This window comes from Nocardiopsis ansamitocini (assembly GCF_030268225.1).
Taxonomy (GTDB): domain Bacteria; phylum Actinomycetota; class Actinomycetes; order Streptosporangiales; family Streptosporangiaceae; genus Nocardiopsis_D; species Nocardiopsis_D ansamitocini.
The window spans coordinates 112976-343661 of sequence record NZ_BSQG01000001.1 but is presented as its reverse complement, the minus strand read 5'-3'; the positions used below and the strand labels follow the sequence as shown (position 1 = coordinate 343661).

General features: G+C 69.2%; 204 protein-coding genes, 2 tRNA genes, 1 pseudogene and 1 riboswitch (2 of these 208 cut by a window edge). Of the genes and pseudogenes, 128 read left to right on the top strand and 79 right to left on the bottom strand.

The window, feature by feature from the left end:
• Nucleotides 1-417 carry the final stretch of a hypothetical protein gene (locus QSJ59_RS01560; protein WP_285756836.1) on the top strand. It extends 669 nt beyond the left edge of the window, so the window shows 417 of its 1086 coding nt (coding positions 670-1086); its start codon lies beyond the left edge, outside the window; the stop codon is at nt 415-417.
• 118 nt (nt 418-535) lie between these two features.
• Here QSJ59_RS01560 and ileS read toward each other — a convergent pair whose 3' ends face one another.
• Nucleotides 536-3670, bottom strand: a complete 3135-nt coding sequence (gene ileS, locus QSJ59_RS01555; protein ID WP_432707428.1) for an isoleucine--tRNA ligase — start codon at nt 3668-3670, stop codon at nt 536-538.
• A gap of 470 nt (nt 3671-4140) precedes the next feature.
• Between ileS and QSJ59_RS01550 the strand changes: the two genes are divergently transcribed.
• From QSJ59_RS01550 to QSJ59_RS01540, 3 genes are all read left to right on the top strand, one after another.
• Nucleotides 4141-4401: an amidohydrolase family protein gene (locus QSJ59_RS01550; RefSeq protein WP_285756834.1), complete on the top strand. Its 261-nt coding sequence runs from the start codon at nt 4141-4143 to the stop codon at nt 4399-4401.
• A 226-nt stretch (nt 4402-4627) separates the two neighbouring features.
• The gene (locus QSJ59_RS01545; RefSeq protein ID WP_285756833.1) at nt 4628-5233 is read left to right on the top strand and encodes a signal peptidase II; all 606 of its coding nucleotides are present in this window, start codon (nt 4628-4630) and stop codon (nt 5231-5233) included.
• Nucleotides 5226-6152, top strand: a complete 927-nt coding sequence (locus tag QSJ59_RS01540; protein WP_285756832.1) for an RluA family pseudouridine synthase — start codon at nt 5226-5228, stop codon at nt 6150-6152. Before QSJ59_RS01545 ends, QSJ59_RS01540 begins: the two co-directional genes overlap by 8 nt.
• Nucleotides 6153-6224: 72 nt before the next feature.
• Here QSJ59_RS01540 and QSJ59_RS01535 read toward each other — a convergent pair whose 3' ends face one another.
• The 4 genes from QSJ59_RS01535 to QSJ59_RS01520 form a co-directional block, all read right to left on the bottom strand.
• On the bottom strand, nt 6225-7919 hold the full coding sequence (locus QSJ59_RS01535) for a thiamine pyrophosphate-dependent enzyme (protein ID WP_285756831.1): 1695 nt from the start codon (nt 7917-7919) through the stop codon (nt 6225-6227).
• Between the two features lie 133 nt (nt 7920-8052).
• Nucleotides 8053-8364 (bottom strand): AzlD domain-containing protein, encoded by a 312-nt coding sequence (locus QSJ59_RS01530; protein ID WP_285756830.1) that lies wholly within the window; start codon nt 8362-8364, stop codon nt 8053-8055.
• Complete coding sequence (locus tag QSJ59_RS01525; protein ID WP_285756829.1) at nt 8361-9086, bottom strand: AzlC family ABC transporter permease; 726 nt, start codon at nt 9084-9086, stop codon at nt 8361-8363. The genes QSJ59_RS01530 and QSJ59_RS01525 overlap by 4 nt, the downstream gene beginning before the upstream one ends.
• A 43-nt stretch (nt 9087-9129) precedes the next feature.
• Nucleotides 9130-9969 carry a helix-turn-helix transcriptional regulator gene (locus tag QSJ59_RS01520; protein WP_285756828.1) on the bottom strand — a complete coding sequence of 280 codons (840 nt, stop codon included), beginning with the start codon at nt 9967-9969 and terminating at the stop codon, nt 9130-9132.
• Nucleotides 9970-10084: 115 nt separating this feature from the next.
• Here QSJ59_RS01520 and QSJ59_RS01515 point away from each other — a divergent pair, with 115 nt between their 5' ends.
• From QSJ59_RS01515 to QSJ59_RS01505, 3 genes are all read left to right on the top strand, one after another.
• Entirely contained in the window at nt 10085-10525 is a 441-nt protein-coding gene (locus tag QSJ59_RS01515) for a GNAT family N-acetyltransferase (RefSeq protein ID WP_285756827.1), read from the top strand.
• 190 nt (nt 10526-10715) lie between these two features.
• Complete coding sequence (locus tag QSJ59_RS01510; RefSeq protein WP_285756826.1) at nt 10716-11378, top strand: PaaI family thioesterase; 663 nt, start codon at nt 10716-10718, stop codon at nt 11376-11378.
• A 100-nt stretch (nt 11379-11478) separates the two neighbouring features.
• On the top strand, nt 11479-13248 hold the full coding sequence (locus tag QSJ59_RS01505) for an AMP-dependent synthetase/ligase (protein ID WP_285756825.1): 1770 nt from the start codon (nt 11479-11481) through the stop codon (nt 13246-13248).
• A gap of 25 nt (nt 13249-13273) precedes the next feature.
• Here the strand turns inward: QSJ59_RS01505 and QSJ59_RS01500 are convergent, their stop codons facing one another.
• From QSJ59_RS01500 to QSJ59_RS01490, 3 genes are all read right to left on the bottom strand, one after another.
• Nucleotides 13274-13987 carry an SDR family NAD(P)-dependent oxidoreductase gene (locus tag QSJ59_RS01500; protein ID WP_285756824.1) on the bottom strand — a complete coding sequence of 238 codons (714 nt, stop codon included), beginning with the start codon at nt 13985-13987 and terminating at the stop codon, nt 13274-13276.
• Between the two features lie 64 nt (nt 13988-14051).
• On the bottom strand, nt 14052-14333 hold the full coding sequence (locus tag QSJ59_RS01495) for an isoamylase early set domain-containing protein (protein WP_285756823.1): 282 nt from the start codon (nt 14331-14333) through the stop codon (nt 14052-14054).
• A 142-nt stretch (nt 14334-14475) separates the two neighbouring features.
• Entirely contained in the window at nt 14476-15003 is a 528-nt protein-coding gene (locus QSJ59_RS01490; RefSeq protein ID WP_285756822.1) for a 2'-5' RNA ligase family protein, read from the bottom strand.
• A gap of 75 nt (nt 15004-15078) precedes the next feature.
• On the opposite strand from QSJ59_RS01490, the gene QSJ59_RS01485 reads away from it, so the two are divergent.
• A complete protein-coding gene (locus QSJ59_RS01485) occupies nt 15079-16470 on the top strand; it encodes a glycosyltransferase (RefSeq protein WP_285756821.1) in 1392 nt (463 codons plus the stop codon).
• A 205-nt stretch (nt 16471-16675) separates the two neighbouring features.
• Nucleotides 16676-17476 (top strand): serine/threonine-protein kinase, encoded by an 801-nt coding sequence (locus QSJ59_RS01480; protein WP_285756820.1) that lies wholly within the window; start codon nt 16676-16678, stop codon nt 17474-17476.
• Between the two features lie 57 nt (nt 17477-17533).
• Here the strand turns inward: QSJ59_RS01480 and QSJ59_RS01475 are convergent, their stop codons facing one another.
• The 4 genes and pseudogenes from QSJ59_RS01475 to QSJ59_RS24350 form a co-directional block, all read right to left on the bottom strand.
• Entirely contained in the window at nt 17534-17746 is a 213-nt protein-coding gene (locus QSJ59_RS01475) for a DUF397 domain-containing protein (RefSeq protein ID WP_285756819.1), read from the bottom strand.
• Nucleotides 17743-18024: a Scr1 family TA system antitoxin-like transcriptional regulator gene (locus tag QSJ59_RS01470; protein WP_285756818.1), complete on the bottom strand. Its 282-nt coding sequence runs from the start codon at nt 18022-18024 to the stop codon at nt 17743-17745. Before QSJ59_RS01470 ends, QSJ59_RS01475 begins: the two co-directional genes overlap by 4 nt.
• Nucleotides 18025-18240: 216 nt before the next feature.
• Nucleotides 18241-19002, bottom strand: coding sequence for a PadR family transcriptional regulator (locus QSJ59_RS01465; RefSeq protein ID WP_285756817.1), 762 nt, complete (start codon nt 19000-19002; stop codon nt 18241-18243).
• A gap of 111 nt (nt 19003-19113) precedes the next feature.
• Nucleotides 19114-19239 (bottom strand): annotated as a pseudogene (locus tag QSJ59_RS24350) (mycothiol transferase); the annotation flags it as partial.
• Between the two features lie 221 nt (nt 19240-19460).
• Between QSJ59_RS24350 and QSJ59_RS01460 the strand changes: the two are divergent.
• Nucleotides 19461-20060, top strand: coding sequence for a hypothetical protein (locus tag QSJ59_RS01460; RefSeq protein WP_285756816.1), 600 nt, complete (start codon nt 19461-19463; stop codon nt 20058-20060).
• A gap of 39 nt (nt 20061-20099) precedes the next feature.
• Here QSJ59_RS01460 and ybaK read toward each other — a convergent pair whose 3' ends face one another.
• The 3 genes from ybaK to QSJ59_RS01445 all read right to left on the bottom strand — a co-directional run bounded on the left by ybaK (nt 20100) and on the right by QSJ59_RS01445 (nt 21950).
• Nucleotides 20100-20579, bottom strand: a complete 480-nt coding sequence (ybaK, locus tag QSJ59_RS01455) for a Cys-tRNA(Pro) deacylase (protein WP_285757840.1) — start codon at nt 20577-20579, stop codon at nt 20100-20102.
• A gap of 40 nt (nt 20580-20619) precedes the next feature.
• Nucleotides 20620-21297 (bottom strand): LON peptidase substrate-binding domain-containing protein, encoded by a 678-nt coding sequence (locus QSJ59_RS01450; protein WP_285756815.1) that lies wholly within the window; start codon nt 21295-21297, stop codon nt 20620-20622.
• Between the two features lie 86 nt (nt 21298-21383).
• Entirely contained in the window at nt 21384-21950 is a 567-nt protein-coding gene (locus QSJ59_RS01445; RefSeq protein ID WP_285756814.1) for a ferritin, read from the bottom strand.
• Nucleotides 21951-22152: 202 nt separating this feature from the next.
• Between QSJ59_RS01445 and hisD the strand changes: the two genes are divergently transcribed.
• The 9 genes from hisD (at nt 22153) to QSJ59_RS01400 (ending at nt 31634) form a co-directional block, all read left to right on the top strand.
• Nucleotides 22153-23457, top strand: coding sequence for a histidinol dehydrogenase (gene hisD / locus QSJ59_RS01440; RefSeq protein WP_285756813.1), 1305 nt, complete (start codon nt 22153-22155; stop codon nt 23455-23457).
• A complete protein-coding gene (locus QSJ59_RS01435) occupies nt 23454-24548 on the top strand; it encodes a histidinol-phosphate transaminase (RefSeq protein WP_285756812.1) in 1095 nt (364 codons plus the stop codon). Before hisD ends, QSJ59_RS01435 begins: the two co-directional genes overlap by 4 nt.
• Nucleotides 24549-24627: 79 nt before the next feature.
• Nucleotides 24628-25221 carry an imidazoleglycerol-phosphate dehydratase HisB gene (gene hisB, locus QSJ59_RS01430; protein ID WP_285756811.1) on the top strand — a complete coding sequence of 198 codons (594 nt, stop codon included), beginning with the start codon at nt 24628-24630 and terminating at the stop codon, nt 25219-25221.
• On the top strand, nt 25221-25379 hold the full coding sequence (locus tag QSJ59_RS01425; RefSeq protein ID WP_285756810.1) for a hypothetical protein: 159 nt from the start codon (nt 25221-25223) through the stop codon (nt 25377-25379). The genes hisB and QSJ59_RS01425 overlap by 1 nt, the downstream gene beginning before the upstream one ends.
• Before the next feature lie 61 nt (nt 25380-25440).
• Nucleotides 25441-26076 carry an imidazole glycerol phosphate synthase subunit HisH gene (hisH, locus tag QSJ59_RS01420; protein WP_285756809.1) on the top strand — a complete coding sequence of 212 codons (636 nt, stop codon included), beginning with the start codon at nt 25441-25443 and terminating at the stop codon, nt 26074-26076.
• A 96-nt stretch (nt 26077-26172) separates the two neighbouring features.
• Nucleotides 26173-26916 (top strand): bifunctional 1-(5-phosphoribosyl)-5-((5-phosphoribosylamino)methylideneamino)imidazole-4-carboxamide isomerase/phosphoribosylanthranilate isomerase PriA, encoded by a 744-nt coding sequence (gene priA, locus QSJ59_RS01415; RefSeq protein ID WP_285756808.1) that lies wholly within the window; start codon nt 26173-26175, stop codon nt 26914-26916.
• Complete coding sequence (gene hisF, locus QSJ59_RS01410) at nt 26913-27683, top strand: imidazole glycerol phosphate synthase subunit HisF (RefSeq protein WP_285756807.1); 771 nt, start codon at nt 26913-26915, stop codon at nt 27681-27683. Before priA ends, hisF begins: the two co-directional genes overlap by 4 nt.
• 217 nt (nt 27684-27900) lie before the next feature.
• Nucleotides 27901-29802: an ABC transporter ATP-binding protein gene (locus tag QSJ59_RS01405; RefSeq protein WP_285756806.1), complete on the top strand. Its 1902-nt coding sequence runs from the start codon at nt 27901-27903 to the stop codon at nt 29800-29802.
• A complete protein-coding gene (locus QSJ59_RS01400; RefSeq protein WP_285756805.1) occupies nt 29799-31634 on the top strand; it encodes an ABC transporter ATP-binding protein in 1836 nt (611 codons plus the stop codon). The genes QSJ59_RS01405 and QSJ59_RS01400 overlap by 4 nt, the downstream gene beginning before the upstream one ends.
• A gap of 50 nt (nt 31635-31684) precedes the next feature.
• Here the strand turns inward: QSJ59_RS01400 and QSJ59_RS01395 are convergent, their stop codons facing one another.
• Nucleotides 31685-32668, bottom strand: coding sequence for a MurR/RpiR family transcriptional regulator (locus QSJ59_RS01395; protein ID WP_285756804.1), 984 nt, complete (start codon nt 32666-32668; stop codon nt 31685-31687).
• Between the two features lie 99 nt (nt 32669-32767).
• Here QSJ59_RS01395 and hisI point away from each other — a divergent pair, with 99 nt between their 5' ends.
• The 20 genes from hisI (at nt 32768) to pyk (ending at nt 55821) form a co-directional block, all read left to right on the top strand.
• Complete coding sequence (hisI, locus tag QSJ59_RS01390) at nt 32768-33109, top strand: phosphoribosyl-AMP cyclohydrolase (protein ID WP_285756803.1); 342 nt, start codon at nt 32768-32770, stop codon at nt 33107-33109.
• Nucleotides 33106-33789 carry a Trp biosynthesis-associated membrane protein gene (locus QSJ59_RS01385; RefSeq protein WP_285756802.1) on the top strand — a complete coding sequence of 228 codons (684 nt, stop codon included), beginning with the start codon at nt 33106-33108 and terminating at the stop codon, nt 33787-33789. Before hisI ends, QSJ59_RS01385 begins: the two co-directional genes overlap by 4 nt.
• A complete protein-coding gene (locus tag QSJ59_RS01380; protein ID WP_285756801.1) occupies nt 33789-34157 on the top strand; it encodes an HGxxPAAW family protein in 369 nt (122 codons plus the stop codon). The genes QSJ59_RS01385 and QSJ59_RS01380 overlap by 1 nt, the downstream gene beginning before the upstream one ends.
• A 266-nt stretch (nt 34158-34423) precedes the next feature.
• Nucleotides 34424-34786, top strand: a complete 363-nt coding sequence (locus tag QSJ59_RS01375) for a CD225/dispanin family protein (RefSeq protein ID WP_285756800.1) — start codon at nt 34424-34426, stop codon at nt 34784-34786.
• 20 nt (nt 34787-34806) lie between these two features.
• Nucleotides 34807-35256, top strand: coding sequence for a DUF2752 domain-containing protein (locus QSJ59_RS01370; protein ID WP_285756799.1), 450 nt, complete (start codon nt 34807-34809; stop codon nt 35254-35256).
• A gap of 243 nt (nt 35257-35499) precedes the next feature.
• Entirely contained in the window at nt 35500-36306 is an 807-nt protein-coding gene (gene trpC / locus QSJ59_RS01365) for an indole-3-glycerol phosphate synthase TrpC (protein WP_285756798.1), read from the top strand.
• 181 nt (nt 36307-36487) lie between these two features.
• A complete protein-coding gene (gene trpB / locus QSJ59_RS01360; RefSeq protein WP_285756797.1) occupies nt 36488-37720 on the top strand; it encodes a tryptophan synthase subunit beta in 1233 nt (410 codons plus the stop codon).
• Nucleotides 37720-38529, top strand: a complete 810-nt coding sequence (gene trpA / locus QSJ59_RS01355) for a tryptophan synthase subunit alpha (protein ID WP_285756796.1) — start codon at nt 37720-37722, stop codon at nt 38527-38529. The genes trpB and trpA overlap by 1 nt, the downstream gene beginning before the upstream one ends.
• 278 nt (nt 38530-38807) lie before the next feature.
• Complete coding sequence (locus tag QSJ59_RS01350; protein ID WP_285756795.1) at nt 38808-39344, top strand: MauE/DoxX family redox-associated membrane protein; 537 nt, start codon at nt 38808-38810, stop codon at nt 39342-39344.
• Nucleotides 39345-39495: 151 nt separating this feature from the next.
• Nucleotides 39496-40443 carry a DsbA family protein gene (locus tag QSJ59_RS01345; RefSeq protein WP_285756794.1) on the top strand — a complete coding sequence of 316 codons (948 nt, stop codon included), beginning with the start codon at nt 39496-39498 and terminating at the stop codon, nt 40441-40443.
• Entirely contained in the window at nt 40440-41414 is a 975-nt protein-coding gene (lgt, locus tag QSJ59_RS01340; RefSeq protein WP_285756793.1) for a prolipoprotein diacylglyceryl transferase, read from the top strand. Before QSJ59_RS01345 ends, lgt begins: the two co-directional genes overlap by 4 nt.
• Nucleotides 41415-41645: 231 nt before the next feature.
• Nucleotides 41646-42869 (top strand): hypothetical protein, encoded by a 1224-nt coding sequence (locus QSJ59_RS01335; protein ID WP_285756792.1) that lies wholly within the window; start codon nt 41646-41648, stop codon nt 42867-42869.
• 90 nt (nt 42870-42959) lie between these two features.
• A complete protein-coding gene (locus QSJ59_RS01330; protein WP_285756791.1) occupies nt 42960-43922 on the top strand; it encodes a hypothetical protein in 963 nt (320 codons plus the stop codon).
• Nucleotides 43919-45592 (top strand): bis-aminopropyl spermidine synthase family protein, encoded by a 1674-nt coding sequence (locus tag QSJ59_RS01325; protein WP_285756790.1) that lies wholly within the window; start codon nt 43919-43921, stop codon nt 45590-45592. Before QSJ59_RS01330 ends, QSJ59_RS01325 begins: the two co-directional genes overlap by 4 nt.
• A gap of 456 nt (nt 45593-46048) precedes the next feature.
• Entirely contained in the window at nt 46049-50611 is a 4563-nt protein-coding gene (gltB, locus tag QSJ59_RS01320) for a glutamate synthase large subunit (RefSeq protein WP_285756789.1), read from the top strand.
• A 30-nt stretch (nt 50612-50641) separates the two neighbouring features.
• Nucleotides 50642-52096 carry a glutamate synthase subunit beta gene (locus QSJ59_RS01315; protein ID WP_285756788.1) on the top strand — a complete coding sequence of 485 codons (1455 nt, stop codon included), beginning with the start codon at nt 50642-50644 and terminating at the stop codon, nt 52094-52096.
• Nucleotides 52097-52229: 133 nt separating this feature from the next.
• Nucleotides 52230-52613: a DUF2784 domain-containing protein gene (locus tag QSJ59_RS01310; protein WP_285756787.1), complete on the top strand. Its 384-nt coding sequence runs from the start codon at nt 52230-52232 to the stop codon at nt 52611-52613.
• A gap of 120 nt (nt 52614-52733) precedes the next feature.
• Nucleotides 52734-53642, top strand: coding sequence for a prenyltransferase (locus QSJ59_RS01305; RefSeq protein WP_285756786.1), 909 nt, complete (start codon nt 52734-52736; stop codon nt 53640-53642).
• Nucleotides 53643-53715: 73 nt separating this feature from the next.
• Nucleotides 53716-54276 carry a type 1 glutamine amidotransferase domain-containing protein gene (locus QSJ59_RS01300; RefSeq protein WP_285756785.1) on the top strand — a complete coding sequence of 187 codons (561 nt, stop codon included), beginning with the start codon at nt 53716-53718 and terminating at the stop codon, nt 54274-54276.
• A gap of 114 nt (nt 54277-54390) precedes the next feature.
• Nucleotides 54391-55821 carry a pyruvate kinase gene (gene pyk / locus QSJ59_RS01295; protein ID WP_285756784.1) on the top strand — a complete coding sequence of 477 codons (1431 nt, stop codon included), beginning with the start codon at nt 54391-54393 and terminating at the stop codon, nt 55819-55821.
• Nucleotides 55822-55925: 104 nt separating this feature from the next.
• On the opposite strand, the gene QSJ59_RS01290 is transcribed toward pyk, so the two are convergent.
• Both QSJ59_RS01290 and QSJ59_RS01285 read right to left on the bottom strand, forming a co-directional pair.
• Nucleotides 55926-56864 (bottom strand): DUF1266 domain-containing protein, encoded by a 939-nt coding sequence (locus QSJ59_RS01290; protein WP_285757839.1) that lies wholly within the window; start codon nt 56862-56864, stop codon nt 55926-55928.
• 345 nt (nt 56865-57209) lie between these two features.
• Nucleotides 57210-57286 (bottom strand) — tRNA-Leu (locus QSJ59_RS01285).
• Nucleotides 57287-57447: 161 nt separating this feature from the next.
• Here QSJ59_RS01285 and QSJ59_RS01280 point away from each other — a divergent pair.
• The 5 genes from QSJ59_RS01280 (at nt 57448) to QSJ59_RS01260 (ending at nt 62399) form a co-directional block, all read left to right on the top strand.
• Entirely contained in the window at nt 57448-58011 is a 564-nt protein-coding gene (locus QSJ59_RS01280) for an ANTAR domain-containing response regulator (protein ID WP_285757837.1), read from the top strand.
• 307 nt (nt 58012-58318) lie between these two features.
• Nucleotides 58319-59716 carry a branched-chain amino acid ABC transporter permease gene (locus QSJ59_RS01275; RefSeq protein ID WP_285756783.1) on the top strand — a complete coding sequence of 466 codons (1398 nt, stop codon included), beginning with the start codon at nt 58319-58321 and terminating at the stop codon, nt 59714-59716.
• 10 nt (nt 59717-59726) lie between these two features.
• Entirely contained in the window at nt 59727-60713 is a 987-nt protein-coding gene (locus QSJ59_RS01270; protein WP_285756782.1) for a branched-chain amino acid ABC transporter permease, read from the top strand.
• Complete coding sequence (locus QSJ59_RS01265) at nt 60703-61575, top strand: ABC transporter ATP-binding protein (protein ID WP_285756781.1); 873 nt, start codon at nt 60703-60705, stop codon at nt 61573-61575. Before QSJ59_RS01270 ends, QSJ59_RS01265 begins: the two co-directional genes overlap by 11 nt.
• The gene (locus QSJ59_RS01260) at nt 61572-62399 is read left to right on the top strand and encodes an ABC transporter ATP-binding protein (RefSeq protein WP_285756780.1); all 828 of its coding nucleotides are present in this window, start codon (nt 61572-61574) and stop codon (nt 62397-62399) included. The genes QSJ59_RS01265 and QSJ59_RS01260 overlap by 4 nt, the downstream gene beginning before the upstream one ends.
• Before the next feature lie 543 nt (nt 62400-62942).
• On the opposite strand, the gene QSJ59_RS01255 is transcribed toward QSJ59_RS01260, so the two are convergent.
• The 3 genes from QSJ59_RS01255 to QSJ59_RS01245 form a co-directional block, all read right to left on the bottom strand.
• Entirely contained in the window at nt 62943-64178 is a 1236-nt protein-coding gene (locus QSJ59_RS01255; RefSeq protein WP_285756779.1) for an ABC transporter substrate-binding protein, read from the bottom strand.
• Between the two features lie 331 nt (nt 64179-64509).
• Nucleotides 64510-65289, bottom strand: a complete 780-nt coding sequence (locus tag QSJ59_RS01250; protein WP_285756778.1) for a DUF554 domain-containing protein — start codon at nt 65287-65289, stop codon at nt 64510-64512.
• 51 nt (nt 65290-65340) lie between these two features.
• Entirely contained in the window at nt 65341-65766 is a 426-nt protein-coding gene (locus tag QSJ59_RS01245) for a PaaI family thioesterase (protein ID WP_285756777.1), read from the bottom strand.
• Nucleotides 65767-65861: 95 nt separating this feature from the next.
• Between QSJ59_RS01245 and polA the strand changes: the two genes are divergently transcribed.
• The 7 genes from polA to QSJ59_RS01210 all read left to right on the top strand — a co-directional run bounded on the left by polA (nt 65862) and on the right by QSJ59_RS01210 (nt 75746).
• Nucleotides 65862-68615, top strand: a complete 2754-nt coding sequence (gene polA / locus QSJ59_RS01240; protein WP_285756776.1) for a DNA polymerase I — start codon at nt 65862-65864, stop codon at nt 68613-68615.
• Nucleotides 68616-68661: 46 nt separating this feature from the next.
• On the top strand, nt 68662-69078 hold the full coding sequence (arfB, locus tag QSJ59_RS01235; protein WP_285756775.1) for an alternative ribosome rescue aminoacyl-tRNA hydrolase ArfB: 417 nt from the start codon (nt 68662-68664) through the stop codon (nt 69076-69078).
• Between the two features lie 392 nt (nt 69079-69470).
• Entirely contained in the window at nt 69471-70973 is a 1503-nt protein-coding gene (gene rpsA, locus QSJ59_RS01230; RefSeq protein ID WP_285756774.1) for a 30S ribosomal protein S1, read from the top strand.
• A 93-nt stretch (nt 70974-71066) separates the two neighbouring features.
• Entirely contained in the window at nt 71067-71669 is a 603-nt protein-coding gene (gene coaE / locus QSJ59_RS01225; RefSeq protein WP_285756773.1) for a dephospho-CoA kinase, read from the top strand.
• 35 nt (nt 71670-71704) lie between these two features.
• The gene (locus QSJ59_RS01220; RefSeq protein ID WP_285756772.1) at nt 71705-72499 is read left to right on the top strand and encodes an SDR family NAD(P)-dependent oxidoreductase; all 795 of its coding nucleotides are present in this window, start codon (nt 71705-71707) and stop codon (nt 72497-72499) included.
• A gap of 449 nt (nt 72500-72948) precedes the next feature.
• Complete coding sequence (locus QSJ59_RS01215; protein WP_285756771.1) at nt 72949-74361, top strand: HNH endonuclease signature motif containing protein; 1413 nt, start codon at nt 72949-72951, stop codon at nt 74359-74361.
• Between the two features lie 236 nt (nt 74362-74597).
• The gene (locus QSJ59_RS01210) at nt 74598-75746 is read left to right on the top strand and encodes a methyltransferase domain-containing protein (protein WP_285756770.1); all 1149 of its coding nucleotides are present in this window, start codon (nt 74598-74600) and stop codon (nt 75744-75746) included.
• 21 nt (nt 75747-75767) lie between these two features.
• On the opposite strand, the gene QSJ59_RS01205 is transcribed toward QSJ59_RS01210, so the two are convergent.
• The 3 genes from QSJ59_RS01205 to QSJ59_RS01195 all read right to left on the bottom strand — a co-directional run bounded on the left by QSJ59_RS01205 (nt 75768) and on the right by QSJ59_RS01195 (nt 77192).
• Nucleotides 75768-76013 carry a DUF397 domain-containing protein gene (locus QSJ59_RS01205; RefSeq protein ID WP_285756769.1) on the bottom strand — a complete coding sequence of 82 codons (246 nt, stop codon included), beginning with the start codon at nt 76011-76013 and terminating at the stop codon, nt 75768-75770.
• A 133-nt stretch (nt 76014-76146) separates the two neighbouring features.
• Nucleotides 76147-76332, bottom strand: a complete 186-nt coding sequence (locus QSJ59_RS01200) for a DUF397 domain-containing protein (RefSeq protein WP_285756768.1) — start codon at nt 76330-76332, stop codon at nt 76147-76149.
• Entirely contained in the window at nt 76329-77192 is an 864-nt protein-coding gene (locus QSJ59_RS01195; protein ID WP_285756767.1) for a helix-turn-helix domain-containing protein, read from the bottom strand. Before QSJ59_RS01195 ends, QSJ59_RS01200 begins: the two co-directional genes overlap by 4 nt.
• 218 nt (nt 77193-77410) lie before the next feature.
• Here QSJ59_RS01195 and QSJ59_RS01190 point away from each other — a divergent pair, with 218 nt between their 5' ends.
• Complete coding sequence (locus tag QSJ59_RS01190) at nt 77411-77971, top strand: ATP-binding protein (RefSeq protein ID WP_285756766.1); 561 nt, start codon at nt 77411-77413, stop codon at nt 77969-77971.
• 108 nt (nt 77972-78079) lie between these two features.
• Complete coding sequence (uvrB, locus tag QSJ59_RS01185; RefSeq protein ID WP_285756765.1) at nt 78080-80188, top strand: excinuclease ABC subunit UvrB; 2109 nt, start codon at nt 78080-78082, stop codon at nt 80186-80188.
• A 45-nt stretch (nt 80189-80233) separates the two neighbouring features.
• Here the strand turns inward: uvrB and QSJ59_RS01180 are convergent, their stop codons facing one another.
• From QSJ59_RS01180 to QSJ59_RS01165, 4 genes are all read right to left on the bottom strand, one after another.
• Entirely contained in the window at nt 80234-81178 is a 945-nt protein-coding gene (locus QSJ59_RS01180) for a hypothetical protein (RefSeq protein ID WP_285756764.1), read from the bottom strand.
• A 41-nt stretch (nt 81179-81219) separates the two neighbouring features.
• The gene (locus tag QSJ59_RS01175) at nt 81220-81675 is read right to left on the bottom strand and encodes an NUDIX domain-containing protein (RefSeq protein ID WP_285756763.1); all 456 of its coding nucleotides are present in this window, start codon (nt 81673-81675) and stop codon (nt 81220-81222) included.
• Nucleotides 81676-81892: 217 nt separating this feature from the next.
• On the bottom strand, nt 81893-82735 hold the full coding sequence (locus tag QSJ59_RS01170) for a helix-turn-helix domain-containing protein (protein WP_285756762.1): 843 nt from the start codon (nt 82733-82735) through the stop codon (nt 81893-81895).
• Complete coding sequence (locus QSJ59_RS01165; RefSeq protein ID WP_285756761.1) at nt 82725-83249, bottom strand: DUF6879 family protein; 525 nt, start codon at nt 83247-83249, stop codon at nt 82725-82727. The genes QSJ59_RS01170 and QSJ59_RS01165 overlap by 11 nt, the downstream gene beginning before the upstream one ends.
• Nucleotides 83250-83978: 729 nt before the next feature.
• Between QSJ59_RS01165 and QSJ59_RS01160 the strand changes: the two genes are divergently transcribed.
• From QSJ59_RS01160 to QSJ59_RS01080, 17 genes are all read left to right on the top strand, one after another.
• Nucleotides 83979-84470, top strand: coding sequence for a DUF3060 domain-containing protein (locus tag QSJ59_RS01160; protein WP_285756760.1), 492 nt, complete (start codon nt 83979-83981; stop codon nt 84468-84470).
• 277 nt (nt 84471-84747) lie between these two features.
• Nucleotides 84748-85743 (top strand): GNAT family N-acetyltransferase, encoded by a 996-nt coding sequence (locus QSJ59_RS01155; protein ID WP_285756759.1) that lies wholly within the window; start codon nt 84748-84750, stop codon nt 85741-85743.
• Between the two features lie 160 nt (nt 85744-85903).
• The gene (ggt, locus tag QSJ59_RS01150) at nt 85904-87697 is read left to right on the top strand and encodes a gamma-glutamyltransferase (RefSeq protein WP_285756758.1); all 1794 of its coding nucleotides are present in this window, start codon (nt 85904-85906) and stop codon (nt 87695-87697) included.
• A 92-nt stretch (nt 87698-87789) separates the two neighbouring features.
• Nucleotides 87790-88692, top strand: a complete 903-nt coding sequence (locus QSJ59_RS01145) for a hydroxymethylglutaryl-CoA lyase (protein WP_285756757.1) — start codon at nt 87790-87792, stop codon at nt 88690-88692.
• A 190-nt stretch (nt 88693-88882) separates the two neighbouring features.
• Nucleotides 88883-90541 (top strand): CTP synthase, encoded by a 1659-nt coding sequence (pyrG, locus tag QSJ59_RS01140; RefSeq protein WP_285756756.1) that lies wholly within the window; start codon nt 88883-88885, stop codon nt 90539-90541.
• Nucleotides 90538-91158 carry an NUDIX domain-containing protein gene (locus QSJ59_RS01135; protein WP_285756755.1) on the top strand — a complete coding sequence of 207 codons (621 nt, stop codon included), beginning with the start codon at nt 90538-90540 and terminating at the stop codon, nt 91156-91158. The genes pyrG and QSJ59_RS01135 overlap by 4 nt, the downstream gene beginning before the upstream one ends.
• A 156-nt stretch (nt 91159-91314) precedes the next feature.
• Entirely contained in the window at nt 91315-92298 is a 984-nt protein-coding gene (locus tag QSJ59_RS01130; protein WP_285756754.1) for a site-specific tyrosine recombinase XerD, read from the top strand.
• 192 nt (nt 92299-92490) lie between these two features.
• Nucleotides 92491-93462 (top strand): ParA family protein, encoded by a 972-nt coding sequence (locus QSJ59_RS01125; protein ID WP_285756753.1) that lies wholly within the window; start codon nt 92491-92493, stop codon nt 93460-93462.
• Nucleotides 93435-93851 carry a hypothetical protein gene (locus QSJ59_RS01120; RefSeq protein ID WP_285756752.1) on the top strand — a complete coding sequence of 139 codons (417 nt, stop codon included), beginning with the start codon at nt 93435-93437 and terminating at the stop codon, nt 93849-93851. The genes QSJ59_RS01125 and QSJ59_RS01120 overlap by 28 nt, the downstream gene beginning before the upstream one ends.
• Nucleotides 93852-93916: 65 nt before the next feature.
• Nucleotides 93917-94759, top strand: a complete 843-nt coding sequence (locus QSJ59_RS01115; RefSeq protein WP_285756751.1) for a segregation and condensation protein A — start codon at nt 93917-93919, stop codon at nt 94757-94759.
• The gene (gene scpB / locus QSJ59_RS01110) at nt 94756-95352 is read left to right on the top strand and encodes an SMC-Scp complex subunit ScpB (protein WP_285756750.1); all 597 of its coding nucleotides are present in this window, start codon (nt 94756-94758) and stop codon (nt 95350-95352) included. Before QSJ59_RS01115 ends, scpB begins: the two co-directional genes overlap by 4 nt.
• Nucleotides 95336-97039, top strand: a complete 1704-nt coding sequence (locus QSJ59_RS01105; RefSeq protein WP_285756749.1) for a pseudouridine synthase — start codon at nt 95336-95338, stop codon at nt 97037-97039. Before scpB ends, QSJ59_RS01105 begins: the two co-directional genes overlap by 17 nt.
• Before the next feature lie 24 nt (nt 97040-97063).
• The gene (gene aroH / locus QSJ59_RS01100) at nt 97064-97426 is read left to right on the top strand and encodes a chorismate mutase (protein WP_285756748.1); all 363 of its coding nucleotides are present in this window, start codon (nt 97064-97066) and stop codon (nt 97424-97426) included.
• A 163-nt stretch (nt 97427-97589) separates the two neighbouring features.
• Complete coding sequence (locus QSJ59_RS01095; protein WP_285756747.1) at nt 97590-98657, top strand: prephenate dehydrogenase; 1068 nt, start codon at nt 97590-97592, stop codon at nt 98655-98657.
• Nucleotides 98658-98770: 113 nt separating this feature from the next.
• Entirely contained in the window at nt 98771-99472 is a 702-nt protein-coding gene (cmk, locus tag QSJ59_RS01090; protein ID WP_285756746.1) for a (d)CMP kinase, read from the top strand.
• A gap of 131 nt (nt 99473-99603) precedes the next feature.
• Nucleotides 99604-101031 (top strand): ribosome biogenesis GTPase Der, encoded by a 1428-nt coding sequence (gene der / locus QSJ59_RS01085; RefSeq protein WP_285756745.1) that lies wholly within the window; start codon nt 99604-99606, stop codon nt 101029-101031.
• 121 nt (nt 101032-101152) lie between these two features.
• Nucleotides 101153-101662: a 2-thiouracil desulfurase family protein gene (locus tag QSJ59_RS01080; protein WP_285756744.1), complete on the top strand. Its 510-nt coding sequence runs from the start codon at nt 101153-101155 to the stop codon at nt 101660-101662.
• Nucleotides 101663-101828: 166 nt separating this feature from the next.
• On the opposite strand, the gene QSJ59_RS01075 is transcribed toward QSJ59_RS01080, so the two are convergent.
• Nucleotides 101829-102425 carry a helix-turn-helix domain-containing protein gene (locus QSJ59_RS01075; RefSeq protein ID WP_285756743.1) on the bottom strand — a complete coding sequence of 199 codons (597 nt, stop codon included), beginning with the start codon at nt 102423-102425 and terminating at the stop codon, nt 101829-101831.
• 107 nt (nt 102426-102532) lie between these two features.
• Here QSJ59_RS01075 and QSJ59_RS01070 point away from each other — a divergent pair, with 107 nt between their 5' ends.
• Complete coding sequence (locus QSJ59_RS01070; RefSeq protein ID WP_285756742.1) at nt 102533-103255, top strand: class I SAM-dependent methyltransferase; 723 nt, start codon at nt 102533-102535, stop codon at nt 103253-103255.
• 22 nt (nt 103256-103277) lie between these two features.
• On the opposite strand, the gene QSJ59_RS01065 is transcribed toward QSJ59_RS01070, so the two are convergent.
• Nucleotides 103278-104216: a helix-turn-helix domain-containing protein gene (locus tag QSJ59_RS01065; RefSeq protein WP_285756741.1), complete on the bottom strand. Its 939-nt coding sequence runs from the start codon at nt 104214-104216 to the stop codon at nt 103278-103280.
• A 134-nt stretch (nt 104217-104350) separates the two neighbouring features.
• Nucleotides 104351-105772: an aldehyde dehydrogenase family protein gene (locus QSJ59_RS01060; protein ID WP_285756740.1), complete on the bottom strand. Its 1422-nt coding sequence runs from the start codon at nt 105770-105772 to the stop codon at nt 104351-104353.
• 801 nt (nt 105773-106573) lie between these two features.
• Between QSJ59_RS01060 and QSJ59_RS01055 the strand changes: the two genes are divergently transcribed.
• The 4 genes from QSJ59_RS01055 (at nt 106574) to QSJ59_RS01040 (ending at nt 109904) form a co-directional block, all read left to right on the top strand.
• Nucleotides 106574-107479, top strand: a complete 906-nt coding sequence (locus tag QSJ59_RS01055; protein WP_285756739.1) for an SDR family oxidoreductase — start codon at nt 106574-106576, stop codon at nt 107477-107479.
• Nucleotides 107480-107647: 168 nt separating this feature from the next.
• Nucleotides 107648-109330 (top strand): phosphotransferase, encoded by a 1683-nt coding sequence (locus QSJ59_RS01050; protein WP_285756738.1) that lies wholly within the window; start codon nt 107648-107650, stop codon nt 109328-109330.
• Between the two features lie 37 nt (nt 109331-109367).
• A complete protein-coding gene (locus tag QSJ59_RS01045) occupies nt 109368-109736 on the top strand; it encodes a cupin domain-containing protein (RefSeq protein WP_285756737.1) in 369 nt (122 codons plus the stop codon).
• A 94-nt stretch (nt 109737-109830) separates the two neighbouring features.
• Nucleotides 109831-109904, top strand: a tRNA-Pro gene (locus QSJ59_RS01040).
• Between the two features lie 528 nt (nt 109905-110432).
• Here QSJ59_RS01040 and QSJ59_RS01035 read toward each other — a convergent pair.
• On the bottom strand, nt 110433-111389 hold the full coding sequence (locus QSJ59_RS01035; RefSeq protein WP_285756736.1) for an NADP-dependent oxidoreductase: 957 nt from the start codon (nt 111387-111389) through the stop codon (nt 110433-110435).
• 146 nt (nt 111390-111535) lie between these two features.
• Between QSJ59_RS01035 and QSJ59_RS01030 the strand changes: the two genes are divergently transcribed.
• Nucleotides 111536-111901 carry a MerR family transcriptional regulator gene (locus QSJ59_RS01030; protein ID WP_285756735.1) on the top strand — a complete coding sequence of 122 codons (366 nt, stop codon included), beginning with the start codon at nt 111536-111538 and terminating at the stop codon, nt 111899-111901.
• Nucleotides 111902-111950: 49 nt separating this feature from the next.
• Here QSJ59_RS01030 and QSJ59_RS01025 read toward each other — a convergent pair whose 3' ends face one another.
• Nucleotides 111951-113894: an amino acid permease gene (locus tag QSJ59_RS01025; RefSeq protein ID WP_285756734.1), complete on the bottom strand. Its 1944-nt coding sequence runs from the start codon at nt 113892-113894 to the stop codon at nt 111951-111953.
• 751 nt (nt 113895-114645) lie between these two features.
• On the opposite strand from QSJ59_RS01025, the gene QSJ59_RS01020 reads away from it, so the two are divergent.
• From QSJ59_RS01020 to QSJ59_RS01005, 4 genes are all read left to right on the top strand, one after another.
• Nucleotides 114646-115836 carry a glycoside hydrolase family 64 protein gene (locus tag QSJ59_RS01020; RefSeq protein ID WP_285756733.1) on the top strand — a complete coding sequence of 397 codons (1191 nt, stop codon included), beginning with the start codon at nt 114646-114648 and terminating at the stop codon, nt 115834-115836.
• A gap of 74 nt (nt 115837-115910) precedes the next feature.
• Entirely contained in the window at nt 115911-116855 is a 945-nt protein-coding gene (locus QSJ59_RS01015) for a glycoside hydrolase family 16 protein (RefSeq protein ID WP_285756732.1), read from the top strand.
• A 291-nt stretch (nt 116856-117146) separates the two neighbouring features.
• On the top strand, nt 117147-117980 hold the full coding sequence (locus QSJ59_RS01010) for a SigB/SigF/SigG family RNA polymerase sigma factor (RefSeq protein ID WP_285756731.1): 834 nt from the start codon (nt 117147-117149) through the stop codon (nt 117978-117980).
• Between the two features lie 140 nt (nt 117981-118120).
• Nucleotides 118121-118948 carry an aldo/keto reductase gene (locus QSJ59_RS01005; protein ID WP_285756730.1) on the top strand — a complete coding sequence of 276 codons (828 nt, stop codon included), beginning with the start codon at nt 118121-118123 and terminating at the stop codon, nt 118946-118948.
• A gap of 76 nt (nt 118949-119024) precedes the next feature.
• On the opposite strand, the gene QSJ59_RS01000 is transcribed toward QSJ59_RS01005, so the two are convergent.
• Complete coding sequence (locus QSJ59_RS01000) at nt 119025-119183, bottom strand: hypothetical protein (RefSeq protein ID WP_285756729.1); 159 nt, start codon at nt 119181-119183, stop codon at nt 119025-119027.
• 82 nt (nt 119184-119265) lie between these two features.
• Entirely contained in the window at nt 119266-120147 is an 882-nt protein-coding gene (locus tag QSJ59_RS00995; RefSeq protein WP_285757835.1) for a sulfotransferase family protein, read from the bottom strand.
• A gap of 149 nt (nt 120148-120296) precedes the next feature.
• Between QSJ59_RS00995 and QSJ59_RS00990 the strand changes: the two genes are divergently transcribed.
• Complete coding sequence (locus QSJ59_RS00990; RefSeq protein WP_285756728.1) at nt 120297-121067, top strand: SIR2 family NAD-dependent protein deacylase; 771 nt, start codon at nt 120297-120299, stop codon at nt 121065-121067.
• On the opposite strand, the gene QSJ59_RS00985 is transcribed toward QSJ59_RS00990, so the two are convergent.
• The 4 genes from QSJ59_RS00985 to QSJ59_RS00970 form a co-directional block, all read right to left on the bottom strand.
• On the bottom strand, nt 121064-123979 hold the full coding sequence (locus QSJ59_RS00985) for an ATP-binding protein (RefSeq protein ID WP_285756727.1): 2916 nt from the start codon (nt 123977-123979) through the stop codon (nt 121064-121066). The genes QSJ59_RS00990 and QSJ59_RS00985 overlap by 4 nt on opposite strands.
• Nucleotides 123980-124118: 139 nt before the next feature.
• Complete coding sequence (locus tag QSJ59_RS00980; RefSeq protein ID WP_285756726.1) at nt 124119-127334, bottom strand: NACHT domain-containing protein; 3216 nt, start codon at nt 127332-127334, stop codon at nt 124119-124121.
• 116 nt (nt 127335-127450) lie between these two features.
• Nucleotides 127451-128122: a uracil-DNA glycosylase gene (locus QSJ59_RS00975; RefSeq protein ID WP_285756725.1), complete on the bottom strand. Its 672-nt coding sequence runs from the start codon at nt 128120-128122 to the stop codon at nt 127451-127453.
• 60 nt (nt 128123-128182) lie between these two features.
• Complete coding sequence (locus QSJ59_RS00970; RefSeq protein ID WP_285756724.1) at nt 128183-129775, bottom strand: serine/threonine-protein kinase; 1593 nt, start codon at nt 129773-129775, stop codon at nt 128183-128185.
• Nucleotides 129776-130010: 235 nt separating this feature from the next.
• Here QSJ59_RS00970 and QSJ59_RS00965 point away from each other — a divergent pair, with 235 nt between their 5' ends.
• Nucleotides 130011-131801, top strand: a complete 1791-nt coding sequence (locus QSJ59_RS00965) for a protein kinase domain-containing protein (protein ID WP_285756723.1) — start codon at nt 130011-130013, stop codon at nt 131799-131801.
• A 19-nt stretch (nt 131802-131820) separates the two neighbouring features.
• On the opposite strand, the gene QSJ59_RS00960 is transcribed toward QSJ59_RS00965, so the two are convergent.
• From QSJ59_RS00960 to yczE, 4 genes are all read right to left on the bottom strand, one after another.
• Complete coding sequence (locus QSJ59_RS00960) at nt 131821-132555, bottom strand: MgtC/SapB family protein (protein WP_285756722.1); 735 nt, start codon at nt 132553-132555, stop codon at nt 131821-131823.
• Entirely contained in the window at nt 132533-134032 is a 1500-nt protein-coding gene (locus QSJ59_RS00955; protein ID WP_285756721.1) for an MFS transporter, read from the bottom strand. Before QSJ59_RS00955 ends, QSJ59_RS00960 begins: the two co-directional genes overlap by 23 nt.
• A gap of 76 nt (nt 134033-134108) precedes the next feature.
• Nucleotides 134109-135923, bottom strand: coding sequence for a glycoside hydrolase family 15 protein (locus tag QSJ59_RS00950; RefSeq protein ID WP_285757834.1), 1815 nt, complete (start codon nt 135921-135923; stop codon nt 134109-134111).
• A 298-nt stretch (nt 135924-136221) separates the two neighbouring features.
• Nucleotides 136222-136920, bottom strand: a complete 699-nt coding sequence (gene yczE, locus QSJ59_RS00945) for a membrane protein YczE (RefSeq protein ID WP_285756720.1) — start codon at nt 136918-136920, stop codon at nt 136222-136224.
• 60 nt (nt 136921-136980) lie between these two features.
• On the opposite strand from yczE, the gene yczR reads away from it, so the two are divergent.
• Both yczR and QSJ59_RS00935 read left to right on the top strand, forming a co-directional pair.
• Nucleotides 136981-138411, top strand: a complete 1431-nt coding sequence (yczR, locus tag QSJ59_RS00940; protein ID WP_285756719.1) for a MocR-like transcription factor YczR — start codon at nt 136981-136983, stop codon at nt 138409-138411.
• Between the two features lie 120 nt (nt 138412-138531).
• Nucleotides 138532-140403, top strand: coding sequence for an AMP-dependent synthetase/ligase (locus QSJ59_RS00935; RefSeq protein WP_285756718.1), 1872 nt, complete (start codon nt 138532-138534; stop codon nt 140401-140403).
• Between the two features lie 14 nt (nt 140404-140417).
• Here QSJ59_RS00935 and QSJ59_RS00930 read toward each other — a convergent pair whose 3' ends face one another.
• Nucleotides 140418-141263 (bottom strand): alpha/beta hydrolase, encoded by an 846-nt coding sequence (locus tag QSJ59_RS00930; RefSeq protein WP_285757833.1) that lies wholly within the window; start codon nt 141261-141263, stop codon nt 140418-140420.
• A gap of 218 nt (nt 141264-141481) precedes the next feature.
• Here QSJ59_RS00930 and moaA point away from each other — a divergent pair, with 218 nt between their 5' ends.
• From moaA to mobA, 5 genes are all read left to right on the top strand, one after another.
• Nucleotides 141482-142471, top strand: coding sequence for a GTP 3',8-cyclase MoaA (gene moaA, locus QSJ59_RS00925; RefSeq protein WP_285756717.1), 990 nt, complete (start codon nt 141482-141484; stop codon nt 142469-142471).
• 147 nt (nt 142472-142618) lie between these two features.
• Entirely contained in the window at nt 142619-143806 is a 1188-nt protein-coding gene (locus tag QSJ59_RS00920; protein WP_285756716.1) for an RtcB family protein, read from the top strand.
• Nucleotides 143807-144121: 315 nt separating this feature from the next.
• Nucleotides 144122-144784, top strand: a complete 663-nt coding sequence (locus tag QSJ59_RS00915; RefSeq protein ID WP_285756715.1) for a hypothetical protein — start codon at nt 144122-144124, stop codon at nt 144782-144784.
• A gap of 34 nt (nt 144785-144818) precedes the next feature.
• On the top strand, nt 144819-145466 hold the full coding sequence (locus QSJ59_RS00910; protein ID WP_285756714.1) for a hypothetical protein: 648 nt from the start codon (nt 144819-144821) through the stop codon (nt 145464-145466).
• Nucleotides 145467-145580: 114 nt separating this feature from the next.
• Complete coding sequence (gene mobA, locus QSJ59_RS00905; protein ID WP_285756713.1) at nt 145581-146156, top strand: molybdenum cofactor guanylyltransferase; 576 nt, start codon at nt 145581-145583, stop codon at nt 146154-146156.
• Nucleotides 146157-146187: 31 nt separating this feature from the next.
• Here mobA and QSJ59_RS00900 read toward each other — a convergent pair whose 3' ends face one another.
• The 5 genes from QSJ59_RS00900 to QSJ59_RS00880 form a co-directional block, all read right to left on the bottom strand.
• Nucleotides 146188-146418 carry a hypothetical protein gene (locus QSJ59_RS00900; protein ID WP_285756712.1) on the bottom strand — a complete coding sequence of 77 codons (231 nt, stop codon included), beginning with the start codon at nt 146416-146418 and terminating at the stop codon, nt 146188-146190.
• A 590-nt stretch (nt 146419-147008) separates the two neighbouring features.
• Nucleotides 147009-148412, bottom strand: coding sequence for a metallopeptidase TldD-related protein (locus tag QSJ59_RS00895; protein WP_285756711.1), 1404 nt, complete (start codon nt 148410-148412; stop codon nt 147009-147011).
• Between the two features lie 35 nt (nt 148413-148447).
• Nucleotides 148448-149935 carry a TldD/PmbA family protein gene (locus QSJ59_RS00890; RefSeq protein WP_285756710.1) on the bottom strand — a complete coding sequence of 496 codons (1488 nt, stop codon included), beginning with the start codon at nt 149933-149935 and terminating at the stop codon, nt 148448-148450.
• Between the two features lie 38 nt (nt 149936-149973).
• Nucleotides 149974-150729, bottom strand: coding sequence for a VldE C-terminal domain-containing protein (locus tag QSJ59_RS00885; RefSeq protein ID WP_285756709.1), 756 nt, complete (start codon nt 150727-150729; stop codon nt 149974-149976).
• Between the two features lie 25 nt (nt 150730-150754).
• Entirely contained in the window at nt 150755-151462 is a 708-nt protein-coding gene (locus QSJ59_RS00880; RefSeq protein WP_285756708.1) for a cell wall anchor protein, read from the bottom strand.
• A 210-nt stretch (nt 151463-151672) separates the two neighbouring features.
• On the opposite strand from QSJ59_RS00880, the gene QSJ59_RS00875 reads away from it, so the two are divergent.
• Nucleotides 151673-152251 (top strand): flavin reductase family protein, encoded by a 579-nt coding sequence (locus QSJ59_RS00875; RefSeq protein ID WP_349497177.1) that lies wholly within the window; start codon nt 151673-151675, stop codon nt 152249-152251.
• A gap of 56 nt (nt 152252-152307) precedes the next feature.
• Here QSJ59_RS00875 and gdhA read toward each other — a convergent pair whose 3' ends face one another.
• On the bottom strand, nt 152308-153660 hold the full coding sequence (gdhA, locus tag QSJ59_RS00870; RefSeq protein ID WP_285756707.1) for an NADP-specific glutamate dehydrogenase: 1353 nt from the start codon (nt 153658-153660) through the stop codon (nt 152308-152310).
• A gap of 195 nt (nt 153661-153855) precedes the next feature.
• On the bottom strand, nt 153856-155349 hold the full coding sequence (locus tag QSJ59_RS00865; protein ID WP_285756706.1) for an LCP family protein: 1494 nt from the start codon (nt 155347-155349) through the stop codon (nt 153856-153858).
• A 361-nt stretch (nt 155350-155710) separates the two neighbouring features.
• Between QSJ59_RS00865 and QSJ59_RS00860 the strand changes: the two genes are divergently transcribed.
• Both QSJ59_RS00860 and folP read left to right on the top strand, forming a co-directional pair.
• Nucleotides 155711-156655: an Lrp/AsnC family transcriptional regulator gene (locus QSJ59_RS00860; protein ID WP_285756705.1), complete on the top strand. Its 945-nt coding sequence runs from the start codon at nt 155711-155713 to the stop codon at nt 156653-156655.
• A complete protein-coding gene (folP, locus tag QSJ59_RS00855; protein WP_285756704.1) occupies nt 156655-157494 on the top strand; it encodes a dihydropteroate synthase in 840 nt (279 codons plus the stop codon). The genes QSJ59_RS00860 and folP overlap by 1 nt, the downstream gene beginning before the upstream one ends.
• A 15-nt stretch (nt 157495-157509) precedes the next feature.
• Here folP and QSJ59_RS00850 read toward each other — a convergent pair whose 3' ends face one another.
• Genes QSJ59_RS00850 through QSJ59_RS00840 form a run of 3 tightly spaced genes read right to left on the bottom strand, consistent with a single transcriptional unit; the run spans nt 157510 to nt 160090 of the window.
• Entirely contained in the window at nt 157510-158487 is a 978-nt protein-coding gene (locus tag QSJ59_RS00850; protein ID WP_285756703.1) for an ABC transporter ATP-binding protein, read from the bottom strand.
• 6 nt (nt 158488-158493) lie between these two features.
• Nucleotides 158494-159300, bottom strand: coding sequence for an ABC transporter permease (locus tag QSJ59_RS00845; protein ID WP_285756702.1), 807 nt, complete (start codon nt 159298-159300; stop codon nt 158494-158496).
• Nucleotides 159293-160090 (bottom strand): ABC transporter permease, encoded by a 798-nt coding sequence (locus tag QSJ59_RS00840; RefSeq protein WP_285757831.1) that lies wholly within the window; start codon nt 160088-160090, stop codon nt 159293-159295. Before QSJ59_RS00840 ends, QSJ59_RS00845 begins: the two co-directional genes overlap by 8 nt.
• Before the next feature lie 256 nt (nt 160091-160346).
• Here QSJ59_RS00840 and QSJ59_RS00835 point away from each other — a divergent pair, with 256 nt between their 5' ends.
• Nucleotides 160347-160994 carry a TetR/AcrR family transcriptional regulator gene (locus tag QSJ59_RS00835; protein ID WP_285756701.1) on the top strand — a complete coding sequence of 216 codons (648 nt, stop codon included), beginning with the start codon at nt 160347-160349 and terminating at the stop codon, nt 160992-160994.
• Here QSJ59_RS00835 and QSJ59_RS00830 read toward each other — a convergent pair.
• Nucleotides 160991-161668 carry a FadR/GntR family transcriptional regulator gene (locus QSJ59_RS00830; RefSeq protein ID WP_285756700.1) on the bottom strand — a complete coding sequence of 226 codons (678 nt, stop codon included), beginning with the start codon at nt 161666-161668 and terminating at the stop codon, nt 160991-160993. The two genes, QSJ59_RS00835 and QSJ59_RS00830, sit on opposite strands and share 4 nt — an antisense overlap.
• 127 nt (nt 161669-161795) lie before the next feature.
• On the opposite strand from QSJ59_RS00830, the gene QSJ59_RS00825 reads away from it, so the two are divergent.
• Complete coding sequence (locus QSJ59_RS00825; protein WP_432707393.1) at nt 161796-163058, top strand: CynX/NimT family MFS transporter; 1263 nt, start codon at nt 161796-161798, stop codon at nt 163056-163058.
• Here the strand turns inward: QSJ59_RS00825 and QSJ59_RS00820 are convergent.
• Both QSJ59_RS00820 and aceA read right to left on the bottom strand, forming a co-directional pair.
• Nucleotides 163024-163800: a CPBP family intramembrane glutamic endopeptidase gene (locus tag QSJ59_RS00820; RefSeq protein ID WP_285756699.1), complete on the bottom strand. Its 777-nt coding sequence runs from the start codon at nt 163798-163800 to the stop codon at nt 163024-163026. The genes QSJ59_RS00825 and QSJ59_RS00820 overlap by 35 nt on opposite strands.
• Before the next feature lie 110 nt (nt 163801-163910).
• Entirely contained in the window at nt 163911-165203 is a 1293-nt protein-coding gene (gene aceA, locus QSJ59_RS00815) for an isocitrate lyase (RefSeq protein ID WP_285756698.1), read from the bottom strand.
• A gap of 231 nt (nt 165204-165434) precedes the next feature.
• Here aceA and QSJ59_RS00810 point away from each other — a divergent pair, with 231 nt between their 5' ends.
• From QSJ59_RS00810 to QSJ59_RS00790, 5 genes are all read left to right on the top strand, one after another.
• The gene (locus QSJ59_RS00810; protein WP_285757827.1) at nt 165435-166871 is read left to right on the top strand and encodes a helix-turn-helix transcriptional regulator; all 1437 of its coding nucleotides are present in this window, start codon (nt 165435-165437) and stop codon (nt 166869-166871) included.
• A 58-nt stretch (nt 166872-166929) separates the two neighbouring features.
• Nucleotides 166930-168162 (top strand): acyl-CoA dehydrogenase family protein, encoded by a 1233-nt coding sequence (locus QSJ59_RS00805; RefSeq protein WP_285756697.1) that lies wholly within the window; start codon nt 166930-166932, stop codon nt 168160-168162.
• A 180-nt stretch (nt 168163-168342) separates the two neighbouring features.
• Complete coding sequence (locus tag QSJ59_RS00800; RefSeq protein ID WP_432707392.1) at nt 168343-169461, top strand: acyltransferase; 1119 nt, start codon at nt 168343-168345, stop codon at nt 169459-169461.
• A gap of 65 nt (nt 169462-169526) precedes the next feature.
• Nucleotides 169527-169658 carry a hypothetical protein gene (locus QSJ59_RS00795; RefSeq protein ID WP_285756695.1) on the top strand — a complete coding sequence of 44 codons (132 nt, stop codon included), beginning with the start codon at nt 169527-169529 and terminating at the stop codon, nt 169656-169658.
• Nucleotides 169659-169747: 89 nt separating this feature from the next.
• A complete protein-coding gene (locus QSJ59_RS00790; RefSeq protein WP_285756694.1) occupies nt 169748-170257 on the top strand; it encodes an isochorismatase family protein in 510 nt (169 codons plus the stop codon).
• Between the two features lie 9 nt (nt 170258-170266).
• Here QSJ59_RS00790 and QSJ59_RS00785 read toward each other — a convergent pair whose 3' ends face one another.
• Nucleotides 170267-172558 (bottom strand): HelD family protein, encoded by a 2292-nt coding sequence (locus QSJ59_RS00785; RefSeq protein ID WP_285756693.1) that lies wholly within the window; start codon nt 172556-172558, stop codon nt 170267-170269.
• Between the two features lie 310 nt (nt 172559-172868).
• Between QSJ59_RS00785 and QSJ59_RS00780 the strand changes: the two genes are divergently transcribed.
• The 3 genes from QSJ59_RS00780 to thyX all read left to right on the top strand — a co-directional run bounded on the left by QSJ59_RS00780 (nt 172869) and on the right by thyX (nt 176356).
• Nucleotides 172869-175061: an anthranilate synthase component I gene (locus QSJ59_RS00780; RefSeq protein WP_285756692.1), complete on the top strand. Its 2193-nt coding sequence runs from the start codon at nt 172869-172871 to the stop codon at nt 175059-175061.
• Between the two features lie 166 nt (nt 175062-175227).
• Nucleotides 175228-175371, top strand: coding sequence for a GPGG-motif small membrane protein (locus QSJ59_RS00775; protein ID WP_285756691.1), 144 nt, complete (start codon nt 175228-175230; stop codon nt 175369-175371).
• Nucleotides 175372-175558: 187 nt separating this feature from the next.
• Complete coding sequence (gene thyX, locus QSJ59_RS00770; RefSeq protein ID WP_285756690.1) at nt 175559-176356, top strand: FAD-dependent thymidylate synthase; 798 nt, start codon at nt 175559-175561, stop codon at nt 176354-176356.
• 54 nt (nt 176357-176410) lie between these two features.
• On the opposite strand, the gene QSJ59_RS00765 is transcribed toward thyX, so the two are convergent.
• The 3 genes from QSJ59_RS00765 to QSJ59_RS00755 form a co-directional block, all read right to left on the bottom strand.
• Nucleotides 176411-176626, bottom strand: coding sequence for a YbdD/YjiX family protein (locus tag QSJ59_RS00765; protein ID WP_285756689.1), 216 nt, complete (start codon nt 176624-176626; stop codon nt 176411-176413).
• The gene (locus QSJ59_RS00760) at nt 176626-178815 is read right to left on the bottom strand and encodes a carbon starvation CstA family protein (RefSeq protein ID WP_432707427.1); all 2190 of its coding nucleotides are present in this window, start codon (nt 178813-178815) and stop codon (nt 176626-176628) included. The genes QSJ59_RS00765 and QSJ59_RS00760 overlap by 1 nt, the downstream gene beginning before the upstream one ends.
• Before the next feature lie 220 nt (nt 178816-179035).
• A complete protein-coding gene (locus QSJ59_RS00755) occupies nt 179036-180295 on the bottom strand; it encodes a globin domain-containing protein (protein ID WP_285756687.1) in 1260 nt (419 codons plus the stop codon).
• Nucleotides 180296-180806: 511 nt separating this feature from the next.
• Between QSJ59_RS00755 and QSJ59_RS00750 the strand changes: the two genes are divergently transcribed.
• The 8 genes from QSJ59_RS00750 to QSJ59_RS00715 all read left to right on the top strand — a co-directional run bounded on the left by QSJ59_RS00750 (nt 180807) and on the right by QSJ59_RS00715 (nt 192044).
• Entirely contained in the window at nt 180807-181478 is a 672-nt protein-coding gene (locus QSJ59_RS00750; protein WP_285756686.1) for a gamma-glutamyl-gamma-aminobutyrate hydrolase family protein, read from the top strand.
• 205 nt (nt 181479-181683) lie between these two features.
• The gene (clsA, locus tag QSJ59_RS00745) at nt 181684-182367 is read left to right on the top strand and encodes a cardiolipin synthase ClsA (RefSeq protein WP_285756685.1); all 684 of its coding nucleotides are present in this window, start codon (nt 181684-181686) and stop codon (nt 182365-182367) included.
• A 128-nt stretch (nt 182368-182495) separates the two neighbouring features.
• The gene (locus QSJ59_RS00740; RefSeq protein ID WP_285756684.1) at nt 182496-184994 is read left to right on the top strand and encodes a mannose-1-phosphate guanyltransferase; all 2499 of its coding nucleotides are present in this window, start codon (nt 182496-182498) and stop codon (nt 184992-184994) included.
• Nucleotides 184995-185292: 298 nt separating this feature from the next.
• Nucleotides 185293-185823, top strand: coding sequence for an FHA domain-containing protein (locus QSJ59_RS00735; RefSeq protein WP_285756683.1), 531 nt, complete (start codon nt 185293-185295; stop codon nt 185821-185823).
• Nucleotides 185824-186118: 295 nt separating this feature from the next.
• Complete coding sequence (locus tag QSJ59_RS00730) at nt 186119-186589, top strand: bifunctional nuclease family protein (protein WP_285756682.1); 471 nt, start codon at nt 186119-186121, stop codon at nt 186587-186589.
• Between the two features lie 242 nt (nt 186590-186831).
• On the top strand, nt 186832-187440 hold the full coding sequence (locus QSJ59_RS00725; RefSeq protein WP_285756681.1) for a MerR family transcriptional regulator: 609 nt from the start codon (nt 186832-186834) through the stop codon (nt 187438-187440).
• 176 nt (nt 187441-187616) lie between these two features.
• A riboswitch (glycine riboswitch) is annotated at nt 187617-187708 on the top strand.
• Between the two features lie 103 nt (nt 187709-187811).
• Nucleotides 187812-190691 (top strand): aminomethyl-transferring glycine dehydrogenase, encoded by a 2880-nt coding sequence (gene gcvP / locus QSJ59_RS00720; RefSeq protein WP_285756680.1) that lies wholly within the window; start codon nt 187812-187814, stop codon nt 190689-190691.
• 216 nt (nt 190692-190907) lie between these two features.
• A complete protein-coding gene (locus QSJ59_RS00715) occupies nt 190908-192044 on the top strand; it encodes a tetratricopeptide repeat protein (RefSeq protein WP_285756679.1) in 1137 nt (378 codons plus the stop codon).
• Nucleotides 192045-192182: 138 nt separating this feature from the next.
• Here the strand turns inward: QSJ59_RS00715 and QSJ59_RS00710 are convergent, their stop codons facing one another.
• Nucleotides 192183-192770, bottom strand: coding sequence for a hypothetical protein (locus QSJ59_RS00710; RefSeq protein WP_285756678.1), 588 nt, complete (start codon nt 192768-192770; stop codon nt 192183-192185).
• A 119-nt stretch (nt 192771-192889) separates the two neighbouring features.
• Between QSJ59_RS00710 and QSJ59_RS00705 the strand changes: the two genes are divergently transcribed.
• The 3 genes from QSJ59_RS00705 to QSJ59_RS00695 all read left to right on the top strand — a co-directional run bounded on the left by QSJ59_RS00705 (nt 192890) and on the right by QSJ59_RS00695 (nt 195610).
• Nucleotides 192890-194155 (top strand): sensor histidine kinase, encoded by a 1266-nt coding sequence (locus QSJ59_RS00705; protein ID WP_285756677.1) that lies wholly within the window; start codon nt 192890-192892, stop codon nt 194153-194155.
• Nucleotides 194152-194796 (top strand): response regulator, encoded by a 645-nt coding sequence (locus QSJ59_RS00700; RefSeq protein WP_285756676.1) that lies wholly within the window; start codon nt 194152-194154, stop codon nt 194794-194796. The genes QSJ59_RS00705 and QSJ59_RS00700 overlap by 4 nt, the downstream gene beginning before the upstream one ends.
• Before the next feature lie 73 nt (nt 194797-194869).
• Complete coding sequence (locus QSJ59_RS00695) at nt 194870-195610, top strand: Clp protease N-terminal domain-containing protein (RefSeq protein ID WP_285756675.1); 741 nt, start codon at nt 194870-194872, stop codon at nt 195608-195610.
• 103 nt (nt 195611-195713) lie between these two features.
• On the opposite strand, the gene QSJ59_RS00690 is transcribed toward QSJ59_RS00695, so the two are convergent.
• Nucleotides 195714-196364, bottom strand: a complete 651-nt coding sequence (locus QSJ59_RS00690) for a TetR/AcrR family transcriptional regulator C-terminal domain-containing protein (RefSeq protein ID WP_285756674.1) — start codon at nt 196362-196364, stop codon at nt 195714-195716.
• Between the two features lie 114 nt (nt 196365-196478).
• Between QSJ59_RS00690 and QSJ59_RS00685 the strand changes: the two genes are divergently transcribed.
• The 3 genes from QSJ59_RS00685 (at nt 196479) to QSJ59_RS00675 (ending at nt 198143) form a co-directional block, all read left to right on the top strand.
• Complete coding sequence (locus QSJ59_RS00685) at nt 196479-196877, top strand: hypothetical protein (protein ID WP_285756673.1); 399 nt, start codon at nt 196479-196481, stop codon at nt 196875-196877.
• A gap of 13 nt (nt 196878-196890) precedes the next feature.
• The gene (locus tag QSJ59_RS00680) at nt 196891-197253 is read left to right on the top strand and encodes a GntR family transcriptional regulator (protein WP_285756672.1); all 363 of its coding nucleotides are present in this window, start codon (nt 196891-196893) and stop codon (nt 197251-197253) included.
• A 215-nt stretch (nt 197254-197468) separates the two neighbouring features.
• Nucleotides 197469-198143 carry a hypothetical protein gene (locus QSJ59_RS00675; protein WP_285756671.1) on the top strand — a complete coding sequence of 225 codons (675 nt, stop codon included), beginning with the start codon at nt 197469-197471 and terminating at the stop codon, nt 198141-198143.
• A 38-nt stretch (nt 198144-198181) separates the two neighbouring features.
• Here QSJ59_RS00675 and QSJ59_RS00670 read toward each other — a convergent pair whose 3' ends face one another.
• The 4 genes from QSJ59_RS00670 to QSJ59_RS00655 all read right to left on the bottom strand — a co-directional run bounded on the left by QSJ59_RS00670 (nt 198182) and on the right by QSJ59_RS00655 (nt 201896).
• A complete protein-coding gene (locus tag QSJ59_RS00670; protein WP_285756670.1) occupies nt 198182-198574 on the bottom strand; it encodes a hypothetical protein in 393 nt (130 codons plus the stop codon).
• A gap of 62 nt (nt 198575-198636) precedes the next feature.
• Complete coding sequence (locus tag QSJ59_RS00665; protein WP_285756669.1) at nt 198637-198960, bottom strand: hypothetical protein; 324 nt, start codon at nt 198958-198960, stop codon at nt 198637-198639.
• 161 nt (nt 198961-199121) lie between these two features.
• Nucleotides 199122-200435, bottom strand: a complete 1314-nt coding sequence (locus QSJ59_RS00660) for a sigma-70 family RNA polymerase sigma factor (RefSeq protein WP_285756668.1) — start codon at nt 200433-200435, stop codon at nt 199122-199124.
• Nucleotides 200436-200705: 270 nt separating this feature from the next.
• Nucleotides 200706-201896, bottom strand: a complete 1191-nt coding sequence (locus tag QSJ59_RS00655; RefSeq protein WP_432707391.1) for an AMP-binding protein — start codon at nt 201894-201896, stop codon at nt 200706-200708.
• A 139-nt stretch (nt 201897-202035) separates the two neighbouring features.
• On the opposite strand from QSJ59_RS00655, the gene menB reads away from it, so the two are divergent.
• The 5 genes from menB (at nt 202036) to QSJ59_RS00630 (ending at nt 207091) form a co-directional block, all read left to right on the top strand.
• On the top strand, nt 202036-202875 hold the full coding sequence (menB, locus tag QSJ59_RS00650; RefSeq protein ID WP_285756667.1) for a 1,4-dihydroxy-2-naphthoyl-CoA synthase: 840 nt from the start codon (nt 202036-202038) through the stop codon (nt 202873-202875).
• Nucleotides 202872-203819, top strand: a complete 948-nt coding sequence (locus QSJ59_RS00645; protein ID WP_285756666.1) for an o-succinylbenzoate synthase — start codon at nt 202872-202874, stop codon at nt 203817-203819. The genes menB and QSJ59_RS00645 overlap by 4 nt, the downstream gene beginning before the upstream one ends.
• 96 nt (nt 203820-203915) lie before the next feature.
• Nucleotides 203916-205589 (top strand): 2-succinyl-5-enolpyruvyl-6-hydroxy-3-cyclohexene-1-carboxylic-acid synthase, encoded by a 1674-nt coding sequence (menD, locus tag QSJ59_RS00640; RefSeq protein ID WP_285756665.1) that lies wholly within the window; start codon nt 203916-203918, stop codon nt 205587-205589.
• 565 nt (nt 205590-206154) lie between these two features.
• Complete coding sequence (locus tag QSJ59_RS00635) at nt 206155-206493, top strand: PadR family transcriptional regulator (protein WP_285756664.1); 339 nt, start codon at nt 206155-206157, stop codon at nt 206491-206493.
• A 1-nt stretch (nt 206494) separates the two neighbouring features.
• Nucleotides 206495-207091, top strand: coding sequence for a hypothetical protein (locus QSJ59_RS00630; RefSeq protein WP_285756663.1), 597 nt, complete (start codon nt 206495-206497; stop codon nt 207089-207091).
• Between the two features lie 65 nt (nt 207092-207156).
• Here QSJ59_RS00630 and QSJ59_RS00625 read toward each other — a convergent pair whose 3' ends face one another.
• On the bottom strand, nt 207157-208419 hold the full coding sequence (locus tag QSJ59_RS00625) for an isochorismate synthase (protein WP_285756662.1): 1263 nt from the start codon (nt 208417-208419) through the stop codon (nt 207157-207159).
• Nucleotides 208420-208609: 190 nt separating this feature from the next.
• On the opposite strand from QSJ59_RS00625, the gene QSJ59_RS00620 reads away from it, so the two are divergent.
• Both QSJ59_RS00620 and QSJ59_RS00615 read left to right on the top strand, forming a co-directional pair.
• Nucleotides 208610-210238: a glycoside hydrolase family 10-like protein gene (locus tag QSJ59_RS00620; RefSeq protein WP_285756661.1), complete on the top strand. Its 1629-nt coding sequence runs from the start codon at nt 208610-208612 to the stop codon at nt 210236-210238.
• Nucleotides 210239-210376: 138 nt separating this feature from the next.
• Complete coding sequence (locus QSJ59_RS00615) at nt 210377-210673, top strand: DUF3040 domain-containing protein (protein ID WP_285756660.1); 297 nt, start codon at nt 210377-210379, stop codon at nt 210671-210673.
• Nucleotides 210674-210790: 117 nt separating this feature from the next.
• Here QSJ59_RS00615 and QSJ59_RS00610 read toward each other — a convergent pair whose 3' ends face one another.
• From QSJ59_RS00610 to QSJ59_RS00600, 3 genes are all read right to left on the bottom strand, one after another.
• Complete coding sequence (locus QSJ59_RS00610; protein WP_285756659.1) at nt 210791-212569, bottom strand: penicillin-binding transpeptidase domain-containing protein; 1779 nt, start codon at nt 212567-212569, stop codon at nt 210791-210793.
• 336 nt (nt 212570-212905) lie between these two features.
• Entirely contained in the window at nt 212906-214255 is a 1350-nt protein-coding gene (locus QSJ59_RS00605; protein ID WP_285757825.1) for an FAD-dependent oxidoreductase, read from the bottom strand.
• 327 nt (nt 214256-214582) lie between these two features.
• Nucleotides 214583-215284 carry a lysophospholipid acyltransferase family protein gene (locus tag QSJ59_RS00600; RefSeq protein ID WP_285756658.1) on the bottom strand — a complete coding sequence of 234 codons (702 nt, stop codon included), beginning with the start codon at nt 215282-215284 and terminating at the stop codon, nt 214583-214585.
• A 143-nt stretch (nt 215285-215427) separates the two neighbouring features.
• Here QSJ59_RS00600 and QSJ59_RS00595 point away from each other — a divergent pair, with 143 nt between their 5' ends.
• Entirely contained in the window at nt 215428-216093 is a 666-nt protein-coding gene (locus tag QSJ59_RS00595; protein WP_285756657.1) for a cyclase family protein, read from the top strand.
• 10 nt (nt 216094-216103) lie between these two features.
• On the opposite strand, the gene QSJ59_RS00590 is transcribed toward QSJ59_RS00595, so the two are convergent.
• The 6 genes from QSJ59_RS00590 to QSJ59_RS00565 form a co-directional block, all read right to left on the bottom strand.
• Nucleotides 216104-218101, bottom strand: a complete 1998-nt coding sequence (locus QSJ59_RS00590) for an FUSC family protein (RefSeq protein WP_285756656.1) — start codon at nt 218099-218101, stop codon at nt 216104-216106.
• A 200-nt stretch (nt 218102-218301) separates the two neighbouring features.
• Nucleotides 218302-219474 (bottom strand): hypothetical protein, encoded by a 1173-nt coding sequence (locus tag QSJ59_RS00585; protein ID WP_285756655.1) that lies wholly within the window; start codon nt 219472-219474, stop codon nt 218302-218304.
• 340 nt (nt 219475-219814) lie between these two features.
• The gene (locus QSJ59_RS00580) at nt 219815-220504 is read right to left on the bottom strand and encodes a pyridoxamine 5'-phosphate oxidase family protein (RefSeq protein ID WP_285756654.1); all 690 of its coding nucleotides are present in this window, start codon (nt 220502-220504) and stop codon (nt 219815-219817) included.
• 87 nt (nt 220505-220591) lie between these two features.
• Complete coding sequence (locus QSJ59_RS00575) at nt 220592-221584, bottom strand: ABC transporter substrate-binding protein (RefSeq protein ID WP_285756653.1); 993 nt, start codon at nt 221582-221584, stop codon at nt 220592-220594.
• 128 nt (nt 221585-221712) lie between these two features.
• On the bottom strand, nt 221713-222267 hold the full coding sequence (locus QSJ59_RS00570) for a GNAT family N-acetyltransferase (RefSeq protein ID WP_285756652.1): 555 nt from the start codon (nt 222265-222267) through the stop codon (nt 221713-221715).
• Between the two features lie 557 nt (nt 222268-222824).
• Complete coding sequence (locus QSJ59_RS00565; protein ID WP_285756651.1) at nt 222825-223757, bottom strand: magnesium transporter CorA family protein; 933 nt, start codon at nt 223755-223757, stop codon at nt 222825-222827.
• A gap of 149 nt (nt 223758-223906) precedes the next feature.
• On the opposite strand from QSJ59_RS00565, the gene QSJ59_RS00560 reads away from it, so the two are divergent.
• A complete protein-coding gene (locus QSJ59_RS00560) occupies nt 223907-224842 on the top strand; it encodes a LysR family transcriptional regulator (protein ID WP_285756650.1) in 936 nt (311 codons plus the stop codon).
• Nucleotides 224843-225167: 325 nt separating this feature from the next.
• Here QSJ59_RS00560 and QSJ59_RS00555 read toward each other — a convergent pair whose 3' ends face one another.
• Nucleotides 225168-226109: a LysR substrate-binding domain-containing protein gene (locus QSJ59_RS00555; RefSeq protein WP_285756649.1), complete on the bottom strand. Its 942-nt coding sequence runs from the start codon at nt 226107-226109 to the stop codon at nt 225168-225170.
• Nucleotides 226110-226181: 72 nt separating this feature from the next.
• Between QSJ59_RS00555 and QSJ59_RS00550 the strand changes: the two genes are divergently transcribed.
• A complete protein-coding gene (locus QSJ59_RS00550; RefSeq protein ID WP_285756648.1) occupies nt 226182-227183 on the top strand; it encodes an EamA family transporter in 1002 nt (333 codons plus the stop codon).
• Nucleotides 227184-227549: 366 nt separating this feature from the next.
• A complete protein-coding gene (locus QSJ59_RS00545; protein ID WP_285756647.1) occupies nt 227550-229352 on the top strand; it encodes a hypothetical protein in 1803 nt (600 codons plus the stop codon).
• A 69-nt stretch (nt 229353-229421) separates the two neighbouring features.
• Here the strand turns inward: QSJ59_RS00545 and QSJ59_RS00540 are convergent, their stop codons facing one another.
• Nucleotides 229422-229733, bottom strand: a complete 312-nt coding sequence (locus QSJ59_RS00540) for a hypothetical protein (RefSeq protein WP_285756646.1) — start codon at nt 229731-229733, stop codon at nt 229422-229424.
• 280 nt (nt 229734-230013) lie between these two features.
• Here QSJ59_RS00540 and QSJ59_RS00535 point away from each other — a divergent pair, with 280 nt between their 5' ends.
• Nucleotides 230014-230686, top strand: the 5' portion of a protein-coding gene (locus QSJ59_RS00535) for a magnesium and cobalt transport protein CorA (protein ID WP_285756645.1). The gene runs 494 nt beyond the window's last position; 673 of the gene's 1167 nt are visible here — the first part of the coding sequence; its start codon is at nt 230014-230016; the stop codon falls past the right edge of the window.

Sequence of the window (230686 nt, the reverse complement as noted above, 5' to 3'; positions counted from 1 at the left end):
GCCGAAGACGGCGATGCCTCTCCTGCCGAAGCCGATACGGCAGGGGCGGCGGGAGACGAAGAACCGGCCGAAGCCGGCCTCATTGAAGCAGAGGACGACGCCCAGCCCGTCGAGGTGGATCCCTCTGCGACGGCTGACCCCGAGAAGGACGACGCCCAGCCCGCCGAGGTGGATCCCTCTGCGACGGCTGACCCCGAGAAGGACGACGCCCAGCCCGCCGAGGCGGATCCCTCTGCGACGGCTGACCCCGAGAAGGACGACGCCCAGCCTGTCGAGGCCCAGGACACCGACGCCGATCCGCGGCCGCCAGCCGACGACGCGGCGCCGAAAGACGACGTCGGGCCCGCAGACGGCCCCGAGGCCCCCTCCGCTGACGTGCCCGAGAAGGCCACGACGCTCAAGCACGCGGACCGCTAGCGCGGTACACGCCGGCCCACGACCCGACCCGGTCGGACTCCCGCCCACGCCGGCGGGCGTATACGGCAGCGGGCCGGCCGCCGAGGGGCGGACCCCGGCGACCGGCCCCGCGACACCGCTAGAACTTACGCAGCCATAGCGCCACTCCGAAGTCCGTGGAGGACACTTCGTGCGCGTTGCCGTTCGGTTTGCCCTCGGAGAGGGAGACCGCAAGGACTTCGCTGCCGATGGTTTCCGCGTGCTCGGTGATGGCCTCCCCCGTGGTGTCGTCGGTGGCCGACCACCACAGTTCGATCCGGTCGGAGATGTCCAGGCCGCTGGACTTGCGGGCATCCTGGACGAGGCGGACCACCTCGCGGGCGAGACCCGCCCTGCGCAATGCAGGGGTGAGCTCCAGGTCGAGGGCGACCGTCTCACCCGACTCCGTGGCGACCGCCCATCCCTCGCGGGGCTGCTCGGTGATCAGGACCTCCTCCGGATCCACGGTGACGTCTTCGCCCGCTACGTCGACCACGGCGGCCCCTTCCGCGCGCAGCCGCTCCACGAGGGCCTTGGCGTCTGCGGCTTGGATCGCCCTGGCCACCGGCGGCGTCCCCTTGCCGAACCGCTTGCCCAGTGCCCGGAAGTTCGGTTTGACCGAGTAGTCCACCAGGTCGCCGCCCACCACGGACAACGGGTCGAGTTCGAGGACGTTCAGTTCCTCCGTGATCTGGCCCCGGAGCTGCTCGGGCAGGTCACCGAATCCGGCCGCACCCACGAGGACCCTGGCCAGCGGCTGGCGCGTGCGCTGGCCGGAGTCCGCCCGCGCGGCCCGACCCAGTTCCACCAGGCGCCTGGTCAGAGCCATCTGCCCCGACAGTCCGGTGTCGATCAGCGACTCGTCGGCCACCGGCCACGCCGCGAGGTGCACCGATTCGGCTGCTTCGGGACGGCGCAATGCGTTCCACACGTGGTCGGTCAGGAACGGCACGATGGGCGCCATCAGGAGCGTGACTGTTTCCAACGCCTCGAACAGCGTCGCGAACGCCGCGGCGCCCTCGGGTGTGTTGGCCCCCGCCCAGAATCGGCGCCGCGAGCGTCGCACGTACCAGTTGGACAGGTCGTCCACGAACGCTGTGATGGCGCGTCCGGCCGCTGCCGGATCGAACCGCTCCAGCGCCGCGTCCACCGTCCGCACCAGGCTGTTCAGCTCGGAGAGCACCCAGCGGTCGATGAGCGGGCGCTGTGTCGGTTCGGGCGCCTCGGCGAGGCGGGAGTGGCTCCACGGGCGCTCGCCGGCACCGGCGTACAGGGTGAAGAAGGACGCGGTGTTGTAGTAGGTCAGCAGGACCTTGCGGACGATCTCCTCCAGCGCCGCGTGCCCGACCTTGCGCGGCATCCACGGTGAGCCGCTGGCCGCCATGAACCAGCGCAGCGCGTCTGCGCCGTGCCGGTCCATCACCGGCATCGGCTCCAGGATGTTGCCCAGGTGCTTGCTCATCTTGCGGCCGTCCTCGGCGAGGATGTGGCCCAGGCAGACCACGTTCTCGTAGGAGGACTCGCCGAAGACCAGCGTGCTCACCGTCATCATCGAGTAGAACCAGCCGCGGGTCTGGTCGATGGCCTCGCAGATGTACTGGCCCGGGAAATTCGCCTCGAAGGTTTCCAGGTTGCGGTGCGGTGCCCCCCACTGGGCGAACGGCATCGCACCGGAGTCGAACCACACGTCGATCACCTCGGGAACCCGGCGCGCCACCCGCTGCTCCAGTGGCAGGGAGGGGTCGGCCTCGGGGTCGGGGATGACGATGTCGTCCACATAGGGGCGGTGCGGGTCGAGGGCGGACAGGTCCTGGCCGCTCAGTTCGCCCAGTTCCTTGAGCGAGCCCACGCAGATCTGGCGGCCGTCGGGGAACTGCCAGATGGGGAGCGGCGTTCCCCAGTACCGGCTGCGCGACAGGGCCCAGTCGATGTTGTTGCGCAGCCACTCGCCGTAGCGGCCGTCCTTGACGTTCTCGGGGACCCAGTTGGTGCCGGCGTTCTGCTCCAGCAGCCGTTCCTTGATCTCGGTGGTGCGGATGTACCACGACGGCAGCGCGTAGTAGAGCAGTGCCGTGTGGCACCGCCAGCAGTGCGGATAGCTGTGCTCGTAGGCGACGTGGCGGAACAACAGGCCGCGTGCCTTCAGGTCGGCCACCAGCGGTTTGTCCGCGGTCTTGAAGAACAGGCCCCCGACCAGGTCCAGCTTCTCCTCGAAGGTTCCGTCGGCGCGGACCGGGTTCACCACCGGGAGTCCGTAGGCGCGGCACACCAGCATGTCGTCCGCGCCGAACGCCGGGGCCTGGTGCACCAGGCCGGTGCCGTCCTCCACCGTGACGTAGTCGGCCAGCACCACGAAGTGCGCGGGTGCCTCGAAGTCCACCAGTTCGAAGGGGCGGCGGTAGGACCACCGTTCCATCTGTGCCCCGGTGAAGCGCTCGCCGGTGAGAGTCCAGCCCTCACCCAGTGCCGCGCCGACCAGGGGTTCGGCTACGATCAACCGCTCGGTGCCGTCGCTGGCGACCACGTACTCCACATCGGGATGCACGGCGACAGCGGTGTTGGACACCAGCGTCCACGGGGTGGTCGTCCAGACCAGCAGCGAAGCCGCCGCGTCCCCCTCCGACAGCGGCCCGGAGGCCAGCGGGAAGCGCACGTAGACCGACGGGTCGGTCACGGTCTCGTAGCCCTGGGCGACCTCGTGGTCGGACAGGGTGGTGCCGCAGCGAGGGCAGTACGGGCTGATCCGGTAGTCCTGGGTCAGCAGACCCTTGTCCCAGATCTGCTTCAGGGACCACCACACCGACTCCACGTACTCGGGGTCCATGGTGCGGTACGCCTCGTCCATGTTGACCCAGTAGCCCATGCGCTCGGTCATCGCGGTGAAGGCGTCCACGTTGCGCAGCACCGACTCGCGGCAACGGGCGTTGAACTCGGCGACACCGAACTCCTCGATGTCCTTCTTGCCGGAAAGGCCGAGCTCCTTCTCCACCGCGACCTCGACCGGCAGGCCGTGGCAGTCCCAGCCCGCCTTGCGGTTGACGTGGAAGCCCTTCATCGTCTTGAAGCGCGGGAACACGTCCTTGAACACGCGCGCTTCGACGTGGTGCACGCCGGGCTGGCCGTTGGCGGTGGGCGGACCCTCGAAGAACACCCAGTTGGGGCCGCCCCGGGTCTGTTCGAGGGAACGATCGAAGACCTTCTGCTCCGACCATCGGCGCAGTACGTCGTGCTCCATCGCGGGGAGGTCGATCTGCGCGGGAAGAGCGGGGAGGGGCCGAGGGGCGTCGTCGGACACGGGGCGTACCTTTCTCCATCAGGAAAACTGGCCTGACGGAGGGACGAGGCCCGATTGACCCGGCCCCGCGGTACCACCCTCCTTGGAGGTGTCCTCCGAGCGAAGGAACACGTCCCACTTCGTTGCTGCCGCTGCCGGTTCTAGTGGGTGCTGAACCCGTTGGGGGTCCGCGCCTTTCCTCCGGCGGCTCAGGGGTGATCTTCCCGCACGGTCGTGCCCCCGGCTCGCACCAGTCCCGGGTCGCTCACGGTCGTGTCCGGCGCGGTACTCGTCCCCGTCTACGCCTTGCTGGAACAGAGGATAACGCACCTGGCAAGGCGCTCATGGCAGTTTTCGCCGGGTGACCGGGGCCACGGCATACTTGCGGCGAGACCGTGCGACGAACCATGTGATCAAGAGGAGCGCCTGACATGGCAGACACGACGCCCTTGCCGGGGAGCGTCCTGGTGGCACTGCAGGACAGGGAGGACGCCGAAGAGCTGGCCGAGCAGTTGGAGGACCAGGGCTACGAACCGTGCACGGTCGGCCGGAACCCACTGTCCGGGGGGAGCGAGGACACCGACTGGGTGATCGAGGTGCACACCGGTCCGCACGGCGGACCGGCCGCTCTGGACCAACCCCACCTCGATGCGCTGGCCCAGGACTACGACGGAAGCACCCGGGCCGGGTGATCCGTGCCGCCCGGGGCAGGCCGACCCGGATGAGCCCCCCACTACACTGGGGGTTTCGCGCGTTCCCCGATCCGCCGGACGCGCCGGCCAGTGCGCGAGACGCCCCCGGACGACCACTGCGTCCATTGGGCGCGACCACGCTTGAGGAGTTCCGCTGAACGACGTCGACCCCGACCGGGGCCCCGAGACCGCGCCCGCCGCGCGTCCGAGCAGGCCGCGCCGCTATGTGCTCCTGTTGTTGGCCATCGCGGTGGTCCTGGTGGTCGCGGACTTCGCCACCAAGGAAATCGCGCTCGCCAACTTCACCCCCATGGACCCTGTTGTCCTGTTCGGCGGGTTCCTGAAGTTGACGCTTGTGTTCAACCCGGGCGCGGCCTTCTCCATCGGAACCGGCATGACCTGGGTCTTCAGTCTGATCATGGTGGGTGTGATCGTCTACATCCTGCGGATCTCGGGCCGGTTGCGCAGTTTCGGCTGGACCGTGTCGCTTGGGTTGATCCTGAGCGGGGCCACCGGCAACTTCATCGACCGGGTCTGGCGACCCGACACCCGTGAGGTGTCGGCTGCCCTGACGGGGCCCGAGGCGGTCGGCACCTGGTCGGACCGCCTGTTCAGCCCGCCCGCGCCGTTGCACGGACACGTCGTGGACTGGATTCAGCTGCCCAACTGGCCGGTCTTCAACATCGCCGACTCCGCCATCGTGTGCGGCGGCATACTCGCGGTGGTGCTGGCTTTCCGCGGTATCAACATCGACGGCACCCGCGACGGGGCGGAGCCGGTTGCCGGCCCGGACGCCCCGCGCCCCACCACTGAGGAGAACGGTCGTGAGTGACCACCGCAGCCTGCCGGTACCCGACGGGCTCGAAGGCGACCGGCTCGATGCCGCCATCGCCCGCATGTTCGGGTTCTCCCGCACGCGCGCCGCCGAACTGATCGCCGAGGGAAACGTCCTGGTCGACGGGGGAGCGGCGGCCAAGTCCGACCGCGTGCAGGCCGGTTCCTGGCTGGATGTCGCGCTGCCTCCGCCCCCGAGCGCTCCGGTGCCGCGCGCGGAAGCCGTGCCCGGGATGCGTATCGTCCACGAGGACGCCGACATCGTGGTCGTGGACAAGCCCGTCGGGGTGGTCGCCCATCCCACTCTCGGATGGACCGGCCCCTCGATTCTTGAGGGGCTGCTGGCCTCGGGGGTGCAGTTGGCCACCAGCGGTGCGGCCGAGCGCCAGGGGATCGTCCACCGCCTCGACGCCAACACCACCGGCCTGATGGTGGTCGCCAAGAGCGAGACCGCCTACAGCGTCCTCAAGCGCGCCTTCAAGGAGCGCACAGTGGACAAGTACTACAACACGCTGGTCCAGGGGCATCCCGACCCGCTGCGCGGCACCATCGACGCGCCCATCGACCGCCACCCCGCGGGAGACGGCCGGTGGGCCGTCGTCGCGGGAGGACGCCCCTCGGTCACCCACTACGACACCATCGAGGCGTTTCGCGCGGCGAGCCTGCTGGAGGTCAAGCTGGAGACCGGCCGTACCCATCAGATCCGGGTGCACATGTCGGCCACCCGGCACCCGTGCGTGGGCGACCACCTCTACGGAGCCGACCCCACCCTCGCCGAGCGGCTCGGTGTGCGCCGCCAGTGGCTGCACGCGGTACGCCTTGCCTTCGACCACCCCACCGAGCACCGGCCGGTGAGTTTCGAGAGCCCCTACCCCGACGACCTGGAGCAGGCCCTGGCCGCTCTGCGCGAGGACTGACCCCGGTCGCGGCAGGAGGCCCCGTGCCCGCAGCCGGTGTCGGCGCAGGTGGATCCGAGGGCGAGCACATCATCAGCCCCGGTCGGCGTGCCCCTCGATCAGTTCCGACAGAGTGGTCTCGGGGCTGATGATGTCGGGGTCGGTGCGGCAGTCGATGAGCGTGGGGCCGTCGGCCTCCAGCGCCGCCCGCAGCGCCTTCTCCAGTTCTGCCGGGGTGGTGGCGGTGGCTCCCAGCGCGCCCAGGCCACGGGCATAGCCGGCCAGGTCCAGCGGCCCACTGATCTCCACCGCCGCGGTACGCCCCAATTCGCGGGCCTGGTGCATGGCGATGGTGCCGTAGAGCCCGTTCTGGAAGACCACGACCACGATGCGCTGTCCCAGCCGGGCTGCGGTCTCCAATTCCTGACCGGTCATCAGCAGCCCGCCGTCGCCGACCACCGCCACCACGGTGCGCTGGGGCTCGGCCAGTTTGGCGGCCACCGCGGCGGGCACCGCATAGCCCATCGCGCCGCTGGTGGGCCCCAATTGGGTGGCGGGTGCGCGGTAGGACCAGCCACGGTGCAGGAACGCCGCGAAGTTTCCCGCGTCGTTGGTCACCACGGTGTCCTCGGGCAGCAGCCGGCGCATGGTCTCCACCACCGCCCACGGGTGCAGCAGGCCCCCCGGGTGCTCGAACACCCCTGCCGGCGCGGTACAGGTGTCCACCCACGCCCCGTGGGCACGGGACCAGTCGCGTTGCTGCGGTTCCACCGGTACTTGCGCCAGCGCCGCCAATGCGCGCCCGCTGTCGGCGACCGCGCCCAGCCACACCTTGGTCACCGCGCCCACCTGGGCGGGGTCGATGTCGATCTGGGCGACCGAGGGCTCGCTGCCGGGAGCGCCGCTCTCGGGAAGCCGGTAGGTCTGGGTGGTGATCTCGCTCAGCCGCGAGCCCACCACCAGGACCGCGTCGGCCTCCTCGAGCGCGTTCAGCACGGGTTTGGGGCAGCCGAGTCCCAGATGCCCCAGGTACAGCGGATGGTCGTTGGGAAAGACGTCCTGTCGGCGAAACGAGGAGTACACCCCGGCCCGGAAGTGCTCGGCGGCGGCCACCAGCTCGTCTCGGGCCCACCGGGCGCCGCCGCCCGCGATGATGACCGGACGCTCTGCGGCGGCCAGCCAACCCGCCAGTCGGTCCCGCTCGTCGTCCCCCAGCGCGGGGCGCGCCTGTCGCACCGTTCCCGCAAGCGCTGCCGGTTCCTCCACCACCTGGCCGAACAGGTCGGCGGGGACCGCGACGGCGACCGGTCCCGGACGGCCGGAGGTGGCGATCCGCACCGCCTGCGCGGTGGTCTGCGCCAGCCGGTCGGCACGGGTGACCGTCGTGGCCCATTTGGTGATGGGTGCGTAGAAGGCGGTCAGATCCACCTCCTGGAATGCCTCCCGCCCCAGGTTGTCCGTTTCCACCTGCCCCAGGAACACGATCATCGGGGTGGAGTCCTGCATCGCGGTGTGCACGCCCACCGCCAGGTTGGCGGCGCCCGGTCCGCGGGTTGCCGCGGCGACCGCGGGCACCCCGGTCAGTTTCGCGTCAGCCTCGGCCATGAACCCGGCACCGTTCTCGTGCCTGGTGGACACCAGGGTGATGGCGGGGTGGAGTTCCATGGCGTCGCTGAGTTCCAGGAAACTCTCGCCCGGAACGGTGTAGCAGCGCCGGATTCCGGCGGCGGCGAGCACGTCCACCACCTGCTGGGCGGCGGTCGAGGCGGGAAGCGGAGGCTTGGCCACAAGGGGTCCTTGTCCGTTGTCGTGATCCGTCGGTCCCCGTCCTCCTACCCACTCATCGATGGGGATGCATGAGCGGTGCGGCGGGTTGCGCCGAACCGTGCGCGACGCTGTCCCGAACGGTTCGGCGCGTCACTCACACCCCGAGCGCGCGAAGCCCCGCGGCGGTGCCTGCCGCGATCAGGATGACGAGCAGGAACGGAGCGCGCAGGAGCAGAGCCAGTACCGCCGTGGCCAGTGCGCACAGCCGGGGCACGTCCAGGACCAGCCGATCGCCTTCCGCGACGGCCTGCAGTGCGATGAGCGCGGCCAGTAGCGCGACGGGAACGGTCATGGCGAACCTGCGCACCCACGGGTTGTCCAGCAGACGCCGAGGTGCGGCCAACCCCGCGTATTTGAGCAGGTAGCAGCCGATCCCGGTGGCGATTACGGCGATCCACAGCGTCATCGGGAGTCCTCCTGGCCGGTCGGTCCGGTGGGGGAGGGCGAGTCCAGCGCGATGAGCGCTGCCGCGGAGGCCAGCAGGACGGGAACCCCGGGCGGCAGGAACGGGGTGGCGGCCAGTGCGATCGCCGCTCCCAGCACGCCGACGAGAAGGGTGCGTCCGCCTTCCATCAACCGTGGCCACAGCAGGGCCAAGAAGATCGCGGGTCCGACCGCGTCCAGTCCGAAGGCGTTGGGGTCGCCGATCCGCTCGGTGGCCAGCGCTCCGACCAGGGTGGTGGCGTTCCACAACAGGAACAGGACCGCGAAGGTGGTGGTGAAGCCCGCCCGCGCGTCCGAGCGTCCGTGCTGGGCCAATGCCACGGCACTGGTCTCGTCGATGACTCCCTGAGCGGCGATCAGGCGCCTGGCACCGCGCCAGTCCAGGAGGTCGGCGAGGCGCAGTCCGTAGAGGGTGTTGCGGGTGCCCAGCAGCAGGGCGCCCAGCGTGCCGGCCACCAGGCTGCCGCCGCCCGCGATCACGCCGACCAGCGCGAACTGGGAGGCCCCGGTGAAGGCGAGCAGACTCAAGGCGCATGTCTGGGCCACCGAGAGCCCCGCGGTGACGGCGGTTGTGCCGAAGGCGAGTCCGGAGAACCCCACGGCCAGGCCCACACCGAGCCCGTCCCGTACAGGCGCCCTGTTCAGCAGGGCGATGCCGGGGGAAGCAGAAGAGAATCGATTCACGGAAACCGACCTTAGGCACAACGGCCCGCTCCGGTCTTGAACGTTATTGCGCCCCTGCATCCGGGCGAAACACCCCGCGCCGGAAGGCTCCCGGGGGGACCCCTACGTGCCGTTTGAAGTGTCGGGTCAGGTGGGACTGGTCGGCGAACCCGACACGTGCGGCCACCTCCGCCGGTGTGTCCCCTTGGGAGAGCAGGGTGCGGGCCCGGTGGACCCGCTGCTGGTTGAGCCAGGCGTGCGGCGGCAGACCGTAGGTGTTTCTGAAGGCTCGCAGCAGTGCGAAGGGCGATACCTGCGCGGTTGCGGCCAGTTCCTCCAGGGCCGGCGGGTCCAGGAGTCGTTCGCCCAGGAGGTCGGCGGCCAGTACTGCGGCGCGCGCGGAGGGGAGCGCCGCCTCGGGGCGTCGGATCGCGGCGCGTGCGTGCCGCCGAACCAGCAGGTCCAGTGCGATGCGGGTCAGTGATGAGGCCGCCAGCGAGTCGCCGCCTTCGGCCGCCTGGTGGGCCATGCGCACGAGCGAGGCCGCCTCCGGGTCCACCACCCGGGAGTCCCGGTAGGAGAAGGTACCCGTGATCCCGGCCTCCGCGGCGACCTCTCCTATCAGTTCCCGGCTCGGGTACAGCACCCGGTAGCTCCAGCCCTCGGGGATCCCGGCCTGTCCGGTGTGTGGCTCCCAGGCGTCCACCAGGCCGAGGTCGCCGGGGCCGACGCGGTGCAACTGCCCCCGGTAGCTGTACTCCTCGACACCGGATTCGATCAGGGCGACCGTGTAGGTGTCGTGGACGTGGCGGGTGAAGGTGTGCCGCACGAATCGGGCGCGCAACAGGTCCATCCCGGGTAATCCGGGGTGGCGCCAGTAACGGGCGTGCTCGGCAGTGGGCATGGTGCCAGCCTAGGTGGCCGGTGGCCGGTGGCTCTGCGCGGGCCGTCGCGGTGGTGCCGTCGGTGCGGGAAACGCGGACGGGGCCGGTCTCCAGTGACGGTTCGAGGTGTCCGCTATGGTCGGCGACGTGTTGGACATCGTTGTCGCCGAGAGCGACCAGGACCGGGCCATTGTCTTCGCCATCCGTGGAGCCGTCTTCGTGGCGGAGCAGCAGGTGCCGATCGAGGAGGAGTGGGACCACCGTGACACGGAAGCCGACCACTTCCTGGCCCGTTTGGACGGGGTCCCGATCGGGGCGGGGCGGTTGGTCGTCGTGGACGGTCGCGGCCTGCTCGGCAGGCTTGCCCTGCTGCGTCATGCGCGCGGTACGGGAGCGGGAGCGGCGGTGGTGCGTGCCATCGAGGAACGCGCGGTGCTGCGGGGACTGACCGAGATGGAACTGCATGCCCAGACCCATGCCCTCGGGTTCTACGAGCGGCTCGGATACACCGCCTACGGGCCGGAATTCGACGATGCGGGAATCGCACACCGGCACATGTCCAAAAAGCTGGGCTAGCCACCGGTACGCGGAGGTCCTCCATCGGGCGGCAGGAGCGGGGAGCCGTCGCCCCCACTCTTAACCGAATGTTATTCGGTTTGAGGGAGGGGGCGCCGACCTGCGAAACTACCACCGAGTATCATTCGGTTTCGGTGTCACCGTCCCGTCGTGCCATCACCCCGTGCCAACAGAACTGATGAGAACCCCTATGACCGTTGACGCGCAGCCGATCGCGAAGCTTTCCGACCTCAGCGACCTCGGTTTCGCCGTCGTCGAGCACAGCGAACTCCCCGCAGAGCTTCTGGACCTGGTCGACCAGGTGCGCGGTCTGGTGCACGCCGTGGCCCGGACCCAGGCCGACACCGCAGTCCTCGCCGGGGCCGCCCGGACGGTGGCCGCGCTCACCGAGCAGCTCGGCGCCGATCCGCGCCCGCTGGGAACCATGGTCCACCGGACCTGGCCCGACGGCCACACCGAATACGGCACCCTGTCCAACATCGTGGCCGGCCCCGCCAATCCGTTGGCCCCGCCCCTGGAGCTGGTCCGTGACGGCGAGGAGGTGCGCGCCGAGGTCACCCTCAACGGACTTTACGAGGGGCCGCCCGGACTCGTCCACGGCGGATGGGTCGCCGCCCTGCTGGACCAGGCACTGGGCTCCGCGTCCTCGATGACGGGGCGCCCGAGTCTGACCGCCAACCTCGACGTCAACTACCGCAAGCCCACCCCCATCGGCGCCGAACTGACCGTCGCCGCGCGAATCACCGGCACCGAGCGCCGCAAGGTCTTCGTCTCCGCCGAGATCCGCCACCACGGTGTGGTCACCGCAGAGGGCACCGCGGTCATGGTCCAGGTAGCCGTGTCGCGTTCCTGACCGGCCGTAAGCGGGGGCAGGCGGGTTTCATGGTCAAAATCATGCCCGGTCGGCCCCGACCCCGGCGCGCGATCACCGTCCGGTCCGATAGGGATGAGGTATGACCTCAACCATCCGGTCCGTGCCTGCCAGCGCCACCCCGCCCAGCACGGGTGGCCTGGCCGAGCCGGTGTTCACCACGGCCGCCCGCCATCCGGACCGCGCCGTTGTCGCCCGACTCACCGACGGCGAATGGTGTGACGTGAGCGCGGCGGAGTTCGCCGCGCACATCACCCGGGTGGCCCGTGGACTCGTCGGAGCGGGGATCGGCCCCAAGGACCGGGTCGCGATCCTGGCCGACAACCGTTACGAGTGGACTCTGCTGGACTACGCGCTGTGGAGCGTCGGCGCGATCCCGGTTCCCGTCTATCCCTCTTCCTCCACCGGGCAGATCCGCTGGATCCTCGAAGACTCGGCTGCCGTGGCGTGTGTCACCGACACCGCCGAGCGCGCGGAGAAGGTCCGTTCGGCCACCGCCGACCGCGCAACCCCGCCCGAGGTGTGGGTACTGGACGAGGGCGCGATCGAGGACCTCCAGAGCCGTGGCGCCGAGATCGCCGAGTCCGCCGTGCGGGACCGGCGGGCCGCCGTCGTCCCGGCGGACCCAGCCACTCTCGTCTACACCTCCGGTACCACAGGTGCACCGAAGGGGTGCGTGCTCACCCACGCCAACTTCTTCGCCGAGGTCGACAACATCATCGCCGCGCTGCCCGAACTGTTCGCCGACGGGCCCGGCGGTTCGCGGCCGGCCACCCTGCTGTTCCTGCCGCTGGCGCACGTCTTCGGGCGGGTGGTCCAGGTCTGCGCCATGCACGCCGGTGTGCGCCTGGCCCATACCGCCAGCGTGCGCAGCCTGCTCACCGATCTCACGACCTTCGGCCCCACGTTCTTGCTGGCCGTGCCCTACGTATTGGAGAAGATCCACGCCGGGGCCAAGGCCAGGTCGGGCGGCGGATTGAAAGGGCGGATCTTCGACGCTGCCACCCGAACCGCCGTCGCCTACAGCGAGGCGCTTGACACCGGCGGCCCCGGGCCCCTGCTGCGCGCCCGGCGCGCACTGTTTCACCGGCTCGTCTACGTCCGGGTGCTGGACGCCCTGGGCGGCAACACCAATCGCGTGATCACCGGAGGCGGCAGCCTGGAGGCCCGGCTGCTGCACTTCTACCGGGGCATGGGGTTGGAGGTCATCGAGGGCTACGGCCTGACCGAGACCACCGCGGCCGTCCTCGCCAACCGTCCCGGGCGGGTGCGGCCCGGCACGGTCGGGGCGCCGCTGCCCGGGGTCTCGGCGGCCCTGGCCGAGGACGGGGAGCTCCTCCTGAAGGGACCGCAGGTGTTCCAGCGGTACTGGAACAACGAGGAGGCGACCGCAGGGGCGTTCACCGACGGCTGGTTCGCCACCGGTGACCTGGGGGAGTTCGATGACGAGGGCAACCTGCGCATCATCGGGCGCAAGAAGGAGATCCTGGTGACAGCCGGGGGCAAGAACGTGGTTCCCGGCCCGATGGAGGAGCGGCTGCGCGCCCAGCCGTTCATCAGCCAGTGCATGGTGCTGGGCGACGGGCGGCCCTTCGTGACCGCGCTGGTCGTCCTCGACCCCGATACCCGGGATCAGCTCGAATCGGGGGAGCAGGTGCGCGCGGCCGTACAGGAGGCCGTGGACGCGGCCAACGCCGAGGTCTCACGGGCCGAGTCGATCCGTGCCTTCACCATCGTGGACACGCCTTTCTCCGAGGCGGACGAGACGCTGACCCCCACCCTGAAACTGCGCCGGGACGCCGTCCTGTCCGCGTACGCCACAGAGGTCGAGGCGATGTACACGAAGCGGTGAACCCGGGCGGCTCTGCGCGGACCGGTCAGTGGGCGCGAGAGGAGAGGGACCGGGCACGCGGATCGTAGGAGAGGACCCCCGCCCCCTTCTCGATCGCCTCGGCGACCGCGGCGGCGAACTCGGCGGTGTCGTAGGGCTTGGGCAGGGCCGAGGGAGCGTTCCCCGCAATCGGCCGCGTCGTCAGGCCGGTCTCCATGTGCGGGGCGCGTACGTCCAGCACCGTGACCCCCCGGCGTCGCTGCTCGGCGCGCAGCACGCTCAGCCACGCCGAGAACGACGCCTTGCTCGCCGAGTAGGCGGCCATCCCCGTCGTCGGGTAGTCGACCAGTACCGCGGAGATCGCCGCGACAGTCCCGCCCCCGTCGCCGAACGCCGCTACCGCGGCGCGCGCCAGCGCCATCGGGGACAACGCGTTGACCAGGTGCAGATGCTCGTTGACAGCATCGTCCTCGTCGACGGCCGCTCCGAAGGCGGCGACGCCGTGCGCGAGCACGATGGCGTCGAGGCCGCCCAGCCGCTCGGCCAGCACTCCTACCGCTTCCTGCCCGGCCTCCACGTCCATCGCCTCGAACCCCACAGCAGGGCTGTCGCCCAGCCGGGCGGCGGTTGCTGCCAGCCGTTCCTGGTCGCGGCCCATCAGCCCCAGCCGTGCACCGCGTCTGTGCAGTTCGGTCGCCAGCAGTCCGCCCAGCGTCCCCGAAGCACCGGTCACGATCACCCGTGCACCGTCGATCCGCATCCCGCCCCCTTCCGCCGCTTTGAACGCGGACGCCCGCCTGCGCGGCGGGCGGTCCACGACCCCCTCACACGTTCAGCCGTCCACCGTCCTCGTGGACCGCGTCGGCATCCGTGTCGTCGAACCAGGTTCCGTTCTCGCCGAGGTAGCGAAAGTGCAGGGTGCTTTGGGCGGGAACGGTCACCGCCACGCTGCGCTGGCCGTTGGCCCGCGGCTTCAGCGGATGCGAATAGGGGTCCCATTCGTTGAACGTCCCTACGATCGACACCGGGCCCGCCGGCTCTTCGACGGGCAGGCTGAAGGTCACTTTCACCTGGCCGTTCTTGCTGGGCTTCGAGCGCTTGATCATTGCCACTTCCCCCTGGATCGGTTGCCGGGGACACGCTGTCGTCCAAGACGGCGCGTACCCCCGCACCAGTGTCGATCACCGGCCTTATGGTGCATCGCAATGACACGCTTACTCTGCGTGTTGTCTGTCGACCAAATGCGTCTTAACGAGAGGGAGCCAGTGTGTGAACGGTTCGGGTGCGGCCGTCGTAGCGGCGCGCGGCCACCGCTGTGCCCGCAAGCGGACCGGTCGTTCCCAGGGCAGCCGTCGCGGCGCCGATCCCCAGATGCGCGCCCCGCGCCAGGGACACGTGCGGGACCCAGCGCTGCGGCGCGTACAGGGGGTTGCGCACGGACGCCTCGCCCAGGGCGCGCCAGACCCGCAGGTGCAGTTGCTCCAGTACCGAATCCGGCCGCACCAGCCATACCAGCACCGGTCTGCGCCCGGTGAAGACGTGCAGCCGGTCCAACCGCACCGGCACCGGCAACGACGACACCGCCTCGGCCACCCGCTGCCAGTCCACCGGTGTGTCGGCCGCACACGTCGCGACCGTTACGTGCGGCCGGTTCGTCGGATGGGGGTGGTCGGCAAGGCTGGGCAGCCCGTGCGCCTGTAGTCGCGTCCACCCGCTGCGCACCGCCGCGTCGAGTCGAGTGTCCAATACCAGCTCCACCGTCTGCGCTCCGGCCACCTGCTGCTCTTTCCGTTGATCTGCGATGGTTCGCCCCCGGCCAATCCGGGGGGCCGACGGTTGCGAATAGCAACCGTGAGCCACAACAGCGACGTCCCTCGGGCGAACCGGTTCCCCACAGCCGCGCACACAACGCCTTCCACGCTGAGAGAAACCGCTCCGCATGTCGTCGTCGTGGCTCCGCCCTCCCGCTCACACGCCCGACCGCTGGCCACGATCGGTTCCGCACTGCGTTGGGCCGGAGCCCGGGTCACCTTCGCCTGCGCTGGCGAGTTCGCCCCGCTCGCCGAGCAGGCCGGCCTGGACTTCTACGCGCTGCGCACCAGCGACGACTCCACGGTCGCCGGCGGGCCGGGCCCGCGCGAGTTCCTCGACGCCACCCGGCGCGGTGCGGTTCCCGTGCTGCTCGCCCAGATCCGGCACCGTCGTCTCCGCGCGCTCGACCGTCCCGACGAGGTTCGGGAGTCCCTCGCCACCGCCGCCGCGGGACTGCGGCCCGACTGGTTCCTGGTGAACCAGCTCAGCTACGCCACCACTCTGGCCCTGCACTGCCTCGATCTGCCCTTCGCCAGTTTCTGTCCGGGCCATCCCGGAGCCATTCCCGGCCATGGGACCTATTCCGGTGTTCCCTACGCCTGGCCCCGGGCGCTGCGCCCCGCGGACGCCGAGTTGGGGGTGCTGGGCGAGGCGGCTGCCCGCACCGACGACGACTTCACCGCCGAGTTCAACCGGATCATCGCCGCTGCTGCCCCGGAACGACCGCGCGTGCCCCGTGCCTTCGCACTGACCTCCCCCCGGGCCCGGCTCTTCGACTATCCGCCGTTGCCCGGCCTGCCCACCCCCATGGGTGATCCCGCGGCCGTCTTCGCCGGGCACTGCACAGAGGCCGAGGAGTTGTCCCTCGCCTGGCAGGCGCGCCTGGGGGAGTTGGGGGAGGGACCGTTGGTCCTCGTCTCCTTCGGTGCCCTGCTCAGTGCGCGTGAGGACGTCCTGCGTGCTGTGGTCGGCGGGGTGCGTGCCGCGGTCCCCGACGCCGCGGTCGTCGTTGCCGCGGGTGGACGTGCCGAAGCGCTCGCTGGTCTCGCCGGCCCCCGTGTGCTCGTCGAGCCGGTCATCCCCCGGCAGACGCTCCTGGAGCGTGCGGACCTCTTCGTGCACCACGGCGCCCCGTACTTCTTCGCGGAGGCACTGCACGCGGGAGTTCCGGCCCTGGTACTGCCGTTCGCAGGCGACCAGTTCGCCATCGCCCACGACACCGAACTCGCCGAAGCCGGGTACTGCCTGGACCCCAACCGGTCCACCGCCCGGGACATCGGCAGTGCCGCCGCCGCGTTGCTGCGCGCCCCCGCCGGGGGTCTGACGCGGCTCGGGGCGCTTCTCGCCGAGCGCGGCCCTCGATGGGCGGCGCTGCGCCTGTTGGAGCGGATGGGACCGGCCTCGGTCGCATCCTCGGAAGCGGGTCCTTGACCAGCTGTTTCCTTGAATTTTCTCAAACAGAGGCGAGTATTTTTCGTCACCCTTCGTGAACAAGTGAGTTGAATGGGCATAGGTGACCGGGAAGCGGCACTCGCCGGTTGTACGCGCTTTCTGGAGTTCACGGATGTCCGTTCCCGCGCAGCTCGGTACCGTTCCCTACCCGGCCCCGCCCCCGGCGTGGTTAGAGGACGATTCGGTGTCCGATCCCGTCGAGATCGGCGGTTACCGAATCCTGGAGCGTATCGGTGTCGGCGGCATGGGCGCCGTGTACGCCGCGCTGACCGCGACGGGGGAGCGGGTCGCGGTCAAGGTCGTCCACCAGGAGTTCGCCACGAACCCCACCTATCGTGCCCGTTTCGTCCGGGAGGTGGACCTGCTCGCCCGGGTGGGCGACTCCTTTTCGGTTCACCCCATCGAGGCGGATATCGGGGCGTATCAGCCCTGGCTGGCGATGCCCTACATCGCCGGGCCGACCCTGGGCGAACACATCGTCGGGGAGGGGCCCATGGCGGGCCGCGAACTGGTGGAGTTCACCGCCGGCATCGCCCAGGCGCTGGTGGCCATCCACCGGGCAGGCGTGGTGCACCGCGACCTCAAACCCGACAACGTCATCCTCTCGTCGAGCGGGCCGCGGATCCTGGACTTCGGCATCGCCCAGGCCATGGACGAGCCTCAACCCGAAGGAGAGGAGGTCCTCGGTTCACCCGGCTGGATCAGCCCCGAGCAGTTCCACGAGCATCCTCCCCGGGCGGCGGCCGACGTCTTCGCCTGGGGTGGTCTCGTGGCGTATGCCTCCACCGGGCGGCGTCCCTTCGGAACGGGAAGCGTCGAGACCGTGGCGATGCGGGCGCTCCAGGGACGGGCGGACCTGCGGGGGATGCCGCACGGGTTGCTCCCACTGGTGGAGGCCGCACTGGCACCCGATCCCGCCCGGCGCCCCTGCTCCGAGAAGCTGCTGCGCGAAGTCGGCCGACTCGCCGCCGCGGGGCACTGCTGACGTCGTTTCGCGCCTGCTCGATACCGCCTCGTGAGTGTCGGACTCTGAGCGGAGCGGTCAGGGCCCGCTCGACCCGGTCGCCTTGACCGAGGCCAGGAAGGCATCCCACTCGGCACCGGCGAAGGAGAGGAAGCCGTGCTCGGGGTTCTTGGAGTCACGAAGGTTCATCTGACACAGACCGCGCGCCACCTCGACGCAGTTGCCGCCCCCGCTGCCGCTGTAGAAGGACTTGTGCCACGCGAGGCCGGGCCGGTCCTGCGACTCGGTCATAGCTCTCCCATAATCGAGGCCATCAGCTCAATCGAGGCGCGAGGGTTGAGGGTTTGCATGCAGACGGTGAAGAAGCGTTGCCGTTTCGCGTCGACCTCCCGCACCATGTCCGTCATTGTGGTAGGCCCGCCTGACTCCACATAAAGGACGGAAGGGTCGCTGGGAAAGTCCAGGATCTCCCAGGCTCCGTCCAGGCCGGCGTGCTCACTGACCCCGTTCGGGACGACCGCGATATGGCGGTGATCCTGCCCAATATCGCCCGTCGCCTGCTCGAGCACTTCCTCTGCTTCCGCACTTCGACGGGATGTGCGATCTTCTCGGGTTCACGGACAGCCGTGAGCTTTTGCTGGGAAACCCCGCCGGTCACCGTTTGTCTTCCACGGCAATCGGTTGAGCCGGCCTTAGGGGTGGCCCTGGTGGGCGCCGGCGAAGGACGACCGTTCGGGAGGGGACCCCGAACGGTCGTCCTCACCGGTTCGTCGGACACCGTGTGCCTACCGCGCCTTCTCCTCGTCCTCCCCGTCGTCGGGCTCCTCCTCGGCCAGGATGCGGTACAGCCCTCGCCGGGTCTCGGCCAGGAGGCGTTTGGCGCGTTCCAGCTGTTCGGGCGTGCCCGCCTGGGCGACCTGGGCCGCCGCGGCCGACAACTGGGCGGCCAGGGAGTTGAGCTCGGTGTAGTCGGCGGTGGAGTCGGCGTACTCGGCCGCCGCCGACTCCCACGGGGGGGTCAGTTCCGCCGCGTTCTCGGCGACGTAGGTGTGGCCCGCTTCGGTGAGCTCGTAGGGGCGCCGTCGGCCGCCGCCGGTCTGTGCGTGCTGGACCAGGTCCTCGTCCTCCAGTTGCTGGAGCATCGGATAGACCGAGCCGGGACTGGGCCGCCAGGCGCCGTTGCTGCGTTGGCGGGCTTCCTTGATGATCTCGTAGCCGCTGAGCGGTCCCTCGGCCAGGAGCAGCAAAATTCCGGTGCGGACGTCTCCACGGCGGGCGCGACCGCGCCAGCGGCCGTGCCCGTGTCCTCGGCCGCCGGAGAACGGGCCGAAGGGTCCACCGGGTCCGCCGAACGGTCCGCCGGGGCCGCCCCAGGGGCCGAACCCGCCGGGGTGCGGTGGCGGTGGCGGTGGCTGGTGCTGGTCGAAGTCCTCCGGGCGGGATGCCTCAACCGTCGACCAGGGAGTGGGGCGCTCCCCGCGTCCCCTGCGGGCGCCCCGCCCTCGGTGGGCAGGGGGCCAGCTCCAGGGCATCGCCATGGCGTTCATCAATGATCCTCTCGTAGTAATCTCCGACAGTCTCAAACTATCGATTAAGTTAACGATATATCGGCAACAGGTCGCCGTCAACGGTCGGTGGGAGAGTACGGTCGTGCCGTCGGCCAGTTCGCGCAGGGCGTCGAGGTGACCGTTGTGCCGCGCGGTCTCTTCGAGCAGGTGCGCCGACACCCCCGCGCATTTGTGCCGGCCGGTCGCCCGGTGCCAGTCCAGCCACGCGTTGAGCATGGTGCGCTCCTCAGCGGCGGCGGCGGCAGGAGGAGGCGGCGCGCCTCGGCGCGGACGTCGTCATTGCGTCATTGTGATTCCGGGATTTGCCGTTTCCACTGATTTTCCCGCCCCCGGTCGGGGGATACATTCGTTCTCGACCGGGGACCTCTTCTTCGCCGTCCCCGGCCCCGACCGCCTCCGCGGATCGGACACGACCGATTGGACAGGTGGCAGACGCGGTGACCGAGCGAAAAATCGCTGCCGGAGCGGTGGTCTTCGGCTGCGTCGCACTGCTGGGCGCGCCCCTGGGCCTGCTCTGGTGGCTGATCGCCCCCAGAGGGCAGGTGACGGTCACCACCGGTGGCACAACCGTCTTCTACCCACTCTCCGAGACCGTCTTCGCTGGAGAGGGCTACTACGCCCTGATGATGCTGGTAGCCGGTCTGCTCACCGGTTACCTGGCCTACCTCGCCCAGTACTCCTCGACCAGGCGCCACGGGGTGGACCTGCGGATGCCCACCCTGTTGGGCATCAGCGCCGGCGCACTGGCGGGGGCCGTCCTGGCCTGGGTCGTCGGTGTCGGACTCGACGTCTTCTCGGCGAGCGGGGCACAGTCCTTCGCCGCTCCCGGCGACGTGGTGGAGCAGGGCCTGAGCCTGCGCTCCCACAGTGCGCTGCTGCTGTGGCCCTTCGTCGCGATCTTGCAGTACGGCCTCTTCGACGCGGTCAGCCTTTGGCGCGGTGACCTGCCGACCGCCGAGGACGCCCGCACCGACACCGTCGAACCCGTCCATGACGAGGCCGACAACAGCAGGGGGCCGGCACCGGTCGAGCGCTAGGACGAATGCCGCGGTAGCGAGAGCCTCCCGGTCACGGGCTCAGGAAAGAGCGGTGATGGCGCCGGTCACCGCGTTGGTGAGCCGGATCAGGTCGTGCGGAGCCAGTTCCATCTGCAGGCCGCGACGCCCTGCGGAGACGAACACGGTCGGGTAGTGCGCGGCCGAGGCGTCCACCACGGTACGCAGCCGTTTGCGCTGGCCCAACGGGCTGATCCCGCCCCGCACGTAACCGGTGGCGCGCTCGGCCGCAGCGGGGTCGGCCATCTGCGCCTTCTTGCCGCTCACCGCTGTGGCCAGGGCTTTGAGGTCGAGTTTGCCCGCCACCGGAACCACCCCGACGACCAATGTGCCGTCGACCTCGGCCACCAGGGTCTTGAACACCCGGCCGTGCTCGGTGCCCAGGGAGTCGGCGGCCTCCTCGCCGTAGGAGGCGGCCCCGGACACGGTGTAGGGGTGCAGGGTGTAGGCGGCCTTGCCCCGCGTCGCCGCGATCGTGGCCGGGGTGCCTTTTCCGCTCAACTGCTCTTCTCTCCAGACGGAGGGCGCGTACGCCACCGCGCTAGTTCAGGTTGACCTCGTGACGCAGGAACCGCCCGGCCGGCAGGAGCCGGAGGCTGGAAAGGACCCGGTTCTCCCGGCGGAGCAGATCGCACACCAGTTCCAGACGGGCGGCAGCGTGCTCGGCCTCCAGCAGGGCCTGCTTGTCCGACTGGTCCACGATCATGGCGCCCGAAACCGAGTAGGACACCTGAAGTGCTTTGGCCGGGAACTCCTCGGGGGGCTCCGCCACAACACCGATACCGTTGAGCCGCTCACAGTAGAGCGAGAACAACCGGATGGCGCGCTCGCACAGTTCGTCGGCGCCCGCGCCCACCTCGTCGGGCAGCGGGTCGGTGACCGCACGCAGGTAGGCGTGCGCGGAGTCGGGCGGGAGGAGTTCGCGGACCTGGAACCGCCCGGTCCCGGTGACGACGAGGTCGAATCCCCCCTCCTCGTCGCGCTGGACGTCCGTGATCTCGACGACGCACCCGACCGCCGAGAGCTGGTCGGCGGAGAGCTCGCCCACCTCGTGCCCCAGTTCGATGCCGAGGACGCCGAAGGCGCGGGGTTCGTCTGCGGGTAGGGCGAGCAGGTCCTCCACCAGTTCGCGGTAGCGGTCCTCGAACACGCGTAGGGGCATGGCCAGTCCTGGGAACAGGACCGACCCGAGCGGAAAGAGCGGCAGCCTGTTTGGCATTGGACAAGTATGCCCACAAACAGCGGCGGCCTCCCGCGAAAAACGCGGAAGGCCGTGATGACCGACGATCACTCGGGTCGGGCGGGTCAGACCGTGATGCCGGGACCCGCGGTCTCGGGCGCACCCGCTTCGCCGCCGGAGGAATCGGGCATGTCCCGGGCCACGAAGGTCTCCAGGTCGAACAGGTTGCCGTTCGCGCGGTCCACCACCGCCAGCAGGGTGGACATCTTGGCGACCTCCTCGGTCTGCTCTTGGAGGAACCAGCCCAGGAACTGCTCGCCCGTGTAGTCGTTCTCCTCCCGGGCGGCCTTCACCAGCAGATGGATCTGCTCGGTGACTTCGCGCTCCTGGCGCAGGGCCAGTGCCACGAGATCGCGCGGTGAGTCGAAGTCGTTGCGGATTTCCCCGGTCGAGGGAATCGCGGTGGGAACGTCATTGTCCAACAGGAAGCGCACCATCATCATCGCGTGGTCGCGTTCCTCCAGGGATTGCTGGTAGAAGACGCGGGCGAGTTGGGGCAGGTCGCGGTCGTCGAACCAGGCAGCCAGCGCGATGTACTGCTGTGAGGCGGTGAACTCGTTGCGCAACTGGTCGACGAGCAGGCGGTGGAACTTGGAAAGGCCGCGGTCGGAACTCGGAGTGCTCGTAGTCATGTCCCAATAATAGCGCATGAAAAAACAATTCACAGTTAAGGGTGATGTTATTCGTGTCGCTTAGGCAAGCCTTTATTTATTCAAATAAGGTTAGGTGTTCCAAAGTTAGGTGGCACTTATCAATAGATTTTTGTGGAGTTATGCGGCGAAGCCGCCCGAAGTCCCGCCGCAGGTCGGTGGGCCTCGCCCCTAGACTGAGGGGGTGATCTCCCGAATCGATCTCCGAGGAAACCCCGCGGACCCGCGCGACACGTTGCCGCGCGCCGAGCTAGACGTCGCAGCCGCGGTCGAGACCGTCCGTCCCATCTGCGAGGACGTGCGCCATCGCGGTACTCAGGCGCTGATCGAACTGGGCGAGCGCTTCGACGGTGTACGGCTGAGTCGGATCCGGGTTCCCCGTACCGCCGTCGAAGAGGCGCTCACCGGACTCGCGCCCACCGTGCGTGCGGCCCTTGAGGAATCGATCCGCCGTGCCCGCCTGGTCCACCGCGACCAGCGGCGTACCGACTCCACCACTCGGGTCGTGCCCGGCGGCACCGTCACCGAGCGCTGGGTGCCCGTCGACCGGGTCGGGCTCTACGTGCCGGGCGGTCGTGCCGTGTACCCCTCCAGCGTCGTCATGAACGTCGTCCCGGCACAAGAGGCCGGCGTCCCCTCACTGGCCGTGGCCTCCCCGCCCCAGGCGGAGTTCGGCGGGCTGCCGCACCCCACGATCCTGGCCGCCTGCGCGTTGCTCGGCGTCGACGAGGTCTACGCGGTGGGCGGCGCCCAGGCCGTCGCCATGTTCGCCTACGGCACCGACGAGTGCGCGCGTGCCGACCTGGTCACCGGCCCCGGCAACGTGTGGGTCGCCGCAGCCAAACGCCTGCTCAAGGGCGTGATCGGGATCGACTCCGAGGCCGGCCCCACCGAGATCGCCGTCCTCGCAGACGACACGGCCGACCCCGGCCACGTCGCGGCGGACCTGATCAGCCAGGCCGAGCACGACGTGATCGCGGCCTCTGTCCTGGTCACCCCCTCCACAAAACTCGCGGCCCAGGTCGAGGCCGAGCTCACCGTACGGGTACCCGCGACCAAGCACGCCGAGCGGGTCGCCGAGGCGCTGGGCGGGCGCCAATCGGGGATCGTCCTGGTGGACGACATCGATCACGGCCTGGCCGTGGTCAACGCCTACGCCGCCGAGCACCTGGAGGTCATCACCGCCGACGCCCGCGTGGTCGCGGCCCGGGTGCGCAACGCCGGCGCGATCTTCGTCGGCGCGTTCTCGCCCGTCTCGCTGGGCGACTACTGCGCCGGCTCCAACCACGTCCTGCCCACCGGTGGGTGCGCCTGCCACTCCTCGGGCCTGAGCGTGCAGAGCTTCCTGCGCGGTATCCACGTCGTCGACTACGACCGTGCCGCGCTGGCCGAGGTCGCCCACCACGTGGTGGCCCTGGCCGAGGCCGAGGACCTTCCCGCCCACGGCGAGGCGGTCACCGCGCGCATCCCCCTGGAGGAGCAGGCGTGAACGACACCGATTTCGGACTGGCCGACCTTCCGCTGCGCGATGACCTGCGCGGTCAGACCCCCTACGGGGCGCCTCAGCTCAGCGTCGACGCGGCCCTCAACACCAACGAGAACCCCTACCCGCCCTCGCCGCAACTGGCCGAGGAGATCGGCAGCGCGGTGGCCGAGGCCGCCGCGGGCCTCAACCGCTACCCCGACCGCGACGCACTCCAGCTGCGTGCCGACCTGGCCCGCTACCTCGACCACGGGCTCGACCGCGACCAGGTGTGGGCCGCCAACGGCTCCAACGAGGTACTCCAGCAGATCCTCCAGGCGTTCGGCGGCCCGGGGCGCAAGGCCATGGGCTTCGAGCCCTCCTATTCCATGCACCCCATCCTCGCCAGAGGCACCGGAACCCAGTGGGTTCCGGTGCCGCGCACCGCCGAGTTCGCCATCGACGTGGAGGCCGCCCACAGCGCCATCGCCGTGCACCAGCCCTCAGTGGTGTTCCTGACCTCGCCCAACAACCCCACCGGTACCGCGCTGCCCTTGGAGACCATCGAAGAGGTCGCGCGGATCGCCCCCGGTGTGGTCGTCGTCGACGAGGCATACGCCGAGTTCCGGCGGGAGGGGACCCCCAGCGCTTTGACGCTGCTGCCCTCCCACCCCCGGCTCATCGTCACGCGCACGATGTCCAAGGCGTTCGCGCTCGCCGGAGCGCGGCTGGGCTATCTCGCGGCGCACAGCGCCACCGTGGACGCCCTGCAACTGGTCCGGCTGCCCTACCACCTCTCCGCCGTCACCCAGGCGGTGGCCATCACCGCACTGGCCCACGCCGACGAGCTCCTGGGAGCGGTCAAGCGCCTGCGCGCCGAACGGGACGGCCTGGTGGACTGGCTGCGCGGGCACGGGTTCGCCGCAGCCGACTCCGACGCCAATTTCGTGCTCTTCGGCCGCTTCGACGACCGCGCCGCGGTCTTCCAGGGCCTGCTGGAGCACGGTGTGCTCGTGCGGGAGGTGGGCCCGCCCCAATGGCTGCGCGTCACCGTCGGGACCCCGGAGGAGATGACGGCGTTTCGCCGCGCCCTGCTCGACGTGACCGGCCGGTCCTGATCCATCCGGCGCAGCCCCGCCGACCGTGCGGTGCCGCTGCGCCTCGACCATCCCCGACCACAGAAAGACCTGAGAACCCATGAGCCGCACCGGCCGCGTCGAACGCACCACCAAGGAGACCAAGGTCCTCGTCGAGATCGACCTCGACGGAACCGGCGTCGCCGACATCTCCACCGGTGTCGGCTTCTACGACCACATGCTCGACCAGCTCGCCAAGCACGGCCTGTTCGATCTCACGGTGCGGACCGAGGGCGACCTGCACATCGACTCCCACCACACCATGGAGGACACCGCTCTCGCGCTGGGGGCGGCCTTCCGTGAGGCGCTGGGCGACAAGGTCGGCATCCGCCGCTTCGCCGACGCCAAGGTCCCCTTGGACGAGGCGCTCGCCGAGGTCACCGTGGACGTCTCGGGCCGCCCCTACCTCGTGCACTCCGAGCCCGCGGGCATGGCGCCCACCATCGGCCGCGACTACGACACCACCATGACCCGGCACATCTTCGAGTCCTTCGTCGCCCAGGCCCGCGTTGCGCTGCACATCAACGTGCCCTACGGCCGCAACGCCCACCACATCGTGGAATGCCAGTTCAAGGCGTTCGCCCGTGCGCTGCGCTTCGCCTCGGAGCTCGACCCGCGCATCACCTGGGTGCCCTCCACCAAGGGTGCGCTGTAGTGTCCGCACTCTGGCCCGTCCTCCTGATCGTCCTGGGCGGTCTCCTGGCCGGCGGAGCCCTTTCGACGTGGAAGACCGCCAAGCCCCTGTCCGTCGCCCTGGCCGCCTGCGCGGCCCTGGCGGTGGCCGGTGGGCTGCTGCGCCTCGACTACCTCTGACCCCGTGGGACGGCCCCAGCGGCCGGGCCCGCGACCCCGACCAAGGAAGGCGTGCCCGCACGTGCAGCCACGCGTCGTCATCTTCGATTACGGATCGGGCAACCTGCGCTCGGCGCAGCGCGCCGTCGAACGCACCGGTGCCGACGTCACCGTCACCGGTGACCCCCACGCCGCGCTGGAGGCCGACGGTCTGCTGGTGCCCGGTGTGGGCGCCTTCGCCGCCTGCATGGCGGGACTGCTGGCCGCCGGTGGTGACCGCGTCATCGGCAAGCGCCTCGCCGGCGGACGGCCGGTCCTCGGCATCTGTGTGGGCATGCAGATCCTGTTCGCCCAAGGGGTCGAACACGGGGTCACCACGCAGGGCTGCGACGAGTGGCCGGGGACGGTGGAGCGCTTGAACGCCCCCGTGGTGCCGCACATGGGGTGGAACACCGTCGACGTCCCCGAGGGCTCCCAGCTCTTCGCCGGAACCGACGAGGGCGAGCGGTTCTACTTCGTGCACTCCTACGGGGTGCGCAACTGGGAGCTGGAGGTCACCAGCCCCTATGTGCGTCCGCCGCTGGTCACCTGGTCCACCCACGGGACCCCTTTCGTCGCGGCAGTGGAGAACGGCCCGCTCTGGGCAACCCAGTTCCACCCCGAGAAGTCCGGTGACGCCGGGGCACGGCTCCTGGCCAACTGGGTCGCCACCCTCTGAACCACCCCGACGGCCCGGGCGGCGGGTGCTCTTCGCCCCGCGCCCGCGACAGGACCGTCGAAAACCATCCATCCGATCGTGAAAGGTCGACCAACCATGGCGTCCACCCTTGAACTGCTGCCGGCCGTCGACGTCGCCGGAGGGCAGGCCGTCCAGCTCGTGCAGGGAAAGGCCGACTCCGGCGGCCGCTACGGCGACCCCCTCCAGGCCGCCCTGGGCTGGCAGAACGCCGGCGCCGACTGGATTCACCTCGTGGATCTCGACGCCGCGTTCGGGCGCGGGCACAACCGTGAACTGCTCACCTCGATCGTCGGCACCCTGGACGTCAGGGTCGAGCTGTCGGGCGGAATCCGCGACGACGAGTCGCTGGCCGCGGCGTTGGCCACCGGTTGCCGCCGCGTCAACATCGGGACCGCCGCCCTGGAGAACCCCGCCTGGTGCGCCAAGATCATCGCCGAGCACGGCGACAAGATCGCCATCGGCCTGGACGTGCGGGGCACCACCCTGGCCGCGCGCGGCTGGACCCGTGACGGCGGGGACCTCCACGCCACGCTGGAGCGCCTGGAGGCCGAGGGCTGCGCCCGCTACGTCGTCACCGACGTCAACAAGGACGGCACCCTCAAGGGCCCCAACCTCGACCTGTTGCGCGACGTCTGCGCCCGCACCGACAAGCCCGTCGTCGCCAGCGGCGGCGTGTCCAGCATCGAGGACCTGCGGGCCATCGCCGCGCTCGTGCCAGAGGGCGTCGAGGGTGCGATCATGGGCACCGCCCTGTACGAGGGCGCGTTCACCATGGAGGACGCCTTGGCCGCCGTGCGCGGCGAGGAGAACGCCCGATGAGCCTGGCAGTCCGCGTCATCCCCTGCCTGGACGTGGACGCAGGCCGGGTCGTCAAGGGCGTCAACTTCCAGAACCTGCGTGATGCCGGCGACCCCGTCGAGCTGGCCAGGCGCTACGACGCCGAAGGTGCCGACGAGCTGACCTTCCTGGACGTCACCGCCTCCAGCGGTGCCCGTGAGACCACCTACGACGTGGTGGGGCGCACCGCCGGACAGGTGTTCATCCCCCTCACCGTCGGCGGCGGCGTGCGCGCCACCGATGACGTCGACCGGCTGCTCCGTGCGGGGGCCGACAAGGTCGGGATCAACACGGCGGCCATCCACCGCCCCGAGCTCGTCCGCGAGATCGCCCAGCGCTTCGGCAACCAGGTCCTGGTGCTCTCCGCCGACGTGCGCAGGGGCACCGGAGACACCCGTACCGACAGCGGATTCGAGGTGACCACGCACGGCGGGCGCACCGGGACGGGCATCGACGCGGTGGAGTGGGTGCAGCGTGCCGCCGACCTCGGTGCCGGTGAGATCCTGCTCAACTCCATGGACGCCGACGGGACCAAGTCGGGCTTCGACCTGGAGCTGATCCGCGCGGTGCGCGCGGTGGTGACCGTCCCGCTGATCGCCAGTGGTGGAGCGGGCGCGGTGGAGCACTTCGCTCCTGCCGTTGACGCCGGTGCCGACGCGGTCCTGGCGGCCAGTGTCTTCCACTTCGGCGAGTTCACCGTCAACGACGTCAAGGCCGAACTGCGGGCAAAGGGGCATCCCGTCCGCTGAGCGCCCGCCGTGTCCGCCCGCACCGGCGGACACGGCAGGCGCCCCCAGCCGCCCCGGCTGGCCGGAACGGGTCATACGGTGGCGGAATACGTCGTGGTCCGTGAGCGCTGAACAAACCGGTACAGGTTGCCGCGCCGCCGCAGTACGGTGTGGAACCGATCCGCCCGCCCCCACAGGCGGGCCTTTTCTCGCCACCACCGACGCAGCTGGGGGACGTATGTCACAGGGAGTCACTACGGAAAGACCCGCAGTGGATTCCCGGGTGTTGGCGGAGGGCCTGCGCGTCCTGTGGGTCGCGATCCGCGCCGAGCCGTGGATCTTCGCCCTCGCCGTGGGCGGGGCCGCACTCCACGCAGGAGTCGCGGTCGCCTCCGCCACCGTCCTGGGACGCGTCACCGAAGACGTGATCCTCCCGGCCTTCGCGCAAGGGGAGACCACCACCGGTGCGCTGGTCGCCGCAGCCTCCCTGCTGCTGGCGGTCGGCGTTCTCAAGGGGCTCGGTCTCGCAGCCCGCCGCCTCTACGCCGGTCTCATGCAGTTTCGGATGCAGGCCCGGTACCGGCAGGCCGTCGCCCGCAAGTACCTGGACCTCCCGCTCTCCTGGCACCAGCGCCATCCCACCGGCCAACTGCTGTCCAACGCCAACGCCGACGTCGAAGCCGCCTGGGGGCCGCTCGCCCCGCTGCCCATGGCGGTGGGCAGCGTGTTCATGCTCGTGATCGCCGCAGCGGCGATGCTGCTCACCGATTCGGTGCTCGCCCTCGTCGGCTTCGTCGTCTTCCCGGCGCTGGCCGTGGCCAACGTCGTCTTCCAGCGCAAGGTCACCCCGGTGGACACCCGAGCGCAGATGTTGCGCGCCCGGGTCAGCGAAGTCGCCCACGAGTCCTTCGACGGTGCGCTCGTGGTCAAGAGCCTCGGACGCGAGGACACCGAGACCGAACGCTTCACCGCCGCCGCGCACCGGCTGCGCGACGCCCAGATCCGGGTCGGCCGGATGCGCGCCATGTTCGATCCGGTCATGGACTCCCTGCCCAACCTGGGTGTACTGGCGGTACTGCTGATCGGTGCGATCCGCATCGAGAGCGGCGCGGTCAGCTCCGGCGACCTCGTCCAGATCGCCTATCTGTTCACCCTGTTGGCCCTGCCGGTCCGCTCGTTGGGCTGGCTCCTCGGCGACATGCCGCGCAGCGTCGTGGGCTGGCGCAGGGTCAGCGCGGTCCTCGGAGCCCAGGGCCGCACCGAGCACGGTCGCACCCCCCTCGACGGTGAGGGCGGGCTGCGGGTCGAGTTGGACGAAGTCGGGTTCTCCTACGTCGACGCCTACCAGGAGAACGGCAACGCCACCCGCGACCTCTCCGTCCAGTCACCCGAGGGCATCGAGGCCGAACCCCGCACCACCGTCCTCAGCGACGTACACCTCACCCTGGCCTCCGGACGCACCATCGCCCTGGTCGGTCCCACCGGCGCGGGCAAGTCCACCCTCACCACACTGCTCATGCGCCTGGTGGACCCCGACTCCGGAACGGTCCGGTTCAACGGGACCGACGTCCGCGAACTCGCCCCGGGGGAGATCGCGCGCACCGCCGCGCTGGTGCCGCAGAGCGCCTTCGTCTTCGAGGACACCGTCCGCGACAACGTCACCCTCGGCGGCGACATCGACGACGCCCTCGTATGGGAGGCACTGCGGCTGGCCCGTGCGGACTCCTTCGTCGCAGCCCTGCCGGAGGGTCTCGACACCCGCCTGGGCGAGCGCGGTACCAGCCTGTCCGGCGGTCAGCGCCAGCGCCTCGCCCTGGCCCGGGCACTCGTCCGCCGGCCCAGGCTGCTCATCCTGGACGATGCCACCTCCGCCGTGGACCCGCAGGTCGAGGCGCAGATCCTCGGTGGGCTCCGCGACATCGAACTGTCGGCCACCGTGGTCGTCGTGGCCTACCGCAGGGCCACCATCGAGCTCGCCGACGAAGTCGTCTACCTGGAGCAGGGCACCGTCCACGACCGCGGGACGCACGCCGAACTGCTGGAGCGGTCCCCGGGCTACCACGCGCTCGTCACCGCCTACGAAAACGCCGCCGAGCAGCGTGTTGCCGACGCCGCCACCGAACAGGAGGTCACCCGATGAGCGCTCCGGCGCCCACCCGTCCCGACCGCGCGGAGGGTGTCCCCACCAACGCCGACGCGGCTCCCGCGTTGCACCGCTCCACCGACTCCGCCTGGGCGACGCTGCGCCGCGGACTGGCCCTCTCACCGGAATTCGCCCACGGCCTCCTCCTCACCCTTTTCCTCGCCCTGGTGGCCACCGCCGGACGGATCGTGGTCCCCGTCGCGGTCCAACAGGTGATCGACAACGGTCTGGTCGCCGAGGGCGGTCCCGACATCGGGTTCGTGGCCCGCGCGGTCACGGTATGCGCCGTACTGGTCCTGCTGACCGGGATCTGCTCCTACTTCATGAACGCCCGGTTGTACCGGGCCACCGAGTTCGGACTGGCCACCCTGCGGCGCAAGGCGTTCCGGCACGTGCACGACCTGTCGGTGCTCACCCAGAACAGCGAGCGCAAGGGCGCCCTGGTCTCCCGCGTCACCGGTGACGTCGACCAGATCAGTGCCTTCATGCAGCGCGGCGGAGTCCTGCTGATCGTCAGCGTCGGCCAGCTGATCGTGGCCACCGTGCTCATGTCCGTCTACGCCTGGCAGCTCGCACTGTTGACCTGGGTCTGTTTCCTCCCCCTGCTGTTCGGCGTGCGCTGGTTGCAGAAACTGCTGTCCAAGGCCTACCTCGCGGTCCGCGAGCGCACCGGGGACATGCTCGGCGTCATCGGTGAGACGGTCATGGGAGCGGCCGTCATCCGCGCCCACGGCACCGAGACGCGCACCGCCCGACGGGTGGACGAGACGGTTCTGGCCACCCGGACCGCCCAGGTCAGGGCCCAGCGCCTGTCCATGGCGGTTTCACCGTTCGCCGAATTCATCGCGGCGCTGGCCTACGCCAGCATCGTCGTCGCGGGGGTCCTGTTGGGCATCGCGGGCGAGCTCACCGCGGGCGAGCTCGTGGCGTTCCTCTTCGTGATCACCCTCTTCATCACGCCGATGATCATGGCGACCGAGATCTTCAACGAGGCACAGAACGCCATCGCGGGTTGGCGGCGTGTGCTCGGCGTCCTCGACACCGTCCCCGACATCGCCGACCCCGGGCCCCGGGGCAGGGAACTACCGCGCGGCCCCGTCTCCGTGCGCTTCGACCAGGTTTCCTACGCCTACCCCTCCGGGCCGTTGGTGCTCGACGACGTCGACCTGGAGATCCGCCCGGGCCGCCGGGTGGCGGTGGTCGGGGAGACCGGATCGGGCAAGACGACCTTCGTCAAGCTCCTCACCCGGCTGATGGACCCCGCCAAGGGCGCCGTCCTCCTCGACGACGTCGACCTGCGGGAGGTCGCCTTCTCCTCCCTGCGCGCCCGCGTGGTCATGGTTCCGCAGGAGGGATTCCTCTTCGACAGCACACTCGGGGAGAACATCCGCTTCGCCCGCCCCGAGGCCACCGACACCGAACTGGTCGAGGCCATCACCGAAATGGGCCTGGGGGAGTGGCTGACGGGACTCGCCCACGGTCTGGCCACCCCGGTCGGCCAACGAGGGGAATCGCTCTCGGCCGGGGAACGCCAGCTCGTGGCGCTGGTCCGCGCCTACGTCGCCGACCCCGACCTGCTGGTCCTCGACGAGGCCACCTCCGCGGTCGACCCGGCCACCGAGGTGCGCATCCAACGCGCACTGGAACGGCTCACCAGCGGCCGCACCTCCGTTGCCATCGCGCACCGCCTCTCAACGGCGGAAGCCGCGGACGAGGTACTCGTCTTCGACGCCGGCCGAGTCGTCCAACGCGGCAGCCACGCCGAACTGGTGGTGCGGCCCGGTGTCTACGCCGACCTGCACGCCTCCTGGGTCACCAGTTCGGCCTGATCCCCGACCATCCATCCGGCGACGCGGCAAGCGTCCCGTGCCCGACGCGGTCAGCGCCGGTGCTTCCACCAGTGCAGCGCGAGCAGCTCCGCGATCACCGGCTCCGTCAACACGCCGATGTCGGGGTCGGTGTCCCCGGGGTAGCGCAGCACCATGGCCGCGCCGGGGACCTCACCGCCCACACAGACGAACGTGCCCTTCAGCGACCCCAGGTGGTCGGCGAAGCGCTCGTCGAAACGCGAGCCGGCGAACAGCAGCGCCCGGTAGTCCTGCACCGCTGCCAGGTGGCGCTCGGTGTGCGACCACTCCCCGGTCTCGCAGGAGTGCGCGGCCAGCACCGGTCCGCGTCGCAGCGCAAGAGCACCCAGGCGCGCCGAGGACGACCGCTCGGCCGGCGCCACCAGGTAGGGGCCGGGACGCGTCGAGAGCAGACCGGCAACCCCCGGGACCCACTCCGCGGCGCGGGCCATCAGGTCGGAGACGGCATTGCTCGAACGCCGCAGGGTCACCGCGACATCGGCCGAGCTCCCAGGCGTGGGTGCGCCCAGCCGGGAGGCCAGAAGGAGCAACAGCGCCAGAGCCTGCTGGGCCCCGCCGCTCTCCAGGCCGCTGACCTCGCCGCTCGTCAGCAGCGGAACGACCAGGTCGGCGTAGCGCGTTTCGGGGCCTTCGGCGTCGTCGGTCAGTACGACGATCGCCGAGGAGCCGGCGTAGCGATGGAGCGATTCGCACAGTTCCCGGCGCGCGCTGCCCAACGCCACCGCCACCACCAGGGTGTCGGGGCCGCCCGGGGTGGAGAAGGCGGCCGTCGCCGACTCCGCCGACGCGCCCAGTCCCGCCCGTCGCATCCGCTCCGCTGCGACCTCGCAGACGTAGTGGCCTGCCCCGGCCCCCAGCAGTACGATCGCGGCCGGCTCGTCGTCCAGCAGCGCGGGCAGCGCGGCGTAGGGGTCGCGGCGGGCCAGGCGGTCGGCCAGGCGGGTCAACGCCGCCGGCTTGTCCGCCAGTTCGGCGGCGAGTCGCTGAGCGGTCACGGACACTCCTCTCGTGGGCTGGCCTCGACGTTATCGGGGCCTGGAACCAGCTCGGGACCCCGATAACGCCAATGCGAACGGGGTAATAAACTGCACCGCATGAGCACGGACCTGGACCCCGGCATCGCCGCGCGCCTCAAACGCACCTCGGACGGACTGGTGGCGGCCGTCGTGCAACAGCACGACACCGGCGAGGTTCTCATGCTCGCCTGGATGGATGACGAGGCCCTGCGCCGCACCATCGATACCCGCGCGGCCACCTACTGGTCGCGCAGCCGCGGTGAGTACTGGGTCAAGGGTGCGACTTCGGGCAACACCCAACGCGTCGTCTCGGTCGCCCTGGACTGCGACGGCGACACCCTGTTGGTCCGGGTCGACCAGACCGGCGCCGCCTGCCACACCGGCGCGCGCACCTGCTTCGACGCGGACCCCTTGCTGTGAGCGTCGCCACCGTGTCCTCCCGCCGTCGACCGGCCGGCTCCGGGCAGTACCTCCTGACGCTCACGGCCACCGCGGCAGGAGCGGTTCTGCTGCTGGCCGCTACCGCGCAGGACTGGGCCACCGCGCGGGTGGACATGGGCAACGGACTCGCCCCGATCCTGCTCGACCTACCCGCTTCCCAGGTCAGCCCGCTCGCCTCGGCGCTGGGCTGGGCCGCGTTCGCCTCCGTCGTCGCCGTCGTCGCGACCCGTGGCACGGGACGCCGCGTCGTGGGCCTGCTGGTAGCGCTGCTGGGCGTGGCCGGGCTGGCCGGCGTCTACACCGGTACGCGCTCCGCGGCGCTCGCCGCCACCGCCGAGCGTCTCGCCACCGCGGACGGGGACCTCTCCGCGGTGCGACTCGTCCCGCTCGGGCCGGTCGTCGCCGCGACGGCCGCGCTCCTCCTCGTCGTCGCAGGTGTGCTGACCCTGCTCAGGGGGGCGGCATGGCCTGTCATGGGCAGCAGGTACGATCGCCACGACGCACCGGCCGCGACCCGCACCGACGACCCCGCCGAGCTGTGGAAGTCGCTGGACAGCGGAGCAGACCCCACCGCGGACCCCCTACCGGGCCCCGGCACGCCCGACGCGGACGCCCCCGGCGCCGTGTCCAATGAGAACGCAGAACCCAAGGAGCGTTGATGTCCGACGAGCACCACGACGACCACGGCAACACCCTGTCGGCCTGGTTCCTGACCGCGTCCTGGATCGTGATCTGGACCGTGGCCGGTGTCGCCATCATCGCTGGTCAGAGCCTCATTACCTGGACTATTGTCGCCCTGGTCGGCAGCATCGCCTGCGCTGCGGTGGCCGGAGTCATGAAGCGCGCGGGCCTGGGGCGCAAGACCCCCCGTCCGCTGCCCATGACCCGCGAGCAGTACGACGCCAGTCTGCTGGCCAAGACCAAGGACCTGCTGGTCCCCGAGCGTCAGACCAGTGACGACGAGGGCGATGAGCCCGCGTCGCGCAAGGCGCACGACCGCGCTTCGGTGAGCGCCGGCAACGAGTGACCGGTACCGGTCACGGGCCCGTCGCGAGAAGGGGTCGAAACAGCTGCGATCCAGTTGAAATTTCGTTTCTCATTCCCGAACGGGGATGTATTGACTCGATATTTCACCCGGTCTCTGGTTTGATCGGTTCGCCTGACCTCTGATCTTGAGCGTCGGCCGGAGTGTCGTACGGGGGTGGGCGATCCCAACCGTGGCCCTGTTGACGATCCCGCCCCGGCCGCGCTGTCGTCCAATCCCATTCCCGTCATCAGAAAAGAACACGAACCATGAGCTACGGTCCTCCTTCCGGTCCTCAGAACCCCGGCGGTTACGGCCCTCCCGGCGGGTACCCCGGTGGCGGCCCCGCCGGCTACCCCGGAGGTGGCCAGCCTCCGGAGAACTACCTCATCTGGGCCATCCTGAGCACGCTGTTCTGCTGCCTGCCCCTGGGCGTCGCCTCGATCGTCTTCTCCAGCCAGGTCAACAGCAAGTGGGCCGTGGGCGACTACGCCGGCGCCCAGGAGGCGTCGGAGAAGGCCAAGAAGTTCGCCATCTGGTCGGCGATCGGCGCGGTCGTCGCCTGGGTCCTCATCATCATCTTCTACGCCATCGTCATCGCCGCTGCGGTCAACTCCTCCGGCACCTACTAGGTCGTTCGGTCCAGCCCTCGATGACCGATTACCCGGTATCCGCGAAACGGCGCCGCCTCCACCCGGCGGCGGCGCCGATCGCTGTGGGCGTGGTCGGCCTGGCCGCCGCGGTGATGGTGCATTTCATCGACCCCAACGAGCCGGGCAACTACCCGACCTGCCCGTGGCTGATGCTCACCGGCACCTTCTGCCCCGGATGCGGGACCACCCGTGCCGTCGCCGCCCTCACACACCTCGATGTGCTGGGCGCGGCGCAAATGAACATCTTCGCCGTCGCAGTGGTTCCCTTCGTGGCGTTCTGGTACATCAAGTGGCTCTACCAGTCGTTTCGGCCGCCCAAGGCGACCCGCACCACGATGGCCAGCCCTGTATGGCTGTACCTGCTTCTCGCGGCGATCCTCCTCTACTGGCTCGTGCGCAATCTTCCCTTCGGCGCCTTCCTGGCGCCGGGGGCCACCTGGTTCGCCTGACCGACCCCTGCCGGACCCGCTACCGTCGATCCACGGGGGCGGAGCTTACGAGCGCCGCGTGCGCCGCGCGTATCGGCCGAGCCGGTGCCCCGCGCCTCGACCGGGGTGGATACGATCGGTGGCACCGGGAGCGGGGGCTTTCAGTGCGCTGACCCCGTCCCGGCGATGCTTCGAGCGCCGCAACGGTCGGTGCCCACGAAGACGGCCATGACGCAAAGCCAACATGGAGGGGGCTCTCTCATCGTGAGCGTGCTCGACGAGATCCTCGACGGAGTACGCGCGGACCTCGCTGACCGACAGGCAGCCATACCCTTGGACACGCTCAAGGAGCGAGTCGAGGGCGTGCCCTGGCCCAAGGACGTGGTCGCCGCGCTGCGCAGCCCAGGCGTCCAGGTCATCGCTGAGGTGAAGCGCTCCAGTCCGTCCAAGGGGGCCCTCGCTGCGATCGCCGATCCGGCCGCACTGGCCGCGGACTACGCCGCGGGCGGCGCCTGCCTGATCAGCGTCCTCACCGAGCAGCGCCGCTTCGGCGGCAGCCTCGCCGACCTCGCCGCCGTACGCGCGATGGTGGAGACCCCGCTGCTGCGCAAGGACTTCGTGGTCAGCTCCTACCAGTTGTGGGAAGCCAGGGCACACGGTGCCGACGCCGTTCTCCTGATCGTCGCCGCGCTGCCCCAGGACGCACTGATCTCCCTGGTGGAACGCGCGGAGTCCCTGGGGCTCACCCCGCTGGTCGAGGTGCACACGGAGGACGAGATCGTGCGCGCCCTGGATGCGGGAGCCACCGTCATCGGGGTCAACGCCCGCGACCTCAAAACCCTCAAGGTCGACCGGGACGTCTTTGCGCGTCTGGCACCGACCATCCCCGACGACAAGATCAAGATCGCCGAGTCCGGCGTTCGGGGCCCTCACGACCTTCTCGCCTACGCTAGTGCGGGAGCCGACGCCGTCCTCGTCGGAGAGAGCCTGGTCGTCGGGCGCAACCCGCGCGACGCCGTGGCCGACCTCGTCACCGCCGGCGCGCACCCCGCGCTGCGGGATCGGCACTAGGCCGCCGTGCGGTCACACTCCGCCCCCCGGCCGGCGCCGCGTTTCGCGGCGCCCGCCGGGCGATGGCCTTAGGGAACTCGCACCGGGGCAGCCGAACCGGTCGCGGGTTCCCGGCGCTGTGCTGCTTTGTCCACTTCGCCCGCCGCGCCCGTTCCGCGCGGTTTTTGGAGACCCGTTGACCATGAATACCCGACACCCGGTACCCGGCTATCTCGACGAGGGCGGGCACTACGGCCGTTTCGGCGGCCGTTTCAGCCCTGAGGCCCTCGTAGCCGCTCTCGACGAAGTCACGGAAGCCTGGGACAAGGCCAAGGCCGATCCGGACTTCCAGGCCGAGCTCAGTGCGTTGCTCGCCGATTACACCGGGCGCCCCAGCCCGCTCACCGACGCCAAGAACTTCTCCGCCCACTGTTCCGGTGCGCGGGTGCTGCTCAAGCGCGAAGACCTCAACCACACCGGCTCGCACAAGATCAACAACGTGCTCGGCCAGGCCCTGCTCACCAAGCGGATGGGCAAGACCCGGGTGATCGCCGAGACCGGCGCAGGCCAGCACGGCGTCGCGACGGCTACCGCCTGCGCCCTGCTGGGCCTGGAGTGCGTGGTCTACATGGGGGAGGAGGACACCCGCAGGCAGGCGCTCAACGTCGCCCGGATGAACCTTCTGGGCGCCGAGGTCATCCCGGTCACCATCGGCAGCCGCACCCTCAAGGACGCCGTCAACGAGGCGTTTCGCGACTGGGTGGCCAACGTCGACTCCACCCACTACCTCCTGGGCACGGTGGCCGGCCCGCACCCCTTCCCCTCGATGGTGCGCGACCTGCACTACGTGATCGGTGCCGAGGCACGGGAACAGGTCCTGGAGCGGACCGGAGCGCTGCCCGACGCGGTCGCGGCGTGCGTGGGGGGCGGCTCCAACGCCATCGGCATCTTCGCGGCCTTCGTCCCCGACGATTCGGTGCGCCTCTACGGTTTCGAAGCCGGCGGGGACGGTGTGCAGTCCGGACGGCACGCCGCCTCCATCACGGGCGGCAGTCCCGGTGTCTTCCAGGGAACCCGCACGTTCGTGCTGCAGGACGAGTACGGTCAGACCGTCCCCAGCCACTCCATCTCCGCCGGCCTGGACTATCCGGCGGTCGGCCCGGAGCACGCCTGGCTCGCGGAGTCCGGACGTGCGACCTACTCCGCCGTCACCGACGCCGACGCGATGGAGGCGTTCCGGCTGCTGTGCCGGACGGAAGGCATCATCCCGGCGATCGAGAGCGCCCACGCGCTTGCCGGCGCCCGCACGATCGGCGCCGAGCTGGGACCGGAGGCGACCATCCTGGTCAACCTCTCGGGCCGCGGCGACAAGGATGTCAACACCGCCGCCGCCTACTTCGGGCTCACCGGCGACGACGAAGGGCAGCAGGCCTGATGACCACCCTCCAGAGCAAGCTCGCCCAGGCCAAGGAGCAGGGGCGGGCAGCCCTCATCGGCTACCTCCCCGCGGGTTTCCCCGATGTCGAGTCATCGATCCGGGTCGTGCAGGCCATGGTCGAGGGAGGGTGTGACGTCATCGAGGTCGGCCTGCCCTACTCCGACCCCACCATGGACGGCCCGACCATCCAGAAGGCCGCGGACATGGCCCTGGTGGCCGGTACCACCCCCAAGGACGTCCTGGCCGTGGTGCGGGCGACCGCCGAGACGGGCGCCGCCGCACTGGTGATGTCCTACTGGAACCCGATCGAGCGCTACGGGGTGGACGCCTTCGCAGCGGACATGGCCGCGGCGGGGGGAGCGGGGGTCATCACCCCCGACCTCATCCCCGAAGAGGCCGAGCCCTGGATCGCCGCCAGCGACGCCGCGGGCCTCGACCGCGTCTTCCTCGTCGCGCCTTCCTCCACCGACGCCCGGCTCGCGCTCACCTGCCAGGCGTCCCGCGGGTTCGTCTACGCGGCGTCGCTCATGGGTGTCACCGGTACCCGGGCCGAGGTCTCGGGGATGGCCGAGCGTCTCGTCGAGCGCACCCGAGTGGTCACCGCCGACAGCGGCCTCCCGGTCTGCGTCGGCCTGGGGATCTCCAACGGAGCCCAGGCCGCACAGGTCGCGGCCTACGCCGACGGCGTCATCGTCGGTGCGGGTTTCTGCCAGCGGATCCTGGACGCCCCCGACCTGGAGACCGGCCTGGTCGCGGTCCGGTCCTTCGCGACCGAGCTCGCCGAAGGGGTGCGCTCCGCGCGCTGAGGTGCCCTTCACCCGGGCAGCGCGAGCGGTCCGGGTGAGAATTGGGTGAGACCCCTTTGTCGGGACCTTTTTCCCGCCCCCCGGCTCCGGTCGGGGGGCTACTGTGCTGCGTGCGGCCGTGAGAATCGGGTCCGCCCTGCTTTCGACCCGCCTTAAGCGTTACCACTCGGCTACGCACAGTAGGCTTGTCGCGTGCGGCGGCCACCCGAGTCGCGCGGGTCGCTACGGGGCCTATTCGGCCCGCCCACCAGCAGGCACGACGAATCCCGGGGAAGGCCATGTCAACGGATACCGAACAGAGCCCGCCCAACGCGACGTCCCGGTGGGAACACCTGCGACCGTGGGTCAGCCTGGTGGCACGCATCGCCCTGGCCGGAGTGCTCGGCTATGCCGGCTACCTCAAAGCCATCGAACCGCAGGAGTCGGTTCGCTCGGTCGCGGCCTACGAGCTCTTCAGCGACGGGATGAACCAGTTCATCGGCTACACCCTGCCCCTGTTCGAGATCGCATTGGCGCTCCTGCTGATCATCGGCCTGGCCACGCGCTACGTCGCGGCACTCAGCGCCCTGCTGATGGCGGTCTTCATCGCCGGAATCATCTCGGCGTGGGCGCGCGGGTTGACCATCGACTGCGGCTGCTTCTCCTCGGGTGGCCAGGTGGCCGCGGGGGAGACCGCCTACGGTGTGGACATCGTGCGTGACATCGGCTTCATGCTGCTTGCGGGTATCGTCATGGTCTGGCCGCGCTCTCCTTTCGCGCTCGACGGATTCCTGGGCCTCTACCCGGACTCCGGCGGCGAGAAGTCAGACGAGTAGTACCCCCTTACCGACCACGCCGCCCCCTGCTCCGTTCGGGAGGCGCGCGCGAAGTGGACCGGGCCGTGTGCCGCGAAGACGCACCACTGTGCGGTGTCCGAGCGGGCGCGGCCCGGCGCAACGTATCCAGCGAGGAAATGGTGATCGGCTCATGAGCAAGGCGTCGCGGAAAGAGAATCGCGAGCGGCTCAAGCAGGAACGGCTCAAGGAGCAGCGGCGTGCCAAGCGCAACAAGCTCTTGACCGTGATGGCGGTGGCGCTGGGCGTCGTCGCCCTCATCGTGGGCGGCGGTTACTTCATCATCACCTCGCAGGCCAACTCCACCGGCAATCTCGTCGCCGAGCGCCTCTCCGGCTGGGACAAGCAGCTTCCCCCGCAGACCCTCCAGGAGGACGGCAGCACAGTGCTCGCCGTCGAGGACGCCAGTGCGCCCCTGGTGGAGGTCTACGCCGACTACCAGTGCTCCCACTGCGCGGACTTCGAGGAAGCCAACGGCGAGTTGCTGAACATGCTCGCAGCCCAGGGCAAGGCCGTCCTCCAGTTGCGGCCGGTCAGCATCTTCGCAGCCGGCGGACCGCCGGCCGGAACCAACTCGCTGCGTGCCGGAGCAGCAGCCCGGGCCGCAGCCGACTACGGCAAGTTCGTCGAGTACAACCAGCTGCTGTTCGCCAACCAGCCCAACGGCACCGCCGAAGGCTACAGCGCCGACGAGCTGATCGCCTGGGGCGAGGAGCTCGGCATCACCGACGCCGCCTTCGCCGAGCGGGTACGTTCCGAGGCCGGGGTCGTCGACGCGTTCGCCGAGTACCAGCAGAGCGGGGACCAGGGAGACGACTCCTTCCTGGCCGGCAGTTACGTCGAGCAGATCCTGGCTGCCACCAATGCGGTCAAGGACCGCTATGAGGGCCCCAACGCGTTCGGCGGAACCCCGTCCGTCTACATCAACGGAGAGCTTTACACCGGCGGTATCGACAACCCCATCGACCTCGCCGACACTATCGAGGCGGCCTCACCGGGCGAGCCCGACACCCGGCCGCAGAGCACCGACGACAACTCACCATCCCCATCCCCGACCGCCAACGAAACGACGGAGCAATGACGACCGCTTCGAGCATCACCGAGGGCGCTGCCGAGTCCGGCCGCGCCCTCGCGGCTATCCCCAGCCCGGGCATCAGCGCCCTCCATCTTGGGCCCCTGACCATCCATTTCTACGCGCTGTGCATCCTCGCCGGTGTCGTTGCCGCCGTCTACTGGAGCGAGCGCCGCTGGGCGGCCATGGGCGGGCGTCCGGGCACCATCATGGATCTCGCCGTTCCGGCGGTCCTGCTGGGTCTGGTCGGTGGCCGCCTGTACCACGTGATCAGCGACTACCAGCTCTACTTCGGGCCCGGCCGCGACCCCATCCAGGCCCTCTACATCTGGAACGGCGGTCTGGGCATCTGGGGAGCCATTCCGCTGGGCGCGCTGGGCGTCTGGCTCGTGGCCCGCCGCCGGGGCCTGTCGATGTCCCAGTTGTCGTTCGCCATCGCCCCCACCATCCCGCTGGCCCAGGCGTTCGGCCGCTGGGGCAACTACTTCAACCAGGAGTTGTTCGGCGGTCCCACCGATCTCCCGTGGGCGTTGCAGGTCTCCCTCACCGACGCAGGTCAACTACGCCCGGGGATGGAGCCGGGAGTCTTTACCTACCACCCCACTTTCCTCTACGAATCCCTGTGGTGCCTGGGGTTGGCGATCCTGCTGGCATGGCTGGGGCGGCGCTACGGTGACGCGCTGCGCGGCGGACGGCTCTTCGCGCTTTACATCATGGGTTACTGTGTGGGGCGGTTCTGGATCGAGTACATGCGGGTCGACCCCGCCAACGAAGTACTCGGTTTCCGACTGAACAACTGGACCTCGATCGTGGTCTTCGCCGCCGCACTGGCCTACTTCGTGTGGGCGGGCAGGCGCCTCGACCGCTTCTCCACCCGGGTGCTGCCCGAAGGGGAGGACGAGGGAACCCAGATCATCGGAACCGACTCGGGAGCAGCGAGCGATCCGCACACCGGCGACAGTGATGCACAGAGCAGATAGCAGAGCAGTGACGTCCAGCCTGACACGTCCGGCTCCGCCCACTGAGACGGCGCCATCGTCGTCGAACCGCAGGAGCGCAGCCCAGGTGCTGCGTCCCGGTGCCGGCACCGACAAGTCCGACGAACCAACGGCCTCCTGAACCGAGCCAGTGGCGCGGTGACGGCAGACGCCGAAACTGACCGCGGTGGTCCTTTGCGGGCGCATACCCGCAAAGGACCCCACCCGAGCTGGATGAGTGTTCGAGCCTTGAGAAAATCCGACTCCGCTGAGCCGACCGGGCGCAGGTCCCGGAGGGCGCGCTCCGCCCAGGGCCGGTCCGCGAGTGCCACGCGCGCGATTTCCAGGCACCCCGCCGACGAGGTCGTGGACGACTACGACGACGAGTACTACGACGACTACGTCGAAGAAGAAGAGGGACCCGACCCCGACCCCGAACCGCGTGCCCGTGGTTCGCGCGCCAAGAGCGGTGGTCGTACCGCAGCCCGGGGCGGCAAGGCCAAGCGCTCCGGGAACCGGGGACGGCGTGCGTCGAGCGAACCGAAGACTCCGCCCGGTGGGATGCGGCGCGCACCTCGGGCCAAGGCCGGTTCCGGTGCGATCGGGCAGGTCTCGCGCTTCTCCGCCACGGCACTGAGCAAGGTCACCGTCCTGGGTGATCGTCCCGGCCAAATGGTCTACTCGCTGGCCGAACAGAGTCGGCGCAAGCGCGGCACCGCCGTGCTCGCAATTTTGCTGGCCCTGGCCGTCGTCGCGATGCTGAGCCTGCTCGGTGTCTTCACCTATCGGCTGATCAACCCGGTGCAGAGCACCAGCGAGGGGGCTCCCGCCCCCATCGTCGAACCGCCCGAGGGGCACAGCACCCTCACCCCGGACCTGTTCTACGCCCAGTCTGAGCAAGAGCTCTTCGCTCCGATCGCGGAACGCGCGGACAACGAGGAACCCCTCACCGAAGAAGAGGTCTTCGGCTCTTCCACGCAGACCCTGTCGTTGGACGACTTCGAGCTCACCCTGCGCGACTCCGAGGTCACCGACACCTGTACCGCCCTGGTCTGGGGGGACCAGTTCGCCCAGGACCTCTCCACCGGTTCCTGCTCCGCCGCGGCCCGCGGCGTCTACCAGGACCCGGGCGAGGAGTATGTGGCACAGTTCACCCTTTTCGACCTGGTCGACTCCGACGCAGCCGACACCGCCCTGGCCAACCTGGACTCCGGTGCCGAACCGGGCTTCGTCCTACCCATGAACACCGAGATCGACGGCCTCCAGAGCGGCTACAGCCAGGCCACTGCTCAGGTGATGGGGCACTACCTCGCCGTGTTCTGGGTGGCCCGCGCGGACGGTGGCAAGCCCGGGGACGACGATTCCATGGCCACGCTCAACGTGGTCGTCATGGACTCTGCCGTCGTGGTCTACGAGCGGGTTCATGAGGCCGCCGCGCAAGAAGGGGGAGAGGGCTGACCCCGGGGCGTCAAGCCCCAGCGGAGATTCCAATACCCTGGTCTCCTTGACCGTGGTCGTCCCCCGTTTCGCTTACCGAAGAGGTTGCAGGTGTCATCTACCGAGTCGCCCGCGTCCGGAACCCCCGGCCGGCGCAGGAAACCCGCTGGAGCGGCGCCCTCCGGTGAAGGCCGGTCCGAGGAGCGTGCCAACCGTGCGCGCGGTTCGCGCCGCAAAGGCGGTGGACGACGGTCGGGCAAGCGCGGTCCGATCGTTCCGGTCCTTCTCGGCGTCCTGGGACTCGCGGTCGTCGGTCTCGTCGTGGTCCTGCTGCTTGACCTCCTCGGGCCCGGTGCGACCGCCGGCGAGGCGATGCCCACCCGCTACGAGGTCTATGACTCCGGGGAGGCCAGTGAAGTCCTTCCCGAGCGGGAGATGGACCCCCGTCCCCTCAACGAGGAGGAGGTCTTTGGCCGCGGCAACGCCGAGATCACCGGTCAGGGCATGACTTTCGCGCTGGCGTCCCAGTCGCTCTCCGAGAACTGCTCCGAAGCCGTCTGGGGGGACAAGGCCGCCGCGGCGCTCGCCGAGGCCGACTGCTCCCAGGCGGCCCGTGCCGGATACGCCTCTGACGACTACGTCGCCCTGGCCACGCTGTTCAAACTGCGCGACATCGACGCGGCCAAGGCGGTGGCCGCCGCTCTGGAGCCGGTTGCCGACGAGGACGGGGCCGAGCAGCCCGGTTTCCTCGTGCCGCCGACCACTGACGCGCCCTTCGACGTTCTCGGCGCGGGCTTCAGCTCCGCCGAGGCCACCGTCAACGGCCACTATCTGATCATCATCTGGGTCCAGTCCATCGGTTCCCAGACGCCCGAGGACACGGAGGACCTCTCCTCGCCGCTGATCGCGCTGAACGTCAAGTTCGACATGCCTGTCCTGTACCGAGTGGGCGAACGGGAGAACTTCCTCGGTGAACCCGAGACGGACACCGAGGCCGGTACCGGTGCGGAGGCCGGTACCGAGACCGGCGCCGACCCCGGTGCGGAGGCCGGTACCGAAGGAGCGACCGGTTGAGCGAGCGCCTCCAGCGCCCGCAGCCCGTCGAGTCGACGATGACCGACCTCTCTCCCGCGTTGACCGCCCTGCTCGCCGAGCAGGGCGTCGACGCCACTCGTGCCCATCGCGTCCTGGCGACCCTCGCCGGCGGCGGCTGGTTCACCCCGAGCGAGCTCGTGCGGGCGACCACCGTCGCCCACCGGGTCACCGCCGCGGTTCTGACGGCTCTGGAGGGCGAACTCGACGACGACGGCCACCGGATCCGCCTGCGTGAACCCGGTCGCTACGCCGCGTTCGCGGCCAGGCCCGGTCTGGCCGACCCGGTCGGTCACCTCCTCGCCCCGCACCGCGAAGCACTCGCGCGGTTGGAACGCCTGGTCGCGCAGGCCCCCACGGCGCGCGCCGACCTCGACCACGTGGCCGCCACCGCGCACACCGCGCTGCGCCGAGCGGTGTTCCTGGCCACCCGGTTCGACCTCCAGGGGGCGCGGCTGCTGTGTGTGGGCGACCACGACCTCACGTCGCTGGCCCTCGCGCTGGTCCACCCCGGCGTCGAGGCGGTCGTGGTCGACATCGACGAGCGGATGCTGAGATACATCGATACCGAGGCCACCGAACTGGGGCTGAACGTGCGCTGCTATTTCGCCGATTTGCGCCTGGGGCTGCCGGCATCGTTGCGTTCGACGGCCGACCTGGTCTTCACCGATCCGCCGTACACCCCTGAGGGGGTGGAGCTGTTCGTGCGCCGCGGTCTGGAAGGGCTGGCCCGGCCCAAGACCGCGCGCGTGCTGATGGCCTACGGGGCAAGCGAAACCACCCCGGCACTGGTGGCCAAGACACAGGAGCGTCTCACCCGCCTCAACCTCGCCACCGAGGCGTTGTGGCCCGATTTCAACCGGTACCTGGGCGCCGAGGCGATCGGTGCGGCCAGCGACCTCTACGTGCTGCGCCCCACCGCGCGAACCCCGACGAATCCGCGTGAACCGGAGGGTGACGCCCGGATCTACAGTCAGGGTGCGAACGCCCGCGAATCCGCGACCGCAATGGACGCCGAGGCCGCCACGCGTGTCTGGGCCGATCTCGCCCCCGACCTCTACGTCGGGAGGTGGCCGCGCGCCGCACTGCCCGAAGGGGCGCGACGCGCTGGCCTCACGGCCTGGTTCACCGCACCGGTACGCGCACGCACGGCCGTTCTGGACCTCACCGGTGGCCACGAGGCTCTTGCCGAACGGGTGATTCTGGCTTCCGGGGCAGACGTGCTGCGCGTCGTGTTGGCCGCGGACGCTCCCCAGGTCCGCGATGCCGCCGGCCTGAACCGGTTGCGTGCGATCGTGGGCGGGCACCACGTGCTGGAGGTCGAACGGGGCGTGCCCGACGAGCGTCGTGCACTGCTCACCGTGCGTTCCGCCGACGCCGACCGTCCGGTTGTCGGCACCCCCGTCGAAACACTGCTGGGGGAGTACCTGCGCCGGCGCGCCCACGGCTCGATCGCGGCGGTGCTCAGGGAAGGGCTGACCCGCCTCTCCGCGGATCTGGGCACTCCGGTCAACAAGAAACAGGCCCGTACCCTCGTGGCTCGTGCCCTGCCCTGGCTGGCCGGACACACCTTGCTTGACCTGCCGTTGCACCGGTTCCCCGCCCTCGACGAGGCCGTGGCCCACCTCGCGGGCCACGTGGCCGCCGAGTAGGGAATAACCCCTGGTAAGGCGAGCCTTAGTAGAAGAGTGGCCGGATGTGGCGTGTATTCTTGCGAAGCTGCTTTCCCCGAGCGGGGTTTGCGAGCGCTTTTGCCGGATACATAGCCGCATGCCGCTTGAAACGGTGAGTTTCGGGCACCGTATCCTGCAAAGGGACGGGCGAAGGGGTACCCCTCGCCATGAACGACCGTCGCACTGTGGCGACGGTTGGTCTAGACCTCCAGTCCGTTGGCGGTTCGGACCGGAGACAACGTAAATTCACCGCGGGTGCCGCGATCACCTGGTATATCACCGGTTGTCACGAGGAAGTGCCCGCAAGCCCCGACTCCTGGGGCCTGCGGGAAACGGGTGTGGGTAAGAGCGGCCCTGGCGTGCCGTCGCAGCAGGGCCAATGTCGTCCCGATTGCGCTTTTCACAAAGCTCAGACGAAAGACGACAGGAGGGTAGATGCCTGCTGGCCAGGTGCGGCGTTCGTTTGTCCGACCGAACGCGAAGTCCACTTCCGAGGGCCTGTACGACAGCTCCTACGAACACGATGCCTGCGGTATCGGGTTCGTGGCCGACCTCTCCGGCCGTCGCAGCCACGACATCGTCGAGAAGGCGCTGACCGTGCTGCGCAACCTCGACCATCGCGGCGCCTCCGGGGCAGACCCCGACGACGGCGACGGGGTCGGCATCCTCACCCAGCTCCCCGACGAGCTCTTCCGCCAGGAGTGCGGCTTCGAGCTGCCCGAAGCGGGAACCTACGCCGCAGGCATCGCCTTCCTGCCCGCCGAGGCGGCCGAGCGCAGCGCCGCCGTCGCCGCCATCGAGCGCATCGTCGAAGAAGAGGGGCTGTCCCTCCTCGGCTGGCGCGACCTGCCCTTCGAGCCTCGCTACTGCGGCCCCGTCGCGGCCGAGGCCATGCCGTTCTTCGGCCAGCTGTTCATCAGCGGCCGCGCCGGCACCCCCTCGGCCGGACTCGGCGGCATCGAACTGGAGCGCTACGCCTACTGCGTGCGCAAGCGCGCCGAGCACGAGGTCGGCGTCTACTTCCCCAGCCTCTCGCCGCGCACCATCACCTACAAGGGCATGCTGACCACGCCGCAGCTGGAGCCCTTCTTCCCCGACCTGTCGGACCGGCGCTACGCCTCGGGCCTGGCCCTGGTGCACTCGCGTTTCTCCACCAACACGTTCCCCTCCTGGCCCCTGGCGCACCCCTTCCGCTACGTCGCGCACAACGGCGAGATCAACACAGTCAAGGGCAACCGGAACTGGATGCGGGCCCGCGAAGCCACCCTGGCCAGCGACCTCATCCCCGGCGACCTCTCCCGGGTCTTCCCCATCGTGGACGCCGACGACTCCGACACCGCGTCCTTCGACGCGGCCCTGGAACTGCTGCACCTGGGCGGGCGCTCGCTGCCCCACTCGGTGCTCATGATGATCCCGGAGCCCTGGGAGAACCACACCGAGATGGACCCCTCGGTGCGTGCCTTCTACGAGTTCCACTCCATGCTCATGGAGCCCTGGGACGGTCCGGCCTCCGTGAGTTTCACCGACGGAACCCTCATCGGCGCCGTTCTGGACCGCAACGGGCTGCGCCCGGGCCGCTACTGGGTCACCGAGGACGGCCTCGTCGTCCTGGCCAGTGAGGTCGGCGTCCTCGACATCGAACCCGAGCGCGTCGTGCGCAAGGGCCGGCTTCAGCCCGGCCGCATCTTCGTGGTCGACACCGCCCAGGGCCGCATCATCGAGGACGACGAGGTCAAGGCCGAACTCGCGGCCGAGCACCCCTACGCCGACTGGCTGGCCGAGGGGGTCGTGCGCCTGGCGGACCTGCCCGCGGCCGAGGCCGCCACGGTCACCGACCTGGTCCACGAACAGCAGGTGTTCGGTTACACCGAGGAAGAGCTGCGCATCATCCTCACCCCCATGGCACGCACCGGGGCCGAGGCCCTGGGGTCCATGGGCACCGACACCCCCGTCGCCGCGCTCTCGGCCAAGTCCCGACAGCTCTTCGACTACTTCTCGCAGAACTTCGCCCAGGTCACCAACCCGCCGCTGGACGCCATCCGCGAGGAAATGGTCACCAGCCTGGGCACCGCACTGGGGGCAGAGGAGAACGTACTCTCCCCCGACCCCGACGACTGCCGCCGCATCGTGTTGCCCACTCCCATCGTCGACGAGGCCGAACTGGCCGCGATCGTCGCCGCTGGAAGCCCCGACGGCGACCCGGCGTTCCGCGCGCACACCGTCACCGGCACCTATCCGGTCGCCGGCGGGGGAGCGGCCCTGGCCGCACGCCTCGACGAGGTCTGCACCGAGGTGTCGGCCGCCATCGCCGAGGGCGCGCACATCATCGTGCTCAGCGACCGCGGCACCGACCCCGAGCAGGCGCCGATCCCGACGCTGCTGCTCACCGGGGCCGTCCACCACCACCTCGTCCGCGAGAAGACCCGTACCGACGTCGGCCTCATCGTCGAGGCCGGCGACGCCCGCGAGTGCCACCACATGGCGCTGCTGCTGGGCTACGGTGCGTCCGCGGTCAGCCCCTACCTGGCCCTGGAGTCCGTGCGCGACCTCGCCAAGCGCGGCGTCATCAACGGAATCGACCCGCAGCAGGCCGCCCGCAACACCGTCAAGGCCTACGGCAAGGGTGTCCTGAAGGTCATGTCCAAGATCGGCGTCTCCACGGTGAGCTCCTACACCGGCGCGCAGATCTTCGAGGCACTGGGCCTCGGGCCCGAGGTCGTGGACCGCGCCTTCACCGGCACCACCTCCCGGCTCGGCGGTGTCGGCTTCGACGTCCTGGCCCAGGAAGTCCGGATGCGCCACGACGTGGCCCACGCCGACAACCCCGTCGACCACCGCCGCCTCGCCGTGGGCGGGGAGTACCAGTGGCGCCGCGAAGGCGAGCCGCACCTGTTCAACCCCGAGACGGTCTTCAAGCTCCAGCACTCCACCCGGACCCGGCGCTACGAGATCTTCAAGGAGTACACCAGCAAGGTCGACGAGCAGTCCGAGACGCTCATGACCCTGCGCGGCCTGTTCACCCTCAAGGAGGGGGTGCGCGAACCCCTGGACATCGACGAGGTCGAGCCGGTCTCCGCCATCGTCAAGCGCTTCTCCACCGGCGCGATGTCCTACGGCTCCATCTCGGCCGAGGCCCACGAGACGCTCGCCATCGCGATGAACCGCCTCGGCGGCAAGTCCAACACCGGCGAGGGCGGTGAGGACGCCCGTCGCTTCACCCCCGACGACAACGGGGACCTGCGGCGCAGCTCCATCAAGCAGGTCGCCTCGGGGCGTTTCGGTGTCACCTCGCACTACCTCACCAACGCCGACGACATCCAGATCAAGATGGCGCAGGGCGCCAAGCCCGGCGAGGGCGGCCAACTGCCCGGCCACAAGGTCTACCCGTGGGTCGCCGACACCCGGCACTCCACCCCCGGGGTCGGCCTGATCTCGCCTCCGCCGCACCACGACATCTACTCCATCGAGGACCTCGCCCAGCTCATCCACGACCTGAAGAACGCCAATCCCCAGGCGCGGGTCCACGTGAAGCTGGTGTCCGAGGCCGGGGTGGGCACCGTGGCGGCGGGTGTGTCCAAGGCCCACGCCGACGTCGTGCTGATCTCCGGCCACGACGGCGGAACCGGTGCCTCCCCGCTCACCTCGCTCAAGCACGCGGGCACCTCCTGGGAGCTCGGCCTCGCCGAGACCCAGCAGACCCTGCTGCGCAACGGTCTGCGCGACCGCATCGTCGTGCAGGCCGACGGCCAGCTCAAGACCGGCCGCGACGTCATCGTGGCCGCGCTGCTGGGCGCCGAGGAGTTCGGCTTCGCCACCGCGCCCCTCGTCGTGTCGGGCTGCATCATGATGCGCGTCTGCCACCTCGACACCTGCCCCGTCGGCGTGGCCACCCAGAACCCCGAGCTGCGCGAGCGCTTCTCCGGCAAGCCCGAGTTCGTCGTCAACTTCTTCGAGTTCATCGCCCAGGAGGTGCGCGAGTACCTCGCCGCGCTCGGCTTCCGCACCCTGGACGAGGCCGTCGGGGCCGTCGACATGCTCGACGTGCGCGAGGCCGTCGACCACTGGAAGGCGTCGGGGCTGGACCTGTCGCCGATCCTGCACGAGGTCGAGCCCTACGCCGGCGACCACCGCCGGCACATGCGCACCCAGGACCACGGGCTGGAGAAGGCCCTGGACAACACCCTCATCCAGCTTTCCGAGGGGGCCCTGGAGTTCGCGACACCGCTCAAGCTGGACCTGCCCGTGCGCAACGTCAACCGCACGGTCGGCACCATGCTGGGCCACGAGGTCACCAAGCGCCACGGCGCATCGGGCCTGCCCGACGACACCATCGACGTCACCTTCACCGGATCCGCCGGGCAGTCCTTCGGGGCGTTCATCCCCAAGGGCGTCACCCTGCGCCTGGTCGGTGACGCCAACGACTACGTCGGCAAGGGGCTCTCCGGCGGCCGCATCACCGTGCGTCCCTCCGAGAGCGCCCAGTTCGCGGCCGAGGACCACATCATCGCCGGCAACGTCATCGCTTACGGCGCGACCTCCGGCGAGGTGTTCCTGCGCGGCGTCGTGGGTGAGCGGTTCTGCGTGCGCAACTCCGGAGCACTGGCCGTCGTCGAAGGCGTCGGCGACCACGGCTGCGAATACATGACCGGCGGACGTGCCGTCGTCCTGGGCCGCACCGGCCGCAACTTCGCAGCGGGCATGTCCGGCGGCATCGCCTACGTGCTCGACCTCGACGAAGGCCGGGTCAACGCCGAGATGGTCGACATCGACCCCCTCGACGACACCGACCGCGTCTTCCTGGAGGACGCGCTCACCCGGCACCACGCCGAGACCGGATCGACCGTCGCCCAGGCGCTGCTCGCCGACCTCGACCTGGCCGTCGAGCGTTTCGCCAAGATCATGCCCCGCGATTTCAAGCGCGTCCTCACCGCCCGCGCCGAAGCCGAGCGCGACGGCCGCGACGTGGCCCAGGCCATCATGGCCGCCGCCCAGTCCTAGGGCAGCACCGACCAAGGAAGGAGAAGCACAATGGCCGACCCCAAGGGTTTCCTCACCACAACCGAGCGGGAGCTGCCCCGCCACCGTCCCGTGGACGTGCGCATCCAGGACTGGCGCGAGGTCTATGAGGACTTCGAGCGCGGAACCGTCGTCAAGCAGGCGTCACGCTGCATGGACTGCGGAATCCCCTTCTGCCACAACGGCTGCCCCCTGGGCAACCTCATCCCCGAGTGGAACGACCTGGTCTACCGCCACGACTGGGGCGAGGCCATCGAACGGCTGCACGCCACCAACAACTTCCCGGAGTTCACCGGGCGACTGTGCCCGGCTCCCTGCGAGTCGGCGTGCGTGCTGGGCATCAACCAGCCGGCCGTGACCATCAAGAACGTCGAGGTCTCCATCATCGACCGGGCATGGGAGGAGGGCTGGGTGCGTCCCCAGCCGCCCACCACCCGCACCGGGCACACCGTCGCAGTCGTCGGATCGGGGCCGGCCGGCCTGGCCGCCGCCCAGCAGCTCACCCGGGCCGGTCACACCGTGACCGTGTACGAGCGCGCCGACCGCATCGGCGGCCTGCTGCGCTACGGCATCCCCGAATTCAAGATGGAGAAGCGCCACATCGAACGGCGCGTGGCCCAGATGCGCGCCGAGGGCACCGAGTTCCGCACCGGCGTCGACATCGGCGCGGACGTCACCGTCGAAGAACTCAAGAGCTCCCACGACGCCGTCGTCCTGGCCGGCGGCGCAACCGCGTGGCGCGACCTGCCGGCCACCGGTCGCCAGCTCACGGGCATCTATCAGGCCATGGAGTACCTGCCCCTGGCCAACCGGGTGCAGGAGGGCGACTACGAGCAGCCGCCCATCTCCGCACAGGGGAAGCACGTCGTCGTCATCGGCGGCGGCGACACCGGTGCCGACTGCGTGGGCACCGCCCACCGCCAGGGCGCGGCCTCGGTCACCCAGTTGGAGATCATGCCCAAGCCCCCGGCCAAACGGCCCGAGGGTCAGCCCTGGCCGACCATGCCCATGCTGTACAAGGTCACCAGCGCCCACGAGGAGGGCGGCAAGCGGCTCTACTCCGTCAACACCGTCGAGTTCGTGGGCGATGACGAGGGCAACGTGCAGAGCCTCAAGCTCGTCGAGGTCAAGCGCGGCGAAAAGGGCTTCGAGCCCGTTGCGGGAACCGAGCGGGAAATCCCCGCACAGCTCGTCACCCTCGCCATGGGCTTCGTCGGCCCGCAGAAGGAGGGGATGATCGAGGACCTGGGCGTCCAGCTGGACGGGCGCGGCAACGTCGTGCGCGACACCGACTACGCCACCACCGTCGACGGTGTGTTCTGCGCCGGCGACATGGGCCGCGGGCAGTCGCTCATCGTGTGGGCGATCGCCGAGGGCCGCAGCGCTGCAGCGGCGGTCGACCGTCATCTCAGCGGTCGGACCGTCCTGCCCACCGCGATTCCTCCCACGGAACGCCCGCTCGTCTGACCTGTTGTTCTGTTCGTGTACGGCTCCGGACCGCCTCGCGGTCCGGAGCCGTACCACGTCCACCGGCGCTCCCCGGGCCGATTGAGTAGAAAAGCGGATGCCGCTCGTTTGCGCCGCCCATAGCGTGGACGACGTGGGATATCACGTACTGGGCGAGGCCGCCATGGTCATGCACTTCGCCTTCCTCGGATACGTCGTCGCAGGTGGCTTTCTTGCCTGGCGGTGGCCGCGCGCGATCTGGCCGCACATGGCATTCGCCGTCTACGCCCTGGGCATCGTCGTCATCGGCTGGGACTGCCCCCTCACCGGCCTCGAGTACTGGGCCCGAAGCCGCGCCGGCGAACAGGGGCTCACCGAGGAAGGCTTCATCGCGCATTACCTGACCGGTGTCCTCTACCCGGAGCAGTACCTCGTCCTCGCCCAGGCCGCGGTAGCCACGACAGTGGCCCTGTCCTGGGCCGGAGCAGCCTGGCTGACCACACGGCGAAACCGGGCCCGCCTCGTCGGGAGGCGTTAAAAAAGCGTTTGGATCCATTGGTGCAACTTCGCCCGGAAGGCGCCAATGACCTGCGAAGATGTACGAAATTACGACATTCGGCGGATGTTTGTTCCACAGAAGTCGGGCGACACTCAAACTATGACCGAAACGATGATCAGCCCTGTTGAGCCCGCCGAACACTACATCGCCCGGAACGCTCGGCTCATTGATCGCTACCGCTTCGCCTACCTGTTCCAGAACGGTCCCGCAGAGCCCGTCCGTGCGGCCCTGGACACCTACCGCAACGTCGACGGAGGGTACGGAAACGCTCTCGAACCCGACTTACGCGGACACGCCAGCCAACCCCTCGCAGCGGCCACCGCTCTGAGCGTCCTCGACGAGCTCGGCCCTTTGCCGCGCGACGTCCTTCCCGGGCTGCTGCGCTACCTGACCAGTGTCAGCCGGCCCGACGGGGGACTGCCCCCGGTCCTGCCCGGTGTGCGCCATTCGGACGCGGCACCCTGGTGGCGTGAGCTGACCGACCACTCCAGTGCACTCGACCCCACCGCGTTCATCGTGGCACTGCTGCACAAGCACCACGCCCCGAGCCGGTGGCGCGACCACGCCACCGCCTTCTGCTGGACCCGCATAGCCGCTCTCCGCTGGATCCGCCCCGAACAGGCCGTTGCGGTCTGCACCTTCCTGGAGCACGTCTCCGACCGCGAACGCGCCCAGACCGAGCTGCGCCGGCTCGCCCCCATGCTGCTGCGCACCGTCACCATGACCCCCGGAACGTTTCGGGGGCCGACCCCTCTCGACCTGGCACCGACCCCCCGCCACATCATCCGGCCGCTCTTCGCCGACACCCTCATCCGCGCCCACCTCGACGCCCTCCAGGCCGCACAGGCGCTCGACGGAGGCTGGCCGGCCGAGCACATCGCCTGGTGCCCCGGAGCCCACGCCGCCCAGCGCGACCTCGCGACCCTGCGCGCGCTCACCGCCCTGCGCGACAACGGCCGCCTGGGCGGGAGCACACCGGTCAGGCAAAGGACACCGGCCGACGCATGATCTGATCCGCAGCGGGCAGCCGCAACCGGTGTAACCATTCACGCCACGAGAGCGAAAAGGGGACCGTCACCTCATGGCAACCGAACTCACCGGTCGTACCATCGCCTTCCTCGCAGCACCCGAAGGCACCGAGCAAGTCGAACTCACCGACCCCTGGGGCCGAGTCCAGGAGGCCGGTGGACAACCGAGGCTGATCTCCACCGAAAGCGGCTCCATTCAGGGCTTCAACCACCTCGACAAGGCCGACACCTTCGTCGTGGACGCCACCGTCCACGACGTTAAGGCCACCGACTTCGCCGGACTCGTCCTGCCGGGGGGAGTCGCCAACCCCGACTACCTGCGCACCGACGAACGCGCCGTCGCCCTGATCCGGGAGTTCTTCGACGCCGGCCTGCCCGTCGCCGCGATCTGCCACGCGCCCTGGACCCTGATCGAGGCCGACGCCGTACGCGGGCGCAGGCTCACCTCCTACCCGAGCCTGCGCACCGACCTCGTCAACGCCGGGGCGGACTGGGTCGACGAAGAGGTCGTGGTCTGCACCAGCGCGCCCGGCACGCTCGTCACCAGCCGCAACCCCAACGACCTGCCGGCCTTCGGATCGGCTTTGGTCCGTGCCTTCGCCACCGGTCGATAGCGTTTTCGTTCGTGTCAATCCCGGCGGCGCGTTCTTCTGCGCGTCAGCCGGTTGACGCGTACTCGCAACTTGGTTTAGACCAATCGACCGGCCGGACGCCCTAAAGTGTTGTATGTGACACGTCGAGCAAAAATCGTCGCGACCCTCGGCCCCGCAACATCGAGCCCGGAGATCCTCCGCCAGCTCGTCGACGCCGGGCTGGACGTAGCGCGACTCAATCTCAGCCATGGTACGTACGACGACCACCGCGCCAACTACGACAACGTGCGAGCCGCCGCTGCCGCCAGCGGTCGCAGCGTGGGCATCCTCGCCGACCTCCAGGGACCCAAGATCCGCCTCGGCACCTTCGCCGACGGACCGGTGGACCTGCACCCCGGTGACGAGTTCACCGTCACCATCGACGACGTGCCGGGGGACCGGCACCGGGTGTCCACCACCTACAAGGGCCTTCCGGGCGACGTCCGCCCCGGTGACCGCGTCCTCATCGACGACGGCCGCGTCGTGCTGGAGTGCGTCAAGTCCTCCAGCACCGATGTCCACACGCGCGTGCTCATCGGCGGCACCGTCTCCAACAACAAGGGACTCAACCTCCCCGGCGTCTCGGTCGCCGTGCCCGCCCTCACCGAGAAGGACGAGCGGGACCTGCGCTGGGCCCTCGCCCAAGGCGTGGACATGGTCGCGCTGTCCTTCGTGCGCAGCCCCACCGACGCCGAGGACGTCCACAAGATCATGGACGAGGTGGGCGTGCGCGTCCCCCTCATCGCCAAGGTCGAGAAGCCGCAGGCCGTCGAGCGCCTCCAGGACATCATCGAGGTCTTCGACTCCGTCATGGTCGCCCGCGGCGACCTCGGTGTCGAACTGCCCCTCGAAAACGTCCCCATGGTGCAAAAGCGCGCCGTCGAGCGCTGCCGCGACAAGGCCAAGCCGGTCATCGTCGCCACCCAGATGCTCGAATCGATGATCAGCTCGCCGCGCCCCACCCGGGCCGAGGCCTCCGACGTCGCCAACGCCGTCCTCGACGGTGCGGACGCGGTCATGCTTTCCGGCGAGACCAGCGTCGGGCAGTACCCGATCGAGACCGTGCAGACGATGGCGCGCATCATCGCTGCGGCCGAGCAGGAGTCCCTGCGCGCCTCGCACGTCCTCAACCGGGTCCCCGAGACCACCGGCGGGGCCATCGCCCGAGCCGCGGCCGAGGTGGGCGCCACCGTCGGCGCCAAGGCGCTCGTGGCCTTCACCATGAGCGGTGAGACCGCACGCCGCCTGGCCCGTTACCGCTCGCCCATCCCGTTGCTCGCCTTCTCCACCGAGCCCAAGACCCGGGCACAGCTCTCCCTGAGCTGGGGCGTGGAGACCCACCTCGTGCCGTGGGTCGACAACACCGACGACATGGTCCGCCAGGTCGAGACGGAGCTGCTGGAGATGGGTCGCTACCAGCGCGGCGACAAGATCGTGATCGTCGCCGGCAGCCCTCCCGGAAGCCAGGGGTCCACCAACATGCTGCGGGTGCACCGCATCGGTGACGCCATCGCCCATCACAGCTGAGGTTTTTCGGCCCCACGACCGCGTTCCCTGGTAGCGGGCATGTTTCGTCTCCCGCCCGATGCCAGGGGAGCGCGGTCGTCGCTTTTTGCCACCCCGATCCTGTTTCAGGGCCGGGCTTCGGTCTTCTCGCCCGTCGTCACCCGCTCCAGCGGCATGTCCCACGGCAACAGGTTCCACGGGCTGGCCGGATCGGTCGTCAACAGCCCCATCGCAGTCCAGACCCGATCGGAGCCGGCATCCTCGGAACCGCCGCCCTGCCACAGCAGATATCCGGCGTGGAACGCCGCTGCCAACTGGTCCCAGCTGCCGTAACGGCGTTGCAGGTCGGAGGCGACCCGTCTGAGCAGCCCCTGGGTCTCCACCGGGCTCAACCAGTCCAGGGTGGCCCCGCCGCAGGCCAGGCGGACCAGATGCGCCGACTTCCACCACTGGTAGGCGCCGATCACGATGGTCTCGGCGGACTCGTCCGCGCCGATCACCGCGCGCATCCGTTGCGCCTGTCCGGTGGTCAACACGATGCTCTGCCCGGGACCGCCCCCTTCCGGGTCACGGCTGCGCGCGGTGCCCGTGCGCAGGTCGACCAGCAGGTCGGTACTGCGACCGGTGTGCAGTTCGTTCCAGAGCCGGTCCACCGTCGTCAGCAGCGATTCCCGGTCGGTCACGCCCCACTCCAGCTCGAAGACCTTGCGGTAGCGCCGCCGCAGTTGAGGGCGCGCCACCACGTCCCACGGTTCGGCCAGCGCGACCCGGAAGGGCGCCGCCACCGCGGCGGCCCACCGTTCCGTGCTCAAGGGGGCGTCGGTGTCCTTGGTGCGCAGGGTCGGCGCCTCGCGTGAGCCGATCACCAACTCCGCGAAGGACCCTGCCGCCAGCGCGATGATCGGCAGCAGCGCCCACCCCGGCCGGCCGAGTCCGACAAGGACGACGGCAAGTCCGCTCAGGGGTGCCAGCAGCCACGGCTGTCGACGGTGGGAGGCCCAGGCCACGACAACCCACGCCACGATCGCCAACAGGCCCATGAATGCGACCACCGCGGTGAACACCGTCACTCCCTTCCACCTCCCGAGCCTTGTCCGCTTCCGTTGGATACCAGGATCAAGGACCGCTGCCCGCAACGGCGACCAAACCCGCGTGTTGTACTCAGGTTGTAGCCGTGATGTGACCCCGTCCCATTGATTCGGCCGCTTCGGTAGGGCCCAAAAGCCCGATTGAGTAGCGCCGTACCGGGAACGGGTCGGTGTTTCGCGCCGATGAAGGATGCGGACAGGGTGGCCCGGGAAACCTCGGGGCGTGGAGGCACTGTCCGGCCGCCGGCCGGTACCGGGACGGATGCAAGGAGGGTCGAACAGCAAGAGAGCCACCCGGATGGGATGGCTCTCTGGTCGTGCTGGTGCCCCGAGTGGGATTCGAACCCACACTGTATGAGGTTTGAGCTCATTTTCTCTGCCGGTTGGAATATCGGGGCATTTATTAATTTTTGTCCGACTTGGCGGAAGCTGCCACTGTATTGGCCGGAGCGGTCTCGTGCAAAAAGGGCCCCGGGAAGCAGTGCGAACTCCCTGCCTGGTGCAGACCATCCTAGCGGATCTCGGTACGCTCTTGTCTGTGACGCAGACGCAGAGCCGCGTGGTGATCGCGGAAGACGAGGCCCTCATCCGACTGGACCTCAAGGAGATGCTTGAGGAGGACGGTTATGCCGTCGTGGGGGAGGCCGGTGATGGGGAGACCGCGGTCAGACTGGCCGGCGAGCTGCGGCCCGACCTCGTGATCCTTGACATCAAGATGCCGATCCTGGACGGCATCTCCGCCGCAGAGCGGATCGCCGGCGAGCGGATCGCGCCGGTCGTGATATTGACCGCGTTCTCCCAGCGCGATCTCGTGGAACGCGCCCGTGACGCCGGCGCGATGGCCTACCTGGTCAAACCGTTCAACAAGGCCGATCTGGTGCCCGCGATCGAGATGGCGGTCAGTCGTTACGCCGAGATATCGGCACTGGAGGCGGAGGTCACCGGTCTGGGCGAACGCCTGGAGACGCGCAAGCTGGTGGAGCGGGCCAAGGGCCTGCTGCAGAGCAAGCACGGGCTCAGCGAGCCCGAGGCGTTCCGCTGGATCCAGAAGAACTCGATGGACCGCAGGCTGACCATGCGCAAGGTCGCCGAGACCGTCGTGGAGACCCTCGACGGCAAGTAACCCTTTTCGGTCTCTTCTCCACCGCGTCCCGAAACATCCTGCGGGGGCGCGCCGTCACCCGGCGCGCCCCCGTTTTGTGCTCCCCGGCATCCCCGCAACTGGTGAGCTGCAAAAACAGGGGTCACGTTCCCGTTATCGATTGCATCACGGATGCGCACGAAGCAGTGACGTTTGGGTCACGTGGCTTTAGCGATGCTGAATGGACGTCCTAAATCGGGCTAAACTCACGCCATCCCACTCAAGCCATAGCCCGGTTCCGGTGCGTCTTCCGCCCGGGTCCGGTACATCGATGCGCAAGGGAGCGCACGTGCGCAAACGCCTCGTGACCTTGCTGCTTGCCGTGATCGCCGTCATTCTGGCGGTCCCGGGAGCGGCCTCAGCAGATACCCCGGGGGGTGAGTCGCTGGTCGTCACCCTCACCGACCCGGCCAAGAGCCCCGTCGAGGGAGTGCTCCTCACCGCCTACAAGGGCGAGGAGGAGATCGGTTCGGACTCCACCGACTCCGACGGAGAGTGGCGGGTAGAGGTACCCGGGCCGGGCAGCGACTACCGCGTCGTCCTGGACCCCGAGACTCTTCCGGACGGAGTCGACGTCAACGAGCAGGCCTATGAGCGTGCTCCGTTGCGACCGGTGACCGAGGGCCAGGAGGCGCGTCTCCTCTTCCGACTCGTCCCCGAGGCCGAGGCCACCCAGGCCCCGGAGGAGCCGAGCCCGAGCGCGGAGACCGACGGTGCCGCGGGTGCCGACGACGGTGCCGTCGACGACTCCGCAGACGGTGCCGCCGCCGAGACCGGTGTGAGCGCCGGAACCCCCTTCGGGGTCGCCGCGCTTCAGCTGTCGGTGTCGGGCCTGATCTTCGGCCTCATCATCGCCATCTCGGCGATCGGTCTCTCACTCATCTTCGGTACCACCAGGATGACCAACTTCGCCCACGGCGACATGGTCACCTTCGGCGCGATGATGGCCCTGATGTTCAGCACGGGAACCATCTTCGGCGGTATTCCCCTGATCATCGCCGCGGTGCTCGCGGTGCTCGCCGGGGCGCTCCTCGGACTGGGGATGGAGTGGTTCATCTGGAAGCCGCTGCGCAAGCGCAACGTCGCCCTCATCCAGATGTTCATCGTCTCCATCGGCTTCGCGCTGCTGATCCGCCACATCATCACCGTGGCCTTCGGCGCCAACCGAATGCGTTACAACGAGTACCAGATCCAGCAGCCCATCCACATCGGGCCGGTCTCGATCGTCCCCCGCGACCTCATCATCATGGGCATCGCGATCCTGGTCCTGATCCTGGTCGGTGTGATGCTGCAATACACCAGGATCGGCAAGGCGATGCGCGCCGTGTCGGACAACCGCGACCTCGCGGAGTCCTCGGGCATCAACGTCGACCGCATCACCCTCTACGTGTGGGGTCTCAGCGGTGCGCTGTCGGCACTGGGCGGCGTCCTCTACGGCCTCAACCAGACCGTGGACTGGCAGATGGGCTTCCGCCTGCTGCTGCTCATGTTCGCCGCGGTCATCCTCGGTGGCCTGGGCACCGCGTACGGCGCCATGGTCGGAGGCATCGTCGTCGGTCTCGTCGCCATGCTCTCGACGCTGTGGTTCCCCACGGAGCTGATGAACGCGTGGGCCCTCGGCATCATGATCGTGGTTTTGTTGGTCCGGCCTCAGGGAATCCTGGGCCGCCGGGAACGGGTCGGCTAGGAGACGCACAATGGACTTGCTGCAAATCCTCGCCGAGGCCTTCCGCTCGGCGATCGCTCCGACAGCGGCCTTCTACGCCCTGGCCGCCATCGGGCTCAACATGCACTTCGGTTACACCGGCCTGCTCAACTTCGGCCAGGTCGGCTTCATGCTGGTGGGCGCCTACGGCGTCGCGATCAGCGTCAACACGTTCGGACTGCCGCTCCCGGTCGGGTTCCTGGTCGGCGTTCTCTGCGCCGTCGTCCTCGCACTGCTACTGGGAATCCCCACCCTGCGGTTGCGAGCCGACTATCTCTCCATCTGTACGATCGCGGTCGCCGAGGTCCTGCGGCTGCTCTACCGGGCCCAGTTCGCCGCGCCCCTCACCGGCGGTGTCTACGGACTGCAGGGTTTCGCGCGCTCGTTCTACGACGTGAACCCCTTCCCGCGGGGCAGTTACGGCTTGCTCGGGGTCAACTTCACCCACCAGGCCCTCTGGGTGATGGTGGTCGGCTGGGGCCTCGTCGGGGTCGCCTGCGCCATCTCCTGGATGCTCGTGCACAGCCCCTGGGGGCGTGTGCTCAAGGGCATCCGCGAGGACGAGGACGCGGTGCGCAGCCTCGGGAAGAACGTCTTCGCCTACAAGATGCAGAGCCTCGTCCTGGGCGGCGTCTTCGGCGCCCTGGCCGGCGGTGTGTGGATGCTGGCCCAGCAGACGGTCACCCCCGAGCTGTTCATGCCGCAGGTGACCTTCTACCTGTGGGCGATGCTGCTGCTGGGCGGCGCGGGCCGCACCTTCGGCCCGGTCCTGGGCGCGATCATCATGTGGTTCCTGCTGTCGATCTTCGACGGACTGCTGCGCGGGGCGGCTGCCGAAGGGCTCCTGCCCTTCCTGAGCAACTCCGATGTGGGCGCGCTGCGGCACGCCTTCGTCGGCCTGGCGCTGCTGCTGCTGATCATCTACCGGCCGCAGGGGATCATCGGCAAGCGTGAGGAGATGCTGGTCAATGTCAAGTGACGAAGTGCGGGCCGCTGCCGACCCCCTGGCCGGTACCGAGCCGGTCCCGGGCGTCGCCAAGCCCGACCCGATCCTCAAGGCATCGGGCATCAAACGCAGGTTCGGCGGGCTCACCGCGGTCAACGTGGACCACCTTGAGGTCCAACGGGGCACGATCACCGCACTGATCGGCCCCAACGGCGCGGGCAAGTCCACGCTGTTCAACCTGTTGAGCGGATTCGACCAGCCCGACGAGGGCCAGTGGTCCTTCAACGACCACCAGTTGCGGCGCCTGCGCGGGCACCAGGTGGCTCGTCTGGGCATGGTGCGGACCTTCCAGCTGACCAAGGCGCTGACGCGACTGTCGGTGCTGGACAACATGCTGCTGGCCGCCCCGGGACAGACCGGCGAGGGTTTCCTCGGCGCGTTCTGGCGTCCGGGGTGGAAGGCCCAGGAGAAGGCGAACCTGGCCCAGGCGGAGTCGCTGCTGGAGCGGTTCAAGCTCATCGCCAAGCGTGACGACATGGCCGGAAGCCTGTCGGGCGGCCAGCGCAAGCTGCTGGAGATGGCCCGGGCGCTGATGGTGAACCCGTCGCTGCTGATGGTCGATGAGCCCATGGCCGGCGTCAACCCGGCACTGGTGCAGTCGCTGCTCGGCCACATCACGGCCCTGCGCGACGACGGCGTCTCCGTGGTCTTCGTCGAGCACGACATGGACGTCATCATGGGGATCAGCGACTGGATCGTGGTCCTGGCCCAGGGCCAGGTGATCGCCGAGGGCCGTCCCGCCGACATCCGCAGCAACAAGCAGGTCGTCGACGCCTACCTCGGCGCCCAGCACGACGAGCCGGCCGCGGCGGCCGGGTCGGAGGAGGAGTCATGAGCACCGACGTCCCCGAGGTCCCGGACGAGGAAGTCGCGGCGATCCAGGAGCACCGCGAGGAGGTCCTGCAGAACGCGGACTCCGAGGGTGTGGAGAACTTCGACGACTACCTCCTGGTCGCCAACGAGATGGTCGCCGGGTACGTCCCCGGGGTCAACATCCTCAACGGCTGCACGCTCACCCTCACCGAGGGCGAGGTCGTGGCGATCATCGGCCCCAACGGCGCGGGCAAGTCCACGCTGATCAAGACGATCTTCGGCTTGATCCCGGTCCGCTCGGGCTCCCTGGTGCTGCGGGGCAAGAGCATCGCTAACCTCTCCGCCCACGAGCTCGTCTCGCAGGGTGTGGGCTACGTCGCCCAGACGCAGAACGTGTTCCCCACGCTCAGCGTCGAGGAGAACCTGGAAATGGGCGCCTACCTGCGGCCCAAGAAGTTCGCCGAGCGCTTCGCGGTCGTGTCCGAGCTCTTCCCGCTGCTGGCCAAGCGCCGCAAGCAGAAGGCCGGTGCGCTCTCGGGCGGCGAGCGCCAGATGGTCGCGATGGGCCGGGCGTTGATGATGGACCCGTCGGTGCTGCTGCTGGACGAGCCCACCGCCGGCCTCTCGCCCATCTACCAGGACGAGGTCTTCCAGCGGGTCAAGCAGATCAACTCCACCGGTGTCTCGGTGATCATGGTTGAGCAGAACGCTCGTCGCTGCCTGCAGATCTGCGACCGCGGTTACGTTCTCGACCAGGGCCGCAACGCCTACACCGGCACCGGGGCCGAGCTTCTGGGCGACCCCAACGTCATCGAGCTCTACCTGGGCACCCTCGCCAAGGGCTGACCAGGGGCAGTACACCGAAACGGCCTGGCCGGGGACATCCCCGGCCGGGCCGTTTCGGTGTACGCGGAGCGTCCCGCACGGCTTTCCGAACCCGTGGGTCGTGTCCCGGGCGCCGATCCGGTGGTGAGCCCGGGGGGAGTGGAGCCCGGGCGGCCGGCCTCGGGGGCGAGACGCCCGTACGGACAGGACGAAGCCGGTGCGGGTACGGGTGCGGTTGCGGGCAACGGGTGCGGGGCTGGGGGTGCGCTGTCGCGTCGGACGTGGAGTGCTGTGCGGTGCGTGGAGCACGGCCCCGGGCGGTGCGGGTACGGGTGCGGTTGCGGGCAACGGGTGCGGGGCTGGGGGTGCGCTGTCGCGTCGGACGTGGAGTGCTGTGCGGTGCGTGGAGCACGGCCTCGGGCGGTCCGGGCACCGCTGCGGTGTCCGCGAACTGCCTCCGGGGACACCGGTCGTGGCACACGAAAACGCTCCTGCCCCCGGTGGGGGCAGGAGCGCGGGTGGTGCCGGTGGCCGGGCCCGCGAGGCGCGGACCCGGCCCGTGGATCAGGCTCCGGCCTCGGTGTAGCTCAGCGCCTTGAACTCGCCGCCGTCCTCGAAACCGTAGATCTGGTACGAGGCGACGGTGATGTCGCCGTTCTCGTCGAAGTCCAGCGGGCCGCTCTGGCCCTGGAAGTCGATGGTGCCGCCGTCGGCGAGGATGTCACGGCACTCGGCGAAGGTGGAGCAGCTGGTCTCGCCGGTGGTGACGGCCGCCATCTGCTCGACGAAGACGGCCGGGTCGGTGCTCTCGGCGGCCTCGGCGGCCAGGGCGACCACCATCGCGCAGTCGTAGATCTGCGGGCCGTAGACGTAGTCCTTCAGCGAGCTGTCCATCTCGGCCAGCTTCTCGTTGAAGGCCTGGTTGTCGACACCGGGGGTCGCGCCCTTGAACCCGTCGATGATGCCGGGGTCGCCGGTGTCGACCATGGAGCCCAGCTCGCTGTTGGCCATGCCGTCGGCGCTGTACATCTGGTCGGCGCCGAAGCCGTTCTCGACGAAGTTGGTGATGAGCTGCACGCCCTCGTCGAAGGAGATCAGCGCGATCGCGTCGGGCTCCTCGCCGCTGACCGACTGCACGATGGAGCTGAAGTTCGTGGCCTGGGGCTCGTAGCTCTCCTGGGCGACGACCTCCGCACCGGCCTCTTCCAGGGCGGTGGCGGTGGCCTCGGCCAGGCCCTGGCCGTAGTCGTCGGCGCGGTAGATGACGGCCACGGAGGAGGCGCCGTCGGCGACGATCTCGTTGGCCAGCACGGGGCCGGTCAGCAGGTCGCTGGGCGCGGTACGCCAGAAGTACCCGCCGTCGTCGTAGTCGCTGAGGGTGGGGGCGGTGTTGGCGCCGGAGCACTGCACGACCTCGGCCTGGGTGACCCGGTCGATGAAGGACATCGTCATGCCGGACGACGCGGCGCCCAGGATGGCGTGGACGTTCTGGTTGAGCAGGCGGTCCGCGGCGTCGGCGGCGATCGCACCGTCGCCGGCCTCGTCACCGCTGAGGATGTCGGGGAGCTCGGCGCCCAGGACGCCGCCGGCCTCGTTGATCTCCTGGATCGCGAACTTGGCGCCCGCGATCTGCGGGGGGCCGAGGTAGGCCAGCGGACCGGTCTCGGGGAGGATGTAGCCGAACTGCAGCGGCTCGACGTCGGATCCGCCGTCCCCGCTGCCGCCACCGCTACAGGCGGCCAGGCCCATGACCAGGGCTGCGGTCATGGAAGTGAGGCCGAGGGCCTTCTTTGCAGGCATTCAGTTCTCTCCAATTCAATGGCGTGAGACACGCTTCGCCTCCGGCGGGCCCAACCTCGGGGGATGAGGTGTTGCTTAACCGGGAGTGTTAGCGGAGCTTAATCCGCGCGGCGGCGACTCTGGAAGATCACTTGAGGCGTCGCGGCTGAGTCGGGTTCATGCTGTTACTTCTCTGTAGTCAGAGAAGCGACCGAACCGCCGCATCCGCCGGTTTTGTTCAGCAGAGCGTGACATTCGGATGGCGAGGCGTAGCACCCGGCGGTCGGTCGGTCGCAAAGGTAAACATTTGGCTGCCATTGGCACCTGTCGCCGGACCGCCGTTCGGGCTCCGTCAGAACAGGGCGACGACCGCTGTGAGGACCGGAGCCACGAACAGTGCGGGGAGCAGGTCGGCGACGGGGAAGTCCCGGATGCGCATCAGGCGCAGTGCCACGCCGGCCAGGAGCAGTCCGCCGGTCGCGGTGAGCGCCGCGATGTGGGCATCGGGCAGGAACGTGCCCAGGGCGACGCCCACCAGGGTGAACGCCCCTTGGTACAGCAGCACCGGTAGGGCCGACACCAGTACTCCCAGGCCAAGCGCCGCCGCGAAGGCGATGGCGGCGAAACCGTCCAGGGCGGCCTTGAGCGCGAGCTGGTCGATCCCGTTTCCCAGGCCGTCGCTGATGGCGCCCAGGATCGCCATGGGGCCGACCACGAAGACCAGCGACGAGCTCACGAAACCCTCGACGAAGCGGTCCGACCCGGCCGGGCCGGCGGCCGGCTCCGCCGCTCCCGAGACGTGCGCGGCCACCGGCTGGCGTGCCAGGCGGGTGCGCAGCACCTCGCCGAGCCGGGTCAGCCGGTCCTCGATCCGGAGCAGGGACCCGACGACCCCGCCGATCAGCAGGGAGGCCAGCACAATCAGGGTCGGCGCGGCCGACCCCACCGCGCCGACCAGCGCCGGGGACAGGATCTCCGCCGCGCTGAGCGCAGCGACCAGCAGGATCACCAGGCCCAGCGCGTCGGTCACGACCGACCGGGTGCGTTCGGGCAGCCGGGCGCCCAGCAGCATTCCCAGGCCACCGCCGAGAACGATCGCGACGACGTTGATGAGGGTCCCCACCCCTGGCATCCGGTCCTCTTTCTTCTTTCTTCATGGTGCGGGTGGTCGGGGCGGAGCCGGTCAGGCTCCGGGAGCGTCACGCACCATGCAGGTCAGGCGTGAGGTGCACACCCGCTTGCCGCTGTCGTCGGTGATCTCGATGTCCCAGGTGGCGAGGGTGCGGCCCAGGTGCACCGGGGTGGCGACCCCGGTGATGTGCCCCTCGGAGGCGCTGCGGTGGTGGGTCGCGTTGATCTCGATGCCCACCGCGATACGGCCCTTGCCGGCGTGGATCGCCGACCCGACGGACCCCAGGGTCTCGGCCAGGACGCAGGAGGCCCCGCCGTGCAGGATGCCATAGGGCTGGGTGTTGCCCTTGACCGGCATGCGTCCCACCACGCGTTCGACGGACGCCTCCAGGAACTCCAGGCCCATCCGCTCGCCGAGGGAGCCCCCGTAGGCGGAGTCGCCCATGATCTCACGCAGTTCCTCGGTGTCCAGAGCCATCTGAGTCCTTCCTCGCCGGGGACAAGAGGGGCGATAGGGGGCGCTGGTTGGCGCGCATCGCGAAAATGTCCTCCGGGCATCCTAGGATTCTCCCTGTGGTGAAGACACAGGCGACCCCCGACCAGACACCGTCCCCCCGGCAGGAACGCTCGCGCCTGCTCTTGTTGGACGGTCATTCCATGGCGTTTCGCGCGTTCTTCGCGCTTCCCGCCGACAAGTTCGTCAACGGCGCGGGGCAGTCCACCAACGCCGTCTACGGCTTCACCTCGATGCTGATCAAGCTGCTGCGTGACGAGCGCCCCACGCACATCGCCGTCGCCTGGGACCGTTCCGAGCCAACCTTCCGCCACGAGGCGTACGGGGAGTACAAGGCCGGACGTTCGGAGACCCCGCAAGAGTTCCACGGCCAGATCGGCCTGCTCCAGGAGCTGATGGGCCTCATCGGCGTCACCAGCGTCTCGGTCGCCACCTATGAGGCCGACGACGTCATCGCCACCCTCGCGGTCCAGGGCGGTGCCGCCGGCATGGAGGTGCTCATCGCCTCCGGCGACCGCGACGCCTTCCAGCTGGTCACCGAGGACTGCACGGTCCTCTACCCCGGCAAGAGCCTCTCCGACCTCACCCGGATGACCCCCGAGGCCGTCGAGGCTAAGTACGCGGTCGCGCCCGAGCGCTACCGCGACCTCGCCGCGCTGGTGGGGGAGAAGGCCGACAACCTGCCCGGCGTCCCGGGCGTGGGCCCCAAGACGGCCGCCAAGTGGATCGCCAAGTACGGCTCGTTGGAAGAGATCGTGGCGCACGCCGACGAGATCACCGGCAAGGCGGGGCAGAACTTCCGCGACCACCTCTCCGACGTGCTGCGCAACCAGCAGCTCAACAAGCTCGACACCGAGACGCCCATCGATGCCGGCGTCACCGACATGACCATCGACGGCTGGGACCGCGAAGGCGTCAACACCCTGTTCGACACGCTGGAGTTCGCCTCCACCCTGCGCGACCGGCTGTTCGCGGTGCTGGGTACCGACGACGCCGACGAGAAGGCGCAGGAGGCCCCCGCCGAGGGCTTCACCGTCGAACTCGCGGTGCCCGGCACCGGCGAGCTCGCCGGTTGGCTGGCCGCCCACGCGGCGACCAACGCCCGGGCGGGCCTGGCCGTGGCCGGGTCCTGGGGGCACGGCGGCGGCGACGTCACCGGCCTGGCCATCGCGGTCCCCGCGGGGGCCGCCGCCTTCGTCGACCCCGCCGTCCTGGACCCCGCCGACGAGGCCGCGCTCACCGCGTGGCTGGCCGACCCCGAACGTCCCAAGGCCCTGCACGACGCGAAGGGGCCCATGCTGGCGCTGTGGTCCCGTGGGTGGGAACTGGCCGGGCTCGACTCCGACACCGCCGTCGCCGGGTATCTCGCACTGCCGGGGCGCCGCAACTTCGATCTCGCCGACCTCTGCACCCGCTACCTGGGCAGGGAACTCGCCGACGAGACCCCGGCCCAGGCCCAGCTGACCCTGGACATCGCCGACGACGCCGAGGACGAGGACGAGGCCGCGCGCACAGCCCTGGCGGTGCGCGCCCGCGCCACCCTCGACCTGGCACTGGCCCTGGACGCCGACCTCGCCAAGCGCGGTGCCACCCTCCTGCTCCACGACATCGAACTGCCGCTCGCCGCGGTCCTGGCGCGGATGGAGCGCACCGGTATCGCCGCCGACCGCGGTTACCTCGACGGGCTGGCGGAGGAGTTCGCGGCGGCGGTGCGCCAAGCGGTGGAGGAGGCCCACCGGGTCGTGGGCCGTGAGTTCAACCTGGGCTCGCCCAAGCAGTTGCAGCAGATCCTCTTCGACGAACTGGGGCTGCCCAAGACCAAGAAGATCAAGACCGGTTACACCACCGACGCCGACGCCCTCGCGTGGCTGGCCGCCCAGACCGACAACGAACTGCCGGTCATCCTGCTGCGCCACCGCGACCAGACCCGGCTGCGCACCACCGTCGACGGCCTGATCAAGACCATTGCCGACGACGGCCGCATCCACACCACCTACAACCAGACGGTGGCGGCCACCGGGCGCCTCAGCTCCACCGAGCCCAACCTGCAGAACATCCCCGTGCGCACCGACGCCGGGCGCCGTATCCGGCGCGCCTTCGTCGTGGGGGAGGGCTATGACTTCCTGCTCACCGCCGACTACAGCCAGATCGAGTTGCGCATCATGGCGCACCTGTCCGGTGACGAGGCGCTCATCGAGGCGTTCCAGACCGGCCACGACTTCCACGCCGAGATCGCCGCCCGGGTCTTCAAGCTGCCCGTGGACGAGGTGGCGGGGGAGGCGCGCGCCAAGATCAAGGCGATGAACTACGGGCTGGCCTACGGCCTCAGCGACTACGGACTGTCCCAGCAGCTGGGGATCACGCCCAAGGAGGCGCGGGTCCTCATGGAGGACTTCTTCGCCCAGTTCGGCAAGGTCCGGGATTACCTGGAAGCGGTCGTGGACCAGGCCCGCCGCGACGGCTACACCGCCACCATGCTGGGGCGCCGCCGCTACCTGCCCGATCTCAGCAGCGACAACCGCCAGCGCCGGGACATGGCCGAGCGTATGGCGCTCAACGCCCCCATCCAGGGGTCGGCCGCCGACATCATCAAGGTCGCGATGCTGGACGTGCAGCGGGCGCTGGAAGAGGCGGGCCACACGTCCCGTCTGCTGCTCCAGGTCCATGACGAACTCGTCCTGGAGGTCACGGAGGACGAGCTGGAGCCGGTCCGAAAACTGGTTTCGCGCAAGATGGCCGAAGCCTATGATCTGCGTGTGCCCCTCGCCGTCTCGGTGGGGGTCGGGGCCAACTGGCACGACGCCGCACACTGAGCCGCCCCGTCCGGGCGGTCCTCGTCGAGGAAAGGGAGGAACAGCCATGGCGAGCCCGCATTCGGTGCGATTGCGCGAGGACGAGCTGATGTGGCGTTTCTCCCGGTCCTCGGGGCCAGGCGGCCAGCACGTCAACACCTCCGACACCCGGGTGGCGCTGTCCGTGGACGTCACCGCCACCGTCGTGTTGACCGACGCCCAGCGCGAGCGCGCCCTCGACCGGCTGGCGTCCCGGCTGGTTTCGGGGGTGCTCACCGTGACCGCGCAGGACTCGCGGTCCCAGCAGCGCAATCGTGAACTGGCCCGGGAGCGGATGGCCGCGCTGCTCACCGAGGCGGCCGCGCCCCCGGCCCGCGCGCGTCGGGCGACCAAGCCCAGCCGGGGCGCCAAGGAGCGCCGGCTCCAGGGCAAGCGTCGCCGATCCGACGTCAAACGTTCTCGTGCGCGCCCCCAGGACGATTAGCCCCGGTCCTGGCCAGACCCGTGATCGTGGCATAGCATGTTGCCTCTGGCGGGGTCAAGGCCCGCCAGGCTCCAGGTCTGTGCCACTTGCCGCAAAAACCGACTAAAGACCCAAAAGTCCCGCCTGTGTGGTCGCTCCCGATTGACCAAGAAGCGTCTGTCTCATAGTCTGGTCGGAGCGTTGTGGATTCGCATGCCAAAGTTCCGGACGCGGAGTGCACGTTTTCTCCGTGGTCGGAAACCGAGTCGGTCGGCATCCGTGGTCGCTGGGTTATGGGGGCGCTTAAGCGCGAAGCCGCCGTATCGCCCAGCCGTACCAGCCGAATCCGAATCCGTGTGTTCTCACAGCGTGCCCAACTTCTATCCATGTCCGCATCCGGAGTCCACCCACACATGACGAGCAGCACCGAGGCCACCTCGACCACCCCGCAGGTAGCGGTCAACGACATCGGTTCAGAGGAAGCCTTCCTCGCCGCGATCGACGAGACCATCAAGTACTTCAACGACGGAGACATCGTTGAAGGCACCATCGTTAAGGTCGATCGAGACGAGGTCTTGCTCGACATCGGCTACAAGACCGAGGGTGTCATTCCCTCGCGCGAGTTGTCGATCAAGCACGACGTCGACCCCGGCGAGGTTGTCGCCGTCGGCGACCACGTTGAGGCCCTCGTCCTCCAGAAGGAGGACAAGGAAGGCCGCCTCATCCTGTCCAAGAAGCGCGCGCAGTACGAGCGCGCCTGGGGCACGATCGAGAAGATCAAGGAAGAGGACGGCGTCGTCACCGGCACCGTCATCGAGGTCGTCAAGGGTGGTCTCATCCTCGACATCGGCCTGCGCGGCTTCCTGCCCGCGTCCCTGGTCGAGATGCGTCGGGTCCGCGACCTCCAGCCCTACGTGGGCCGTGAGCTCGAAGCCAAGATCATCGAGCTGGACAAGAACCGCAACAACGTGGTCCTGTCCCGCCGTGCCTGGCTCGAGCAGACCCAGTCGGAGGTCCGCCAGACCTTCCTCAACACCCTCCAGAAGGGCCAGATCCGCAAGGGTGTGGTCTCCTCGATCGTCAACTTCGGTGCGTTCGTGGACCTGGGCGGCGTCGACGGCCTGGTGCACGTCTCCGAGCTGTCCTGGAAGCACATCGACCACCCCAGCGAGGTTGTCGAGGTCGGCCAGGAGGTCACGGTCGAGGTCCTGGACGTGGACATGGAGCGCGAGCGCGTCTCCCTGTCGCTGAAGGCGACCCAGGAAGACCCGTGGCAGCAGTTCGCCCGCACCCACCAGATCGGTCAGGTCGTCCCGGGCAAGGTCACCAAGCTGGTGCCCTTCGGTGCGTTCGTCCGTGTCGAGGAGGGCATCGAGGGCCTGGTCCACATCTCCGAGCTGGCCGAGCGCCACGTGGAGATCCCCGAGCAGGTCGTCCAGGTCGGCACCGAGATCTTCGTCAAGATCATCGACATCGACCTCGACCGTCGCCGGATCAGCCTCTCGCTGAAGCAGGCCAACGAGAGCGTCACGCCGGACCAGACCGAGTTCGACCCGACCCTCTACGGCATGGCCGCGGAGTACGACGAGCAGGGGAACTACAAGTACCCCGAGGGCTTCGACTCCGAGAGCGGCGAGTGGCTGGAGGGCTTCGAGGCCCAGCGCGACCAGTGGGAGGGCGAGTACGCCCTCGCGCAGTCCCGCTTCGAGGCGCACCGCAAGCAGGTCGAGGAGGCCCAGGCCGCCGAGGCCGAGGCAGCCGTCGAGGCTCCGTTCGAGAGCGAGCAGGCTCCGGCCGGCGGCTCCAGCTCGGCGTCGTCCTCGTCCAACGGTGCGAGCACCGGTGGGGCCCTGGCCTCCGACGAGGCGCTGGCCGCACTGCGCGAGAAGCTCGCCGGCGGTGCCGGCGACAGCTAGTCGCAACCGCGTGCGGGTGATCCGCAAGCACATGTAGGGGGCCGCCCCCGGCTTCGGCCGGGGGCGGCCCTTTGCTCGCATAGGATCACCCCCATGCTGAAAGTGGGACTCACCGGGGGAATCGGGTCGGGCAAGAGCGCGGTGGCCGCGCGATTGGCCGAGCGCGGAGCGGTCGTGATCGACGCGGACCGGATCGCGCGCGAGGTCGTGGAGCCGGGCACCCCTGCCCTTTCCGAGATCGTCGCGGAGTTCGGGGAAGCCGTCCTCACCCCGGAGGGAAAGCTGGACCGGCCCCGTCTCGGGGACATCGTGTTCGCCGACGCCGACCGGCTCGCCGCGCTCAACGCCATCGTGCACCCCCGGGTGGGGCGGCGCTCCCAGGAGCTGATGGCTGCCGCCGACCCCGACGCCGTCGTGGTCTACGACGTGCCGCTGCTTGTGGAGAACGGGCTCGTCGGGATGTACGACGTGGTGGTCGTGGTGGACGTCCCGGCCCGGACCCAGGTGGAACGCCTGGCGGCCACCCGGGGGATGTCCGAGGAACAGGCCCGCGCGCGGATCGACGCCCAGGCCACCCGCGAGGAGCGCCGCGCGGCGGCCGACGTCGTGGTGAACAACTCCGGTACCGTGGCCGACCTGGACACACGGGTCGCCGAACTGTGGGCCGACCTGGAGCGCCGAGCCGTCCGCGACTGACCGGCCGGCCCGCGGACGACAAGGAGCGCACCACCGTGCAGATCGACCTCACCGGTAGGACCGCCCTGGTAACGGGTTCCTCGCAGGGCATCGGGCTGGCCATCGCCACCGGCCTCGCCTCCGCGGGCGCACGCGTGGTCCTGACCGGCCGCGGCGCCGGCCGGCTGGACACCGCCGCCGAGAGCCTGCGCCGGGCCGTTCCGGGTACCCGGCCCACCCTGGTCGCCGCCGACATCACCACCGACGAGGGCACCGCCGCGCTTCTCGCCGCCGTGCCCTCGGTGGACATCCTGGTCAACAACCTCGGTGTCTTCGGGGCCCGCCCGGCGCTGGAGATCACCGACGACGAATGGCGTCGCTACTTCGAGACCAACGTCCTGACCGGGGTGCGGCTGACCCGCGCCTACCTGCCGGGGATGGCCGAACGCGGCTGGGGCCGCGTGCAGTACATCGCCAGCGACTCCGCGATCGTCGTCCCCGCGGAGATGATCCACTACGGCGTGTCCAAGACGGCGCTGCTTGGGGTGTCCCGAGGGTTCGCCAAGGAGGCCGCGGGAACGGGGGTGACCGTCAACTCCGTTATCGCCGGCCCCACCCACACCGGGGGAGTGGAGGACTTCGTCTACGAACTCGTGGACAGGGACCTGCCCTGGGAGCAGGCCCAGCGCGAGTTCATGCGCCTGCACCGTCCCCAGTCCCTCCTGGGGCGCCTGATCGAACCGGAGGAGATCGCCAACCTCGTCGTCTATCTCAGCTCCGCCCAGGCATCGGCGACCACCGGTGCCGCCGTGCGCGTGGACGGCGGTTACGTGGACTCGATCGTGCCGTAGCTGGACCTGGCGGGTGGGGGATGCTTGTCGTCCGTGCGTTCTGTGTCCATGTTCGATCGTGCCGTAGCTGGACCTGGCGGGTGGGGGATGCTTGTCGTCCGTGCGTTCTGTGTCCATGTTCGATCGTGCCGTAGCTGGACCTGGCGGGTGGGGGACGCTTGTCGTCCGTGCGTTCTGTGTCCATGTTCGATCGTGCCGTAGCTGGACCTGGCGGGTGCGGGACGCTTGTCGTCCGCGCGTTCCGCGCCCATGTTCGACGCCTGGTGTTCGGGGGTTGTCCCGCAGTGGGATGAGCGGTGCGGGGTTTCTCCGTCCGTCGTCGGTTCGCGCGGGTCCGCGAAGAACCCTGAACCCTTATCGCAGCTCACCCGGTGTTCTCCGAGAAAGTGAATCGGATTTTTCTTCCGGAATCCTTTGTTGTTCGTACGCGTGTTCGATAAAATAAGAGCATGAATCCCCCCGCCACCCTCGGCCTCCGCGAGGAGGTGCCCCCCGCCGCCCGTTCCCTCCCTACGGCGGTGGCCCCGTGGGTGCGCGCGGTCGATCCGGGGGCGCTCTCCAGTGGTGAGCTCCTGGAGTTCATCACCCGGATCGAGTCCGCCCGCCGGGAGCTGGCGGCGGTGCAACTGGCGGCCATGGCCGCCTTCACCGATCAGGCCCTGGCCCAGGCCCCCGTGCCGCGCCAGACCAGCGCGCACGAGGAGGCCGCGGCAGAGCTCGGCCTGGAACTCCAGTTGTCGCCCGGAGCCGCCGGAGCCTGGCTGTCCCACGCCTCCCGCCTGGTCGCGGACTTCCCCGGCATCCACCGCGCACTGGCCGACGGCGCGTTGGACGAGTCCCGCGCACGGACCATCTGCGACCTCCCGCCCGCCGACTGGCCGGCACCGCTGTGCGCGGCCTATGAGGCGCGCATGCTCGCTGAGGGCGGCACCCGCACGGGAACCCGGTTGAAGAACCTGGCCAAGCGGGTCATCGTCGAACTCGATCCGGACCGCGCCCGCGAACGGCACGGACGCACCATCGAGGCCCGCACCACGATGGTCGTGGACAACCACCCGGCGCACGGTCCGGGGACCGCCTCGTTCCTGGTCGCCGACATCGACACGGTCGACGCACTCGCCGTCCAGCAACGCCTCGGCGCGATCGCCCGAGGGCTCAAGCGCGACGGTGCGGCAGGGGGCCGTTCCATGGACCAACTCCGTGCCGACACCGCCGTGAGCCTCCTGCTGGGCCGCCTGCCCGCCACCAGCGGCCCCGAGATCCCGGCCGACCTCGCCGAACACGACGCCGCCGTATCCGCCCACGTCGAGCCCGTTGCCCTCCCGGGGCTGGCAGGCCCCCGCCCGGTCGAATTCTCGCCGGTGGGCAAGCTGCACGTCATCATCCCGTTGTCGGCCCTGCCCGCCGAGTTGGGCGGCGCGACCAGCGAGGCGCTCGCCGAGATCTGCGGCCACGGTCCCATCCGGGCCGACGCCGCCCGCGCCCTCGCCCGGGAGGCCACCCACCGGGCCACCCAGTGGTGCTACACCGTCGTCGACCCCGACGGCACCCCGCTCGCGCACGGTCTCACCGCCTACCGCCCGCCGCGCGTCCTGCGCAGCCACATCGACTCCCGCGACCGCACCTGCCGGTTCCCACACTGCCCGCGCCCGGCCGTCGAGTGCGACGCCGACCACACCCGCGCCCACCACCGGGGCGGCCCAACCGATCCCGGGAACCTCGCCGCGCTGTGCCGCAAGCACCACCGGCTCAAACAGCACCCGGACTGGCGCCTCACCCAGTCCGGTCCGGGCGTGTTGACCTGGCGCACCCCGCACCGGCGCGTGCACACCGTCCGGCCCGAGCCCTACCCGGGCGGGTAGCTCCGGCGGTGGCCGGGCCCGCCTCAGGAGCGCTTAGAAGCACTTAGGAACAACAGGGGACGAAATTCGGCGGACACGACATGCACGGTCCACTACCGTTGCCCCGGTCCCTGCGACGGCACGGTTGCCAGGCGTGCCTTGGGTAGGTAGAGGAACGTCAGGAGCCGGGGCGAGAAAGGGGTCCACCCCTCGCCCGGTTGGATCCTCCGCTCCGGTCCGGATCGAAAGGGGGAGCGATGGACCACGTTGCTTCGGCCGCCCGGCTCGTCGAGGTCGGCGGCCTGTCCGCGCGGTGGCGCCCCGTCCTCGAATCCGTGCGGCGCGATTCCTTTCTTCCCGACACCGTCTGGGACGCCTCCCTCCGTCCCGTGGTCCGTTCCCGGGAGCCCGGCCGCTGGAGCGAACTCGTCCACCGGGACGCCCCCGTCATCACCCAGCTCGACGACGGCGGCGGTTCGGGCCGTGGCTACGTCTCGTCCTCGGCGTCCATGCCCTCCGTCGTGGCGTTGATGCTCGGCGCACTCGCCCTCGACGACGGTATGACGGTCCTGGAGATCGGCACCGGCACCGGGTGGAACGCCGCGCTGCTGGCGGCCAGGCTGGGCGACGACCGGGTCACCACCGTCGAGGTGGACGCCGCGCTGGCCGAGCGTGCCCGCGTGAGCCTTGCCGCTGCCGGGGTCGATCCGCTGGTGGTGACCGCCGACGGCACGGCGGGCTGGCCTGCCCGCGCCCCCTACGACCGGGTGATCGCCACCGCGGCGGTGCGGTGGGTGCCGTACGCCTGGGTGGAGCAGACCCGGCCGGGCGGACGCGTCGTCACCCCGTTCGGCACCGCGTTCCACAACGGCACCCTTTTGCTGCTCGACGTGGCCGACGACGGCACCGCCTCGGGCCGTTTCGGGGCCGGCGTGGGGTTCATGTGGGTCCGCGACCAGCGCACCCCGCACGGGTCCGTGGAGGACCGGGTCGATCCCGTCCACGACTTCACCGAGACCGTCACGGGTCTGCACCCCTACGAACCCGTGTCGGGCTTCGACGCGTCCTTCGCGATCGGCCTGCGGGTGTCCGGGATGCTCTCCACGGTGGTCCACGACGACTCGGGCGACGGGTTCACCGTCTACCTGATGGACCCGGGGACGGGCGCGGACACCGGAGCCGACACGGGATCGTGGGCGAGGTGGCGGATCACCGCCGACACCGTGGGGGAGTACCGGGTCCGCCAGCACGGCCCGCGTCGGCTGTTCGACGAACTCCGCGCTGCCTACGACTGGTGGCTGGGGCTCGGGAAGCCCGCCCACGACCGGTTCGGCCTCACCGTGGACGCGGACGGCCAGCGGGCGTGGCTGGACGATCCGGGCCGGGAGGTCGGCCCGGTCGGGTAGCGGCGCGCGGCCGGTGTCCGGTCAGAGGGCGTGGTCGCGGGCGGCGGTGAGGAAGGCGTCCCATTCGGTGGCGGGGAAGGTGAGGTGGCCGTGGTGGGGGTGTTTGGAGTCGCGTAGGGCGGCGCCTGTGGTGAGGGGGGCGACTTCGAGGCAGTTCTGATCCTGTCCGCTGTGCGAGCTTGTGCGGAAGCGGAGGGGAGCCACCTCGGCGTAGTTAGGGGCTTGGCCGCTGTAGCTGCTTTTGCGGAAGTTCAGTGTTGGTTCCATAACGGGATTCCTTCGGGGAAGGTATGTGGTCACCCGAGGTGATTCCCGTTGTGAGGGTCCACCCATCGCAGCCGGGCGGCCCGGATGGTGACCGTTACCGGTCAGGGCTCGGGGCCGCGCGGCCGGTGTCCGGTCAGAGGGCGTGGTCGCGGGCGGCGGTGAGGAAGGCGTCCCATTCGGTGGCGGGGAAGGTGAGGTGGCCGTGGTGGGGGTGTTTGGAGTCGCGTAGGGCGGCGCCTGCGGTGAGGGGGGCGACTTCGAGGCAGTTGGGTTCTTGGCCGCTGTAGCTGCTCTTGTGGAAAACCAGCTCGTTGGTCATGCGTCTCTCTCTAGGGATTCGGACAGCTCGGTAATGAACCTTGCGCTCTGCGAGGTGCTGATGGCGGTGCCCTGGATGTCGCCGAACGTCATGTTGTAGCGCTCAACGTCTCCGGCCTGTTCGAAGAATACTGAATCAGTAACAGTTCCGACATGAACGATTGGCGGGTTCAGGTGCTCGGCGAATTCCAGGATGCTGAACGGCGCGACGAGCGCCGCGTGCGACCCCACGGAGAAGGGCAGGATCTGGACGTCGATGTTGGGCAGCTTCGCCATGTAGAGCAGGTGCTGGAGCTGTTCATGCATGATCTCCGTGTCACCGATCATGCGCCGTAGCGCGGCTTCATCCAGAACCGCGCGCAGATGCACAGGGTTGAACCTGGTGAGGATCTCGCGTCGCGCCATCCGCGCTCGCACCCGACGTTCGATGTCATCCGGACCGGTGTAGCGGCCTCCGCGAAACAGCGCTTCCGCGTATTCGGGGGTCTGGAGCAGGCCCGGAACCACCAAACCCTCGAAGGTCCGGATCACCGATGCCTCTGCCTCGAAGTCCGGCAACGCCTGCTCTCCGAAGACTTCCCGGTACTTCGACCACCAGCCGCGCTCCTTCGCGTCGCGGGCAAGAGCATGAAGAGCGCTCCGTTTGGCGGGGTCGTCGATGTCGTACAGGTCCAGCAGCCTGTCGAGGTCGGCGGCCATGATCCGCCGAGTCTCGGTGGTCTCGATCTTGCTGATCTTGGATGCGGTCCACCCCAGACGCTGACCGGCTTGGGCGACAGTGAAGTTCTTGTTCTCGCGTCCTTGTTTCAACTCCGCGACAAGACGCCGCAGTCGGAGCGTGGGGCTGTGTGGGTTGCGCATGAAGGAAGCCTAAGGCAATTTTTTCGACATTGTCGAATTCTCTCTTGAAATTCGACAATGTCGAGTTAATCTATGGGTGTGGCCAGTGACCACCACATCACGCACCGTTTCCCTGGTCACGCTACGCCCCGTCCGCCTCCGTGTCCGGGCAACGGACCTTCTCGCGGGCGATCGGCCCCTGCTTCCTTCCGCACGCCCGTTCTCCCCGAGGAGCCCGCATGTTCACCCTCACCCCCGTCCCGCCGATGCCCGAGGTGACGATCCCGCTCAACCTGTTGATCCCCAGCGGCTACGAGCACTACTTCAACCGCGCCTTCGAGGGCTGCCACTACACCTGCCGCGCCTTCACCTTCCGGGGCGAGCCGCTGCTGATGCCGATGGTGCACGCCTTCCTGGACACCTGTGCCGCCGCGCAAGGGGCGGAGTACCGCTTCCTGTTCGACCTGCTGGGCAGCGAACTCGTCGCCAACGCCCTGACGCACACCCGCTCGGGGCTGCCCGGCGAGACCTACACGCTGCGGGTGGACCGCTCGCCCACCGGCATGACGCTGACCTGCCGCGACGGCGGCGAGCTGGAGAGGACCGACCACGACCACCGCGACCGCTCCTACCTCGCCTCCCACCGCTTCGCCGACCGGCTCGCCGCCGAGACCGGGCGCGGCCTGGCCCTCGTGGACAGCATCGCCACGTCCTGGGGCGACAACGGCTTCCGCAGCCACCGGCAGGTGTGGTTCCACCTCGCCTACGACCTGTCGGGAAGCGCCTGGCCGCACGTCTGAGCCATCACGCCGCCGGGGAATCCCCCGCCACCCGACGGTTGTTGTCATAGCCCGGGGATACGGTTGGGTCCGAGGGTGGATCATGTCCGACGGGGGAGTTGAGGCGACGTGCGTCCGGTGACCGATATCGAGCGTTCGCTCAAGCCGTTCGAGGTCATCTCCGAGATGACCCCGGCCGGCGACCAGCCCGCCGCGATCGCGGAGCTGGCCAAGCGGGCCACCGCCGGCGAGCGCGACATGGTGCTGCTGGGCGCCACCGGAACGGGCAAGACCGCCACCGTCGCGTGGCTGGTGGAGAAGCTCCAGCGCCCCACGCTGGTCATGCAGCCCAACAAGACCCTGGCCGCGCAGTTCGCCAACGAGCTGCGCGACATGCTGCCCAACAACGCCGTCGAGTACTTCGTCTCCTACTACGACTACTACCAGCCCGAGGCGTACGTCCCCCAGACCGACACCTTCATCGAGAAGGACTCCTCCATCAACGAGGAGGTCGAGCGGCTGCGCCACTCGGCGACCAACTCGCTGCTCACCCGGCGCGACACCATCGTCGTCTCCTCGGTCTCCTGCATCTACGGCCTGGGCACCCCGCAGGAGTACGTCGACCGCATGGCCACCATCAAGGTCGGCATGGAGGCGGACCGCGACGACCTCCTGCGCCGACTGGTGCAGATGCAGTACACCCGCAACGACTACGCCTTCACCCGCGGCACCTTCCGGGTGCGCGGCGACACCATCGAGATCATCCCGGTCTACGAGGAACTCGCCATCCGCATCGAGATGTTCGGCGACGAGGTCGAGCGGCTGCTCACCCTGCACCCCCTCACCGGCGAGGTGATCGGCGAGGACGAGCAGATGTACATCTTCCCCGCCTCGCACTACGTGGCCGGCCCCGAGCGCATGGAGCGCTCCATCAAGGACATCGGCACCGAGCTCACCTCGCGCCTCGCCGAGCTGGAAGGCGCGGGCAAGCTGCTGGAGGCCCAGCGGCTGCGCATGCGCACCACCTACGACCTCGAGATGCTGGAGCAGATGGGCATGTGCTCCGGGATCGAGAACTATTCGATGCACTTCGACGGCCGCGCGCCCGGAACCCCGCCCAACACGCTCCTGGACTACTTCCCCGAGGACTTCCTGCTGGTCGTGGACGAGTCGCACGTGACCATCCCGCAGATCGGCGGCATGTACGAGGGCGACGCCGCGCGCAAGCGCACCCTGGTCGACCACGGCTTCCGGCTTCCCTCGGCGATGGACAACCGGCCGTTGAAGGCCGACGAGTTCCGCGAACGGATCGGCCAGACCGTCTACCTCTCGGCGACCCCGGGGCGCTACGAGCTGGAACGCGTGGGCGGCGACGTCGTCGAGCAGGTCATCCGGCCCACCGGCCTGGTCGACCCCGAGGTCGTGGTCAAGCCGACCGACGGCCAGATCGACGACCTCGTCCACGAGATCCGGGTGCGGGCGGAGCGCGACGAGCGGGTGCTGGTCACCACGCTCACCAAGAAGATGTCGGAGGACCTCACCGACTACCTCACCGATCTCGGTATCCGGGTGCGCTACCTGCACAGCGAGGTCGACACGCTGCGCCGGGTCGAGCTGCTGCGCGAGCTGCGCGCGGGCGAGTACGACGTCCTCGTCGGCATCAACCTGCTGCGCGAGGGGCTGGACCTGCCGGAGGTCTCGCTGGTGGCGATCCTGGACGCCGACAAGGAGGGGTTCCTGCGCTCGGGCACCTCGCTGATCCAGACCATCGGCCGCGCGGCGCGCAACGTGGCCGGACAGGTGCACATGTACGCCGACCGGATCACCGACTCGATGGAGAGCGCCATCGAGGAGACCAACCGGCGCCGCGCCAAGCAGATCGCCTACAACGAAGAGCACGGCATCGACCCCCAGCCGTTGCGCAAGAAGATCGCCGACATCCTCGACTCCCTCAACCGCGAGGACCTCGACACCGAGTCCCTGCTGGAGGGCGGGTACCGCAAGGAGAACCGCGGGCGTGCCCCGGTGCCGGGCCTGGCCAGGCACGGCGGTGCGGAGCGCTCAGCGGAGGTCTCGGCGATGCCGAGGGTGGAGCTGGCCGATCTCGTGGAGCAGTTGACGGCGCAGATGCACCAGGCGGCCACCGACCTCCAGTTCGAGCTCGCCGCCCGGCTGCGCGACGAGATCAAGGAGCTCAAGCGGGAGCTGCGCGGCATGGAGGAAGCCGGAATGGGCTGAGAGGCGCAGCCGCTCCGCGGGTGCCCTGTTGCATGGGGCGAACGCCTACACGGCCAAGCCGGGTTCAAAGTAGCCCGGCGTGCGGAACAGGCCCGTGAAGGTCCCCGGGCCGTGGCGTTCGTCCAGCCACGCCCCCAGCTCCGGCGCATCACCGTTGATGATGGCGGCGAGTAGACGTGTGTGGCACTCGCTCTCCTCCCCGGGGGCGAACTCCGAGAGGAAGTGCGCGTATCGGCGGTTGACACCTTCCTCGTAGCCGCTGAGGGCTGCCGCGTAGAGCGTCTGTTCTTCGCTTTCCGGTACGTCCACCACGCGCCGGGTGTCCTCCTCCGTCAACGTTCCCGTCACGTCTCGGAAGGTGAGTGTGCCGAGAATGTCTGAAGGTTCCGTCAAACCGAACCGTTCTGCTGTCTGTCGGGTGATGGAACGCGCCTCTTTGTCACACGCTCCTTCCATGACTATTCCGAGATTTCGCGTGTGGCGGCTTCCGTGCTGATCGGCAGCCGAGTAGGACTGCCCGGTTGCGCGGCGATAGTTGATTCCGTACTGCGTGCGGACGGGGATGCCTGCCACTTCCACGTACCGCCTACGCGATCCGTAGTGAAGGCAGTCATGCGCGTACGCACGCAGCAGGTCGAGTAGGGCCAGAGCGGGGCGTTCGGGGTTCCGTCGTTCCATGGGGCCGTACATGGTGATGACGGCCATCATTTGAAGGTGCCGGTATCCCTGATCCGAGTGGTGGAACCCGCCGAAGGCACCGACACGCGAGGATTCGCAGCCGATCAGTACGCGGTCGAGCGGCAACATCTTCGTCAACCCGCATCCGGCGTACCGACGCCTGGCCGTTTCTGCACCTGCATAAAACAGCGCGGTATCGATGCCATGAGCCGTCCATCGGTTGAGCGTTTCCGAGAGAGGCCGGAACACGTGGGCCGGGTGCTTTCCCGTGAGCGAAGACGCGTCGGCGCGCATGGCTGCCAGCATCGCCATTGCCTTGACGCCGGTGACGGACTCGTTCGGGGAGAGTTCCGTCAGGTCGCCGCCCCCGCCCTGATGAGTTGGACGTGGGACTCTTGTATCCCTTCCGGGAGCGTGTCCGGGCTGAACCATTTCGCCTCCAGAATCTCGAAGCTGTCGAGCTTGAGAGTTCCACCCACGTGAAGCGCCTCGTAGGCGATTTCCGCGCGGAGCTTGTAGCCGCTGGTCACCTGGACCAGTCGGCCAGGAAGGACTTCGAGACCGGTTTCCTCCCGAACCTCTCGAACGATGGTTTTCGGGAACTCTTCACTCTTGATCGCATAACCGGTGGGAAGTCCCCATGGCCGCTCTGCGGGCCACATTCGGTGTTTGAGAAGCAGGATCTCCCCCGCCTCGTTCCGCACCACGCCCGTCACGCCGATCATGAATTTGGCGTGCGCGAACCACAGGAAGCGCCATTGCAGGGGTCCGCGAATGAGCTTCCACATTCGGGCAATGATGCGCTTCATACGCACTCTTTCGATAGGGCAAGCGTTGGACGCGCTTGCGATGTTTGCTCAACCTATGCCGTCGGGTGTGGGTCATGCCCAGGCTGGCCCCCGGGGCAAGTCACGTAATCGCCGTGTCTGGTGCCGGTCTCTGTCGCCGCTACTGCCATGCTGTCCCCGCCTCCCGTGTTGGTGAGTACGAGGAAATGATCCCTCAAGCTAGCCCGAACTCAGCGCTTTATTGGCGTTGTCGGGTAAAAATCATCGACCACTCGGACAACAGTCCCCGACAGTTTTCACCCCAAACCGTATATTTCTCGTACCTGTCGAAGTCATCTCGGTAAGCGTTCACGTCTCGGTGGTCCCGGAGGGTCAGAGCCCCGGTTCCGGTTTCCACAGTGGCAAGGCGCCGGTCGTAGACCGTGAAAGTGTTCAACGGCCGTTCCGGAATATGGCCGATGAGAGGGAGAACGCCTAACTGGACGTTGGGCAGGCGGGAAACCGATGTCAATCGATCCAATTGCATAGCCATTGCAAGAGGGGGAAGGATAGGCCACCTGGCAGCCTGCTCGGTCAGGATGAAAGTGAACGACTTCTCAGTGTCGAGCAGGATGCTCTGTCGTTCAAGTTTCTTGGCAATTGTTTTTTGTTGATCGCCGGAGACATCGGCGATGCTCGCCCGAACATAGTCGGGTGTGGCGAGTAGGCCGGTGACCATGGAGAGCAGAAAGAAACGGAACTCCTTGGTTCTCGCCTCCAGGCGTGCCAACTCATTCTGCTTTTTGTCCAATCCCCTGCGGCGAGACGTCCAATGATCTTGCCACTCAGTGTTGGCGGAGCGGGCAAGCGACAGGATTTCAGTAGCTAGCGGACCGTTGGCGCCCAGGGATTCAAGGATCAGCTCGACATCGACTATGGCGGGGGTCAACTTCCCGCTTTCGATGTTGCTCACCTTGGTCTGACTCATGTTGCAGCGCTTGGCGAGCCGCACCTGAGTCCATCCGGCCCGGTTGCGCTCCTCCTTCAAGGCTGCCGCTAGATCTGACCTGGAACGTCTCAGCGCCCCGGGATCAAAGGCCAAGGCCCTTCACATACTCCTCGAAGGAAACCGACTCATCGACCGCGATCCGCTGGTAGTCAAGGAACGGCGCAACGTCGCCATGGAACACTTCTCGGCCGATCTGCCGACCGTCGGAGTGGTAGTTCATGAGGACCACTTCAAAACGGTCGAACATCCAAAAATCCTGTACTCCCTCAAGAGGGTTGGGTCGATCCGTCACGTCGAGAATGCGGATTCGTTCACCGGCCAGCGAGTGGGCCTTGTAGTAGTGGTGGAACTCGAACCGAAGGTAGTCGGACAGCGGACGAGTCAGCACATGAACCCGGCCTTGGCTTCGTCCCTGTGTGACTTGCCGGCGCAACCGGTCGGTGTACTCGTTCGACACGGATGCCGGATCGATGCGAGCACCGTCCCTGAATGCCTCGAACTCCTCCGCTTCCTGGGGCATGAGGTATTGAGGCAGAGTCTCCAGACGCCAGGCTTCCCGCTGAAATCCTTCAAAGCGAGCAGCCCACTCCTCACCAGCCAAGAGCACGAACAGCCTCCCTCAACGTCTCCTCGGGAATCTCCACGAGCCCTTCCCCGTCAGGCGCCTTGAAGGCATCGGACATGTCGCCCTGGACCACGAATGATCCCGATGCGGTCCGGTAGACGTTCGGGCAATCGTCCTTACCGCACGTACCGTTTTCGTTGCCGGTAAGCCGGATCAGTCCTTCACGAGCCATGACCACGAACCCCCTCGGACGACCCCTGCGGGCCGGTTGTCACGACCGTACGAGTGGCGCACCTGAGCCGTCTATGCGGGAGCCCCAATATTTGCGTCATCGCATAAACCGGCCCATCCGCGAGAGCATCGGGGCAACCCGGCGTGGGGCGGATTGCCCGTAGTGGAAGCGCGCGTTGATATCCTCGCGACTCCCGGTACCGATGCCGCACTCGTCCGGCAACCGCCTCGTTACGGTTCCACGGCTCGAAACCGGTCCCAACAGTGGGTTCCTTGTGCTGGTGGGCATCCCCGTAGAAATGGATGGGGTGGCCGTCGCCGGGCTCGACCAGGACCGGACGCCGCCGTTTCGACGCTCCGGGACTACTGATCCTGAGCGGGGGAGGCCCCGGCAGGCAACGAGCCCAGCCTGCGGTGACCGCTTTCGGTCGCCGTCCGTACCCGAATCGTCGCCGTGGCGAACCGTGGCGGGCCCGCGCGCGTCCAATCATCGGGTGGCCGAGCAGCCGGCCGCCCGACCACGACTTGAGGAGAATCCCCATGCGAGGCCGGATCCTTGCCACCGCCGGTGCGGCGACCCTGTTCATGCTGGCAGGCGCGGGCTGTAGCGGTATCGACCTGCGCGACGAGAACGGCACCGGTATCTCCATCGACGAGGACGGCGGTGTCTCGGTCGGCAACGGAGACGCCGAGGTCGTGATCCCCGGCGCGGGAAACGCCTCGGAGTCGAGTGGAGGGGTGCGGGCCGACGGCGAATCCGTGTTCACCATCGCCTCCAGCGGGGAGAACATCAAGGAAGACTGCGGCGATCGTGCCGTCAACGTCGTGGCCAGCGACACGACGGTGGTCCTGAACGGCTCCTGCGGTGACGTCAACGTCGCGGGAAGCGGCAACGAGGTCCATGTCGGCACGGCGACGTCGGTGAACGTGGTCGGTTCAAAGAACCTCGTCTACTACGCTTCGGGTGACCCGCGTTCGGCTGACCTCGGCACCGGCAATGTCATCGAGGCAGGCGGGGACGCCGCTCCCTGATCCGGTTCCGTGGTGCCTGCCCCTGCCCTGCCGTCACTTCGGATATTCCGTTACGGTTGGAACGTTTGTGGCGACACCCCCGAGGGATTGCACAGCAGCATTTTCAATACGAAGTCGGGAATTTTCCATTATTCCCTACTAGCGGTAACTTGAGACGATACTGTCTCTTCATGTAGTCACGGCGCGACTTTAGGTAATCGATCAGCGGCTCTAGCGGCGGAGCGCCAGCGACCCGCGCTTCGTGCGTTGGAACACGCGTTTCGCCAGGGAGGGATGAATGAGCGGTTATGTCGCACGGGTGCGGCATGACGATCCGCCCGGCAGTACAGCCGAGTTCGACCAGCTGGTGCGGTCGGTCGCCCGGCGATGGGCAGAGATCGATCCACTGCTGCCCGCTCCGTCGCATCCGCGGCTCAGTTCGAATCCGCTGCTGACCGTCAGCGACGAAGTGGGCCGCCCGATGGCCACCGGGACCATGCGTTACTCCTGGTTCCAGCCGGGAGAGGTCGGTCGCACCTGGGGGGTGCCCGACCAACACTGGATCACCCCGCTCGTCGGCGGCCCCGACCCCGAAGGGGCGTTGGACTCGCTGCTGGCCAGTTGGCGCGACCAGTTGGAGGAACTGCCCAGCGGTACCGGCTCGGAGTCGGCCGCGCTGTTGACGTGGCCCGCACGCGATGTCTCCGGTGTACGGCCCCTGCAACGCCACGGGCTCCAGCCCTTCACGGTCCTGGCCGCGCGTCAGCGGCGGCGCGGGGTTCCCCCGTCGCTGCCCCCGCGCGACGTCACGATCCGCCTCGCCGATCACCACGACCTGGCGGCGGTCGTGAGCCTGGTCATGGAGGAGCACCGCTACGAACAGCATTTCGGCGGCGTGTTCATCCAGCCCGAGACGGCCGAGCAGACCCGTCGCGTGGTCGCGCGGGCGCTCAGCCGGCCCCCGTCGTGGGTCTGGTTGGCCGAGCGTCGCGGGCGCGCGGTGGGCCTGGTCTGGGTTTCGCCGCCCGAGCGCGCCCGCTGGGTCTCGCCGCTCGTGAACGCCGGCCCCGCCGCCTACATCGGCTACGGCGTGGTGGCCGAGGAGGAGCGCGGCAGCGGCATCGGTACCGCCCTCGTCAGCCAGGCGCACCACGCCCTGGACGCCCACGGCATCGCGGTCACGCTGCTCAACTACGCCCTCATGAACCCGCTCTCGGGCCCGTTCTGGAACCGCATGGGCTACCGGCCGCTGTGGACCACCTGGGAGGTCCGGCCGGCGCTCGCGCTGCGCTGACCGTTTCATCGGCGCGGGCCCGTCCCGCGCCGATGAGCGACCCGGGCGGTTCCGCCCGGAATCGGGTCTCCGTCCGCTCTGGTGTCGAGGTGTCACGAAACGCTACCTTCGGTGATTGTCTCGCGGCATCGAGTCGCGAACCGACGCGAGGGGAATACCGATGCGCTGGAGACATCGGGTCGGAGCCGCAGTGGGCGCCCTGGTCCTCACCACGGCCGCGGCCGTACCGGCCCAGGCCGACGGGGAGCCCGCACCCCACGACGACAACGGAAAGACCGCGACCGCCCGAGGCCACGGGGGAGCGGTCGCCACGGTGGACCGCGACGCCACCGAGGCCGGAATGCAGGTGCTGCGATCCGGCGGCAACGCCGTGGACGCCGCAGTCGCGGCCGCGGCCGCACTGGGCGTCACCGAGCCCTACTCCTCCGGATTCGGCGGTGGCGGGTACTTCGTCTACTACAGCGCCGAAGAGGGACGGATCCACACTCTTGACGGCCGTGAGACCGCCCCCGCGGCGATGGCCGAGGATTCCTTCCTGGAGGGCGGTGAGCCCATTCCGTTCGCCGAGGCGGTCACCTCAGGGCTCTCCGTGGGTGCCCCAGGAACTCCGGCCACCTGGGAACAGGCCGTGGAGCGCTGGGGCAACCGGCCGCTGCGCACCGTGATGAACCCCGCCATCCGCCTCGCCGAGCGCGGCTTCATCGTCGACCAGACCTTCCACGACCAGACCGCCGCCAACGCCGAGCGCTTCGCCGACTTCCCCGCCACGGCCGAACTGTTCCTGCCCGGTGGCGCGCCGCCCGCAGTGGGGACCCGCCTGCGCAACCGGGACCTGGCCACCACCTACCGCGAATTCGCCCGCCACGGCACCGGCGTCCTCTCCAGCGGCATCGGCGCCGACATCGCCGCCACCGCGGCCGACCCGCCGGTGCGCCCCGGCGCCACGCGCACGGTGCGCCCGGGCCTGCTCACCCAGGCCGACGTCAGCGGCTACGAGGTCGTCGCCCAGGAGCCCACCCGCGTCTCCTACCGCGGCCTCGACGTGTACTCGATGGCCCCCTCCTCCTCCGGGGGATCCACCGTCGGCGAAGCCCTCAACATCCTCACCGCCCTCGACCCCGACCCCGCCGACTCCGCGCGACTGCAACACCACACGCTGGAGGCCAGCAAGCTCGCCTACGCCGACCGCAACGCCTACGTCGGCGACCCCGCCTTCGTCGACGTCCCGCTGGACACCCTGCTGTCGGACGAGTTCGCCGCGCAGCGGGCCTGCCTGGTCGACGACGCATCGGTGCTGCCCGCCCCCGCCGCCCCCGGCGACCTCGACGGCTCGGGCGAGTGCACACCGGCAGCCCCCCAGCAGGCCGGCGAGCACGAGGGGCCCTCGACCACCCACCTGGTGACCTCCGACCGGTGGGGAAACGTGGTGTCCTACACCCTCACCATCGAACAGACCGGCGGAAGCGGCATCACCGTTCCCGGCCGCGGGTTCATCCTCAACAACGAGCTCACCGACTTCGAGTTCGAGGTCGCGCCTTCAGGTGCCGGAGCCGCCAACCTGCCCGCGCCCGGCAAACGGCCACGCTCCAGCATGGCCCCCGCGATCGTGCTGAGTGACGGCGCACCCTTCCTCGCCCTGGGCACGCCCGGCGGCGCCACCATCATCACCACCGTCCTCCATCTCCTGGTGGACCGCATCGACCGCGGACTGACACTGCCCGAAGCGCTGGCCGCCCCCCGCCTCTCCCAGCGCAACGCCGCCACCACCCAGGCCGAGCCCGCCTTCTTCGGCACCCCCGAGGAGAAGGAACTGAGCGCGCTGGGCCACCAGTTCACCTCAACCCCCGAGATCGGTGCCGCCGCCGCACTGGAGTTCCTACCGGACGGCGGGGTCCTCGCCGCAGCCGAAGCCGAGCGCCGCGGCGGTGGGCACGCCGCCGTCCAACTGCCCTGACGCCGAGCCGTCCCCGGTCGGTCCGCATGGGCCGACCGGGGACGGCCATTAGGCTGGCCGCCGAGGCGTTGATCACGAGCAGCGGAGGCCGCATGGGTGTAGGGCGTGTGGAGATCGTCGAGGTCGGCCCCCGGGACGGTCTGCAGAACGAGAGCCGGGTCCTGCCGGTCGAGGACAAGCTGGAACTGATCGCACGGTCCGTGGCGGCCGGGGTGCGCAGGATCGAGGCCGTCAGCTTCGTCAACCCCAAGCGCGTTCCGCAGATGGCGGGTGCCGAAGAGGTCATGGCCGGAGTCGACCGCCACAGCGGCGTCGCCTACATCGGCCTCGTACTCAACCGCCGCGGCCTGGACCGGGCACTGGCGGCCGGGGTGGACGAGGTCAACGTCGCGATTCCCGCCACCGACGGCTTCTGCGTGCGCAACCAGGGCTGCACGGTCCAGGAGATGCTCGCGGTCTTCGCCGACATCGCCGCCGCGGCCCAGGAGGCGGGGACACCGGTCAGCGCCACCGTCTCCACCGCGTTCGGCTGCCCCTTCGACGGGGAGACCCCGCCCGCGCGCGTAGCCGAGATCGCCCACCGCGTCGCCGACGCCGGCGCCGTGGAGGTCGCCATCGCGGACACCATCGGCGTCGGGGTGCCCGCTCAGGTCGCGGACCTGGTCGAACGGGTCCGCGCGGTGGCGGGGCAGGCGGTGCTGCGCTGCCACTTCCACAACACCCGCAACACCGGCTATGCCAACGCCCTGGCCGCCCATGCCCACGGGGTCCGGGTCCTGGACTCCAGCGTCGGCGGTTTCGGGGGGTGCCCCTTCGCCCCGGCTGCCACCGGCAACATCGCCACCGAGGACCTGCTCTACATGCTGCACCGCAGCGGGGTGCGAACGGGGATCGACCAAGGGGCGACGGCCGCCGTCGGCGACTGGCTGGGTGCCCGCCTCGGGAAGGAACCCCCGGCGCTGCTGGGCCGGGCCGGAGCCTTTCCCGCGCCCTGACGGCCCAGGTGGCAGGCGGTGAGGACCACGTGCGGGCGAGTGTGCGACCGCGGCGTGCGACGGTGTTATCCTGGTCGCCCGTGGAGTCCGAGGCATCTGGTGGCGATTACGTCAACCGCCCGCGGACACCGCACGGTCGCCCGTCGAACATCCTGGCGATCCGTAGCCATACGACCACGGGAGCATCACTTTGGCATCCGCCGCGAGTACCAAACACCTTTTCGTCACCGGCGGCGTCGCCTCCAGTCTCGGAAAAGGTCTGACCGCCTCCAGCCTGGGGCGCCTGCTGAAGTCGCGGGGCCTGCGGGTCACCATGCAAAAGCTCGACCCCTACCTCAACGTCGACCCCGGCACGATGAACCCCTTCCAGCACGGCGAGGTCTTCATCACCGACGACGGTGCCGAGACCGACCTCGACATCGGTCACTACGAGCGCTTCCTCGACACCGAGCTGCCGGCGTCGGCCAACGTCACCACCGGCCAGATCTACTCCAGCGTCATCGCCAAGGAGCGCCAGGGCGCCTACCTCGGCGACACCGTGCAGGTCATCCCGCACATCACCAACGAGATCAAGTCCCGCATCCTGGCGATGGACGCGGCTGACGTCGACCTCGTCATCACCGAGATCGGTGGCACGGTCGGCGACATCGAGTCCCAGCCGTTCCTGGAGGCCGCCCGCCAGATCCGGCACGAGATCGGCCGCGACAACTGCTTCTTCCTGCACATCTCGCTGCTGCCCTACCTCGGCCCCTCCGGTGAGCTCAAGACCAAGCCCACCCAGCACTCGGTGGCCGCCCTGCGCAGCATCGGCATCCAGCCCGACGCGATCGTGTGCCGCTCCGACCGGCCGATCCCGCAGAGCCTCAAGAGCAAGATCAGCCTCATGTGCGACGTGGACGAGGGCGGTGTGGTGTCCTGCCCCGACGCCCCCTCCATCTACGACATCCCCAAGGTCCTGCACCGCGAAGGGCTCGACGCCTACGTCGTGCGCCGACTGGGCCTGTCCTTCCGCGACGTGGACTGGACCGAGTGGAACGACGTGCTGGGCCGCGTGCACCAGCCCGACCACGAGGTCACCGTCGCGCTCGTGGGCAAGTACATCGACCTGCCCGACGCCTACCTGTCGATCACCGAGGCACTGCGCGCGGGCGGATTCGCCCACCGGACCCGGGTCAACATCCGCTGGGTCGCCAGCGACAACTGCGCCAGCTCCGAGGGCGCGGCCCGCGAACTGGACAGCGTCGACGCCGTACTGATCCCCGGGGGCTTCGGGGTGCGCGGCATCGAGGGCAAGCTCGGCGCGATCCGCTACGCCCGCGAGAACAAGATCCCGCTGCTGGGGATCTGCCTGGGCCTACAGTGCATGGTCATCGAGTACGCCCGCGACGTCGCCGGCCTGGAGGGCGCCAACAGCGTCGAGTTCGACGACAAGGCCAAGCACGCCGTCGTGGCCACCATGGCCGACCAGACCGACGTGATCGCCGGCGAGCGGGACATGGGCGGCACGATGCGCCTGGGCCTGTACCCGGCGGCGCTTGCCGAGGGGTCCCTGGTGCGCGAGGTCTACGACGGCGCCCCGGAGGTCTCCGAACGCCACCGCCACCGTTTCGAGGTCGCCAACGCCTACCGTGACCGCCTGGAAGCGGCCGGCCTGGTCTTCTCCGGTCTCTCGCCCGACGGCAGGCTCGTGGAGTACGTCGAACTGCCCCGTGAGGAGCACCCGTTCTTCGTCGCCACCCAGGCCCACCCCGAGCTGCGCTCACGGCCCACCCGGCCGCACCCGCTGTTCGCGGGCCTCGTCTCGGCCGCACTGGACTACGCCCCCACCCGAGCGGCCGGCCACCAGTGAGCGGCACCCCCCTCGCCGACGTTCCCGAGTCCTGGCCGGTCGAGCGCTCCCAGGAGCGTTACGCGGGCGCCAAGACCGGGATGACCACCGACTGGGTGCGTATGCCCGGCCGGGACGGTGACGAGCTCGTCGCCCGTGACCTCTTCACCCACCCCGGTGCCGTGGTCGCCCTGGCCCTGGACGACGCCGGACGGGTCCTGCTGCTGCGCCAGTACCGTCACGCGGTGCACCACCTGCTGTGGGAGCTGCCGGCGGGGATGCGCGACGTGACGGGGGAGCCGCCCGTGCGCACCGCACAGCGGGAACTGTTGGAGGAGACGGGCCACCGGGCCGAAACCTGGCACGAACTGGTCGACTTCTTCCCCTCCCCGGGGTTCTCCACCGAGCGCATCCACATCTTCCTGGCCCGTGGCCTCACCGAGGTCCCCGCCGACGAAGTGGACTTCGTGCGCGTGCACGAGGAGGCCGACATGCCCGTCGAATGGGTCCCCCTGGCCGAGGCCGTGGCCGCGGTCGCCCAGGGCCGGCTGCACAACGGCGCCACCATCCTCGGGATCCTCGCCGCGCACGCGGCCTCAGCGGACGGTTTCGCCACTCTGCGCACGGCCCAGGAGTAAATCAGGAGCGATCCGGGTCCTCCTCGGCCCAGCCGCGCCGTCGCCCCGAGCGGGCGGCGGCGCGGCGCTTTTTCCTCCCCGCCCGCGTGGTGCCCGCGCGAAACGGGTCCGCTGTGGCATCATCGCCCCGATCAACGGGAGGGGAGCTTGCAGACGATGACCGAGCAGGGGCCGCAGCCGGTTGAGCCCGCAGCCGCCCTGCTGGCGGCCGTGCGCGGTTACCTCGATCACCTCACGGTCGAACGCGGCCTCGCCGAGAACACCCTTACCTCCTACCGGCGCGACCTGCGCCGCTACCTGGAGTTCCTGGCGCAGCGAGGCGTCGGGGAACTGGCAGGCGTAGGCGCCGAGGACGTCGCGGCCTTCCTGCGCGTCCTGCGCGAGGGCAGCACCGGCCACCCGCCGCTGGGCGTCAACTCGGCAGGACGCACGGTCGTGGCGGTGCGCGGCCTGCACCGGTTCGCGCTGCGCGAGGGGATCACCGGGGGCGACCCCGCGCGCGAGGTCCGCCCGCCCACACCGCCCAGACGGCTGCCCAAAGCCATCTCGCTCCACGACGTCGAGACGCTGTTGGCCGCGGTGTCCGGCGAGGAGGACCCGCGCGCACTGCGCGACCGGGCCCTGCTGGAACTCCTCTACGGTACGGGTGCGCGTATTTCCGAGGCGGTCGGCCTCGACGTCGACGACATCGACCGGTTGCGCGCGGACTCCGGGGCCGAAGGAGTGCGCGTGGTGCGGTTTCGCGGGAAAGGCGGAAAGGAACGCCTCGTTCCCGTCGGCCGGTTCGCCCGTGAGGCGTTGGACGCCTACCTGGTCCGGGCCCGACCGGCACTGGCCGCCTCCGGCCGCGGTACACCCGCGCTGCTGCTCAACGCCCGGGGCGGTCGGTTGACCCGCCAGGGCGCGTGGGCGGTACTGCGCTCGGCCGCCGAGCGGGCCGGGCTCAACGATGTCTCGCCGCACACCCTGCGGCACTCCTTCGCCACCCACCTGCTCGACGGGGGTGCTGACGTGCGCGTTGTCCAGGAACTGCTCGGCCACGCCTCGGTCACGACCACGCAGGTCTACACCCTGGTGACGGTCGATCGGCTGCGCGAGGTGTACGCGGCCGCCCACCCTCGGGCCGCCGCGCTGGACTGAGTCAGGCCCGGGTCCAGGCAGGGTCCGGTGAGGGTCAAGGCCGCGAGTGTCGCGTTGATTCGCACCCCCGCACGTTCTAGAGTCGCCGAACGACGGTCCAACGCTGTCGACATATTGAGTTTTTCCGACGGCCAGTCAACCGGTTCGCCTGAACTGGTAACGAATGGCTGGTCCGTAGGGAGGTCCTGGGTTGTGAGCTGGTCGGGAAACGACGACGCGGAGACAGCAGCACCGGTCTCCGTCGGTGAAGAGGCGGAACCTGAGTCGGCAAGCAATCCCTGGGGGCACACACGCAGCACGGGGGCGGCACTGACCACGATCATCAACAGACCAAAGCCGGAGTTCCCGGCCCCGGTCGCACTCGACCAGCACGGCCCCGCACGGGTCGTGGCACTGTGCAACCAGAAGGGTGGGGTAGGCAAGACCACAACCACCATCAACCTCGGCGCTGCCATAGCCGAGTTCGGCCGGCGGGTCCTGCTCGTGGACTTCGACCCTCAGGGCGCGCTCTCGGTGGGCCTGGGGAGACTGGACCCGCGTGAGCTCGATCTCACCGTCTACAACCTGCTGATGCAGCGCGACGTCACGGTCGAGGACGTGCTGCTCAAGACCAGCATCGAGGGCCTCGACCTCATCCCGAGCAACATCGACCTCTCGGCCGCCGAAGTGCAGCTGGTGGGCGAGGTGGCGCGCGAGCAGATGCTGGGCCGCGCGCTGGCCCCGGTGATCAACGACTACGACGTCGTGCTCATCGACTGCCAGCCCTCGCTGGGGCTGCTGACCGTCAACGCGCTCACGGCCGCCCACGGTGTGATCGTGCCGCTGGAGTGCGAGTTCTTCGCACTGCGCGGTGTGGCACTGCTCATGGACACCATCCAGAAGGTCCAGGAACGCCTCAACGAGGACCTGGTGATCGACGGTTTCCTCGGCACCATGTACGACCCGCGCACGCTGCACGCGCGGGAGGTGCTGGCCACCATCATCGACGGGTTCGGCGACAAGGTCTACAACACCGTCATCAATCGCACCATCCGGTTCCCCGACGCCACCGTGGCGGGCGAGCCGATCACCCGATTCGACTCCTCATCGGCGGGCGCCAACGCCTACCGCGAACTGGCCAAGGAGGTGCTCGCCAGGTGGCCTCTCAGCGTTCACGACGCGTGACGCTGCCCGGTGCGGCGGACCTGTTCTTCAGGCCCACGTCCGCGGCCCCCGCGGCCGAGACCGAACCGGTCGCCCCTGTGGCCGATCCGGTAGCCCTGGCAGAAGTCGAGGTGGTGCCCAAGAAGCGGGCCCGCCCGGTATCCGCGGCGAAGAAGAAGCGCGCCGCACCCGAGCCGAGCGGTCGGCAGCGCCATGACGAGAAGATCACGGTGTATGTTTCCGCCGCCGAACTCCTCGCCCTGGAGCAGACCCGGTTGACGCTGCGCGCCGAGCACGGGCTCAGCGCCGACCGGGGCCGGATCGTCCGCGAGGCGGTCGCCGTCCTGCTGGCGGACTTCGAAGAGCACGGTGACGCGAGCATGCTGGTGCAGCGGCTCGCGGAGAACTAGGTCGGGCACCGCGCAGGCGGTGCCACCCTGGTACACATGACCCACTCCATTTCGATCTTCGCGCCGTGACCGAGGAGACGCTTCCGAGCGGCTTCCAGGTCCATCTCGACAACTTCGAAGGCCCCTTCGACCTACTGCTGGGGCTGATCTCCAAGCACAAACTGGACATCACCGAGGTGTCGCTGTCGAAGGTCACCGACGAGTTCATCGCCCACATCAAGGCCCACGGAGATTCCTGGGACCTCGATCTGGCGAGCAATTTCCTGCTGGTGGCGGCCACGCTGCTCGACCTGAAAGCGGCGCGGCTGCTACCACGCGGGGACGTGGAGGACGAGGCCGACCTCGCCCTTCTGGAAGCCCGTGACCTGCTGTTCGCCCGGCTACTCCAGTACCGGGCCTACAAGGAGGTCGCCGCGGTCTTCTCCGGCCGGATCTTCTCCCACAGCCGCCGCTACCCGCGCGCCGTCGGCCTGGAGCCGCGCTTCGCCGAGGCCCGCCCCGACGTCTTCATCCGGCTCGGCCCCCAAGAGTTCGCCGCGCTCGCGGTGCGCGCACTCACCCCCAAGGAACCGCCGAGCGTCCCGGTGACGCACATCCACCAGACCAAGACCTCGGTTGCGGAGCAGGGGCTGCTGGTCGTGGAGGCGCTACGAGAACGGGGGAGCCTGTCGTTCGCCGAACTCACCGTCGACTGCACCGGTACCTTCGAGGTCGTCGCGCGGTTCCTGGCACTGCTGGAGCTCTACCGCGCCGCCAACGTCGGGTTCGATCAACCCGAGCCGTTGGGTGCCCTCCTGATCACCTGGACCGGGAGCGGGGCCGGCGAGGTGACGGTCGCCGATGAGTACGGCCGGACCAAGGACCCCGACGACGATGACGATCCCGACGACAACGGAGCGACCACGTGAGTCACACCAGTACCCAGGCCGACCGTGACAGGGGCGGGGTTCCCGCCGTGCTGCGCCGCGACCTGGAGGCGGTCCTGATGGTCGTGGACCAGCCGGTGGCCGAGTACGAGCTGGCACGCGCCTTCGGAGTCGAGGTGGAGGAGATCGCCGCCGCACTGCACGACATGGCACGGGAATACACCGAGCAGGGGCGTGGTTTCGACCTTCGTGAGGTCGCCGAGGGGTGGCGTTTCTACACCCGTCCCGAGTGCGCCGAGGCCGTCGAGCACTTCCTGCGCGACGGCCACGAAGTGCGGTTGACCCAGGCCGCACTGGAAACCATGGCGGTGGTCGCCTACCGCCAGCCGGTCTCCCGGGGAAGGGTTTCGGCCGTACGCGGTGTCAACTGCGACGGTGTTATGCGTACCCTCGTATTGCGGGGGCTGATCGAAGAGGCCGGCCACGACACCGAATCCGGTGCGTTGCTGTACCGCACGACCAGCTATTTCCTGGAGCGACTGGGGCTGCGCAGCCTCGACGAGCTTCCCGACCTCGCACCATTTCTGCCCGACGACATCGAAGGTCTCGACGACACCGGTGAACACACCACGTAACGATGACGGCCCCCGCAACGACCGGGGCTCCTATGGCGCGCGCGGTGAGCGCGGCCGACCCGACCCGCGCGGTGAGCGCGGCAACTCCACCCCGCGTGGTGAGCGCGGCGAATCCGACCGTTCCTCCCGCGGCTCCTACGGAAGCCGGGACAATCGCGGTTCCTATGCCAGCCGTGACGACCGTCCGCGTGGCGGGGGTTCCTATGGCAGCCGTGACGATCGGGGTTCCTCCGGTCGTGACTCCCGTGACTCTCGCGGTGGTTCGTACAGCCGTGACGACCGGGGTTCTTCCGGTCGTGACTCCCGTGACTCTCGTGGTTCCTACGCCAGCCGCGATGACCGTCCGCGTGGTGGGGGTTCCTACGCCAGCCGCGATGACCGTCCGCGTGGTGGGGGTTCCTACGGCAACCGCGACGACCGTTCTCGCGGTGGTTCGTATGCGCGTGACGAGCGCGGTGGTGACCGTCGTGATTCCCATGACTCCCGTGGTTCCGCCAACCGTGGTCCGTCGGGCCGTGACGACCGGGGTTCTTCCGGTCGTGACTCCCGTGACTCTCGCGGTTCCTATGGCAGCCGCGATGACCGTCCGCGTGGTGGTTCGTACAACCGCGACGATCGTGGTTCCGCCAACCGTGGCCCGTCGGGCCGTGACGACCGTCCGCGCGGTGGGGGGTCCTATGGCAGTCGTGATGACCGGGGTTCCTCCGGTCGTGACTCCCGTGACTCTCGCGGTTCCTATGCCAGCCGTGACGACCGTGCAGGCGCGGGCGGCGGCTCCCGTGAGGAGCGTCCCCGCGGCGACAAGCAACGGCACTACGTCGACCGTCCCGGCCGTTCCACGGCCCGCGCGGAGCAGGAGCTGTCGGCCAAGGCCCAGGCCCGCCTCCGCGCGTTGCGCGCGGAGTACAACCCCCGTGACGACGACGCCGCCGACGGCCCCCGCGACACCTACACCGACGTGCCCGGCGGTATCCGGCTGCAAAAGGCGCTCGCCCAGGCCGGCGTGGCCAGCCGGCGCGCCAGCGAAGAGCTGATCGCGGCCGGGCGCGTCTCGGTCGACGGCCAGATCGTGCGGCGCTTCGGCGCCCGTGTCGACCCGGAGAAGTCCGAGATCCGCGTCGACGACATGCGGGTCGCCACCGCGCCGGACATGCTCTACTACGCGCTGAACAAGCCGCGCGGTGTGGTCAGCACCATGTCCGACCCCGAAGGCCGCCCCACCCTCGCCGACTACGCGGGCCAGACCGACGAGCGGTTGTTCCACGTCGGCCGGCTCGACACCGAGACCGAGGGCCTCATCCTGCTCACCAACGACGGCGATCTGGCCAATCGCCTCACCCACCCGCGCTACAAGGTCATCAAGACCTATATCGCCAAGGTGAACGGTCCCATCCCGCGCGAGGTCGTCAAGCAGATCCGCGAGGGAGTGGAGCTGGAGGACGGTCCCGTGAAGGTCGACTCCTTCCGAGTGGTCGACGACGCGGAACCGCGGGCCCTGGTGGAGATCCGCCTGCACGAGGGGCGCAAGCACATCGTGCGCCGCCTCATGGAAGCGGTCGGCCACCCGGTCGCGGACCTCGCCCGCACCCAGGTCGGGCCCATCGGCATCAACTCCCTGAAAATCGGTACCATGCGCGCGTTGAGCCCCAAGGAGGTCAGCGAGCTCTACACTGCCGCAGGGATGTAGTTGACGGATTATCGGAGGACGACAGTGGCGGTACGAGCGATCCGGGGCGCGGTCCAGGTGGACTCCGACGAGCGCGAGCTCGTGTTGGAGGCCACCGCCGAACTGGTCTCGGAAGTGATGCGCAGAAACGAATTGACCACGGACGACGTGATCAGCGTGCTGTTCACCGCCACCCCCGACCTCGCCTCGGAGTTTCCTGCCCTTGCCGCGCGCAAGGTCGGGTTCTCCGATGTTCCGCTGATGTGCGCGACCGAGATCGCGGTGCCCCACGCACTGCCCCGAGTGGTCCGCCTCATGGCCCACGTGGAGACCGAGCGTGCGCGCACCGAACTTCAGCACGTCTACCTGCACGGGGCTCAGGCACTGCGCTTGGACATCGCCCAGTAGGGCCGTTTCGGTCGACGCAGAGGGGGTGTGCCGCCCAGGCGGTGCGCCCCCTCTGCGCGTTGCCGTGCCCAGACGCGCCCCGAAGGGGCTTCGCGGCCGGCGCACACGTGCCCTAACCTGGACGACAACCATTCTGAGCGGCAAAAACGGGAGCGAACCGAACATGGTCGAGCGCGCGGTCGTAGTGGGGGCCGGGCTGATCGGGACGTCGATCGCGCTGGCACTGACCCGCCACGGAATCCGGGTCGAACTGTCGGACCGGGACCCGGCGACGCTGCGACTCGCCTGCGAACTCGGGGCGGGGCATCCGCTGACCACCGATCCTGGACGCCCCGCGGACGTGGCCGTCATCGCCGCCCCGCCGCGGGTGGTGCCCGCGGTACTGCGTGACGCCCAGGAGCGCGGGCTGGCCCACGTCTACACCGACGTGGCCAGCGTGAAGGCGTCCATGATCAGCGAGGCGGGCGCGCTCGGCTGCGACCTCGCCACCTACGTCCCCGGCCATCCGATGGGGGGACGGGAGAAGCAGGGGCCCAGCGCGGCGCGCGCCGACCTGTTCCTGGGGCGCTCCTGGGCGCTGTGCCCCACCGCCAAAACCGACCCGGGTGCGCTCGCCCTCGTCACCGCTCTCGCCGAGTTGTGCGGGGCCACCCCCGTCACCCTGGACGCCGCGGCCCACGACCGGGCCGTGGCCCTGGTGTCGCACGCCCCCCACGTGGCCTCGGCTGCTGTCGCCGCCCGCCTCCTCGGCGGTGACTCCGACGCGCTCGCCCTGGCCGGCCAGGGCGTGCGCGACGTCACGCGCATCGCCGGGGGCGATCCCGGTATGTGGTTGGAGATCCTCGGCCACAACTCCCGGCCGGTGGCCGACATCCTCGACGCCATCGCCCTCGACCTCGCAACCGCCGCGACCGCCCTGCGCGCCCACGAAGGGGAGGCGGTCACCGAGCTCCTGCGGCGCGGTGTCGCCGGACACGACCGCATCCCCGGCAAGCACGGCGGCCGGGCCATGCCCGACTACACGGTCCTGCCCGTGGTCATCCCCGACGAACCCGGTGCCCTGGGACGGTTGTTCGCCGCGGCGGCAGACGCCGGCGTCAACATCGAAGACGTCAGGATCGACCACTCGCCCGGCCTGCCGCTGGGTGTCGCCCAGCTCTCGGTGGAGCGCCTTGCCGTCGCCGACCTCGCCCAGGCCCTCGCCGACCGCGGATGGTCGGTTCACCCGTAACAGCCTGGTGGCCAGACAGCCTGGTGGCCAGCTAGTCCGGACCCCCGCGCGGACCCGGGTACGCTTGGCCGTTGAGATGAGATGGAATCCCCACCCCGGAAAGAGAGCCTAAGTTGAGCGGGCAAGGTCGCGCCGAAGGAATCGTCATCGCTATCGACGGTCCCTCTGGGTCGGGCAAGTCAAGCACGGCCAAAGGCGTGGCGAAGGCCCGCGACTGGCGCTACCTCGATACCGGGGCGATGTACCGAGCCATCACCTGGTGGATGGTCTCCAACCAGATCGATGTCACCGACGCGGCAGCCGTCGCGCAGGCGGCGTCGCGGCCGGTCATCACGATGGGCACCGATCCCTCCGCCCCCACCGTCCAGGTGGATGGCACGGACGTGGCCCAGGCGATCAGGACCGATGAGGTCACTGGAAACGTCAGCGCGGTCAGCGCCGTCCCCGAGGTGCGCGAGCGGCTCGTGGCGCGTCAGCGCGAGATCATCGCCGAGGAGTGCGCGGCCGTCGGCGGCATCGTCGTCGAGGGCCGCGATATCACCACGGTGGTCGCACCCGACGCCCCGGTGAAGCTGTTCCTGACCGCCAGCGCCGAAGCGCGTGCGCAGCGGCGCAGCAAAGAAGTCCATTCGAGCGATGTCGCGGCGACCCAGGCGGCGCTGGCCCGCCGCGACAAGCTCGACTCCAGCCGGGCGGTGTCACCGCTGACCCAGACAGCAGACGCCACCGAACTGGACACCACGGGCCTGTCCTTGGACGAGGTTGTCGGACTGGTCGTCAAACTTGCCGACGAGGCCCAGACGCGCGGCCTCTGAGCGCACCGGTTCCCGCCCCGAGCGGTGGGAACCGGGTTTCATCGCGTCTCCTTTCCAGGAGGCGCGCACCACCACTCCCCGCGGCACGCATCCTGGGCGCGTGGGGACTCTGCTACCGGGAGAGATACCTGATGAGTGACATTTTCGACGTGCCCGACGACGCGATCGCCGACGGCGAGGACGCCGTCGTCAAACCCGTCGTCGCGGTCGTGGGACGACCCAACGTCGGCAAGTCGTCGCTGGTGAACCGAATCATCGGCCGCCGCGAAGCGGTCGTGGAGGACGTCCCCGGCGTGACCCGCGACCGTGTCGCCTATGACGCCACCTGGCAGGGGCGCGAGTTCACCCTCGTCGACACCGGCGGCTGGGAGACCAGCGTGAGCGGTCTGGCCGCCATGGTCGCCCGACAGGCCGAGTACGCCGCCGAGACCGCCGACGTGATCCTCTTCGTCGTCGATGCCACCGTCGGCGTCACCGACACCGACGAGGCCGTCACGCGTGTCCTGCGCGCCACCAAGAAGCCCGTCGTGCTGGCCGCCAACAAGGTGGACGGTCCCATGGGCGACTCCGACGCCCTCGTGCTGTGGAACCTCGGTGTGGGCGAGCCGTTCGCGGTCAGCGCCCTGCACGGACGCGGAACCGGTGACCTGCTGGACGCCATGATGGCGGCGATGCCGGTGCCCGCACCCCTGGAGGCCGAGGAGGTCGAGGACGGCCCTCGGCGCATCGCGCTGGTGGGGCGGCCCAACGTCGGCAAGTCCAGCCTGCTCAACCGGCTCGCCGGCGAGGACCGCGTGGTCGTCGACTCCGTGGCCGGCACCACCCGCGACGCGGTGGACGAGTTGGTGGAGCTGGGCGGCACGACCTGGAAGTTCATCGACACCGCCGGTATCCGCAAGCGCTTCCGTGCGCTCCAGGGCGCCGACTACTACGCCACGATGCGCACCAACGTCGCGCTGGAGCGCGCCGAGGTGGCGGTCGTGCTGCTCGACGTCAGCGAGCCACTCGCAGAGCAGGACATCCGCGTGGTGGAGCAGGTCGTCGAGGCCGGTCGTGCGCTCGTCCTGGCGTTCAACAAGTGGGACCTGTTGGACGAGGACCGCCGCTACTACCTGGAGAAGGAGATCGACCGGCAGCTGGGCCGGGTCAGCTGGGCCCCGCGGGTCAACATCGCGGCCGCCACCGGGCGCCACGTCGAGAAGCTCGTGCCCGCCATCGAGACGGGCCTGGCCGGCTGGGACACCCGTATCTCCACCGGACGTCTCAACGGTTGGGTCAAGGAACTGGTCGCGGCCACTCCGCCACCCGTGCGCGGCGGCAAGCAGCCCAAGATCCTGTTCGCCACCCAGGCCGACTCCCGTCCGCCGCACATCGTGCTCTTCACCACCGGTTTCCTGGAGGAGAACTACCGCCGGTTCATCGAGCGCCGACTGCGCGAGGACTTCGGCTTCGAGGGCACCCCGGTGAAGGTGAGCATGCGCATCCGGGAGAAGAAGGCCGGCAAGGGCGGCCAGAGCCGCGCCTCCAAGGGCAGCGTGCGCCCGGACTGGAACAAGTAGTACTCCGCCTTCCCCGTACGCGCTTGCGGGCCCCGGATCGCTTCTGCGGTCCGGGGCCCGTTGCGTGGGTCAGGGGCGGGGTACTCTGCCCTTCGGAAGCGGGGGAGAGCGGGGGAGAGCGGTGGAGCGGATCCTGGTCAGCGCCTGCCTGATGGGGCAGCCGGTGCGCTATGACGGTCGGGCCAAGCCCACCGATCACGTGGTGTTCGGGCGGTGGCGAGCCGAAGGGCGCCTGGTCGCGTTCTGCCCGGAGATCGCCGGCGGGCTGCCCGTGCCCCGGCCGCCCGCCGAGATCGAGCCCGGCCGCGATGCCTCGGCGGTCCTTGCCGGTGAGGCGCACATCCGCACCCCCGACGGGGATGACGCCACGCGTTTCTTCCTGGCCGGAGCGCACGCCGCTCTGCGGGCGGCCCGCAAACACGGGGTCCGGCTCGCCGTGCTCAAGGAGGGCAGCCCCTCCTGCGGTCTGCACGAGGTCTACGACGGTACGTTCACCGGTGCGAGGACGCCGGGGGAGGGCGTCACCACCCGGCTGCTCCGCGACAACGGCATCGACGTCTTCACCGAGAACGAGATCCTCCAGGTTCAGGGGCGCCTCCTCGACCTGGAGCGGGAGGACACGCCCCGGTAGCCCACCCGAACCGATGGGCGTGCGGCCCGCCCTGCCCCTGCCCCCAGCCGATGAAGGCGCCCCGGTGCCCGGCATACTGCTCCGCACCGACCACGCCGATGCCGTGACGAGGGGCGTTTCTCGGCCTCGTCGGCAAACGCTGCCGCTTCACCCGAACAAAATCGCTCTATGCCGATCCGTGCTGTCTGGAGGCGGCGCGGACATGCGCGCGTTCTCCCTGTTTGCCGACAAGGCTGAGGAACTCCACGGGGCCCGAGCCGGTGGCGCCGAACCAGTGCGGGGTTCGGGTGTCGAACTCGACGGCCTCACCGGGTTCGAGAATCAGGTCGTGCTCGCCGAGGACGAGTCGTAGTCTGCCGTTGAGGACGAAGGCCCAGTCGTAGCCTTCGTGGGTGCGGAGGTCGGGTTCGGCGTCGTCGCGTCCGGTGGGAAGGATGAACTTGTAGGCCTGGATGCCACCGGGCCTGCGGCTCAAGGGCAGGACGGTCCGGCCGTCGCCGGTGGGAATCGGGCGCAGGTTGATGCGCGGGTCGCCGGTCGGCGGCGCGTCTACGAGCTCGTCCAGGGTGACGCCGTACACGCGTGCCAGCGGCAGCAGCTGTTCCAGGGTGGGGCGTCGGAGACCGGCCTCGAGCCTGGACAGCGTGCTGGTCGAGATGCCGGTCTCCTCGGCGAGGTGGGTCAACGTGATGTCGCGGCGCTGTCGCAGCTGTTTCAACCGTGGCCCCACGGCGTCGAGCGTGCGGTCCGTCGAGTGGTCCATCCGTCGATTTTGCCATTCGGCAACAGTGTTTGCAATTTTGTCGACCGGTGGCCATTCTCGGAGAGCGGGTGTCGAATCGGCAGCCGCGCATCGTCGAGAGGGCAGACATGGCAGAGCTGACAGGAACAACCCGCGACGTGGTCGTCGCCGATGACGGACACCACCAGGTGGAGCACACGTTCGACAACGAGTACTGGGACCAGATCTGGCAGGGCGACCGCGCCCAGTCCATGGGAACCGGTCGGCCCAACCCGCACCTCGTCCAGGAGGTCGGCGACCTGGTACCCGGGACGGCCCTCGACGCGGGCTGCGGTGCCGGAGCCGAGGCGATTTGGCTCGCCACGCGTGGCTGGCAGGTCACCGGGGCCGACATCGCTCCGGCTGCACTCGACCGCGCCGCCGAGCGCGCCGCAGACGCCGAAGTCGCCGAACGGGTCCGATGGGTCCGGACGGACCTGTCCACCTGGGAGCCGGGCACCCGCTACGACCTGGTCACCACCCACTACGCACACCCCGCGATGCCGCAGCTGGAGTTCTACGACCGCATCGCCTCGTGGGTGGCCCCCGCAGGCACCCTCCTCATCGTCGGCCACCTCCACCACGACGCCACCGCGGACGGACACGGGCATGGACACGGGCATGACCCTGACGGGCCGCCCGCCTCGGCCTCGGCGACCGCTGCCGCCATCACCGCCCGCCTCGACCCCGCCCAGTGGGAGGTCGTGACCGCCCAGGAGTCACACCGGGCCATGACCGGTCACGACGGCCACGCGACCACGATCCACGACGTCCTCGTCCGGGCCACCCGCCGCCTGCCCGCGGACCGGTAAGGGCTGACTCCGGCCCCGGCCGTCACGACCCGTCGCCTGCCCGCGGGGAACGGTCGGCCGGACGCCCGGCCCCCGCAGCGGCGGACGCCCCCGTGCCGGCCCAGCCAGACAAGAAGGCGAGGGCCTCCGCCGAACGGGAACCGGGTTCGGCGGTGTAGACGACCAGGGACTGGTTCTTTGAGCCGCGCACGTCCAACACCTGGAAGTCCAGCACCATCTCGCCCGCGGTCGGGTGGGAGAACCGCTTGCGCCCGTACCGCTGGGCGCGCACACGGTACTCGGACCACCAACGGCGAAAATCGGCGTCCTTGACGGACAGTTCGCCGACCAGGCGTGCCAGAGCGGGGTCGTCCGGGTAGTCGACCGCGTCCATCCGCAGGTACGCGACGCATTCCTGGCCGACCTTCTCCCAGTCCAGGTAACGACTTCGGACGTCAGGATCGAGGAAGGCGAGCCTGATGTGGTTGCGTTGTTCGATCGGTACCCGGCCGAAATCGGTCAGCAGCGCGCCGGCGAGGTCGTTCCAGGCGAGGATGTCCATCCGCCGCCCCACCACCAACGCGGCCACCCCCGTCATACTGTCCAGCAGCATCCGGGTCGCGGAGGACACACGCTGCCTCCGCGTACCGGCCTCCCCGCCCGCGACCGACGGATCGCCGGAGGACCCGGAGCGCGACCGCCTGCGGTCCGGGCCGGAGTCCGCCGCGCAGCGCAGAAGATACTCCTGTTCGTCGGGCCGCAGTTCCAGGGCCCGCGCGAGCGCCGTCAACACCTCGGTGGAGGCGGACCCGACCCGCCCTTGTTCGAGCCGGACGATGTAGTCCACGCTGACGCCCGCCAGCGCCGCCAGTTCCTCACGCCGGAGCCCGGGCACCCGGCGGCGGCCGGAAGTCGGCATCCCGACCTGATCGGGGTCCACCCGGCCGCGGCACGTCCGCAGGTAATCGCCCAGCTCCGTCATAGGGGAACGTCCCTTCGTCCTCGACTGCACGGCCCGGACACTGCCGTTCGTACCCCACCTGTTCCTCTATGGTGACCGAACCCGGGGACGGCTATCCAGGGAAAGCCGTCCCCAGGCTCGGATTTCGCCGGTGGTCAGCCGCCGTGAACGACCTTGGTCTCCAGGAAACCGCTCATGCCGTCCACCCCGAACTCCCGCCCGTTGCCGGACTGTTTGTAGCCGCCCCAGGGAGCGGTCCAGTCGAGCTCGGCGTCGTTGACGAGGACTGCCCCCGCCCGCACGCGTGCCGCGACGGCTTTCGCCCGGTCGAGGTCGGCGCCGACGACATAGGCGGCCAGTCCGTACGGAGTGTCGTTGGCGATGGCGACGGCCTCGTCCACGGTGTCGTAGGCGATGACCGACATGACAGGGCCGAAGATCTCCTCCCGGGCGATCACCATGGTGTTGTCGACGTCGGCGAACACCGTGGGCCGGACGAAGTGGCCCGACTCCAGGCCCTCCGGCTTTCCGGGGCCGCCGGTGACCAGCCGGGCCCCGGCAGCCATTCCTTCGCGGATGTAGCCCTGTACGATCTGCCACTGCTTCTCGGAGACGAGCGGACCCATGCTCGTCTCCGTGGAACGCGGATCTCCCACTCGCAGGGCCTCAAGAGAAGGCACCAGTACCGACAGGAACTCCTCCAGGCGTGCCCGCGGAACGAGTGTTCGGGTGGGTGCGCTGCACAACTGTCCCGTCATCGCCATCATCCACTGGTGAACCGTGGCCACGGCGATGGCGAAGTCGGCGTCTGGCAGCAGGACGTGCGGTGACTTGCCGCCCAATTCGGTGTGGACGCGCTTCATGGTGGGCGCAGCGGCGACGCTGACCTTCGCCGCCGAGGCCAGGGAACCGGTGAAGGAAACGACGTCGACCCCGGGATGCGAGCTCAGTGCGGTGCCCGCGGTCGCGCCGTCCCCGTACACCAGGTTGAAGACCCCCGCCGGAACGTCGGCCGCGTCCATGATCTCGGCGAAGACGGCGGCCGAGTACGGGGTGAGCTCGGAGGGTTTGAGCACTACCGGGCACCCTGCGGCGAGCGCGGACGCGGTCTTGCCCGCGACCTGGAGCACCGGGAAGTTCCACGGTGTGATCAGCCCGGCGACTCCAGCCGGCTCGTGCCGGATCGCGGTTCCGTTGCGCGACTCCTCGAACACGTACTCCTTCAACACCTCGATCGCGGTGACGATCTGCATGCGTCCTGACGGTACGTGCGCGCCCCGGGCCAACGACAGCGGTGCTCCCATCTCCTCGGTGACGGCCTGCGCCAGGTCCTCCGTCCGCCGGTCGAACTCGCTCAGGACCCGCTCCAACAGTGCGATCCGTTCGGCGGGAGAGGTGCGGGAGTAGGTGGTGAAGGCGCGTGCGGCGGCGGTGACCGCTCGGTCCACGTCCGCCGCGCCGGCCAGGGCCACCCGCCCGGTGACGTTCCCGTCCGCCGGGTGGGTCAGTTCCAGGACGGATCCCTCCACGGGCTCGGTCCAGGTTCCGTCGATGTACAGGGTGGTGTTTTCTCGCATGATCGCCTTCCTCGGGTCCTGGGAGCAGGGGGCGTCTCCCCCCGGGGAGTGGAGAGTCCCACTGTCCCCGCTGCTTCTCGTCTCCAAGGCTCCCCGTGCGGGCGGCTGCCTTCCAGGCGGCGTTTTTCCCAGGAGGGAATCGCATAGGAAAACCGGTACCACCCTTGAGTGAAGCCCGGGGGACGCGATTGAACGATTCGTTGATGGAATCCCCGATTCGGCAGTCGTTGCGGTCGGTTGTGAAGTCGCGGGACCCGCCTTCGGTTTATTTCGATCGTCTTCCCGGCGAACAATGCAAAGAGAAGGCGGCCGGGTGAAAGGCGCGGTTGGCGCAGCCGTCGGGCCGGAGGGCGGTCCCGCCTTGTGCCTGGGCAGGGGAGTCCGGTAAGGATTTCCGCAGTTCGGGAGCCGATGTGGCCGGCGTGCTCCGGCGGCCTTGGCGGCTGTGCTCGGGAGGGCTTGCCCGCGATCGCCCCCCGAGTGGCACAATAGCGAAAAAGCAGACAAATTATACTAATTGGCAAAGTTTACATGATTGAAAAATAGGGCTGCGTGAATGGTTGACAGTTGTCCGTGAATGTAACGATTATGGTCTCGTGGGAGCGCTTCCATGTGATCTTGGTTGCATCAATGATCATTCGGGTGGCGGTCTTCTCATTCCTTTCCGTATCTGTGGCCGGCTCCTCGTCACGCCTCCAATCGGGAATATGTGTCACCCGTCCCGTTCGCCTCCCGTTCCTGCCGGTCGCCGAATCCGACGATGCCGCGAGCACTCCACGAGCGGCGGAAGAAGAGGGCGACATGGCCCGAAGGATCCTCGTCACCGGTGCGGGCGGAATGCTTGGCTCGGAGCTGATGGCGGCTCTGTCCGCCGCCGACGAGGTACGGGGGTGGTCGTACTCACGGGACCGTCCGCGCTGCCGGCGGGTCGAGGCCGGTTCCGGAGAGGACGTCGAGGCGTTCTTCGCGCAGGAGCCGCTGGACGTGTGCGTCCACTGCGTGGCCAACGCCGATGTGCAGCAGTGCGAGGACGACCCCGAAATGGCCCACCGGGTGAACACCGTGACGACCGGGAACGTGGCGCAGCAGTGCGCGCGCCGGGGAGTGAAGTTGGTGTACATCTCGACGGAGTACGTCTTCGACGGGAGAGCCACCGACGGATACGCGGAGAACGACCCCCCGAACCCGCTCCAGGTCTACGGAGAGACGAAACGGCGCGGGGAGACCGAGGCCTCACGGGTTCCCGACCACTTGATCGTCCGCCTCCCCGTGCTCTACGGGAAACGGGTGTCGGGACGCGGCCCCACGTGGACGGAGTCGCTCCTGCACACACTCCGGCAGGGGGAGGCCGTCGAGTTGGACGACCGGTTCGAACGCCAACCGACCTGGACGGGTGACGTGGCCGCCATCGTGGGGCGGCTCATCGCCGAAGACCGCGGCGGCATCGTTCACCTGGCCAGCCGGGAGAAGGTGACGAAGTACGCGTGGGCCAGGAAGATCGCCGAAACGGCCGGCCTCCCGGCCGCCCTGGTCCTGCCCTCGTACGCGCTCCGACCTGCGTCAGGGGCGCCCAGGCCGCCCCGCCCCTGCCTGAAGACCACCAGGCTTGAACAAATGGGCATCGACCCGCCCGCTGGAGTCTCCCAGCGCCTTCCGTCGTACCTGAGCGCGATAGGGGAGGCCCGCGCACCACGAACGGACCACTAGCGATCCAGTCCGCGCGGGGTGCCGACCCGCCCGGATACGACACGAGCCACCCACTATCAGCGAAGCACGACGAACCACGAGGAACACAGCCCGTGTCGGGCCCCACCCCGCCCCGGGCAACGAAGCAAGCACGCGTCAACTCTCGTTTTCCGCAAGAGGAGAGAGCCGATGGAGATCATCGTGCGCGACACCTTGTGCCCCCACCATCCGGACGAACCGGTCGACCTCGTGACCCGGCTGCGCGCAGCGGTCCTCGACGGCACACTCGGCCAGGTCACGATCATCACGGGCGAACGGTCCGGTACCTTCCCGAAGTCCCCGGCCCCACACGACGCACCCACGTCGCGCATTCCCCGCTCGGACATGATGAAGTGCGTCGTGGGGGAGGACCGGTGCGCCCGGGCCCGCGCCCTGGCCGCACAGTTGCGGCACGGGCGCGGCAGCGTCCTCATCCTCGACTGTTCGTGCGAGATACGCCCCGGTATCCTCTCGGCGTTCGCCAACCTGACCACGGCCACCGTGCTGGTGGCCGACCGGGGCGTCCTCGTGCGCCGGGGACAGGTGTTCGCCACCGCCCACCGCGAAGGCCGTCTCGCGCTGATCCTGGACAGCCTGGGCCATGAGGGCGACCTGGAGTACCTGGGCACACTCTTCCTCACCGGGGGAGACCGGGCACTGCTCGGCGACATCCTCGCCAGGAACGCCTTCCGGCTCCCGTGGACCCAGGCGGTCTGCCAACTGGCGCAGCGCACCCATGTCCAGTGCGCGGCGCAGACCCGAGACATCCATGGGGACGACGTCGTGGTCGGCGGAGCACTGGCGGGCGGCTCCTACGCACGGACCTACATCCGACTGCATCCCGCGTCGGGGCTGCGAACAGTGCGCAAAGAGGCCGTCGGCGCCGGTGCGGAGAAGCTGGCCGACGAGGTCGGCTGGCTGCACGGTCTGGAAAGGAACGCGCGCAGGCACTTCCCCGAGGTGGTCGAGTCCCGGATCGAGACCTACGGCGTGTCCGTGGACCTCGTCCACCATCATCTCCCCACCCTGCGCCGTCTCATCCTGTCGGGCGACATCGACGAGGCGGAGGCCGCGCGGTGGGCGCGCAGGACGCTGGCCGCGTTGCGGCGCGACGTCTACCCGGTCGCGCCGCTCCCGGCGCCGGCCGACTACGTCCGCCGTACCCACCTGGACCGGATCCGCGGCAGGCTCGCACAGGCGGCGAACGCCCTCCCGGAGCGGCGCCGGCTCTGGACCGCGGCCGAAGTCACGGTGAACGGTGTCGTTCTCAGAGGGCTTCGCCAACTGGTCGACGACCTGGAGCGAGACCCTGCGGTGCTGGACATGCTGACCCCCGAGCGCCTGGTCCGCACGCACGGCGACCCACACTTCGACAACATCCTGATCGACCGGGACAACCATCGTTTCCTCCTGATCGACCCGAGAGGGAACTCCGGCTACGACGTGGCCTACGACCTGGGCAAGATCTGGCACTCCGTCAATTCGCTCTACGACCTCATCCACGACGGCCTGGTCGAGGTCGACGCCGGCGACGACGCCATCGACTACGCCTTCACCTCTCCCCGCCTGGTCGCTTTCTACCACGATGTCCGGGAACGGCTCCTGGACTGGTTCCTGGCAAGCGACTGGTCCCAGGACGACGCGCACTGGTTCTTCAAGGTGCGTCTGGCCGAGGCCGCGCACATGTGCAGTGTCATGCCCTTCCACATCGTCCGCGACAGACCGGACACGGTTGCCCTCGCCTGTTACGCCCGCGGACTGGAACTGATCAACGGCTTCTACACGGATGTCATGGCCGAAACCGCCAAAGCCCCGGTTCTCCCGGGCGTCTGAGAGACAGGGTCCGATGCGCGTCGTGCACTCCGATTCGATGGCTCCCGATGAACGCCCTGACGGGCGCAGCGTGCTCCCCCTCCTCGATCTGCCGGTGGGCGTCCCCGTCGACCGGGCCGCGGTCCTGCTGGTCGAGCATCCCGCCGACTTCACCGAGGAGCGGCACTACCATCGCCACCTGTACGAGATCTTCTACTTCCTCGACGCCGCCGACTACTCGGTCAACGGTGAGACGGTACGGCTGAACTCGGGTGATCTCCTGGTCCTGGAACCGTACGAGCTGCACGGAGCGCTTCCGGTGCCCCATCCGGTGCGGTTGGTCGTGTTCCACGTGCCCAAGGTGCCCGGGGACAAGGTCCAGCCCGGAAATGACCTCCAGGAGCCGAGAGAGAGGCCGCGACGGTGATGGAGGCCGCCGGAAAACCTGTCACGACCAGCCTTGCGGATGCGCTAAAGTTAAACCCGTTGGCGAGGCCGGAGACGGGCTCGCACAACGCGGCCGGGATGTGGCGCAGCTTGGTAGCGCACTTGACTGGGGGTCAAGGGGTCGCAGGTTCAAATCCTGTCATCCCGACGTGAAAGCCCTGGCGAGAGTAGTTTTCTCGCCAGGGCTTCGTCGTGTTCCGGGGGAGTTTTCCGTAGTCCCCCTCGCAGGAAGTCACACCGGGCCGCGGCGCGCCGGTCTGTCGCGCCAGCAGGCTACGTCGCATCCGAGTCAGCCTTCCGCGGTAGTGCCTCAGCGCTCTGAGCCCCCCACGTCTTTCAGGCAAGGACAACGCCGCCCAAGGGCGGGATGATGGTGGGAGCGTTACCCAGCCAGTCGTTGCCTGCTTGCCGCCAGAAGCAGGCGCGACGGCGGCGGGAGCGCGCGAGGGCCTCACGATTGAGGCCGAGGAAGCCGGGCGCGGTACCCGGCGGGCTGTCGCAGGGGCCGGCTTCACAATCAACGTGCCCGAGCCGGTCTCGGCGGTCTGGACGGTTGCGTACCGGGGACCCCTGGCGAAACGACCTCCGGGACACCCGGACCACTCCGGGAACATGATCCGAGGTGCTGGCCTCCCGCCGCCGAGGCGGTGTGAGGCCCCGAACGGTGGGGGCCGGCTCAGATGCGGACCACGATCTTTCCCCGTGTGTGCCCGCGCTCGGCGTATGCGTGCGCCTCCGCGATCCGTTCGAGAGGGTAGGCCAGCTCGATGCGCGGTGTGTAACGGCCCCGCCGGCCGAGTTCGCTCGCTTCGGAGAGGAGGGTGGAGTCGTACTCCGCGATGGCCAGGTGCACGCCCAGGCGCTGTGCATTGGCGTAGTCGGCGATCGTCGACACGCGAGCGGGGTCGCCCGCGATCGCGATGAGGTCGGCCAGGGAGCCGGAGCCCGCGGTGTCGAGCACGATGTCGACACCGTCCGGGGCCAGGACGGCCAGGCGCTCCGCCAGGCCGGCGCCGTAGGTGGTGGGAACGGCTCCGAGGGAGGCGAGGAACTCGTGGTTGCGCTCGCTGGCCGTCCCGATCACGGTGGCGCCCTGGGCCACCGCGATCTCGACCGCGGCACTGCCCACGCCTCCGGCGGCGCCCTCGACGAGAAGGGTACGCCCCCGCAGGGGACCGAGCGCCTTCAGCCCGCCCATCGCGGTCACGGATGCCAGGCCCGCGCCGGCGGCCTCCTCGTCTGTCCACGTGGTGGGCGCGTGGGCCCAGGCCGAGAGCACGGCCAGCTCCGCTGTCGCGCCGGTGACGCCGCCCCGCCCGGAGACACCGCCGGTGCCCGCCGCCCCCCGCACGCCCTTGCCGACCAGCCCGAAGACACGGTCGCCGGTGCCCACCCCCCGCACGCCCTCGCCGATCTCGTCGACCACGCCGACGGCGTCCAGCCCAGGAATCGCTGGCAGGTCCACGGGGAGCATCTCGCGCACCGCACCGGAACGCACGTTCCAGTCGACGGGGTTGACGCCGGCCGCCGCGACGCGGACGCGGATCTCGCCCGGGCCGGGACGGGGGGCCGGTGCCTGCTCGACCACGAGAACCTCCACACCGCCGTACTCGTGATATCGGACTGCGCGCATGACGTTCTGCCTTTCCACGCGGCCTGGACCGGCCGTTCGTGAGGTCAGTGGGGTGAATGCCCGGCGATCGCCGACGCCCACTACGTTAGAACCTGACGTCGACGTCAGGTACAACTCGGGCAGGTCGCCCGGGCGGAGGAGGATCGATGCGCATCGGTGAGGTCGCCGACAAGGCGGGGGTCAGCGTCCGGGCGCTGCGCTATTACGAGGAACAGGATCTGCTCCAGGCGTATCGCAGCCCCGGCGGTCATCGGCATTACCCCGACACCGCCGTCGACCGGGTCCTGTTGATCCAGCAGCTCTATGCCGCGGGCCTTCCGAGCAGAGTGGTCCGCGAGGTGCTGTCATGCGTGGACTCGGGTCGAGCGTCCCCGGAACTCCTGGACCGGCTGGTGACCGAGCGCGTGCGCATCGACCGGCGGATCACCGACCTGCTCGCTGTGTGCGACCGGCTCGACGACGTGATCGCCGTTACGCGGAACCCGGGGTCCGACTGCTCTCACCTGCAGTGAGGGTTGCTGCCGCAGCGATTTCGGCCGGCGGCGGTCGCCGCGGCCACGATCAGCCCACGTGCACATCCGGGCGGCGGGCCTCGTCGGGTTCGGCCTCGCGCAGGATCTCCCGGACGATTGGGGCGGTGTCGCCGCGGCCCAACAACAGGTAGCGCAGCAGCAGGCCCAGAGGGTTGCCGTCGGACCATTCGAAGTGGCAGTGCGGTTTGACCCCGGTCGCGTCGCGCAGCGCGAGCAGGATCGCGGCGATCGTGTTCGGTGCTGCCGGGCTCTGCGCCCGCAGGACCCGGTACCCGCCGATGTCGACTCCGCGGATCTTCAGCACGTCGCTGAAATCGGAGGGATTGATGACGTCGATCTCCAGGAACAGCACGTCGGCCGGCCCGGGGACGGGGCTCTTGCGGCGTTGGTCCGCTTCCTTCTCGGCGTATTCGGCGGTGTCCCCGGTGTCGCGCCGGTTCGCGACCAGGTGCAGTGTCGGGTCCGAGGCCAGCGACTCGGTGATGAACTGGCGGGCGGCACGGTCGAACTCGATGCGGTCCGCTCTGAGCTCGGTGGTGCGCGAGACACGCGAGACCAGGGAGATCACGATGATCCCGGCGATGAACATGCCCGAGATCGCGATGCCGTCGGGGCGCTCGACCACGTTGGCGGTCAGCGCGTAGAGCAGGACGAGCGTCAGTACGCTGAAGGCCACCGCTGTGCGCCGCTGCCCGTGCCGCACCGAGGAGACCGTCACCGCGGTCGCCCCGGAGACCATCATCGCCAGGATTCCGGTGGCGTAGGCCCCCGACTGGGCGTCCACGTCGGCGTTGAACGCGATGGTGATACTGACGCTGACGAAGGTGTAGACCAGAACGACCGGTCGCACCGCCCGGCCCCACTCCGGAGCCATGCCGTAGGAGGGAAGGTAACGGGGCACGATGTTGATCAGCCCGGCCATGGCCGAGGCGCCGGCGAACCACAGGATCAGGATGCTGCTGATGTCGTAGACGGTCCCGAAGGTGTTGCCGAGGTATTCGTGTGCCAGGTACGCCAGTGCGCGGCCACTGGCCGCGCCGCCTTTCTCGAACGCCTCGGGCGGGATCAGCACCGTGGTGATGAACGTGGTCGCGATCAGGTACACGCTCATGATCAACGCCGCGGTGGTCAACAACCTGCGGGTGTTGCGGATGCGCGACTCCAGGCGCTGGGCGGCGGTCCGGCCGTGGTCGGCGACCAGCGGCATCATGCTGACCCCGGTCTCGAAGCCCGACAGGCCCAGCACGAGAAGCGGGAAGGCGGTCAGCGCGATGCCGATGATGCCGCCGAAACCGCCCGGGGTGGCGGTGAGAGCGGTCGTCCAGTTGTCGAACGCACCGGAGCCGTTGAACACCTCGACCAGCCCGACGCCGATCACCACCATGTTGAGCAGCAAGAACACTGCGACGAGGGGGATGGCGACGGCAACTGCCTCGCGAAAACCGAGCAGGAACACCCCGCACAGGACCAGCAGGAGGACAACGGTGATGGCGACGTTCTGCCCGCTGAGGACATCGGGCAGATAGGGGTTCTCCAGGGCGTGCACGGTGGCGTCGGCCGACGACAGCGTAATCGTGATCACCCAGGAGGTCACGACGAACCCGAGCAGGCACAGGACGAAGACCTTCCCCTGCCAGAAGGGGAGCAGTTTCTCCAGCATCGCTATCGACCCCTGCCCGTTGGGGCTCTCCCGGGCGATCCTGCGATACATCGGCAACATCCCGAACAGGGTCAGCACCACGATCAGCAGGGTGGCCAGCGGTGAGAGAGCCCCGGCGGTCATTGCCGCGATCCCGGGAAGATAGGACAGGGTCGAGAAGTAGTCCACTCCGGTCAGGCACATCACCTTCCACCACGCCTGGGGCGGCGAGTGCCGGTGTGCCGCCCGAGCGCCGACCGCCTGCACCTGGTCGGCCAACAGCCAACGGGTCACCTTGTTCGACGGTGCCTTGGGTTGTGCGGGACTGGCCATGTACGCCGGTATGGCGAACCTCGGTTCGACGCTCAACGGGCCCCTTCGCTCTCGTCTGTGCGGCGTGGACCCGTCACCCCGTGCCGGAGCCGCGCTGCTGCGGTGGACCGGAGACGTCGGGAACACCCTCGACAAGGAGTCTCCCCCTCCGCCGCCCCGATCGGCGTTAAAGAAACGCATGGATCGGGCGGGCCCGATGGGGGACGGGCCCGGCCCCCCGACAGTCGGGCCGGAGCGTTGCTGCTGCCGGCAGGCGATGGCGGAGGCGCTGTACGTGCAGCTGCTGGCCTCGGTCCCGTTACGACTTTTCCGGGCGGTTCCCCACCGGGATCGAACACCGTGACGCTGCTGATCCACGCCGAACGCTTGTGCCGGGTGGATCAGTTGCCGCATTGCCGACGGCCTTGCGCGCCCCGGGCACAACGGCCCTGGCATCCGGGCGTCGACTGTGCATGGTGGCGTGTCCGCCTGGGCGGCCGGGGAGTGTCAATCCCGTCAAATCATATGAAAAATGACTTTTCATATTTTTTATTGTCTTAAATGGATCAATTGCCCCGACGGCCTTGCCGTTGGCGGCCGGATCGAAACCAGATGCGACCACTCCTGGACAGTGATCTAAATCACATGGCAACTTTGTTACCAGTAGAAATGTTAGATAAACGCCGTTCACTTTTTACTTGAGGTTGACGTTTGTTGTCCTGAGTCGCCAGATTGGTCCCCACTTCAGCCCCCTCCGTGAGGACAAGCGACCATGTTCAACCGAAGATCCTTCCTTGGCGGCGCCACCCTGGCCGCGGTCGGAGTTCCCCTGCTCGGTGCCGCAGGCTGCGGCTCACCGCAGAACGCCGGCCTGACCAGCGGCAGCGGAGCCGGCCAAGCCGGGGCGCTTCCCCTCACCATCACCAACGACAGCGGGTCGTTCGGCAGCGATCAGATTCGCGTCTACATCGTCGGCACCGACCTGGCGACGGGCCAGCAGTCCTACGTCACCGCCGACGGGACCCTGCGGCCGGTCAGCGAGTCCGACAACACCGACGACGGATTCACCGACTACTCCATCCCGCTCTCCGGGGACACCACCGAACTGTCGTTGCCCTTCATGTCCGGGCGGATCTACTTCGCCCTGGGCGACAAGCTCCGTTTCAAGGTCGTGGCCGACGGTGACGGCCGGGCCGCGTTGCAGTACCCCGCCGGTTGGGTGGAGTCCGACCCCAACTACGAGGTCCTGCACGACACGGTCGAGTTCACCCACAACACCTCCGGCATGTTCTGCAACACCAGCATGGTGGACCAGTTCAGCGTTCCGTTGTCCATCAAGCTCACCGGCGACGCGGACCAGACCACCGGTACCTTCAAACCGGGGGGGCGTGACGCCGTCTTCGACGCGATCGCCGCGGACTCCGACTACTCCCCGCTCGTCGTCGGCGACCGCCTCCGCGTCATCGCGCCGGGACACGGACTCGACACAGGAGTCTTCCCCAGCGACTACTACGACCCCTACATCGACGAGGTCTGGTCGCGCTACGCCGGAACCGACTTGCGCGTCACCACCAACGCGGGCACCTTCACCGGACGCGTCAACGGCTCCGACCAACTGGTCTTCGACAACGGAGTGGCCCCCATCTCCCGCCCCTCCACCCGCGACGTCTTCTTCTGCGACGGAGCGCTTGCGGCCCCCAACGACGGCATCACCGGTCCGGTCGCCGCCATCCTGGGTGCCGCCTTCAACCGCTCCACCCTGCTGGACGTCGCCGAGCAGCCCACCACCGACGCCGCGGCCTTCTACCAGCACGCGATCACCAACCGCTACGCCGGTGTCTTCCACGAGTACACCGAGGACGGCAAGGCGTACGGTTTCGCCTTCGACGACGTCGTGGACTTCGCGTCCTACATCCAGGACCACGCCCCCGCCGCCTTCGCGGTCACGATCAGCCCCTTCTGATCACCTTTCGCGTTCCAGGCCGTTTTGCCGGGCGCGCTGCTCGCTTCCCCCAGACCAACCCGAGGTGATCCCCCGTGCCCGAGAAACGACGCCCCGGCCTGCGGCCACTGGCCATGGGCGCTGTGCTCGGACTGACCCTGGCCGGATGTGCCGCCGCGCCGGAGGCCGTCCCGGTGTCGGCCCAGGAGAACGCCGCCGCTGCCCAATGCGGACTGTTCTTCGACGACTTCGTATACAGCGGCCCCCACGACCCCGCACTCGCCGAGCAGGGATGGCGGGTGCGCAGCTGGGCCGGCGGTCCCGGTGTGGCCGGGGCGTCCTGGGATGCCGACAACATCTCCTTCGTCGCCGAGGACGGTGACCGGCTCCTGCGGTTGACCTCCTCCACCGACGGCACACCTGCCGGTACCAGCCAGGCCGAACTGACGTTCGGGGAGGAGAAGTTCCACGAGGGCACGTATGCGGCGAAGGTGAAATTCGCCGACGAGCCGGTGTCCGGTGCCGACGGCGACACGGTGCTCCAGACCTTCTACACGATCACTCCGCTGGCCTACGACAACGACCCCGACTACAGCGAACTCGATTTCGAGTACCTGCCCAACGGAGGCTGGGGTGCCAGGGCCGAGGCGTTCTACCTCACCTCCTACCACACCTACCAGCGCGACCCTTGGAAGGCCGACAACACCCACGACGTCGTCGACCGTTCCTTCGCGGGCTGGCGCGACCTGGTCATCCAGGTCGCCGACGGCACAGCTAAGTACTACATCGACACCCACCTCGTGGCCGAGCATGGCGGGAAGTACTACCCGAGCTCTCCCATGTCGATCAACTTCAACCAGTGGTTCATCGACATGAGCGGTCACACCGGTGGCACCAGCACTTACGTGCAGGACGTGGACTGGGTCTACTACCAGCAGGGCCAGACCATCGCCCCCGACGCCGTGAACACGCGCGTCGGAGAGCAGCGCAACGCCGGTATCGAGCGGATCGACGAGGTCCCCTCCACGGCGGTGTGCTGATGACGATGCCCACCCGCTAGGGCAAGCGTCAGGGGCGGCGACCGAACGGTCGCCGCCTTTCGCATGTTCCCAGGGTCTTCCCAGACTTCTCTCTTGGGTGAGTTTGCGGCCTTTTTCAGGGGGCATGCGAGGGTCAGGTCCAAAAGCGTGGCCTTGAAACCCGGCGTTCGATGCAGTTGTATCCCCCGCGCTCCGCGCGTTCGGCATCGGCAGCAACGTCGGGTGCGATCTGCGAAGACCGCTTCCACCAGGTGCAAGCCCCACCTGGCGGGAAACCCCAAGGAGACCACGATGCCTGGCAAGACCACGAAACCCCGTCGGACCACCGTCGCGCGGACCAAGAACACGGTCCGTCCGCCCGCACGTCCGCGCGCCACGGGGCGTGCCGAGACACTGCTCGCGGAACTGGCGGCGCTCAAGACCGCCGACGTGCAGGAACGCGAGCGCATCAGGGGCGAACTCGTCGAGTTGCACCTGCCCCTGGTCCGAAGGGAGGCCCGCCGCTACCGCAACAGGGGCGAGCCGATGGACGACCTCTGCCAGGTCGGCACACTGGGACTGATGAAGGCCATCCGCGGGTTCGACCCTTCGTTCGGCAAGCCCTTCGTCGCCTACCTCCTCCCGATGGTCACCGGCGAGCTCAAGCGCCACTTCCGCGACACCACGTGGGCGGTACGCGTTCCGCGTGCCCACCAGGAGAAGCGCTCCGAGCTGAACCGGGTCGTCGCCGAGTTCACCCACAAGGAGGGGCGCACCCCCACCACCAAGGAAATCGCCTCCGCCCTGGAACTCGACGTGGAGCAGACCATCGAACTCATCGACGCGGCCTCGGCCTACAGCGCGTTGTCGTTGGACATGCCCTTCGGCGAGGCCGACGACGAGACCGCGCTGGGCGAGACGCTCGGCTCCACCGACCACGCCCTGGAGAGCGTGGTCGACAAGGAGGCGCTCAAGGGTGCTCTGGATCGGCTTCCCGAGCGCGAGCGACGTGTCGTGCTGTTGCGCTTCTTCGGAAACAAGACCCAGAGCGAGATCGCCACGGACGTCGGCCTCTCCCAGATGCACGTTTCCCGGCTGCTCTCCCAGACCCTGCGCCGGATGCGTCGGGACCTGGCCGGAGAGTGATCAGCCTGCCGTGACCGGCGAGCGCATCGGCATGTGACATGCCTCTCGTCCCCCGAGGCGGGCGAAGGCGGAATCACGCGGTGCGCCCGCCGGTTATGCGAGGTCGCAATACGAATGTCACCCAACGACGTGGAGTATCCATGACTACCGTCCCCGAGGTCACCCTCAACAACGGCGTGCGTATCCCGCAGCTGGGTTTCGGGGTGTGGCAGGTGGACAACGATGACGTGGTCGCCCCTGTGCGGACCGCCATCGAGACCGGCTACCGCAGCATCGACACCGCAGCCGCCTACCGCAACGAGGCCGGCGTCGGCCAGGCGATCCGGGAGTCGGGCGTTGCACGCGAGGAGCTCTTCGTCACCTCCAAGCTGTTGAACGACGAGCAGGGCTACGACAGCACGCTGCGCGCCTTCGACGCGACGCTGGACGCCCTCAAGCTCGACCGGCTGGACCTCTATCTCATCCACTGGCCGCTTCCGGCCAAGGACCGCTACGTCGAGACTTGGAAAGCCATCGAGCGTCTCTACGCAGAGGGGCGGGTCCGGGCGATCGGTGTCTCCAACTTCAAGGAAGCCCACCTGGAGCGACTGAGCAATGAGGGCGGGATCACCCCGGTGCTCAACCAGATCGAGCTGCACCCGGTGCTCACGCAGGAACCGCTGCGCCGTTTCCACGCCCGCCACGGCATCGCCACCGAGGCGTGGAGCCCGCTCGGTCAGGGCAAACTGCTCGACGACCCGACCGTCGCCACGATCGCCCTGGAGCACGGGGTGAGCGCCGCTCAGGTGATCCTGCGCTGGCACCTGCAGATCGGCAACGTCGTGATCCCCAAGTCGGTCACTCCGGAGCGCATCCGCTCCAACTTCGACGTCTTCGGCTTCGAGTTGAGTGCCGAGCAGGTCAACACGCTCTCCGGTCTGAACGAGAACCGGCGGTTCGGCTCCGACCCCGACCAGGTCAACGGCTGACCCGCCCGTCGACGACAGACGGGCCCGTCCGGTGGAGAAGAACCACCGGGCGGGCCCGTCGGGTGTCCGTCGTGCTCTAGGCCAGTTCGCGGCGCCTGGTGGCCCGGGCGAGCGTGGCCTCGGTCCCGTTGCGCACGACGCGCATGACGTAGACGATGCCGGCGATGAAGATGCTGACGGGGATCGCCATGATCGCGATCAGCATGATGAGGTTCGGAATCTGCAGTGCTCCCATGTGCCTCATCTTAGGGACAGTCCCCAGGGGCCCGTCACGGGTGCCCGCACCACCTTGATGTCCACAGCGAGGACGGGTCCGGTCAACGCAGGTAGCCCAGCCTGGTCAACTCCGGGCGCGCCACGCCCTCCACGTCGGTGCGTTGAACGGAGTCCAGTCGCACACGCCACGAGCCGGTGCCGTCGGGGTCGGGCCGCATCAGTTCCAGTGCGGACACGCTGGCCCCGACGAACTCGGACAGGCGTTCGGCGGTCTCCACCTCCTTGCCGGGAACCTCCTCGTAGCGCAGGGTCATCAGGCGTTCGGGGGCCAGTTCGCCGCGCAGCTTCGCCGACAACCGCACGGCACTGCGCCAGCGCATCGCGCACTTGCTCGCTGTGGACAGCCCCGGGTACTCGTCGCGGTCCTCCTCGGTCTCCACCCCGAAGAACGCGTTGGGCAGTTCTCCGTCCAGGTTGGCCACACCCGGTTTGAACCAGGTCAGGGAGTGCTCGTCGTCGAGCATGTCCGCGACCGCGTCCCGACCGTCCCGGATCACCTGGACGAACGCGGCGTCCTCGAAGGCCAGGGCCAGTGCGCTGGAGCTGTAGAGCAGGTCGGGGCCGGCGTCGCCGTAGCGGGTGACCTGACCGGCGTGCTCGCAGGGCTCGGGGGCCTCCCGGGCCGGCACCGGGCCCGGCGGGCACCGAGGGCAACTGAGCGGGGTCAGCTGCCATGCCTCGGCGAACGCGTCGCGTACCAGGCGCGCGGCACCGGACTCGTGCCCCTGGGCCAAGGAGGGCTGCCGCGCGAACGCGTACACCGCGTTCAACACGCTGGGGTGGCCCCCGGTCAGGTGGAATCCGGGCGCACGTCGCAGCGCGCGGGCCACGAAGTCCACCCCCGAGTGCGGCGCGCCCAGCACGAAGACCGGACGTCTGATCTTGGTCCCGTTGACCACGAGAATGTACGGCGACTGTTTCACGTGTTTCATGAGTGGTCTGATTTTGGCACGTTTGCCGGACTTCACGAAGCAGGGAAACCGCCGCCCGGGCGATTCGCGCGGCCCGAACGGAGACGGGGCAACGCTGCCACAATGGACGGGCGTCCTGGTCGTCGGGGAGGGGAACGGACATGGCCACCACCGCGGATGTCGCCGAGGTCGGCGCGTTGCTGGCGGGCTGCGATCGCGTCACGGTTCTGACCGGGGCGGGGATCTCCACCGGCTCCGGCATCCCTGATTTTCGCGGGCCGCGCGGCGTGTGGACGACCAACCCGGGGGCCGCCGCACTGTACGACATCGACGTCTACCGCTGCGATGTCGACGTCCGTCGCCAGGTGTGGCAGGTGCGTCGGACCAGTCCGGCCCTGAGAGCGGAGCCCAACGCCGCTCACCGTGCCGTCACCGAACTCGATCGGGCCGGGCGGTTGTGCGCCGTCGTCACCCAGAACATCGACGGCCTGCACCAGAAGGCGGGGATGGACCCCGCGCGTGTCATCGAGGTACACGGCACCATCCACTGGGTCGTCTGCCTGTCCTGCGGACTGCGTACGCCCACCCCGCAAGTGCTGGAGCGCCTGGACGAGGAGTCCGACCCGCGTTGCGTGCGCTGCGGCGGTATCCAGAAAAGCGACACGGTCTCCTTCGGCCAGCGCCTGGACCCCGACGTCCTGGAGGCCGCGGTGGCGGCCGTCGAGGAGTGCGAAGCACTGGTGGCGGTGGGCACCTCCCTGACCGTTCATCCCGTGGCGGCCCTCTGCGATGTCGCGCTGCGCGCCGGAGCGCGACTGCTCATCGTCAACGCCGAACCGACCCCCTACGACGACGCGGCCCACGCCCTCCTGCGCGAACCGATCGAAGAGGTCCTGCCTCGGTTGACGCGCGTCATTCTGGCGGGGGACTAGGTGTACCCGGCCAGTACGTCGCGGATGGCCGCCACGTGCTCGTTGTGTTCCTCGGCCAGTCGACGCACCGAGGCGCGAGCGCTCTTGGACACACCGATGGGACGGACGTGGCGCGTGGTGACCGGAACCAGGCGGGCCCCCAGGCGGTGGACCTGGCCGCGCAGTTGACGCAACACGAACACCTGGAAACGCAGGCGGTCGTCGGACTCCAGCGCCTCACCCATGGTGAACGCGCGTTCGAAGGAGTCCACCAGTGCGTCGTCGTCGGCATCCGCGGCGCCGAAGGACAGCGTCAGCACCGCGTTGGCATCGGAGGCCGCCTCGCTGTCACGGGCCGTCACATCTCCTCCGAACAGCCGTACCAGCGGCTCCAGGGCGTGCAACAGCCGTTGGGTGGCGTCATCGGCCAGCAGCGCCGACTCGCGCCAGGTGAAACCGGAGTCGGTCTGGGCCCCCGCGCCGGTGCTGCCCCGGTGCACCGTCAGCGCGCCGTCGGTCCCGCGCACCTCCAGGGCGTGCACCAGGCTTGCCCACTGTTCGGGCGGCAGCTGGGACTTCCACAGGTGGGCCAGCGCACGCCAGCGCGCCGACGACTCCGGCCCGAACAGGGCCGGAAGCGGAACCTCGTCACCGTGCACCGCCACCAGCGCCAGCATCAGGTTCGCGCTGTAGGCGGCCTCGCGTGCGGCGTCCCCCAACTCCAGGGGGCGGTAGCCGGTGTGGGCGACCCGGGGCCGATGCCGTCCGGCGGCACGGAGTAGTTCGGCAAGGGCCAGGCGCAGTTCGTCGCGGGCGCCCGGAGCCAACAACCGCAGCCGTTCGGCGAGGAACCGGGGCACCTCCCCCGACACCGACAGGGGAGTGAACGACAGCAGCGCGTGCAGGAACGCGTCGTCCAGGGGAGTGGGGCGCACCGCCCGTCGATCGCGGATGCGGGCCTCGGCCAACCCCGCCAGTTCCTCGGCCACCAGCCGTGCCACCAAGTACTCGCCCAGCGACGGATGGCTGAACACCAGTCGCGCCGTTCCCTCCCAGGAGTCCGCGGGCACCGCACAGCCCAGTTGCAGCGGATCCATCGGGCGTGCGAAATGCGCCGGCCAATGCAGGAGGGCGGTGTGGTCGGCGGTCACCGCAGCGGTGTCGGCGTGCCGTCCACCCCGGTTGAACATGGAGAAGGCCAGTACCGACGCGCCCAGCAGGGCCTGTTCGATGCGGCCCGAACGCACCGCCAGATCGCCGTCGGCCGGCGCGGAAGCCCTGTCGCGGCGGTCGGCGGCATCGGCGAGCATCCGCAGCCACCGTTCGTACAGTCCCGCCTCGCGCAACGGGGCCGAAAGCTTGCGCAGCGCATTGCTGGTGCCGTCGTAGACCGCCATCATCAACAGGAACAACGGACGCCTGCCCAGCGGCAGGTGCGGGGCCAGGCAATCCCGATCCAGCGGGAGCGCCCCGTTCCGGTCGAGGTAGCCGGCATTGATCCGATTCCAGGTGTCCAGCCACGCACCCAACTGCGCGTCGGTGAAGTCCTCCAGCCGTATCGCCACGCTTCCGGGAGGAAAGCGCACCCGTGCGGCGGTGCTGTCGCGACAGGTGAGCACGACCGCCACCGGAGATGCGGCCCCGGCCCGTGCGTGTTGAAACGCCGCGACCCCGGCGAGCAGGCCGCTGTGCGTGACTCCGGCCCTGCTGCCCAGCTCCTCCACCCCGTCCAGGAGCAGAACCGGAAGGGCGTCGCAGTTCTCCGCCCCGGCTGCGAGAAGCGCACCGGAGAGGCGGTCGGCCAGGGCCCGTTCCAGCGCCCCCTCGGGCAGGTCGCGGACGTCGACGCGTACCGCGGCGAAGTCGCTCTCGGGCAGTCGGGCGGCCAGCATCGTCACCAGAGCCGATTTTCCCGAACCGGAAGGCCCGAACACCACCAGGGGCAACAGCAGGGCGCGCGGGGCGGTCAGGTGGCCGAGCAGGAACTCGGCGAGGTCCTCGCGCGGCCCGCCCTGCTCCTGCCACCACGACTCCTCGTGGGCCAGTGACCGGGGACCCAGCTCGGTCGCGCGAAACGCCGGGGTGACGTAGGCCAGCCCCAGGGGCGGCAGGTACGTCCCGGCCAACTGCGGGGCCAAGGAGGAGACGGGGACGTCCAGGCGTTCTCGGTGGGTGCGGGCCAGCGCGCCCCGAACCGCGCTTGGGACCCGCCCGGTACTGATCGACTGCAATCGGTGCTGGAGCCGCGACAGTCCCATCGGGACCTCCGGAAGCGCGCCGTAGCGGGGGCGTGCGGTGTGCAGGCCCGCCCAGGCGCCGAACTCGGGGAACCCTGCGGCGAGCTTGTCGCGCAGCTCCTCGTAGCGGCGGGTGCAACGGTTGGCCAACACCGTGCCCAGCCGCTCGGTGACGGTGCCGCGATGAACCTCGTCCAGTTCCACCCACAGCGGCATGCCGCGCAGGACTCCGGGCAACTGCTTGCAGCGGCGCAGGTAGAACCGGCGCACCCGGGCCAGGCCGTCGGCGGTGTCGCGCTGGACACGGGGCAGCGGCGGTGCCGACAGCACCAGCAGTGCCACGAACTCGCCGAGCTGCTTGTGGTCGGTGACCCCACCGGGGTCTTCCGCGAACCCCTCGGTGGTGCCGTCCAGGTCGAAGGGGAGTTCGGTGTCGTCCAGCGACTCGAAGAACGCGGTCACCACGACCATGCTGTGCGCCGCGGCGATGCGTCGGGTGCGCTCGCGTCGGGGGAGCCGGTGCGCCTCCCGGTCCAGCCGGTTCAGCGCGTGGTGGGCGAAGCGCACGAGTTCGGTGCGCGCGTCCAGCAGGTCGGTTTCCTCGCGCGCGCACAACCGATCGACCAGGTCGGCGACACGTCCCTCGCCGGTGCCCAGAATCCTGATCGCGTCGCAGTACCGGACGGGTTCGCGCATGCCACCACCGAGAGTTCACCGGAGGTCCGGGTCGTCGTGAAGAGGACGTCTCACCCTCGGTCGGGGAACGCCGTTGACCATCATGACGGGTGTCCGGCTGGTTTGGCGGGGTTTGCGGATTTTTCTTGGGCGAGATTCGTTACCCGGAGCCGGATCCACCGCTGCCCCACGCGGAAGAAGGCAGCACGCCGTTCTTTCGGCGTGCGGGGGGAACCGCGTCGGCCCCGGGCCGTTCGTCGTTGGCGGCGGCCAAGGCGGTGATGCGGTCGATCGCCCCGTCGGCCCCGGGCAGCCGCGGGCGAAGTCCCTCCAGGACCCGGGCCACCGACCGTGCGGTCAGGGCCGGTCCGGAGACGACCGAACGCACGGAATCCAGATAGCTGCCGACCGTCGGCGCGAGGCGGTGAGGGCGACGGTCGTGCGGTTCGTCCAGATCTTCGGCGGCCTGGCGCAGCACCAGGAGTTCGATCCGGCCCAGTCGGGAGGTCGCCAGCAGGCGTTCGTAGCGCGCGATCCGTTCGTCGCTGTGGAACGACGCATCCCCCAGCCGCAGCTCCAGGATGTCGTGCGCCTCGGCCCAGCCGATCAAGGAGCCCTCGTCGTCGTGGCCGGTGAACCACGTCCCCAGATCGGAGGAGACGTGCCGCAGGTAGGGCAGCAGCATCAGCGTCATCCGGGCGGCCGTGCCGTTGACCCGCAGTGCGATCGAACGCAGCAGCTTGGAACTCACCCCCTCGTAGGGCACGGTGATCAGGTAGGGATTGTTCACCGCCAGCGGTATGGTCACGTCTGCGCGCAGTTCGAAGCCGACGCATTCGCCGACGTTGACCGGTTCCCCGGTCTCGCGTTCCACCACGGTGCGCGGTTCGCCGCCCCAGCAGTCCAGGTGTCGCACCCGGACGGTGTCCACCGTCCCGTGCCACTCGTCGGTGCGCATCGACCGCCACAACCCGACCAGGCCGCGCCACTCCTGCCAGGAGCCCGCGCCCGTCGGGTAGAGCTCCCGGACGTCCACCCCGGTCGTGCTGACCGCCAAGAGCAGCAGGACCAGGTTGGCCGTGTGGACACCGTGCCGGTGCGTGACCGGCAGCCGCTCGGGCTCGTAGGCGGAGAAGGAGCGGTTGGGCGCCGGGTACAGGGCGTCGGCGAAGAGTTCGAGCAGCAGCGCGCGGTACTCCGCCCGGTCCTCGGGGCGCCGGGCGAGCCTGGCAGCCAGCAGTTCTTCGGTGAACTCCATGATCGCCGCGCGTCCGCTCAGCGTCGCGAACGACGTCAGTGCGTAGAGCAGGCCGTCGTTGAGCGGCTCGCTGAAGCGCTTGCGCCGGGCGTGCAGCCGGTCGGCCATCAGTTCGTCCAGCGCATTGACCACGGTCCGGGCCACCAGGTACTCGCTGAAGGTGGCGTGCAGGAACTCGTAGACGCTGCTGTGTTCGCCGTTGCGCACGGCACGGGCCTCGTGCACGAAGAAGAACCGGCCCAGCACTTGGTCGGCCGGGGTGATCCGGCCGCGCAGCCCCGGGTTGGCGGCGTGTACGGCCGCGTCGGGGTAGAGCACCGCGAGGTCCTGGTCGAGCTCGTCGGCCGTCACGCTCTGCTTGTGCCGGGTGAACATCGCCATTGCGACGACCTCCAGGCGGCGCAGTTCGCCCTCGGTCGCCTCGCTCAGCTCGGCAGTCGTCAGGCGTGCGCGATGCTTGCGCACGTCACGTTCGGCGAACGCGGTGAGCAGCCGCTCGTAGAGCTCGCCGCGGCCCAACCCGTCGGCGGCCTCGCGCAGCACGGTGGTGTCGGAGTCGAAGATCAACAACATGAGCAGCAGCAGGGGCTGCTCGGCAAGCTCCCGGTAGCGCAGAAGTACGTCCAGCGGGAGCGGGCCGATCCCGCGCTGCGCCTGCTCGGCTGCGTTGGCCTGGTTCCAGATCCGCAGCATCCGCGCGATCCGCGCGTCGTCGAAGGGTTCCAGCCGGATGACGGGGGTCCGGGCGGGGAACCGGGTGCGGTCGGCGACCACGGTCCTGCTCGTGACGATGACCGCCACGGGATTGTTGATGTCGGCCTGCTGCTCCTGGAACTGCTGGACCTGCTCCAGGTAGTCCGAGCGGTTGATGCCGGTGGCCTGGAGAAGCTCGTCGAAACCGTCCAGGATCACCACCGGAAGTGCTCCCGCGGCGCGGTCGCACAGTTCGCGCCAGGACACCTCGGTGCCCAGTGTCGCCGCGATGCCCTCCTCGATCTGGCGATAGACGGGGGCGTCCGCCTGTACCCCGCGCAGTTCCACCCGCAACGGCAGGAAGTCCCCGGCCGGCAGGCGCGCGCAGAGCATCCGGGTGAGCTGCGACTTGCCGGCCCCGGGATGACCCAGGAGCACGATGGGCCGGGTCCGGCAGTGCCACTGCGTCAGCAGCGAGACCAGCAGTGGTTGAAGGTCCTCGTGGCGCTCGGACTGCGCCCACCAGCTGTCGGCGGAGGGCAGCGAGTCGGAGTCGCTGAACCGCAACAGACCGCACGGGTTCAGGTAGGAACGGCTGACCGTGGGAAGAACCATTCCCTCCGGCGCCTCCGCGGTGGGAAGCATCGGTTGGTCCAGGACGGCGCGATTGGCGAGGGCGAGTTCGTCGAGCCTGCGCTGCGGACCGGCGTCGGCGCTCAGCCCGCGCAGCAACTCCTCCATTCCGAAGAGCCCGGTGCTGACCTGGTCGATGCGCTCGCGCGTGGCGGCGTGCTCGGTGAGGCCGGCCCAGACCCCGAACTCGGGGATGTCCGCGGCGAGCCTGCGATAGGAGGCCGCATAGCGGCCCGCAGCCAGTTCCGGAAGCTCGTCCAAGGCACGGTCGACCCGGCTCTGGTCGGTGGCGCTCAGCCGTTCCCAGGCCGAGAGGCCGCGGATGAAGGCGCGGATCGTGCCGGGCAGGTGGCTGGTCGTTCGTGTGCCGGTGGCCGCGGTATCGGACCCGGGAAGGACGGGGAGGACGTCGAGGCCGTTGGTGAGCGATCCGGTCAGCAGCGACAACTGCTCGTCGCCGGTGAACGCGAGATCGTCGACCGACAACGGGGCGCCCGAGCGGGCGAGCACGTCCTCCAGCGCTTCGAAGGCCGCCACGACCCGCAGCACCTGGTTCGCGGCCTCGATCCGCTCGGTGCGCTCCCAGCGGCCCATGCCGTCGAGGCTGCCGCGGACACGCGCGACCGCCCCGCGTCCGTGCTTGACGACCTGCGAGCGCAGTCCGAACAGGTCGGGAACGCCCAGCGCCGCGAGTGTGCCGTCCGCAAGTTTTTCGGCGAAGTCCAGAAGCGCGGAGTCGTCCTTGCCGAGGATACGCAGGGCGTCGGAGTAGGACAGCGTCTTCTTCACCACGGGACGGCGGTGCCTTTCCTGGCGGGGGACCACGGTACGCGACCCCGCGCGCCGGGCCGATCACTGCTCGGTGGTGCGCGGGACGGGGCGGGGCGAGAGCGGGGAGGGGGCGGGGCTCAGGGCAGGCGCCAGTCCATCGGTGCGGCGCCCTGCTGCTCCAACAGCGCGTTGGCCTTGCTGAACGGCTTGGAGCCGAAGAAACCGTTGTGCGCCGACATCGGGCTGGGGTGGGTGGCCTCCACGCACGGCACGTTGGGCATGAGCGGACGCAGGTTGCGGGCGTCACGTCCCCACAGGATCGACACCATCGGCTTGCCGCGCTCGGCCAGTGCGCGGATCGCCTGCTCGGTGACGGCCTCCCAGCCCTTGTTGCGGTGCGAGCCCGAACTGCGCGGTCGCACGGTCAGGACCCGGTTGAGCAGCAGGACACCCCGCTCGGTCCAGGGGGTGAGGTCACCGTTGGCGGGCATCGGCAGGCCGAGGTCCTGGGTGTACTCGGTGAAGATGTTGCGCAGGCTGCCGGGGAGCCGGGAGTCGGGGGCCACGGAGAAGCTCAAGCCCACCGCGTTGCCGGGGGTGGGGTAGGGGTCCTGGCCCACCAGGAGCACCCGTACGTCGTCGAAGGGCTGCTGGAAGGCGCGCAGGACGTTCTCCCCGGCAGGAAGGTAGGTGCGGCCGGCGCTCACCTCCTCGCGCAGGAAGTCGCCCATCTGCGTGATGCGGTCGGCCACCGGCTCCAGAGCCTTGGCCCAGCCGCTCTCCATGATCTCGTTCAGCGGTCGTGACATGGCTCAGAACCTTAGCGGCGCCGTCCGACATCCAGTACACGTTCGCCGCGGCGAACGGACTCACCTGCCTGGGCGCTCCCAGCGGGCCAGCCGGGCCTTGATCCGCGCCGTCTGGGGGTGGTCGGGACCGTGCATCCGGATGTGGTCGGCCAGCAGGTCGCGGTACAGCCGCACGGCCTCGACCGGTCGTCCGGCCAGTCCGGTGTAGGCGGCCAGGTAGTGCCGGGCGGTGAGGGTGTCGGGGGAGTACGCACCCATGACCCTGGACATGTCGGGCACCAAGGCGGCCAGCAGGGTCGCGGCCTGTCCGTGCTCGCCGGACTCTCCCACGTCGAACGCCTGGTAGAGCCGGTTGATCAGTACCTTGTTCGAGGAGGGCCCGTACGCCGCGACCAGGTCGTCCAGCAGTTCCTGCCGGATTCTGGCGGCCGCTGCCCGCCGACCCGCGCGGCCGGTGTTGGCCGCGAGGTGGTAGCGGGCGGTCCGTGTCTCGGGGTGGTCGCGTCCGTGCACCCGGTCCAGCGCCCGCACCAGTTCCTCCAGTAGTGCCGCTGCCCGTTCCGGGGCTCCGGCCTCTCCGGTCAGGTGGGCGTGGCGCCTGCGGGCCCGCAGCGTCTGCGGGTGCTCGACGCCGTACACCTGGGCTGCCTCGTCCAGGAGCGGTTCCAGTAGTCGCACCGCGTCGTTGAAGGAACCCGCATCAGCCAGGGCCTGTGCTTCGTCCAGGTTGCGCTCCAGGCCCCTGCGGCGTTGCCGTGGGCCCACGGGGCCGCGGGCCCCGGTCGGCCTCGCGGGTGCGTCGAGGGGGGCTCCTGGCGCACCGGTGAAGGCCAGCAGCCGCTCACGCACCGCCTCGGCGCTCGCCGGTCGCTGCGCGGGTTCCTTGGCGAGCAGTTGTAGCACCAGTTCGGACAGGCTCGGGGGCAGGTCCTGGCGCAGTGCGTCCGGCGGGGTGGGATCCTCGGTCAGGTGCATCCGCAGGACCGGGAGCGGTTCGCGCGCCTGGAACGGCGGGAACCCGGTCAGCAGTTGGTAGAGCACGGCGCCGAAGGAGTACAGGTCGCCGGGGGCGCCCACCGGCAGCGATTGGATCTGCTCCGGTGACATGTACAGCGGCGTGCCAGCCAGGTCGCCGGCACGGTTCAACCGTCGACTGTGCAGGGCCGCGAAACCAGCGACGCCGAAGTCCAGGACCTTGATCGTGCCGCCGTCCTGGTCGTCGGAGTCCACCACCATGAGGTTGCCGGGTTTGACGTCACGGTGCACGATTCCCGCGTCGTGCGCGACCGAGAGGCCCGCGCAGACCTGGGCACCCCAACGGGCGGCCAGCGCCACCGGCACCGGCCCCTGCCCCAGTGCTGCGAGCATCGGCCGGCCCTCGACCAGTTCCATGACGGCGTACACGGTGCCGGAGTCGGTTCCGTAGTCGTAGAGCACGACGATGTTGGGGTGCCCGGTCAGCTGGGCCGTCATCCGCGCCTCGCGCCGAAACCGGGCGATCGCATCGGGGGCGTCGACCAGGTCGGGGCGTACCAGCTTCACCGCCACCGGGCGGTGCAGGCGTTCGTCGAGGGCTCGCCAGACCTCGCCCATGCCCCCGGTGCCAAGCTTTTCGGTCAATCGGTAACGGCCGTCCAGCACTCGCTCTGCCACGTCATCCCTCCACCGCGGCGATTCAGCGGTCATCTGGGGCCGAGACGGGGCCAAGACGCCCGATCCGTTTCCCGTGCGGTTCCGCCAGAAGCGTAGCGGGCGCCTGGTCGCCTGCTACGAACCACCCCAGGGGCAGCGGAACCGGCACGGATCGTTATGCGTGCGGTCTATCGTGATGCTCTGCGCTTTTCCGCCGCGCCCCTCGGTCCCCTCAAGCGGAAGTGGAAGACACGTCGTGAGCTCTGCCCTGTATGTCGGCCCGGATTCCCAACCGGACAAGTACCGCCTGGTTCGGTCGGTGGGGCGAGGCGGGGACAGCACGCTCTACCTCGCCGAGGCCGGCGACGCCGGCTGGGTCGAGCCGGTCGTCGTCAAGATGCTCACCACCGGCTTTGTGACTACCGCAGCGCAGTTCGCGCAGCTCAGCAATGAGTGGAGCGAGCAGGCCGAGCTGCTCGCCTCCGTGACAAGGGTCGGTGCCGTCGGGGTCCTCGACCACTTCGAAGGGGCGGTGGAGCACCGCGCAGACCAAGCCGCAGAAGGCGGTGAACGCGCCCTCTACCTGGTCATGAACCATGTTTCGGGCATGGATCTGCGTGACTGGCGTGCCGAACACGCCGCCGAGGGGCCCAGGGGCCAGCGCGAAGCCCTGCGCTATCTGGAGCAGCTAGCCGGCGTCCTGGACGTCCTGCACTCGGGGCGGGCCACCCCCGCCAAACGCGCTGTCGTGCACGGCGACCTCTCGCCCGGCAACGTGATGATCGACCGGGACGGACAGGCGACCCTCGTCGACTACGGGATGGGCGCGATCGCCGCCCGCGGTCTCGACGGCGGGCCGCGGCCCACCGAGGGCTACGCCGCGCCCGAGACGGCCACCGGAGCGTACTCGCCCGCGGCCGACCGCTATGCCTTCGGCGCCATCGCCTACTTCACCCTCACCGGGCAGGAACCGCCGCCCGGGCCCGAGCGGCTGCGAACGGTTTTCTCGGAGCTTCCGGTGCTCAACGGCGCCCGCCCCGAGGAACGCGCGGCCGTGCTGGCGGTGTTCTCCACCGATCCCGCCGAGCGACCCTCGGTGCTGCAATGGATCAAGAGAGTGCGATCGCTGGGCACCTCCACACCCTGGAGCACGACGGAACCCCCGGCCGCGGACGCGCCCTCGACCACCCCGGCCTCCTCCGGAGCTCCGCGCCACATCACGTTCGGAGGGCCCGGACCCCAACGCCCAGTCGGTGGAATGCGCGGCACCCCGGCCCCCCGGCGCCCCGTGCCGGCGCCCGCGCCGCCGTCCAGCCCCGTGCGGCCGGTACCGCAACCGCGCCCCCTGGGGGACACCACCCCCATGGACCCGGTGCCCGGCTCCCCGGCCCACACGGGCGAACGCAAAAAGAAGAAGTCCCGCAAGCCGCTGCTGGCCTGGCTCGCGGTGCTGCTCCTGGTGGCGGTGGGCGTCGGCGGGGTCGGTGCCTACACCGCATTCGACCGGTGGAACCGCAACCAGCCGGCGACCTCGGTCGAACCCAACCAGCAGCTCGCCCCGGTGAGCTCCCCGCCGTCGAGCCCGTCGCCGAGTCCCTCGCCCACGCCGGAGCCGTCGCCCTCGGGTCCCTCCGACGGGCCCTTCGACGAAGAGCGCTCCCTCACCGAGCTCACCCCGGCCGCCACCTCTCCCGCAGCCCTCGAATGGACCACCGCCAGGATGGACGACCGTACGTACAATCGGTCGCTGACAGCGGACCTGTCGTGTGTGGGGGAGAACTGGAACGATTACGACCTCGCCCGGTCCTGGGACGTCTTCGAGGCGGTGGTGGGGATGGGGGACCTCTCCGCCCCGACGGCCTCGGCCGTCTTCACCGTGCTCGTGGACGGCGATGAGCGCTACGCCGAGACCGTGCAGTCGGGCGATCAGACTCTGGTGCGCATCGATGTCACCGACGCGCTGCGCCTGCGCCTGGGATCCGAGGCGGGGGTCGACTGCGACGACGCGGGGCTGGCGGTGTGGGGAGACCCGCGGCTTCTCGGCTGATCGGGGCGGGGCAGCACGGTCACTCGCCTTCGTCGTCGAGTGGGCCCACGTGCACCGACCGCACTCCCTGTGCCTCGGCCAGTGCCACCGCGAGCTCGTTGAGCCGGGCCAGTCCGCGCACCCGCAGCTCCAGATCGATGACCGGGAAGGGGCCGTCCTCGTCCCGACGCCGGGTGCGCACCTCGTGCACCGCGTACCCCCGTTCGGTGACCAAGGCCAGTACGGCGCGCAGCGCCCCGCGGCCGTCCTCGTAGCTGACCCGCAACAGCGAAAGCGTCGGTACCGAGCGGGTGAGCAGCCTCAGGAGCGGAGGGTAGACGTAGACGACGAGGAAGTGCGCGGCCGTGACGAAGACCGCCACCAACCACAGGCCCGCCCCGCAGGCGGTCCCCACCGCGGCGGAGACCCAGATGGTCGCGGCAGTGGTCAGTCCGCGCACCGTGTCGCGGCGTACGAAGATCATCCCCGCCCCGATGAACCCGATCCCCGACACGATCTGTCCGGCGACCCGGGAGGGGTCCAGCATCACACTGCCCTCGCGCAGGACGTCGCCGAATCCGTATTTGCTCACCACCACGAACAGTGCTGCGCCGAGTCCGACGAGCGTGTGCGTGCGCAGGCCGGCGCTCTTCTGCCGGATCTGACGCTCCAGGCCGATCAGCGAGCACAGCAGCAAGGCGCTGAACAGTGCCAGGGCCTGTGGCCACCCCTGTACGCCCAGGTCGGTGAGGTTAGTCGGTGCCGCCGCTGTCATCTGCCGTCGCTCTCTTGGCCTCGGCGACCGGTCCGGGCGGAGGGAACGGGGCGATCTTCCGCTCGCTCAGTGGAGCGGCGATGTCCTCCAACGACCGGCGTGCGGCCTCGACACCGATGAGCAGTTCGACGATTCCGGCCGCGATCATCAGTCCGGCGCCCAGGTAGTAGCCGAAGGCGATGTGGCTGACCTCGCCGCTTTCCACCAGGCTGGCGAACAGCGTCGGCCCCAGGATGCCGCCCAGTGCGGTTCCCACCGCGTAGAAGAGGGCGATCGCCTGGGGCCTCGTCTCCATGGGGAAGATCTCGCTCACCGTCAGATACGCCGCGCTTGCACCGGCGGAGGCCACGAAGAACACCGCGCACCAGCAGAGGGTCAGAGTCGTTGCGGTGAGAGCCCCGTTCTGGAACAGCACACCGGTGCCCACCAGCAGCAGCCCCGACAAGATGTAGGTACTGGAGATCATGGGTTTGCGGCCCAGGCTGTCGAAGAGCGGTCCCAGCAGCACCGGTCCCAGGAAGTTGCCCAGGGCCAGCGGCACGATGAACAGTGGCGCGGTTGCCGAGGGCACGCCGAAGAACGCCGTGAGCACCAGTGCCTGGGTGAAGAACACGGCGTTGTAGAGGAACGCCTGTCCGGCGAACAGCGACAGGCCGAGGACCGTGCGTCGCGGATAGGTGTGCACGATGGTGACGGCCAACTCCCGGAGGGTGGTCGTCGTGCGCTGTTCCAGGACGAGTTCGCCTTCGGCCGGCGGCAGCGTGGGCCGGTGCGTCTCCGAGCGGATCTCCTCCTCGATGGCGCCCACCACCCGCTCGGCTTCCTCCTCGCGGCCGTGCACGACCAGCCAGCGCGGGCTCTCCGGCACCATCCTGCGCACGAACAGGATGATGAACCCCATGAGCCCGCCCAGTCCGAACAGCACCCGCCAGCCGATGTCCTCGGGAAGGACCTCGGGGTTGAGCAGCGGATAGGCCAAGGCCGCGCCGGCTGCCGCACCCAGCCAGTAGGAACCGTTGATGATCAGCGCGATACGGCCCCGCAGCCTGGCAGGAACCATCTCGTCGATGGCGGAGTTGATGGCCGCGTACTCTCCGCCGATTCCGAACCCGGTGAAGAACCGGCAGACGAGGAACCAGGTGATGTTGAAGGAGAACGCGGTGAACACCGTGGCCACCAGGTACACGCCCAGTGTCAGCAGGAAGATCTTCTTGCGGCCGTAGCGCTCGGTGAGCTGGCCGAAGAACAGCGCACCCAGGCAGGCTCCGGTCACATAGACCGACGCGGCTATTCCGACCTGGCCCTCGGTGATGCCCAGGCCGCTGCCTTCCTCCACGATCCGGGAGCCGACCGCACCGACGATGGTGACTTCCAGCCCGTCGAGGATCCAGACGCTGCCGAGCCCGATCAGGATGAGCCAGTGCCAGCGAGCCCAGGGCAACCGGTCCAGGCGGGCCGGGATACGCGTGGTGATCATGCAGGGTTACTGACCCGTACCCAAAAAAATAACCCTGGGTAATTGCCGGGGGTGCTGATCCCCCGGCAATTCGCGATCAGCAGTTCTCGCCGCGGCGGTGCCCGTCCTGACGGGAGAGGTTGAGGGCCGTCGTGACCAGCGGAAAATGGCTGAATGCCTGGGGGAAATTGCCGACCTGGCGGCCCAGGCGAGGGTCGTACTCCTCGGCGAGCAGGCCGACGTCGTTACGCAGAGCCAGGAGTCGGTCGAACAGTTCCCTGGCCTCCTTCTCGCGGCCGATCGACAGCAGGGCGTTGGCCATCCAGAAGCTGCAGGCGAGGAAGGCACCCTCGTCGCCGGGCAGTTGGTCGGCCACCCCCTCGCGGTCGGTGCGGTAGCGCAGCACGAAGCCGTCCACCATCAGGTCCTCGCGGATAGCCTCGACCGTTCCGATCACGCGGGGGTCGTCGTAGGGCAGGAAACCGACCTCGGGGATGAGCAGCAACGAGGCGTCGAGCTCGTGGCTGCCGTAGTACTGCGTGAAGGTATTGCGATTGGCGTCATAGCCGTATTCGCACACCTCGGCGTGGATGGTGTCGCGCAGCGCCTTCCAGCGCTCCAGCGGACCTTCCTTGCCGTACTCCTCGATCATTCGTACGGCGCGGTCCGCGGCCACCCAGGCCATCACCTTCGAGTGCACGAAGTGCTGGCGCGGTCCCCGCACCTCCCACAGGCCTTCGTCGGGCTCGTCCCAGCACCATTCGAGGTAGTTGACCAGGGAGCGTTGCAGCCCCCAGACGTGGTCGCCGCCGGAGCCGATCCCCGACCGCAGGGCGAGGTGGAACACGTCCATGACCTCGCCGTAGACGTCCAGCTGGTACTGGCCCACAGCTGCGTTGCCGATGCGTACCGGACTGGACCCCTCATAGCCGGGCAGCCAGTCCGCTTCCCATTCCGACAACCTGCGTTCCCCGCGCACCCCGTACATGATCTGCAGGTGCTGCGGTTCGCCGCCCACTGCCCGTACCAGCCACTCCCGCCAGGCCTGCGCCTCTTCGGTGTAGCCGCTGCGGATCAGCGCCTCCAGGGTGATCGTGGCGTCGCGCAGCCAGCAGTAACGGTAGTCCCAGTTGCGTACGCCGCCGATGTCCTCGGGCAGGGACGTGGTGGGCGCGGCGACGATCCCGCCGGTGGGGCGGTAGGTGAGCGCTTTGAGGGTGATCAACGAGCGCACCACGGCATCGCGGTACTGGCCCTCGTAGGTGCACTTGTCGACCCATTCGCGCCAGAACCGCTCGGTCTGGGAGAGCGCCTTCTCGGCGTCGAGGTGGCCCGACTCGGTCACGTGGGAGGGGTGCCAGGTCAGTACGAACGGGACCCGCTGCCCGGCACTCACCGTGAAATCGGCGTCGTGCATGAAGTTGTGGCCGTCCAGGGGGACCGGGGAGCTCAGCCACACCGAGTCGGGGCCGGCCACGGCCACGACCTCGTTGTCCACGCGATGGATCCAGGGCACCACGTTGCCGTAGTCGAAGCGCAACCGTACGGCGGTGTTCATCCGCACGGTCCCACTCACCCCTTCGACGATGCGCACCAGGTGAGGATGGCCGCCGCGAGGCGGCATGAAGTCGATGACGCGGACCGTGCCCTCGGGGGTGTCCCACTCGCTTTCCAGGATCAGTGTCTCGTGGCGGTAGCGGCGGCGGGTGGAGTTGTGCTCGCCCGATGCCGGGCGGATCCACCAGTGACCGTTCTGCTCGTCGCCCAGGAGCGCGGTGAAACAGGCAGGGGAGTCGAAATGCGGCAGGCACAGCCAGTCGATCGACCCATCGCGCCCGACCAGGGCAGCGGTCTGCATGTCGCCGATCATCGCGTAGTCCTCGATCAGTCCGGACACGCCGATCACCCCCATCAAGATCTTGAATTTCTCCGCGTGCGGGCGGAGCCGTTAAGACGGGAGCCGGACATAGGTGTGCCCTGTCGCGTGCCCCGCCGGCACTGCTCCAGGCAACGTTAGTCATGCCCGTGAGCACCTGTCACAACCCGGGCTGTCCAGAAGGTCACGTTCCTGCCACATCCCCTGCCGAGCAGGTGTTTATCGGGGATGAAACAGGATGAAAGCGAACGAAAATGCTTGTTGTGAGGTTCGTCCGTATTGGAAGCGGAAGGGGTGCCCCGGGCCGTTGGGGCCGCTGGGGGCCATGGCCGGATCAGGGGTGTACGGGGGGTTCCGGGGCCTCGTCGATCGTGAACATCGGAATGAAGAACTGCGCGAGGGGCCCGATCGCGACCACGAAGAGCACCGTGCCGACCCCTGCGGTGCCGCCGAGGAGGAAGCCCAGGATCACCACGCTCACTTCGACCACGGTGCGGGCCAGGCGCAGCGAGAGCCCCTTGGCGGCCAGACCCGTCATCAATCCGTCCCGGGGGCCGGGGCCCAGCCGTGCGCCGATGTAGAGGCCGGTGCCTACGCCGGTGACGAGGATGCCGCCGCACAGCATCATGATCCGCAGGGGGATCGACTCCGGCTCGGGAAGCCAGAGCAGCGAGAGGTCCAGGGACAGTCCGACCACAACGACGTTGCTGATCGTGCCCAGGCCGGGGCGCTGGCGCAGAGGGATCCACAGCAGGACGACGAGCATACCTATGAGGATGCTCCAGGTGCCGATCGACCAGCCGGTCTGCAAGTGCAGTCCCTGGTGCAGGACGTCCCATGGCATCCCCCCCAGATGGGCGGACACCTGGAGGGCGGCGCCCAGTCCGAAGAGAAAAAGCCCTGTGTAGAGCTGTACGAGGCGGCGGGCGCGCGGTCGGGGTAGCAGAGGGGACAAAAACACCTGGCGGGAAAGACCGGAAAGACGCGACAACTGGCGTGAGAAAGTACGCTCCGGGAGGTTTGACTGGGCCATGAAGTCGATATTGGCATCATGGGACTATGAGGGCCAGAGCCAATCGGAGGAAGTGGCACTATGGCGGTCGGTGAGCGGCGGATCAACGGACACCTATTGGCCAAGCTGATCGGCGCCAAAGCGCGCGAGCGCCCGTGTTATCTCTCCACGGCGCGGGCCATCAGCGGTCTGATCCTGGACGGGCGCATTCCCACCCGCACGAGACTGCCCGCCGAGCGCGATCTCGCGCCGGCCCTTGGCGTGAGCCGCAACACCGTCACCGCCTCCTACGCCTGGCTGCGTGAGAACGGCTACCTGGACAGTCGGCAGGGCGCGGGCAGCTGGACGATGCTCCCCGACACCGGGGGCGGGGGAGCGGCGTTTCTCGTCCCCGACTCCGAGCACATCGACCTCGGAGTGGCCGCCCCGCCCGCCATCGACGGACTCCAGCGCGCCGCCGAGCTGGCGGTACAGCAGCTCGCCGCCCACGTGGGGGGATTGGGCTACACGTCGCTGGGCCTGCCCGAGCTGCGTCACGCCGTGGCGCGACGCTACGTCGAGCGGGGGTTGCCCACCACGCCCGACCAGGTCTTCATCACCAGTGGTGCCCAACAGGGCGTGGCCCTGCTCATGGAACTGCTCGCGGACCCCGGTGACCCGGTGCTGGTCGAGTCGCCCACCTACCCCCACCCCTTGGCCGCCGCGCGGCACCGCGATGCGCGGCTGCGCACCGTGGGCGTGGGGCCGCAGGGGTGGGACCCGGACTACCTGCTCGACGCCTTCCGGCAGTGGCGGCCCCGGCTCGCCTACCTCATCCCCGACTTCCACAACCCGACCGGCGCGCTCATGGACGACGACGAGCGCGAGGCGGTGGTGGCGGAGGCCCGCCGGTCGGGGACCTCTCTCGTCGTGGACGAGACGGTCGCCGAAATGGCCATCGACTCCGGTGAGCAGCCCGCACCCATGGCCACCTACGACACCGACGGCAGGGTGTTCACCGTCGGGTCGGCCGCCAAACTGCTGTGGGGCGGCCTGCGCATCGGATGGATCCGCACCACCCCGGCGATGGTGGCGCGACTGCGTTCGCTGCGCCAGCGCTTCGACCTGTCCAGTCCGGTGGTCGAGCAGCTCATCGTCACCCACCTGCTCTCCGACATGACCAGGGTGCGCGCCGAGCGCAGCAGTCAACTGCGCCGCAACCGCGACGCCCTGGTGCGGGAGCTGCGCGAGTGGCTTCCCGACTGGCGTTTCACCGTTCCCCGGGGCGGCCTGGTGCTGTGGGTGCGGCTGCCCCAGCCGGTGGCCACCGCGCTGGCCGAGGCCGCCGGCCGCAGTGGCGTCCATCTGGCCCCGGGGCCGGTGTTCGGCACGGAGGGGACCTTGGAGCAGTACGTCCGACTGTCCTACACCCAGCCCCCGGAGGTCCTCGGCGACGCCGTCCGCCGGCTTGCCCGCGCCTATGCCGAAACCGTCGATCATCCCGCCCCGGTCGCGCGCGACCTCTACGTCTGAGCCCCGGCCTCCCCCGCGCACGGCCAATCTCGCGGAGGGGCTTGATTCCCGGCCGGTGCGCGTGGTCCGATTCATCCGACGGCTGGTGATTTGAGTCACATGCGAACACCGGGGAGTGGCATGGAGCAATCCACTGTGGTGCAGGCGCGCGCGAGCATCGAGGCCGAGATCAGCGGCCGCACCCTCGTCGACTGGTTGCGTGCAACCGCCGAGGCCGAGGCCGATTCGCCGGCCCTCTCGGACTGGATCAGCGACGAGACCGGCGGTTGTTGGAAGACCCATACCTGGGCCCAGTACCGTCAGCAGGTCCTGGAGCTGGCGGCCGCCTACGTCGCAGCGGGGGTCGGCCACGGGGACGTGGTCGGCATCATGATGCCCAACCGCAGCCAGCACCTCATCGCCGACCTCGGGGCCGTGCACGCCGGTGCGGTGCCCCTCACCATCTACGCGACCTTCGCCCCCAACCAGATCCGTCATGTCGCCGCGGATTGCGCCGCGACGGTCGTCGTCCTCGACGGCGCCGACGAGCTCGCCCGATGGGAAGGCATCTTCGACAGCCTCCCCGATCTGCGCACCGTGGTCGTCCGTGACGCCGGCGTGCTGCCGCCGCCACGGGAGAAAGGCCCTGCGTTCGTCTCCTGGGCACAGTTCACCGAACAGGGGCGCGCCGCCTATGCGGCCGACCCCTCAGCCGTCCACGCGCGGGCCGAGGCGATCACCCCCGAGGACCTGCTGACCCTGCTCTACACGTCGGGCACCACCGGTGAGCCCAAAGGCGTGGGGGAGACCCACCACCAGGCGCTGTACCAGGTCACGGCCTCCCAACGCGCCAACCGGCTCCCCTATCTCGGCGTCACCATCTCCTACCTGCCCCTCGCCCACATCGCCGAACGCGTCCTCAGCGTCTACCTGCCGATCAAGAACGCCTCCCATATCCACTTCTGCCCCGACCCCACCCAGCTCGGGATGTACCTGGGCATGGTCCGCCCGAACGGGCTGTTCGCGGTGCCCCGCGTCTGGGAGAAACTCAAGGCCGGACTCGGCAGCGCCTTGGCCGCAGCCCCCGACGAGCAGCGCGCCGTCGTCGAGGCGGCCTCCGCGGTCGCCCGCTCCTCCATCGAGGCCGGCCAGTTCGGCAGCACCCCCCAGCCCGAGCTGGCCGAGCGCTTCGCCCTGGTCGATGCCCAGGTGCTCGCCCCGATCCGCGCCCTGGTCGGGCTGGACCGCGCCACCTTCTTCGCCAGTGCGGCCGCACCCATGCCGCGCGACGTCCTGAGCTTCTTCTCCGGCCTGGGCATCACCATCCGCGACCTCTACGGAATGACCGAGAACTGCGGTGCCGTCACCACCAACCGCGGCGACGCCTACCGGTTCGGCACCGTCGGCCAGGCCATGGACGGTGTGGAGCTGCGCATCGCCGACGACGGCGAGGTCCTGGTGCGCGCACCGATGAACACCTCCGGCTACCTCAACAAGCCCGAGGCGACCGCGGAACTGCTCGACCCCGACGGCTGGCTGTACACCGGCGACATCGGCACCCTCGACGCCGACGGTTTCCTGACGATCATCGACCGCAAGAAGGAGATCATCATCACCGCGGGCGGTGAGAACATCGCTCCCGCGGAGATCGAGGGCCTCCTCAAGGAACACCCCCTGATAGGTCAGGCGCTGGCCTACGGCGACCGACGCCCCTACCCGGTGGCGCTGCTCGTCCTGGACGGCGACGCCGCTCCCGCATGGGCGGCCAGAGCCGGCCTCGACCGGACCGACGTCGCCGCCCTGGCCGGGCATCCGGCGGTCCACGCCGAAGTGGAGAAGGCCGTCGCCGATGCCAACCGCCGCCTCGCCCGGGTCCAACAGGTCAAGCGCTGGCGACTGCTCCCCGTCGAGTGGACCGCCGAGTCCGGCGAACTCACCCCGAAGATGTCCCTGAAACGCCGGGTCATCCAGGAGCGCTACGCCACCGAGATCGCCGAACTCTACGGGGACTGACCCCGCCTCGGTCTTCAGCCGGCCGGGGTGCCCCCGCGTGCGGGAGCGACCCGGCCGGCGAACCGTGCGACCTCTGCCAGCACCTCGTCGCGGTTGGTCTCGTTGAACACCTCGTGGCGGGCACCGGGAAAAACCCTGGCACTGGTGTCGGGACCGGCCAGGGACAGCACCCCCTGCAGCGTGCCCTCCAACGGCACCAGTGCGTCGGCGGAACCGTGCAGCCACAGCAACGGTATGTCGCGCACTCGGCCCGCCGCGGACGCATCGGCCAGCCCGGCACGGATGGCCTCCAGCGTGCGCCGTTTGAAGGGACCGTGCCAGACCAGTTCGTCGGCCGTGTAGTCCGCGCCCACCGACTCCTCGCGCGACAGCGTCGCCGGATCGATGGGGGCGTCGGGGATCTCTGCTGCCTCCAGCAACTCCTCGACCGCCGTCCAGCGTCCCAGTACCGGGGCACTGAGCACCAGCCCCGCCACCTGCTCCGGGTGGGTCTGGACGTACCGCGCGGCGATCAGCCCGCCCAGCGAGTGCCCCACCAGCACGAGCGGAAGCGACCGGTAGGCCGAGCGCGCCTGGGTGACCACCCGGTGCACGTCCTCCACCAGGCCGTCGATGTCCTCCACCAGTACCCGCTCGCCCGAGGAACGTCCGTGGCCGCGGTGGTCCAGCCCGTAGCAGACCGCACCCCGCGTGCACAGGAAACCGGCCGGGTAGTCGTAACGGCCCACGTGCTCGCCGTAGCCGTGCACCAGGACGACCAGCCGGTCCGGTTCCCCCTGAGCGGGCGCCCAGGCCCGCACGTGCAGCCGCTCCGCGCCCTGGGCCCCACCGGGCAGCCCCCATTCCCGCGTGCTGATCACCACGGTCGCCTCCTCCTCGTGATCCCCCGGGGCCACCCCGGGGGGACGGCACCGATTCTCCCCGCACATCGGCCCGACACGCCGCTACCACGGCCGCCACGGACCCGGCGCCGAACGGCCGATCACCATGTCTCCTAAGGTGGGAAGGGTAAAACCACGCATGCTGCCCCGCATACGCTTCGATATCTCAACCAGTTTCGTCCCGGGAGGTGACGCCGGTGCTGTCCGATTCCTACGGGAGAGTGGCCACCGATCTGAGGGTCTCCCTCACAGACCGCTGCAACCTGCGGTGTACCTACTGCATGCCTGCTGAGGGACTGGACTGGCTGCCCAAGCCCGATCTGCTCACCGACGACGAGCTCATCCGCCTGATCCGCATCGGGGTGACGATGCTGGGTATCGACGAGGTGCGCTTCACCGGTGGGGAACCGCTGCTGCGCAAGGGGCTGCCGGGCCTCGTCGCAGCCACCAGCGCCCTGGAGCCGCGCCCGCACACCGCTCTCACCACCAACGGGATCGGTCTGGCCAGGATGGCCCCGGCCCTCGCCGAGGCCGGGCTGGACCGGGTCAACGTCTCCCTGGACACCCTCAAGCCCGAGGTGTTCGAGACGCTGGCCAGGAGACGGCGCCTCCCCGACGTCCTCGACGGTCTGGCGGGGGCGGCGGAGGCCGGACTGACCCCGGTGAAGGTCAACGCCGTCCTGATGCGCGGCATCAACGACGCCGAGGCCCCCGAACTGCTCGCCTACTGTCTGGAACGCGGGTACGAGCTTCGCTTCATCGAGCAGATGCCGCTGGACGCCCAGCACGGCTGGCGGCGTGACGACATGATCACCGCGGACGAGATCCTCGCCCTGTTGGCTCCCTCCTTCGATCTCGAACCGGCCGATGCCGAGGTCCGCGGGAGCGCACCCGCAGAGGTGTTCTACGTCAACGGTGGTCCCGCTCGGGTCGGGGTCATCGGTTCGGTCACCCGTCCCTTCTGCGGGACCTGCGACCGGGTCCGCCTCACCGCCGACGGTCAGCTCCGCAACTGCCTGTTCGCCCGCGAGGAGTCGGACCTGCGCGCCCCTATGCGCGAGGGCGCCACCGACGACGAACTGGCCCGGCGATGGCGCGCGGCTGTGGCCCGCAAGCTACCCGGCCACGGCATCAACGACCCCAGCTTCCTCCAGCCGACGCGCCCGATGTCGGCCATCGGGGGATAGCGGGCCCTCGCCGCGCGTGGTTCTCCGATGTCCTCCGCGCACCGAAAACCAGTTGCCGCCCGCCCGCCCGATCTGGCTTTCTGGTGGTGGCACCGGTTCCAAGAGAGCCGGTGCCGTCATCATGAATCCTGGAAAGGGAGGTGGCCCATGCCATACACCGAGGCGCCCGGCGCGCGGGTGCCGATCCGGATGTGGGCCGACCCGCAGACGGTTGAGCAAGCGGCCATGGACCAGCTGCGCAATATCACCATGCTGCCGTGGGTGCACGGACTGGCCGTGATGCCCGACGTGCACTATGGCAAGGGCGCGACCGTCGGTTCGGTCATCGCCATGCGCGACGCGGTCTCCCCGGCAGCGGTCGGGGTGGACATCGGCTGCGGGATGACCGCCGTCAGGTCCTCGCTGCGCGCCGAGGACCTGCCCGACGACCTGGGGCGGCTGCGCGCCGCCCTGGAGAAGGCGATCCCCGTCGGTTTCCACGCGCACAAGCGCCCGGTGGACCCGCGTCGCCTCCACGGTCTCACGACCGCCGGTTGGGATGCCTTCTGGCAGCGCTTCGATTCCCTGGCCAAGGCCGTGCACGCCCGTCGGGACCGTGCCGCCAATCAGATCGGCACCCTGGGCGGAGGCAACCACTTCCTGGAGGTCTGCCTCGATGACGCGGGCGCGGTTTGGGTCGTCCTGCACTCGGGGTCGCGCAACATCGGCAAGGAACTGGCCGAACACCACATCGGCGCGGCCCAGAAGCTCGCGCACAACCAGGGCCTGCCCGACCGCGACCTGGCGGTGTTCGTCTCGGGTACGCCAGAGATGGACGCCTACCGCCGGGACCTGTTCTGGGCCCAGGACTACGCGCGCCGCAACCGCGACGTGATGATGGGGCTGGCCTGCGACGTGCTGCGCAAGGAGTTCGCGCAGGTCCGGTTCGACGAGTGGATCTCCTGCCACCACAACTACGTCGCAGAGGAGCGTTACGACGACGTGGACGTGCTCGTCACCCGAAAGGGGGCGATCCGGGCCGGGCGCGGTGACCTGGGGATCATCCCCGGTTCCATGGCCACGGGCACCTATGTGGTGCGCGGGCTGGGCAACCCGCTGGCCTTCAACTCCGCTTCGCACGGAGCCGGCCGCAGGATGAGCCGGAACAAGGCCAAGAAGATGTTCACCGAGGCCGACCTGATCAGTCAGACCGCGGGGGTGGAGTGCCGCAAGGACGCGGGGGTCATCGACGAGATCCCTGCCGCCTACAAGGACCTCGAATCCGTCCTCGAAGCCCAGACGGACCTGGTCGAGGTCGTTGCGCACTTGCGCCAGGTGATCTGCGTCAAGGGCTGATCGTCGCCATCCTGTTCGAGTCCCGGGGGCGGCCGGATCCGACCGCCCCCGCCCGGCGCAGGACTGATTGTCCACAGGGCCTCGAATCGGATCGTGCCCTGATCCGTCCCGCTGTCGGTGATGCCCGCGCGGGGCGCCGATTACCGGGTCGGCGTTTGTGCCACCACCAATTCTCACGCTCAATTCGTAGGCCTATCAGGGACTTTGCGTCCTACTCCCGATTAACCGCGTTTCATGGCAATTTGCCAGGGCAGCCGAATCGTTGAAGCCCCGGGCCACACACGATCAGGCTCGAGCTGGAATCGGGAGGCAGTAATGGACACGGGACTGATGATCGGCCTCGCCGTTTTCATCGTGCTCGCCATCATCGCGGTCGCAGCCGCGGCGGTGCTGGTGCCCAAGCAGCGAAGCCAGCAGTTGAAGAAGAAGTTCGGCCCGGAATACGACCGGGCCGTGGACCAGCACCAAGACCGCAAGGCAGCCGAGCGTGAGCTCGTCGACCGCCAGAAGCGGCACTCCGCCCTTACCCTGCGCAGTCTCAGCCCTGAGACGCGTGCCGAGTATGCGGCCGAGTGGACCCGCGTCCAAGAGCGTTTCGTCGACGATCCGGCCAGTGCCGTCACCGACGCCGACCGGCTGATGACCCGCGTGATGGCCGACCGCGGTTACCCCACCGAGGGACCCGAACAGCAGGCTGCCGACCTCTCGGTCGAGCACGCCCAGACCATCGGTCACTACCGCAGCGCCCGCGACGCCGTCGAGCGCCACCAGAAGGGTGGAGCCGACACCGAGGAGCTGCGCACCGCCATGGTCCACTACCGGACCCTTTTCGGTGAACTGCTCGAAGAGGACGTGACCAAGAACGACCACGCGGGGGGCGAGGGCCGCACGACCGTCCCCGAATCCCGCGAGGACCGGGTCCAGCGCGACGCTCCGGCCGAGTCCGCCACCCGGCGTGACACGCCGGAAACCCGCTGATCCGATCAACCCCAGCCACGAGGAGACACCGACCATGAACCCCTTTGGTGACGCCGAATCCCGCACCCGCGACAAGGGCCGCACCGACGCGGACACCACCGCCGTCCACGCGGTCCCCGCCACCGGTACCGACAACGGCGCCGACAGCACCCGCCCCACCACCGAGCGCGACGCACGCGTCGTCGACTCCAATGGGGCCGGCCGCAGCGACTCCGACGCCTCGACCCCCGCGGCCCCCGGCACGGGCGACGTTTCCGCCGCCGGCCGCACGGGTGCCGACCGCGAACGGGACGCGACCAGTACTTCCACCGGTGACAACGGCACGGCCTCGTCGGCCGCTTCGCGCACCGGCCGCACGGGCGCCGACCACACGGGTACCGACCACGCCGCGACCTCGGGAACCGGCAGTGCCTCGGACAACGGCGAGTCGGACCCGCTGCGCGTGCGCTGGCGCGAGATCCAGGGCGAGTTCGTGGACGACCCCAAGGCCAGCGTGGCCGCTGCCGACGCGCTGGTGGGCAAGACCCTGGAGCAGATCACCGCCAAGCTCACCGAGCGCAAGCGCAAGGTCGAGAGTTCCTGGCAGGAGGGCGGCGACGGTGACACCGAGCACCTGCGCCTGGCGCTTCAGGAGTACCGCAGTCTGCTGGACCACCTGATCACCGCGGCAACCGTGAAGTGACCAGTGGTGAATGCGTAGGACCGGCTCCGGCCGGAGGGGACCTCTCCCCCCTCCGGCCGGAGCCCTTTTGTGCGGCTACCCTGGTGCCCCGCGAAACGCGAAGGGGGCCGTGAGGTGCAGGAGTTCGACGCTGTCATTCTGGCCGGCGGTGCCGGGCGCCGTCTGGGAGGGGCGGACAAACCGGGGCTCGATGTCGGCGGACGCACTCTGCTCCAGCGAGTGGCCGACGCGGCCCACGACGCTCGCACCCTCATCGTGGTCGGCCCCCAGCGTGCGGCGCCGGCGGCTCACTACGTGCGCGAGCACCCGCCCGGGGCAGGCCCCCTCGCAGCTTTGCGTGTCGGGCTGGCACAGGTCGCCTCGCCCTGGTTCGCCCTCCTGGCGGCGGACATGCCGTTCTTCGACGAGTCGGCGCTCACGGCGCTGCGCGCGGCGGCTGCGTCGTCCGGGGCGGGAGCGGTTCTGGTCGACGCCGAGGAGCGTCTCCAGTGGACGGCCGGCGTCTGGCGCGCGGAAGCCCTGCGCGTGGCGCTGGCGGACTACTCGGGGCGCTCCCTGTACGGGGTGCTGGCCCCTCTCGCTCCGGAGCCGGTGCGGCTGCCCGAGGCGGCTGCCGACTGCGACACTCCCCAGGCGCTGGCTCACGCCCGGGCACGGTTGGGGACCGGCCCAGCCCGGGACGCTCGCTGACCGCCGGGGGACTCTCCCGAAGAGGCAGGGCTCAACCGGTGAACTCGTCCACGGCCACGGTCTCGCGGAGAAATCCACGCCGTTCGAGGAAGTCGCTCAGGTAGCCGAGATGCTCCTCGCAGGCCAGCCAGGTCTTGCGGCGTTCGGGTGCGTGGACCGCGGGGTTGTTCCAGATCAGGACCCAACGGGCCTCTGCGCGGCACTCTCTGCGTGAGCACTGTGTGTGCTCGGGGAGCGGGGCGGGACCTGGTTCATTGCGCATTGTTCACCTTGAGAGGTGGAAAGCCGCGGTCGATGGCAAGGAATGGTCAAGAATCCATATCTGCCAAGAAAAAAGCGACGCCGGGTGGCTACGGGGGCAAACCACCCGACGTCGCGCTCGGTGTTTCGACGGGGGCTCGAAACACCGGCCGTGCGCTTCAGCGGGGGACTGAAGCGCTGATTCCCAATCTACACCGCTGATCCCCCAGTTACGTCAAGACTCTGTTACGACGTGATCTCGGGAGCGTCCCATGCTTTTCTCGTCATTCAGTCCTGAATCCTCTGGTTTCAGGTGGATTCGCGTGATCGGTCGCCAGATTTTCGATCAAAGATTCGGACTTGTTCGCGTCAAGGAAGTGCAAAAGTGCTATCGCACCAATTGATGCATCTGGTGGCACTTTGTGTTTGATGTCGGAATCGCAAGGGGGCGCCTCGCTGGTCCGCGCTGCCGGCGAGGCGCCCCGGGGTGGCGTCGTACCCGCACGGACGCCGCCGGCCCCGCGTCCCGTCGTGCGACCTGCCCGACGGGACGTGCCCTAGTGTAATCCAACTAAACAAGTAGGAAAAGGCTGTTTGAAGGATTGTGCGGACCTACGACGCCTGGCTCACCGTGGACATGTTGAAGTCGGGGATCCGCAGCGGCGGCATCGCCGTACGGGAGAAGTAGTCGCCCAGCTCCCGTGACAGCGCCGGAACGGTCCGTCCAACCTCGGTGGCCCGTTGCAGCAGCCCGACCGGGGACTCGTTGAACCGGAAGTTGTTCACCGCGCCCCGCACCTCGCCGTCCTCGACCAGGTAGACCCCGTCACGGGTCAACCCGGTCAGCAACATCGTGCGCGGGTCCACCGAACGGATGTACCACAGGCAGGTCACCAGCAGTCCGCGCTCGGTGCCGGCGATCATCTCCTCCAGGGACGCCGTAGCCTTCGGTTCCTCCAGGATCAGGTTTCCGGTGTGCGGGGTGAGCGGCAGCGCGGTCAGTACCGCCGAGTCGTGCGTCTGCACGAGGCGGGACAGCTCGCCGTCGCTGATCCACTTGGCGCCACTGATGGGCAATCCGTTGTCGAACGCGCTGATGCGCCGTCCAGGCGCGTCGGCCAGTACGAACGGCTCGCATTCCAACCCCGGCTCGGCAGGGTCGCTGCGCAGGGTCAGCGGTAGCTTCGCCAGGCGTTCGCCCACCCGCGTCCCGCCGCGCGACGCGGAGAAGGCGGTACGGCCCTCGAAGGAATCGCGCGCCCCCATGTTCCAGTAGAGGTTGACCATCATGTCCGCGACCGCCTCGGGAGGCAGCAGCGTCTCGTAACGGCCCGCGGGCAGGTCGACACGATTGCGCGCCCACCCGATCCGCCGCGACAGTTCCGCCTCCAGCGCAGCCACGTCCACGTCTGCGAAGTCCCGGGTGGCCCGCCCGACCCAGGTCGAGTGGGCCGGGTCGGCGGACTTGGCGTTGAGTTCCACGGTTCCGGTCGGCTGGTCGTGGCGCAGCCGGACCCCGGTCGAGGAGCCGAAGAACGTGGAGGCCATGGTGTGCTCGGCGTAGCCGTACAACTGTGTTCCCGCCGCGCCCGAGCGCTCGAACGCCCCGCCCAGGGCCGGGGCGAACCCGGAGAACACCCCGATGTCGGTGGACGCCGGCGCACCGTCCCACGCTGCCGTCGCCGTGGCAGCGGCCTCCGGGGCCAGTAGCGGCCGTGCCTCCTCGGCAGCAGGCGCCTGACGTGCGGCCTCCTCCGACGCCGTCACCAGTTCGGCCAGTTGGTCGTCGCGCAGGCCACTGCGCGACACCGCGCCCACCGACGTGCCCTTGTCCCCCTCGACCAGGGAGATGACGGTGACCTCCCGGCTGCGCGTCACCCCGTTGGTGGTGAGGGAGTTGCCCGCCCACCGCAGGTTGGCGGTGCTGTTCTCGTTGACCAGCACCATGCAGTCGCTGGCGCGGGAAAGCTCCAGCACACGTTCGACGACTGCCTGCGCCGGCAGTGACTGGCTCACGGTAGACCTCTTCGACTCGTCGGATTGCACGCCGCTCACGCCCCCGCCTCCTGTGCCGTATTGAGCACCCGCACCTTCTCGAACAGTGCGCTCGGGCAACCGTGGCTGACCGGCGCGACCTGCCCGGGCTGGCCCTTGCCGCAGTTGAAGGCGCCACCCAGCACGTAGGTCTCCGGTCCGCCCAACGCGGTCATCGAGTTCCAGAACTCGGTGGTGCTCGCCTGGTAGGCCACATCCCGCAGCTGCCCGGTGATCCGCCCGTTGCGGATCTGGTAGAAGCGCTGCCCGGTGAACTGGAAGTTGTAGCGCTGCATATCGATCGACCAGCTGCGGTCGCCCACGACGTAGATGCCGTTGTCGACCCGGCGCACCAGTTCGTCGGTCGAGGGGCCGCGCGGGTCCGGGGCCAGCGACACGTTGGCCATCCGCTGGATCGGCATCGTCGCGGGGGAGTCGGCGAAAGCACAGCCGTTCGACCGCTCGTGCCCGGTCAGGTGCGAGATTCGGCGATCGCGCTGGTAACCGGTGAGTATGCCGTCGGTGATCAACTCGAAGGAGGAGGTTGCCACCCCCTCGTCGTCGTAGCCCACGGTGGCCAGTCCGTGTTCCACCGTGCGGTCGCCGGTGACGTTCATGATCGGCGATCCGTAGCGCAGCGAGCCCAGCTTGTCCAAAGTGGCGAAGGACGTTCCCGCGTAGGCTGCCTCGTAGCCCAGCGCCCGGTCCAGCTCGGTGGCGTGCCCGATGGACTCGTGGATGGTCAGCCACAGGTTCGACGGGTCGATCACCAGGTCGTAGTCGCCCGGTTCCACGCTCGGCGCCGCCAACTTGGCGGCCAGCAGTTCCGGCAGTTCTTCGAGTTCCGCCGCCACCGTGGGCACGTACTCGTACCCGCGCCCCACCGGCGGCGCGATCGTGCGCATGCTTTCCAGGCGTCCGCCGCTGGTGGAGACGATCTCCACCTCGGGGGCCAACCTGACCCGCTGCTGGGTGGTGGTGGTCCCGGCGGTGTCCGCGTAGAACTTCTGCTCCTTGGCCTGGAGCAGGATCGCGTCCACGTGACTGACCCGGCGGTCGGCCAGTAGTTGCCGGCTCCATTCGGCCAACAGGTCGGTCTTGTCGCGCACGGAGACGGTGAACGGGTCGATCTCGTAGGAGGAGACCCACGTGGCGTCGCGGTGCGCAGGCTCAGCGGCCAGTTCGATGCGCTCGGTACTGATGACGGAGGCGACCTTGGCGACGTCGATCGCCTGGGCGGCCACGGCCGCCGCCGCGTCGGTGGTCAGCTCGGTCCCCGCGGCGAAGCCCCAGGTTCCGTTGTGCACCACCCGGACGGCGAAGCCGAGTGAGTCGGTCTCACCCGAGCTCTCCACCGACCCGTCGGCCAGGACGAGCCGTTGGCCGCGGATACGTTCGAGCCGGAAGTCGGCGTGGTCGGCGCCGAGATCGCGGGCGCGCTGCAGGGCCGCGTCGGCGAGCGCGCGTAGGGGCAGGGACAGGAATTCGTGGTCGATTTCACGCACGCTTGGAAACGTAACGTGTTCGCGCCGCTTCTGCCAGGTCAGGAGATGCCGGTGCCCGGGGTTCCGGGACGGACGTCGACGTGGACGTGGTCCACGTGCCGCAGGATCAGGTTGTCGGGATCGGAGACCTCGTAGTCGCGCCATCCGGCGGGCGCGAACCTGGAGCTCCAGATGCGGTCGTCGAAGATCACCACTGCCAGTTCCAGTTCCATCGCGTGCGCCACCAGCCAGTGTGCGAGCAGCCAGCCGGCACGGCGGTTCTCCTCGCTGACCGGTCGGTAGAACACGTCGATGGCGCGCCCGTCGTAATGGGCCGAGCCCGAACCGTGCCCCGAGTCGATGCCGCCCGGTGCGTAGCCGCCGAGACTCTGCTCGCCGAACACCTCACCCATCGCGGCGAGCACCGTCTCGGCGCGCGGGGTGAGGCCGGATTCGGTCATTGCCTCCGGGGCCAGTGCCGTGTCCGACCCGGTTCCGCAGGTGAGGATGGGGCCGGCGTCCTCGGTCGGCCCGTCCGCCAGGGCTCTCAACACCTCGGGGGGCACACCCTCGGGGTCGGTGGCCTCCGATCCGCTCCAGCGCAGCGCCACCGCGGTCGTGGCGGCCATGGCCTGCTCCTGGTCCAGGCCCACGGATTCCCCGTCCACGTCGACGGTGCAGTCCGGGCCCCACGGCAGTGCGGCCTCGTCCAACCCGGCCCGATGCAGCAGCCACGGGCCGCCCAGCACCGCGGCCACGAGTACGGCCGCCAGTACTCCGGCCGTTATCGCACACCCGCCCCACCGCTTCGTCATGGTTTCAGACCCTAGCCGGTCGGTGTCATGCCGCTCCCCACAGCACGACGGCCCCGCCACCCAGCAGGGTGAAGGCCCAGATCCGGTCCAGAGTCGCCCACGACAGCCTGCGCAGGACCTGGACCGCGAAGAAATCGTGCACCACCAGGGCGGCAACCCCGGCCGCGGCGAACATCGCCACCGTGTGCACCCCCGTGGCGAACAGGCCGAGCAGCGTCGCATCCAACAGGTCGAGGCCGGGGCCGCTGGGCTCGGCGCCTTGGTCCGGTGCGGCCGCCAGCACGACCGCGCCGTGCGAGTGGCCGGGGCCGCCGTGCACGCCGGGCCCCTCCGCGAGTCGCCCGGCCAGGACCGGGAGCAGCATCAGCCCCGCACCGTGCAGCGAGGACATCAGAAACGACCAGGCACCCAACTGCCACAGCGACAGTCGAACATCGCGCCAGTGAAAGTGCGCCGGACGCAGCAGTAGCCACAGTCCCACCGCACACACGAGGGCCCCGCCGACGATCGCGAACCACTGTGCGGCCAGTACCGATCCCGACACCGTGATGACCAGGGCGACCAGCGCGACCGACGCGGCGTGCCCGACCGCGATCGCCGGGAGGGCGCCCAGTACGGCCGACCGGCGGCGCTCCTGCAATCCACGCGAAACCGCCGCAAGCCATCCCATTCCAGGATTGATTCCGTGAAAGACTCCCAGACCGATCAGGACCCACAGTTGACCCGTGGTCATGGAACTCCCGTCGTGCGGTGGTCCGCGACATCCAGTCTCCGAATCGTCACACGGGGTAGGGGGAGGGGCAATGGCAGTGGCAGGACCCGGCCACGGCCCGGCGGACGGCGAGATCGCTCACACCCGCTCGTTCGGAAATCGGAAATAGGGGACGCAGGCGCTTCGCTGATCTGAGAGTTGACGTCACAGCAAATCAACCGGAGGCACGCGGTGCGAGAGTCGGCCAGAGAGATCCCCGGAGCGGGCGAGTCGGTGGACCGGTGCGTTCGTCCGGGAGCGGGAGACGGTGTACCGGCCGAACTCTTCAAGCGCACGCTGGCATCGCACGCGGCCGGAGTCGTCGTGGTCACCGCGCTGCCCGAAACAGGGGGACCGGTCGGTGTCACCGCGACGTCCTTCACCAGCGTCAGCCTCAGCCCTCCGCTGGTGTCGTTCTACGTCAACGCGGCCTCCGGCTCCTGGCCGGGCCTGCGCGAGGCGCGGTCGTTCACGGTCAACGTCCTGGCCGGCCACCAGGAGGACGTCGCCGCCCGTTTCGCCACCAAGGGCATCGACCGCTTCGCCGAGCCGACCAGGTGGAGCCCTGGAGAGGACGGGACCCCGCTGATCGAGGAGGCCGCCGCGCACGTCGTTTGCACGCGCCACGACCTGCTCGCGGTCGGTGACCACTGGCTGGTGGTGGGGCGGGTCACCGGCGCGCTCGTCGATGGGGAGTCCGGTCCGCTGCTCTACCATCGCGGCCGTTACGGTCGCTTCGCCGATGCTCCTGCCGCTCCGCCCCTCGACTGAGGCCGTCCCCGAGGGCGGGGCAGGCGCCTCCGGGAACAGCCCGTGCCGACGGGGCCCTAGATCAGACCCTGGGCGAGCATCGCCTCGGCCACGAGTTCGAAGCCCGCGATATTGGCTCCGGCCACGTAGTCGCCCGGGCGCCCGTAGCGCTCGGCCGTCTCGTAGCAGCTGTCGTGGACGTGGCGCATGATCTCGGCCAGCCGCTCCTCGGTATGGGAGAAGGTCCAGGTGTCACGGGAGGCGTTCTGCTGCATCTCCAGTGCACTCGTGGCGACTCCGCCCGCGTTGGCGGCCTTGCCGGGGGCGAAGGCGACTCCCGCTTCGGCGAACACCCGGGCGCCCTCGGGGGTGGTCGGCATGTTCGCGCCCTCTGCCACCGCCCGGACGCCGTTGCGCACGAGCGTCGTGGCGTCGGACCCGGTCAACTCGTTCTGGGTGGCCGAGGGCAGCGCCACGTCACAGGGCACCTCCCACACGCTGGAGCCGGACACGAAGTGGGCGTCGGCACCGCGCTGCCGGGCGTAGTCCGACACCCGACCGCGTTCGACCTCCTTGACCTGCTTGAGCAGCTCCACGTCGATGCCCTTCTCGTCCACCACGTAGCCGCTCGAATCGGAGCACGTCACAACGCGTGCACCCAACTGCTGGGCTTTCTCGATGGCGTAGACGGCGACATTGCCCGAACCCGAGACCGCGACCCGCATCCCTTCCAGAGCCAGGTCGCGCGCGGCGAGCATCTCAGCGGTGAACAGCACGCAGCCGTAACCGGTTGCCTCCTTGCGGACCTGCGCGCCGCCCCAGTTCAGCCCCTTGCCGGTCAGGACACCCGACTCGTAGCGGTTGGTGATGCGCTTGTACTGCCCGAACAGGTAGCCGATCTCACGGCCGCCCACACCGATATCGCCTGCCGGGACGTCGGTGTACTCGCCCAGGTGACGGTACAGCTCGGTCATGAACGACTGGCAGAACCGCATGACCTCGCTGTCGGAACGCCCTTTGGGGTCGAAGTCGCTGCCGCCCTTGCCACCGCCGATGGGCATGCCGGTCAGCGCGTTTTTGAAGACCTGCTCGAACCCCAGGAACTTGACGATGCCCAGGTTCACCGAGGGGTGGAAGCGAAGGCCGCCCTTGTAGGGGCCCAGCGCACTGTTGAACTCGACGCGAAAGCCCCGGTTGACGTGCACCTCCCCAGAGTCGTCCGCCCAGGGGACCCGGAAGATGAGCTGGCGCTCGGGCTCGCAGATGCGTTCCACGATCTTGGCGCTCGCTAGCTCCGGGCGCTTGGCGAGCACAGGGCCGAGGGTTTCCACGACCTCGCGTACCGCCTGGTGGAACTCGGTCTCGCCCGGGTTGCGCTTGAGTACCTCGTCGAACAGCGGTTGGACCTTCTCGTCCAGGTTCGCCGACATGCGTGTGCCTCCGCATTTGTATCGGTTCGCCCCGACACCACCCGGATCCGGGCACGGCGAAGGGGCACGGACATGGGTGTCGCGGGTATTCGGGCGCCCCATTGCGCCCGATCCCGCCACGATCATAGGAGCGCCCCGGTGACGGGCCTCACGGGCGGGGTGCTCCGAGCGTCCCCGCTTACCCGTGGTCTGGGCTCAGGGGCACAGGGTGTCCAACGAGGTGGCCTCCTCGCCGACCTGGCGGCCGGGCGTGGTGGGTGCGGGGTCGGGCAGCCCGGTGTAGGTCTGCCACTCGGTCTCCTCCGTGGTGCCGGGCGACGGCGCGGCCTGGTCCAGGTCGCCGGTGCCGGGCGTTCTCTCCTGACCGCCTCCCTGCGCGTCCTCCTGTTCCTGCACCGAGTCGTCCACCAGTTCCTTGATCCGATCCCAGTCCGGGTAGGCGGTGTTGACCTGCGGTGGCGACAGCTGCAACGTCTTCATGTTGCCCTCGGCCACGAGGTCGGCCAGGTCCACGAAGTGCGGAATCTTGGACTGGGGAATGTCGGTACGCAAGGTGCGCTTGGTGGCGCCGGCCAGCCTCTGGAAACTGGTCATGATCGTCGTGGGGTCGGCCTGTTGGGCCACGTACTTGACCAGGCAGCCTTGGCGGCCCATCCGGGAGTAGTCGTCGCTGTTGATGCGGCTGCGCCCGTACCACAGGGCCTCGTTGCCGGTCAGCCGCTGGCGGCCGGGCATCAGCATGTCGCCCTGCTGGCCGTAGGGAATGGGCTCTTCGATCTCGACCTCGATCCCGCCGATGGCGTCGATCAGGTCCTGGAAGCCGCGCATGTCCACGAGCATGTAGTAGTCGACGTCGACGCCGATGGCGCCGCTGATGACGGACTTGAGGGTGTCGGCGCCCGGGTCCTGCACGTTCGGGTTGATCGCGAGCTCTTCGGGCTCGTCGGCCACCGTCTGGTAGACCTCGTTGAGCAGATCGCCGAAGCCTTGGGGAGCGGGGTAGAGGTCGGCCAGCGTGGTGCCCTCAGGGAAGGGAACGTTCTCCAGGTTGCGGGGCAGCCCGATGAGGACGACGTCGCCGTACTCGACGTCGATGCTGGCCACCATCATCGAGTCGGTGCGCATCCCGTAGCGGTTGCTGCCGGAGTCGCCGCCCAGCAACAGCACGTTCACCCGGTCGCGCCCGTTCCACGGGTCGGCCTCGTTGTGCGGCAGAGTGTCCCGCTCGTCGCCGAAGACCGAGGACAGCGTGTCGTAGGCGGTGTAGGAGGTGTTCATGATCGCGGCGGCCGGCGCGGCGACGGCCAGGCAAAGGGCCGCGACGACCACGACGGCGACGGTCCGACCGCCCCAGCCGGCGGTGAGCGGCCGGGTGATCACGTAGGAGTGGATCACCACGGTCATCCACACCACCGATATCGCGAAGGCCGCGATCGAGATGGCGAGCAGCCAGCGGCCCTGGACGGCCAGGCGTGCCCAGCCGATCAGATCCCCGCTCACCAGGACGGCGAGTGCGACGATGGCGGCGACCAACAAGAGGAAGCAGGTCAGGATCAGCGCACCGGTCCGCCGGCGTCCCATACGCAAGTGAGCGATGCCCGGAATCACGGTTGATCCGGCCGTCCACAACAGAGCACGCCACGTGTTCTTTGGGCGGCTGCGCGCTTGCTCGTCCCGCCGCTCGGCCATTGGACCCTCTTCTCGTGCCGTCTCCGAGTGCTGCCGTAACCCTCCGGGGATGGGAAGGTGCGCACGCGGGATCAGTTCTCTTCTCTTACCGCGTTGGTGGGCCGTTAATGCTGATTACAGTGTGGGGCTTTGCCGGAGTTGTTGGCACACCGGTATCTGACTACCCTCTGGCCACCTCATGTACGTTATGTCAGATAGAGAAACTTTATGTCCGGTTCTTGGGTCGTACCGGATCAAAGTCGGCCTTGTTTCTTTCGTGATCAGTAGTTAACCGCCGCCACAGCTGTCATGATCTGGCCGCAGGAGGGGGCGGTGTCCGGGGGGAATTGGGCGCCGTCATGGGAACGAAAGGCACTAGATCGTGCTCGATGCGGTTGACGCCGCGCTCGTACGGGCGTTGCAGGGGGACGGAAGAGCGACTTATCAGGCGCTTGCGGACGGCGTCGGGCTTTCGCGCACAGCAGTGCGGGCCCGAGTCAGGCACCTGATCGCGGCAGGAGCCATCCGAATCGTGGGTGTGCTCCATGCCGGCGTCATGGGGATGGAGGTTTTCGGACACATTTCATTGCGTGTTTCCGGGCCGGTGCGGCCGGTCATGGAAGCGTTGGCGCGACGCGAGTCGGTGACTTTCGCCGCGCAGACAGCAGGACGCTTTCCGGCTGTCGCCCACGTCCGGGTCGGCCACGACGCGGAGCTGGCCGCGGAGCTGGCCCGGATCCGCGAGATCACCGGGGTCGTGGGTGCGGAGGTCTTCCGAGGTGACGAGATCGTCAAGGACGCCTATTCCAGTGTGCGGGTGTTGCGCGACGTGCCCGTCGACCCGCTGGACTGGCGGCTCGTCCACCGGCTCCAGGTGGACGGACGGGCCTCCTATGCCGAGCTCGCCCGCCACGTGGGGTTGAGCCAGGCCGCGGCGCGCTCGCGCGTGGTGCGCCTCATCGACGCAGGCGTCGTCCACGTGACCGCGCTCATCGAACCCTCGGCCGTCGGGGCCAACGAGCATCTGGGCTTCGGTCTGCGCTGCCGCGGCGATGCCAGTGCCCTCGCCGCCCGGTTGGCGACCCTCGCCGGCGTCTCCTTCGCGGCGACCGGCTTCGGCCGCTACGACGTCGTGGGGGGAGTCACCGCAACCGACCGGTCCACCCTCGTGGAGACCCTGGAGACGATCCGCGGGTACCCCGATGTCACTTATGCGGAGTCGTGGGAGCATCTCTCGGTGACCAAGGAGCGCCACCAGATCGACGACCGGCCGCGCGATCCCGGGCCGGCCGCATTGCGGACGGCGTCGCCCCGGGGCGCAGGGTGATGCCTTCGGGCACCCTGCGTCTCGGGCAGGGGGAGTTCGGGCCCGGCGCGTACGCTGTCATGGCGGTGCTCAACCGAACCCCGGACTCCTTCTACGATCGCGGGGCCACCTTCGCCTTCGACGCGGCGCTGGCCGCGGCCGACCGCGCGGTGGTGGCCGGCGCGGACATCATCGATGTGGGCGGGGTCAAGGCCGGTCATGGCGAGCACGTCTCCACCGAGGAGGAGATCAGGCGCACCGTGCCCTTCGTCGCTGAGCTGCGCGCCCGCCATCCGGGAGTGGTGCTGTCGGTGGACACCTGGCGTGCGGAGGTGGGCCGGGCCTGTGCCGAGGCGGGTGCCGACCTGATCAACGACACCTGGGCGGGTGCCGACCCCGACCTCGCGCGCGTCGCCGCCGAGTACGACGTGGGCCTGGTGTGCAGCCACAGCGGGGGACTGGCCCCGCGCACCGACCCCCACCGCGTGGCCTACGCCGACGTGGTCGACGCGGTCCTGCGCGGAGTGGTCGGCCTGGCCGAGCGGGCGGTGTCACTTGGGGTGCACCCCGATCGGGTGCTCGTCGACCCCACCCACGACTTCGGCAAGAACACCTACCACTCGCTCGAACTCACCCGTCGCCTGGACGTCCTGGTGCGCACGGGGTGGCCGGTACTGGTCGCTGTCTCCAACAAGGACTTCATCGGGGAGACCCTCGACCTTCCCGTGGGCGAGCGCCTGCCCGGGACGCTCGCTGCATTGGCGCTCTCGGCGTGGCAGGGGGCCCGGGTTTTTCGTGTCCACGACGCGGCTGCCGCGCGGCGCGCACTGGACACGGTGGGGGAGCTGGCCGCCCCTTGAACCCGTCGGCCCGCATCATGGTCGGGGGAGTGCGGTGGGTTCTTCCCGTCCGGCCCGGTACAGCCGGGCCACTACTTCTTCGATGTCTGGTTCGCGCAGGGTGAGGTCGGCGATGCGGTGGGCGCGGGCCACTTCGGAGACGACGGCTGCGGGGTTGGTGCTCAACTCCAGCCATTGCCGGGGTCCCTCGACCCGGACGGTCCGCGCTCCCGGGACCACGATGGGGGCTTCCGGCTGTACCAGGTCCACCACCAGGGTGCGTGGGGTGGGTGCGGTGGCGCGCAGACCGGCCAGGTCGCCGTCGAAGGCGGTACGCCCGTGGTCGATCACCAGTACCCGACGGCACAACCGCTCCACGTCGCCCAGGTCGTGCGTGGTCAGCAGGATGGTGGTTCCCCGCTCGGTGTTCAACCGCAGCAGGAATTCGCGGATGGCGGACTTGCTCACCACGTCCAGCCCGATCGTCGGCTCGTCCAGCACCAACAGTTCGGGTGCGTGCAGCAGCGCGGCGGTCAGGTCGCCGCGCATACGCTGGCCCAGGCTGAGCTGGCGGACCGGAGTGGTCAGGAACGGCTCCAACTCCAGCAGTTCGGTGAGTTCGGCCAGGCGGGCAGCGTGAAGGTCGGCGGGCACCCGGTACAGGTGCCGGGTCAGGGCCAGGCTGTCGCGCAGCGGCAGGTCCCACCACAGGGTGGTGCGCTGGCCGAAGACCACGCCGATTCGGGCGGCCAGTCTGGTCCGCTGCCGGGAGGGTTCCAGGCCGCACACCCGTACCCGGCCGCGGCTGGGGGCCAAGATCCCGGTCAGCATCTTCATGGTCGTGGACTTGCCTGCGCCGTTGGGGCCGAGGTAGCCCACGATCTCGCCCGGGGCCACGGTGAACCCCACGTCCTGCACGGCCGACACGGTGCGCCGTCGGCGGCGCAGCAGCGGTCCTTCCGTGCGGACGAAGTCGCGCCCCAGGTTCGCGGTCTCGATGATCGGTTCGGTCACGTCGTCTCAGCTCCCCGTCGATCGGTAGTGGCGCAGTCCCACGCGCCAGGTCAGGGCGGCGACGGCACACAGCAGCACGGCCACGACCGGCGAGGCGTAGCGCAGCCACGGCCACATCCCCAGCGGGTCGGGGCGGCCCAGCAGGTACAGGGCCGGCTGCCAGCTCACGAAGGCCAGCGGCACCACGAACGTCACCGCGCGCACGATGTCGCGGCCGTAGATCGCCAGCGGGTACTCGCTGAGCGCGTACCCGCCGTAGGTGATCGCGTTGGAGAGCTCGCGCGCCTCGGCGATGAAGAACTGCATGCACGCGCCGATCACCCACAGCGAACAGCAGATGACGGCGCCCGAGACGACCAGGACCGGGACCATGGCCATGCGCCCCGGCGTCCAGGAGATCTCCAGCACGCCCAGTGCGACCACCAGCGCGACGAGTCCGGGCACCAGTTTGCCCAGACGGCGCGGGGAGAACCCGTCGGTCGCCAGTTGTACCAGCGGTGACACCGGGCGCACCAGCATGACGTCGAAGCCGCCCTTGCGCACGTGCTCGCCGAGGCGTTCGGTCGAGCCCATCAGCAGGTCGGCCAGGCAGAAGGCCGTACCGGTCAGTCCGTAGATCAGCAGCGCCTCGTGCAGAGTGAACCCCGCCAGGGCGTCGACGTGCCCGAACACGAAGAACAGCGCCGCCAATTCCACGGTCGTCGTTCCCAGTTGGGCGAGGGTCAGCAGGGTCAGCGACACCGGGTACTGCGCGAGTGCGCGACACCAGGCCCAGGCCAACCGGAAGTAGGGCACCACAACGGTGTCAGCCACCCTGGACCACCACCCGACGGGTGGCCCGCGCGGTCAGGACCGTTCCCAACACCAGCAGGGCCGCTGCCCATGCCGCCTGGTAGGCCAGGCCGCCCAGCGTGCCGCCCGGCAGCACGGTCCGGCCCAGCAGGATCTCGGCGGGCACCTGGACCAGTGCCGCCCACGGCAGGGTGCGCAAGATTGCTGCCACCGCGTCGGGGAACAACACCAGCGGCAGAATCATCCCCGAACAGAAGGGGCCGAGCAGCCACGCGACCGCGTCGACCCCGCGGGTGTCCAGGAGCCAGAACCCGGCCAGCGCGTACAGGTAGCGCAGGCCGAAACCGACCAGCGCGGCCAGGACCAGCGCCACCAGCACGGCCACCCAGCGCAGCGGTTCGGCGGGCAGCGCGAGGTCGAAGAGGACCACCCCGACGGCGAAGGTCGGTACGGACCGCGCCAGCACGTTGAACGCCGCTCGTCCCAGGTCCGTCGCCAGCCACCAGCGCACGAAGCCGACCGGACGCATCAGATCCATGGCCACCTGGCCGTCGCGGATCCGTTCGCCCAGCTCCAGCGGCGGACCGAAGATCGCGGTCACCCCGATGAACGCCTGGGCCAGGAAGACCTGGGTGACGGCGTCGGCGGCCGTGTAACCGTTGATCTGGGGGCGTGTCTCGAAGACCGCCAGAAGCACCAGGGCGTTGATGACCCCGAAAACGCTGTTGACGACGACGCTGGCCGCAGTGGCCCATCGATAGGTGGAATAACGGCGTAACCCGTAGGCGAACACCGCGAGAAGAACCCGCACCGTGCCCCAGACTCCTTGATCCATGGGGAAGAAAACAGGCACGTCCCTGCGGAGCAGGTCCGGGTCGCCGCGAAGACGTGACCATAGCACGCGTATGACCGTCGTTCGGGCAAAAATCGGGAACTGTCGCTACTGCGGGACGCGCCCCGGGGTGTGCGGGCAGACTTGGGGAGTGCGCCCCCGGCAAAGGGCCGTCACGCGCATCCGGCGCGCGACGCCCATGCGTTCGGCGGCGCCGTGGGAGAAGGGCGTCACAATGGCGGAACGAGTCGTAGAGGGCGAAGGCATACCCCCGAACCCGAAGGAGGGCGGCCTGGGACTGTCGGCCAGGGGCATGGCCACCCGTCAACGGTTATTGGCCGCTGCCCGAGAGGTCATCCTGACCCGCGACGGAACACTGGAGGTTGCCGAGGTCTCGGCGCGCACCGGTTGTTCCGCGGGTCTGTTGTACCGCTACTTCGACAACAAGGACGGACTCGTCGCGGCGGTGGTCGACGAGTTCTACGACCGCTACGACGCCACTGTTTTCACCGCCCGAATCGATTCGGGGGAGGGGTGGCTGGCGACCGAGCACGAACGGCTGCGCCGGGAGATCGACTTCCTGTGCGACGACCCCTTCGGACCGGTCATCGTGGGCCGCAGGCTGCGCGAGCCGGCCGCAGCCCAGGCCGACGCGGCGAGACTGGCCCGCCAGGTGGACATCGCCGCCCGAGGCATCGCCCGCGGGCAGCGCGACGGTGAGCTGAATGCTCGCATTCAGCCGGAGTTCGCCGCAGCCGCCGTGCTCGGGGCGTTTCGGGAGCTGATGGCGCGTGCGCTGCGCCCCGGCGGGAGCGCACCGCGAGCGCAATTGCTGGAGCTGATGCACGCGGTGGGGACCAGTCTGCTGCGCCCCGAGGATTAGCCTTCTGCCTTGGTAACCAGCTCGTCGAGATAACAGGCTGCTTCGCGCAGCGCCCGCTCGGGGTCGCCGTCGTGGATTGCGTCGGCCAGGCCCTGGTGGTCCAGGCCGTCGTCACTGGCCCCGGTCATGTCCACGGTGTGCGCGATGCTCTCGTAGACCGCCTGGGAGATGTCGTCGTAGAGCTCGACGAGCAGCAGGTTGTGGGTGGCGACCACGACGGCACGGTGAAAGGTGAAGTCGGCTTCGATGAAGGCGTTCACGTCGCGTTCACGCCATGCCTGGGCCCGCTCGCCGATCGCCGTGTCGATGGCGGCGAGGTCTGCGTCGGTGTGGCGCAGTGCGGCGAGTCTGGCCGCCTCCAGTTCGAGCGCGCGTCGGACCTCCAGGTTCTCGCGGAGCTGAGAACGTTCCAGACGGCGACGCAACGCCCCGCCCAGTTCGCTGGAGGCGCGAACAAATGTGCCGGCTCCCTGGCGGATTTCCAGGAGACCGGCGTGAGCGAGGGCCCGCACTGCTTCGCGTACGGTGTTGCGTCCGACTTCCAACTGCTCGGACAGCTCCGACTCGGTCGGAATGCGGTCGCCGACCGACCACTCGCCCGAGTCGATCTGCGTTCTTAACTGAGTGATGACCTGGTCGACAAGTCCGGTACGACGCGTCGAGGCGAGGGGCACGCGCTTACCTCCTAGGAGTTTCGTTAACGCCGGAGCTTAGACCAGTCTCGCCCGAGAGATGGCCTTCGACGGTCAATGCGTTATTCTCGGACTCTACATCCGGTCATCCCATGAATAGGAGTCGCGTGTGGCCCCGCCCCCCGTGACACCGCCGCACGCCGCCTCGCGGCCGGCAGCCCTCGTTTCACGGCCCCGCAGGCAGGCGTGGTTGATCGCAGCCGGAGTGGGTCTGGCAGCCATCAACCTGCGCACCGGTATCACCAGTATCGGACCGCTGCTGGACGAGATCACCACCGGTCTCGGCATGTCCGCTGTCATGGCCGGACTACTGACCACCCTGCCGGTCCTGTGCTTTGCCCTTTTCGGCGCGCTCACCCCCACTCTGATCAGGCGGGCCGGTGAGCACCGGGTCATCCTGGGGGCGCTCGCCGCACTCACCGCGGGGCTCACCCTGCGGGCGTTCGTCGGCGACCAGTGGCTGTTCCTGCTGTTCAGCGCATTGGCGCTGTCGGGCGGCGCGGTGGGAAACGTGCTGCTTCCCACGCTGGTCAAGCAGCACTTCCCCCACCGTGTGGGGATCATGACCACCGTCTACACCACCGCCATCGCCATGGGTGCGACCATCGCCGCCGCGGGCACCGTTCCCCTTACAGCGGCCACCGGTGACTGGCGGCTCGCCCTGGCGGCCTTCGCCGTCTTCGGGCTGATCGCCGCTGTGCCCTGGGCGCTGGTAATGCGCCACGATCCGCCGCGTTCGGGGAAGGAGAACCCGACGAGTGTGCGGGCGGTGTTGCGCACGCCGATGGGGTGGCAGAGCATCGTCTTCTTCGGCACCCAGGCCGCCATCGCCTACATCATGTTCGGCTGGTTCGCCCAACTGCTCAGGGACAACGGGATGAGCCCCACCGACGCGGGGTTGGCCCTGTCCTACCTCACCGCGCTCTCCATCCCCATCTCGCTGCTGCTGCCCGCGATCATGGCCCGGGTGGGCGACCAGCGGCCCTTCGTCGCTCTCTTCGCCGTCTGCTACGTCATCGGTTGCACCGGACTCGTCGTCGCCCCGGTGGCCGGTGTGTGGGCCTGGGCGACCCTCATCGGACTGGGGATGGGAACCTTCCCGCTCGCACTGACGTTCTTCGCGGTGCGCACCCGGGGGCCCCAGGCCACCGCTGCGCTTTCGGCGGCCACCCAGAGCATCGGGTACCTGATCGCGGGGACCGGGCCGTTCCTCTTCGGCCTCCTGCACGAGCTGACCGGTTCCTGGTATGCGCCCGGCGCGCTGCTACTGCTCCTTGCCGTGAGCAACGCGGCGGTCGGGTTCTTCCTCGGACGGCCGCTCCACCTGGAGGATCAGATCAGGCTCCCGGAAGCCAGTCCAGCCGGCCGATGAGGTACACCGATCCCACGAACGCCACGATGTCGATCAGCGAGTGCGCGACCACCAGGGGCATCACGCGACCGTAGCGGCGGTAGAACCAGCAGAAGACGAGCCCCATCACCAGGTTGCCCACGAACATGCCCACCCCCTGATAGAGGTGGTAGAAGGCCCGCAAGAACGAGGAGGCCAGTGCTGCGCGCAGCGGTGACCACCCCAGCTGTTCCAGGCGCAACAGAAGATAGCCCACCACGATGACCTCCTCGACCACCCCGTTCTTGACCGCCTGCAGCAGCAGGATCGGCACCTGCCACCAGTGCTCGTTCAGTTCGCTGGGCACGATCGGACGGTTCAGGCCCAGCTGGACCGAGACCAGGTAGACCACCAGCCCGCCCAGTCCGATCAGCGCAGCCAGGCCCGCTCCGCCCGCCAGGTCGAATCCGGGCCGACGCAGGTCGAAGCCGATGGTGCGGGCCGAGTCGTTGGAGCGGTACAACAGGTAGAACACCAGTGCCACCGGGGCGAAGGCGAAGACCAGCCGGTAGGTCTGCACCGCAAGGTCCAGCCACGGGCGCTCGGAGGCGGGGGTCACCAGATTGGCCGTCTGTGCGCTCAAACCGCCAGGTGCCGTCGCGGCAGCGGTGAACGAGATCACCGCCCACACCGCGCTCATGCCCAAGGACAGCGCCAGCACGCACCAGACCTCGGCGCCGATCGCTTTGCGGGGCAGCGCACGGACGCTCGTGGGTTCGCTCATGCACCAGATCATCGCAGGATGCAAAGGGACGGCCGCCCCGCCCCGGTCCCAGCCATGAGAGCGGGGGACGGTGCGACCGTCGGGCGACGACCGTCAGGCGTCCGCGCGCACTAGTGTCCGAACTGGTCGGCCTCGGTGGAGCCGGCCAGCGCGGTGGTGGAGGCGTCGGGGGTGATCGCCGTGCTGATCCGGTCGAAGTATCCGGTGCCGACCTCGCGCTGGTGGCGAGTCGCGGTGTACCCCCGCTCCTCGGCACCGAACTCCGCCTCCTGGAGTTCGACGTAGGCGCTCATCCCGGTCTCGGCGTAGCCCTTGGCCAGGTCGAACATCGAGTAGTTCAACGAGTGGAAGCCCGCCAGCGTGATGAATTGGAACGCGTAGCCCATATGCCCCAGCTCGCGCTGGAACTTGGCGATGGTGGCATCGTCGAGATGGCGCTTCCAGTTGAAGGACGGCGAGCAGTTGTAGGCCAGCATCTGGTCGGGGAAGCGCGCCTTGATCGCCTCCGCGAAATCGCGGGCCACTTCCAGGTCCGGTGTGGAGGTCTCCATCCACAGCAGGTCCGAGTAGGGGGCGTAGGCCAGCCCGCGGGCGACGCAGGACTCCACGCCGTTGCGCACCCGGTAGAAGCCCTCGCCGGTGCGTTCGCCGGTGACGAAAGGGCGGTCGCGCTCGTCGACGTCGCTGGTGATGAGCGTCGCGGCCTGGGCGTCGGTGCGCGCGATGACCAGGCTGGGGACGTCTGCGACGTCAGCTGCGAGCCGGGCGGCGTTGAGCGTCTTGATGTGCTGACCGGTGGGGATGAGGACCTTGCCGCCCAGGTGCCCGCACTTCTTCTCCGAGGCGAGTTGGTCCTCCCAGTGCACGCCGGCTGCGCCGGCGGCGATCATGCCCCGCATCAGTTCGTAGGCGTTGAGCACACCGCCGAACCCGGCCTCGGCGTCGGCGACGATCGGCGCCAGCCAGTGCGGCGCGTTCTCGTCGCCCTCGGACCAGGTGATCTGGTCGGCGCGAAGGAGCGCGTTGTTGATCCGGCGCACGACCTGGGGAACCGAGTCGGCCGGGTACAGGCTCTGGTCGGGGTAGGTCTGGCCGGCCTGGTTGGCGTCGGCGGCGACCTGCCAGCCCGAGAGGTAGATGGCCTTGAGGCCGGCGCGGACCTGTTGGACCGCCTGGTTTCCGGTCAGCGCCCCCAGGCTGCTGACGTAGTCCTGGGTGTGCAGGAGCTGCCACAGCCGTTTCGCGCCCAGCCGGGCCAGCGTGTGCTCCTCAGTGACCGAGCCGCGGAGCCGAACCACGTCTTCGGCGGAGTAGGTGCGCTCGATGCCCGCCCAACGAGGGTCGGTCTCCCACCGCTGCTTCAGCGCGGTGCCGGCTTCCTGTTGACGACCGATGGTGCTCATGGCCTGTTCCCGCCTTTTGCGTTCTGGATCCCCTTGGAAGGTGGTCGTCGGCTGGAACGTCCGCATTCCGAAAAAAGTTAACTTTTTTCAATAGGGAGTGCATTGTTCCCGCCGACATCTCCGATTCTTCGCAAATTTCTTCAGTTTTTCGAGGTTGATCGGGATGAAGATTCGCGTTTCTTTCTCTAACATGAACGCATGGCGTACTTCGGGAATGAAGAAATACCGGCCTTGCCCAGTGACCTGGATCTCGTCACGTTCGGGCAGCGTCTGCGGCATCTGCGGCGCGCGCGCAACCTGACCCTCTCCGACCTGGGGGAACGGGTGGGTCGAGCGCCTTCGCAGCTGTCCCTCCTGGAGAACGGCAAGCGCGAGCCCAAGCTGTCCCTGCTCACCGCGCTTGCCGCGTCGCTGGACGTGTCGATCGAGGAGCTGCTGTCCAGACAACCCCCGAGCCGGCGTGCGCAACTGGAGATCACGGTGGAGGAGGCCCAGCGCGACCCCGTCTACCAGTCCCTCAACCTGCCGCACCTCAAGGTCGGCAAACGGGTGCCCAACGACGTGCTGGAGCACATCGTCGGTCTCTACGACGAACTCAAGCGGCGCAGCGCCAAACCGACGGCCACTCCCGAGGAGGCGCGTCGGGCCAACGCCGATCTACGACGCCAGATGCGTGAACGGGGCAACTACTTCGAGCGTATCGAGAAGGCCGCCCAAGACACCCTGGACGCCGTGGGCTACAGGGGGGGAGCGCTGTCCCAGGGGCTGATCCTGTCGATGGTCACCTACTACGGCTTCACCCTGCGTTACGTGCAGGATCTGCCGCGCTCGGTCCGCTCGGTCACCGACACCCGCAACCGCCGCCTCTACCTCAAGCGGGAGTCGCTGGGCATGCACACCCCGCGTACGATCCTTTTGCAGACGTTGGGGCACTTCGTCCTGGGGCACGGCCAGCCGCGCGACTTCGCCGACTTCCTGCGCCAACGGGTCGAGGCCAACTATTTCGCCGCGGCCGTGCTCATCCCCGAGACGAGCGCAGTGCCCTTCCTGGCCGAGGCGAAGCAGGCTCGTGATCTCTCGGTCGAGGACCTCCGCGACGTCTACGCGGTTTCCTACGAGATGGCCGCCCACCGGTTCACCAATCTGGCAACCCGCCACCTCGACCTCGTCTGCCACTTCATCCGCAACGACGAGACCGGGATCATCTACAAGGCCTACCAGAACGACGGCCTCGTCTTCCCAACCGACGACACCGGGGCCATCGAAGGCCAGCGCATGTGCCGCTACTGGTCGGGGCGCCAGGTGTTCGCCTCACCCGACCGCTACTCCATCTACTACCAGTACACCGACAAGCCCAACGGCACGCACTGGTGCGTGGCCCATGTGGACCCGAGCCGCGAGCGCAACTTCGCGATCACCCTCGGCGTGCCCTACAAGGAGTCGCGCTGGTTCCGGGGGCGGGAGACCACCCACCGCACCAAGTCCGAGTGCCCCGGCAACGAGTGCTGCGTGCGTCCGCCCTCGGAGCTCACCGCCCGCTGGGAGGGCAACGTCTGGCCTTCGGCCCGCGCCCACTCCCATGTCCTCGCCGCACTGCCCACCGGACCTTTCCCCGGAGTGGACGAAACTGACGTCTACACCTTTTTGGAGAAGCACGACGGGGAGTAGCGGGGGCGGCACTACGGTTGAGCACGCCTTGCCCCGACCCGCCGAAGGACGTGCTCCCATGACCGATCCCGTCTCCCCGCCCGCGTTCGGTCTGGAGCTCGGCCCAGAGGTCCAAGAAGTGCGGGACTGGGTGCACGGTTTCTCCCGCGACGTGATCCGTCCGGTGGCCGCGGAATGGGACGAGCGCGAGGAGACGCCGTGGCCGGTGCTTCGGGAGGCGGCGGCGATCGGGCTGTACTCGCTGGATTTCTTCGCCACTCAGTGGTTCGAGCCCAGCGGGGTGGCGATCCCCGTGGTCTACGAGGAGTTGTACTGGGGAGACCCCGGAATCGGGCTGGCGCTCACCGGGACGACGTTGGCGGCGGTCGCCGTCAGCGCCAACGGGACCCAGGAACAGCTGCTGGAATGGGTTCCGCAGATGTTCGGTACCCCCGACGACGTGCGCCTGGGCGCTTTCTGCTCCTCCGAGCCCGACGCCGGCAGTGACGTCGGGGCGATTCGCACCCGCGCGTCCTACGACGCAGCCACGGACGAGTGGGTCCTCGACGGCGCCAAGACCTGGGTCACCAACGGAGGAATCGCCGACGTGCACGTCGTCGTCGCCTCGGTGGCCCCCGAACTGGGTGCGCGTGGACAGGCCAGCTTCGTGGTCCCGCCGGGCACCGCGGGGTTGTCCCAGGGACAGAAGTTCAGCAAGCACGGTATCCGCGCCTCCCACACCGCCGAGGTCGTCCTCGACGGCGTCCGGGTTCCGGGGAGGTGCCTGCTCGGGGGAAAGGAGCGGCTCGACGAACGGCTGTCCCGCGTCCGCGAAGGCCGCGTTTCGGGCGGACAGGCCGCCATGAAGACGTTCGAGGCATCCCGCCCCACCGTGGGCGCCATGGCCGTGGGATGTGCCCGTGCGGCCTTCGAGTACGCCCGTGACTACTCCAGGGAGCGCACACAGTTCGGCCGTCCCATCGGGGACAACCAGGCCGTCGCCTTCACCCTCGCCGACATGGCCACCCGGATCGACGCCGCCCGCCTGCTGGTGTGGCGTGCGTCCTGGATGGCGCGCAACGGCAAGGAGTTCTCGCAGGCCGAGGGGTCGATGAGCAAGCTCTTCGCCAGCGAGACCGCGACCTGGGTCACCCAGAACGCGATCCGGCTGCTGGGCGGCAACGGGTACACCCGCGACTACCCGGTGGAGCGCTGGCACCGCGACGCCACCATCTTCACCATCTTCGAGGGCGCCTCGGAGATCCAGCGGCTGATCATCGGCCGCAGCGTCACGGGGTTGCCGGTGCGCTGAGCACGGCCCGGGACCGACACAGCGGATCAACCGGATTGTCGCACCCTGTGACCAGGAAAAAGCAGTATGAAGCGAGCCGTTGGACGTGTCAGCCGGGTTTTCCTGGGCAATCGTTGGGAATCCGGTAACGGTACGATCTCGACTGAAGACGCGCCGGCTGACGATTGGATTGATCCCGCTATGGCCGTGAGCTCCCCCGTTCGGTCTGAGCCCCGGAGCGCCGCACCCAGATCCGGCGCGACGCCGGTCGACACCGCGTGGCTGGACATCGCCCGTGTCGCGGCGATGGTCGCGGTCGTGCTGCTGCACGCCGCCGCTCCGGTCGTGACCGGTGGTTATACCGATTTCGGGACCGCCACTTGGTGGACCGCCAATGCGATCGATTCGATGCTGCGCTGGTGCGTACCGGTGTTCATCATGATCAGCGGAGCCCTGCTGCTCAAGCCCCGCCAGGAGGGGCTGCGCTCCTTCTACCAGCGCCGCTTTTCCCGGATCGGCATTCCGCTCGTGGTCTGGAGCGCCGTCTACCTCTCCCTCGAGCTCTTCTACCGGGGGGGTCTGACCTGGTCGGACGTTCCCGCCCGACTCTTCTCCGGCAGCCCCGAGCTCCACCTCTACTTCCTCTTCGTGTTGGCCGGTCTCTACGTCCTCACGCCCTTCCTGCGTCTCATCACCCGTTACGCCAGCACCCGGATGCTCTGGTGGTTCGCGATCCTGATGTCGGGACTGGGCCTGGTCGACGAGGCCATCGCGGCCTTCCAGGGGATCGGCGAGCCCAACGCGGTCACCCGCTTCCTGCCTTTCGTCGGGTACTACGTCATGGGGTACCTGCTGCGCGAGACCCGGCTGTCGGCCCGGTCCACTTGGATCGCCGGTGGTGTCTTCGTGGCCGTGACGGCGGTGACCGCCCTGGGCGTCGGAGCGTTCACGCTGCCGGCCCAGTCCATCACCGCTCCCGCCGGGTACCTGTACGACTACCTCTCGGTCAACGTCGTGATCATGTCCGTGGCCGCGTTCCTGCTGTTGCAGAGCCTGGGTTCGCGCTGGCGCCTGTTCACCGACCCCGACAGGGACACCGAGTCCGCCCGCCGTTGGCTCAAGACGTTCTCCGACCTCAGTTTCGGGGTGTTCCTCGTCCACCTGATCGTGCAGCGGGAACTGCGTGCCCTCACGGGTCTGCCCGACGACGCCCTGCTCATGACGGCGACCGTGCTGGTCCAAACCGTGGCGGTCATCGCGGTCAGCCTGGTCATCACCGCGCTGCTGCGCCGTATCCCGGGGTTGCGCGCCACCGTGTGACGCGGGGCGGTCGGTTTTTGCCGATGCTTGGCCTGGAGCGCACTCCAGGGAGCGGTCTCGTGGTCATGACGGACTACTACCCACCCACCAGCCCCTCGGCGGAGGTCAGTTCCGTTTCCCAGGTCGACGAGGCCGTGGAGGCCGTGGACCTGAGCCGTACCGCCGAGCAGCGCGCGTTTCTGGACGTCACGGGCTGATTCGAGACATTGGACCGGCTATGACCGCCCCGGCGTGTTTGTGGCCACGAAACGCATTGTTTTGGCTACAAACAGTTAGCATTCCGCGCATGACAACCGTTCTGCTGCTCATCGACGTCCAACGCAATATGCTCCAGCCCCCCGAGCCCGTCCCGGCTGCCGCCGAGGTCGCTCCGGTCCTGGCCGACCTGTTGGAGCGGGCCCGGTTCGCCGGAGCCCCGGTGGTACACGTGCGCAACAACGGGGGGCCCGACGACCCCGACGAGACGGGCACCTTCGGGTGGGAGCTCGTCTGCCGTCCCAGAACCGGCGAGCTCGTGGTCGACAAGACCGAACCCGACGCCTTCAGCGGAACCCCGCTGGCCGGGCTCCTTCCCGTGGGTGCCTCCGTCGTCATCGCCGGTATGCAGAGCGAGTTCTGTGTGCGGGCGACCGCGCGCGCGGCCATGCGCCGTGGGCACCCCGTCACGCTGGTACGGGGCGCCCACGCGACCTACGACGACGCCGCGCCCGCACACGGCATCTCCCAGGACGTGGAGAAGGAACTGGTCCACGAGGGAGCCGCGCTGGCCGACCTCGACGAGGTCCGTTTCGCCTGAGCGCGTCCGCTAGCTCGCGAGTCCGCCCAACATCTCGGGCAGCGCACCCTCGTGCACCACCGTCAGTCGCCTGGTCGCCCGCGTGATCGCCACGTACAGGTCGTGCCCGCCCTGCGGTGACTGGGCCACGATGCCCGACGGGGCCACCACGACCACGGCGTCGAACTCCAGTCCCTTGGCCTCGTGGACCGCCAACAGGGCGACCGGGGCGTCGAGGACGGTGGGGCCCGCGCCCACCGAGGCGTCCGGTAGCACCGCGGCGAGTTCGGCCACCCGCGAGGTCGGCACGATCACCGCGACGCGCCCGTCCCCGATCGCGGCGAGTTCGGCGGCCACCAGAGCCGGTAGACCGACGGGCAGCTCCGAGGCCGGCAGCCGCACCGCACGCGGCGCGGGCGCACCGTCGCGGACCGATTCCGGCGGTTCCTGCTCCGGTGCCACCGCGGCCAGGACATCGGTGGCGACCGCCATGATCTCCACCGGCGTGCGGTAGTTGACCATCAGCCGTTCCTCGCGCCAGCGGCCCTTGACGTGGGCGTCCAGCATCTGGGCCCATGAGCGGGCCCCCGCCGGGTCCCCGGTCTGGGCGGTGTCGCCCACCACCGTCATGGAGCGGGTCGGTACCCGGCGCATCACCATCCGCCACGCCATCGCGGAGAGTTCCTGCGCCTCGTCCACGATCACGTGGCCGTAGGCCCAGGAGCGGTCCTCGCCCGCGCGCTCGGCGGTGGTCAGGTACGACCCGCGGTCGCGGTTGCGCTCGGCCAGCCCGCGCGCGTCGATGAACCCCTGTCCGGCCAGCCCGGTGAGTTCCAGGACGCCCTGGGCGTAGTGTTCCTCCGCGCGACGCTCCCGTTCGGCCAGCCGCTCCATGGCCTTGGCCACCGCGTCGTCCTCTCCCAGGAGTTCGGCGGCCTCGTCCAGCAGCGGGACGTCGGCCACCGTCCATTCGGCTCCCGCGGCGCGGTGCAGCGCTTGCTGCTCGGTCCTGGACAGCCCGGCCCGGCCCGAGGCGGCCGTGCGCAGTGTGTCGGGAGCGGAGAAGAGGTCGCTCAGCAGCCGCTGGGGCGTCAAGAAGGGCCACAGCCGGTCCAGCGCCGCGCGCACCGCGTCCTCCTCCCACAGCATCGACCGTGCGTATTCCAGGTCTTCGGTGTCCAGGGGGCGGCCCAATTGCTTGGCCTGGTCCCGGGCCAGGGCGTTGAGCAGTTCCTTGACCACGACCTTGCGGGCGACGTTGTGCGGGCGGCGACTCGAACGCCCCCGGTCGCGGGCCCGTAGACAAGTCGCGCCGTCGATGCTGAGCACCATGTCGTCCACGCGGACCTGAATCCCCCGCCGCGGTGCGCGCTGGCGCCCGCGCACCGCGGCGCGAATCAGGTCGGCCATGCGCGGGTCTCCCTTCATCTGCGCGGTGTCGGGTTCTTCCGTCGCGGTGGCGTGCACTCCTGGAAACAGGCCGCCCAGTGTCGACAGCACAACGTCGGTTTCGCCGAGGGAGGGCAGGACCTGGCCGATGTAGCGCAGGAAGGTGGAGTTGGGGCCGATCACGAGTACACCGCGGCGGGCCAGGACGCGTCGATGGGTGTACAGCAGGTAGGCCGCGCGGTGCAGTGCGGCCACCGTCTTGCCGGTACCGGGCCCGCCCTGCACCACCAGCACGCCTGCCAGACCGGAGCGGATGACACGGTCCTGCTCGGTCTGGATGGTGGCCACGACGTCGCTCATCCGCCCGGTCCGCCCCTTGCGAAGGGTGGCCAGCAGCGCCGCTTCGCCCACCAGGGACCGGCGCTCGGTCTCGGTGAGTCCGTCCAGGTCGAAGACTTCGTCGTCCAGGTCGACCACGGTGCGGTCGCGCGTGTGCAGGTGGCGTCGGCGCACCAGGGGGCCGGGGGAGTTGGGGGTCGAGGAGTAGAACGGCTCGGCGGCCGGGGCGCGCCAATCGATCAGAATCGGTTCGTAGTCGGCGTCGCGCAGCCCGATCCGTCCGATGTAGAAGCGTTCGCCGGCTTCGGTGCCGTTGCCGCGGTGGTCGATCCGCCCGAAGCAGAGCCCCCGCTCGACCCCCGAGAGTCTGGCGAGCCGCCGGGACTGCTCGTCCGCGGTGACCTCCCGCTCGATCCGGGCCTGGCGGGTGCCGCCACCGCCCCGTCCGTGGGCCTCGCTCAACGCGGCCTCGGTCGCGGCCAGTACCGAGTCGAGCCGGGTGTAAAGCGCGCTGACGTACTCCTGCTCGGCAGCCAGCGCAGCGGCGCGTGCTCCCGCCCCCTCGGGCGAAGGGAGAGTTTGACGAAGGTCCATAGTCTTTGGTAGACTCCCGCCTCAAGGGTATCTATTTTTCTGTGGATGTAGTAGCCTACCAGTCGTGTCGGCTCCGCCCGCAGCAGATCACCGAGTCGGCCAGTCGCGCCCCACCGGCCCCCCGAAACGGCTAGACTCTCTTCCGATGCGATCGACACAGAAGCCCCATCAGTGGTGGCGCCGCTCCTAGGCGGCGTTTCTGGTTCGCATTCCCTCAGCACGTGACCAGCGACCGCCCGTACCGGCGGTCGTTTTTGCTGTCCGCAGGTTCGGGCTCTCGCGCCCGATCTTCCGCGTAAAGGACCGGCCCGTGGACACAAGCTCCCACTCCTACACCACAAGCGGCGGCATCGGCGTGCGCCGTGTCGCAGAGCCCTGCCACCCGGACGCCCTCGCCGCGCTGGTCGAGCGCGTCGAGCATCGGCGCGGCGGTGTTCTGTCCTCCGGCATGGAATACCCGGGACGCTACAGCCGCTGGCACCTGGGATACGTCGACCCCTGCCTGGAGATCTCCGCCCGCGGCAGGCGGATCAGCGCGATCGCCCTCAACGACCGGGGGCGGGTGCTCTTCGCCGCGGTGGCGGACCGACTCGCGGAGTGCGGTGCCCTGGTGGCACCGCGCGGTGCCGATCACATCGCGATCGAGGTCCCCGAGCCGTCCCCCGGTGAGTTCTTCACCGAGGAGCAGCGCAGCCGCCGCCCGAGCGTCTTCACGGCATTGCGCTCATTGGTGGCACTGTTCTTCAACGACACCGATCCGCACCTTGGCCTCTACGGCGCGTTCGGTTACGACCTCGCTTTCCAGTTCGAACCCATTGACCAGGTCCTGGAGCGGGCTGCCGAGGACCGGGACCTCGTTTTGCAACTGCCCGACGCGATCATCGTGCGCGACCGCAAGCGCGAAACCTGCGTGCGCTACTCCTACGAGTTCACCGCCTCCGACGGCACCGCCACCGACGGCCTGGAGCGGTCCACCCCGGCCACCCCGGCCGTGGTCGCCGCAGAGGTCCCCGCTCCGCCGGAGCCCGGCTCCTTCGCCGCTGTCGTGGCCGAGGCAAAGGAGAAGTTCCGGCGCGGCGACCTGTTCGAGGTCGTTCCCAGCCACCGGGTCTATGGGCCCTGCGCCTCTCCGGCCCGCTTCTACGAGCGGTTGCGCGAGCGAAACCCCGCGCCCTACGAGTTCTTCTTCAACCTCGGCGAGGGCGAGTACCTCGTCGGGGCCTCGCCCGAGATGTTCGTACGGGTCTCCGGCGCCCCCGGGCAGGGGCAGCGGGTGGAGACCTGTCCCATCGCCGGCACCATCAAGCGAGGCGACACCCCCCTGGGCGATGCCGAGAACATCAAGGAGCTGCTGTCCTCCCCCAAGGAGGAGTCCGAGCTGACGATGTGCACCGACGTGGACCGCAACGACAAGTCGCGGGTATGCGAGCCGGGCAGCGTCCGAGTGATCGGGCGCCGCCAGATCGAGATGTACAGCCGTCTCATCCACACCGTCGACCACATCGAGGGAACCCTGCGTCCCGAGTTCGACGCCCTGGACGCCTTCCTCACCCACATGTGGGCCGTCACCGTCACCGGTGCGCCGAAGACCTGGGCCATGCGCTTCATCGAGCAGCACGAGAGCGCGCCCCGGCGCTGGTACGGCGGGGCGGTCGGGGTGATCTCCTTCGACGGTTCGATGAACACCGGCCTCACCCTGCGTACCGCCCATATCCGCGACGGTGTGGCCGCGGTGCGCGCCGGGGCCACACTGCTCTACGACTCCGACCCCGAGTCCGAGGAGCGCGAGACCTACCTCAAGGCCCGGGCGTTGCTGGAGACCTTGGCCGACGCCGACGCCGACGACTCGGCCGCGCAGGACCGGCCCGGAGCCCGGGAAGCCGGGCCGGCCCCGCTTCCCCGGGCGGGGGAGGGGATGCGCGTGCTCCTCGTCGACCACGAGGACTCGTTCGTCAACACCCTGGCCGACTATGTGCGCCGCCACGGCGCGCAGGTCACCACGGTGCGCCACGGCTTCGCCCCCGAACTGCTGGACGAGTTCGCTCCCGACCTGGTGGTCCTGTCGCCGGGCCCCGGCCTGCCGGCGGACTTCGCGATGAATGCGCTGCTGGACGAACTGGACGCCCGATCGCTGCCGGTCTTCGGTGTGTGCCTGGGGTTGCAGGGCATGGTCGAGCACGCCGGCGGCGAGCTTCGGACCCTTGCCGAGCCGGTACACGGCAAACCGGGCAGGGTGCTGGTAAGCGGTGGTGCGCTGCTGGGCGATCTGGGTGCGGACGGGGCGTTCGCCGCCGCGCGGTACCACTCCACCTACACCACGCGCGATCTCGTCAAGGGGTATGCCGTCACGGCGGTCGTGGAGGACGGGCCCGAGCCGGTGGTCATGGCGATCGAGGACGCCGGGGCCAAGCGGTGGGCTGTGCAGTTCCATCCGGAATCGATCCTGACCGCCTCTGTGGGCGAGCAGATCATCGCCAACGCACTGCGTCTGGCGCGCGGCTGAGGAGATTCCCAGGGGCACCCGGGAACCCCCGGGCAGGCTGGTTCGTTGGTTTATAGCCGGTCCGGGGGGTTCGCTTCAAGGTTTCTTTGTGTCCTTGACCTGCACAATTACTGTTCTAGACGATCCAGTTTGTTTTCCTTGGGGGCGCGGGGGCAGTCGGTAGGCCATGAGCATCGTTCTTCTTATTCTCGGTATCGTCCTCATCGTCTCCGGCGTTGCCGCCCTGCTGCGGCGCCAGCTCCTGTGGGGAGTCGTCCTCCTCGTCGTGGGCGTTCTGCTCACCCCCAGCGGTTACATCGCTGGTTTGTGAGGACCGTTACCCATCCACCCCGCCCACCATCGACTGACGTCCCTGACCCGAAATCTTCCCAGGTCAGTTAGGCGGTCATTCCCCGTCCCCGCTGGATGCTAGGTTCGATAACGGTCCCGGCTGCACCCCTTCGCTGGGTGCAGCCGGGACCGTTAGCTTTGGACGACCCAAGTAGGGAAGAGAACCGGTGAAGAGCGTCGAACCCGAGGTCCGCCTTGTTGCCCGACCGCAACTGGACTACGACGAGGTCGCCGGCTACCTCGCCGAGGTCGGGGGCAGCAGCTGGCTGGAACGTCTGGACCGGGGCGATCTGGAGAACACCCTCAATGACCCGCAGAACCTCGCGGAGTTCGCCGGGCGGCTCTGCTACCGCTCGTGGGAACCCGGTCTCAACCCCAACGTCACCCGGGTACGCACCGACCAGGACGCCTACCTCTCCAACATCCTCGCCAGCCTGCACGGCTCCGTCCTGGAACACATCAGCTTCAGTTTCGTGCTGCACAACGTCAGCCGGGTACTGACCCACGAACTCATCCGGCACCGTCCCGGCGTGGCGATCTCCCAGGAGTCGATGCGCTTCGTGCGCCTGGAGGACCTTCCCTTCTGGTTCCCCGAATGGGCGCAGGAGGATCCCGAGCTGATGAAGCGCGCCACCGAACTCCTCGGGCAGATGGAACAGTTCCAACTCTGGATGGCCGACCACTTCGGCCTCGACGAGGAGGGAGTGCCCTTCTCCGTGAAGAAGCACCGCACGTCGTTCATGCGCCGCTTCGCCCCCGAGGGCGTGGCCACCGGCCTGGTGTGGACTGCCAACGTCCGCACCCTGCGCCACACCCTGGAAGCGCGTACCGCCCCGGGAGCCGAGGAGGAGATCCGGTTGCTGTTCGACAAGATCGGCACGGTCCTGGTGAGGGAGGCCCCCGCACTGTTCGGCGACTACGAGGTCGTCGACGGTGCCTGGACGCCCAAATGGCGCAAGGTCTGACCCGCTGACGACCGTGGCCCCGCACCCCTGCACGGGGGCGGGGCCACGCTGCTCTCAGCAGCACCGGCTCCCGGGATGGGTGTCGCCGCGGTCGGTGTGGTGGCGCCAGAACTCGCGTTCGCCCATCGGCGGGGTGCCGGCGTGGGTGCGGGCGTGGTGCTCCAGATAGATCTCGTAGGCACGCTCGCCGACCACGCCCCGCGCGATCTGCCAGGCGCTCGACAATCCCCGGGCCAGGGTCGCCCAGCCCTGTCGGAGCCGGCCGCCCATCAGCGACCCTCGGTGTCCGCGGCTCCCGCGGCCGCGCGCTCACGCGCGATCTGCCGTTCGGCCGCGGTCGGGACGAGCCCCGAAGGGGCCCACAGCTTCGACTGCACGTACGGTTCCTCGGTGGTGGGCAGCTGTCCGCCCGCGCGCAGCGCCTTGATCCAGACCCGGGCCGCGTCCACCAGGATCACGATGATCAACAGTGCGAACAAGGCGGACAGCACCCCGTCCACGGTGGTGTTGACCACGACCTGGCGCATCTGGTCCACCGTCGCGGCCGACCCCAGCGAGGTCTCCCCGTTGGCCAGCGCCTCGGAATACTGGGCGCGCTGGGCGAAGAACCCGATCTTGGGGTCGGCGGAGAAGATCTTCTGGTAGCTGGCGGTCAGTGTCACCACCACGTCCCAGACCAGCGGAACCAGGGTCACCCAGGCGTACTTGGCCCGCCCGGACTTGATCAACAGGGTCGTGCACACCGCGAGCGCCACCGCCGCCAGCAGTTGGTTGGCGATGCCGAACAACGGGAACAGCTGGTTGATCCCACCCAACGGGTCGTTGACCCCAGCCCACAGGAAGTAGCCCCATCCGGCAACGACCAGGGCGCTGGTCAGGTACAGACCCGGTTTCCAGCTGACGTCGCGCATCGGCTTGTAGACGTTGCCGAGGGTGTCCTGGAGCATGAACCGTCCCACCCGGGTGCCGGCGTCAACGGTGGTCAGGATGAACAACGCCTCGAACATCACTGCGAAGTGGTACCAGAACGCCATCATCGCCTGCCCGCCGAACACCGCGGAGAAGATCTGGGCTGCGCCCAGCGCGAAGGTCGGAGCGCCGCCGGTCCGGGCGATCACACTGTCCTCGCCGATAGCGTCCGCGGTGGCTTGCAGGGTCTCGGGCGTCACCGTGAAACCGAGTTGGCTCACCGTGGCGGCCGCCCCTTGGACCCCTTCGCCCAGGGCCCCGGCCGGCATGTTCATCGCGAAGTACACGCCCGGGTCGATGACGCAGGCTGCGACCAGTGCCATCACCGCCACGAACGACTCGGTCAGCATGCTGCCGTAGCCGATCATCCGGACCTGGGACTCCTTTTCGATCAGCTTGGGCGTGGTGCCCGAGGCGATCAGCGCGTGGAACCCCGACAGCGCGCCGCAGGCGATCGTGATGAACACGAACGGGAACAGCGAGCCGGCGAAGACCGGCCCCTCACCGTTGAAGGCGAAATCGGTGAAGGCCGGCAGTTGGAGGCTGGGCATCGCCACGATGATGGAGATGGCCAGCAGCACCACCACGCCGATTTTCATGAAGGTGGAGAGGTAGTCGCGAGGGGCCAACAGCATCCACACCGGCAGGACCGAGGCGATGAAGCCGTAGACGATGAGGCCGAAGGTCAGCTCGTTGTGGCTGAAGTGGAAGAGCTCGGCCAGCACCGGGTCGGCCGCGACCCATCCGCCGCCCACGATCGCCGCCAACAGCAGCACCACCCCGATGCCCGATGTCTCCATGACCCGGCCGGGACGTACGTAGCGGAGGTAGAACCCCATGAACAACGCGATCGGGATGGTCATGATCAGGGAGAAGGCGCCCCAGGGGGAGTCGGCGAGCGCGTTGACCACGACCATGGCCAGGACCGCCAGCAGGATCACCATGATCGCCAGCACCGCGACCAGTGCGGCGACCCCGCCCACCGGGCCGATCTCCTCACGGGCCATCTGCCCGAGGCTCTTGCCGTTGCGGCGCATCGAGAAGAACAGCACCACCATGTCCTGCACGGCGCCGGCGAAGATCACGCCCAGGATGATCCACACCGTTCCCGGCAGGTATCCCATCTGTGCGGCGAGTACCGGCCCCACCAGCGGGCCGGCGCCGGCGATGGCGGCGAAGTGGTGGCCGTAGAGCACGCGACGGTCGGTGGGATGGAAGTCCGCGCCGTTGTTCACCCGCTCGGCCGGGGTGGCGCGGGTGTCGTCCACCCGCAGGACCCGGTAGCTGATGAAGCGGGCGTAGAAGCGGTAGCCGATGGCGTAGGACGCCAGGGCCGCGAAGATCAGCCAGGCCGCCGAGATCTCCTCGCCCCGGGACAGGGCGATGACGGCCCATGCCACGGCGCCGACCAGGGCGACCGCCACCCAGACGAGAACGCGGACGGGGGTCCAGCGGGGTGGTTCGTTCGCCCCCTTGTGAACCGTGCCGATGGTGGTCACGCGCGCCCCCTTGCGATGGTGGATCGTCGATGAGCGATCGGGCGCGATTTAACCATGTCTTCACATAAAGCGTAAGTAGTCGTAGCGCAGCGTGATCGGATTCGATGCGAAGAAGTCGGGGAGACAGCCGGAGCCGTCGACACGGAACCGGGGGTACCGGTCGTTTCGGTACCCCCGGTTTTGGGTGGTGCCCGCCGATTCGCCGGCAGGGTCAGAGTGCGGAGCGGTCCAGGATCTCGTCGGCCGCGGTGGCGGCCGGCGCGGCGAGGTCGTGCTCCTCGGCCTCGGTCTCCTCCCGGGAGCCGCTCTGCTCCTCCCCGATCGCGGTCAGGTCGTGATAGATCCGCGAGCGTCGCACCCCCGCTGCCCGTAGGTCCGGGACCATGGCGCGCACCATCTCCGGCGGTCCGCACACGTAGGCGTCGTGGTCGGCCAGGGAGCCCAGGGCGGGCAGGGCGTCGCGGAGTCTGCCGTGCACCACCTCGCCGATGGACTCGCCGTCGGGCGCCTCCCGGGACAGACGTTCGTCGTCGGACTCCCGCTCCAGCACCGAGACCACCCGCAGCCAGGGATAAGTGGCCCGCAGCTTCATGAGGTCGGGGATCTCGCTGAGGTGGTCGCGATCACCCGCACCGTACAGCAGCACGACGTTGCGGCGGTTGGGCAGGCTCACCACTTGCTCCAGGATCGCCTTGACGGGGGCGATCCCGCTGCCTCCCGCCACGCACACCAGGTCGCGATCGGAGGTTGCGTCGAGCACCATCGATCCCAGCGGTGGGCCCAGCAGTACCCGGTCGCCCAGTCGGGTGTGGGTGACCAGGGCGTTGCTCACCCATCCCCCCGCCACGCCGCGCACGACCAGGCGGAGCAGGTTGTCGTTGCGCGGTGCGTTGGCGATGGAGTAGGAGCGCCACACCCGCGGCCAGCGTGCTGCCTGGAGCGACAGGTACTGACCGGGGAGGTAGGAGTAGGGCTGATTGGGTCGCAGGGTGATGCGCGCGAGGTCACGGCAGGGCCGTTCCAGGTCGATGACCTCTGCGTGCCACCAAGGGGGAGCCCACGCAGAGTGTTCCTCGGCGGCCTCGATCATCATCCGGGCGGCCAGGGCATAGGCGTCCGACCATGCTTGGGCGGCTTCGACGCTCCATGCGGTACCGCTGAACTTGCGCACAGTGGTCAGCAGCGCTGCCCCGACCGCGTCGTAATGGCCGGCTTCCACCCCGAACTTGCGGTGATCGCGGCCGAGGTGGCCCAAGAACCCCGATAGGGTGTCCGGACTTTCCAGGTTCTGCACGATCGTGACCAGTGCGCTGAACAACCGGTCGCGTTGGACGTCCATTGCGGGCGGGAACATCGCGCGCAGGCGTGGGTTCTCCGCGAAAAGCCGACCGTAGAAGTATGCGGTGGCCCGTTCGGTCTGTTTCTCGACTTCGGTGAATGTGTCTCTGATAAGGCCTGGGTTCAACGGCATGAAGTGACCCGTCCCCTTCGGATCGCGTGGGCGACTAACCGCCCCTCCCCGCGGCGGTCGCGGCCGCTGGGCCGCTGCTGGCGGCTCCAATCGCCACCGATGTGTCGACTGGAGCGCCTTGCGCTGAAGTGTGGCACCCATTTTCGGGGCCAACAACCGATTCTCAATAATTACGCACGGTGTTTACGGTTCGTTTTGTCTCGTTACTTTCCGTGATTGAAACATTCTCCTGCGCGACTCGATATCAATGTGATAAAGGCATTCGGAGGTGCGCGGACGTCTCCGTGTGGGCATAGTCGGGTCTTCCCCCAGGTGGTGCCGCGCGGTCGCGGCGGGGGCGGCTTTTGGCAGCCGTCGTTGCTTTGCGTAACAAATAAGACAGTCCGGTGAAGTGTTGTTAATGTCGTTATCGGTTCAGTCGCGACAAGTCGGCCAATACGCTTTTCGCGCCATCATCGGCACGGCCTCGCCCCCCACGTCCGGCCGGCGCCATCCTGCAGGAGGAGAACGCATGTCCCGCCCGCTCATCGGGATCACGAGTTGCCTCGAACCCGCGCGATGGGGGGCCTGGATCCGGGAGGCGGCGGTCGTGGCCACTCCCTTCCTGCGCGAGGTGGACCGTGCAGGCGGCCTGCCGGTGGTCCTCGCGCCGGTCCACCCCCGCGGCGTCCCCGAACTCGTCGAGCGTTTCGACGCGCTGGTCTTCACCACCGGTGCCCCGGTCGGGGCGGAGGTCCACGGGGTCGACTCCGGGCCCGGCGCGCCCGAGCCCGATGCGCGGCGCGACCGTTTTGAGATCGCCTTGATCCAGGCGGCGATCGCCGCCGGGCGGCCCTTCCTCGCCATCGACCGCGGACTTCAGGTCCTCAATGCGGCTGCCGGAGGTGCCCCTTTCCCCTATGTCCAGGAGGGCGCCTCCCGGCTCGCCGACGTCGATGTGGCGGTGAGCCTCACCAGCAGCCTGGGCAAAGCGGTCGGCGACTCGGTCAGGGTCCGTCGTGCGCCCGGTCCCGGTATCAACCGGGTCGGTTCCGGCCTGCTGCCCGTGGCGTGGGACGACGAGCAGGCCGTCCAGGCATTGGAGGTCTCGGGGAACGGGTTCGGGATCGGAGTACGGTGGCACCCGGAGGAGGGAACCGACCGCCGGTTGTTCGAGGAGCTGGTTGCCAAGGCCGCCCATTGAGCCACAGCCCCCGGCGCACCGCCCCCGGGCGCGGTGCTTTCACCGTCCTGTCGTTACGCTGAGTATGCGTCATGGTTGCGGCGTGCCCGCGCGTTGAGTTTTTGTCGTTTATGCGAAGATTCAACGGGAATCGGGTGGCGGCTGAGGGTGACGCCTACCCGTGCGGCAGTGGGTAGTCTCGAAGCACAGGGGCAGGGGAGGTGGGATGGCGATCTCGACGAGCGCGGGTTCCGGGGCGGACCGCATCTGGACGGTTCCGAACCTGATCAGCATTGTTCGCCTGCTCGGTGTGCCGCTGTTCCTCTGGCTGGTCCTTGGGCCCCAGGAGGACTGGTGGGCCCTGCTGCTCCTCGCCATGGCCGGCGTCTCCGACTGGCTGGACGGCAAGATCGCGCGCGCCTGGAACCAGACCAGTCGGCTGGGTACGGTCCTGGACCCCATGGCCGACCGGCTCTACATCTTCGCGGCCCTGCTCGGCCTGGTCGTGCGCGACATCGTCCCGTGGTGGCTGATGGCGATCCTGGTCCTGCGCGATCTGCTGATCATCGTCGCGCTGCCCATTCTGCGCCACTACGGCTACGGGCCGCTTCCGGTCAATTTTGCGGGCAAGGCCGCGACGCTGTGCCTGCTCTACTCCTTTCCACTGCTGTTCGTCGCCGCATATGACGGCATTGTCGGCGATGTCGCGCAAATCGTGGGTTGGGCCTTCGCGATCTGGGGAACTGCTATCTACTGGTGGGCCGGATTGCTCTACACGGTCCAGGGACTGCGGCTCATGCGACAGAGCCGTGGCCTGGATCGCCCCACCGGGTCCGAACAAGGGCCCGGGGCGCCTGAAGTCGATTCGGCCGACGATCCCGATGTGATCGAACGCGGTGCCCAGGCGTAAGAGGCGCCGACCGCGTGGCCGGTGACTTCCGGGCCACCGACCAGCGAAGGAAGGGAGCGCGTCCCCACCATGAAAGCCCGCGTTAGGGCGTCTCGCCGCATGTTGACCGGGGCCCGGAGGTGGCCGCGATGAAGGCCGTTGTCATGGCCGGCGGAGAGGGCACACGCCTGCGCCCGATGACCGCGAACCAACCCAAACCGCTCCTTCCGGTCGTCAACCGACCGATCATGGAGCACGTTCTCCGGTTGCTGAAACGGCACGGATTCGACGACACCGTCGTCACCGTGCAGTTCCTCGCCACCCTGATCCGGAACTACTTCGGTGACGGCGAAGAACTGGGAATGAACCTGCGCTACGTCGCCGAAGAGGTCCCGCTCGGCACCGCAGGCAGTGTCAAGAACGCCGAGGAACACCTGCGCGGTGAACCGTTCATCGTCATCTCCGGCGATGCGCTCACCGACATCGACCTCACCGACATGGTGCGCTTCCACCGTGAGAACGGCGCGATGGTCACCATCGGGCTCAAGCGGGTGGCCAATCCGCTGGAGTTCGGCATCATCATCGTTGACGACGCGGGCCGCATCCAGCGGTTCCTGGAGAAGCCGACCTGGGGCCAGGTCTTCTCCGACACCGTCAACACCGGCATCTACATCATGGAACCCGAGGTCCTCGACCAGTTCGCCGCGGGCGAGAACGTCGACTGGTCCTCCGATGTCTTCCCCAAGCTCCTTGAGGCCGGCGCCCCGCTCTACGGCTACATCGCCGAGGGCTACTGGGAGGACGTGGGCACCCACGAGAGCTATCTGAGCGCCCAGGCCGACGTGCTCTCGGGCAAGGTCGACGTGGAGATCGACGGTTTCGAGATGTCCCCGGGCATCTGGGTCGCGGAGGGTGCGGAGGTCGACGCGGACGCCGTCCTCAAGGGCCCGCTCTACATCGGCGACTACGCCAAGGTGGAAGCAGGCGCGGAGCTGCGCGAGTACACCGTGCTCGGCAGCAACGTCGTCGTGCGCTCCGAGGCGTTCCTGCACCGCGCAGTGGTGCACGACAACGTCTACGTGGGCACCGGCACCCACCTGCGCGGCTGTGTCATCGGCAAGAACACCGACATCATGACCGGTGCTCGTGTCGAAGAGGGCACGGTCGTCGGTGAAGAGTGCGTCATCGAGTCCGAGGCGTATCTCGCCAACAACATCAAGGTGTACCCGTTTAAGACGATCGAGGCCGGCGCGGTCGTCAACGCCAACGTCATCTGGGAGTCCAAAGGGCAACGATCGCTGTTCGGGCCCCGTGGCGTGTCCGGCCTCATCAACGTCGAGATCACCCCCGAACTCGCCGTTCAGTTGGCCAGCGCCTACGCCACCACGCTGAAGAAGGGCGCGGTGGTCACCACCTCCCGGGACGCCTCTCGGGCCGCGCGGACGTTCAAGCGGGCCGTGATCAGCGCTCTCACGGCAGGGGCCATCAACGTCGAGGACCTGGAGGCGGTGCCACTGCCGGTGGCGCGCTTCCACACCTCACGGTCGGGGCTCAGCGGCGGGATCTCGCTGCGCACGACCCCCGGGGACCCGCAGTCGGTGGACATCATGTTCCTCGACGAGACGGGGGCCGACCTCTCTCCGGCTGCCCAGCGCAAGCTGGAGCGGGTGTTCTCCCGGCAGGAGTACCGGCGTGCCTTCCCGGGCGAGATCGCCGAGCTCTCCTTCCCCTCGCGCGACGTCGAGGTCTACACCCATGAGCTGCTGCGCAGGATCGACACCTCCGGTGTGGACGGGGCCGATCTCAAGGTCGTGGTGGACTGCGCCGGCGGAACCGGTTCGCTGATCCTGCCGTCCCTGCTGGGGCGGATCGGAGCAGAGGTCCTCACCGTCAACAACCGGTTGGACGAGGACTCGCCCACCGACACCCTGGCCAAACAGATGCGCGACCTCCAGCGGCTGGGCGAGCTGGTGGGATCCTCGCGTGCTGACTTCGGGGTGCGCTTCGACCCTGTGGCCGAGCGGCTGTCCATCGTGGACGGCAACGGCGAGCTCGTGGAGAACGAGCGGGCCCTGCTGGTGGTGCTCGACCTGGTAGCTGCGGAACGTCGCGGCGGAAAGGTGGCGTTGCCCGTCACCACGACCAGGGTCGCCGAGAAGGTGGCGAACTTCCACGGGGTCGGCGTGGTCTGGACCCCGACGGCCACCGACGAGCTCACCAAGGCCGCCATGGCCGATGACATCGTGTTCGCTGCGGACGGCCGGGGCGGGTTCATCCTGCCGGAGTTCTCCCGGACCTCCGATGCGATCGCGGCGTTCGTCCGGTTGGTCGGCCTGGTGGCCCGCACCAAGTTGTCGCTCAGCCAGATCGACGACCGTATCCCGCGGGCGCACCTGTTGCGTCGTTCGGTGCCCACCCCCTGGGCGGTCAAGGGCAGCGTGATGCGTGAGGTGGTGGAGGCCGCGGAGGGCCGCGAGATCGACACCACCGACGGGGTCAGGGTCCTGGAGCCCGACGGTTCCTGGGCGCTTGTCCTGCCCGACACCGCCGAGGCGGTGACGCACCTGTGGGCCGAGGGGCCCGATGCCGACACCGCCCAGCGGCTGCTTGAGGAGTGGGCGGCCGTGGTCGAACGGGCCGAGGGTTAGGCCGCGGCCGGGCGGGTACTCGTCCGGCCGGCGCGCGTCCGGTGAAAGCCGTGCCGGGCGCGCGCTCGCGGTACGGTCCGACCCGCGGAACTCCCCAGGACGGCGCAGGTGTGGACAGCGCACAGATATGGTTTAGAGTCGAGTGCTCCTGGTGTAAGAGATGGTGAAAAAGGGGCGATTGCGCGGGATGAGAACGTGAGGCATGAAGCCTGACGGTGCGGCGGACGACGCCGCCGTAACCTGTTGATCACCAGCCGAATCAAGGACCGCCCCGTGCGGTAGGAGGCCGAGCCGACCTATGTCGAGCGTTTACTGCACGCAGTGCGGTCACGCCGTTGCGGACGATGCCCGTTTCTGCTCTAACTGCGGTTCCCCCATCAACAAGTCCGGGGGAGACCAACCGCGCGAGCGCATCGGCGAGACGACGTCCACCATCTCCATCTCCGGCATCCAGGCGCTGGAAGCCGAGAGCGACGGCGCGGACGAGGTGGGGCACGACCCCGCGGCCGTGGAGGCGCTCCCGGCGGGCACCGCGCTCCTCGTCGTCAAACGAGGTCCCAACGCGGGAAGCCGTTTCCTGCTGGACAAGGACGTCACCACGGCGGGGCGTCACCCCAACAGCGACATCTTCCTCGACGACGTGACCGTCTCGCGGCGGCACGTCGAGTTCTATCGCCGCGGTGGTTCCTTCGGGGTCCGTGACGTCGGCAGCCTCAACGGCACCTACGTCAACCGTGAGCGCATCGACGAGGCCGAGCTCGGCGGTGGCGACGAGGTCCAGATCGGCAAGTTCCGCCTGGTCCTGCTGACCAACCCGCGACGGGGCTGAGTCGCGCACACGAACGGGTGGGGGCGGAGGCATTTCCGGCCCCACCCGGATCACAGGTTTGCACCTCTCCCAACTCGGACAACCTTCTAGGGAAGACCGCTGCCGAGTGCGCGTGTGTCGGGGTGCCAACCACAGTTCCCGGCTCCGGGCAACTGCGCGTCGGGGGAGCGGGGGCCACCATGTCCCGCCCTGGACGGTTCGTGCGGATCTCGGCGGTGTACCGTGAAAGACGGAGCAGAGCGCACCCTGGGGTGTGTGTCCCTCCGAACGCGACGAGTCGTGGGACGGAGCCGCAGTGAAGCACATGGAGGTCGTCGGCGTCCGGGTCGAGATGCCCGCCAACCAACCGATTGTCCTACTCAAGGAGACCGATGGGGAGCGCTACCTCCCCATCTGGATCGGCGCGGTGGAAGCCACCGCGATCGCTCTTGCGCAGCAGGGCGTCAAGCCTGCCCGTCCCCTCACCCACGACCTGTTCCGCGATGTCCTGGACGCGTTGGACGCCACGTTGACCACGGTCAACATCACGGCCCTGGAGAACGGGATCTTCTACGCCGACCTGGTGTTCTCCAACGGTGTGGAGGTCAGCGCCCGCCCCTCCGACTCCATCGCGCTGGCGTTGCGCACGGGTACGCCGATCTATGCCCGTGACGACGTCATCGAGGAGGCCGGAGTGCCGATCCCCGATGAGCAGGAAGACGAGGTCGAGCGCTTCCGGGAGTTCCTCGACAACATCACTCCCGAGGACTTCGGCCGGACCACGTAGGCAGCCGTGACACCGCGTTGGCCCGTCAGACACCGCGGAGGACGACCATTCCGCGGTGCTTCGGCGAGCCGGTCGTTCCCCGGGATGCGACCCGGACGAAAGAACGTGAAGCGCGACGCGCCGAGGGCTGTCGTTGACGCTGTCCATGCCACCGGCTTACCGTCACTGTTGAAGCAACCTGCGGCGTCTCGCGTTATCTCCCCTTGTCAAACCGCCGCAGGTCGAGGAGCCGGAGGTTCGGCGTGGCGGTTATCAGCGGCAAGCAGCAAGCCTCCGACCACAGGCGGTCAGCCGTGCGGTTGGCCGGTGAGCAGGGCCTGCTGTGCGAACAGGACGTAGTGGGGCTGCCAATGGACGTCGGATACCGTGGACCCGCGGCCTGTGCGGCCGCGGGTATCACGTACCGTCAGCTCGATTACTGGGCGAGAACCCGGCTGGTCGAGCCCAGCGTCAGCGTGTCCGAGGACACGGTCGGCCAGCGCCTGTACAGCTTCCGCGACATCCTTGTCCTCAAGGTGGTCAAACGCCTCTTGGACACCGGGATCTCGCTCCAGCAGATTCGTACGGCGGTGGACCACCTGCGCCACCGCAACATCGCCGATCTCGCCCAGGTCACCCTCATGAGCGACGGGGTCAGCGTCTACGAGTGCACCTCGCCCAACGAGGTCGTGGACCTGCTCCAGGGCGGACAGGGCGTGTTCGGCATCGCGTTGGGGCGTGTCTGGCGTGAACTGGAAGGAAGCCTGAGCGAACTCCAGGGCGAGAACCTGTCGGCGGCCGACGCGCGGTCGGCGGACCCCCATCCCGGCGACGAGCTGGCCCGTCGGCGCCGCGAGCGCCGCACCGGCTGATCCGTAACCGCGCCGGCGACTTCCGGCGCGGATCCGGGGGCCAAGCGACGCGCAACCGGGTTTCCGGCGGGGCCGGGCGTGTGACCCGCTTCTCGCCACCGCGGGCACGGGCCCGATAGCACGGTCAGTACGATGGCTATGGCAGAGTACGCCACAGTTTCAGTACGAACAGCCGTTGATACCGCACGGGAGAGACCCCGACCACGGGGCGCCGACGGGGCAAGACTCCCCAGCTAACCTCTCAGGCACCAAGGACCGTGTGGATAGGCACTCTGGAGCACCACGCCCGCGGCGCGCCCGCGGTCACCGTGGGTGACAGAGGGGGAGACCAGGAGCAAGCCGCTCGTCGGCCCAGCGACCAGGAGGTCTCCATGCCGGATCAGCACGTCCCCGCGTACCGCGCTCCCGCCACCGTCTTCGCCGACCGCCACATCGGCCCCGACGAGGTCGAGCGCGCGGTCATGCTGGAGGCGGTGGGGTACGGCTCCACCGCGGAGCTGATGGCCGCTGCCGTCCCCAGCAGCATCCTGAGCGCTCCCGGAGCGCCGGCCGCCCTGGGCCTGCCCGAGCCCGCCAGCGAGACCGAGGCGCTGGCCGAACTGCGCGCGCTGGCCGACACCAACCAGGTACTCGTCTCGATGATCGGCCAGGGCTACTACGACACCGTCGTCCCCCCGGTCATCCTGCGCAACATCATGGAGAACCCGGCCTGGTACACCGCTTATACGCCCTACCAGCCCGAGATCTCCCAGGGCCGCCTCGAGGCACTGCTCAACTTCCAGACCATGGTTGCCGACCTCACCGGCCTGCCGGTCTCCGGCGCCTCCCTCCTGGACGAGGCGACCGCAGCCGCGGAGGCCATGACGCTGGCCCGGCGCGCCACCAAGAGCAAGAGCGCCAGTTTCGTCGTCGACTCCAACGTCTTCGGTCAGACCCTTGCGGTGCTGCGGACCCGTGCCGAGCCGCTGGGAATCGACGTCGTGGTCGCCGATCTGTCCGACGGTCTGCCCGAAGGCGACATCTTCGGTGTGCTCGTGCAGTACCCGGCTGCCTCCGGCGAGGTCCGCGACCCCCGGCCGCTCATCGAAGCCGCCCACGAGCGCGGCGCGCTGGCCGTGGTCGCGGCCGACATCCTGGCTCTCACCGTGCTGACCTCGCCCGGTGGGCTGGGCGCGGACATCGCGGTCGGCTCTACACAGCGCTTCGGCGTTCCCATGGGCTTCGGTGGTCCGCACGCCGGCTACATGTCGGTTCGCGAAGGACTCCAGCGCCAGCTTCCCGGCCGTCTGGTCGGAGTGTCGGTGGACGCCGCGGGCAACCCTGCCTACCGCCTGGCCCTGCAGACCCGCGAACAGCACATCCGTCGCGAGAAGGCCACCAGCAACATCTGCACCGCCCAAGTGCTGCTGGCCAACATGGCCGGGATGTACGCCGTCTACCACGGCCCCCGGGGACTGCGGGCAATCGCCGAGCGTGTCCACAGTCGGGCCGTCCTGCTGGCGGCCGGACTGCGTTCCGCCGGGGTCGAGGTGCTCACCGACGCCTTCTTCGACACCCTGCGGGTGCGCGTTCCCGGCTGGGCCGACGCCGTCGTCGAGGCCGCCCGCGAGGCGGGCGTCAACCTGTTCCGGGTGGACGCCGACACCGTGGGCATCTCCTGCGACGAGACCACCACCTCCGGACACGTCGCCCTGGTACTGAACGCGTTCGGGGCCAGAGTGCCCAACGACGCGGCCCCGGCGGCCCCGGTGCTGCCCGCCGCGCTGGCCAGGGAGGTCGACTACCTCGCCCATCCCGTGTTCAACACCCACCGCAGCGAGACCTCGCTGCTGCGCTACATGCGCCGACTGGCCGACAAGGACCTGGCCCTGGACCGCACGATGATCCCCCTGGGCTCGTGCACCATGAAGCTCAACGCCACGGCCGAGATGGAAGCCGTGACCTGGCCGGAGTTCGCCGGTCTGCACCCCTTCGCGCCGCTGGAGCAGGCGGCCGGCCTGGTGCGCGTCGTGCGCGACCTGGAGACGTGGTTGGCCGAGGTCACCGGCTACGACGCGGTGTCCCTGCAGCCCAACGCGGGTTCGCAGGGGGAGCTCGCCGGCCTGCTGGCCATTCGGGAGTACCACCGCTCCCGTGGTGACGCCGCACGCGAGGTCTGCCTGATCCCCAGCTCCGCGCACGGCACCAATGCCGCCAGCGCCATCATGGCGGGCATGCGCGTCACCGTGGTCGCCTGCGACGAGGGCGGCAACATCGACCTCGACGACCTGCGCGCCAAGATCGCCAAGACCGGTGACGCGCTGGCGGCGATCATGGTGACCTATCCGTCCACGCACGGCGTGTACGAGGACACCATCACCGAGGTGTGCCGTCTGGTGCACGAGGGCGGCGGCCAGGTATACGTGGACGGCGCCAACCTCAACGCCCTCGTCGGCTGGGCCAAGCCGGGCGAGTTCGGCGCCGACGTCAGCCACCTCAACCTGCACAAGACCTTCTGTATCCCGCACGGCGGCGGAGGCCCGGGTGTCGGTCCGGTGGCGGTGCGCGCGCACCTCGCCGACTTCCTGCCCAACCACCCCGCCCAGTCCGAGGCGGGCCCCTACACCGGCGTCGGCCCGGTCTCGGCCGCCCCGTTCGGTTCGGCGGGCATCCTGCCGATTTCCTGGGCCTACATCCGGATGATGGGGGAGGAGGGGCTGCGCGCGGCCACCGAGACCGCGGTGCTGGCCGCCAACTACGTCGCCAAGCGGCTGGCCCCCCACTACCCGGTGCTGTACGCGGGTACCGACGGCCTCGTGGCCCACGAGTGCATCATCGACATCCGCGGTCTGCAGAAGGCGACCGGTATCTCCAACGACGACCTCACCAAGCGGCTCATCGACTACGGGTTCCACGCCCCCACGATGTCCTTCCCGGTGGCCGGCACCCTGATGATCGAGCCCACGGAGAGCGAGGACCTGGCAGAGCTGGACCGCTTCGTCGACGCGATGGTCGCGATCCGCGCCGAGATCGACCGGGTCGCCGACGGCTCATACGAGCGGGAGGACAATCCGCTCAAGAACGCCCCGCACACCGCGGAGGCGCTGACCGCCGACGACTGGAAGCACGCCTACAGCCGGTCAGAGGCCGCCTACCCGGTGCCCTCGCTGCGCCGGTCCAAGTACTGGGTCCCGGTGGCGCGTATCGACCAGGCGTTCGGCGACCGGAACCTGGTCTGCTCCTGCCCGCCGCCCGAGGCGTTCGAGGAGTAACCGCTGCGGCGCGGTGGCGGCAGCCCGTTCCGACGGTGCCGTCGCCACCGCGATCCGATCGACACCGCCTTTCAATGATCTACAACGTAAAGACGGCGGGTTTGTCGCGTCGATCTTCCCGCGGACGGGCCTGTCCTGTTCTCTGCGGCGGACACAGCGGTTAGGCTCCCAACCGAGCCACTCAACCCCCTGCGTGGAAAGCGAATCATGACCGCCATGTCCGGCACCCCCCTGGATTCCGACGCAGGAGATTCCGACTTCGCGAGCCTGTGCGACCAGGCTCGCGACCTCGCCGAGGCCGGCCACCTGCGCCGCGCCGCCGCGATCTACGAACGGGTCGCCGCCGAGGCCGGGCCGTCCCGCCGGGCCCAGGCGTCCCTCGGACTGGCCGTGGTGCACGAACAACTCGGCGATCCTGCTGCCGCGCGCCGCGCGGATGAGAATGCGGTGGCCACCGGCCACCCCGAATTCGGTCCGCGCGCCGCCTACCACCTGGCGCTCCTCCACGAACGCGCCGGCGCGGCAGCCGAGGAGGCCGCGGCCTGGCGACAGGTCCTGGCCTTCGACAACGAGCGCTACCTCCAGGCCGCCCATCGCGGACTCGCGCGGCTGGCCGAGGAGCGCGGTGACGAGCAGGGAGCAGACCAACACTGGCAGTTGGCGCTGGAGGGGCAGGACGCCGCCGTGGTGGCCGCCACCGCTCACGACTACGCACGCGGGCTCCTGGCGCGCGGCGCGGTGACGCGGGCCGAAGAGGTCATCGCCCGGGGGCTCGCGGCGCAGGAGGACCCGGCCCTGCGCGTCCTGCTGGGTGCGGTGCACGTCGAGCGTGCGATCGCCGAGTTCGGTGCCGCCACGGCAGGGGGACCCGGCGGGCTCGACCCGATGGACACCGGTGTCGCCTACGAACTTCTGGCCCGCCTCCTGGCGGTACGCGGTGACGCCGATACCTCCGCGACCGCATGGGAGGAGGGGCTGGACCACCGTGATCCTTCCGTGGCAGCCGAGGTACGCACCCGGCTGCGCCGCGGTTTCCTCGTGCCCGACGCCGAGGACGCCGACACCGAGCCCGCTCCGTCCTGGTGGGACCCCTACCTGGAGGCGGCGGTCGCCCAGGACAGTGTGCCCATGCTCGCGGGGGAGCTCTTCCTGGCACTCGACCAGCTCTACAGCCACTTGGCGCTGCCCCATGCCAGCGGCGAGGCCCGGGCGGCTGCGCTGCGCGCCGTTGTGGAGCAGGCGGTCCGAGCACCCGGCGAGTACGTGTGGGGCCGTGCCCTGCACGACGATTTCCGTGAGCGGTTGCGCCGGGCGACCGGTGGTGACGTCCTGCCCCCGGGCTGGCCCGACTAGCGCAGCTCTCCGGTTGCCCCGCCCGGGGAAACGGCCAGTATGTCCCTGGAGAGCCGGTCGGCGCGTAGTTCGGTGGTCGCGCCCCGGGAGAGGGGCGGGCATTGGCGTCCGATCCGGCGACCGACGGCGTGCCTTCGCTCAGGTTCTCACGCGTTCTGTCTCCTCGGCCGCGGTGCCGTCGCCGAGCGAGAGCACGCCCTTCGCGATTCCCCACCCTGCAATGATCGTGTTGACCAGCATGAAGATCGAGAGCGGCGCGTAGAAACCCGACAGCGCCTGAACGCGTTCGGGATCGCCGACGAACCAGATCATCGCCCACAGTACGCCCGCCCCGATCGCGGCGGCCACCGAACCACGGGCCCAGGCCACGGCTTCGTGGCGAACGCGCGCCGCTCCCTTGCGGGGGGCCTTCGTCGGAGCCGGGCCGCCGGCGAAACGGTGCGCGAAGCGCACGTCGGCCCAGGCGATCACGCTGTGCCCGTACGCCACGGTGAACCCCAGGTACAGCACGCCCACGCCGTGGCTCCACTCGGCGGTGGCCCCCTTGGCCAGGTGCACCGTGATGACCGACAGCAGAAGTACGTCCAGCACCGGAACCAGCAGGAACAGGGCGGCGCTCAGCACGCGCATCCGCAGCAGGTAGCGCGTGGCGAGTCCGCCGAGCACCAGCACCCAGAACAGCGCCTCGCAGATCACGATCGCGGCCACGACCACGGCGTCTCCCATCACTCGTCGGTCCCACCACTGTGCTCACCCGCCCGGGAAGGGGCATCGGCCGCGGGGAGGACGATCCGCTCCTTCTTTCGATGGACGCGCACAGAGGACCGACGTGCTGTGATGGGGGTATGCGTGACGGATCCTGGCGGCAGCTGGTCGATCGGCGGATCCTCTGGGGACGCCTGTACCTGGGCAGCACCCTGTGGGCGGTGACCCACCTGATCATGGGACTGGTGCTGTGGAGTCTGGGCGCCTACGCGGCCCGTCCGTGGCCCCAGCCGGTCTGGTTGCTGGTGCCGCTGGTCGTCGTCTGCGCCGCCCTGTTGCTGCGCCGGACCGCTCCGGGAGTGGGACTGGCGGTCGGCACGGTCGTGGTGCTGGTGGACCTGGTACTGCTGGGGCCATCGGTCTGGGTGCTCATCACCTACGGGGATCTGTTGTACGCGATCGCGGCGTGGGGCCGGCGGAGGTTGGCCTATTGGTCGTTCGCGGTGTTCACCGTGCTCGGTCTGCTCCTGTTCGTGACCGGGGTCTTTTCTGTGGCCGGCGGATACTACCCGGGAGGGCCGCTCGGCCTGCTGCAGACCGCCGGCCTCTATGTGGTGATGTTCCACGTCCCCATGATCAGTGGTCTGACCATCCGGGAGCACCGGATGCGCGCGGAGCTGGAGCGTCAGCGTGCCGGACAGATCGCGCGCCTGGCGGAGCTGGACCGGGCCAATGCCGTCGCCGAAGAGCGCGGTCGGATGGCCCGCGAGCTGCACGACATGGTTGCCAACCACCTCAGCGCCATCGCGGTGCAGTCCACCGCAGCGCTTTCCCTGCGCGAATTCGACCCCGAACGGGTGCGCGGCGTGCTGGAGGTGGTGCGCGACAGCAGTGTGCGAGGACTGACGGAGATGCGGCAGATGATCGGGGTGCTGCGTGCTGACGGCCGGACCGGACTGGAGCGGGTGACCCCCCGTCTGCGCGAGATCGGGCGTCTGGTGGCAGGAGCGAGGGACGCGGGGATGGCGGTGGAGCTGGTCGGGCCGGTCCCCGACGGGGAACTGTCCGCCAAGGTGGACACCACTGCTTACCGGATCGTGCAGGAGTCGCTGACCAACGCCCTGCGGTATGCCCGTCCGCAACTGGCGCGCGTGGAAGTGCACCTGGTCGGCGGGCAACGCTCGCCCGTGCTGCGCATCGGGGTGGTCAACGGCTACGACCCGCACGCCCCGTCGCGCTGGCGCGAGGGGCTGGGGGCCGGGGCCGGGCTGGCCGGAATGCGCGAGCGGGTCGCCCTGCTGGACGGGGTGTTCACCGCCGGTCCCAACGGTGCGGGGGAGTGGGCGGTGCGCGCGGAGCTGCCGCTCGGGCCGGTCGACACGTCAACGGGAGGGGAGCGGAGTTGATCAGGGTGGTGGTGGCCGAGGACCAGTGGGCGGTCCGTTCGGGACTGGTGATGATCTTGGAATCCGTCGCCGACATCGAGGTGGTGGCCGAGGCCGCCGACGGGCAAGAGGCGGTCGAGCACGCATTGCGGCTGCGTCCCGACGTGGTGCTGATGGACGTGCGAATGCCCCGCAAGGACGGGATCACCGCCACCCGGGAACTGGCCGGAACCGGTGTCGACGTGCTCGTTCTGACCACCTTCGACGTCGACGAGTACGTGTTCGGCGCGCTGCGCGCCGGGGCTGCCGGTTTTCTCCTCAAGGACGTCGAGGCCGACGGACTCATCGCGGCGGTGCGCACGGTCGCGCGGGGGGAGGGGGTGATCGCTCCCGCGGTGACCAGGAGCCTCATCGGTGAGTTCGCTGCGACTCGCCCGTCGGCGCGTTCCGTCGCCGAGGACGACGCCTTCGCCGTGTTGACCTCGCGGGAGCGCGAGGTGCTGGTGTGCGTGGGGCAGGGGCTGTCCAATTCCCAGATCGCGCGGCGGTTGCTGATCACCGAGACCACCACCAAGACCCATGTCAGCCGCATCCTGGCCAAACTCGACCTGCGCAGCCGGGTGCAGGCCGCGATCCTGGCCCAGGAACGGGGGCTCCGCTGAGCGAGCCGGGATCCACCCCACCAATCGTCAACTTTTGGTTGACGAAATACATGCGTCAACCTATGGTTGACGCATGACGAATCCAGTTCGCATGACCAACCCGGTCCGCCTCGACGACCTGATCGAGGCCATCAAGAACGCACATCCCGATGAGCTCGACCAGCTCTCCGGCGCGGTCGTCGCTGCCGACCACCTCGGAGACATCGCCGACCACCTGATCGGCCATTTCGTGGACCAGGCGCGGCGCTCGGGCGCCTCCTGGACCGAAATCGGTCGCAGCATGGGGGTCACCAAGCAGGCGGCTCAGAAACGCTTCGTCGCCAAGGACCCCGGGACGCCGTCCGACCTCGATCCCCGTCAGGGGTTCAACCGGTTCACCGAGCGGGCGAAGAACGTGGTGATGGCGGCACAGAACGAGGCCCGTGCGGCGGGCAACAACGAGATCGGCCCCGGGCATCTGGCACTGGGCCTCCTGGCCGCGCCCGACGGGATCGGTGCCAGGGCGATCGTCGCCCAAGGAGTGGGGCTGGAGGCCGTTCGCCGGGCAATCGCCGCCGAGCTCCCCGCGGCGGTCGAACAGGTTCCCGACCTGATCCCCTACGACGCGGGGGCGCGAAAGGTCCTGGAACTCACGTTCCGCGAGGCCCTGCGCCTGGGGCACAACGTCGTCGGGACCGAGCACATCCTGCTCGCGCTGCTGGAGGTCGGTGACGGTTCCGGTGGGCTCGGTGCTCTCGGTGTGGACAAGGCCGCAGCGGAAGTGGCCGTCATCCGTGCAGTTGCCGCCGCTGCTGCCGCGCAGCAGGACGACTGACCGCGACACGGCAACAACGGGGCCGTGGCGGTCGGGAGAGGGGCGGCCGACAAGCTCCCCCTCTCCCGATCTCTTTGCGCTGCTTCGCCCCTGTGCTCCCGGTCTAGCCGGAGAAGCCGGTCAGGCCGCGCAGCAGCGCAGTCAGGCCCAGGTCGAACGCGCCGTCGTGGTCGGGGTCGGTTGAGCGCAGGGCGGCCACGGTGGGGAACCGGGAGTCGATGACGGCCGGTTCGCGGCTGGCCAGCCCCTCGTCGCGCACCTGGTGCACGACCGATCCGACGACGTAGGCGTCCAGCGAGGCCGCCGCAGCGGGTACCGCTGCGGGGGTCAGGCCGGCCTCGGCAAAGGCGGCGTAGTGCAGTTCCGCCGAGTGCAGTGCGACCGCGGTGTCGGGGCGGCGGTGGATGATCAGCGGTAGCGCTCCGGAGTGGCGCAGCAGTGCGGCGCGGTAGGCGTGCGCCCAGTCGCGCAGCCGGTCGTACCAGTGGTGAGGCTCCTGCGGCGGCTCGTCGTCCTCGTCGTCGAAGCCGTCGGTCGGCTCGGCAGGGCGCTGGGGGTCGCTGATGTGTTCCACGATGGCGCCGAACAGCTCTTCCTTGCCCAACGGGAAGTGGTGGTAGATCGCCATGGCCTCCACCTCCAGCGCGTCGCCGAGCCGCCGCATGGTGAGATTGCGAAGGCCCATCCCGTCGATGATGCGCAGTGCTTCGATGATGATGCGTTCGGCGCTGAGGCCGGCATTGTTTCGGCTCACCCCGCCATCCTAGACTTACTTTGTAAAGTTGACGGGCGTTGACGCGTGGCCGCTCGCGCGTCTCTTACGTCACACCTCTAGAGTTGTCCTATCGACCCGACACGAGGAGCCGAGATGGTGCTGGGCAGTCGCAAGGCCGGTTCGAAAGCGCGCGAGTTGCACGCCGAGGACGTCGAGAACGCCGGGCGGCTGCCCGGGCTGTTGGAGACGGCGCAGCAGACCGGCGACGAGCTGGAGGCAGCGCGCCGCGCCGATGCCGACGTCGTGGAGCTGAATCGTCTGGGGGTGGCCTACGACGTCGCCCTCACCGATGCCATGCGTGCGGCCTATGCCCGCCAGCGCGAGCTGGTCGGTGCGCGTGGACATGAGGACCGGCTGTACCGTCGGCGCAGGCTGGCCCGACCCGACGTCAAGGAAGCCACCGACCTCGCCGAGCGGCTGCTGACATTGCGGGAGACGCACCGGTTGCACGGTATCGAGCTGGTTCCGCGCACTCCCGCAGCGGCGGTGTGACCGGAGAACCACGATGACGGACTTCGTGCGTATCGACCAGTCGTCCAGGGTCCCGCCCTACGAGCAGATCCGCACGGCCGTGGCGCACGCCGCGGCCAGCGGGGAGCTGCCCGTCGGCCACAAGCTGCCCACGGTGCGCGCCCTGGCCGGAGAGCTTGCGGTGGCCGTCAACACGGTTGCCCGCGCCTATCGCGAGCTGGAACAGGCCGGGGTGGTGCAGACCCGCGGACGTTCGGGGACGTTCGTCGCGGCGGGGGGAGACCGCCAGCGTGAGGAGGCGCTGGCCGCGGCCCGCCGTTACGCCGAGGTCGTCTCCGGGTTGGGGATCGACGTCGACGAGGCGGTGGAGATCGCTAGGGCGGCCCTGCGCAGCTGAAGGCAGCGGGTGTCTCGCATCGCCTGCGCGGTGCGAAACACCCCTCTCGGTAGCGAATGCGACGGTGGCTGACGCATCGGGGTTCCACGCTGGCCGGCAAGGGTCATAAAAGCGACTAAAAATGTATTTTCTTGGATTAATCGGTAGTTTTGGTGCGAGTACCGATTTCCTGGCCCCTGCCCCCGGCCGATCCGGCATCACCTGGAGGAGCCCCCATGAGCAGACGTCGTTCCGGTTCGGGATCGAGCTCAGGAGGTTTCCGGTCACGTAGTTCGAGCCGATCGAGTTCGCCGCGTCGCTCGAGCGGAGGCGGTAGCGGTGGCTTCACCTCCCGCTCGTCCCGCAGCAGCGGAGGCGGTTTCCGGTCCCGGTCCTCGCGCGACTCCTCCTACCATCGCGGTTACCTGCACGGCTCGTCGTGGTCGGGCCCTCGGCAGCGCTACGGCTCCGGCCGTCGACGCGGAGGGTGCGGACTGGGCGGCTGCTTCCTGGTGTTCATCCTGATCGCGGTCGTCGCCGTGGGCGTCCAGTTGTTCTCCGACGGAGTGCTGCGCCTGCCCTCTTCCCTGTCCTCGGCCTCCCCCTCGCCCTGCGGTGCGGTGGTGTCCCAGATCAGTGGGGTACGCACGGCGGCCCAGCAGATCGAGAGCGAGGTACGTCAGGACGGGAGCTATTACGAGGGCGACTACACCACGCTCGAGCGGCATCTGGACGCCCTGGAAAAGCTGGAGGAGGACGCCGGCGAGCAGGTCGTCACGAACGCGGGAGAGCGCGCCGATGCCGTCGCCGACTTCCTCAACGCCATCGACGCCGGTGACGAGGCCGGTGTCACCAAGTCCCTGGACCTGATCACCGACACCGACGATTCGATGCGTTCGGCGTGCTCCTAGGCGATGGCCCGATCGGGTGCCTCGGCACCCGGTGCGGCTCAGTCCCGGATGCCGCGCACGACCAGGACGTACAGCGCGATGATCCCGATCCATGCGACGAACAGCCCGCCAGGGCCGGCCAGGCCGGCACTGATGCCCGAGATCGGGATCGCGATTCCCAACGAGACGATGCCCATGGACAGCCGCACCGCGTTGCCGCTGGGCCCTTTGGGGTGAAGTTGGTGGCCGTGGCCGAGGTGGGGCGGATATCCACCGGGTGCGGACGGCTGCCCCAGACGAGCATCCAACTGCCCTTTGACCTGGTCGGCGATGCTGGTCTCCAGGCGCTCGGAAAGTGCGGCCGCCACGGCGTCGTCGTAGTCGGGGCCCAGCTCACGGCTTGCCCGCAGGGATGCGGCGATCTCGTCCTCGGGGACGGGGTGTGTGGACATGGCTGCTGACTTCTCCTTGGGAAATGACGAATTCGGTTGTGCGGTGGCCGCGCCGGTGGCGGTCAGCGCCGGCCCCGTGCGAGGACGACCGTGGCGAAGTTGAGGGCGAGGAGCCCCAGCCATAGCAGCGTCACACCGAGAACGCCCGACTGGTCGGCGACGATCGCGGTTCCCGGGGCGCCGAACAGCAGGGAGAAGAAGGCGACGACCCCGACGCCCCAGGCGGTCTCTGCTCCGCTGCCCGCGCCGAGGCCGCGAGTGGTGTCCCGGCGGGAGACGGATCTGCTCAGCGTGTCCTTCGTGACGGGGTCGTCCCCAGAAACCGTCGTCCGGCTGGATTCGGGGGGAGCCGTCATTTCCTCGGTGGACGCACTGTGCGGCTTCATGGCCGTATTTTCTCAGTGCGCCGACGGATGCGCCTCCTCCGGAAGACCGATTCTTTGATCGACGTCGGTAGGGGCACGACGTCAGATGGCCCCGTAGCGCCCGAGAACAGGGCGGTACGGGGCCATCGGTGCCGCGACCGGTGCCCGGCGGTCGGTCCCGACTAGCTGGCGAAGTCCAACAGCTGCTGGGCACGGCTCGGGTGGCGCAGCTTGGACAGCGACTGCTTCTCCAGCTGACGGATGCGCTCCCGGGTGAGCCCCAGGTGCTTGCCGATCTCGTCCAGGGTGCGGGGCCGGCCGTCCATGAGGCCGAACCGCAAGGACATGATGGTCGCCTCGCGTGGTTCCAGGTCCTCGAGTGCACGGCGCAGCTGGTCGGCCATGAGCTGGCGGTCGACCACCTCCGACGCCTCGGAAGCGTCGATGTCCTCGATCAGGTCACCGATGCGGGTCTCGCCGTCCTCGCCGATCGTGGAGTCCAGGCTGATCGGCTGGCGGGTGACGCGCAGGAGCTCTTCGATCTGGGCGGGCGTCTTGTCCAGTTCGAGCCCCAACTCTTCGGGAGTGGGTTCGCGTCCCAGCGTCTGGTGCATGTCCCGCTCCAGACGACTGACCTTGCTCAGCAGCTCCAGGACGTGGACGGGCAGCCGGATGGTACGCGCGGAGTCGGCGAAACCCCGTTGGATCGCCTGGCGGATCCACCACATGGCGTAGGTGGAGAACTTGTACCCCTTGGCGTAGTCGAACTTCTCGACCGCGCGGATCAGGCCGAGGTTGCCCTCCTGGACGACGTCGAGCAGGGTCATGCCGCGGTCGCTGTACTTCTTGGCGACCGAGACCACGAGCCGGAGGTTGGCCTCCAGCATGTGCATCTTCGCCTGACGGCCGTCCTCGGAGACCAGCTCCAGGCACTCGCGCTCGTCGTCGCTGAGGGCGGAGGGGCTCGGAGCCTCTTCCAACAGCCCCAGCTTGTAGTCGGCCAGCAGACCGGCCTCGATCCGCTTGGCCAGGTCCACCTCCTGCTCGGCGGTGAGCAGTTGGCGGCGGCCGATGGCCTTGAGGTAGGTGTGGACGGAGTCGCCCATGGCTGGGGACTGGTCGTCGAGGTCGGCTTCGGGCGCCTCGGTATCGGCCACGCCTGTGGCCTTGCCCTTGCGTGACTTGGTGGGCCTGGTGCCGGTCTCGCCGCCCTCCAGCGCCTCCTCCAGGGCGTCGTCGTCGCTGGTGTCAACAGACTCCAGCGCGGAGTCGTCCCCGTTGGCGAGCCGGACCCCGGCGTCGGAGAGTTCCCGCAGGATGGAGCGGCCTTCGGCCGGGCTGATGCCGGCGGCGGAAAACGCGTTGCGAAGCTCCGCGAGGGACACATGTCCCTGGGAGCGCCCCCGCGTGATCAGCTCGTCCAGAGCACCCGAGGCAGCTTTGTCGGCCACGATCTCGGCCACCGTGGGAGAAGTGGCTAGGGCAGTACGCGACATGAGGGCACCTCCCTCCCTTCCAAGACGTCAGGCACGCGGCGGCTTGGTGAACCGCCGTCTTGGCGCGCCATTATGTCCAACGTGTAGAAGAGTCAAATGTTCCCGAATCTCGATTGGATATCGGCCGAAGTGACGGGAGTCACGTGCTTTTTTGTCGCTTAGGGGGACGCCACCAGGTAAAGGGGGCCGGCGCGATTCGGGGTCGTAGGGCCTTGCTCGGTTGAGGAGTAGGACGCTTCACGCGGTGGGAAGGTTCCCGATCGAACCCGATCAGTCCGGGGCGGACGGGGTGATCAGCGCACGCAGATCCGGTTTGCCCGACGCCAGCAACGGCAGTGAGGACCGCACTTCCACCTCGCGCGGGGCGGCATAACGGGGGAGGTGCCGGCCCACCCAGTCGCGCAGTTCGGTCAGGGCGGGCGGGGCCCCGGGGTCGGAGGGAACCACCACGGCGCTCACCCGCTCTCCCCATTCGGGATCGGGCCGCCCCACCACCGCGGCCTCTGCCACCGAGTCCAACCGGGTCAGCAGCTCGGCGACCTCCCCGGCCACGACCTTGTGGCCGCCGGTGTTGATCACGTCGTCGACCCGCCCGCGTACCCGAAGCGATCCGCCGGCATCGAGCGCCCCCAGGTCGCCGGTGCGAAACCGGATGCGGTCGCCCGAGCCCTCCAGGTGCAGAGCGGTCAGATCGGGGCGCAGCCGGTACCCGTTGAACAGCACGGGGCCGCCCAGCCGCACCAGCCCCTCGTCGTCGACCTCCACGGACACATCCGCCAGCGGGAGTCCGTCGTAGACGCAGCCCCCGCAGGTCTCACTCATGCCGTAGGTGGTGATCACCCGGGCACCGGCGGCCCGCGCCGCGATCAGCAGGCCGGGATCGGCTGCGGCGCCCCCCAGGAGGACGGTGCGAAACGCCGAGAGGTCGCCGCTGAGTGCCAGCAGCCGCCGCAATTGGGTCGGGACCAGCGACACGTGCGGCCGGTGGCGGGCGGCCAATTCCAGGACCTCGACCGCGTCGAACTCCCGGTACAGCGCTGTCGTCCCCAGTGCACGGGCGCGCAGGCCGACCTGCAGGCCCGACACGTGCGCGGTGGGCAGTACGCACAGCCACGCCTCCCCGGTTCGGGCCCCCATCCGCTCCACCGAGGCGCGCGCGGAGTGGCGAAGCGCGTCTGCGCCCAGTTCCACCCCCTTGGGCGTTCCGGTGGACCCGGAGGTGGCGATGACCAGTGCGGTGTCAGCGGACACCGCGACACCGTCGCCGAGGTTCTCGGTGCCTTCGGGCGTCCGCACGCTGTGCGGACGCATCGCCTCGACGAGGGCGCGTACCCGCGCGGGCGGAGTCCCGGGGGCGATGGGCAGGACAGCGGGACCATTCCCGTCCAGGGCCGTGTCCACCAGTTCGGCCAGGCTTTCGGGGGCGAGGCCCGCCACCACCTGCAAGGGTCGGTTCAGCACGATCGCCAAGGGTAGTGCTCCCCGCTGCGAGCGGGGTGCACCGCGGTCGGTGAAGCCGCTGGTCGTACAGTGCTGTGGGGAGGGGCTACTAAGGTTGTGGCCCGAAAGACGCGGGTTTTGGGCGAGGAGAGGCGAGAGCGTGAGCAGCCTGGTGGACTGGAAGCGGTCCGGCGATTACAGCGACATCATCTACGAGACCGCTGAGGGAATCGCCAAGATCACGATCAACCGCCCCGAGCGGCACAACGCCTTCCGGCCCCAGACCCTCTTCGAGTTGCAGCACGCCTTCAACGAGGCGCGCGACGACTCCGAGGTCGGTGTCATCATCTTCACCGGTGCCGGCGATCAGGCGTTCTGCTCGGGCGGCGACCAGAAGATCCGCGGCGACGACGGTTATATCGGCGACGACCAGATGGCGCGCAAGGGCATCGGGCGGCTCAACGTGTTGGACCTGCAGGTGCAGATCCGGCGGCTGCCCAAACCGGTCATCTGCATGGTCGCAGGCTGGTCCATCGGCGGCGGAAACGTCTTGCAGGTGTGCTGCGACCTCACGATCGCCGCGGACAACGCCAAGTTCGGCCAGACCGGGCCCAAGGTGGGTTCCTTCGACGGCGGATACGGCTCGTGGCTGTTGGCGGAGACGGTGGGGCTGAAGAAGGCCCGTGAGATCTGGTACCTGTGCCGCCAGTACAGCGCGCAGGAGGCCCTGGACATGGGCATGGTCAACACGGTGGTGCCGCTGGCCGACCTGGAGCGGGAGACCGTCACCTGGGCACGTGAACTGCTGGAGAAGTCCCCGATGGCGCTGCGCATGCTCAAGGGTGCGATCAACGCGGTCAGCGACGGTGCGGCCGGAATGCAGCAGTTCGCCGGCGACGCCACGATGCTCTACTACATGAGCGAAGAGGCGCAAGAAGGCCGTGACGCCTTCAAGGAGAAGCGGCGCCCGGAGTTCGACAAGTTCCCGCGCCGGCCATGACGGCCCGGGCGTTCGCGATCCCGATGCGCACCCGGTTTCGCGGCCTGGACGTCAGGGAGGGCGTGCTCGTGCGGGGCGCGGCGGGGTGGGGGGAGTTCTCCCCCTTCGCCGAGTACGGCCCCCGTGAGTGCGCCCGCTGGTGGGCCGCGTGCCACGAGGCCGCCGAACTGGGGTGGCCCGCGCCGGTGCGCAGGCGCGTCCCGGTCAACGTCACCGTCCCTGCGGTGGGCCCCGAGCAGGCCCACCGCATCACCGCCGCGGGTGGATGCGCCACGGCGAAAGTGAAGGTGGCGGAGAAAGGGCAGAGCGAGAACGAGGACCTGGCCCGGGTGGAGGCCGTGCGCGACGCCATCGGTCCGGGCGGCCGGGTCCGCGTGGACGCCAATGGTGCCTGGGACGTCGATCGCGCGGTGCGGATGATCGGCCTGCTGGACCGCTTCGACCTGGAATACGTGGAGCAGCCCTGCGCCACCCTGGAGGAGCTGGGCCGGGTGCGGCGCAGGGTGGACGTCCCCATCGCCGCCGACGAGTCGGTTCGTCGGGCGGAGGACCCGTTGCGGGTGCGTGCCGCCGGTGCCGCGGACATCGTCGTCCTCAAGGTGCAGCCGCTGGGCGGTGTCGGTGCGGCGCTGGAGGTGGCCGCTGAGTGCGGACTGCCGGTCGTGGTGTCCAGTGCCGTGGAGACCTCGGTGGGGTTGGCAGCGGGGGTGGCGCTGGCAGCGGCGCTCCCGGACCTGCCCTATGCGTGCGGGCTGGCCACGATGCAACTGCTCGACGCCGACGTGTGTGCCGAGTCACTGCTTCCGGTGGAGGGCTACCTCCCCGTCTCCCGACCGGTGGTCGACGAACGGCTGTTGGCGGAGGTGGAGGTGGACCCGGGCGGGTGGCCGCAGCGTATGGCGGCGGCGCGTGGGCAGTGGGAGGGGCGTTCGGCGACACCCTGAGGGGTGATCCAGCACCCATCAGGGTGCGGGGCGGACTGCCCGGCCCGTCCGCGTGGTTATAACTTGGCAGTCACGTCTCGCTACAAGAGAGTCCGAATGAACCCCTCTACCGCCCTGGCGCGAGTCCTGGTCGACGAGCTGGCCCGGCTGGGCCTGGCCGAGGCCGTCATCGCGCCGGGGTCCAGATCGACCCCGCTCGCCCTGGCGCTGGTGGCACATCCCACGATCCGCGTCCATGTCCGCGTCGACGAGCGCTCCGCGGCTTTTCTGGCACTGGGCCTGGCCCGGGTCTCGCGTCGGGCCGTGGCACTGGTGTGCACCTCGGGAACTGCGGCCGCCAATTTCCATCCGGCGGTGCTGGAGGCCGACGAGAGCGGTGTCGGGCTGCTGGTCCTGACCGCGGACCGTCCGCCGGAGCTGCGCGGAACGGGTGCCAACCAGACGGTCGACCAGATCGGGCTCTACGGATCGGCGGTCCGTTCTTTCACCGAGGTCGGTGTCCCCGAACCGGTGGTGGGAATGGTCGCCTACTGGCGTTCGCTGGCCTGCCGCGCGTGGACGGCCACCCGTGGATCCCGGCCGGGACCCGTCCATCTGAACCTGGCGTTTCGGGACCCGTTGGTGCCCGACGCCGAAGGGGCGGGGCCACCCTGGGTCGAACCCCTTGAGGGGCGCGATCGGAACCGGCCCTGGATCACGATGCCCCTACGCGGCCCCGAACCCGAGCCCCTGGAACTGCCCGACGTGGAGCGCGGCGTCATCGTCTGCGGGGACGGCGACTACGACCCCGTGCCGTTCCTGCAATTGTCCATGGCCACGGGCTGGCCGCTGTTGGCCGAGCCCACTTCCAACCTTCGCCGGTTCGAGGCCGTTTCGGTCTATCGCCAGCTCCTGGCGGTCCCAGGCTTCGCCCAGCGCTATGCCCCCGACATCGTGGTGAGCGTCGGGCGCCCGGGTCTGTCACGCCAGCTCCTGGGGTACCTGCGCCAGGCCCGGCGCCACGTGGTGGTCGCCGACGACCCGCTCGCTTTTGCCGACCCCGTGCGCACCGCCACCGACGTGGTCGCCGCCGTGCGCGCCTCCGACACCGCTCTGCCCGACACCGGTTGGGCGCGCTCCTGGGCGGCGGCCGAGGCCACCGGGCGTGCCGCAGTGGACGCGGTCCTCGACGCCGACGAGTCGTTGAGCGAGCCCCGGCTGGCCCGTGACCTCGCCTCCCACCTGGCCAACGGCTCGTTGCTGTTCGCCGGGTCGAGCATGCCCATCCGCGACCTCGACGCCGTCATGCTGCCGCGTTGTGGCGCGCGCGTGATCGGCAACCGGGGAGTGAGCGGTATCGACGGCACTGTTTCCAGCGCGGTCGGTGCGGCGCTCGCCCACCAGGCCCAGGGCGGCGGGGCGGCCGTTGCCCTGCTGGGTGACCTGGCGATGCTGCACGACCAGAACGGTCTGCTGCTGGGGCCTGCCGAGCCGCGCCCGGACCTGGCAGTGGTCGTGGTCAACAACGACGGCGGCGGGATCTTCTCCGGGCTGGAGCAGGCGGGCCATCCCGATTTCGAGCGCGTGTTCGGCACCCCGCACGGGGTGACGATGGAGCGGGTGGCCGCTGTGGCCGAGCTGCCCTACACCCGTCTGGAATGGGCCACCGACCTTCCCAAGGCCCTGTTGGGCGAGGGGGTGCGTGTGGTGGAGGTCCAGACCGACCGTGTCGCCTCGACAGCGCTGCGCAAGCGTCTGCAGGGGGCGGTGACCGCGGCGGTCGCCGGCTGAGTCCGCGCACCCTGCCGGGCGGGTTCCTGCGGGTCGGTGGCGATACTTGACGCCATGACACGCGTGTTGCCCATGACGGATCCCGCCCGCTGGGTCGACCGCACCGGCCCCGTTGCCGCTGACTCTTTCGCCACCAGGGGTTCGTGCACGCCTCACCCGACGAGGCGGTCATGGTCGCCGCCGTCCGGTGTGGAGCCGGGAACCCTGTTCCCCCACGTCTACGGTCCCATCCCCGTCGGGGCCGTGGTCGGGGTGCGCTACGCACGCCGCGACCCCGACGGTGTGTTCGTCTCCTTCGACGAGCGCGGCCCGCTGGCGTTCGGGACGGGCGGTACCGGCGCCCCCGGTGTCCGGGGCGACGGCCGTTCTGGGGACGGACGTCCGCGCCGCACAGGCTCGGCAGGTTCCCGTCGACGGCGGTATGTGGCAGCGCAGCCTGCCGGCGGGGCCAACAGGGACCCGCGCCACCGTCTGTTGTCTGTTCGTTCCCGGAGCCGACTGGGGCGACGCTCAGGACCAGTAATTCTTGGTTCCATTATATATCGTTTGCTGATATATATAGATCATGGCACTGAGAGAGCAGAGCTACCTCGTGCTGCTGGCCCTCACCGAAGGGCCGCGGCACGGGTACGCGATCATCACCACGGTGCGTGACCTGTCGGAGGGCAGGGTGCGTATCGGAGCGGGGACGCTCTACGGCGCGCTGGACCGGTTGGCGGGGGAGGAGTTGGTGGCCGTGGAGCGCGAGGAGGTCGTCAACGGCCGCAATCGCCGGTACTACCGCCTCACCGACAACGGTCACCGTGTCCTGAGCGAGGAGACCGAGCGGTTGGCGCGCATGGCCGAGACGGCCCGCGCGCGGCTGCTGATGCCGCGTCCGCAACTGGGAATGGGGTTCGCCTGACATGGATCGATACGAGCGGGAGCTGCGCCGGTCACTGCGCTGGTACCCCAAGCACTACCGTGAGCGTCACGGGGACGAGATCGTGGAGACCGCGCTCGAACTGCGCGATCTCGACGAACTCACCGTCAGCAAGGCGGAGCGCCGGGGGTTGATGTGGGCGGGACTGGCCACCCGCGCCAGAGAACGGCCGCCCTTCCTGAACTGGCTGGCCTACCGCTTCTTCAACATCCGGGTACCCCACCGCCATCGCATGTGGGCGCGCGACGACCTCATGAGCAGGTACTACCCGGTGCGCACCATCATGGCCTCGCTGGCCTTCTACCTGGTGCTCGTCCTGCCCCTCTACCTCCTGAGCTCGCCCGAGACCGGTTTCTGGGCGATGCTGGCCGCCCCCTTGGGCGGCGCCCTGGGCGGTGTGCTCACCAACGGAGGGATGATCGCGCTGGCCGGTGGACTCGTGGTGCTGATGGGGGCGGCCAGCATCCCCTATCAGCGCCGCAGGATGCTGACCAAGCACGACTTCCACCGTGACGGTCGGCCGGTGCACTGGACCACCTACCGCGATCCCTCGGGCCGGGTCTGGGCGGTCCGCGCATGACGACGTGAACCGCATCGCCGGCGAGGGGACTGCCCCGCCGGTGATGCGGCCGTCGAGGAGGCTGCTCAGTCGGTCAGCGCGGTGCGCATCGCCGCGAACTTCGTCACTGCCTCGGCCAGTTCGGCCTCGGGTTCGGAACCGGCCACGATCCCGCATCCGGCGAACAACCGTGCGCTCCTTCCCACGACGTGGGCGCAGCGCAGCGCGATCCCCCACTCGCCGTTACCGTGGCCGTCCAGCCAGCCCACCGGCCCCGCGTAGCGTCCGCGGTCCATCTGCTCCAGCTCGGCGATGGCCTCCATCGCCGCCGCGGTGGGGGTTCCCCCCACCGCGGCGGTGGGGTGCAGCGCCGCCACCGCGTCCAGGGCGGACACGCCCGGCCGTAGCGTGGCACGCACCGCGGAGGCCAGGTGCTGCAGATTGGCCAGCCGCAGGATCTCCGGCTGATCGGACACCGTCAACCGCGCGGACAACGGTCCCAACGCCAGGCGCAGCGACTCTGTCGCGTAGGCGTGTTCGGCCAGGTCCTTGTCCGAGTCCAGCAGCGCGGCGGCCAGGGCCGCATCCGTGTCCGGATCCGTCCCACGGGGACGTGTCCCCGCCAGCACCAGCGATTCGAGGGTGTCGCCGTCGCGCCGCACCAGCAGTTCGGGGGTGGCGCCCACCAGGCCGTCGACGGAGTAGGAGTAGCAATCGGGGTAGTCACCCGTCAGGCGGTCCAGGAGCGTGCGTACATCGATGGGGTCGGGTGCCTCCGCGACGAGGTCGCGGGCCAGCACCACCTTCTCCAGCCCTCCGGTGCCGATCCGGTCCACCGCCGCCCCCACCGCCGTGCGCCACGCATCGTCGCCGAGGGCGCCACCGGACCAGCGCAGCGCTCCGATCTCGCGCCGCCGCCCGCTGCCCGCCAGCAGATCGGAGGGGTGGCCGGGCCGATCGTTCACCGTCGTGATCCAGGAGCGCCCCGCTCGCCGGCCCACGATCACCCTGGGCAGGACGACCGTCGAGTCCGTGCCGGTCCCGTCGAAGGAGAACGATCCGAAGACCACCGGTCCGGTGCCGGCGATATTCACGTCGTCGGTCACCTCGGCCCCGGCCAGAAGGGTGCGCGCCCACTCCGCCGCAGTCGCGAAGCGCGTGCGACCCGTGCGCTCGGTCTCGGCGGACAACCGCAGCCGGGCGGCCTCCCCCCAGGCCACCAACCCCTCTCCCCGCCTGATCCAGGCCAGCGGTGCGGTCTCGGGGAGGTGGTCGATCAGGGCGCGGTCGTCGGGGAGCGCCACGGTGCGCACGAAGAGGCGCAGAGGCGGTTCGATGGCGGAGTTCACGACCCAGCAGTCTATGCGTCCTGGTCACCACGGAGAACGAGGCACCTTTTTCTCTCATGCCGGGGGTATCGTCCTTTCGGTTGTGATTTCGGGACGTAAAAGGCCGCGATTGGCGGGAAGGACCGTTGACGGCCCCCTAAGCTGGCCTGCGTCCGCAGCTGACGAATGGTGTGCACGGGGGAAACGCGCGATGGGATGGTTCACTCGGTCGGTGGCGGTATGCCTGGCAGCGCCGATGCTTGCGGCGTGCGCCACTGTTCCTGACGGCGTCTCGCCCAATGTCGGCGGGCTTCCCGGGGCCGGTTCCTCGGCTCCCTCTGCCGCGGCGCACCCTCAGGCGGAGCCGATCCCCGATAACTGCGAAGTCGACGCCGCGCGGCCCAAGCGCCAGATGCGTGCCGCCTGGATCACCACCGTGCGCAACATCGATTGGCCCTCCAAGCCCGGGCTGAGCGTCAAGAAGCAGCAGGACGAACTCGTGGCCCAACTGGACCGCGCGGCCGAGCTCCGCCTGAACGCCGTCTTCTTCCACGTGCGCCCTACCGCCGACGCGGTGTACGCCTCGGACAAGGAGCCGTGGGCGCGCTACCTGACCGGCAAGCAGGGCGGTGACCCCGGTTACGACCCGCTGGAGTTCGCCACCGCCGAGGCCCACAAACGCGGGATCGAACTGCACGCCTGGTTCAACCCCTACCGGGTCGGCTGGAAGGATCCCGACCTCGACGGGCTGGTCGCCGATCACCCGGTCAAGCGCCACCCCGACTGGCTGATCACCTACGACAAGCAGGGCTTCTTCGACCCCGGAAACCCTGATGCCCGCAACTGGGTCACCAGCGTCGTCCTGGACGTCGTGAAACGCTACGACGTGGACGGCGTGCACTTCGACGACTACTTCTACCCCTACCCGGCCGAGGGGGAGACCTTCGACGACGATGCCAGCTGGGAGGCCCACGGCGATGGCTTCGACGACCGTGACGACTGGCGGCGCGACAACGTCGACCAGTTGATCGCCGACATCGACGACGGTATCGAGCAGAGCAAGCCCTGGGTCCAGTTCGGGGTGAGCCCGTTCGGGATCTGGCGCAACAAGAACACCGACGACTCGGGGTCGGCTACCAGCGGTCTGCAGTCCTACGACGCGCTCAACGCCGACACCCGCGCCTGGATCCAGGCGGGCACCATCGACTACGTCGTTCCCCAGCTCTACTGGCACCAGGGCTTCGCCACCGCCGACTACGCGAAACTGGTGCCCTGGTGGGCGGACGAGGTAGAAGGGACCGACGTCGACCTCTATATAGGACAGGCCCCTTACCGGGTCGGGGAGAGCAACTGGACGGGCAAGGACGCGCTGTCGCGACAGCTCGACTTCAACCGCGATCACTCCGCGGTCACGGGCGACGTCTACTTCTCGATGAAGGATCTCAGCGGAAAAGCCCGGGAGGCCACCGAGCACCTTGTGGAGCGCCACTACGGCCGCCCCGCTCTGCCGCCTGTCGCCAACGGCGCCCAGGACGCGCCCGCGCCGGTGGCCGGCCTGGCCGCGGAGCGGACCGACGGGGGAGCCGAACTGGTCTGGAATGTCGCCGACGGCGACCTGATGTACGCGGTGTACCGGGTTCCCGGGCAGGGCGACGACCTCTGTGCGTTGGCCGACGCCGCGAACCTGGTGGCCGTGGTCGGCGCCCCTGACGGGGGCGAGGCACGGTACCTCGACGCCGATGCCCCGGCCGAGGCCGCCGCCTACTACGTGACGGCTCTGGACGTCTACCGCAGTGAGAGCGCGCCCGGAGACGGGGCCCTGATCAGCGACGGTGAGTAAAGACGTACCTGGTGGTTAGCCTCGCTGACCGTGAAACCTGTGGAATTGGCCCCGTGGAAGCGGATAGAAATCGGTCCGACGGGGCAGAGATCCACATGCACCAGCGTTGAATGTCCCCCACACGCCGAGGAGGGTGCCGTGGCTTTGCGGGAGAACGAGAGAAGGATTCTCGCTGAGATCGAGATTCGGCTCAGTGAGGACGATCCTCAGCTCGCCGGGCACCTGTCGTCTTTCGGGTCCGACGACCCTTCTTTCGCGGTTGCCCACAGTGCCGGCGGGTGGCGTCCGTGGCTGGTCTGCGGAGCCATCGCCTTCGCAGTCGTGGGACTCTTGGTCGTGCTCTTCGTTGCCACGCCCGGCGCGTCTTCTGTTCCCTCTCCCGCCGGCTCCACTCCCGCCCCTGAAGCAGTGGTGGCCGATCAGTCGGCTCCTTGAGCCCAGAAGCGTTCGCCGGGTCTGTTGTCCCGGACATGACACGGGCGGCCAACCGCCGATCTTCCGGTTGGCCGCCCGTGCGGCTACGAACCCCGAGACGTCCGCGCCGCTGTGTGCTTACAGTCCGTCCAGGAACTTCTTCGCCAGTGGTGCGGCAGCACCCGAACCGCTCTCGCCGTCCTCGACGATGACCGCGAAGGCGACGTCGTCCTCGTAGCCGACGAACCATCCGTGCGCAGGCAGGTCCTCGCCCTCCTCAGCGGTTCCGTACTCCGCGGTTCCACTCTTGCCGTGCACGTCGCCGGTGAAACCGACGTCCTTGGCGGTGCCCTCGGTGACGACCGCGCGCATCATCGGCCGCAGCGCCTCGGCGTTGGGGACGGGTGTGGGCTCGGGCTGGTCGGGAAGCGCGGGATCGGTGACCAGCACGGGAGAGCGCCACGAGCCGTCGGCCACCGCGGCCGGGACGGTGGCCATGTGCAGCGGAGAGGTGAGCATCTGCCCCTGTCCGATGCTCATGGCGGCCAGAAGCGTGGTGCTGTCCGGGGTCGGGAACGAGGACTCCAGGGTCGGGACGCCCACGTCGAGGTCGCTGTTGAAGCCGAACCTCTCGGCCGCGTCGACCAGCGAGGCTCCGTCCAGCCGCTCGGCGACTTCCTGGACCAGCGCGGTGTTGCACGAGGTGGCGAACGCCTCGGTCACGCTCTGGTCGCCGTACTCGGCGTCGCCGGCGTTCTTGAACGGCCAGCCGCCCACCTCGGCGACCTTCGGGCAGTCCATGGTGTCACCGGTGCCCAGGCCGGCGCCCAGCAGCGCGTCGTAGGAAATGATCTTGAACGTCGACCCTGCCGGGTACTGCCCTTCGAAGGCGCGGTTGAAGCCGCCGGGGGCGTTGACCGCGGCCAGGACCTCACCGGTGGAAGGTCGCACGGCCACAAGGGCGGTGGGTTTGCCCTGCCCGCTGATGGCGGCGCCGGCGGCGCTTTGGATCGCGGGGTCGATGGACAGGGTGACGTCCTGGCCGGGAGTTCCCTCGATACTGCCCACCACGGGGGCGTCTTCGTCGGGTTCGGCGTCCTCCCCCTCGTCGACGATCTGGATGCTGGTGGTGGGAGTGCCTGCGAGCCGGGCCTCCTGGGATTTCTGGATTCCGCTGGCGCCGGTGGGGTCGCCCTCGGCGTAGGCAGGACCGAGGTCCTCCAGGTCTTCTGCGGAGGCGGTGCCGACCTCGCCGACGATCATCCCCACCGAACTGCCCGCGTTCTCCGGGGTGTCCACCCGTGAACCGTCGGCTGCCAGGACCTGACCGCGGTCGCCCCACTGGTTGACACGGGTCAGGGTCTGGCCCTGGCCCAGTTGCGGGTGGATGACGGAGGGGGAGAACGCCACCTTCCATTCTCCGTCGACCCGCTCCAACGGAAGCTCGCCCTCGTAGGACCAGTCGCCCGCGTTGGCCAGGGTCAGGGCGACGGTGTAGGGGACGCTCGCGGTGTCGCCGTCGCTGGTCACCGTCCCGGTGGTGACCGAGGTGGACTCCACGCCCAGGTTCTCGGCCACGGCGGTGTACGCCTCGGCGACGCCCTCGCCGGTGGCCAGTTCCGCGAGTGCGGGGTAGTCACCGGAGTTCCAGGCACTGGCGTAGCCGGTGACGGTCTCCTCGGGTTTGGGCATGGACAGTACGTACCAGGACACGCCGGCCCCGGCCAGGGCCAGGACCGTCACCCCCGCGACGATTCCGATGACCAGTCCCTTGCGGGAGCGGCGCTCGGGCTCGGGGGCAGGCTTGGGCTCGTCGGAATCGTGAGTATCAGGGGGTGGGGGGAACCCGGGGCCCGCGGGAGCCGCGGCGGGGAAGTCAGCTGCTCCATCCCCTTCAGGCGTCCATCTGTCGTCCACGGCGCACGCTGTCCTTCCCTGGCAGGATGAGAAAAACCCCGCGACTCAAGGGGGAGGCGCGGGGCGGAGCAAGTGAGTGGGTGGCCGGTGTGGCGGTCGCCTCACGGCGTGGTGCACAACGCGGCTCCATGTGGCCGTACGGAGCACCCCGCCGGGGGCGGGGGCCGCACGCGGTATTCCGCGAAGGCGTGGGTTAGAGCCCGGGGGACACTTAGACCACACCGACCACCAGAAACTCTAACCCATCGGTGTGCGTGGATGTTCCCCGAACGTCGTAATCGGGCGAGATCGACCGAAGCCCCCGGCGACGCCGGGGGCTTCGGGGGCGGAGAGAGGTCAGCCCTCGGTACGGGCGATCTGGGTCATCTCATCACGGGCGAGAACCTTCACACGCTTGCGTCCGTGCGGCACGCCGAGGGACTCCTCGTGGGCCTCGATGCGCTTCCAGCCCTCCCAGGTGGTGAAGGGGACGCCGCGCTCGTGCAGCAGCCGGGTGAAGGACTCCGGGGCGGGGTCGGTGGCCCGGGGCAGCGCCTCGTGGTCGGCCACCAGGTTGCCCACGGTCTCCAGCGCATCGCCCTTGGTGTGCCCGATCAGGCCGACCGGGCCGCGCTTGATCCACCCGGTGGCGTAGACGCCCCGCATGGGGGTGTCCTCGATGTCGAGGACCCGGCCGCCGTCGTTGGGCACGACGCCGCGCTCGGCGTCGAAGGGCAGGTCGGCCAGTGGGGAGCCCAGGTAGCCGATGGCCCGGTAGACGGCCTGGACGTCGTGGTCGACGAACTCGCCGGTGCCTCGGGCGTTACCGGTGCCGTCCAGCTCCATGACCTCGGTGCGCAGGCCCGTCACGCGCTCGGTGCCCAGGACCTCGACGGGGCGGTGCAGGAAGTGCAGGTGCAGGCGGCGCTCGGCGCCACGGGGGTCGCGGATCGCCCAGTTCTGCAGGACCTTGACGTTGGTCTTGATCTGGTTGGAGTCCTCGATGGCGGCCAGGCTGGCCTCGTCGAGGTCGAACTCCTCGGGGTAGACGATCACCTCGACGCCGGGCTGCTTGTCCAGCTCGCGCAGTTCCATCGGGGTGAACTTGCCCTGCGCGATGCCGCGACGGGCGAAGACGTGCACGTCGGTGATCTGCTTGTTCAGCAGGTCCCGGTGCACGTTGTCGGTGATGTCGGTGGTGAGGAGGTCGTCGGCGTGCTTGGCCAGGATGCGCGCGACGTCGACGGCGACGTTGCCGGCGCCGATGACGGCGACGCTGGTTCCGTCGACGTGCCAGTTGTGGGGAACGTCGGGGTGGCTGTCGTACCAGAAGACGAAGTCCGCGGCACCATGGCAACCGGGCAGGTCGGCACCGGGAATGTCCAGGGGGCGGTCGCGGTCGGAGCCGGTGGCGAAGATGACGGCGTCGTAGTGGCGGCGCAGGTCGTCCAGCTTCAGGTCCACGCCGTAGTTGACGTTGCCCAGGAAGCGAACCTCGGGTTTGTCGAGGATCTTGTGCAGCGCCCCCTGGATCTGTTTGATCCGGGGGTGGTCGGGCGCGACTCCGTAACGGACCAGCCCGTAAGGGGCCGGAAGCTTGTCGAGGATGTCGATGCTGAGTGGCGTTCCGCTGGCGGCAAGGGTCTCGTCCTTGGTCAGCAGATCGGCGGCGTAGATACCCGCAGGTCCAGACCCCACGATTCCCACTCGCAGTGGACGCGTCATTCGATTCTCCATCCTTCGCGTCTGATTCGGCGGCACGTGCGTGGCCGGCAGGACGTGCCGCGCGCCACGGTCGCCCAGGACACGATAAATCAGGCTAGGCTAACCTAATAGTAGCGGAAAACAATTCCCCACTAAACCAACTATAAAAATAGACAACCCTCTTCTTGTCCGGGTTGCCGGGGGGACGTTACCGCGGTCGGATATCCCCGCGCACGTCAAGGTGTGGATTGGTTCCCCAACATCTGCAACGCATGTACGGTGCTGCCTCAAGCCCCGACCGCCTGTGGTTTAGCTCACGCGGTCGCGGTGTCACTGCTTGCCCGGGCCGTTCAGGGGTTTCGCCTCGGCCTTGGCCGATGCCGCGAAGCGGGCCACCCGCTCCTGCCCCGAGAGGCGCTGGATGTCGGCCATGATCGCCTCGGTCGCTTCGCGGCGGGCCCGCGCCTTGTCTGCCTGGCCCTTCCATGAGGAGAGGTCCACCGGCGGCCCGAAGCGCACCCCCACCCGGCGCAACGCGGGGATCCGGCGCCCCTTGGGGCGAATGTGCCGGGTGCCCGACAGCGCCGCCGGGACCACCGGAGCGCCGGAGGTCAGTGCCAACCAGGCCAGGCCGGTCTGCCCCTTGTAGAGCCGACCGTCTGGCGAACGCGACCCTTCGGGGAAGATCCCGAAGACGTTGTCGTCGGCGAGCACGTCCAGGCTGTTGGACATCGCCTCCTGGGAGCTCTGCCCCGGCCTGCGGTCCACCGACACCTGACCGATGGCCCGTAGGGCCCGGCTGAACATCCGCTGGGCGATGTTGCCCTGGGCGAACAACTCCTGCTTGGCGATGAAGATGATTGGCCGCGGCACGACCACGCCCAAGAACAACGGGTCGATGTTGGAGTGGTGGTTGCACGCGATGATCACCGGTCCGTGCGCCGGGATGTGCTGCAGTCCCTCGACCCGCTGCGGCCACAGCGCGATGGTGACCGGCTTGATCACGGATTTGGCGATCCCGTACAGCGACACGGACGGTGTCTCCTTCTCGCCTTGACTGCTTCACTCCCGACGCGTGAACTCTAGCGGTGCCTTTGGCCTGTCCGGACGCCGAGGTGCGCGCTAGAGTTTGGTCTAGACCTATCCGGGAGCGAGAGAACCGAGGGCACAACACCATGGCGCGCCTGATCGACCTGAGCCACCAGATCGTTGCCGGTATGACGACCTACCCCGGGCTGCCCGCCCCGGTCATCGAGGACCACCTGTCCTTCGACGACTCCCACGGCACCTACGCGGCGGGTACCGAGTTCCAGATCGGGCGCATCTCCATGGTCGCCAACACCGGCACCTACCTCGACACGCCCGCCCACCGCTACCGCGACGGCTCCGACCTCGCCGACCTCGAACTCTCCAAGGTCGCCGCGCTGCCGGGCATCGTGATCGACCCGACCGAGCGCGAGGTGGGCCCCGAGGCGTTCAAGGGTGCCGACGTCGCCGGGCGCGCCGTTCTCATCCGCACCGGCTGGGACCGGCACTGGCGCACCGAGGCATACGGGGACCCCGGGCATCCCTGCCTCACTGAGGACGGGGCCCGCGCGCTGGTCGACGCCGGCGCTGCGCTGGTCGGCATCGACTCGGTCAACATCGACGACACCTCCTCCCACAGCGCGGGGGCACGCCCCGCGCACTCCCGGCTGCTGGCAGCGGGAATCCCCGTGGTGGAGCACCTGTGCCTGTTGAACGAGCTCCCCGTGGAGAACTTCGAGTTCTTCGCCGTACCGGTCAAGATCCGCGGACTGGCCACCTTCCCGGTCCGCGCCTTCGCCCTCGCCGCGCAGTAGCCCGAGGGGGTCAGAGATCCCCGGTCACCTCGTCCCGGGCGCGGCGCTGCTCGCGCTGTGCCCGAAGTTGCTGTTCGGCGGTGGCGTCGCGTTCGTCGGTGGCCACCGCGCTGCGCATCGACGACGACAGCGCACGCAGTTCCATGTTGATGCGTGGATAATCCACCAGTCGCGGAAGTGCACCCAGCCGCGGAGTCCGCCGTTCCACCAGCGACGCCGCGAGTTCGTCGAAGGCCAGGCCCAGTCGTTGCAGGGTGATCTGGGAGGCCGGAGGGGCCTCCTCCAACGCCAGCGCCGACAGCGCCAGGTAGCCGATGCGCTGGGTGGCGATGACCACCGGCCACAGCGGCCGGGTGTGCTCGGCGCGGGGGACGTCGCCGATGGCACTGTCGTAGACGCCGCGCAGGCTCAGCAGGTCGCGACGCAGGTCACGGCGCAGCCGGTAGCGCCGCTCCGGCGTGATCTCCACCTGCGGGTCCAGGACCTCCATCAGGACCGCCTGGGAGCTGCCCAGGACCGTGACGATGGTCTGCGGCAGTCGCGCAGCCGATGCCTTGCGCCACAGCAGCAGTGCGCCCAGGATGCCGGCGAACGCCCCGACGACGCTGTCCACCACGCGTGCCTGCGCCAGCTGGTCCACCGGGTAGGGCGACGCCGTGAAGGCGACGAGCAACGCCATCGGTGTCAGCGCGATGCTGGCGTAGAAGAAGTTGCGGGCGATCACCAATTGGGCCAGTGCCTGGAACAGCGCCGCGGTGATGATCACCACCCACAGCGGGGGCGAGGTCATGAGAATGCCCGCCCCGATGACCACGCCCAGCACCGTTCCCAGCGCACGTTGGGCCGACCGGTTGGCGGTCAGGACCACGTTGCCGCCCTGCAGCACCGAGGCGGCGGTGATGGAGACCCAGTAGTAGCGGTCGAAGCCCAGCGCGATGGCCAGCAGACCGGCTGCGGCCACGGTGATCCCCATGCGCAGTGCGGTCGGCCGGATCAGGGATTTGCGGCTCAACCCCGACCGCAGCGAGTCCATCGCGGGCGGGTTGCGGCGGTCGTGCAGTTTTCCGCCGAGCCCCTCCACCTCGTGGTCGCGCTTGCGGGCGCTCTGGGCGGCGCGGGCCAGGTTGCTGTACAGCCGCGACTCCAACGAGCGCGGCCGAAGACCCTTGCGGATCTCGTCCAGGCCGTCGGGATCGGGCGACAGCAACGGTCGGCCCACCGCAACGGCCAGGCCCTCGGCGAAGTTCGAGGCCACCGCTGGCAGCGGTTCGGAACGGGCCAGCGACACCTCGGTGGCGGCCAGGTGGATGTCGGACACCCAGCGAAGCAGGGCGCGCAGCCGCGCGGCGTCGGGGGTGTCGCGGTAACCGCGGGTCTGGGCCTGTAGCACCACACGCCAGGCATTGGACACCGCCAGGGACGCCTGGTGCTGGACATGGTCGACCCGGGGAGTGCCGATCGCCCGCAGCAACGCGGCCAACTGGCGAAACGCCTCGGCCACGGCGCGGTTCTCGGGATGGCGCGCACGGAAGGGCGCACCCACCATGGACACCAGCCAGCCGATCGCGGCACCGATGGCAGCCGTCGCGGTGTGCGCGGGCGCCGCTGCCAGGCCGCCGGGGGCGATCGTGGCGATGGCGCAGACCAGTACGAAGAAGAACGGTCCAGGAACGTCCACCCGCAGCGACTGGCACAGCCAGGTCGAGACTCCGGCCACCAAGCCGATCGCCAGCGCGCCCGACCACAGCGACACCGAGGCCACGGACCCGATCGCGACGCTGGCCGCGAAGCCCAGCGCGATAAGACCAAGGGAGAGGGCGCGATGGGTGTAGGGCGTGTTCTTCTCGTAGAGCACGGTCATCGAGCCCAGCGCCGCCAATGATCCCGCCGCGGGCCCGAACAGGAAGGCGACCAGGGCGAACGATGAGCTCATGGCGATGGCCGCCTTTGCGGCGATGGTCCAGGCGAAGCGTCCCGAGGCGAGCCCGAAGAGTGCTTTCAGGTCCATCCGTTGGCGCGGTCGCTCAGCGACCCGCGCCCGCACCCGGGATGGAGGATTCCACTCCTGCGGGTCTGCGTCCGCCGATTCGCTGCCGTTCGCCCCCTGATCATGCACACGCCCAATCGTAGGAGGAATCGGGAGGAGCCGGGCCAGCGGGCGCGCTGGTCCTCCCGGTTGCGCGGCACCGGTGCCGCGCAACCGGGGGTTCAGGAGCCGTCGGCAGGCGTCGCCGCACGCAGCTGTTTCAGTTCGGCCAGTGCGTCGTCGAGCTGGGCTTCGGCGCGTTGCGCGCGGTGCAGGACCTGGGTGCGTGCGTCCTCCACCGCGGCCAGGCGCTGGGCCGCTGCCTCCCGGGTCTCGGCCAGGGCTGCGGCAGCACCGGATCGCTGCTCGTTGAGGTCGGCGCGGGCCGCCTCGCGGACCCGCTCCACCTCGGCCGCAAGACGATCGCGTTCGGCGCGGTCCTGGGCCGCCTGCTCGTTGGTGCGTTCGGCCAGCGCGGTGGCGGTGTCGCGGGCCGCCGTCGCCTCGCCCAGCTGTTCCTGAAGGGCGTCCAGCCGTTCGCTCAGGCGGGTGTGCTCGGCTGCCGCGTGCTCCTGGACCTCGCTGAGGCGCAGCGCGGCCGCGGCGCGTTCACGCTCGACCCGGTGGGTCGCCTCGGTACGCACCCGCTCGGTCTCGCCGCGTGCGGCTTCGGCCTCGGCCGCCGCCGCCTCGCGCGCCTGAAGCGCCTCGTCGCGTTCGACGGCTGTGGCCTGGGCCAGGGCTGTCGCGGCCGCGCCCGCCTCCAGTGCCTCTTGGCGGGCGGTGATGGCCTGATCGGCCATGCGCTCGGCCGAGCCGGCCGCGCCGATCGCCGAGTCGGCCGCCTCGCGGGCCCTGGCGGCCTCGGCCTCGGCTTCCTTGCGGGCGCGTTCGGCAGCGCGGCGGTCGTTGTCGGAGGCCAACCGCGCCTCGTCGGCCTCGGCGATCCGTCGTGCCGCGGCGACCCGGGCCGCTTCGACCTGCGCTTCGGCGTTGGCAGGGTCGCTCATCGCGGTGAACGCCGTGGTCGCCGACGCGAGAGTGGCGGTGAGCTGTTCGGCCTGGACCGCGAAGCGGGTCAGAAGTTCGTCGGCGCGCAGCCGTGCGCTGGTGATGGGAGCAGGATCACCTCCCGGGCGGGCGGCGGGCACGGACACGGATGTGTTCTCGGCCTCGCGGTGCTGTTCCTCGGCGGCCACCGCCTCCTGCTGTAGCCGCTGACGTTCGCGCCAGGCTCGCCAGCGAGTGTGTTCGGGCAGGTCGCAGTACTCGGGTGGGCGGCCGGGGGAAGTGCCACGGGGCACCTCTCGGGTGCATCCGGGATAGTTGCAGGTATTCGCATCGCTGTCGGCCACGCCGACGAGGGTAGCGGTTGGTGCGGCCCAGGTGGCGGCGGACGTGCACTGCCGGTGCCCGCAATCGTTACCGGTGGGGGCCGGTGGGGCGGCACCGCCCGGCGCGCGCAGCGCCGGGCGAAGTGCCGCCGAACGCCCGCACACGGCGGGTCGGCGCGCGCTGCGGGCTGTGGTCGGTGGGTCGACGCCATCGGGTCGACGATGGCGGACCAACTGCCGGGCCACCCGCAGAACCTATCCGCCCGCCGGGGCCTGCCGCACCCCGTCGCGCGCCCGAAGGCGGAGAAGAGGAGGCAAAGCGTCGTTGAACTGGATAAACGTCGCTGTTGTGAGGCTCGTCTCAAATGGCCTGGCGGGCCGACTCGACCGCCGCGCGCAGGTAGCCGGGTTGCCGGGTTCCGGCCGGCAGGGCGGGGTCGGGCACCGGTTCGCCCAGGACCCGTCGCACCGGGACGACCCCTGCCCAGTGCGCCAGTCCCAGATCCTCGGGCGCGTCGCCGACGCCGCCGGTGCGCACCTTCGCCGACACCTCCTCCAGGTCCAGTCGCAGCACCGCTGTCTGTGCCTGCTCCTTGGGAGAAGGTGCGCGGCAGTCCCCGGCCCGGCCCGGCACCACCTGGTTCACCAGCGAGGTGAAGGCGAGGTCGAGTTCGGCCTGTTCGGTGACGCGTTCGGCGGTGCCGTGCACCACGACGGAGCGGTAGTTCAGCGAGTGGTGCATCGCCGAGCGGGCCAGGACCAGGCCGTCGGTGAGGGTGACGGTGACGCACACTGCGAGACCTGCGCCGGTGGCGTTGCGCAGTGGCCGGCTCCCACTGGAGCCGTGCAGGTAGAGGCGGTCGTCGACTCGGGCGTAGAGGGTGGGCAGCACCACGGGCGCGTCATCGGCGATGAAGCCCATGTGGCAGATGAAGTCGGCGTCGAGGATGGCGTGCACGGTCGCGGTGTCGTAGTGCGCCCGGTCGCGGTTGCGGGTGGGGGTGCTGCGCGGGGTGGGGGTGTAGTCGGTCGGGGCCGGCGGGTGGCTCACAGTGCCCTCTTTTGTGTGGGTACAAAGTTTTTTATGTATGGCGATGTTAGCAGGGGTGATGGTCGAAGGGGAGGCCGAGCGCCTGGCTCATACCGCCGGGGAGAGCTCCCCGTTGAAGGCCGCACGCACGTCGGACAGGATGCGATGGGCCGCGGGATAGCCGGGAGCCCCCCAGGTGGAGGCGTCCATGAGGAAGATCTGTTTCTCGCGCACGGCCCGCAACTGTGCCCACACCCCGGTGTCGAAAGCCCGGGGCGCCTGGTCGGCATAGCCGCCTGCGGCGAACACGAAGACCATGTCGGCGTCGCCTTCGGCCAGGTTCTCGTAGCTGGCCGAGTTGTAGTCGGCCGAACCGGTCGGTGTGCGCTGACCCTCGGGGCGGCTCAGGCCGAGGTCGTCGATCACCTGACCGGCGAAGGACCGCGGTGTCTCGAATCGCACTTCTGCCTCGCTCTGCAGTCGGATGAGCGACACCTCGGTGCCGGACGGGGCGCCGATCTCCGACCGCACCTCGGCCACCGCGGTTTCGTAGGCCGCTTGCGCCTCCTCGGCCGCTGCGGAGGCGTCCAGTACCTCGGCGACCTCGGTGAGGTGGGCCACCCAGGAGCCCGTGCCCTCCCAATCCAGTAGCACGGTCGGGGCGATCTCGCTCAGGCGCGGCAACTGCGCCGCCTGATCCCCCGTCTGGGTGGACACCCCGATGATCAGGTCCGGAGCGGCCCCCGCCAATTCCTCGACGTTGATCTCGGCCTCGCCCGGCCCCGTGGCGACCAGCAGCGGCGCGGGGGAATGGCCTTCGGGCAGGTAGGGGCTCAGGCCGCCGTCCTCGGCGCCGGGGTCCCCCATGCTCGCCACCGGTGCGAAGCCCAATTGGGTCACAGCCGCCAGGGTGGGGCGCCACAGTACAGCGATCCGTTCGGGGGCGGCCGGGATCTCGACTTCTCCGTTGGCAGCCCGGACCACCCTGGTCGCGTTGTCGCTGTCCGAACCCGCCGAGGGCGGACCGGGGTCAGCGCAGCCGCTCAGTGCCAGGACAGCGACCAGCAGTGCTGCCGCTGCGGTCAGTGGGGACGTGGTCATGCGCGCTCCAACCCTCGTGCGCCACCCGGGCGGGCAGCCCCGCAGGGGCAGGCTAACCCGGCCGGACGCGACGGCGCCGGGGGCCCGACCTCGTCGGTCGGGCCCCCGGCGCCGTCGCGTCCGTGGAATCAGTCGTGCGGACCCGCACCGATGCGCGAGACCATCGTGGTGACGAAGGGGCGAAAGCCCTGCTCCTCGTAGAACCGCATGGCCTCGGCGTTGCCGGCCACCGCGGGCAGTTCGAGGTCGCGCACACCGATCGCACCGAGTTGGCGGCGCACTTCGTCCAGCAGGCCTCCGCCGATGTGGGCCACGGCGTGGTCGGGGTGCACCGACAGGGTCTGCACGATCGCGACCCGCTCGCCGCGGTCCCAGGAACCTCGCTGGTCCTCGCGCACGGTGACCATCGCATAGCCGGCGTCGACCCCGTCGTGCTCGGCGACGACGGCGATCGTGTCGGGGTCGGCCAGCCACTCCAGGTAGCGCGCTCGGCGCCGGCGCCAGGATTCGCCTTCCTCGACGGAGGTGATCAGATCTTCCAAATGTGAGGCGATCGCCGTGTGGTGACGGTGCAGGGCTCCCCACAGGCCGGAGAGCTCCTCTACCTCGAAGGAGCCGATGTAGCGAAAGCGCAGCACGTCCGAAACTTCTGCGCGAGGTTCGGTCTCCAGCGAATTTTGCATCTTTTTCTCACCCGATCTGTTCAGGACGACGCTGACCGTTCAGGCCGGAAGGTTCCGGGCCTTCGTGATCCTGAGCTGTAAGTGCGAGCCTACGCGTAGGGCAAGGGTGTCGTGGGTGCAGCTCAGGAAAAGGAAGTGTGCTCGTGTCGGTTGGGAAAGTTTTGAAGATTTTCACATCTGGCGGATTCGGTGGAGCAAGTGGTCTCTCCGCCTCGTTCCGGGATCTCGCCGCCCCCGGAGCGGGCGCCATCCGCCGCGGAGGCCGGGGCGTACGGGTGAAATCCGCGTTTCAGTCGCACCGCTCTTGTCCGCCGCTTCGGATGCCGCGGCGCTTCACCCCGGGTGATCGGATCGCGTGGCGGCCGGGAGCGCGTGCACCACCGAACCGTTCGTCTCAACAGATAGTGATGATGCGAACACGTTCCGATGCGGGCTTGTCGTCCCCCCTGCCCACAGAGACCGGTGTGCACACACGTGTTTTCCGCTCCGGTTCCGTGTCGAAGAGCCAGCGCGGAGCCGGCTCGTGCGCCCACACCGGCGAGGGTTCCTGCGGCCGCTCACAGCCAGTCGCGCCGCTTGAAGGAGAAGTAGACAAGGGCGGCGGCCCCCACCACGAGGCAGTTGGCCAGAGCCGCCCCCCAGAGGGTGCTCTGCCACGGCAACGGGACGTTCATTCCGTACCAGCTGGTCACGGCCGTGGGGATGGCGATCACCGCGGCCCACCCGGTCAGTTTCTTCATGGTGACGTTGAGCCGCGCCTGCTGGATGTTGAGGTTGGTCGACAGCAGGGAGATCAGCATGTCGCGCAGCGACTCGGTCAGACGCGCCGTGTGGTCGAGCTGGGCCGACACCTCCCGGTAGCGTTGCACGCCGCGCCCGGGATCGCCCGGCCCCTTGGCCGCCCCGTGCAGGATCTCGCTGAGCGGGATCACCGCCCGGCGCAACAGCAGCACGCGCGTGCGCAGTTCGTAGCTGCGGCGCTGCACCAGCGCTACTTCTGCGCGCCCCTCCTCGAACATCATCCCCTCGACGTCGTCGATCGCGGAGTCGATGTCCATCGCCATTTCCTGGTAGCCCGTTGTCAGCCACTCCAGGAGCGTCCCCATCAGGTCGGTGACCCCGTGGCGCGGACGCGCGTCGCTCAGTGCCTCGGAGAGGTCTGGGCCCACCGTCACCAGTAGGGCCTTCGTCGCGAACACGGTCAGAGTGGTGAAGCGCGGAGCCTGCCGGCCGCCCAGCAGAACGTGCACGGTGAAGACGAAACGGCCGTCATCGTCCCAGGCCCAGGGACGGTTGCGGTGTGCGTGCGCCATCACGGTCTGGTCCTGGGGCAGGCCCAATGCGGGGGAGAGCTCTTCCAGGAGGTCCTGTTCCTCTCCGGTGACTCCTACCCAGGCCGGATGGTCCTCGTCGGCCAAGTGTTCGACCGCCGAGAGCGGCACCGGGTCCGCAGTCGATTCCTGGTCGCGGTACAACAGGATCTGGGCCATGAGCCCACTCTAGGATTCGCGTACCCGGTCGAGCGCTCCACAGGCGCCCGGGCGCGTCCTGGACCGTGTGCGGGAGGCCGACCGGCACCGCATCTTCCATGCCTGGTCGGGCGTGCCGACAACCTGGTTCTCTCACATAGGGTGATCCCATGATCGACGTGCGGCGCTTGCAGTTGTTGCAAGCGCTTGACAAGCACCACACCGTCGCGGCCACGGCCGAGGCGCTCCACGTGACCCCTTCGGCCATTTCCCAGCAGCTCGCGGCGCTTGCCAAGGATGCCGGGGTTGCCCTCGTCGAGCGGAGCGGGCGTCGGTTCCTGCTCACCGGGGCGGCCAGGGTGCTCCTGGACCATGCACAGGTCATCTTCGCCGAGATGGAGCGTGCCCAGTCCGACCTGGTCCGTTATACCGAGGGATCGCTGGGGGTCGTCCGAGTGGGGTCGTTCGCCACCGGGATCTCCGACCTGATCGCCCCGGCCCTCGCCGGGCTGCGCCGCACCGACCCCGGCTGGCGGTTCTCGGTCGTGCAGGCCGAACCGGAGGAGAGCACCGAGTTGCTGCGCACCGGCGACCTCGACATCGCCGTGACCATGTCCTCGGTGCACCTGCCGCCCAAGGGGTCGGGGGAGTTCCAGCTGCACCCCATCATGGTCGAGCCGCTGGACGCCGTCCTCGCCTACGACCATCCCCTCGCCGCGTACGCCGAGGTGGACCTGGCCGCGGACCTCTCGGATGAGGACTGGGTCATGTCGGCGCCGGGCACGGCCTGGTTCGACTGTGTGTCCGCGGCTTGTCACCAGACGGGCTTCCAGCCCCGGGTCGTGCACACGGTGGACGAGTTCAGTGCGGCGCTCGCCCTGGTCAGCGCAGGATTGGGCATGGCGCTCATGCCCAGGCTCGCCTGGAGCGGCCTGACCGCCTCCAACGTCGTGGTGCGCTCCGTGCGCGGAGCGCCTAGGCGCCACATCGTCGCGGTCACCCGCTCCGGGGCCGACCCCGAACCGTTGCTCTCCGCCATGCGCAAAGCGGCAAGCAAGGTTCCCGTGCCGTCGGTCAGTCCGATGATCCTGGGTGTCGCGACCTGACGGTGTGCCGTGCCGTAGTGGCAATACAGCAGCCGTCACCCCGCCGGGGATCAGCGGCCGTGATCGGCAGGGCGGGGCACGCGACCAATATCGAGCAGCCCGCCGCCTTCAACGACGGCGTACTGCGTTTTTTGGGGACACTCGCCGGTTCCCGTCCCACCGGCGCCCAGCCGACCGCAAAACGTGCCGGTGTGATGATGCTCCGTAGAGCCGAACGTGTGGGCGTGTTCCGAGCCCCTGCTCCTCGAACCGGTGGCAGCGGCACGGGCCGACCTGCGCCGCGGAAGGCATCGGCGGCTGCCCCGAACACGTCTGCAGTCGCCGCTCAGACCTGTTCGGGGGGTTCGACCTCGTCGACATCGTCCAGGATCTCGCGAGCCGTGCTGCGCAGGTAGTGCGCCACCGTGCGGATCGGTCGCCAGGCCCAGCTGCCGGTGCGCGCGACCAGGTAGATGCGCCGCACACCGCCCAGCCCGCCCAGAGGGGTGAGTGCGATCCCGCGACGCCGGGGTGCGGCCAGCTTGGGCATCACACCCACGCCCCACCCCGCGGCGACCACGGCGTTGACCGCTTCCAGGTTGTCGATGCGGTGCCGGATACGCGGGCGGAAACCGGCTGCGCCGCACATGCGTTGCACCAGCTCGTCCTCGTCGCTGCCCCGGGAGTTGGCGATCCAGGAGGCCCCCGACAACTCGCTCAGCCGCTCCCTGGTCATGGTGCGGCGTCCGCCGCCGGCGGACCGCGCGGACTGGGCCAGCAGCAGCGGCTCGGAGCCGATGCGGTGCAGCGCCAGGGTTTCGGGCATCCGGCGGGGGACCAGGCTGTACTCGTAGATCAACCCGAGGTCGGCGTCACCGTTGTGCAGCAGCTCCAGTGCCTGGTCGGGTTCGTGCTCGATAAGGCGCACGTCGATCCCGGGGTGATCCAGGCGCAACCGCTCCAACGCGGGCAACACGACCGGTACGGCCATGCTGATGAACGTCACGAGGTCCACACGGCCGACGGGGTCGCCCTCACCTGTCATCTCCGCCTTTGCCGCCTCCACCCGGGCGAGGATGTCGACCGCATGCTCGGCCAACCGATGTCCGGCCGGGGTGAGACGGACCCTGCGTCCGTCGGGGGTGAGCAGGACGACTCCGGCTTCCTTCTCGAGCACCGCGAGGTGCTTGGAAATCGCGGAGGTGCCCATCCCGGTGACCTCCGAGACGGCGCCCATCGTGCCCAACCGCTCCAATTCCACCAGGAGCCTCAACCGCGTCAAATCCATTGACTAAAACTATACGGTCCATTCGCTATTGGTGCCTGGACAGCAACGGATGGTCGGCAGCAAATTGGTCGGGTGATCATCTCTTCCCACTCCCTGCTTCGGCGTGCCCGGATCCAGGTGCCCGCCCCCGTCCTCCTGCTGGTCGGCATGGTGGTGCTGCACACCGGCAGTGCGTTTGCCGTGCGCCTGTTCGAGCTGGCCACCCCCGGCGCCGTCACCTGGTTGCGCCTGCTCTGGGCGGCACTCATCCTGCTTGCGCTCGGCGGTCGCTCTCTGTTGCGAGCCGTGCGCGAAGCGCAGCGAAAAGAGTTGGCGGCGGTCGTGATGCTGGGCACGGTCAGCGCGGGGATGATGGCCTTCTACTCCGAGGCCACGGCCCGGATCGACCTGGGCACCGCGACCGCGATCGAGTTTCTCGGACCGCTGGCGGTTGCGGTGCTGGCCATGCGGCGTCGTCGCGAACTGGGGTGGATCCTGGCGGCAGTAGCCGGTGTGGTCTGTCTGACCAGCCCGTGGGCGGCGGAGGTCAATCTTGCGGGAGTGGGCCTGGCCCTGGCCGGAGCAGTGTGCGTGGCCCTCTACGTCGTGCTCGCCCAGCGGGTCGGTTCCAGCTTCGGCGCGGTGCACGGACTGGCACTGTCCATGACGGTTGCGGCCACGGTCACCGCCCCACTGGGCGCCCCGGGCGTCATCGCAGCCCCCGACTGGCGGGTCCTGCTGTTCACCCTCGGCATCGCGTTGCTGTTCCCCCTGGTGCCGTTCCTGCTGGAGATGGTGGCACTGCAACGGATGAGCCGTACCGCCTACAGCACGTTCGTCAGCCTGGACCCCGCAGTCAGCCTTCTCATGGGGGTCATGGTCATCGCGCAGAGCCCGACGCCGGTGCAACTGGTCGGAATGGCCCTGGTGGTCGTCGCGGGGTTGGGATCCACCCGCCACGACAGCGCTGCACCTCCGCCTGCGCCGCCGGCCCCCGAACCGTCCTCGCCCACGCTCCCCGACATCGAACGGCCCGAATGGATGCCTCCCGTCGGCGCCGACGCACGCCGCCTCCCCGAGCCCACCGCTGTGTGAGAGCCTTCGCGGGCCGCTGTGATGATCACAACACCGCGAGCGCGCCAATACGATCACCAGTGTCTTTTCGGCGTTCAACGGCCGTCCTCGCGAACCCGCACCACATGGTGGCGCGCCGCTCGAACCAGGCCGTTTCGGCCCGATTTGCACGAGCCGGATCGCAGCGGCGGACGACCACGCCAAGGTGCAGACCCGCTGGTGCGGCCGGTGCGACGCACCACCCGTCAAGTGGCGCGAGCGAAGCGGTGGTCCGATCGCCTGGCACGACGGTAATGACCGACCTGCCACGATGGTGACCCACGCAGCCGAAACCGTCCCTAGTGAGGCAGAGAACGTCCGTTGAATCCATTAATGTCAGGCCCAATCATGGGCGCTAAAACTGATCTGGAACTGCTCCGGGCGTTCGAGCCGGTGCTGATGTACACCAAGGGCGAGCTCTTCTTCCCCAGTGACATCGAGAGCTATCTACAGTGCTGCAGTCTCTGGCTGGACCTGCCCGGGGGCAAGGAACGCGAGGTCGTGCCGGCGGGGGAGCTGACCGCCGAGCGTCTGGCCGGCGCCGACGCCGAGTGGCCCGGCCAGCACCAGCACCTGCGGTTCGTCCAGGAGTCGTCGCTGCGTGCCGAGGCGCGCCGGTTCCGACGGGTCTCCCACCCGGTCATCCCCAAGAGCGGGCGGTTGGCGGCGGTCGGCGTCTTCGGACGGGTCCTCGACGTCCTCATGAAGTTCTCACTGTTGATCCGCGGTGCCGTCCCAGGCGGACTGGCGGCTGCGGCCGCCACCCGCTACCGCGACCGCCTCGACACCGGCGGCGCCACCTACTACGGCCGAGTGGTGCGCGAAGGCGGCTACATCGCGCTGCAGTACTGGTTCTTCTACGCCATGAACGACTGGCGGTCGATCTACGGGGGCGTCAACGACCACGAGGCCGACTGGGAGAAGGTCACCGTCTACCTGGTGGAGACCCCCGAAGGGGGGTACCGTCCCGCCTGGGTCGGGGCCTCCTCCCACGAGTACCTCGGCGACGACCTGCGACGCAGCTGGGACGATCCCGAACTCCACCGAGACGGTGACCACCCGGTGGTCTTCGTCGGCGCCGGCTCCCACTCCCACCAGATGCTGCCCGGCGACTACCTGATCCAGGTGGATCCCGCCGCCCTGCGCGGACTCGTGCGTGCCTGGCGCCGCCTGACCACGCGCTTCCTCCCGGCCACCAGCCCCATCGTCCGGCACGGCATCGGCGTGCCCTTCGTCGACTACGCGCGCGGTGACGGCACCCGCGTGGGGCCCGGCGGAGACCGGGAGTGGGACGCGGTCGTCATCGACGACGAAACCCCTTGGGTCCGGGGCTTCCGCGGCCTGTGGGGGCGCGACACCCGCGATTGGTTCGACGGTGAGCGCGCACCCAGCGGCCCCCGCTATGAGCGGGAGGGCACGATCCGGCGCTCCTGGGCCGACCCCCTGTGGTGGGTCGGCCTGCAAAAGGTCGCACCGACCCCCGATGCTGCCCGCGCCCAACTGGTCGCCCACATCGGCGAGCTGGACGAGCGGATCAGCGAGGCCGACGCCGACATCGTGCGCGACCGCGACGCCCTGCGCAGGCTGTCCTCGGCCGAGATCTCGCTGAACCGGCACGCGCACGCCGAGCCCCTGGCCAAGGAGTACCGCTCCAAGATCTCCGACGCCGAAGAGGCGCTGGCCGCTCGCTACCGGGAGCGCTCCACGCTCGCCGACGAACGCGACGTGCACCGCGCAGAACTGGAGAGCGGTGCGCCCCTGGCCCACGCCCCCCAGGAGCACCTCCACTCACCCCACCTTCCCTACGCCTCGGGGGAACAGCGCCCGACGCGCTTCCTGCACGTCTGGGCTGCGCTGAGCACACCGCTGCTGATCGTCGCGTTGTGCGTGACGATCGTGGCGCTCAACGGTGCGACCATGCTGATGGCACTGGCCGGGACCGTCCTGCTGTTCGCGACCTTCGACGCCTTCGCGCGGCGCAAGCTCATGTCGTTCCTGACCGGGCTCGCGATCTTCGTCGTCGTGATCGGAGTGGTCGGCGCGATCATCGCCGCATTCATCGCCAGTTGGCAGATCACGCTTCTGGTTCCCCTGGCGCTGGTCGTGGTGTCGCTGCTGTTCGTCAACGTCCGCGACCTGCTGCGCCGCTGAGAGATCCGTCGAGCGGGGCGGGCACGGCCGTCTGGCCGCGCCCGCCCCGCTCAGTCGTCAGGTCCGCCGTTACGGCGTGGGTCCGGCATCGCGCAGGTGCGGGCCGCGGCCGTCGTCCTCGACGGGGCCGACGTCACGGGCGTCGCGCAGGTGCGGACCGCGCCCGGCAGCCCCGGTGGGGCCGTCGGTGGGGCCGTCGGCCACGACGGTGGCCCTGCGCGGCCGCCAGGTGATGAACTGCAGCCCAAGGCCGATGAGGCCCACGAGCATCAGGATCCATCCGATGGTGTTGATGTTGAGCACTCCGGCGCTCTCGATCTCGATCGCGAACGCCAGAATCGCGCCCAGGGCAATGAACAGCAGACTCCCGGCGATACCCATCTGTACGGATCCCTTCAGGTGGCGACAGTGCGGTGCCACTACCGCCTGCGGGGGAGTCCAAACGCCTCTCCGGGCGGTAGGCTGGTAATCCCCAGGCCACGGACCACGCTGGAGGTGAGGCCGATCATGGGCCAACCTCCGAGTACGGATTAGCGGTCCGACCCCCTCCGGTCCCGCCGCGCCCGACCGGTCCGTCCCTCGGTCCCCGCCGCCACATCTGGGCTCGCACGCTTTTGCTGCCGGCGGTCGCACCGGATCAACCTGTCTTGGGAGTCACCTGATGTCGCAACGGCGCATGCGTTCCTGGCTGCCCAGCCTGCGTCCCACCGTGGCCACTGCCAAACGTCGGTCGAAGGCCGACGCGCCCGAATACTCCATGGACCCGAGGGCCGAGGACGAAGAGCAGCCCCCGCAGCCCGTCGAGAAGAGCGTCATCGACGCGGCCGTCTATGTGGACGGGCACCGCCAGCCCACCCAGCCGGGTCCGGGGCTGCCCCGTCGCCCGGGGCCGGGACGGCCAGGCTCGACGATGGCCTGGATCGGGCTGTACCAGCCTTCCGAAACCCAACTGCTGGCCGCGGCCGATGAGTTCGGGCTGCACGAGCTCGCGGTGGAGGACGCCATCGTCGCCCACCAGCGGCCCAAGCTGGAACGTTACGGCGACACGCTGTTCGTGGTCCTGCGCGCCGCCCGTTACCTCGACGACGTCGAGGAGGTGCGCTTCGGCGAGATCCACCTGTTCACCGGCCAGGACTTCGTGTTGACGGTGCGCCATAGCCAGGCCCCCGACCTTGCGATCGTTCGCCGTCGTCTGGAGGGCGACCCCGAGCTGTTGAGCATGGGGCCCGAGGCCGTGGTCTACGCGATCCTCGACGCGGTGGTGGACGGCTACGCGCCTGTCATCGCGGGCCTGCAGAACGACATCGACGAGATCGAGACCCAGGTCTTCAACG

Bases quoted from the DNA above. Each gene is read 5' to 3' on its own strand.
- ileS (WP_432707428.1), bottom strand. From the start codon at position 3,670: ATGGAGCACGACGTACTGCGCCGATGGTCGGAGCAGAAGGTCTTCGAT.
- QSJ59_RS01550 (WP_285756834.1), top strand. From the start codon at position 4,141: ATGGCAGACACGACGCCCTTGCCGGGGAGCGTCCTGGTGGCACTGCAG.
- QSJ59_RS01530 (WP_285756830.1), bottom strand. From the start codon at position 8,364: ATGACGCTGTGGATCGCCGTAATCGCCACCGGGATCGGCTGCTACCTG.
- QSJ59_RS01520 (WP_285756828.1), bottom strand. From the start codon at position 9,969: ATGCCCACTGCCGAGCACGCCCGTTACTGGCGCCACCCCGGATTACCC.
- QSJ59_RS01515 (WP_285756827.1), top strand. From the start codon at position 10,085: ATGGTCGGCGACGTGTTGGACATCGTTGTCGCCGAGAGCGACCAGGAC.
- QSJ59_RS01510 (WP_285756826.1), top strand. From the start codon at position 10,716: ATGACCGTTGACGCGCAGCCGATCGCGAAGCTTTCCGACCTCAGCGAC.
- QSJ59_RS01505 (WP_285756825.1), top strand. From the start codon at position 11,479: ATGACCTCAACCATCCGGTCCGTGCCTGCCAGCGCCACCCCGCCCAGC.
- QSJ59_RS01500 (WP_285756824.1), bottom strand. From the start codon at position 13,987: ATGCGGATCGACGGTGCACGGGTGATCGTGACCGGTGCTTCGGGGACG.
- QSJ59_RS01495 (WP_285756823.1), bottom strand. From the start codon at position 14,333: ATGATCAAGCGCTCGAAGCCCAGCAAGAACGGCCAGGTGAAAGTGACC.
- QSJ59_RS01475 (WP_285756819.1), bottom strand. From the start codon at position 17,746: ATGACCGAGTCGCAGGACCGGCCCGGCCTCGCGTGGCACAAGTCCTTC.
- QSJ59_RS01465 (WP_285756817.1), bottom strand. From the start codon at position 19,002: ATGAACGCCATGGCGATGCCCTGGAGCTGGCCCCCTGCCCACCGAGGG.
- QSJ59_RS01450 (WP_285756815.1), bottom strand. From the start codon at position 21,297: ATGCCAAACAGGCTGCCGCTCTTTCCGCTCGGGTCGGTCCTGTTCCCA.
- QSJ59_RS01445 (WP_285756814.1), bottom strand. From the start codon at position 21,950: ATGACTACGAGCACTCCGAGTTCCGACCGCGGCCTTTCCAAGTTCCAC.
- hisB (WP_285756811.1), top strand. From the start codon at position 24,628: ATGAGCCGCACCGGCCGCGTCGAACGCACCACCAAGGAGACCAAGGTC.
- priA (WP_285756808.1), top strand. From the start codon at position 26,173: ATGGCGTCCACCCTTGAACTGCTGCCGGCCGTCGACGTCGCCGGAGGG.
- hisF (WP_285756807.1), top strand. From the start codon at position 26,913: ATGAGCCTGGCAGTCCGCGTCATCCCCTGCCTGGACGTGGACGCAGGC.
- QSJ59_RS01405 (WP_285756806.1), top strand. From the start codon at position 27,901: ATGTCACAGGGAGTCACTACGGAAAGACCCGCAGTGGATTCCCGGGTG.
- QSJ59_RS01400 (WP_285756805.1), top strand. From the start codon at position 29,799: ATGAGCGCTCCGGCGCCCACCCGTCCCGACCGCGCGGAGGGTGTCCCC.
- hisI (WP_285756803.1), top strand. From the start codon at position 32,768: ATGAGCACGGACCTGGACCCCGGCATCGCCGCGCGCCTCAAACGCACC.
- QSJ59_RS01380 (WP_285756801.1), top strand. From the start codon at position 33,789: ATGTCCGACGAGCACCACGACGACCACGGCAACACCCTGTCGGCCTGG.
- QSJ59_RS01375 (WP_285756800.1), top strand. From the start codon at position 34,424: ATGAGCTACGGTCCTCCTTCCGGTCCTCAGAACCCCGGCGGTTACGGC.
- QSJ59_RS01370 (WP_285756799.1), top strand. From the start codon at position 34,807: ATGACCGATTACCCGGTATCCGCGAAACGGCGCCGCCTCCACCCGGCG.
- trpB (WP_285756797.1), top strand. From the start codon at position 36,488: ATGAATACCCGACACCCGGTACCCGGCTATCTCGACGAGGGCGGGCAC.
- trpA (WP_285756796.1), top strand. From the start codon at position 37,720: ATGACCACCCTCCAGAGCAAGCTCGCCCAGGCCAAGGAGCAGGGGCGG.
- QSJ59_RS01350 (WP_285756795.1), top strand. From the start codon at position 38,808: ATGTCAACGGATACCGAACAGAGCCCGCCCAACGCGACGTCCCGGTGG.
- QSJ59_RS01345 (WP_285756794.1), top strand. From the start codon at position 39,496: ATGAGCAAGGCGTCGCGGAAAGAGAATCGCGAGCGGCTCAAGCAGGAA.
- lgt (WP_285756793.1), top strand. From the start codon at position 40,440: ATGACGACCGCTTCGAGCATCACCGAGGGCGCTGCCGAGTCCGGCCGC.
- QSJ59_RS01335 (WP_285756792.1), top strand. From the start codon at position 41,646: ATGAGTGTTCGAGCCTTGAGAAAATCCGACTCCGCTGAGCCGACCGGG.
- gltB (WP_285756789.1), top strand. From the start codon at position 46,049: ATGCCTGCTGGCCAGGTGCGGCGTTCGTTTGTCCGACCGAACGCGAAG.
- QSJ59_RS01315 (WP_285756788.1), top strand. From the start codon at position 50,642: ATGGCCGACCCCAAGGGTTTCCTCACCACAACCGAGCGGGAGCTGCCC.
- QSJ59_RS01305 (WP_285756786.1), top strand. From the start codon at position 52,734: ATGACCGAAACGATGATCAGCCCTGTTGAGCCCGCCGAACACTACATC.
- QSJ59_RS01300 (WP_285756785.1), top strand. From the start codon at position 53,716: ATGGCAACCGAACTCACCGGTCGTACCATCGCCTTCCTCGCAGCACCC.
- QSJ59_RS01270 (WP_285756782.1), top strand. From the start codon at position 59,727: ATGGACTTGCTGCAAATCCTCGCCGAGGCCTTCCGCTCGGCGATCGCT.
- QSJ59_RS01265 (WP_285756781.1), top strand. From the start codon at position 60,703: ATGTCAAGTGACGAAGTGCGGGCCGCTGCCGACCCCCTGGCCGGTACC.
- QSJ59_RS01260 (WP_285756780.1), top strand. From the start codon at position 61,572: ATGAGCACCGACGTCCCCGAGGTCCCGGACGAGGAAGTCGCGGCGATC.
- QSJ59_RS01255 (WP_285756779.1), bottom strand. From the start codon at position 64,178: ATGCCTGCAAAGAAGGCCCTCGGCCTCACTTCCATGACCGCAGCCCTG.
- QSJ59_RS01250 (WP_285756778.1), bottom strand. From the start codon at position 65,289: ATGCCAGGGGTGGGGACCCTCATCAACGTCGTCGCGATCGTTCTCGGC.
- QSJ59_RS01245 (WP_285756777.1), bottom strand. From the start codon at position 65,766: ATGGCTCTGGACACCGAGGAACTGCGTGAGATCATGGGCGACTCCGCC.
- arfB (WP_285756775.1), top strand. From the start codon at position 68,662: ATGGCGAGCCCGCATTCGGTGCGATTGCGCGAGGACGAGCTGATGTGG.
- rpsA (WP_285756774.1), top strand. From the start codon at position 69,471: ATGACGAGCAGCACCGAGGCCACCTCGACCACCCCGCAGGTAGCGGTC.
- coaE (WP_285756773.1), top strand. From the start codon at position 71,067: ATGCTGAAAGTGGGACTCACCGGGGGAATCGGGTCGGGCAAGAGCGCG.
- QSJ59_RS01215 (WP_285756771.1), top strand. From the start codon at position 72,949: ATGAATCCCCCCGCCACCCTCGGCCTCCGCGAGGAGGTGCCCCCCGCC.
- QSJ59_RS01210 (WP_285756770.1), top strand. From the start codon at position 74,598: ATGGACCACGTTGCTTCGGCCGCCCGGCTCGTCGAGGTCGGCGGCCTG.
- QSJ59_RS01205 (WP_285756769.1), bottom strand. From the start codon at position 76,013: ATGGAACCAACACTGAACTTCCGCAAAAGCAGCTACAGCGGCCAAGCC.
- QSJ59_RS01200 (WP_285756768.1), bottom strand. From the start codon at position 76,332: ATGACCAACGAGCTGGTTTTCCACAAGAGCAGCTACAGCGGCCAAGAA.
- QSJ59_RS01195 (WP_285756767.1), bottom strand. From the start codon at position 77,192: ATGCGCAACCCACACAGCCCCACGCTCCGACTGCGGCGTCTTGTCGCG.
- QSJ59_RS01190 (WP_285756766.1), top strand. From the start codon at position 77,411: ATGTTCACCCTCACCCCCGTCCCGCCGATGCCCGAGGTGACGATCCCG.
- QSJ59_RS01180 (WP_285756764.1), bottom strand. From the start codon at position 81,178: ATGGCGATGCTGGCAGCCATGCGCGCCGACGCGTCTTCGCTCACGGGA.
- QSJ59_RS01175 (WP_285756763.1), bottom strand. From the start codon at position 81,675: ATGAAGCGCATCATTGCCCGAATGTGGAAGCTCATTCGCGGACCCCTG.
- QSJ59_RS01160 (WP_285756760.1), top strand. From the start codon at position 83,979: ATGCGAGGCCGGATCCTTGCCACCGCCGGTGCGGCGACCCTGTTCATG.
- QSJ59_RS01155 (WP_285756759.1), top strand. From the start codon at position 84,748: ATGAGCGGTTATGTCGCACGGGTGCGGCATGACGATCCGCCCGGCAGT.
- ggt (WP_285756758.1), top strand. From the start codon at position 85,904: ATGCGCTGGAGACATCGGGTCGGAGCCGCAGTGGGCGCCCTGGTCCTC.
- QSJ59_RS01145 (WP_285756757.1), top strand. From the start codon at position 87,790: ATGGGTGTAGGGCGTGTGGAGATCGTCGAGGTCGGCCCCCGGGACGGT.
- QSJ59_RS01130 (WP_285756754.1), top strand. From the start codon at position 91,315: ATGACCGAGCAGGGGCCGCAGCCGGTTGAGCCCGCAGCCGCCCTGCTG.
- QSJ59_RS01095 (WP_285756747.1), top strand. From the start codon at position 97,590: ATGGTCGAGCGCGCGGTCGTAGTGGGGGCCGGGCTGATCGGGACGTCG.
- der (WP_285756745.1), top strand. From the start codon at position 99,604: ATGAGTGACATTTTCGACGTGCCCGACGACGCGATCGCCGACGGCGAG.
- QSJ59_RS01075 (WP_285756743.1), bottom strand. From the start codon at position 102,425: ATGGACCACTCGACGGACCGCACGCTCGACGCCGTGGGGCCACGGTTG.
- QSJ59_RS01070 (WP_285756742.1), top strand. From the start codon at position 102,533: ATGGCAGAGCTGACAGGAACAACCCGCGACGTGGTCGTCGCCGATGAC.
- QSJ59_RS01065 (WP_285756741.1), bottom strand. From the start codon at position 104,216: ATGACGGAGCTGGGCGATTACCTGCGGACGTGCCGCGGCCGGGTGGAC.
- QSJ59_RS01060 (WP_285756740.1), bottom strand. From the start codon at position 105,772: ATGCGAGAAAACACCACCCTGTACATCGACGGAACCTGGACCGAGCCC.
- QSJ59_RS01055 (WP_285756739.1), top strand. From the start codon at position 106,574: ATGGCCCGAAGGATCCTCGTCACCGGTGCGGGCGGAATGCTTGGCTCG.
- QSJ59_RS01050 (WP_285756738.1), top strand. From the start codon at position 107,648: ATGGAGATCATCGTGCGCGACACCTTGTGCCCCCACCATCCGGACGAA.
- QSJ59_RS01045 (WP_285756737.1), top strand. From the start codon at position 109,368: ATGGCTCCCGATGAACGCCCTGACGGGCGCAGCGTGCTCCCCCTCCTC.
- QSJ59_RS01035 (WP_285756736.1), bottom strand. From the start codon at position 111,389: ATGCGCGCAGTCCGATATCACGAGTACGGCGGTGTGGAGGTTCTCGTG.
- QSJ59_RS01030 (WP_285756735.1), top strand. From the start codon at position 111,536: ATGCGCATCGGTGAGGTCGCCGACAAGGCGGGGGTCAGCGTCCGGGCG.
- QSJ59_RS01025 (WP_285756734.1), bottom strand. From the start codon at position 113,894: ATGGCCAGTCCCGCACAACCCAAGGCACCGTCGAACAAGGTGACCCGT.
- QSJ59_RS01020 (WP_285756733.1), top strand. From the start codon at position 114,646: ATGTTCAACCGAAGATCCTTCCTTGGCGGCGCCACCCTGGCCGCGGTC.
- QSJ59_RS01010 (WP_285756731.1), top strand. From the start codon at position 117,147: ATGCCTGGCAAGACCACGAAACCCCGTCGGACCACCGTCGCGCGGACC.
- QSJ59_RS01005 (WP_285756730.1), top strand. From the start codon at position 118,121: ATGACTACCGTCCCCGAGGTCACCCTCAACAACGGCGTGCGTATCCCG.
- QSJ59_RS01000 (WP_285756729.1), bottom strand. From the start codon at position 119,183: ATGGGAGCACTGCAGATTCCGAACCTCATCATGCTGATCGCGATCATG.
- QSJ59_RS00990 (WP_285756728.1), top strand. From the start codon at position 120,297: ATGGCCACCACCGCGGATGTCGCCGAGGTCGGCGCGTTGCTGGCGGGC.
- QSJ59_RS00985 (WP_285756727.1), bottom strand. From the start codon at position 123,979: ATGCGCGAACCCGTCCGGTACTGCGACGCGATCAGGATTCTGGGCACC.
- QSJ59_RS00975 (WP_285756725.1), bottom strand. From the start codon at position 128,122: ATGTCACGACCGCTGAACGAGATCATGGAGAGCGGCTGGGCCAAGGCT.
- QSJ59_RS00960 (WP_285756722.1), bottom strand. From the start codon at position 132,555: ATGACAGCGGCGGCACCGACTAACCTCACCGACCTGGGCGTACAGGGG.
- QSJ59_RS00955 (WP_285756721.1), bottom strand. From the start codon at position 134,032: ATGATCACCACGCGTATCCCGGCCCGCCTGGACCGGTTGCCCTGGGCT.
- QSJ59_RS00950 (WP_285757834.1), bottom strand. From the start codon at position 135,923: ATGGGGGTGATCGGCGTGTCCGGACTGATCGAGGACTACGCGATGATC.
- yczE (WP_285756720.1), bottom strand. From the start codon at position 136,920: ATGGCCCAGTCAAACCTCCCGGAGCGTACTTTCTCACGCCAGTTGTCG.
- yczR (WP_285756719.1), top strand. From the start codon at position 136,981: ATGGCGGTCGGTGAGCGGCGGATCAACGGACACCTATTGGCCAAGCTG.
- QSJ59_RS00935 (WP_285756718.1), top strand. From the start codon at position 138,532: ATGGAGCAATCCACTGTGGTGCAGGCGCGCGCGAGCATCGAGGCCGAG.
- QSJ59_RS00920 (WP_285756716.1), top strand. From the start codon at position 142,619: ATGCCATACACCGAGGCGCCCGGCGCGCGGGTGCCGATCCGGATGTGG.
- QSJ59_RS00915 (WP_285756715.1), top strand. From the start codon at position 144,122: ATGGACACGGGACTGATGATCGGCCTCGCCGTTTTCATCGTGCTCGCC.
- QSJ59_RS00910 (WP_285756714.1), top strand. From the start codon at position 144,819: ATGAACCCCTTTGGTGACGCCGAATCCCGCACCCGCGACAAGGGCCGC.
- QSJ59_RS00900 (WP_285756712.1), bottom strand. From the start codon at position 146,418: ATGCGCAATGAACCAGGTCCCGCCCCGCTCCCCGAGCACACACAGTGC.
- QSJ59_RS00885 (WP_285756709.1), bottom strand. From the start codon at position 150,729: ATGACGAAGCGGTGGGGCGGGTGTGCGATAACGGCCGGAGTACTGGCG.
- QSJ59_RS00880 (WP_285756708.1), bottom strand. From the start codon at position 151,462: ATGACCACGGGTCAACTGTGGGTCCTGATCGGTCTGGGAGTCTTTCAC.
- gdhA (WP_285756707.1), bottom strand. From the start codon at position 153,660: ATGTCGGCGAACCTGGACGAGAAGGTCCAACCGCTGTTCGACGAGGTA.
- QSJ59_RS00865 (WP_285756706.1), bottom strand. From the start codon at position 155,349: ATGGCCGAGCGGCGGGACGAGCAAGCGCGCAGCCGCCCAAAGAACACG.
- folP (WP_285756704.1), top strand. From the start codon at position 156,655: ATGCCTTCGGGCACCCTGCGTCTCGGGCAGGGGGAGTTCGGGCCCGGC.
- QSJ59_RS00835 (WP_285756701.1), top strand. From the start codon at position 160,347: ATGGCGGAACGAGTCGTAGAGGGCGAAGGCATACCCCCGAACCCGAAG.
- QSJ59_RS00820 (WP_285756699.1), bottom strand. From the start codon at position 163,800: ATGAGCGAACCCACGAGCGTCCGTGCGCTGCCCCGCAAAGCGATCGGC.
- aceA (WP_285756698.1), bottom strand. From the start codon at position 165,203: ATGAGCACCATCGGTCGTCAACAGGAAGCCGGCACCGCGCTGAAGCAG.
- QSJ59_RS00805 (WP_285756697.1), top strand. From the start codon at position 166,930: ATGACCGATCCCGTCTCCCCGCCCGCGTTCGGTCTGGAGCTCGGCCCA.
- QSJ59_RS00800 (WP_432707392.1), top strand. From the start codon at position 168,343: ATGGCCGTGAGCTCCCCCGTTCGGTCTGAGCCCCGGAGCGCCGCACCC.
- QSJ59_RS00795 (WP_285756695.1), top strand. From the start codon at position 169,527: ATGACGGACTACTACCCACCCACCAGCCCCTCGGCGGAGGTCAGTTCC.
- QSJ59_RS00790 (WP_285756694.1), top strand. From the start codon at position 169,748: ATGACAACCGTTCTGCTGCTCATCGACGTCCAACGCAATATGCTCCAG.
- QSJ59_RS00785 (WP_285756693.1), bottom strand. From the start codon at position 172,558: ATGGACCTTCGTCAAACTCTCCCTTCGCCCGAGGGGGCGGGAGCACGC.
- QSJ59_RS00775 (WP_285756691.1), top strand. From the start codon at position 175,228: ATGAGCATCGTTCTTCTTATTCTCGGTATCGTCCTCATCGTCTCCGGC.
- QSJ59_RS00765 (WP_285756689.1), bottom strand. From the start codon at position 176,626: ATGGGCGGCCGGCTCCGACAGGGCTGGGCGACCCTGGCCCGGGGATTG.
- QSJ59_RS00755 (WP_285756687.1), bottom strand. From the start codon at position 180,295: ATGCCGTTGAACCCAGGCCTTATCAGAGACACATTCACCGAAGTCGAG.
- QSJ59_RS00750 (WP_285756686.1), top strand. From the start codon at position 180,807: ATGTCCCGCCCGCTCATCGGGATCACGAGTTGCCTCGAACCCGCGCGA.
- clsA (WP_285756685.1), top strand. From the start codon at position 181,684: ATGGCGATCTCGACGAGCGCGGGTTCCGGGGCGGACCGCATCTGGACG.
- QSJ59_RS00740 (WP_285756684.1), top strand. From the start codon at position 182,496: ATGAAGGCCGTTGTCATGGCCGGCGGAGAGGGCACACGCCTGCGCCCG.
- QSJ59_RS00735 (WP_285756683.1), top strand. From the start codon at position 185,293: ATGTCGAGCGTTTACTGCACGCAGTGCGGTCACGCCGTTGCGGACGAT.
- gcvP (WP_285756680.1), top strand. From the start codon at position 187,812: ATGCCGGATCAGCACGTCCCCGCGTACCGCGCTCCCGCCACCGTCTTC.
- QSJ59_RS00715 (WP_285756679.1), top strand. From the start codon at position 190,908: ATGTCCGGCACCCCCCTGGATTCCGACGCAGGAGATTCCGACTTCGCG.
- QSJ59_RS00710 (WP_285756678.1), bottom strand. From the start codon at position 192,770: ATGGGAGACGCCGTGGTCGTGGCCGCGATCGTGATCTGCGAGGCGCTG.
- QSJ59_RS00705 (WP_285756677.1), top strand. From the start codon at position 192,890: ATGCGTGACGGATCCTGGCGGCAGCTGGTCGATCGGCGGATCCTCTGG.
- QSJ59_RS00695 (WP_285756675.1), top strand. From the start codon at position 194,870: ATGACGAATCCAGTTCGCATGACCAACCCGGTCCGCCTCGACGACCTG.
- QSJ59_RS00685 (WP_285756673.1), top strand. From the start codon at position 196,479: ATGGTGCTGGGCAGTCGCAAGGCCGGTTCGAAAGCGCGCGAGTTGCAC.
- QSJ59_RS00680 (WP_285756672.1), top strand. From the start codon at position 196,891: ATGACGGACTTCGTGCGTATCGACCAGTCGTCCAGGGTCCCGCCCTAC.
- QSJ59_RS00675 (WP_285756671.1), top strand. From the start codon at position 197,469: ATGAGCAGACGTCGTTCCGGTTCGGGATCGAGCTCAGGAGGTTTCCGG.
- QSJ59_RS00670 (WP_285756670.1), bottom strand. From the start codon at position 198,574: ATGTCCACACACCCCGTCCCCGAGGACGAGATCGCCGCATCCCTGCGG.
- QSJ59_RS00665 (WP_285756669.1), bottom strand. From the start codon at position 198,960: ATGAAGCCGCACAGTGCGTCCACCGAGGAAATGACGGCTCCCCCCGAA.
- QSJ59_RS00660 (WP_285756668.1), bottom strand. From the start codon at position 200,435: ATGTCGCGTACTGCCCTAGCCACTTCTCCCACGGTGGCCGAGATCGTG.
- QSJ59_RS00645 (WP_285756666.1), top strand. From the start codon at position 202,872: ATGACGGCCCGGGCGTTCGCGATCCCGATGCGCACCCGGTTTCGCGGC.
- menD (WP_285756665.1), top strand. From the start codon at position 203,916: ATGAACCCCTCTACCGCCCTGGCGCGAGTCCTGGTCGACGAGCTGGCC.
- QSJ59_RS00635 (WP_285756664.1), top strand. From the start codon at position 206,155: ATGGCACTGAGAGAGCAGAGCTACCTCGTGCTGCTGGCCCTCACCGAA.
- QSJ59_RS00630 (WP_285756663.1), top strand. From the start codon at position 206,495: ATGGATCGATACGAGCGGGAGCTGCGCCGGTCACTGCGCTGGTACCCC.
- QSJ59_RS00620 (WP_285756661.1), top strand. From the start codon at position 208,610: ATGGGATGGTTCACTCGGTCGGTGGCGGTATGCCTGGCAGCGCCGATG.
- QSJ59_RS00595 (WP_285756657.1), top strand. From the start codon at position 215,428: ATGGCGCGCCTGATCGACCTGAGCCACCAGATCGTTGCCGGTATGACG.
- QSJ59_RS00590 (WP_285756656.1), bottom strand. From the start codon at position 218,101: ATGGACCTGAAAGCACTCTTCGGGCTCGCCTCGGGACGCTTCGCCTGG.
- QSJ59_RS00575 (WP_285756653.1), bottom strand. From the start codon at position 221,584: ATGACCACGTCCCCACTGACCGCAGCGGCAGCACTGCTGGTCGCTGTC.
- QSJ59_RS00570 (WP_285756652.1), bottom strand. From the start codon at position 222,267: ATGCAAAATTCGCTGGAGACCGAACCTCGCGCAGAAGTTTCGGACGTG.
- QSJ59_RS00565 (WP_285756651.1), bottom strand. From the start codon at position 223,757: ATGGCCCAGATCCTGTTGTACCGCGACCAGGAATCGACTGCGGACCCG.
- QSJ59_RS00560 (WP_285756650.1), top strand. From the start codon at position 223,907: ATGATCGACGTGCGGCGCTTGCAGTTGTTGCAAGCGCTTGACAAGCAC.
- QSJ59_RS00555 (WP_285756649.1), bottom strand. From the start codon at position 226,109: ATGGATTTGACGCGGTTGAGGCTCCTGGTGGAATTGGAGCGGTTGGGC.
- QSJ59_RS00545 (WP_285756647.1), top strand. From the start codon at position 227,550: ATGGGCGCTAAAACTGATCTGGAACTGCTCCGGGCGTTCGAGCCGGTG.
- QSJ59_RS00540 (WP_285756646.1), bottom strand. From the start codon at position 229,733: ATGGGTATCGCCGGGAGTCTGCTGTTCATTGCCCTGGGCGCGATTCTG.